This is a genomic window from Pseudomonas fluorescens (assembly GCF_018614655.1).
GTDB lineage: Bacteria > Pseudomonadota > Gammaproteobacteria > Pseudomonadales > Pseudomonadaceae > Aquipseudomonas > Aquipseudomonas fluorescens_BX.
On record NZ_JAGGOG010000006.1, the window covers coordinates 1 to 217,652 of the forward strand.

At 59.5% G+C, this 217,652-nt stretch carries 191 protein-coding genes and 18 pseudogenes; 115 read left to right on the top strand and 94 right to left on the bottom strand.

What is annotated here, in order from left to right:
* Nucleotides 1-122: 122 nt before the first annotated feature.
* Together J7E41_RS08815 and J7E41_RS08820 are read right to left on the bottom strand one after the other, a co-directional pair.
* Nucleotides 123-908: a sulfite exporter TauE/SafE family protein gene (locus J7E41_RS08815; RefSeq protein WP_169354931.1), complete on the bottom strand. Its 786-nt coding sequence runs from the start codon at nucleotides 906-908 to the stop codon at nucleotides 123-125.
* A 91-nt stretch (nucleotides 909-999) separates the two neighbouring features.
* Nucleotides 1,000-1,770 carry a class I SAM-dependent methyltransferase gene (locus tag J7E41_RS08820; protein ID WP_214991815.1) on the bottom strand — a complete coding sequence of 257 codons (771 nt, stop codon included), beginning with the start codon at nucleotides 1,768-1,770 and terminating at the stop codon, nucleotides 1,000-1,002.
* A 464-nt stretch (nucleotides 1,771-2,234) separates the two neighbouring features.
* Between J7E41_RS08820 and J7E41_RS08825 the strand changes: the two genes are divergently transcribed.
* Nucleotides 2,235-2,789, top strand: coding sequence for a UPF0149 family protein (locus J7E41_RS08825; protein ID WP_214991817.1), 555 nt, complete (start codon nucleotides 2,235-2,237; stop codon nucleotides 2,787-2,789).
* A gap of 59 nt (nucleotides 2,790-2,848) precedes the next feature.
* Here J7E41_RS08825 and J7E41_RS08830 read toward each other — a convergent pair whose 3' ends face one another.
* Together J7E41_RS08830 and J7E41_RS08835 are read right to left on the bottom strand one after the other, a co-directional pair.
* Complete coding sequence (locus J7E41_RS08830; protein ID WP_214991820.1) at nucleotides 2,849-3,478, bottom strand: lytic polysaccharide monooxygenase auxiliary activity family 9 protein; 630 nt, start codon at nucleotides 3,476-3,478, stop codon at nucleotides 2,849-2,851.
* Nucleotides 3,479-3,704: 226 nt separating this feature from the next.
* On the bottom strand, nucleotides 3,705-4,058 hold the full coding sequence (locus J7E41_RS08835; RefSeq protein ID WP_155585171.1) for a DUF1428 domain-containing protein: 354 nt from the start codon (nucleotides 4,056-4,058) through the stop codon (nucleotides 3,705-3,707).
* Between the two features lie 212 nt (nucleotides 4,059-4,270).
* Here J7E41_RS08835 and aroA point away from each other — a divergent pair, with 212 nt between their 5' ends.
* Together aroA and J7E41_RS08845 are read left to right on the top strand one after the other, a co-directional pair.
* Nucleotides 4,271-5,527: a 3-phosphoshikimate 1-carboxyvinyltransferase gene (gene aroA / locus J7E41_RS08840; protein ID WP_214991822.1), complete on the top strand. Its 1,257-nt coding sequence runs from the start codon at nucleotides 4,271-4,273 to the stop codon at nucleotides 5,525-5,527.
* 32 nt (nucleotides 5,528-5,559) lie between these two features.
* On the top strand, nucleotides 5,560-5,949 hold the full coding sequence (locus J7E41_RS08845) for a hypothetical protein (protein ID WP_214991824.1): 390 nt from the start codon (nucleotides 5,560-5,562) through the stop codon (nucleotides 5,947-5,949).
* 7 nt (nucleotides 5,950-5,956) lie between these two features.
* Here J7E41_RS08845 and J7E41_RS08850 read toward each other — a convergent pair whose 3' ends face one another.
* On the bottom strand, nucleotides 5,957-6,571 hold the full coding sequence (locus J7E41_RS08850) for an NAD(P)H-dependent oxidoreductase (protein WP_214991826.1): 615 nt from the start codon (nucleotides 6,569-6,571) through the stop codon (nucleotides 5,957-5,959).
* Between the two features lie 65 nt (nucleotides 6,572-6,636).
* On the opposite strand from J7E41_RS08850, the gene J7E41_RS08855 reads away from it, so the two are divergent.
* On the top strand, nucleotides 6,637-7,257 hold the full coding sequence (locus J7E41_RS08855) for a TetR/AcrR family transcriptional regulator (protein WP_214991828.1): 621 nt from the start codon (nucleotides 6,637-6,639) through the stop codon (nucleotides 7,255-7,257).
* Between the two features lie 258 nt (nucleotides 7,258-7,515).
* On the opposite strand, the gene J7E41_RS08860 is transcribed toward J7E41_RS08855, so the two are convergent.
* From J7E41_RS08860 to J7E41_RS08870, 3 genes are read right to left on the bottom strand one after another with little or no spacing between them, the layout of a single operon-like run.
* Nucleotides 7,516-8,196, bottom strand: a complete 681-nt coding sequence (locus J7E41_RS08860) for a GNAT family N-acetyltransferase (protein WP_214991830.1) — start codon at nucleotides 8,194-8,196, stop codon at nucleotides 7,516-7,518.
* A gap of 21 nt (nucleotides 8,197-8,217) precedes the next feature.
* Entirely contained in the window at nucleotides 8,218-8,754 is a 537-nt protein-coding gene (locus J7E41_RS08865) for an adenylate kinase (RefSeq protein WP_214991832.1), read from the bottom strand.
* Nucleotides 8,751-9,641: a LysR family transcriptional regulator gene (locus J7E41_RS08870; RefSeq protein WP_214991834.1), complete on the bottom strand. Its 891-nt coding sequence runs from the start codon at nucleotides 9,639-9,641 to the stop codon at nucleotides 8,751-8,753. Before J7E41_RS08870 ends, J7E41_RS08865 begins: the two co-directional genes overlap by 4 nt.
* A gap of 203 nt (nucleotides 9,642-9,844) precedes the next feature.
* Between J7E41_RS08870 and J7E41_RS08875 the strand changes: the two genes are divergently transcribed.
* From J7E41_RS08875 to J7E41_RS08940, 14 genes are all read left to right on the top strand, one after another.
* Nucleotides 9,845-11,074 carry an MFS transporter gene (locus J7E41_RS08875; protein WP_214991836.1) on the top strand — a complete coding sequence of 410 codons (1,230 nt, stop codon included), beginning with the start codon at nucleotides 9,845-9,847 and terminating at the stop codon, nucleotides 11,072-11,074.
* A 54-nt stretch (nucleotides 11,075-11,128) separates the two neighbouring features.
* The gene (locus J7E41_RS08880; protein WP_214991838.1) at nucleotides 11,129-11,839 is read left to right on the top strand and encodes a FadR/GntR family transcriptional regulator; all 711 of its coding nucleotides are present in this window, start codon (nucleotides 11,129-11,131) and stop codon (nucleotides 11,837-11,839) included.
* Nucleotides 11,840-11,951: 112 nt separating this feature from the next.
* On the top strand, nucleotides 11,952-13,145 hold the full coding sequence (gene lhgO, locus J7E41_RS08885; RefSeq protein ID WP_214991840.1) for an L-2-hydroxyglutarate oxidase: 1,194 nt from the start codon (nucleotides 11,952-11,954) through the stop codon (nucleotides 13,143-13,145).
* Nucleotides 13,146-13,226: 81 nt separating this feature from the next.
* Entirely contained in the window at nucleotides 13,227-14,552 is a 1,326-nt protein-coding gene (locus J7E41_RS08890; protein ID WP_214991842.1) for an MFS transporter, read from the top strand.
* Between the two features lie 80 nt (nucleotides 14,553-14,632).
* Nucleotides 14,633-15,487 carry a CAP domain-containing protein gene (locus tag J7E41_RS08895; RefSeq protein ID WP_214991843.1) on the top strand — a complete coding sequence of 285 codons (855 nt, stop codon included), beginning with the start codon at nucleotides 14,633-14,635 and terminating at the stop codon, nucleotides 15,485-15,487.
* Between the two features lie 15 nt (nucleotides 15,488-15,502).
* Nucleotides 15,503-16,024 (top strand): GNAT family N-acetyltransferase, encoded by a 522-nt coding sequence (locus tag J7E41_RS08900; RefSeq protein WP_214991845.1) that lies wholly within the window; start codon nucleotides 15,503-15,505, stop codon nucleotides 16,022-16,024.
* Nucleotides 16,025-16,159: 135 nt separating this feature from the next.
* Nucleotides 16,160-17,215 carry an alpha/beta fold hydrolase gene (locus J7E41_RS08905; protein ID WP_214991847.1) on the top strand — a complete coding sequence of 352 codons (1,056 nt, stop codon included), beginning with the start codon at nucleotides 16,160-16,162 and terminating at the stop codon, nucleotides 17,213-17,215.
* Nucleotides 17,216-17,519: 304 nt separating this feature from the next.
* Nucleotides 17,520-18,935 (top strand): PAS domain S-box protein, encoded by a 1,416-nt coding sequence (locus J7E41_RS08910; protein WP_251029414.1) that lies wholly within the window; start codon nucleotides 17,520-17,522, stop codon nucleotides 18,933-18,935.
* 190 nt (nucleotides 18,936-19,125) lie between these two features.
* On the top strand, nucleotides 19,126-20,628 hold the full coding sequence (gene proP, locus J7E41_RS08915) for a glycine betaine/L-proline transporter ProP (RefSeq protein WP_214991848.1): 1,503 nt from the start codon (nucleotides 19,126-19,128) through the stop codon (nucleotides 20,626-20,628).
* 59 nt (nucleotides 20,629-20,687) lie between these two features.
* Nucleotides 20,688-20,906, top strand: coding sequence for a DUF4287 domain-containing protein (locus J7E41_RS08920; protein WP_214991851.1), 219 nt, complete (start codon nucleotides 20,688-20,690; stop codon nucleotides 20,904-20,906).
* A gap of 166 nt (nucleotides 20,907-21,072) precedes the next feature.
* Nucleotides 21,073-21,609 carry an AAA family ATPase gene (locus tag J7E41_RS08925; protein WP_214991853.1) on the top strand — a complete coding sequence of 179 codons (537 nt, stop codon included), beginning with the start codon at nucleotides 21,073-21,075 and terminating at the stop codon, nucleotides 21,607-21,609.
* Between the two features lie 244 nt (nucleotides 21,610-21,853).
* Nucleotides 21,854-22,300, top strand: a complete 447-nt coding sequence (locus J7E41_RS08930) for a GNAT family N-acetyltransferase (protein ID WP_214991855.1) — start codon at nucleotides 21,854-21,856, stop codon at nucleotides 22,298-22,300.
* Nucleotides 22,301-22,508: 208 nt separating this feature from the next.
* Nucleotides 22,509-22,991, top strand: a complete 483-nt coding sequence (locus tag J7E41_RS08935) for a GNAT family N-acetyltransferase (protein WP_214991857.1) — start codon at nucleotides 22,509-22,511, stop codon at nucleotides 22,989-22,991.
* 180 nt (nucleotides 22,992-23,171) lie between these two features.
* The gene (locus J7E41_RS08940) at nucleotides 23,172-23,894 is read left to right on the top strand and encodes a hypothetical protein (RefSeq protein ID WP_214991859.1); all 723 of its coding nucleotides are present in this window, start codon (nucleotides 23,172-23,174) and stop codon (nucleotides 23,892-23,894) included.
* 74 nt (nucleotides 23,895-23,968) lie between these two features.
* On the opposite strand, the gene J7E41_RS08945 is transcribed toward J7E41_RS08940, so the two are convergent.
* Nucleotides 23,969-25,135, bottom strand: coding sequence for an MFS transporter (locus tag J7E41_RS08945; RefSeq protein WP_214991861.1), 1,167 nt, complete (start codon nucleotides 25,133-25,135; stop codon nucleotides 23,969-23,971).
* Nucleotides 25,136-25,229: 94 nt separating this feature from the next.
* On the opposite strand from J7E41_RS08945, the gene J7E41_RS08950 reads away from it, so the two are divergent.
* Nucleotides 25,230-26,123, top strand: a complete 894-nt coding sequence (locus J7E41_RS08950) for a LysR family transcriptional regulator (protein WP_214991863.1) — start codon at nucleotides 25,230-25,232, stop codon at nucleotides 26,121-26,123.
* A gap of 98 nt (nucleotides 26,124-26,221) precedes the next feature.
* Nucleotides 26,222-26,437, top strand: a pseudogene (locus J7E41_RS27990) (nucleotidyltransferase domain-containing protein); the annotation flags it as partial.
* A gap of 142 nt (nucleotides 26,438-26,579) precedes the next feature.
* On the opposite strand, the gene J7E41_RS08955 reads toward J7E41_RS27990, so the two are convergent.
* From J7E41_RS08955 to J7E41_RS08965, 3 genes are read right to left on the bottom strand one after another with little or no spacing between them, the layout of a single operon-like run.
* Nucleotides 26,580-27,608, bottom strand: coding sequence for an alpha/beta hydrolase (locus J7E41_RS08955; protein ID WP_214991865.1), 1,029 nt, complete (start codon nucleotides 27,606-27,608; stop codon nucleotides 26,580-26,582).
* A gap of 25 nt (nucleotides 27,609-27,633) precedes the next feature.
* Entirely contained in the window at nucleotides 27,634-28,194 is a 561-nt protein-coding gene (locus J7E41_RS08960; protein WP_214991867.1) for a cyclophilin-like fold protein, read from the bottom strand.
* 32 nt (nucleotides 28,195-28,226) lie between these two features.
* Nucleotides 28,227-29,423, bottom strand: a complete 1,197-nt coding sequence (locus J7E41_RS08965; protein WP_251029415.1) for an MFS transporter — start codon at nucleotides 29,421-29,423, stop codon at nucleotides 28,227-28,229.
* A 127-nt stretch (nucleotides 29,424-29,550) separates the two neighbouring features.
* Here J7E41_RS08965 and J7E41_RS08970 point away from each other — a divergent pair, with 127 nt between their 5' ends.
* The 4 genes and pseudogenes from J7E41_RS08970 to J7E41_RS08985 all read left to right on the top strand — a co-directional run bounded on the left by J7E41_RS08970 (nucleotide 29,551) and on the right by J7E41_RS08985 (nucleotide 33,162).
* Entirely contained in the window at nucleotides 29,551-30,444 is an 894-nt protein-coding gene (locus J7E41_RS08970) for a LysR family transcriptional regulator (protein WP_214991869.1), read from the top strand.
* Between the two features lie 11 nt (nucleotides 30,445-30,455).
* Nucleotides 30,456-30,845, top strand: a complete 390-nt coding sequence (locus J7E41_RS08975; RefSeq protein WP_214991870.1) for a GFA family protein — start codon at nucleotides 30,456-30,458, stop codon at nucleotides 30,843-30,845.
* Nucleotides 30,846-30,952: 107 nt separating this feature from the next.
* Nucleotides 30,953-32,017 (top strand): alpha/beta hydrolase family protein, encoded by a 1,065-nt coding sequence (locus J7E41_RS08980; RefSeq protein ID WP_214991871.1) that lies wholly within the window; start codon nucleotides 30,953-30,955, stop codon nucleotides 32,015-32,017.
* Between the two features lie 517 nt (nucleotides 32,018-32,534).
* Nucleotides 32,535-33,162, top strand: a pseudogene (locus J7E41_RS08985) (glutathione S-transferase family protein).
* A gap of 45 nt (nucleotides 33,163-33,207) precedes the next feature.
* On the opposite strand, the gene J7E41_RS08990 reads toward J7E41_RS08985, so the two are convergent.
* The gene (locus J7E41_RS08990) at nucleotides 33,208-34,059 is read right to left on the bottom strand and encodes an EcsC family protein (RefSeq protein ID WP_214991872.1); all 852 of its coding nucleotides are present in this window, start codon (nucleotides 34,057-34,059) and stop codon (nucleotides 33,208-33,210) included.
* A gap of 138 nt (nucleotides 34,060-34,197) precedes the next feature.
* On the opposite strand from J7E41_RS08990, the pseudogene J7E41_RS28515 reads away from it, so the two are divergent.
* The 4 genes and pseudogenes from J7E41_RS28515 to J7E41_RS09005 form a co-directional block, all read left to right on the top strand.
* A pseudogene (locus tag J7E41_RS28515) lies at nucleotides 34,198-34,290 on the top strand (LysE family translocator); the annotation flags it as partial.
* Between the two features lie 183 nt (nucleotides 34,291-34,473).
* Nucleotides 34,474-34,905, top strand: coding sequence for a bleomycin resistance protein (locus tag J7E41_RS08995; protein ID WP_214991873.1), 432 nt, complete (start codon nucleotides 34,474-34,476; stop codon nucleotides 34,903-34,905).
* A 216-nt stretch (nucleotides 34,906-35,121) separates the two neighbouring features.
* Nucleotides 35,122-36,618: a methyl-accepting chemotaxis protein gene (locus tag J7E41_RS09000; RefSeq protein ID WP_214991874.1), complete on the top strand. Its 1,497-nt coding sequence runs from the start codon at nucleotides 35,122-35,124 to the stop codon at nucleotides 36,616-36,618.
* A 109-nt stretch (nucleotides 36,619-36,727) separates the two neighbouring features.
* The gene (locus J7E41_RS09005) at nucleotides 36,728-37,348 is read left to right on the top strand and encodes a LysE family translocator (protein WP_214991875.1); all 621 of its coding nucleotides are present in this window, start codon (nucleotides 36,728-36,730) and stop codon (nucleotides 37,346-37,348) included.
* A 9-nt stretch (nucleotides 37,349-37,357) separates the two neighbouring features.
* Here the strand turns inward: J7E41_RS09005 and J7E41_RS09010 are convergent, their stop codons facing one another.
* The 3 genes from J7E41_RS09010 to J7E41_RS09020 form a co-directional block, all read right to left on the bottom strand.
* Nucleotides 37,358-38,077: a type 1 glutamine amidotransferase gene (locus tag J7E41_RS09010; RefSeq protein WP_214991877.1), complete on the bottom strand. Its 720-nt coding sequence runs from the start codon at nucleotides 38,075-38,077 to the stop codon at nucleotides 37,358-37,360.
* A 170-nt stretch (nucleotides 38,078-38,247) separates the two neighbouring features.
* The gene (gene iolG / locus J7E41_RS09015; protein ID WP_214991879.1) at nucleotides 38,248-39,258 is read right to left on the bottom strand and encodes an inositol 2-dehydrogenase; all 1,011 of its coding nucleotides are present in this window, start codon (nucleotides 39,256-39,258) and stop codon (nucleotides 38,248-38,250) included.
* Nucleotides 39,259-39,306: 48 nt separating this feature from the next.
* Nucleotides 39,307-40,332 carry a LacI family DNA-binding transcriptional regulator gene (locus tag J7E41_RS09020; RefSeq protein WP_214991881.1) on the bottom strand — a complete coding sequence of 342 codons (1,026 nt, stop codon included), beginning with the start codon at nucleotides 40,330-40,332 and terminating at the stop codon, nucleotides 39,307-39,309.
* Between the two features lie 124 nt (nucleotides 40,333-40,456).
* Between J7E41_RS09020 and J7E41_RS09025 the strand changes: the two genes are divergently transcribed.
* From J7E41_RS09025 to J7E41_RS09035, 3 genes are read left to right on the top strand one after another with little or no spacing between them, the layout of a single operon-like run.
* A complete protein-coding gene (locus tag J7E41_RS09025) occupies nucleotides 40,457-41,305 on the top strand; it encodes an SDR family oxidoreductase (RefSeq protein ID WP_214991883.1) in 849 nt (282 codons plus the stop codon).
* On the top strand, nucleotides 41,302-42,450 hold the full coding sequence (locus J7E41_RS09030; protein ID WP_214991891.1) for a phytanoyl-CoA dioxygenase family protein: 1,149 nt from the start codon (nucleotides 41,302-41,304) through the stop codon (nucleotides 42,448-42,450). Before J7E41_RS09025 ends, J7E41_RS09030 begins: the two co-directional genes overlap by 4 nt.
* 49 nt (nucleotides 42,451-42,499) lie before the next feature.
* Nucleotides 42,500-43,423, top strand: a complete 924-nt coding sequence (locus J7E41_RS09035; protein ID WP_214991893.1) for a sugar ABC transporter substrate-binding protein — start codon at nucleotides 42,500-42,502, stop codon at nucleotides 43,421-43,423.
* A 61-nt stretch (nucleotides 43,424-43,484) separates the two neighbouring features.
* On the opposite strand, the gene J7E41_RS09040 is transcribed toward J7E41_RS09035, so the two are convergent.
* Entirely contained in the window at nucleotides 43,485-43,808 is a 324-nt protein-coding gene (locus J7E41_RS09040; RefSeq protein WP_214991895.1) for a DUF2834 domain-containing protein, read from the bottom strand.
* 121 nt (nucleotides 43,809-43,929) lie between these two features.
* Here J7E41_RS09040 and J7E41_RS09045 point away from each other — a divergent pair, with 121 nt between their 5' ends.
* Complete coding sequence (locus tag J7E41_RS09045; protein WP_251029416.1) at nucleotides 43,930-44,793, top strand: helix-turn-helix domain-containing protein; 864 nt, start codon at nucleotides 43,930-43,932, stop codon at nucleotides 44,791-44,793.
* 249 nt (nucleotides 44,794-45,042) lie between these two features.
* Here J7E41_RS09045 and J7E41_RS09050 read toward each other — a convergent pair whose 3' ends face one another.
* Nucleotides 45,043-46,782, bottom strand: coding sequence for an amidohydrolase (locus J7E41_RS09050; RefSeq protein WP_214991897.1), 1,740 nt, complete (start codon nucleotides 46,780-46,782; stop codon nucleotides 45,043-45,045).
* A 105-nt stretch (nucleotides 46,783-46,887) separates the two neighbouring features.
* Here J7E41_RS09050 and J7E41_RS09055 point away from each other — a divergent pair, with 105 nt between their 5' ends.
* Both J7E41_RS09055 and J7E41_RS09060 read left to right on the top strand, forming a co-directional pair.
* Nucleotides 46,888-47,802 (top strand): LysR family transcriptional regulator, encoded by a 915-nt coding sequence (locus J7E41_RS09055; protein ID WP_214991899.1) that lies wholly within the window; start codon nucleotides 46,888-46,890, stop codon nucleotides 47,800-47,802.
* Complete coding sequence (locus J7E41_RS09060; protein WP_214991900.1) at nucleotides 47,799-49,190, top strand: PLP-dependent aminotransferase family protein; 1,392 nt, start codon at nucleotides 47,799-47,801, stop codon at nucleotides 49,188-49,190. The genes J7E41_RS09055 and J7E41_RS09060 overlap by 4 nt, the downstream gene beginning before the upstream one ends.
* A gap of 294 nt (nucleotides 49,191-49,484) precedes the next feature.
* On the opposite strand, the gene panB is transcribed toward J7E41_RS09060, so the two are convergent.
* The gene (gene panB, locus J7E41_RS09065; protein WP_214991901.1) at nucleotides 49,485-50,300 is read right to left on the bottom strand and encodes a 3-methyl-2-oxobutanoate hydroxymethyltransferase; all 816 of its coding nucleotides are present in this window, start codon (nucleotides 50,298-50,300) and stop codon (nucleotides 49,485-49,487) included.
* A gap of 994 nt (nucleotides 50,301-51,294) precedes the next feature.
* Here panB and J7E41_RS28400 point away from each other — a divergent pair.
* From J7E41_RS28400 to J7E41_RS09080, 4 genes and pseudogenes are all read left to right on the top strand, one after another.
* A pseudogene (locus tag J7E41_RS28400) lies at nucleotides 51,295-51,885 on the top strand (hypothetical protein); the annotation flags it as partial.
* 222 nt (nucleotides 51,886-52,107) lie between these two features.
* On the top strand, nucleotides 52,108-58,542 hold the full coding sequence (locus J7E41_RS28315; protein WP_214991902.1) for a YadA-like family protein: 6,435 nt from the start codon (nucleotides 52,108-52,110) through the stop codon (nucleotides 58,540-58,542).
* Between the two features lie 220 nt (nucleotides 58,543-58,762).
* Nucleotides 58,763-59,467, top strand: a complete 705-nt coding sequence (locus J7E41_RS09075) for a hypothetical protein (protein ID WP_214991903.1) — start codon at nucleotides 58,763-58,765, stop codon at nucleotides 59,465-59,467.
* A gap of 9 nt (nucleotides 59,468-59,476) precedes the next feature.
* Complete coding sequence (locus J7E41_RS09080; protein ID WP_214992179.1) at nucleotides 59,477-59,746, top strand: HD domain-containing protein; 270 nt, start codon at nucleotides 59,477-59,479, stop codon at nucleotides 59,744-59,746.
* On the opposite strand, the gene J7E41_RS09085 is transcribed toward J7E41_RS09080, so the two are convergent.
* Nucleotides 59,734-59,943, bottom strand: coding sequence for a DUF6434 domain-containing protein (locus J7E41_RS09085; protein WP_214991904.1), 210 nt, complete (start codon nucleotides 59,941-59,943; stop codon nucleotides 59,734-59,736). The two genes, J7E41_RS09080 and J7E41_RS09085, sit on opposite strands and share 13 nt — an antisense overlap.
* A gap of 342 nt (nucleotides 59,944-60,285) precedes the next feature.
* Here J7E41_RS09085 and dapA point away from each other — a divergent pair, with 342 nt between their 5' ends.
* The 3 genes from dapA (at nucleotide 60,286) to J7E41_RS09100 (ending at nucleotide 63,856) form a co-directional block, all read left to right on the top strand.
* On the top strand, nucleotides 60,286-61,173 hold the full coding sequence (gene dapA / locus J7E41_RS09090) for a 4-hydroxy-tetrahydrodipicolinate synthase (protein ID WP_214991905.1): 888 nt from the start codon (nucleotides 60,286-60,288) through the stop codon (nucleotides 61,171-61,173).
* Nucleotides 61,174-61,316: 143 nt separating this feature from the next.
* On the top strand, nucleotides 61,317-62,693 hold the full coding sequence (locus J7E41_RS09095; RefSeq protein WP_214991906.1) for a pyridoxal-phosphate dependent enzyme: 1,377 nt from the start codon (nucleotides 61,317-61,319) through the stop codon (nucleotides 62,691-62,693).
* Entirely contained in the window at nucleotides 62,690-63,856 is a 1,167-nt protein-coding gene (locus tag J7E41_RS09100; RefSeq protein ID WP_214991908.1) for a cystathionine gamma-synthase, read from the top strand. The genes J7E41_RS09095 and J7E41_RS09100 overlap by 4 nt, the downstream gene beginning before the upstream one ends.
* A gap of 13 nt (nucleotides 63,857-63,869) precedes the next feature.
* Here J7E41_RS09100 and J7E41_RS09105 read toward each other — a convergent pair whose 3' ends face one another.
* Nucleotides 63,870-64,964: an SMP-30/gluconolactonase/LRE family protein gene (locus J7E41_RS09105; protein ID WP_214991910.1), complete on the bottom strand. Its 1,095-nt coding sequence runs from the start codon at nucleotides 64,962-64,964 to the stop codon at nucleotides 63,870-63,872.
* Nucleotides 64,965-65,188: 224 nt separating this feature from the next.
* On the opposite strand from J7E41_RS09105, the gene J7E41_RS09110 reads away from it, so the two are divergent.
* Nucleotides 65,189-65,620: a nuclear transport factor 2 family protein gene (locus tag J7E41_RS09110; protein WP_214991912.1), complete on the top strand. Its 432-nt coding sequence runs from the start codon at nucleotides 65,189-65,191 to the stop codon at nucleotides 65,618-65,620.
* A gap of 397 nt (nucleotides 65,621-66,017) precedes the next feature.
* Here the strand turns inward: J7E41_RS09110 and J7E41_RS09115 are convergent, their stop codons facing one another.
* Nucleotides 66,018-67,343 carry a PLP-dependent aminotransferase family protein gene (locus J7E41_RS09115; RefSeq protein ID WP_214991914.1) on the bottom strand — a complete coding sequence of 442 codons (1,326 nt, stop codon included), beginning with the start codon at nucleotides 67,341-67,343 and terminating at the stop codon, nucleotides 66,018-66,020.
* Nucleotides 67,344-67,434: 91 nt separating this feature from the next.
* Between J7E41_RS09115 and J7E41_RS09120 the strand changes: the two genes are divergently transcribed.
* On the top strand, nucleotides 67,435-68,328 hold the full coding sequence (locus tag J7E41_RS09120; RefSeq protein WP_214991915.1) for a DMT family transporter: 894 nt from the start codon (nucleotides 67,435-67,437) through the stop codon (nucleotides 68,326-68,328).
* An 8-nt stretch (nucleotides 68,329-68,336) separates the two neighbouring features.
* Here the strand turns inward: J7E41_RS09120 and J7E41_RS09125 are convergent, their stop codons facing one another.
* Nucleotides 68,337-68,897: a YceI family protein gene (locus J7E41_RS09125; protein ID WP_214991916.1), complete on the bottom strand. Its 561-nt coding sequence runs from the start codon at nucleotides 68,895-68,897 to the stop codon at nucleotides 68,337-68,339.
* 109 nt (nucleotides 68,898-69,006) lie between these two features.
* Here J7E41_RS09125 and J7E41_RS09130 point away from each other — a divergent pair, with 109 nt between their 5' ends.
* Together J7E41_RS09130 and yghX are read left to right on the top strand one after the other, a co-directional pair.
* On the top strand, nucleotides 69,007-69,495 hold the full coding sequence (locus tag J7E41_RS09130; protein WP_214991917.1) for a PaaI family thioesterase: 489 nt from the start codon (nucleotides 69,007-69,009) through the stop codon (nucleotides 69,493-69,495).
* A 129-nt stretch (nucleotides 69,496-69,624) separates the two neighbouring features.
* Complete coding sequence (gene yghX / locus J7E41_RS09135) at nucleotides 69,625-70,512, top strand: YghX family hydrolase (RefSeq protein WP_214991919.1); 888 nt, start codon at nucleotides 69,625-69,627, stop codon at nucleotides 70,510-70,512.
* 4 nt (nucleotides 70,513-70,516) lie between these two features.
* Here yghX and J7E41_RS09140 read toward each other — a convergent pair whose 3' ends face one another.
* Complete coding sequence (locus tag J7E41_RS09140) at nucleotides 70,517-71,389, bottom strand: LysR family transcriptional regulator (RefSeq protein ID WP_214991921.1); 873 nt, start codon at nucleotides 71,387-71,389, stop codon at nucleotides 70,517-70,519.
* Between the two features lie 133 nt (nucleotides 71,390-71,522).
* On the opposite strand from J7E41_RS09140, the gene ampC reads away from it, so the two are divergent.
* On the top strand, nucleotides 71,523-72,677 hold the full coding sequence (ampC, locus tag J7E41_RS09145; RefSeq protein WP_214991923.1) for a class C beta-lactamase: 1,155 nt from the start codon (nucleotides 71,523-71,525) through the stop codon (nucleotides 72,675-72,677).
* Between the two features lie 12 nt (nucleotides 72,678-72,689).
* Nucleotides 72,690-72,977: an Ada metal-binding domain-containing protein gene (locus tag J7E41_RS09150; protein WP_214991925.1), complete on the top strand. Its 288-nt coding sequence runs from the start codon at nucleotides 72,690-72,692 to the stop codon at nucleotides 72,975-72,977.
* Here the strand turns inward: J7E41_RS09150 and dctM are convergent.
* From dctM to J7E41_RS09190, 8 genes are all read right to left on the bottom strand, one after another.
* Nucleotides 72,940-74,220: a C4-dicarboxylate TRAP transporter large permease protein DctM gene (gene dctM, locus J7E41_RS09155; protein ID WP_214991932.1), complete on the bottom strand. Its 1,281-nt coding sequence runs from the start codon at nucleotides 74,218-74,220 to the stop codon at nucleotides 72,940-72,942. The genes J7E41_RS09150 and dctM overlap by 38 nt on opposite strands.
* Nucleotides 74,220-74,852 carry a TRAP transporter small permease gene (locus J7E41_RS09160; protein WP_214991935.1) on the bottom strand — a complete coding sequence of 211 codons (633 nt, stop codon included), beginning with the start codon at nucleotides 74,850-74,852 and terminating at the stop codon, nucleotides 74,220-74,222. The genes dctM and J7E41_RS09160 overlap by 1 nt, the downstream gene beginning before the upstream one ends.
* A gap of 207 nt (nucleotides 74,853-75,059) precedes the next feature.
* Nucleotides 75,060-76,043, bottom strand: a complete 984-nt coding sequence (locus J7E41_RS09165; protein WP_214991937.1) for a TRAP transporter substrate-binding protein — start codon at nucleotides 76,041-76,043, stop codon at nucleotides 75,060-75,062.
* A gap of 221 nt (nucleotides 76,044-76,264) precedes the next feature.
* Complete coding sequence (locus J7E41_RS09170; RefSeq protein WP_214991938.1) at nucleotides 76,265-77,080, bottom strand: HpcH/HpaI aldolase/citrate lyase family protein; 816 nt, start codon at nucleotides 77,078-77,080, stop codon at nucleotides 76,265-76,267.
* A gap of 164 nt (nucleotides 77,081-77,244) precedes the next feature.
* The gene (locus tag J7E41_RS09175) at nucleotides 77,245-78,441 is read right to left on the bottom strand and encodes a CaiB/BaiF CoA transferase family protein (RefSeq protein WP_214991940.1); all 1,197 of its coding nucleotides are present in this window, start codon (nucleotides 78,439-78,441) and stop codon (nucleotides 77,245-77,247) included.
* A 9-nt stretch (nucleotides 78,442-78,450) separates the two neighbouring features.
* Entirely contained in the window at nucleotides 78,451-79,800 is a 1,350-nt protein-coding gene (locus tag J7E41_RS09180; protein WP_214991942.1) for an MmgE/PrpD family protein, read from the bottom strand.
* A gap of 10 nt (nucleotides 79,801-79,810) precedes the next feature.
* Entirely contained in the window at nucleotides 79,811-80,974 is a 1,164-nt protein-coding gene (locus J7E41_RS09185; protein ID WP_214991944.1) for an acyl-CoA dehydrogenase family protein, read from the bottom strand.
* A 28-nt stretch (nucleotides 80,975-81,002) separates the two neighbouring features.
* Complete coding sequence (locus tag J7E41_RS09190) at nucleotides 81,003-81,821, bottom strand: FAS1-like dehydratase domain-containing protein (protein ID WP_214992181.1); 819 nt, start codon at nucleotides 81,819-81,821, stop codon at nucleotides 81,003-81,005.
* A 127-nt stretch (nucleotides 81,822-81,948) separates the two neighbouring features.
* On the opposite strand from J7E41_RS09190, the gene J7E41_RS09195 reads away from it, so the two are divergent.
* The 4 genes from J7E41_RS09195 (at nucleotide 81,949) to J7E41_RS09210 (ending at nucleotide 86,475) form a co-directional block, all read left to right on the top strand.
* Nucleotides 81,949-82,842, top strand: coding sequence for a LysR family transcriptional regulator (locus tag J7E41_RS09195; RefSeq protein WP_214991946.1), 894 nt, complete (start codon nucleotides 81,949-81,951; stop codon nucleotides 82,840-82,842).
* Nucleotides 82,843-82,926: 84 nt separating this feature from the next.
* Complete coding sequence (locus J7E41_RS09200; RefSeq protein WP_214991948.1) at nucleotides 82,927-83,418, top strand: GFA family protein; 492 nt, start codon at nucleotides 82,927-82,929, stop codon at nucleotides 83,416-83,418.
* 422 nt (nucleotides 83,419-83,840) lie between these two features.
* On the top strand, nucleotides 83,841-85,664 hold the full coding sequence (locus tag J7E41_RS09205) for a serine hydrolase domain-containing protein (protein ID WP_214991950.1): 1,824 nt from the start codon (nucleotides 83,841-83,843) through the stop codon (nucleotides 85,662-85,664).
* A 19-nt stretch (nucleotides 85,665-85,683) separates the two neighbouring features.
* Entirely contained in the window at nucleotides 85,684-86,475 is a 792-nt protein-coding gene (locus J7E41_RS09210) for a MipA/OmpV family protein (protein ID WP_214991952.1), read from the top strand.
* 352 nt (nucleotides 86,476-86,827) lie between these two features.
* Here J7E41_RS09210 and J7E41_RS09215 read toward each other — a convergent pair whose 3' ends face one another.
* Entirely contained in the window at nucleotides 86,828-88,105 is a 1,278-nt protein-coding gene (locus J7E41_RS09215) for an ATP-binding protein (RefSeq protein ID WP_214991954.1), read from the bottom strand.
* Nucleotides 88,106-88,813, bottom strand: a complete 708-nt coding sequence (locus J7E41_RS09220) for a winged helix-turn-helix domain-containing protein (protein WP_214991956.1) — start codon at nucleotides 88,811-88,813, stop codon at nucleotides 88,106-88,108. It lies immediately after the preceding gene.
* A 180-nt stretch (nucleotides 88,814-88,993) separates the two neighbouring features.
* On the opposite strand from J7E41_RS09220, the gene J7E41_RS09225 reads away from it, so the two are divergent.
* Nucleotides 88,994-90,193, top strand: coding sequence for an MFS transporter (locus tag J7E41_RS09225; RefSeq protein ID WP_214991958.1), 1,200 nt, complete (start codon nucleotides 88,994-88,996; stop codon nucleotides 90,191-90,193).
* Here J7E41_RS09225 and J7E41_RS09230 read toward each other — a convergent pair.
* The gene (locus J7E41_RS09230; RefSeq protein WP_214991961.1) at nucleotides 90,149-90,751 is read right to left on the bottom strand and encodes a tRNA-(ms[2]io[6]A)-hydroxylase; all 603 of its coding nucleotides are present in this window, start codon (nucleotides 90,749-90,751) and stop codon (nucleotides 90,149-90,151) included. The genes J7E41_RS09225 and J7E41_RS09230 overlap by 45 nt on opposite strands.
* Before the next feature lie 188 nt (nucleotides 90,752-90,939).
* On the opposite strand from J7E41_RS09230, the gene J7E41_RS09235 reads away from it, so the two are divergent.
* A complete protein-coding gene (locus tag J7E41_RS09235) occupies nucleotides 90,940-91,803 on the top strand; it encodes a universal stress protein (RefSeq protein ID WP_214991963.1) in 864 nt (287 codons plus the stop codon).
* Nucleotides 91,804-91,975: 172 nt separating this feature from the next.
* Here J7E41_RS09235 and J7E41_RS09240 read toward each other — a convergent pair whose 3' ends face one another.
* Nucleotides 91,976-92,446 carry a DUF1289 domain-containing protein gene (locus J7E41_RS09240; protein ID WP_214992183.1) on the bottom strand — a complete coding sequence of 157 codons (471 nt, stop codon included), beginning with the start codon at nucleotides 92,444-92,446 and terminating at the stop codon, nucleotides 91,976-91,978.
* Between the two features lie 392 nt (nucleotides 92,447-92,838).
* Here J7E41_RS09240 and acnB point away from each other — a divergent pair, with 392 nt between their 5' ends.
* A complete protein-coding gene (gene acnB, locus J7E41_RS09245) occupies nucleotides 92,839-95,439 on the top strand; it encodes a bifunctional aconitate hydratase 2/2-methylisocitrate dehydratase (RefSeq protein WP_214992185.1) in 2,601 nt (866 codons plus the stop codon).
* A gap of 269 nt (nucleotides 95,440-95,708) precedes the next feature.
* On the opposite strand, the gene J7E41_RS09250 is transcribed toward acnB, so the two are convergent.
* Nucleotides 95,709-96,986 carry an HAAAP family serine/threonine permease gene (locus J7E41_RS09250; RefSeq protein WP_214992187.1) on the bottom strand — a complete coding sequence of 426 codons (1,278 nt, stop codon included), beginning with the start codon at nucleotides 96,984-96,986 and terminating at the stop codon, nucleotides 95,709-95,711.
* A 390-nt stretch (nucleotides 96,987-97,376) separates the two neighbouring features.
* On the opposite strand from J7E41_RS09250, the gene J7E41_RS09255 reads away from it, so the two are divergent.
* From J7E41_RS09255 to J7E41_RS09275, 5 genes are all read left to right on the top strand, one after another.
* Nucleotides 97,377-97,913 (top strand): cysteine hydrolase family protein, encoded by a 537-nt coding sequence (locus J7E41_RS09255; RefSeq protein ID WP_214991965.1) that lies wholly within the window; start codon nucleotides 97,377-97,379, stop codon nucleotides 97,911-97,913.
* Nucleotides 97,914-98,043: 130 nt separating this feature from the next.
* Entirely contained in the window at nucleotides 98,044-98,994 is a 951-nt protein-coding gene (locus J7E41_RS09260) for a 2-hydroxyacid dehydrogenase (protein ID WP_214991967.1), read from the top strand.
* Nucleotides 98,995-99,115: 121 nt separating this feature from the next.
* Complete coding sequence (locus J7E41_RS09265) at nucleotides 99,116-100,996, top strand: pilus assembly protein TadG-related protein (RefSeq protein ID WP_214991969.1); 1,881 nt, start codon at nucleotides 99,116-99,118, stop codon at nucleotides 100,994-100,996.
* Between the two features lie 137 nt (nucleotides 100,997-101,133).
* A complete protein-coding gene (locus J7E41_RS09270) occupies nucleotides 101,134-102,201 on the top strand; it encodes a phosphotransferase family protein (RefSeq protein ID WP_214991971.1) in 1,068 nt (355 codons plus the stop codon).
* Nucleotides 102,202-102,233: 32 nt separating this feature from the next.
* The gene (locus J7E41_RS09275; RefSeq protein WP_214991973.1) at nucleotides 102,234-103,001 is read left to right on the top strand and encodes an SDR family oxidoreductase; all 768 of its coding nucleotides are present in this window, start codon (nucleotides 102,234-102,236) and stop codon (nucleotides 102,999-103,001) included.
* On the opposite strand, the gene J7E41_RS09280 is transcribed toward J7E41_RS09275, so the two are convergent.
* Nucleotides 103,002-103,445 carry a carboxymuconolactone decarboxylase family protein gene (locus J7E41_RS09280; protein ID WP_214991975.1) on the bottom strand — a complete coding sequence of 148 codons (444 nt, stop codon included), beginning with the start codon at nucleotides 103,443-103,445 and terminating at the stop codon, nucleotides 103,002-103,004.
* Nucleotides 103,446-103,608: 163 nt separating this feature from the next.
* Between J7E41_RS09280 and J7E41_RS09285 the strand changes: the two genes are divergently transcribed.
* The 3 genes from J7E41_RS09285 (at nucleotide 103,609) to J7E41_RS09295 (ending at nucleotide 105,907) form a co-directional block, all read left to right on the top strand.
* The gene (locus J7E41_RS09285; RefSeq protein WP_214991977.1) at nucleotides 103,609-105,042 is read left to right on the top strand and encodes a PLP-dependent aminotransferase family protein; all 1,434 of its coding nucleotides are present in this window, start codon (nucleotides 103,609-103,611) and stop codon (nucleotides 105,040-105,042) included.
* Nucleotides 105,043-105,127: 85 nt separating this feature from the next.
* Complete coding sequence (locus J7E41_RS09290) at nucleotides 105,128-105,409, top strand: putative quinol monooxygenase (RefSeq protein WP_214991980.1); 282 nt, start codon at nucleotides 105,128-105,130, stop codon at nucleotides 105,407-105,409.
* Between the two features lie 96 nt (nucleotides 105,410-105,505).
* The gene (locus J7E41_RS09295) at nucleotides 105,506-105,907 is read left to right on the top strand and encodes a cupin domain-containing protein (RefSeq protein ID WP_214991982.1); all 402 of its coding nucleotides are present in this window, start codon (nucleotides 105,506-105,508) and stop codon (nucleotides 105,905-105,907) included.
* 135 nt (nucleotides 105,908-106,042) lie between these two features.
* On the opposite strand, the gene J7E41_RS09300 is transcribed toward J7E41_RS09295, so the two are convergent.
* A complete protein-coding gene (locus J7E41_RS09300) occupies nucleotides 106,043-106,675 on the bottom strand; it encodes a DNA-3-methyladenine glycosylase I (RefSeq protein ID WP_214991984.1) in 633 nt (210 codons plus the stop codon).
* Nucleotides 106,676-106,893: 218 nt separating this feature from the next.
* On the opposite strand from J7E41_RS09300, the gene J7E41_RS09305 reads away from it, so the two are divergent.
* The 3 genes from J7E41_RS09305 to J7E41_RS09315 all read left to right on the top strand — a co-directional run bounded on the left by J7E41_RS09305 (nucleotide 106,894) and on the right by J7E41_RS09315 (nucleotide 109,778).
* Nucleotides 106,894-108,219 (top strand): C4-dicarboxylate transporter DctA, encoded by a 1,326-nt coding sequence (locus J7E41_RS09305; RefSeq protein ID WP_214992190.1) that lies wholly within the window; start codon nucleotides 106,894-106,896, stop codon nucleotides 108,217-108,219.
* 141 nt (nucleotides 108,220-108,360) lie between these two features.
* Complete coding sequence (locus J7E41_RS09310; RefSeq protein WP_169354263.1) at nucleotides 108,361-109,065, top strand: FadR/GntR family transcriptional regulator; 705 nt, start codon at nucleotides 108,361-108,363, stop codon at nucleotides 109,063-109,065.
* Between the two features lie 17 nt (nucleotides 109,066-109,082).
* Nucleotides 109,083-109,778 carry a GntR family transcriptional regulator gene (locus J7E41_RS09315; protein WP_214991986.1) on the top strand — a complete coding sequence of 232 codons (696 nt, stop codon included), beginning with the start codon at nucleotides 109,083-109,085 and terminating at the stop codon, nucleotides 109,776-109,778.
* 203 nt (nucleotides 109,779-109,981) lie between these two features.
* Here the strand turns inward: J7E41_RS09315 and J7E41_RS09320 are convergent, their stop codons facing one another.
* Entirely contained in the window at nucleotides 109,982-114,841 is a 4,860-nt protein-coding gene (locus J7E41_RS09320) for an NAD-glutamate dehydrogenase (RefSeq protein WP_214991988.1), read from the bottom strand.
* A 469-nt stretch (nucleotides 114,842-115,310) separates the two neighbouring features.
* Between J7E41_RS09320 and J7E41_RS09325 the strand changes: the two genes are divergently transcribed.
* From J7E41_RS09325 to J7E41_RS09375, 11 genes are all read left to right on the top strand, one after another.
* A complete protein-coding gene (locus J7E41_RS09325) occupies nucleotides 115,311-115,661 on the top strand; it encodes a hypothetical protein (RefSeq protein WP_214991990.1) in 351 nt (116 codons plus the stop codon).
* Between the two features lie 288 nt (nucleotides 115,662-115,949).
* A complete protein-coding gene (locus J7E41_RS09330; protein ID WP_003218556.1) occupies nucleotides 115,950-116,909 on the top strand; it encodes an AAA family ATPase in 960 nt (319 codons plus the stop codon).
* 5 nt (nucleotides 116,910-116,914) lie between these two features.
* The gene (locus J7E41_RS09335; protein ID WP_214991992.1) at nucleotides 116,915-117,847 is read left to right on the top strand and encodes a DUF58 domain-containing protein; all 933 of its coding nucleotides are present in this window, start codon (nucleotides 116,915-116,917) and stop codon (nucleotides 117,845-117,847) included.
* Nucleotides 117,844-118,338: a DUF4381 domain-containing protein gene (locus J7E41_RS09340; protein WP_214991994.1), complete on the top strand. Its 495-nt coding sequence runs from the start codon at nucleotides 117,844-117,846 to the stop codon at nucleotides 118,336-118,338. Before J7E41_RS09335 ends, J7E41_RS09340 begins: the two co-directional genes overlap by 4 nt.
* Nucleotides 118,331-119,419: a vWA domain-containing protein gene (locus J7E41_RS09345; protein WP_214991997.1), complete on the top strand. Its 1,089-nt coding sequence runs from the start codon at nucleotides 118,331-118,333 to the stop codon at nucleotides 119,417-119,419. The genes J7E41_RS09340 and J7E41_RS09345 overlap by 8 nt, the downstream gene beginning before the upstream one ends.
* Nucleotides 119,416-121,152, top strand: a complete 1,737-nt coding sequence (locus J7E41_RS09350) for a VWA domain-containing protein (protein ID WP_214991999.1) — start codon at nucleotides 119,416-119,418, stop codon at nucleotides 121,150-121,152. Before J7E41_RS09345 ends, J7E41_RS09350 begins: the two co-directional genes overlap by 4 nt.
* On the top strand, nucleotides 121,149-122,789 hold the full coding sequence (locus J7E41_RS09355; RefSeq protein ID WP_214992001.1) for a BatD family protein: 1,641 nt from the start codon (nucleotides 121,149-121,151) through the stop codon (nucleotides 122,787-122,789). Before J7E41_RS09350 ends, J7E41_RS09355 begins: the two co-directional genes overlap by 4 nt.
* A 357-nt stretch (nucleotides 122,790-123,146) precedes the next feature.
* A complete protein-coding gene (locus tag J7E41_RS09360; protein ID WP_169354254.1) occupies nucleotides 123,147-123,446 on the top strand; it encodes a DUF6124 family protein in 300 nt (99 codons plus the stop codon).
* A gap of 142 nt (nucleotides 123,447-123,588) precedes the next feature.
* Nucleotides 123,589-124,830: an exonuclease SbcCD subunit D C-terminal domain-containing protein gene (locus tag J7E41_RS09365; protein WP_214992003.1), complete on the top strand. Its 1,242-nt coding sequence runs from the start codon at nucleotides 123,589-123,591 to the stop codon at nucleotides 124,828-124,830.
* The gene (locus tag J7E41_RS09370) at nucleotides 124,827-128,465 is read left to right on the top strand and encodes an AAA family ATPase (protein WP_214992005.1); all 3,639 of its coding nucleotides are present in this window, start codon (nucleotides 124,827-124,829) and stop codon (nucleotides 128,463-128,465) included. The genes J7E41_RS09365 and J7E41_RS09370 overlap by 4 nt, the downstream gene beginning before the upstream one ends.
* Nucleotides 128,462-129,067: a glutathione S-transferase gene (locus J7E41_RS09375; protein WP_214992007.1), complete on the top strand. Its 606-nt coding sequence runs from the start codon at nucleotides 128,462-128,464 to the stop codon at nucleotides 129,065-129,067. The genes J7E41_RS09370 and J7E41_RS09375 overlap by 4 nt, the downstream gene beginning before the upstream one ends.
* A gap of 143 nt (nucleotides 129,068-129,210) precedes the next feature.
* Here J7E41_RS09375 and J7E41_RS09380 read toward each other — a convergent pair whose 3' ends face one another.
* From J7E41_RS09380 to J7E41_RS09395, 4 genes are all read right to left on the bottom strand, one after another.
* Entirely contained in the window at nucleotides 129,211-129,417 is a 207-nt protein-coding gene (locus J7E41_RS09380) for a hypothetical protein (protein WP_214992009.1), read from the bottom strand.
* Between the two features lie 61 nt (nucleotides 129,418-129,478).
* A complete protein-coding gene (locus J7E41_RS09385) occupies nucleotides 129,479-129,658 on the bottom strand; it encodes a hypothetical protein (protein ID WP_214992011.1) in 180 nt (59 codons plus the stop codon).
* A 156-nt stretch (nucleotides 129,659-129,814) separates the two neighbouring features.
* On the bottom strand, nucleotides 129,815-130,990 hold the full coding sequence (locus J7E41_RS09390) for a lactonase family protein (RefSeq protein WP_214992013.1): 1,176 nt from the start codon (nucleotides 130,988-130,990) through the stop codon (nucleotides 129,815-129,817).
* The gene (locus J7E41_RS09395; protein ID WP_214992015.1) at nucleotides 130,977-131,267 is read right to left on the bottom strand and encodes a DUF5629 family protein; all 291 of its coding nucleotides are present in this window, start codon (nucleotides 131,265-131,267) and stop codon (nucleotides 130,977-130,979) included. Before J7E41_RS09395 ends, J7E41_RS09390 begins: the two co-directional genes overlap by 14 nt.
* A gap of 150 nt (nucleotides 131,268-131,417) precedes the next feature.
* Here J7E41_RS09395 and J7E41_RS09400 point away from each other — a divergent pair, with 150 nt between their 5' ends.
* Nucleotides 131,418-131,729 (top strand): hypothetical protein, encoded by a 312-nt coding sequence (locus J7E41_RS09400; protein WP_214992017.1) that lies wholly within the window; start codon nucleotides 131,418-131,420, stop codon nucleotides 131,727-131,729.
* A 104-nt stretch (nucleotides 131,730-131,833) separates the two neighbouring features.
* On the opposite strand, the gene J7E41_RS09405 is transcribed toward J7E41_RS09400, so the two are convergent.
* Nucleotides 131,834-134,209 carry an efflux RND transporter permease subunit gene (locus tag J7E41_RS09405; RefSeq protein ID WP_214992019.1) on the bottom strand — a complete coding sequence of 792 codons (2,376 nt, stop codon included), beginning with the start codon at nucleotides 134,207-134,209 and terminating at the stop codon, nucleotides 131,834-131,836.
* An 18-nt stretch (nucleotides 134,210-134,227) separates the two neighbouring features.
* The gene (locus J7E41_RS09410; RefSeq protein WP_214992192.1) at nucleotides 134,228-135,265 is read right to left on the bottom strand and encodes a WD40/YVTN/BNR-like repeat-containing protein; all 1,038 of its coding nucleotides are present in this window, start codon (nucleotides 135,263-135,265) and stop codon (nucleotides 134,228-134,230) included.
* A 329-nt stretch (nucleotides 135,266-135,594) separates the two neighbouring features.
* On the opposite strand from J7E41_RS09410, the gene J7E41_RS09415 reads away from it, so the two are divergent.
* Nucleotides 135,595-136,710: a Gfo/Idh/MocA family protein gene (locus tag J7E41_RS09415; protein WP_214992020.1), complete on the top strand. Its 1,116-nt coding sequence runs from the start codon at nucleotides 135,595-135,597 to the stop codon at nucleotides 136,708-136,710.
* 107 nt (nucleotides 136,711-136,817) lie between these two features.
* Here J7E41_RS09415 and J7E41_RS09420 read toward each other — a convergent pair whose 3' ends face one another.
* From J7E41_RS09420 to J7E41_RS09470, 11 genes are all read right to left on the bottom strand, one after another.
* Nucleotides 136,818-138,521, bottom strand: a complete 1,704-nt coding sequence (locus J7E41_RS09420) for an AMP-binding protein (RefSeq protein WP_214992022.1) — start codon at nucleotides 138,519-138,521, stop codon at nucleotides 136,818-136,820.
* A gap of 31 nt (nucleotides 138,522-138,552) precedes the next feature.
* Nucleotides 138,553-139,851 carry an acetyl-CoA C-acetyltransferase gene (locus tag J7E41_RS09425; RefSeq protein ID WP_214992024.1) on the bottom strand — a complete coding sequence of 433 codons (1,299 nt, stop codon included), beginning with the start codon at nucleotides 139,849-139,851 and terminating at the stop codon, nucleotides 138,553-138,555.
* 210 nt (nucleotides 139,852-140,061) lie between these two features.
* Nucleotides 140,062-140,946 (bottom strand): MaoC/PaaZ C-terminal domain-containing protein, encoded by an 885-nt coding sequence (locus tag J7E41_RS09430; RefSeq protein WP_214992026.1) that lies wholly within the window; start codon nucleotides 140,944-140,946, stop codon nucleotides 140,062-140,064.
* A 2-nt stretch (nucleotides 140,947-140,948) separates the two neighbouring features.
* Nucleotides 140,949-142,292 carry a 3-oxoacyl-ACP reductase gene (locus tag J7E41_RS09435; protein WP_214992028.1) on the bottom strand — a complete coding sequence of 448 codons (1,344 nt, stop codon included), beginning with the start codon at nucleotides 142,290-142,292 and terminating at the stop codon, nucleotides 140,949-140,951.
* 174 nt (nucleotides 142,293-142,466) lie between these two features.
* Nucleotides 142,467-145,004, bottom strand: a complete 2,538-nt coding sequence (locus J7E41_RS09440; RefSeq protein WP_214992030.1) for an acyl-CoA dehydrogenase — start codon at nucleotides 145,002-145,004, stop codon at nucleotides 142,467-142,469.
* Nucleotides 145,005-145,270: 266 nt separating this feature from the next.
* Nucleotides 145,271-146,716 (bottom strand): outer membrane protein transport protein, encoded by a 1,446-nt coding sequence (locus tag J7E41_RS09445; protein ID WP_214992032.1) that lies wholly within the window; start codon nucleotides 146,714-146,716, stop codon nucleotides 145,271-145,273.
* Between the two features lie 109 nt (nucleotides 146,717-146,825).
* The gene (gene praB, locus J7E41_RS09450; protein WP_214992034.1) at nucleotides 146,826-147,332 is read right to left on the bottom strand and encodes an alkane oxidation protein activator PraB; all 507 of its coding nucleotides are present in this window, start codon (nucleotides 147,330-147,332) and stop codon (nucleotides 146,826-146,828) included.
* A gap of 128 nt (nucleotides 147,333-147,460) precedes the next feature.
* Complete coding sequence (praB, locus tag J7E41_RS09455; protein ID WP_214992035.1) at nucleotides 147,461-147,943, bottom strand: alkane oxidation protein activator PraB; 483 nt, start codon at nucleotides 147,941-147,943, stop codon at nucleotides 147,461-147,463.
* 133 nt (nucleotides 147,944-148,076) lie between these two features.
* Nucleotides 148,077-148,574, bottom strand: coding sequence for an alkane oxidation protein activator PraA (gene praA / locus J7E41_RS09460; RefSeq protein WP_214992037.1), 498 nt, complete (start codon nucleotides 148,572-148,574; stop codon nucleotides 148,077-148,079).
* A 146-nt stretch (nucleotides 148,575-148,720) separates the two neighbouring features.
* The gene (locus tag J7E41_RS09465) at nucleotides 148,721-149,998 is read right to left on the bottom strand and encodes an alkane 1-monooxygenase (RefSeq protein WP_214992039.1); all 1,278 of its coding nucleotides are present in this window, start codon (nucleotides 149,996-149,998) and stop codon (nucleotides 148,721-148,723) included.
* A gap of 326 nt (nucleotides 149,999-150,324) precedes the next feature.
* Nucleotides 150,325-151,323, bottom strand: a complete 999-nt coding sequence (locus tag J7E41_RS09470; protein WP_214992041.1) for an alpha/beta fold hydrolase — start codon at nucleotides 151,321-151,323, stop codon at nucleotides 150,325-150,327.
* 321 nt (nucleotides 151,324-151,644) lie between these two features.
* Here J7E41_RS09470 and J7E41_RS09475 point away from each other — a divergent pair, with 321 nt between their 5' ends.
* The 3 genes from J7E41_RS09475 to J7E41_RS09485 are packed head-to-tail and all read left to right on the top strand — an operon-like array spanning nucleotide 151,645 to nucleotide 154,968.
* The gene (locus tag J7E41_RS09475; protein ID WP_214992043.1) at nucleotides 151,645-153,201 is read left to right on the top strand and encodes a flavin-containing monooxygenase; all 1,557 of its coding nucleotides are present in this window, start codon (nucleotides 151,645-151,647) and stop codon (nucleotides 153,199-153,201) included.
* Nucleotides 153,198-154,091: an SDR family NAD(P)-dependent oxidoreductase gene (locus J7E41_RS09480; RefSeq protein WP_214992045.1), complete on the top strand. Its 894-nt coding sequence runs from the start codon at nucleotides 153,198-153,200 to the stop codon at nucleotides 154,089-154,091. The genes J7E41_RS09475 and J7E41_RS09480 overlap by 4 nt, the downstream gene beginning before the upstream one ends.
* A 28-nt stretch (nucleotides 154,092-154,119) precedes the next feature.
* On the top strand, nucleotides 154,120-154,968 hold the full coding sequence (locus J7E41_RS09485) for a metal-dependent hydrolase (protein WP_214992047.1): 849 nt from the start codon (nucleotides 154,120-154,122) through the stop codon (nucleotides 154,966-154,968).
* Here J7E41_RS09485 and J7E41_RS09490 read toward each other — a convergent pair.
* On the bottom strand, nucleotides 154,952-157,024 hold the full coding sequence (locus tag J7E41_RS09490; protein ID WP_214992049.1) for an EAL domain-containing protein: 2,073 nt from the start codon (nucleotides 157,022-157,024) through the stop codon (nucleotides 154,952-154,954). The genes J7E41_RS09485 and J7E41_RS09490 overlap by 17 nt on opposite strands.
* A 628-nt stretch (nucleotides 157,025-157,652) precedes the next feature.
* On the opposite strand from J7E41_RS09490, the gene J7E41_RS09495 reads away from it, so the two are divergent.
* Nucleotides 157,653-157,910, top strand: a complete 258-nt coding sequence (locus J7E41_RS09495) for a hypothetical protein (protein ID WP_214992052.1) — start codon at nucleotides 157,653-157,655, stop codon at nucleotides 157,908-157,910.
* A 36-nt stretch (nucleotides 157,911-157,946) separates the two neighbouring features.
* Nucleotides 157,947-158,276 carry a DUF6388 family protein gene (locus J7E41_RS09500; protein WP_169354226.1) on the top strand — a complete coding sequence of 110 codons (330 nt, stop codon included), beginning with the start codon at nucleotides 157,947-157,949 and terminating at the stop codon, nucleotides 158,274-158,276.
* On the opposite strand, the gene J7E41_RS09505 is transcribed toward J7E41_RS09500, so the two are convergent.
* The 5 genes and pseudogenes from J7E41_RS09505 to J7E41_RS09525 all read right to left on the bottom strand — a co-directional run.
* Entirely contained in the window at nucleotides 158,258-159,187 is a 930-nt protein-coding gene (locus J7E41_RS09505; RefSeq protein ID WP_214992054.1) for a serine/threonine-protein kinase, read from the bottom strand. The two genes, J7E41_RS09500 and J7E41_RS09505, sit on opposite strands and share 19 nt — an antisense overlap.
* Complete coding sequence (locus J7E41_RS09510; protein WP_214992195.1) at nucleotides 159,184-159,912, bottom strand: PP2C family protein-serine/threonine phosphatase; 729 nt, start codon at nucleotides 159,910-159,912, stop codon at nucleotides 159,184-159,186. The genes J7E41_RS09505 and J7E41_RS09510 overlap by 4 nt, the downstream gene beginning before the upstream one ends.
* Complete coding sequence (gene tssM, locus J7E41_RS09515) at nucleotides 159,912-163,379, bottom strand: type VI secretion system membrane subunit TssM (protein WP_214992056.1); 3,468 nt, start codon at nucleotides 163,377-163,379, stop codon at nucleotides 159,912-159,914. The genes J7E41_RS09510 and tssM overlap by 1 nt, the downstream gene beginning before the upstream one ends.
* A gap of 14 nt (nucleotides 163,380-163,393) precedes the next feature.
* Nucleotides 163,394-163,762 (bottom strand): annotated as a pseudogene (icmH, locus tag J7E41_RS09520) (type IVB secretion system protein IcmH/DotU); the annotation flags it as partial.
* Nucleotides 163,750-164,031 (bottom strand): annotated as a pseudogene (locus tag J7E41_RS09525) (type VI secretion system baseplate subunit TssF); the annotation flags it as partial. The pseudogenes J7E41_RS09525 and icmH (J7E41_RS09520), both read right to left, overlap by 13 nt.
* Here J7E41_RS09525 and icmH (J7E41_RS09530) point away from each other — a divergent pair.
* The 3 pseudogenes from icmH (J7E41_RS09530) to tssK (J7E41_RS09535) all read left to right on the top strand — a co-directional run.
* A pseudogene (icmH, locus tag J7E41_RS09530) lies at nucleotides 164,003-164,353 on the top strand (type IVB secretion system protein IcmH/DotU); the annotation flags it as partial. The pseudogenes J7E41_RS09525 and icmH (J7E41_RS09530) overlap by 29 nt on opposite strands.
* Nucleotides 164,313-164,471, top strand: a pseudogene (locus J7E41_RS28005) (type VI secretion system baseplate subunit TssF); the annotation flags it as partial. The pseudogenes icmH (J7E41_RS09530) and J7E41_RS28005, both read left to right, overlap by 41 nt.
* A 316-nt stretch (nucleotides 164,472-164,787) precedes the next feature.
* A pseudogene (gene tssK, locus J7E41_RS09535) lies at nucleotides 164,788-165,804 on the top strand (type VI secretion system baseplate subunit TssK); the annotation flags it as partial.
* 116 nt (nucleotides 165,805-165,920) lie between these two features.
* Here the strand turns inward: tssK (J7E41_RS09535) and J7E41_RS09540 are convergent.
* From J7E41_RS09540 to J7E41_RS09585, 10 genes and pseudogenes are all read right to left on the bottom strand, one after another.
* Nucleotides 165,921-166,274: pseudogene (locus J7E41_RS09540) on the bottom strand (extracellular solute-binding protein); the annotation flags it as partial.
* A pseudogene (locus J7E41_RS09545) lies at nucleotides 166,268-166,429 on the bottom strand (type IVB secretion system protein IcmH/DotU); the annotation flags it as partial. The pseudogenes J7E41_RS09545 and J7E41_RS09540, both read right to left, overlap by 7 nt.
* 4 nt (nucleotides 166,430-166,433) lie before the next feature.
* A pseudogene (tssK, locus tag J7E41_RS09550) lies at nucleotides 166,434-166,739 on the bottom strand (type VI secretion system baseplate subunit TssK); the annotation flags it as partial.
* Nucleotides 166,732-168,093 (bottom strand): annotated as a pseudogene (locus tag J7E41_RS09555) (ABC transporter substrate-binding protein); the annotation flags it as partial. The pseudogenes J7E41_RS09555 and tssK (J7E41_RS09550), both read right to left, overlap by 8 nt.
* A gap of 19 nt (nucleotides 168,094-168,112) precedes the next feature.
* Nucleotides 168,113-169,720, bottom strand: coding sequence for a 5-guanidino-2-oxopentanoate decarboxylase (locus J7E41_RS09560; protein ID WP_214992062.1), 1,608 nt, complete (start codon nucleotides 169,718-169,720; stop codon nucleotides 168,113-168,115).
* Nucleotides 169,721-169,731: 11 nt separating this feature from the next.
* The gene (locus J7E41_RS09565; protein WP_214992063.1) at nucleotides 169,732-171,831 is read right to left on the bottom strand and encodes an acetate--CoA ligase family protein; all 2,100 of its coding nucleotides are present in this window, start codon (nucleotides 171,829-171,831) and stop codon (nucleotides 169,732-169,734) included.
* Between the two features lie 18 nt (nucleotides 171,832-171,849).
* A complete protein-coding gene (locus J7E41_RS09570) occupies nucleotides 171,850-173,010 on the bottom strand; it encodes an acyl-CoA dehydrogenase family protein (protein ID WP_214992065.1) in 1,161 nt (386 codons plus the stop codon).
* A gap of 130 nt (nucleotides 173,011-173,140) precedes the next feature.
* On the bottom strand, nucleotides 173,141-173,932 hold the full coding sequence (locus tag J7E41_RS09575; RefSeq protein WP_214992067.1) for an enoyl-CoA hydratase/isomerase family protein: 792 nt from the start codon (nucleotides 173,930-173,932) through the stop codon (nucleotides 173,141-173,143).
* Between the two features lie 146 nt (nucleotides 173,933-174,078).
* A complete protein-coding gene (locus J7E41_RS09580; RefSeq protein ID WP_214992069.1) occupies nucleotides 174,079-174,717 on the bottom strand; it encodes a TetR family transcriptional regulator C-terminal domain-containing protein in 639 nt (212 codons plus the stop codon).
* A gap of 68 nt (nucleotides 174,718-174,785) precedes the next feature.
* Nucleotides 174,786-175,544, bottom strand: coding sequence for a class II aldolase/adducin family protein (locus J7E41_RS09585; RefSeq protein ID WP_214992071.1), 759 nt, complete (start codon nucleotides 175,542-175,544; stop codon nucleotides 174,786-174,788).
* A 130-nt stretch (nucleotides 175,545-175,674) separates the two neighbouring features.
* Between J7E41_RS09585 and J7E41_RS09590 the strand changes: the two genes are divergently transcribed.
* Nucleotides 175,675-177,630 carry an FAD-dependent oxidoreductase gene (locus J7E41_RS09590; RefSeq protein WP_214992084.1) on the top strand — a complete coding sequence of 652 codons (1,956 nt, stop codon included), beginning with the start codon at nucleotides 175,675-175,677 and terminating at the stop codon, nucleotides 177,628-177,630.
* Nucleotides 177,631-178,203: a helix-turn-helix domain-containing protein gene (locus tag J7E41_RS09595; protein WP_214992086.1), complete on the top strand. Its 573-nt coding sequence runs from the start codon at nucleotides 177,631-177,633 to the stop codon at nucleotides 178,201-178,203.
* Between the two features lie 16 nt (nucleotides 178,204-178,219).
* Here J7E41_RS09595 and J7E41_RS09600 read toward each other — a convergent pair whose 3' ends face one another.
* Nucleotides 178,220-178,867 (bottom strand): ribonuclease T2 family protein, encoded by a 648-nt coding sequence (locus J7E41_RS09600; RefSeq protein WP_214992088.1) that lies wholly within the window; start codon nucleotides 178,865-178,867, stop codon nucleotides 178,220-178,222.
* Nucleotides 178,868-178,898: 31 nt separating this feature from the next.
* On the bottom strand, nucleotides 178,899-179,873 hold the full coding sequence (locus tag J7E41_RS09605; RefSeq protein WP_214992089.1) for a Gfo/Idh/MocA family protein: 975 nt from the start codon (nucleotides 179,871-179,873) through the stop codon (nucleotides 178,899-178,901).
* Nucleotides 179,874-180,013: 140 nt separating this feature from the next.
* Between J7E41_RS09605 and J7E41_RS09610 the strand changes: the two genes are divergently transcribed.
* Complete coding sequence (locus J7E41_RS09610; protein WP_214992091.1) at nucleotides 180,014-180,376, top strand: NUDIX hydrolase; 363 nt, start codon at nucleotides 180,014-180,016, stop codon at nucleotides 180,374-180,376.
* Here J7E41_RS09610 and J7E41_RS09615 read toward each other — a convergent pair.
* Nucleotides 180,351-180,836, bottom strand: a complete 486-nt coding sequence (locus J7E41_RS09615; RefSeq protein ID WP_214992093.1) for a GNAT family N-acetyltransferase — start codon at nucleotides 180,834-180,836, stop codon at nucleotides 180,351-180,353. The two genes, J7E41_RS09610 and J7E41_RS09615, sit on opposite strands and share 26 nt — an antisense overlap.
* Nucleotides 180,837-180,989: 153 nt before the next feature.
* Between J7E41_RS09615 and J7E41_RS09620 the strand changes: the two genes are divergently transcribed.
* Nucleotides 180,990-181,580, top strand: coding sequence for an acyl-homoserine-lactone synthase (locus J7E41_RS09620; protein WP_214992094.1), 591 nt, complete (start codon nucleotides 180,990-180,992; stop codon nucleotides 181,578-181,580).
* Nucleotides 181,581-181,628: 48 nt separating this feature from the next.
* On the opposite strand, the gene J7E41_RS09625 is transcribed toward J7E41_RS09620, so the two are convergent.
* Nucleotides 181,629-182,354, bottom strand: a complete 726-nt coding sequence (locus tag J7E41_RS09625) for an autoinducer binding domain-containing protein (protein WP_214992097.1) — start codon at nucleotides 182,352-182,354, stop codon at nucleotides 181,629-181,631.
* Nucleotides 182,355-182,789: 435 nt separating this feature from the next.
* On the opposite strand from J7E41_RS09625, the gene J7E41_RS09630 reads away from it, so the two are divergent.
* From J7E41_RS09630 to phzG, 7 genes are read left to right on the top strand one after another with little or no spacing between them, the layout of a single operon-like run.
* Nucleotides 182,790-183,281, top strand: a complete 492-nt coding sequence (locus tag J7E41_RS09630) for a PhzA/PhzB family protein (RefSeq protein WP_214992099.1) — start codon at nucleotides 182,790-182,792, stop codon at nucleotides 183,279-183,281.
* 26 nt (nucleotides 183,282-183,307) lie between these two features.
* Nucleotides 183,308-183,799 (top strand): PhzA/PhzB family protein, encoded by a 492-nt coding sequence (locus J7E41_RS09635; RefSeq protein ID WP_214992101.1) that lies wholly within the window; start codon nucleotides 183,308-183,310, stop codon nucleotides 183,797-183,799.
* 23 nt (nucleotides 183,800-183,822) lie between these two features.
* A complete protein-coding gene (locus J7E41_RS09640) occupies nucleotides 183,823-185,025 on the top strand; it encodes a 3-deoxy-7-phosphoheptulonate synthase (RefSeq protein WP_214992103.1) in 1,203 nt (400 codons plus the stop codon).
* A 15-nt stretch (nucleotides 185,026-185,040) separates the two neighbouring features.
* Complete coding sequence (locus J7E41_RS09645) at nucleotides 185,041-185,664, top strand: isochorismatase family protein (protein WP_214992105.1); 624 nt, start codon at nucleotides 185,041-185,043, stop codon at nucleotides 185,662-185,664.
* The gene (locus J7E41_RS09650; RefSeq protein ID WP_214992107.1) at nucleotides 185,661-187,574 is read left to right on the top strand and encodes an anthranilate synthase family protein; all 1,914 of its coding nucleotides are present in this window, start codon (nucleotides 185,661-185,663) and stop codon (nucleotides 187,572-187,574) included. Before J7E41_RS09645 ends, J7E41_RS09650 begins: the two co-directional genes overlap by 4 nt.
* A 2-nt stretch (nucleotides 187,575-187,576) precedes the next feature.
* Nucleotides 187,577-188,413: a PhzF family phenazine biosynthesis protein gene (locus J7E41_RS09655; RefSeq protein WP_214992109.1), complete on the top strand. Its 837-nt coding sequence runs from the start codon at nucleotides 187,577-187,579 to the stop codon at nucleotides 188,411-188,413.
* Nucleotides 188,410-189,078 (top strand): phenazine biosynthesis FMN-dependent oxidase PhzG, encoded by a 669-nt coding sequence (gene phzG / locus J7E41_RS09660; RefSeq protein WP_214992111.1) that lies wholly within the window; start codon nucleotides 188,410-188,412, stop codon nucleotides 189,076-189,078. The genes J7E41_RS09655 and phzG overlap by 4 nt, the downstream gene beginning before the upstream one ends.
* A 1,254-nt stretch (nucleotides 189,079-190,332) precedes the next feature.
* On the opposite strand, the gene J7E41_RS09665 is transcribed toward phzG, so the two are convergent.
* From J7E41_RS09665 to J7E41_RS09680, 4 genes are all read right to left on the bottom strand, one after another.
* On the bottom strand, nucleotides 190,333-190,584 hold the full coding sequence (locus J7E41_RS09665) for a hypothetical protein (RefSeq protein WP_214992113.1): 252 nt from the start codon (nucleotides 190,582-190,584) through the stop codon (nucleotides 190,333-190,335).
* A gap of 234 nt (nucleotides 190,585-190,818) precedes the next feature.
* Nucleotides 190,819-191,148 (bottom strand): hypothetical protein, encoded by a 330-nt coding sequence (locus tag J7E41_RS09670; RefSeq protein WP_214992115.1) that lies wholly within the window; start codon nucleotides 191,146-191,148, stop codon nucleotides 190,819-190,821.
* An 83-nt stretch (nucleotides 191,149-191,231) separates the two neighbouring features.
* Entirely contained in the window at nucleotides 191,232-191,552 is a 321-nt protein-coding gene (locus J7E41_RS09675) for a DMT family transporter (RefSeq protein ID WP_214992117.1), read from the bottom strand.
* A gap of 92 nt (nucleotides 191,553-191,644) precedes the next feature.
* Nucleotides 191,645-192,100 (bottom strand): carboxymuconolactone decarboxylase family protein, encoded by a 456-nt coding sequence (locus J7E41_RS09680; RefSeq protein WP_214992119.1) that lies wholly within the window; start codon nucleotides 192,098-192,100, stop codon nucleotides 191,645-191,647.
* A gap of 195 nt (nucleotides 192,101-192,295) precedes the next feature.
* Between J7E41_RS09680 and J7E41_RS09685 the strand changes: the two genes are divergently transcribed.
* From J7E41_RS09685 to J7E41_RS09695, 3 genes are all read left to right on the top strand, one after another.
* Nucleotides 192,296-192,898 carry an FMN-dependent NADH-azoreductase gene (locus J7E41_RS09685; RefSeq protein WP_214992121.1) on the top strand — a complete coding sequence of 201 codons (603 nt, stop codon included), beginning with the start codon at nucleotides 192,296-192,298 and terminating at the stop codon, nucleotides 192,896-192,898.
* Between the two features lie 17 nt (nucleotides 192,899-192,915).
* A complete protein-coding gene (locus tag J7E41_RS09690; protein WP_214992123.1) occupies nucleotides 192,916-194,334 on the top strand; it encodes a PLP-dependent aminotransferase family protein in 1,419 nt (472 codons plus the stop codon).
* A gap of 101 nt (nucleotides 194,335-194,435) precedes the next feature.
* Entirely contained in the window at nucleotides 194,436-195,029 is a 594-nt protein-coding gene (locus tag J7E41_RS09695; protein WP_214992125.1) for a TIGR00730 family Rossman fold protein, read from the top strand.
* Between the two features lie 207 nt (nucleotides 195,030-195,236).
* On the opposite strand, the gene J7E41_RS09700 is transcribed toward J7E41_RS09695, so the two are convergent.
* Together J7E41_RS09700 and J7E41_RS09705 are read right to left on the bottom strand one after the other, a co-directional pair.
* On the bottom strand, nucleotides 195,237-196,082 hold the full coding sequence (locus tag J7E41_RS09700; RefSeq protein WP_214992127.1) for a DNA/RNA non-specific endonuclease: 846 nt from the start codon (nucleotides 196,080-196,082) through the stop codon (nucleotides 195,237-195,239).
* 369 nt (nucleotides 196,083-196,451) lie between these two features.
* Complete coding sequence (locus tag J7E41_RS09705) at nucleotides 196,452-198,614, bottom strand: TonB-dependent receptor family protein (protein ID WP_214992129.1); 2,163 nt, start codon at nucleotides 198,612-198,614, stop codon at nucleotides 196,452-196,454.
* A 247-nt stretch (nucleotides 198,615-198,861) separates the two neighbouring features.
* Between J7E41_RS09705 and J7E41_RS09710 the strand changes: the two genes are divergently transcribed.
* Genes J7E41_RS09710 through J7E41_RS28405 form a run of 3 tightly spaced genes read left to right on the top strand, consistent with a single transcriptional unit; the run spans nucleotide 198,862 to nucleotide 200,235 of the window.
* Entirely contained in the window at nucleotides 198,862-199,023 is a 162-nt protein-coding gene (locus tag J7E41_RS09710) for a hypothetical protein (RefSeq protein ID WP_214992132.1), read from the top strand.
* A 5-nt stretch (nucleotides 199,024-199,028) separates the two neighbouring features.
* A complete protein-coding gene (locus J7E41_RS09715) occupies nucleotides 199,029-199,664 on the top strand; it encodes a helix-turn-helix domain-containing protein (protein WP_251029419.1) in 636 nt (211 codons plus the stop codon).
* A 58-nt stretch (nucleotides 199,665-199,722) separates the two neighbouring features.
* Nucleotides 199,723-200,235: a hypothetical protein gene (locus J7E41_RS28405; protein WP_353049397.1), complete on the top strand. Its 513-nt coding sequence runs from the start codon at nucleotides 199,723-199,725 to the stop codon at nucleotides 200,233-200,235.
* 282 nt (nucleotides 200,236-200,517) lie between these two features.
* Here J7E41_RS28405 and J7E41_RS09725 read toward each other — a convergent pair whose 3' ends face one another.
* The 3 genes from J7E41_RS09725 to J7E41_RS09735 are packed head-to-tail and all read right to left on the bottom strand — an operon-like array spanning nucleotide 200,518 to nucleotide 202,958.
* The gene (locus J7E41_RS09725) at nucleotides 200,518-201,336 is read right to left on the bottom strand and encodes a methyltransferase domain-containing protein (RefSeq protein ID WP_214992136.1); all 819 of its coding nucleotides are present in this window, start codon (nucleotides 201,334-201,336) and stop codon (nucleotides 200,518-200,520) included.
* A 21-nt stretch (nucleotides 201,337-201,357) separates the two neighbouring features.
* Nucleotides 201,358-201,741, bottom strand: a complete 384-nt coding sequence (locus J7E41_RS09730; protein ID WP_214992138.1) for a DUF1641 domain-containing protein — start codon at nucleotides 201,739-201,741, stop codon at nucleotides 201,358-201,360.
* 26 nt (nucleotides 201,742-201,767) lie between these two features.
* Nucleotides 201,768-202,958 (bottom strand): NAD(P)/FAD-dependent oxidoreductase, encoded by a 1,191-nt coding sequence (locus J7E41_RS09735; RefSeq protein ID WP_214992140.1) that lies wholly within the window; start codon nucleotides 202,956-202,958, stop codon nucleotides 201,768-201,770.
* Nucleotides 202,959-203,190: 232 nt separating this feature from the next.
* Between J7E41_RS09735 and J7E41_RS09740 the strand changes: the two genes are divergently transcribed.
* From J7E41_RS09740 to J7E41_RS09765, 8 genes and pseudogenes are all read left to right on the top strand, one after another.
* Nucleotides 203,191-203,964, top strand: a complete 774-nt coding sequence (locus tag J7E41_RS09740; RefSeq protein ID WP_214992143.1) for an SDR family oxidoreductase — start codon at nucleotides 203,191-203,193, stop codon at nucleotides 203,962-203,964.
* A 45-nt stretch (nucleotides 203,965-204,009) separates the two neighbouring features.
* A complete protein-coding gene (locus tag J7E41_RS09745; RefSeq protein WP_214992144.1) occupies nucleotides 204,010-204,915 on the top strand; it encodes a LysR family transcriptional regulator in 906 nt (301 codons plus the stop codon).
* A gap of 203 nt (nucleotides 204,916-205,118) precedes the next feature.
* A complete protein-coding gene (locus tag J7E41_RS09750) occupies nucleotides 205,119-205,361 on the top strand; it encodes a hypothetical protein (protein WP_214992147.1) in 243 nt (80 codons plus the stop codon).
* Nucleotides 205,362-205,662: 301 nt separating this feature from the next.
* Entirely contained in the window at nucleotides 205,663-206,094 is a 432-nt protein-coding gene (locus tag J7E41_RS28010; RefSeq protein ID WP_251029420.1) for a glycine zipper domain-containing protein, read from the top strand.
* 242 nt (nucleotides 206,095-206,336) lie between these two features.
* Nucleotides 206,337-206,846, top strand: coding sequence for a hypothetical protein (locus tag J7E41_RS09755; protein WP_251029421.1), 510 nt, complete (start codon nucleotides 206,337-206,339; stop codon nucleotides 206,844-206,846).
* A gap of 1,180 nt (nucleotides 206,847-208,026) precedes the next feature.
* A complete protein-coding gene (locus J7E41_RS28015) occupies nucleotides 208,027-208,992 on the top strand; it encodes a fimbrial protein (protein ID WP_251029422.1) in 966 nt (321 codons plus the stop codon).
* 293 nt (nucleotides 208,993-209,285) lie between these two features.
* A pseudogene (locus tag J7E41_RS28020) lies at nucleotides 209,286-209,425 on the top strand (integrase); the annotation flags it as partial.
* 393 nt (nucleotides 209,426-209,818) lie between these two features.
* Complete coding sequence (locus tag J7E41_RS09765; protein WP_214992150.1) at nucleotides 209,819-210,028, top strand: hypothetical protein; 210 nt, start codon at nucleotides 209,819-209,821, stop codon at nucleotides 210,026-210,028.
* A gap of 3 nt (nucleotides 210,029-210,031) precedes the next feature.
* Here J7E41_RS09765 and J7E41_RS09770 read toward each other — a convergent pair.
* A pseudogene (locus J7E41_RS09770) lies at nucleotides 210,032-210,151 on the bottom strand (DUF4113 domain-containing protein); the annotation flags it as partial.
* Nucleotides 210,152-210,242: 91 nt separating this feature from the next.
* On the opposite strand from J7E41_RS09770, the gene J7E41_RS09775 reads away from it, so the two are divergent.
* A complete protein-coding gene (locus tag J7E41_RS09775; RefSeq protein ID WP_214992153.1) occupies nucleotides 210,243-210,749 on the top strand; it encodes a YkgB family protein in 507 nt (168 codons plus the stop codon).
* Between the two features lie 143 nt (nucleotides 210,750-210,892).
* Nucleotides 210,893-211,585, top strand: a complete 693-nt coding sequence (locus J7E41_RS09780) for a cytochrome P460 family protein (RefSeq protein ID WP_214992155.1) — start codon at nucleotides 210,893-210,895, stop codon at nucleotides 211,583-211,585.
* A 105-nt stretch (nucleotides 211,586-211,690) separates the two neighbouring features.
* On the opposite strand, the pseudogene J7E41_RS09785 reads toward J7E41_RS09780, so the two are convergent.
* A pseudogene (locus J7E41_RS09785) lies at nucleotides 211,691-211,843 on the bottom strand (lysis protein); the annotation flags it as partial.
* On the opposite strand from J7E41_RS09785, the pseudogene J7E41_RS28025 reads away from it, so the two are divergent.
* Together J7E41_RS28025 and J7E41_RS09790 are read left to right on the top strand one after the other, a co-directional pair.
* Nucleotides 211,826-212,060: pseudogene (locus J7E41_RS28025) on the top strand (hypothetical protein); the annotation flags it as partial. The pseudogenes J7E41_RS09785 and J7E41_RS28025 sit on opposite strands and share 18 nt — an antisense overlap.
* An 81-nt stretch (nucleotides 212,061-212,141) precedes the next feature.
* Nucleotides 212,142-212,456 carry a hypothetical protein gene (locus tag J7E41_RS09790; RefSeq protein ID WP_214992157.1) on the top strand — a complete coding sequence of 105 codons (315 nt, stop codon included), beginning with the start codon at nucleotides 212,142-212,144 and terminating at the stop codon, nucleotides 212,454-212,456.
* Nucleotides 212,457-212,510: 54 nt separating this feature from the next.
* Here the strand turns inward: J7E41_RS09790 and J7E41_RS09795 are convergent, their stop codons facing one another.
* From J7E41_RS09795 to J7E41_RS09820, 6 genes and pseudogenes are all read right to left on the bottom strand, one after another.
* A complete protein-coding gene (locus tag J7E41_RS09795) occupies nucleotides 212,511-213,035 on the bottom strand; it encodes a lysis system i-spanin subunit Rz (protein WP_214992159.1) in 525 nt (174 codons plus the stop codon).
* Nucleotides 213,032-213,460 carry a structural protein gene (locus J7E41_RS09800; protein ID WP_214992161.1) on the bottom strand — a complete coding sequence of 143 codons (429 nt, stop codon included), beginning with the start codon at nucleotides 213,458-213,460 and terminating at the stop codon, nucleotides 213,032-213,034. The genes J7E41_RS09795 and J7E41_RS09800 overlap by 4 nt, the downstream gene beginning before the upstream one ends.
* 56 nt (nucleotides 213,461-213,516) lie before the next feature.
* The gene (locus J7E41_RS28320) at nucleotides 213,517-214,068 is read right to left on the bottom strand and encodes a tail fiber assembly protein (RefSeq protein WP_214992163.1); all 552 of its coding nucleotides are present in this window, start codon (nucleotides 214,066-214,068) and stop codon (nucleotides 213,517-213,519) included.
* Nucleotides 214,069-214,070: 2 nt separating this feature from the next.
* The gene (locus tag J7E41_RS09810) at nucleotides 214,071-214,508 is read right to left on the bottom strand and encodes a hypothetical protein (RefSeq protein ID WP_214992166.1); all 438 of its coding nucleotides are present in this window, start codon (nucleotides 214,506-214,508) and stop codon (nucleotides 214,071-214,073) included.
* Nucleotides 214,509-214,523: 15 nt separating this feature from the next.
* Complete coding sequence (locus tag J7E41_RS09815; RefSeq protein WP_214992169.1) at nucleotides 214,524-215,180, bottom strand: hypothetical protein; 657 nt, start codon at nucleotides 215,178-215,180, stop codon at nucleotides 214,524-214,526.
* 325 nt (nucleotides 215,181-215,505) lie between these two features.
* Nucleotides 215,506-217,527 (bottom strand): annotated as a pseudogene (locus J7E41_RS09820) (phage tail tip fiber protein); the annotation flags it as partial.
* Nucleotides 217,528-217,652 lie beyond the last annotated feature (125 nt).

Genomic DNA, 217,652 nt, shown 5'->3' on the forward strand with positions numbered 1-217,652 from the left:
AGCAGCCCTAAAAACAGACACTGAGTTTTATCTGAAGAAGTGTAGTGGTCTTATTGGGGCTGCTTCGCAGCCCAACGGGGGCAAGCCCCCTCGCCACAGAAGCTCCTCGCCACAATCAGATCTTAGAACGCCAACTTGTACCCGATCATCGCCAGCATCACCGCCAGGCACGGGCGCAGGATCCCATCCGGCACTCGCCCGGTCATATGGCTGCCCACATAGATCCCCGGCAGCGAACCCATCAGCAAAAAGCCCAGCAAGTGCCAGTCCATATTGCCCATGCTCGCGTGCCCAAGGCCTGCCACCAGGGTCAGCGGTACGGCGTGGGCGATTTCCGTGCCCACCAGGCGCCGGGTGGCCAGGAATGGATACAGAATGAACAGCGCCACGGTGCCCAAGGCACCTGCACCGATGGAGGTCAGGGCCACCATGGTGCCGAGGATTGCACCGGTGACGACCGTCAGGCCGTTCAGGTTGCGCGGGTTCATATGGTAGTCATCGCCCGCATGGCGCTGGGCGAAGGCCAACAACTTTTTCTTGAACAGAATCGCCAGGGCCGTCAGCAACAGCACCACGCCCAATGCCTGCTTGATCACCGCGTTCATGGCGCTGGGGTCGGTGTGCAGGTTCTTGAGAAACCACAGGGTCAGCAACACAGCCGGAACACTGCCCAGGGTCAGCCAGCCGGTGATTTTCCAGTCAATGTTCTTGTTCTTCCCGTGCACCAGTACGCCACCGGACTTGGTGATGGCTGCATACAACAGGTCGGTGCCCACGGCGGTCGCCGGGTTGATACCGAACCACAGCAGGATCGGGGTCATCAAGGAGCCCCCGCCCACACCGGTCATGCCGACGATAAAACCCACCACCAGGCCAGCCACCACGAAACCAAAATTACCCACATCCATTACAACTACCTGCGGCCTTATAAATTTCTGGCGGCAGCATAGCGATTTTTCTTATAACGACTTATATCAATACGATCTGACTTTATTCCTTTTATGTCAGTCGTTGACACCGATAGGCCTGGGTCTGATAGGGAAAGGCCACGGTGTCGCGTCCCTGCAATGCCGGGTGAGTGTTGATCAGGGTTTGCAGTTGTTCGGTCACCCGCGCCTTCTCGGCTGCAGGCAGGGCCGCGATGAAACTGACGGACAGGAAGCGATCCATGATTACTTCTTGGGGGCTGCCGACGTGGCTATACGGAAAGCAGGTCATTTCAAGGGCGGAAAAATATTGACCGGTGAACGCCTTGCGCCACTCGCCGGTATGAAAGCGCGGAGTGTCGCCTTCGTAGGGGGTGATGATTTCGGTGATGGCGGCGACCCAGTCCACCGACTCATCCCGCACATTCCAGATCAACCCCAGACGCCCTTCGGGCTTCAGCACGCGGTGAATTTCCCGCAGCGCCGCCTCAGTGGCAAACCAGTGGAACGCCTGGGCGCAGACCAGAGCGTCGGCGGTTGCGGATTCAAGCGGGATGGCTTCGGCGGTGCCAGACAACAGGCGTACGTCCGGCAGCAGCTTGTGCAATTGTGCCCCCATGGCTTCCACGGGCTCGACCGCAATCAAGGTGGGCACGACGGTGTTGAGCAAACGAGTGAACTTGCCAGTTCCCGCACCGAGGTCGATGACCGTGGATCGGGCACTGATCGCCAGTGCCTGCGTCAACCAGCCCGTCAATTGCCGCGGGTAATCCGGGCGGCCCTGGGCGTAGGTGGACGCCTGGGCAGAGAAACCCTGTTGAGCAGACTTGTGAACACCGGACATCGTCAATCTCTCCTCTAGGTTGGCAGCAGGCACAGTGTAAGGTAATGAAATGTTACAGGCGGACCTTTTGCAAAAGCCCCATACAAACAGGGCCTGCATCTGTGGGCACCTGCTATCGAATCGGCGGCCCCTTTACAGCATCGATATCTACACATTTCTTGAATCCCCTGAAGGCCCTGTAGCCGCTGCCGAGGCACGAGGCTGCGATAAGGGCCGCAGGACCTTCGGCCGTTTCAAAATCCTGGCGACTGCTGCGCAGCCGATCGCAGGCTGCGCCAGCGGCTACAGAGAGCAGCGTTTATCTGAGCAGCCGAGGCAGAAAGCCAAGCCTTCGAGTGTGTCAACAAGCTGTGCCAACGGTGGGAAAAAGCCGAAAAGAGGCTGGATTAAAACCGTTACAAGCGCCATCCTCCGCGCTTTAAGCCGCCCTGATCAGCGGCGTACGACGAACAAAGGACAAGCCCATGCTCAACCAACCCCTCGCCCCCGCCGATTTCGAGTTCATCGAAGAAACTCTGCTGAAGTACGGCGTCGACCATTCGGTGCTGAACCTGGCCGAACTGGACGGCTACTTCACCGCGCTGGTATCCAGCCCGGCGCAGGTGGATGTCGCCGAATGGTTCCCGGCCATCTGGGGTGGGCAGAACCCAACCTGGGAAAGCCCCGAGGAAGCCAAGCGTTTCCTCGACCTGAGCGTGCGCCATATGAATGCCATCGCCACCCAACTGGCGACCAACGCCCAAGGCTTCAAGGCCCGTTTTGAAGAAACCGAGCATCAGGACCAGCCGCTGACCCTGGCGGAAGAATGGTGCTTTGGTTATATCCGTGGCGTTACCGTCGGCAACTGGCCTGAGCTGCCGGCCGAACAGGCCGCGCAACTGGAAAAGATTTCCTGGTGTGCCGAGCAGGATAATTTCGAACTGCCGGCGGACCTGGATGTAGGCTTGCATCAGCAACGGGCCAGCGCTATCGAACCGGCAGCGCGGGCGTTGCATGATTATTGGTTGGCCAAGCGTTAAGCAAAAAATGTGGGAGCGTACTCCCACATTTTTCATGGCTGGTAACCCGTACTCAACGGTTACTTGAAGTCCACATCAAACGCTTGATAGAACGCGTTGCCGGTATTGGCCACGATCCACATCAACACCAGCACATGACGGCCCTTCTTGCCCTTGGGCAGGGTCACCTGGTGTTCGACCTTGGCCTTCAGCTCCGCTGCATGCTGGTAATACGGCGCCTGGGTGTAAAAATCCTCGAAGAACGGTTTGGCTTCCAGTTGCGCACGGCTGATGCGTTGCTTGGGGTCCCAGCCGTCCTTGGTGATCAACCAGCGATAACCACGGGTTGTATGCGCTGCGGTGTACGCCCACTGCACCTTGAACACTTGGCCGGCATCGACATTCAACAGCGGCCAGCTAAACGGCGTGTTGAGCTTCTTGCTCATTTCCTCATCGGTAAAGTTGATGCAGTCACGGGCATCGGTCTTGCCACCGCTGAGGATATGTCCGTCGGCTGGCGGGGTGACACTTTGATCGTCCGTGTCGTAGGGTGCTGGGAAAGGCCCGGCAGTGAGGGATGGAAAGTTCTTGCCACCTTCCATCTCGTTGACTTGCCAGCTTTCCAGCAGGCCACGTTCGACAGCGACCGAACCACGGCTGGCGGGGGTTATGACACGACCGTGTCTGAGTTCAGTTTGAGGTTTGTTCATTGCATTTCACTCCTTGAGATTTAAGAACTCCCCGTCTTGGGAAGTGACTCGAACTTACCCCACAAAATACTGGATATCCAGCCAGTACTTTTTGCCTCCACGACCCACTTCCCCCGACATTGCTGGCTACAGGCTATTTTCCTACAGCCTTCCAGGCTCTGGTCCTACCAGCCCGCGCGCTATAGAGCTACGCGTACCTAAGACAACGGATTATCTACCGGCCTCTTCAGCTCTCAAGGATCATCTCGAAGCCGCCATAAATCATGCGCTGCCCATCAAAAGGCATCGGGTTGACCTCCGGTTTCATCCGCGGGTCTTCCATCACCTTGCGCATTCCCGCATCGCGCACTTGCCGGGACGGCCACAGGATCCAGGAAAACACCACGGTTTCGTCATCCTTGAGCTTGACCGCCATGGGCAGCGAAGTGACTTGGCCCTGGGGCACATCATCACCCCAGCACTCGACGATCTTCAGGGCACCATGCTCCTTGAACACCACGGCTGCGGCCTTGGCGTGCTGGATGAACTGTTCGCGCTTGGCGGTGGGTACTGCGATGACACAACCGTCGACGTAAGACATAGTCATTCTCCTGATTGGAAGGAATGAACGACCAGGGTTGAAATGGGCCGTTCTGTCTGTAGTCGATTCATCAGCGGTCGGATCGACAGCCGTCTGGAAAATACCGACCAGTGGTGATCCCCGCTCGACAAGGGCATCGTCTTTGGCCGATTATTCGTGTCCGCCAGTCGGCCACTCCCCGCCACCTCGCCTTGAATCAGGAGCCTTGTACCTTGAGTTCGCAGAAAACCGTGACCGTTACACCGCCCAACTTTCCACTGAACGGCAAGGTAGCGCCCCCCGGCTCCAAATCCATTACCAACCGCGCCCTGCTGCTGGCGGCCCTGGCCAAGGGCACCAGCCGCCTGAGCGGTGCACTGAAAAGCGATGACACCCGGCACATGTCGGTGGCCTTGCGGCAGATGGGTGTCATCATCGATGAGCCCGACGACGTGACCTTCGTCGTCACGGGCCAGGGCCAATTGCAGTTGCCGCCGCAGTCGCTGTTTCTTGGCAATGCCGGGACGGCGATGCGCTTCCTGACCGCCGCGGTGGCTACGGTGCAAGGCACGGTGATCCTCGATGGCGACGACTACATGCAAAAGCGCCCGATCGGCCCACTGCTCGCGACCTTGAATCAGAACGGCATCCAGGTCGAAAGCCCTACCGGCTGCCCGCCCGTGACCGTTCATGGCGTCGGCCGGGTTCAGGCCAAGCGCTTCGAAATCGACGGTGGCCTGTCGAGCCAGTACGTCTCGGCGCTGTTGATGCTGGCGGCCTGCGGTGAAGCGCCCATCGAAGTCGCACTGACCGGCAAGGACATTGGTGCCCGTGGCTACGTCGACCTGACCCTGGATTGCATGCGTGCCTTCGGGGCGCAGATTGAAGTGGTCGACGACAGCACCTGGCGCGTGGCGCCGACCGGCTACACCGCCAATGATTATCTGATCGAACCGGACGCTTCCGCCGCCACCTATTTGTGGGCGGCGGAAGTACTGACCGGTGGCAACATCGACCTGGGCGTCGCGCCGCAGGACTTCACCCAGCCTGATGCCAAGGCCCAGGCGGTGATTGCCGAGTTCCCGCACATGCCGGCCACGGTGGTGGGTTCGCAGATGCAGGACGCCATCCCTACCCTCGCCGTGCTCGCGGCCTTCAATAACACGCCAGTGCGCTTCACCGAACTGGCCAACCTGCGGGTCAAGGAGTGTGATCGGGTCCAGGCGCTGCATGACGGCCTGAACGAAATCCGTCCGGGCCTGGCGACCATTGAAGGCGATGACCTGCTGGTGGCCAGCGATCCGGCTCTGGCAGGCACGTCGTGCAACGCACTGATCGACACCCACGCCGACCACCGCATCGCCATGTGTTTTGCACTGGCGGGGCTGAAAGTGTCAGGGATCAAGATTCAGGATCCAGACTGCGTCGCCAAGACCTATCCTGAGTACTGGAAGATGCTGGGTAGCCTGGGCGTCAAGCTGAGCTACTGAGCCGTCAGCGCCGGTATGGGGAGGGACTGCTCATGACGATTCGCCAACCCTGCCCACCCGGTGCCTGCGTGTGCGAGCGCGAACAACTGCTGGAAGCCCCCGGTGCAGACTTGCGCATCCTGCACCTGACCCGCCTGGAAGAAAAACGCCTGCTGGATCGCCTCGAAGACCTGAAAAGTCTGCCGGACCTGGAGCATATGCAGCAGTTGATGTACCAGCAATTGGGCATCCGCGTGCACATCGCCCCCGGCCATACCGAAGTCAAAAGCATGCGCGGCCTCCAGATTGTCATCGACGAATTGCCGGGGCTGTGTCGCAAGACCCGGCAGGCGATTCCGACGGCGATTCGCCGCGGGCTGGAGAAACGGCCGGAGATTGCCTATCGGTTGCTGGATGCCCATGACTTGTTTCGGGAAGGTTGAACCGCAACTAGATCGACAACGCAACCTGCTGGTTCTGCTCCGCAAACATCCCCTGCCCCGTGCGCCACGCCGCCTCCAGATGCACCTTCGGCTCGCGAATTTCCGATTCCAACAGCAACTGCGAACTCACCACCTTCGCCCCGCAGTAATCAAAGATGCCGTGGTCAATCTGCGTGTTCATGGCCTTGTCATAGCCATGGCGCTCGAAAGTGCCTTCATCCGTCCCGCCCACCCCCAACAGGTGCACCTGCAGGCCGCCGAGTTTTTTAACCAGCCTGGTGGTTTGTATGTCGTATTCGATTGCCCAGCCATTGCTGAATACTCGGTCGATCCAGCCCTTGAGCAGGCCCGGCATCGACCACCAGTAGACCGGATACACCACTACCAGCGCATCGGCGCGGTCGATGCGGGCCTGTTCGGCCCGCACGTCGGCAGGCGGCGTCGCCTGGCCGCGATACACAGCGTGGTCGGCGGCGGTGTAGCGTGGATCGAAGCCTTCGGCGGCCAGGTCGGCGATTTCAAAGGTATGGCCCTTGGTGGCCAGACCCGCTGCGACTTGCCCAGCCAGGCCGTGGGTCAAGGAACGAGGATCGTGGTGAGCAACAACGATAATTGCATGCATGGCAAATGCTCCGGTGCTAAGCTGAAGTTAAGTTACGATTAGTAAGTTACTTTTGGTATATAAGCATGTCAAGCACCGAAACATCTGCGCCCCGCCGTCGCCTGTCCCGAGAAGATCGCCTGCGCCAGTTGCTGGACGTGGCCTGGCAATTGGTTCGTGAAGAAGGCACTGAAGCGCTGACCCTGGGCCGATTGGCCGAAATGGCGGGTGTCACCAAACCTGTGGTGTATGACCACTTCATCACCCGGGCCGGCTTGCTGGCGGCGCTGTATAAGGATTTTGACGAACGCCAGAACGCGTTGATGGATGCCGCACTGGAGGCCAGCGAGGCGAGCCCTGAAGGCCGGGCGCGGGTGATTGCCTCCTCCTATGTCGACTGCGTACTGCTTCAGGGTCGCGAGATACCCGGCGTGATCGCCGCTCTGACGGGCGCGCCGGAACTGGAAACCCTCAAGCGCGAATACGAGATGATTTTCCTGGTCAAGTGCCGTGATGTGCTCGCACCGTTTGCGCCTTCAGGCACCATCACGCTGGCGAGTCTGCGAGCGATGCTGGGGGCCGCCGAGGCGCTGTCCCATGCGGCGGCCAGCGGCGAGATCAGCCCCGCAGAGGCTCAGGAAGAACTGTTCGTAACCATCAACGCGATGGTCAACCGTAACGGTCAGGTGCGAGGCTGCAATGGGTAGGTATCTACACATTTCTTGAATCCCCTTAAAGCCCTGTAGCCGCTGTCGAGGCACGAGGCACGAGGCTACGATAAGAGCCGCAGGACCTTCGGCCGTTTCAAGAGCTGGCGACTGCTGCGCAGCCGATCGCAGGCTGCGCCAGCGGCTACAGGTGATCGATACATTCCCTGTAGCCGCTGTCGAGGCACGAGGCTGCGATAAGGGCCGCAGGACCTTCGGCCGTTTAAGAAAGCTCCTGCGCGGTGTGCATTTCAATATCTATATCAAACGCCCACGGACGAACGCCTGGGCCTTGCGGGTCATCTGGTCGAAGTGGCGGTCACGCTGCTTCTCCGCATCGATCATCGCCCGCTTGCCATGCTTTTGCAGCAGGTAGGTGTGAATCTGCCGCACTTCCAGAGAGCTGTAGATCGATGCAACGTCCAGCACCCCCATCAAGCCGTCGGTGCTGTAGTCACGCGTGTTCATCAGCACCTGAGTACCGCGCGCACCGCGCACCTGAAAGCCCAAGGACTCGAACGCCGGCACTTTCTCCACCGCACACGTCAGCTCGGCGTGGGGATAACGAGCAAGCATGTCCTGCATCATCGCCCGCGCCACACCCTGACGCCGATGACTGGCCTGCACCGCCAAATAAGCCACACCACACGCCTCAGGATCATCCTTGACCGGCAGGTACAACAGAAAGCCTAAGACCCTGGCCGGATCCTGCTCATCCATCGCGACGATCAACTCGACGGCAATCCCCTTCGACCCACCGACTGCTTCCAGGTACAGGTGCACCTCATAGCCGATCGCATATTGATAGACGTTGTACAGCAGGTTGCTCGGCGGGATCGCAACCATGCTGATGTCGGTCAGGTCGTCGACCACCATCTGCAAGATCTGGCTGTTGATCGGCTCGGGGCATGGGGTTTCGTAGTGGGTAAGGCTGAACATTCGAATTCCTGGCATTTCGCGTCAAGGCTGCGCGGATTGTACCTGTTGCAGCAGCGCCTGGACGCAAAGGCTGCCATCTACCCTGAGGAGCGGCTGTTTCAACTGCTTGAGCCACGCTTCATGCCGTGGCCGGCTGCGCCCTGCAAACGCCGCAGTTTCATAACCGGCGGCCCATGCCAGAAAAGCCTGATGCGCGGCATGCATGTCGCCTCCGGGTAAAATGCGTGCTCCATAGCGTTGGGCCTCGCGAGCTTTCACACGCTCCAGACGAAGGGCCGTCGGTGTGTCGACAAACACCACCAGGTCAGCATCATCGATCAATTCATCGCCCCAACCATCCAGTGAGCCGCAAAGCACCCAGGCGCCTTGAGCCAGCACCTGCTTGAGCAAGATGACACGTTCTGCCGGCGGCCGTGATTGTGCATAAGGCGGCTCGGTCGGATACCAGTAGTAATCGTCCACATCCACATGGGGCAGTTGAAGCACCGAGGCCAACGACCGCCCCAAGGTGGTGACGCCAGCCCCCGAGGCACCACTGAGGTAGATCCGTTTGCTCATTGCGCGCGCACATCACGCAAACACCCCCGCAACCAGCGATGGCCCAGGTCGGCGTCCAGCCGTGGATGCCAGAGCATCGAGACGGTGAATTCCGGCAACGCAAATGGCAGCGCGAAACAGTGCAAGTCGCCGTGCAGGTTGGCGGTGTGCCGCTGCGGTACGCTGGCGATCAGGTCGGTGCTGCGGGCGAGGGACAGCGCGGTGGAAAAACCGGCCACGATGGTCACCACTTCACGCGTCAGGTTGAGCGCTGCCAGCGCGTCATGAATCTGCCCTCGGTCATACCCGCGTCGGGACACGTAAATGTGTTTGCCCGCCGCAAAGCGCTGCGGCGTGACCTCGCCCTCACTCAATGGATGGCCCCGGCGCACCACACCAATAAAGCGGTCACGAAACAGCGCCTGGGTCAGTACCTCGGGACTGGCGTTGCTGTCGACGACACCGGTTTCCAAGTCGACGCTGCCGTCACGCAACGGCGTGCTGAACTTGTCGGGTTTGTGCATAAAGCGCAGGCGCACCCCCGGCGCTTGTTCGGCGACAAGAGCGAGCAGCGCCGGGCCGAAGCTTTCGACAAAGCCGTCACTGGTGCGCAAGGTGAAAGTGCGAACCAACTGCATGAGATCAAGGGATTGCGCAGGACGTAATACCGCCTCGGCAGCCTGCACCAACTGGCTGACCTGCTCGCGTAACTCGAGGGCACGCGGCGTCGGTACCAGCCCACGACCGGCACGCACCAGCAGCGGGTCACCGGTGGTTTCCCGCAGCCGTGCCAAAGCGCGGCTCATCGCCGATGGGCTCAGGCGCAAACGCTGGGCCGCCCGGGCGACGCTGCCTTCGGCGAGCAACACATCCAGGGTGACCAACAAGTTGAAGTCCGGTGTCGACATGGTTTTTCCCTTTTAATCAGGCGAAGACCTTGTGGCGAGGGGGCTTGCCCCCTCGCCACAACAGCCCCCTCCGCACAGGGGGTCGGTGTTTCTGCTTGAGCAATATAGAGCGTCAGGTGCACGTATAAAGTGCAAATGCTGCGCCTTCCGCCATGTTAGGCGACGGCGTAGATTTCTGACACCCGTAGAACAAGGAACCACCGATGAAATCACCAACCCCTCGTGGTGCCCTCGCCAGCCTGTCACTGTCCATGTTGCTGGCCTCCCTGGGCACCAGCATCGCCAACGTCGGCCTGCCGAGCCTGGCCCAGGCGTTTGACGCGTCGTTTCAAGCGGTGCAGTGGATCGTCCTGGCCTACTTGCTGGCGATCACCGCTGTGATCGTCAGTGTCGGGCGCCTGGGAGACATCGTGGGCCGCAGCCGTCTGTTGCAGGCTGGGTTGTTGCTGTTCACCCTGGCGTCTACGCTTTGCGCGGTAGCACCGTCACTCGGGCTGCTGGTCGCCGCTCGCGTCCTGCAAGGGCTGGGGGCGGCGATCATGATGGCGATGACCATGGCCCTGGTCGGCGAAACAGTGTCCAGGGATCGAGCCGGACGCGCCATGGGATTGCTGGGCACCATGTCGGCCATCGGCACCGCATTGGGCCCGAGTGTGGGCGGAGTCTTGATTGTCGGGTTTGGCTGGCAGGCGCTGTTCTTCATCACCGTGCCCCTCGGTACTTTGACCTTCGCCCTCGCCCGTCGCTATCTGCCCCTTGAGAGCCATCAGCAAACGTCGACGCACACAGGCTTCAACTGGCTGGTGACGTTACGCAATCCGCCCCTCAGAGCCGGGCTGGCCATGACCGCACTGGTCTCTGCGGTGATGATGGCGACGCTGGTGGTCGGGCCGTTTTACCTCTCCCGGGGCGTAGGGCTTGACCCAACCTGGATGGGCCTCGCGATGGCAGTGGGCCCCTGCGTTTCTGCGCTGACGGGGGTACCCGCGGGCCGCCTGACAGACCGTTTCGGCGGCCATACCATGACAGTCATCGGGTTGCTCGCCATGGTCACCGGCTGTCTGTTGCTGTCGTTGATGCCAGCGTACTTGGGGGTTGTCGGGTATATCGCCCCTCTCATCGTGCTCACCCTCGGCTATGCCCAGTTTCAGGCCGCCAATAACACCTCAGTGATGAGTGACGTAGCAACGGATCGACGGGGAGTGATCGCAGGCTTGCTGAATTTGTCGCGCAACCTGGGGCTGATCACCGGTGCATCGGCATTGGGCGCGGTGTTTGCACTTGTCTCCGGCGACCTCGCGGTGGCCCCGCCCGAAGCGATCAGCAACGGCCTGCACGTCACCTTTGGTGTGGCCCTGGGGTTGATCGCGGCAGCACTGCTCTTCGCCTGGAGAAGCCGCCCTGCCGCCGTTCGGCTTCCACACAGTTCTTGACAAGGTAAAACTGTAACCTCTATTGTCCGACAACCTGACTACCAAGGTTTTACCATGCTTGAGCTCCAGCGCCCTGATTCGCTCGTCGTGCGTGTTGTCAGCGCCATTCGCGCAGAAATCGATTCCGGCCAACTGGCGCCCGAAGCCCGCTTGCCCACCGAACAACAGTTGGCCGAACAGTTGAACGTCAGCCGTTCGGTGGTGCGCGAAGCCATCGCCCAGCTCAAGGCTGACGGCGTGCTGACGGCCAAGCGTGGCCTCGGTTCCTTCATTTCCAAGACCCCTGCCGGCACGGTGTTCCGTTTCCCGGAGAAGGACGGTCACCGCCCGGACCTGGCGCAAATGTTTGAAGTGCGCCTGTGGATCGAAACCCAGGCCGCCTCGATTGCCGCCCAACGCCGCGACGCAGGCGACCTGCAGCGCATGCAGCAGGCACTACAGGAAATGCACGACAAGCGCGTCGACTTCGATGCCGCCGCGCTGGCCGATGTCGAGTTTCACCGCGCCATCGCCGAAGCCAGCAAGAATGACTACTTCGTGGCCTTCCATGACTTCCTCAGAAGCCAATTGGCCACTGCCCGCAAAACCGCCTGGGAAAATTCGGCATCACGTTTTGCCAATGGTTCGGCCGACGCCACCCAGGAACACCAGGCGCTCTACCAGGCCATCGCCGACGGCGATGCCCAAGGTGCAGCGGCGCGTGCCGAAGCCCACCTGCGCGCCGCCGCCAAGCGCCTGCAACTTGAGCTGCCGGCCACGAACTGAACGCTCCAACCTTTTTGACGCGTGCCTCAGGCACGCCATTTTTTTAACAAAAACATTAGTCTGACAACCTGATAAGCAGACTGAAATGTGCAAACCCTAGGTACCTTCAACCATGATTTATGACTTTTGCATCATCGGCGGCGGCATCGTCGGCCTGGCCACCGCGATGGAGCTGCTCAAGCGCCAACCCAATGCGTCACTGGTGATCCTGGAAAAAGAAGCGACGCTGGCCAAGCATCAAACTGGCCACAACAGCGGTGTGATCCACGCGGGCATCTATTACGCTCCCGGTAGCCTCAAGGCCGACCTGTGCAAGCGCGGCGCCGAGGCCACCAAACAGTTCTGCAGCGAACACGGGATCAAGTTCGAGGTATGCGGCAAGCTGCTGGTGGCCTCCACGCCGCTGGAAATGCAGCGGATGGAAGCGCTGTACGCCCGCTCGCAGTTGAATGACCTGAAGGTTGAACGCCTGGACGCCGAGCAACTGCACCAGCGCGAACCCAATATCGTCGGCCTCGGCGGTTTGTTTCTCGACGCCACCGGCATCGTCGACTACCGCGAAGTCTGCGAAACCATGGCCCGGGTCATTCGCCACCGTGGCGGTGAAATCTGCGTGGAACGCACGGTCACCGCGATCCAGGAAGACACCGACACAGTCACCGTCAGCACCCGTGGCGAATCCTGGCAGGCCAGGCACCTGGTGGTGTGCGCTGGCCTGCAGTCGGATCGGCTGGCGAAAATGGCCGGGGTCAAGATCGACCACCAGATCATCCCGTTCCGCGGCGAATACTTCCGCCTGCCGGCGTCGAAAAACAACATCGTCAACCATCTGATTTACCCGATCCCGGATCCAGAGCTGCCGTTCCTCGGCGTGCACCTGACGCGGATGATCGATGGCAGCGTGACTGTCGGCCCCAATGCCGTGCTGGGCCTTGGACGGGAGAACTACCGCAAGTTTTCCGTCAACTGGCGCGACGTGGCGCAGTACACAAGCTTCCCCGGATTCTGGAAAACCCTCTGGCAGAACCTCGGGTCCGGCAGCGTCGAGATGAAGAACTCGCTGTTCAAGTCCGGTTATCTGGAGCAGTGCCGCAAGTATTGCCCTTCGCTGAATATCGAAGATTTGCTGCCTTATGAAGCCGGCATCCGCGCCCAGGCGGTGATGCGCGACGGCACGCTGGTGCACGACTTTCTGTTCGCCCAGACGCCGAGGATGCTCCACGTCTGCAATGCACCCTCACCCGCCGCCACCTCGGCGATCCCCATCGGCGCGATGATCGCCGACCGCATGTTCAAGCCCCACTGACACCCACTCCATGGCCCTGCCCGGGCCACGTAACAAGCGTCACTTCGACAATAAATATAATGACTCAGAAGGAAGTACAGAATGACAGCAACACCCCATACCTCTGTCCCGGAAACCCCTGCCCAAACCAAAAAGCGCCTGCGCAAAGTCGCCGCCGCCACCATTTTTGGCTCGATGCTGGAGTGGTACGACTTTTACCTGTACGCCACCATGGCGGCCATTGTGTTCTCGAAGATTTTCTTTGATAACAGCGACCCGAAAACCGCGACGCTGATGGCCTTTTCCACCTTTGCCATCGGCTTTATCGCGCGCCCCTTCGGCGGGATTCTGTTCGGTTACCTGGGGGACAAGTTCGGTCGCAAGCACGTGCTGGTGCTGACCTTCTGCATGATGGGCGTGTGCACCACCCTGATCGGTTTGATCCCCAGCTACGCCTCCATCGGCATCTGGGCACCGATCATTCTGGTGTTTATCAGGATCATCCAGGGGTTGGGTGCCGGGGCTGAGTTGTCCGGTGCGGCAGTCACCTCCTATGAGCATGCCTCGGAAGGTAAACGCGGCAGCCAGGGTGCCTGGCCGGCGCTGGGGCTGAACCTGGGACTGCTGTTGTCTTCCCTGACCGTGTACCTGCTGACCATCAATGGCAACGCGTTCATGCTGGCGGGCGGCTGGCGTATCCCGTTCATCTGCAGCATCGTCCTGGTGGGCGTCGGCCTGTGGGTGCGCAACAGCATTCCGGAAACACCCGAGTTCAAGGAGTTGAGCCAGGAAACCGCCAAGGCCAAGGCCTCCCCGCTCAAGGCTCTGTTCAAGAACGACCTGAAAGGCCTGACCGTGGTGTTCTTTGTGGCCATTGGCTACAACGCCCTGAGTTATATCTTCAAAACCTTTTCCCTGGCCTACCTGACCCAGTTCAAAGGCGTCGATGTGCACGTCACCTCACTGTCGGTGACGATTGCCAGCCTGATCGCGATTGTTGCCGTACCGTGCTTCGGTTGGCTGTGCGACAAATGGAGCAGTAAAAAAGTGCTGGTGCTCGGTGGCGTGTGTTCGCTGTTGTTCGCCTACCCGTTCCTGGCCCTGCTCGACACCGGCGAAAGCCTGATGATCTACCTCGCGATTGGCGTGGGCACCGGCCTCCTCGCACCAATGATGTTCGCGCCCCAGGGCTCGTTCCTGAGCCGCCAGTTCCCGACCCAGACGCGCTCCTCAGGCTTTGGTACCGGGCGCGAAATCGGCACCGCCATCGCTGGTGGCTTGGCGCCATTAGGCGCCCTGTCGCTGGTCGCCGCCTCGCCGACCCACGCCACGGGTGGGGTGGTGATCATCCTGGCCATTGCGGCATTGCTGGTGGTGGTTTTCGCCCTGTGCGACCAGGGCCGCAAACACTCGGCATTCAAGAACTGACCGAAAAAATTCGGTCAACGGGTGCATGGATGCCCCTTCATCGCGCATCATGGGCACTTTCAAGCTCAAGGGAAACGTCCATGCGCGTTCTGTCATTGATGATGGGTCTTACGACGCTGGCCGCCAGTATGGTGTTTTGCGTCACCGCGTCGGCGAGCGAAGAAAGCCAATTGGTGGACTCAATCAACCAATACCGCAACCAGGTGCAGCGCTGTGGTAACCAGGGTTCCCAGGAGTTGCCGCCCCTGGCCACCGACGCGCGGCTGGTGCTGCCGGTCAACAGCGTTGGCGACCTGCAACAGGCATTGGCGCGGGCCGCCTATCCGATGGTGAACGTCCAGGCCATCAGCCTCTCCGGCCCCAAAAATGCCGAGGCCGCCATGAAAGCGGTGAAAGAAAGCTTTTGCCGCGTGGTGCTGGACCCGCAGTTCGTCGATATCGGCGTCAGCAGCAATGGCCAGGACTGGCGCATCGTCCTCGCCCGCCCGTTGCTCACCAGCGGCCTGGGTGAATCGCAAACCGAAGGCAAGCAGGTCCTGGCCATGATCAACGCTGCCCGCGGACAAGCGCGCCAGTGTGGCAACCAGACTTTTGCCGCCACCACGCCCCTGGTCTGGAACGACACACTCGCCACCGCTGCCGCCGGCCACTCGCAGAAAATGGCCAACGGCAACTTCTTCGATCACCTTGATCACGACGGCCGCACTCCCGGCGACCGGGCCGAGCTGGCAGGCTATATCGCCCAGCAGATCGGCGAAAATATTGCGGCCGGCCTGGACACGCCGCGCAAGGTGGTCGACGGCTGGCTCGCCACCCCCGGGCATTGCGCCAACTTGATGAACCCGCAATTTCACGACATGGGCGCGGCCTACGCAATGGACCCGAAGAGTGATGCAGGGATTTATTGGACGGGAATGTTGGGTGCCCAGCAGTGACCGGAAGGTGATTCGATGACACTTGAAAACACCTCAAGATTGATCTTGCGCCAACCCACCGAGGACGACGTGGCCAGTGTCTTCGCCATTTACGGCGACCCCGCGACCAACCGCTACAACCCGGCAGGTCCCTTGGCCGACCGGCACCAGGCGAAATCAATGCTTGAGCGTTGGCTCCAGCATTGGGACGAGCATGAATTCGGCCAGTGGGTCATTACCTCCCAGGACTCGCCGGACTGTGTGATCGGATTCGGTGGCATCACCCTGCACGGATACAACGAGGTCCAACGCATCAACCTGGGCTATCGCTTTGCCGTCAGCGCCTGGGGCAAGGGTTATGCAACCGAATTGGCCAGGGCTGCGTTGGCCTATGGATTTGCCGACCTGGACCAGCCTCATGTGTATGCGGTGGTGAGGCCGGGCCATCAAGCCTCGATCAATGTCCTGGAAAAAATCGGCATGCAGCGCATCGACGAACTGGACGACGTCCCCGGGCAGGCACCGAGCCTGGTTTATCGGGCCGCACGCGCCGAGTAAAAACCAATGTATCGCAGTGTGTCCAAAGACCATTGCGATACACAGGCTTTAACTCGACGACCTTTCTGAAACAGGCCAGATACAGCACCGCGTTCAACTGTGAGTCAGGCAAACAACCCGCCCGAGGAGACTCACATGAACGCTCAGTTGAACCGCAAACCCGGCCTCAAGTGCCGCCATCTGCTTGGCACCTCACTCCTGGCCTTTACGCTGCTGCAATTGGGTGCCTCAGGCATCGCCAACGCACAAACCCATCAAGTTCCGGCAGCAACCGCCAGTGCCAGCACCCACACCTCGTTCGGCCCACTCAAACACATCAACGCCGGCCTGCTGAACGTAGCCTATGCCGAAGTCGGCCCGGCCGATGGCCCGGTAGTCATTCTGCTGCATGGCTGGCCCTACGATATTGATAGCTACGCCGAGGTAGCGCCGCTGCTGGCGGCCAAAGGTTATCGAGTGCTTATCCCCTACGCCCGAGGCTACGGCGACACCCGTTTCCTCTCCGACAAAACCCCACGCAACGGCCAACCCGCCGCGCTGGCCAGTGATGTGATCGACTTCATGGACGCTCTCAAGATCAAGCAGGCCGTGCTCGGCGGCTACGATTGGGGCGCACGCTCGGCGGATATCGTCTCGGCGCTGTGGCCCGAGCGGGTCAAAGCGCTGGTCTCGGTCAGTGGTTACCTGATCGGCAACCAGGAGGCTGGCAAAAACCCATTACCGCCCAAAGCGGAATTGCAGTGGTGGTACCAGTTCTACTTCGCCACCGAACGCGGCCGCGCCGGTTACGAAAAGAACACCCACGATTTTGCCAAATTGATCTGGCAATTGGCGTCACCCAAATGGGCGTTCGACGACGCCACCTTCGACCGCAGCGCCAAAGGCCTGGAGAACCCCGATCAGGTCGCCATCACCGTCTTCAACTACCGCTGGCGGTTGGGCCTGGTCCAGGGCGAAAGCCAATACGATCCGCTGGAACAGAAACTGGCCAAGGCACCGTCCATCAACGTGCCGACCATCACCCTTGAAGGCGACGCCAATGGCGCACCGCACCCGGCCCCTGAGGATTACGCCAAGCGCTTCACCGGCAAGTACGAGTTCCGGCTGATCAACGGCGGTATTGGTCATAACCTGCCGCAGGAAGCGCCGCAAGCGTTTGCCAAGGCGGTAATAGACGCTGATCGTCTTTGATTGAAAGCGCGAGGCCGAGGTGGCCGAGAGAAAAGCCAGTGGGTGTTTTTTGCGTTGCTGATCCCCTTGGCCTTGGCCACCTGTGCCTGTAAACCGGTCTTCCCGGACTGAAGCCTTACGTGCCAGACCTGACGTATACACCCTATCAGTTAGTCCGCCTCAACCCTCCTCATGTGCAATACTGAAAAACGTTGCGCCCCCCTTAATTCACCCGCTGGGCCTTGCCCTCAAACAGGACTCGGTAACAACCCCGTGGGCTCACCCAAGGTCGCAACCCAACAGGTTATTAGCATTGGAGTGTTGAATGAGCGTCAGGTCGAATCATGAAGATGAAACCAGCATTTCTCCCGACATGGGCTTGAATGACGTCCTTGAAGCTCTGCCCGAGGCCATCTACACCACTGACGCCAAGGGACTGATCACCTTTTTCAACAGCGCGGCGGCCTCCTTGTGGGGTGTCAGCCCTCACCTGGGAAAAAGCGAGTTTTGCGGCTCCTGGAAGCTCTTTTGGCCAGACGGTCGCCCGTTGCCCCATCACGAATGCCCAATGGCGATGACGTTAAAGGAGCAACGTCCTTTAAGAGGGCTGGAAATCGTCGCAGAACGCCCGGATGGCGAACGCATTCGATTGCGGGCCTACCCCTCGCCCATTTTCGCGGCCACTGGGGAGTTGATCGGCGCCGTTAATATGCTGGTCGATCTCAGCGACCAGATCATCTCGGATGAATCCGCGTTACGGCATAACGCAATTGTCGAATCATCCGACGACGCAATCATTGCCAAAGACCTGAACGGCACCATCATCAATTGGAACCAGGGGGCGCAGCGACTCTTTGGCTACACCGCCGAGGAAGCCATCGGCAAACCGGTAGTCATGCTGATTCCACTGGATCGAACAAACGAAGAGCCTGATATTCTGCGGCGCATACGCAAAGGCGAACGCATCGAGCATTATGAAACGGTCAGGCGTCGCAAGGACGGCAGTCTTGTCGAGATCTCGCTCTCCGTTTCACCGATAAGAAACAGAGAAGGCCGGATTATCGGGGCTGCCAAAATCGCTCGCGATATCACCGAACAACGCAAGGCCGAAGCACAAAAAAACCTGCTGCTTCGGGAGATGGATCATCGGGTGAAAAATCTGTTCGCGCTGGCCAATGGGGTGATCTCACTCAGCGTTCGCTCGACAACGACCTCCGCCGAACTCGCCGCTGTGGTAACCGCACGGATGAACGCGTTGGCAAAAGCACACGCCTTGACCCTGTCCACCGATGGCGACCGTGACCAACCCACCACGCTTCATACGCTGATTCAAACCATCATCGCCCCTTACGACAATGAGAACGACGACAACCCATCACGCGCTTTCGTGACGGGCCCGAATATCACCATTGCCGGCAGCGCTGTCACCAGCTTCGCGTTGTTATTGCATGAGTTTGCAACCAACGCTGCAAAATATGGCGCCCTCTCTTCAAGCGAAGGCCGGCTGGATATTACTTCTCGCGTAGCTGGGGACACGTTCACCCTGGTGTGGAACGAAACCAACGGCCCTGCCATCAAGCAAGCGCCCACCAGCATGGGGTTCGGAACGCTGTTGGCAAAAGCCACGGTAAAAGGCCAGCTCCAAGGGGAAGTGACCTATGACTGGAGGCAGGACGGTGTCTCCATCACACTGGTATTTCTGCTCGGGAACGCCTTTATTAGCCTAACCAACAGCCTCTGAGCGGCGCTGAATCAGGGTTGCGGCTAACAAAAACCAACAAGAAGTGAATTATTTAGTATTTCTTTGTATCTGACCTTACAGAGCGCATGCCATCACAACAATGGCATCGAAACAGCGCACAGCTCGCCTGCTCCACCGCCATGCGGGGGGAGCGGCTTGTACAGGACGGATCAGCTACAGAGTAACCAGGATGAGATCACATAAGAAAAGCGCCAGCCCCATTGGGTTGAAAGACATCACCATTGTCGACGACGCCAAGATGCGCAAGGCGATCACCGCCGCTGCACTGGGCAACGCAATGGAATGGTTCGACTTTGGTGTGTATGGCTTTGTCGCCTACGTGCTCGGCAAGGTGTTCTTCCCCGGTGCCAACCCCAGCGTGCAGATGATCGCCGCGTTGGCCACCTTCTCGGTCCCCTTCCTGATCCGTCCTCTGGGCGGCCTGTTCTTCGGGAGGTTGGGCGATAAGTACGGGCGACAGAAAGTCCTGGCGGCAACCATCGTGATCATGTCCCTGAGCACCTTCGCCATCGGGTTGATTCCGTCCTATGCCTCGATCGGCATCTGGGCGCCCATCCTGCTGTTATTGGCCAAAATGGCACAAGGCTTCTCGGTCGGCGGCGAATACACCGGCGCCTCGATCTTCGTCGCCGAGTATGCCCCGGACCGCAAGCGCGGCTTTCTCGGCAGTTGGCTGGATTTTGGCTCGATCGCCGGCTTCGTCCTCGGCGCAGGTGTGGTGGTGCTGATTTCTACCCTCGTAGGCGAAGAGCAATTCCTCGAATGGGGCTGGCGCTTGCCGTTCTTCCTCGCCCTGCCCTTGGGCATGATTGGACTCTATTTGCGGCACGCCCTCGAAGAGACCCCGGCCTTCCAGCAGCATGTGGAGAAGCTCGAACAAGGCGATCGCGAAGGCTTGGCGGCCGGCCCCAAGGTATCCTTCAAGGAAGTCGCCACCCAGCATTGGCGTAGCCTGATCACCTGCGTCGGCGTGGTGGCTGCCACCAACGTCACCTACTACATGCTGCTGACCTACATGCCGAGCTACCTGTCACACAACTTGCACTACAGCGAAAATCGCGGCGTGTTGATCATCATCGCAATCATGGTCGGCATGTTATTCGTCCAGCCCCTGATCGGCTTTTTCAGCGACAAGGTGGGACGCCGCCCTTTCATCATTTGCGGCAGCGTCGGCCTGTTCATCCTCGCCATTCCAGCCTTCATGCTGATCAACAGCGGCAAGATCGGCCTGATCTTCAGTGGGTTACTGATACTGGCCGTGGTGCTCAACTTCTTTATCGGCGTGATGGCCTCCACCTTGCCGGCCATGTTTCCCACACACATCCGCTACAGCGCCCTGGCCGCAGCCTTCAACATTTCAGTGCTGATCGCAGGCCTGACCCCGACTGCAGTGGCCTGGCTGGTGGAAAGCACCAACAACCTGTACATGCCGGCCTACTACCTGATGGTATTCGCCGTGGTGGGCCTGCTCACAGGCATCACGATGAAAGAAACCGCCAACAAACCCCTGCGCGGTGCGGCCCCGGCAGCTTCCGACATTGAGGAAGCGCGGGAACTGTTGCAGGAGCATCACGACAACATCGAGCAGAAGATCGAAGACATCGACACCCAAATCGCCGAGTTGGAAGCCAAGCGCGAGAACCTGGCGCAGCAACACCCGCGTATCGACTAGCCATCCTTATCGTGTTTCTCTCTGGGCACTATCACCTGAGCAAAAAGGGAGTTTGCAGCATGACCGACGATACAAAAGCAAAAGGGCCAGCGTCGTACTTCCCCTCAATAGAAAAAAAGTATGGGCAGCCAATCACCCACTGGCTGGATCTGCTCAAAACACTCAACGGCAAGAAGCATATGGAAATGGTGGCCTTGCTTAAAACTGAACATGGCATGGGCCATGGCCACGCCAACGCGTTGGTTGCGTACTATTTGGCTTGCGCTAAAAGCGACTGACAATACAAACCCATCTCTTATGCTCATAAGCGCCGGCGCTGGTACGTCAGGAGTTTTTGGGGCACAGCGCCAAGCCTTATGAGGGTCAATCTTAAATACCTCGGCAGGTTGCTTTCCGCCGTCAAGCCTGCACAATTGCCGGCGTTTTTCACGACAGGAAGTCCCCATGCAACGGATTGTAATTCTCGGCAATGCCGGCAGCGGCAAATCTACCCTCGCCCGAGCCCTTGGCGAGCGCCTGGCCCTGCCTGTCGTGCACCTGGACACACTGTTCTGGGAGCCCGGCTGGGTCGAACCTGACGCGGAGCAGTTCCGCACACGCGTGCGCAAAGCGGTCGCACCGGATGCCTGGGTTTGTGAGGGTAACTATGCCCGGCGTACGTTCGACCTCCGACTGCCCCGCGCCGACCTGATCATCTGGCTCGATACACCGCGGCTCACCTGCTTCACCCGGGTAATCAAGCGCAGCGTCATGAACCATCCTCGCCCTGACCTTGCAGCAGGCTGTACAGAGAAGCTCGATCGGGAGTTCTTGACCTTCTTGAAGTACGTGTGGACTTTCGACCGTGGCTACCGTCCGGGCATAGAGGCTGTACGCCTGGCCATAGGCCCGCAGACTCCTACGGTGCACTTGCGGTGTAGCGGGCAGATTGCTGAGTTTCTCGAGAGTTTGTCTGCAACGCCAGCGACCTGCCACGAATAGCCATTCGGGCTTGCCAACCCAGCCTGACGAAAACAGCCTGGCTCGCCCGCTGGGCCTTGAGGCCATTTCTTCCAGCTTTCTGAGTCCCCCCTCGTTTCATAGACACAGGACGGATCGCTTCGGGTCGGAAGCGGCCCATCGTGGATGGCGGCTTTCGGCCCAGAGCGGTCACTCGCAGACCCTTTGGGGTAGTGTGTCGAATTGAACCATTGAAGCTTCACCACCCTTCACTTGAGGATCTCTAATGACAAATCAATCCGCTATTGTCGAGGTGGTTCAAGAAATCGATCCTGTGCTGCTCAGATCTTTGAATGACCTTCTCCCACAGCTTTCCAGAAACGCTCAAGCGATGACAATGGAAGATTTGGAGCAGATTGTGGATTCAGAGTGCTCCGATTTATTGGTAGTGAGAGCAGCAAGTGGAGGAAGCATTTTGGGGGCGCTAACCCTGATTCATTTTCGCATTCCGACAGGTATTCGTGCCTGGATCGAAGACGTCGTAGTAGATGCCAGTGCTCGAGGTCAAGGGGTCGGCAAAGCACTCATACAAGCAGCAATAGAAAAAAGCCGTGACCTCGGCGCGAGAACTCTGGATTTAACCTCCAATCCAGATCGTGAATCTGCCCATCGTTTATATGAGGGGGCCGGATTTTCGGTCCGTACAACAAAGGTCTACCGACATATCAAATGACTGATGGATAGTCCTTCAACGCATGGCGATCACTCTTGCGTGCAGGAGTGTCCGGAATGGCTACTTTCGGCCTGCGGATTTAACCAATCTGTTGCATCGACCGGTTGAATCCACAGCCCAAAAGCAGCCATTGGAATATCATCCCAGCCATGAGACAAAGACCGGGAGCCCTGCGAACCACCCACACAATCAAGGAGAGTTGCACATCATGGACGAAGCCATTACTTACCGAGCAGCAACGGTACAAGACGCATTGAGCATCTGTGAGTTAGGACAATTGCTTAACGCGGTGCACCACGCTGCCCGCCCCGATATTTACGCGGCTGCCACCCAAGACTTTTCGCGCGATCTTCCTCACTGGTCAGGTCTTTTCGAGAAACCGGGTCAGGTTGTATTCATCGCGAATGTCGGTCACCAGGCCGCAGCCTTCATTACTGCCAGCCTGTCAGCAAGCTCTGGGCCGCTGATGCAACCGCTGAATGTTGTTCGCATTGGATCGGTATGTGTTGCCGAGCAATTTTGGGGGAAAGGTATTGGACGTATGCTTATTCAGCTCGTTAAAAACTGGGCTATCGAAAATGACGCCCAGGACTTGAGGTTGTCCGTCTGGCCGTTCAATGCACGTGCTGCTCGCATGTACACAGAGTTCGGGTTTGAGACTCGTGCTTTCGAGATGGGAATGCGTCTGTAAAGGCGATCCCCCTAAAGGTCAAAAGAGGCTCGAGGGACTTCTGCTGGATCATTCATAACTGACAGCTTTCAGGCCAGTTGTTGTCTGTCGCAGATTGACTGCTCACGGCCTAAAACATTTTGTGCAAACTGAAAAAACTCAGGAAAATAGAGTGCAGTCTCTGTCGAAAGGAATGACGAAATGCATAAAAACTGGTCGCAAATAAAAAAAATCTACGTTGAAAGTAATCGTATATTTGGCTATGAACGATTAAAAGTCTGTGGACGTAAGCGATACCTCCTACCGGCGTTGGTGACAATGCTGGTAATGATTACAATATCATCCACTCTTTACTGGTTCAAAAATCCTCTATGGCCGTTTATATGCATGACGGGAATGGCCGTTTCTATGATGGTGTTTTTTAAGTCAGTAGAGACGCTGCTAGCAAAGCTCTACCCTATTGAGTACGAGCAGTACGACATTGCTCAGCAACGATTGTCAGAGCGTACCGACATCTTGGCTTATGCTTTTTTTCTACAAAGAATCAAGCAGGTTAAATACACGCCAATGAAGCTTAAAGCTATCGCCGAATACTCCGAAACCCTAAGCCCGCCGTCTAAGCCTTTCCTGATCAACCAACACTTTATTACAGTAATACTCATATCAGCATTAGTAAGTCTTTTTACCGCATACCTTCAAAAAACTCCAGCTTGGCCCACGCAAGCTCTATTGTACATTCTAGCAATTGGATCTTTGGCCGTTGTGGTGTCCTTAGGACTTGATGGCTTTCGAACGGCTCAAACGCGAGACACCCGAATCCGTCGCTATCTCAAAAGAGCACAGATTGAGCTTGAGCAAGAGGCGAATGCTGAGAACACTGAAGTTTTCATAAATAATAACAGTGAAACAACCATTATTTCGTAGGATCACCCGGAAGTCCGCTTTTGGCCGTTAGCCCTCACTCATAAATAGCGACTAACAGCCTCCTCACATCAAGATCACACCACCGCAGTTGCAATCGTTCTGGAACGCCAGGCAAAAGCCAACACCATCAGCAGCCCCAGACCCGCCATTGCCGCTCCGGCCAGGGAAATCGCCGGATAACCCAGCCCGGCATTGATCACCGCTCCGCCCAGCGCCGCACCAATCGCGTTACCAAAGTTGAAGGCACCGATGTTCATCGCTGAGGCCAGATTGGGTGCGTCCTTGGCGGCTTCCATGACGCGCATCTGTAGCGGCGGTACCAGGGCGAAGCTGGCGATACCCCATATCAGGATGGCAACGGCGGCCGGCAGCGGCCAACGCATCAGTACGGTGAACGCCAGCAAGACGAGAATCAACACGCTCAGCGAGACGATCAGAGTGCGATCAATCGATCGGTCGGCGGCCTTGCCGCCCCACATGTTGCCCAGCGTCAACCCCACACCGAACAGCACCAGCATGGCGGTGATGTAGGCGGTGGACGCGTGGGTCTCGCTGCCGAGGATCGGCGCGATGTAGGTGAAGACGGTAAACATTGCACCCGAGCCGACTACGGTCAGGGCCAACGCCCCCAGCACCGGACCACGACCCAGTACCCGAATTTCGGCCAGTACACCGACGCTTTGCGGCACCTTTAGGTTAGGCAGGGCGAACCATAATGCGGCCATGGTCACCACGCCGAGGCCAGTAATACCCCAGAATGCGGTGCGCCAGCCGAACAGTTCGCCAAACCAGGCGGCCAGCGGCACACCTCCGATGGTCGCCAGGGTCAGGCCCATGAACATTGCCGCAACCGCCCCAGCACGTTTCTGCGGAGCGACCACGCTGGCGGCGACGATGGAGCCAACGCCAAAGAACGCACCGTGGTTCAGTGAGGTCACTACCCTGGCGACCATGAGGCTGTAGTAATCGGTAGCCAGTGCTGACATCAGATTACCCAGGGTGAAAATCGCCATAAGTCCGATCAGCAGATAGCGCCGGGGAATCCTACCGGTGGTCAGGGTCATCAGTGGCGCGCCGAGTAATACGCCCAGGGCGTAAGCACTGACCAACAGACCTGCGGCTGGAATGGAAACGCCGAGATCCGCAGCGATGCTCGGCAACATGCCCATGGGAGCGAACTCGGTAACGCCGATGCCAAAGGCACCAATGGCGAGTGCGACAAGTGGTGGGTTGATGCGCATGGAAGGCTCCTTATCTATGCCGCTAATGCTACGATCCAACCTTTTCAAGCGGTAGATAGCATTTCTGGCAATCACCTTTGCGTAAGAGGCACAGATGGATTTCAGCGGAAGGTCAGGTGAAATGGGCGTGTTCGCCACCGTGGCGCAGGAAGGAAGCCTGTCGGCCGCCGCGCGTGCACTGGGGCTGACACCCTCGGCGGTCAGTCGGATCATCGCGCGCACCGAACAACGTCTGGGCACCCGGCTGCTGTTGCGTACCACCCGAGCGATCACCTTCACCGCCGAGGGCGAGGCTTTCCTTCGCGGCGCCCGGCGTATCCTGGCTGACATGGCCGAGGTCGAAGAGGCCATTGCCGACCAGGGCGTACCAAGGGGGCGACTGCGGGTCAGCGCCGCCCTTGGCCACGGCCGGCTGGCCATCGTTCCCTTGGTGGCAGCATTCAGCGCCCTCTACCCGAACATCATCGTCGACCTCACGCTCGGCGACGAAGTAGTCGACATTCTCGGCGGCCAGGCCGACGTGGCGGTACGCTTTGGTCATCTGCCTGACAGCCCGCTGACCGCGCGCAGGATCGGCGACACCGGCCAGGTAGTGGTGGCATCGCCCGAGTATCTACAGCTCCACGGCAGCCCCCAAGAACCGGAAGACTTGCTACGGCACAACTGCCTGCTCTTCAACTTCCGGCGTGCCGAACCCAACTGGCCGTTCATCCGCGGCGCAAGAGAGTTTTCCCTGAAGGTCAGTGGCAACATCGAATGCAGCAGTGGTGAAGCACTGGCCCAACTCGCGCGAGTAGGTGCCGGCATTGCGCGTATCGGCGAGTTCAGCGTGAGCGAGGACCTGCGGCGCGGCGACCTGATACCGCTGCTGGAAGCCTGGAACCCCGGTGACCGAGAACCGATTCATGCGGTGTTCGTAGGTGGCTCGGCAATGCCGGCGCGGGTGCGGTTATTCGTGGACTTCTTGATAGAACATCACCGGATGTAAGCGATGGCGTCATCTGATCCTTCCGGGGGCGTTAGCCTGAAGCGGCCACTGTCAGGGCTGTTCACGGATCTTTTTGATCAACCATCATGGACGGTTTCATGGCGCGATCTCACCTTCTTGGCGCTGGTACAGATGGTTATATCCTCACCGTGTCCAACGTCGAGATGCAGCCACAGTTTCAGGTTTTACTGGAGGATGTTTGCATTACGCTCGCTCAGTAGGAACCGCTGCTGGACGGGATTTATCTTTATGGCTGCGTGGCTAGAGGCGACGCGATCCCGGGGGTTTCCGATCTGGACCTGACCCTGGTTCTACTGAATTTCTCGAGAGCTTGTCCGCAACGCCGGTAACCTGTCATGAATAGATTTACCAACCCTCAGCCCGCTTGAGAATGTCTGATTTCCGAAAAGCCTCACCGAGGTGAGGCTCAATTGCGAGGCAGATCTGATCAATCGCTTACTTCAGGTTGCTTTGAAAAAAAGTCGTCAGTTTGTCGAAGGGAATGAGATTGACACGGTCATAGAGGTCGACATGGCCAGCGCCCGGAATGATGACAAGCTCCTTGGGTTGACCGGCTAGTTTATAGGCCTCTTCGCTGAACTCTCTTGAGTGCGCATCTGCGCCTGCAATGAACATCATTGGGCGAGGTGAAATCGTCTCAATGTCATTGAACGGGTAGAAGTTCATGAACTTGATGTTGCTGACCAGCGTCGGGTGCGTCGTCAGTTCTTTCTTCGAGTTGGGTGACGTGTACTCGCCGCGCGACGTGCGATAGAAGTCGTAGAACTCCCGCTGAATGGGATGCGTATTCTCATCCAGTTTATGCACCGTACCGCTGGTGTAGAGGGTTTCACCGCCAGTGAACTCCACATAACGTTGTTGCGCGGCTTGCGCGATGATGCTTTTGCGTTGGTCCAGTGTCTGGGAATGCTTCAATCCATCACGATTGGCTGCGCCCATGTCGTACATGCTCACCGTTGCTATGGCTTTCATGCGTGGATCGATCTTGGCTGCACTGATGACGAAGCTCCCACTGCCACATATCCCGATAGCTCCAATCTGCTCCCTGTCAACGAAAGCCTGGGTGCCCAGAAAATCCACTGCCGCACTAAAGTCCTCGGCATAGATATCCGGCGAGACAGCGTTGCGAGGTTGTCCCTCGCTTTCGCCCCAAAACGAAAGGTCCAGGGACAACGTCACGAAGCCCTGCTCCGCCATTTTCGTGGCATAGAGGTTCGCGCTCTGCTCCTTGACCGCGCCCATCGGATGGCCGACAACGATAGCGGGACTCTTCGCGTTGCGATCCAGATTTTTGGGCGTGAAAAGATTCCCGGCCACGTTCATTTGGTATTGGTTTTTGAACGTGACTTTTTGCACTGTCACTTTTTCGCTCGTATAAAAATTATCGGCGCCGTTAGACATATCCGCTCCTATTGCCGAAAGTGAATTGACAAAAAGTGTGAGTAGAAGAATGAGTTTTTTCATCGGAAGCCCTATTCATGCAGAAGAACTAGTCGTGGGAAAACACAACTCGTACATCACGTCGACCTAGCGCTTGAGACAAGCCAACAGGGTTGTCCACACGACCGAGGCGCGTGTACGAGTACGACGAGTTGAAGGTCAAATAGAAGACAACCAGCGTGTCCGTGCCATACAACATGAGATCGCCATTGCGCAACGCTCCTGGAGCACTGGCATGGGTAGGCAGCGCCTCTGGAAGACTGGCAAATTTCTCATTACTGTTGAGATCGCTCATCTCCAACGTCAGCGGCAGCAACTCGGCAAACGCGCGAGCGGTATCAGAGTCGGCCAAAGTAATGGCGAAACGATGCTCGCCGACGTCCATCCACATGTGTAATTTCTCCCATATCAACGACGCTGATGCGGCATCTTTCGCAGCTGTTTGATGTGAGCCAAAGGCAAGATGTTGGCGAGCTTCATAACCGCCGAGTAACAGCATTCCATACAGTAACCCCAACCAATGCAGGTGCCTCAGCCCCCAGAATCGACGGTGTCCGATTGCCGAAAGGAAGGTGCGCCGCTCACAATTTCTGGCACTTAAGCGGATCATGGTCCGACGCATCTCCTTGCCCTTCGCGTGGTTCAAATGGCCCGGTGCGTTTTTGAGTGTGATGTCAAAACAGTCAAGAAAGCCGCAAGCAGGAGCACGGCGGCGCTCGCCACGAACGTGCTCTGATAACCACGACTATCGAACAGCAGGCCTCCAACGGTAGAACCCAAAGCGATGGACAACTGAATCACCGCCACCATCAACCCGCCGCCGGCCTCGGCATTTGCGGGTAGAGCTTGCGCAATCCAACTCCACCAGCCGACGGGCGCCGCGGTAGCCACCAGCCCCCAAAGACCGAGCAGCACAGCAACGGCCAAGACCGAAGTTCCCAAGGGGATCAATGTCAAAGCAATCACAGCCATCAGTAAGGGAATGGTGATGAGTGTCCGGAACAGGGCACGCCTCACAAACACGCCGACTATCAGAGTGCCGATGAAGCCTGATACGCCAATCACGAGCAAAATCAGCGACAGCATGGTTACGTCAACCTGCGTCACTGTTTCGAGAAACGGCCGCAAATAGGTGAACAGAGCAAACTGCCCCATAAAGAACGCGGCGCACCCGGCCATGCCCAGCGCCACGGATCGATGCTTTAACAGTTTGAAGATATTTGCGGAGCCAGGGGCACGCTTATCCGCCTTCATGGTCGGCAGGCTGGTCCATAGCCATATGAGGGCAATCGCCGCCACCGGCACCAGGCAGAAAAAGGCGCCGCGCCACCCCATGACCGCCCCCAAATAGCTGCCCAGTGGTGCGGCAATCACAGTTGCCAATGCGTTACCGCCGTTGAAGATCGCCAAGGCCTTGGGCACTTGGTTAGCAGGCACCAGGCGCATGGCCGTTGCAGCGGACATGGACCAAAAACCACCAATGACCACGCCGATAAGCGCGCGACCGACCATGTACGTCAGATAGTTTGGCGCCATCCCGACTACGACACCGGATAGAGCCATCAAACCGGTCAGTGCCAGCAACAGCGTCTTGCGGTCGAGGGAGCCGACGAGCCCCGAGATTGACAAGCTCGTCAGTACCGCGAATGCCCCGGAGATCGCGATGCCTTGCCCTACGAGCCCTTCGGTGACATGAAGATCAACGCCTATCGGTGTCAGCAGGCTGACGGGCATGAACTCCGAGGCGATCAGCGCGAACACGCAAAGCGTCATTGCAAAGACCCCGCTCCAGTAAGCAGGTTGCTCATTTGCCTCGGCTATTGGGAAAATAGCAGCCATCAGGGCCTCACCTTCATTCAAATTCATGAATGGAATAGTGAGGCAACGACTTTCCGACAACTAGCTAATGAATACTTAACAAGGCTATAAGTACAGCTAATCAATAGGCAGCAAGGGCGGTTGCAATATGGTCAGAAGGAACCTCAACGATCTGCTGTCATTCGTCACAGTGGCGCGCGAGGGCAGCTTCACACGCGCAGCCTCGATCCTGGGTGTCACCCAATCTGCGCTTAGCCAGGCCATCAGCGGCCTGGAAGCCCGCCTCCAGATCAGATTACTGACACGTACCACTCGCAGCGTCTCACCGACGGTAGCTGGCGAGCGGTTGTTGCGGGCCATCGGCCACCGCTTCGATGAAATCGAAGCGGAACTGGATATGCTGACGGAACTGCGCGACAAGCCGGCCGGGACGGTACGAATCACATGCGGCGATCACGTCCTGCGCAATACACTGTTGCCCACACTCACTCCTTTGCTCCACGAATATCCGGATATCCAGGTCGAGTTCGACGTCAATTACGGTTTTAGAGACATCGTGGCTGATCGTTTTGATGCGGGTGTGCGTTTGGGCGACACCATCGACAAAGACATGATTGCGGTGCCCATAGGACCACCGTTACGGATGGCGGTCGTTGCCACGCCCTCTTACTTTGCCACTCGTGCTGTTCCAAAAAATCCGCGCGACTTGATGAACCATAGTTGTATCAACCAGCGCATGCAGACATCAGGCGGCCTTTACGTGTGGGACTTTGAACGGCGCGGTAAGCAGTTGAACGTACGTGTAACCGGGCAGCTCACTTTCAATACGTCTGTCCACATAGTGGATGCCGCATTGTCGGGACTAGGAATTGCCTACCTTCCCGAGGAAGAATTTGAGCCACATCTTCAAGAAGGCAGGCTGATGCGAGTACTCGATGACTGGTGCCCCCCGTTCGCTGGATACTATTTGTATTACCCCAGCCGGCGGCAACCCTCTCCGGCATTTTCGCTTGTTTCCAATGCGCTGCGCAAAGGCGTCTAAAGGTGTCCGCTATGACCGACCTCTTTCAAGGCAGTTGCCTTTGCGGCGCCGTCAGATACGAAATTCTGTCACGACCAAAAGCCCTTACTCACTGCCATTGCAACCAATGCCGCAAAAGCCATGGCGCAGCGTTTGCCAGCTATGGCAGTGTGTTGCGTAGCGACCTGAATCTTGTCCAAGGCGCCGAGAGCATCAAGTCGTACCCGTCCTCTGAATCGGTACTTCGCCAGTTCTGCGTCGAGTGCGGTTCGTCGTTGTTCTGGTCAAGAAGCCAAGGGGAGTTTGCCCAGTGGGTTTCGATAGCGATGGGCACTCTGGACTCCACGTTCACTGCCGACAAACAGATACATACAAAGGTGGAGTTCAAGGCAACATGGTATGAATGGCCACCGTCCCAATGACCGCTTTGGGGCGACTCCGTGACAGGCCCCTTTCGGCGTGATGGACACGCGCCCCACAACGGATTTCCGATTCTGATAAGTTGATCTAATCAAGGAAGATAAAGACATTGAAAACAGCTCTCGCCACCCTGCTTCTGATCTGCCTGGCCACCCACGCACTCGCCGACGATACCCCTATCGGCTTCCAAGCCTCTACGCTGCCAGATGCGCACAATGAGCGCCCGCTGGAGATGGTCGTCTGGTACCCCAGCACTTCCACCGCCCCACCACAATTGATCGCCGACAATCCGGTGTTTGTCGGGGTGCTTGCCGTCGAAAACGCGCCAGCGGCTGTCGGTGAGCATCCATTGGTGGTGCTCTCTCACGGCTTTCAAGGTAATTGGGGCAAACAGGCATGGCTGGCCAGTGCGCTGGCTCATCAGGGGTACATCGTGGCGGCGGTCAACCACCCCGGTACCACCAGCCAGGACCGCAGCCCTCAAGCCGCGGCACAGTTATGGCTGCGTCCCGCCGACATCAGCCGGGCCATCGATGCGGTCATGGCTCAACCGGAACAATTTGGCAAGATTGCAAAGCGTCGAATTGCGGTAGTCGGCCACTCACTCGGCGGCTGGACCGCCCTGGAAATCGCCGGAGCACGCTTCGACCCCGAGCGTTTTGCCGAGGACTGTAATGTCCACCCACAGTTGGCCAGTTGCACCGTTTACCAACAGATCAACCCCGCCAGCACCCCTGCAGCCAAGGCCCGTCTGGCCGCCGATTTAGGCGATAAACGTGTCACCGCCATTGTTTCATTGGACCTGGGCCTGTCGCGCGGGCTGACCGATAAGAGCCTTGCGGCGCTGTCGGTGCCGACGCTGGTGATCGCGGCGGGCGTGCCGTCTAAAGAGCTTCCTGCTCAACTGGAGTCCGCTGATCTGGCCAAACGGCTGCCCCACGCCTCAACGCGCTACGTCGAGATCAGCGACGCCAGCCACTTCAGTTTTATGTCGGTGTGCAAACCTGACGCGATGGCGAGGCTCGAAGAAGAGGTGCCAGGCGATGGCATCATTTGCTCCGATGGCGACGGCGCTCGGTCACGTGAGTTGATCCAGCAACAGATTACATCGCTGATCAGCGAGTTTCTGGCGCAATCACTTCGCAACCAGGCGCAGCCCTTTCAAGGTCTTTGAGAACGCAGCCAAATACAGTTGAAACACCCCCGCTCAGGGCAGCGAAGATCAATGTTTGCAGTACCGACGCCATCGCAGCCTCGCTAAAGCTCGGCAGCTCTTATCAAACTTAAAATAACTTACTGATTTTAAAGGGTTAAAATTTCACCCTAAAGTCTTGAGTCCTGCATAAACAATTTCAGGCGACCGCATTCTTGTGGCGAGCGGGCTTGTCCCGCGTTGGGCTGCGCAGCAGCCCCAAAACCAGGCGCAGAGGAGTGCCTGATACACCGCATTCGTCTTCATCAGGGGCGCTTCGCACCCCAACGCGGGACAAGCCCGCTCGCCACAGAGGTCCCAGTTTGCTGCGCGACAGCGCTACGTCGAAGAGGTAGTGGGACCTCCCACAAGGGTTTTACGTCGCCGGTTAGCTCTTCACCCCTGGCCTGATGCGACTGACTGTTCAAAGGCGCATGACGCTAAGACGGCGGTGCAGTCTTTGTTCTAGACTCCTCACTCTCGCACAGCGGAGCTTCCCATGATCACTGTCCACCACCTCAACAACTCACGCTCGCAACGCATTCTATGGCTGCTTGAAGAACTCGCCCTGCCCTATGAGATCAAGCGATACCAGCGCGACCCGAAAACCAACCTCGCCCCCCCCTGAGCTCAAGGCCATCCATCCGCAGGGCAAATCACCGGTGATTGAAGACGGTCCCCAGGTGTTGATCGAGTCCAGCGCTATCATCGATTACCTGATTCGCCGCCATGGCGACGGCCGCCTGCAGCCGGACCCCGCCACTGCCACCTACGATGAATACGTGCAATGGCTGCACTTCGCCGAAGGTTCGGCCATGCTGCCGCTGATGCTCAACCTGTATGTCGGACGCCTGGGTGAGGCTGGCGCGCCGTTGCATCCACGTATCGAGTCGGAGCTGGCCAATTATCTGGGTTATCTGAACGACGTGCTGGGGCAGACGCCTTATCTGGTGGGTGAAGCCTTGAGTGGCGCGGATATCCAGATGAGCTTCATTGGCGAACTCGCCAGGGCCCAGGGAAAGTTGAAACCGTACCCCAACGTGGCGGCGTGGGTGCAACGGTTCCAGGGCAGACCTGCGTACCGCAAGGCGCTGGAACAGGGTGGGGAATATGCGTTTGCGAAGTAGTTTGCCGGGGCTGACGGAACTACTGCCTAATCGATTCACCCGCGTCTAGCTCGCCCGAGGCACGGCCTTGATGGCCGTGTACTCACGCTTGATCGGCTCAAAGCCATATTTTCCCTCAAGCCTTTTGACGATGAAGTGCCCTCGCGCCATGTCCTGATAGAAATGGGTAAACAGGGCATTGATCGTCGCCCCAGTAAAGGCTCCCATCACGGGAACAGCCTGCGCCGCGAACTTGCTGGAAATGGTAAAGCCAAAACGTGTCGCGACCTTATCGATCAGTATCGCCAGCCATTTCCCGGCCTGCCCTGGGGAAAGGGTGCTGATGGCCTTGGAACCCTGCTTGGCGGCTATCCCCGCCAGCTCCTTGGACAGTTGTTGCATGGCCTGAGTGGTGAAACTGCGGGTCATGTAGTAGCCCGTCTCCGTCGCATCGTCGGCCTGGCTGTTGCCGCCCATGGCAAACACCTCGATGCACGCCTGCTTGGTAGAAAAGTCGCCCAGGTCAAAACCTTCGCTGCGCGCCACGTCGGCGACCGAGCGCATCATGATGGTGGTGGAGATCGGCAACTCGACAAACAGTGCCGCAATACCGAAAGCCCCACCGATAGCCCCCGAGGTCGCAGCATAGGCCTTGTGCAACCGGGGCGAGGCAGGCTTTTTCGGGTTGTTCTCCAGGCTCCACAGCGCCGCGTCAGCGGACGAATGCAGCGCCGCCGCCACTGCGCCATTGATCCTCTTTGAAACCAAACCCGGCAATGCCTTTACCGCGCTTTCGATAGGTGAGCCGATCATGCCCGACAGCCTCGCCGTCAGGGAGGGTGACTCCAGCAGACCAACGGCCCGCTTCAGGTCTTGATAGTCCTCGGGGTTGTCTTGGATGCTCACAGGGGTCTCCATCAGATTTTCCGGTTCTCTTATAAGCCAAAGACCCGCGAAACGGGCCATTGTGCCGTTGGATACATAGGCTTTGAGCCCTTGCTGCTAGTCACACCCTGTTAAAAGGTGGCTGATGACTGACCCACCTACCGGCCACATGCCCGCCGGCAGGCAGAGGCCGAATCGACGGCGGCCAAGGTTGGATTGTGGGCGTTGGCACGGCAGGAATTTCTGGTAGCAGCGGGTAAGCCTGATGATGGGCAATATGAGTTTTTCTGACGGACTGCTTTCGGCCAGAAGCAGCCACTCAACCAGACTCGATAATTCCCTCCTGACCGTGCATCATTATGCTCGCCACGACCCCATCGTGGCATCGAAGTCATAAGTACAGAACCCTGCCTGCAAAAATGAGCCTTGTGAAATGGAAGTCATCTCATGTTCGAACGCAATAAACTGGTTCCGGAGTTAATGGTAACCCACCTGGATAGCAGCTTAGCTTTCTGGGTTTCTTGCCTGGGGTTCAAAGTAGCTTATCAACGCCCTGAAGATGGGTTTGCATACCTTGATTTAAATGGTGCTCAAGTAATGCTTGAGCAGGTTGATTCGGACGAGGATCAATGGCTGACTGCGCCGTTGACTAAGCCCTTTGGAAGAGGCATCAACCTACAGATTGATGTTGAGGCTGTCGCACCCATCATCCAAAAACTTGATCAGGCTGGATTTCCCCTCTATCGAGAATGCAAAGACACCTGGTATCGGGCTGAAGACGTAGAAGTTGGCCAGCGCGAATTCATCGTCCAGGATGACGACGGTTATCTCATAAGGTTGGTAGAGCGACTGGGCGAGCGACCGGCTTACTCAACCTGAATCTGAGCCAATCCGACCGTTAGCTTTGAGTCAAAAGCGGCCGAAGCCAAGTGTCTGCGCTTAGCCGTTACCGGCCTAAAGCCCGTCCCGAAGATGCCGATAACCTTCATGCATCAATCGATCAACGTTCCCTTACGTCTGATTCGCTCCTCGCATGCGCGTGTGGCACCTCGCATGTTTGCTTAATCCTTGCCGGACCACATGGAGTACGAGTGAATGCCTGCGCAAGCCCGATTCATCGAGCACTACCGCAAAGCCGACCGAATTATGCTCGCCCTGCTCTGGCTGATGGGCCTGTTCTCTCTGGGCCTGGCTTTCTGGCACGACACCCTGCTTCAAGCGCTCTTCGTGGGAGGCGGCACCTGCGTGGTGCTCACCCTGTCCTATCGTGTCATCGGCGGCACCCGCCTGATGCGTTGCGCACTTGGCGTTGGCCTGATGGTCATGGCTGCATTGCACATCAACCAGACCCAAGGCGTCATCGAATCGCACTTCGGCATCTTCGCGCTGCTGGCGGTGCTGACCTTCTACCGCGACTGGCTGCCAATCCTGGTGGCCGCCGTCACCATCGCAGTGCACCACGTGGTGTTCCATGCCTTGCAGCATCAGGGCTTCCCTGTTTTTGTGATGGAGCATCACGGAGGCTGGAATATGATTTTCGTCCACGCCTTCTACGTGGTCATGGAGACCGTCGCCCTACTCTACCTCGCCGTGCACAGCCAGACCGAAGCAGTAGAAAGCCAGGAAATGCTCGAAAAAATGCTCGCCGTCACCACCCAGTTCAGCAGTGAGGCCGCCAAGGACGACCCGGGAAAAATCCACGTCTCCCTCGCCACCCGCTTCGACAACTTTCTCACTCAGATCACTGGCCTGATCGACGGCGTCGCCCGCGATTCCCACGGTCTCGGCCAACTCGGCCAGGAACTTGCCCACGCCAGCGGAACGCTGGAAAAAGGCGCACGCCACCAACTGGCGGAAATCGCTCAAATGACCGGCTCCATGCAACGCATGGAAGACGCCATGGGCCATATCGCCGTACACGTCGAGCATGCCGTCGAACACGCGGGTCAAGCCAGCCAGCAAATCATCCGCGGCCAGGAAAGCGTCGGCCGCGCCCAGCAGGAAATCACCCAACTCGCCACCCGCCTCCACGACACCAACAAGACGGTCCAAGGGCTGGCCGTGCAAGCCGAACAAATCGGCTCAGTGCTGGAAGTCATCAGCAGCATCGCTAACCAGACCAACCTACTGGCCCTCAACGCTGCCATCGAAGCCGCCCGCGCGGGTGAGCAAGGACGCGGGTTTGCCGTAGTCGCCGATGAGGTACGCAGCCTGGCGCAGCGCACGGCGGTGTCTACCCAGGAAATCAAGGCCATTATTGAAGGGCTGCAACACGGCAGCCGGCTGGCGGTTGAAGCCATGCACGCTAGCCGTCAAGGGGTGGAGCGGTGCGTGGAAGACAGCCAACTGGCGGTGCAGATGCTGCAGGCGGTGGGCAATGACATTTCGCAAATTGATCAGTTGAATGGAAGGATTGTGTCGACCACCCGCGAGCAATCCACGGCGAATGTGGAGATTGTGGGACGGCTGCAGTCGGTGCAGAGCATTGCACAGAGTACAGCGCAGGATGTGGAGATGCTGGCCAGGAGCAGTGAGCAGTTGCCGCCGATTGTGGTGCGCCTGGATGCTCTGGGGCGCCGGTTTCATCAGTGATGACCGCACCACGCGCGCTGGGGTCATTGCGGCCTCAACGCGCGGATTGTCCAACGCCCCTCACACCCCTTATCCTCGACGCTCCCCGTCCGCCCTTCCGGAGCCGTTCATGGACCTCGCCACCCTCACCCTGTTCCTCCCCGCCTGTTTCGCCCTGAATATGGCTCCCGGTCCCAACAACCTGTTGTCCGTCAGCAACGCTACCCGCTATGGCTACCGCACTTCATGCCTGGCCGGCGTCGGTCGCTTGCTGGCCTTCGCCGGCATGATCGCCCTCGCCTCCGCCGGGCTGGCGGTGGTGTTACAAACGTCGGAGTTGCTGTTCTACGGAATCAAGATTCTTGGGGCGGCGTATCTGTTTTATCTGGCGTACCAATTGTGGCGCGCCAATCCGCAGGCAGAGGCCGAATCGACGACGGCCAAGGTTGGATTGTGGGCGTTGGCGCGGCAGGAGTTTCTGGTGGCGGCGGGCAATCCAAAAGCAATCCTGATCTTCACCGCCTTCCTGCCGCAGTTCGTCGATCCGGCACAGCCCATCACCCCGCAATTCGCCCTGCTCGGCGCGATGTTCCTGGCCCTGGAATGGATCGCCATCAGCGCCTATGCCTATATGGGCCTGCATATGCGCCGCTGGTTTGCGCAGCCTCGGGGCAAGCGGATATTCAATCGCTGCTGCGCCGGGTTGTTGTCGGCGGCAGCGACGGTGTTGTTGATGGCGCGGCGTGCTTGAGCGGGGTGATTACCGCAGGTTGTAGTGCACCACCAGCTTGTCCAGGAACCCAAAGAGTTTCTGGTTCATTTCGTCATAGTCATTGGCACGCAGCGCCGCCGATTGTTGAACGAAACGGCGGCCCGTCGCAGCGGCCAGCTCGCTCTCGGAGGCGGCGATAAGCGACTCCACGACGTCGCGAGTGAACTCCATATGGCACTGAAAACCATACACGAGCGGGCTGTACTCAACGATCTGCCTTGGGCAGCCTTCGCTGTAGGCCAGGACCTTCGCGGTGTCAGTCAGGCCGGGCATGTCGTTATGCCAATGACCGACGTCCAGGATGTCGCCAAAGTCCGCTACCTTGTCGTTGGCTTTACCCGCCGCCGTTAGCGTAATCGGGTACTTGCCGATCTCTTTCTCAGGGCTGTGACCGAACCTGGCCCCCAAAGCCTCACCCACCAGTTGGGCACCGAGGCAGACACCCACCACGGCCTTTTGCGCCTTGACCGCTTTGACAATCAAGGCGCATTCGGCAGCGGCGTCGAAGTGGGGACATTCCTGCAAGGTGGTCGCAGGAGATTGTGGGCCACCAAGGACGACCAGAAGATCGATGTTGTCGACATCGCCAGGCAAAGCCGTGCGCTCATAAACGCGGGAGTAGCTGGCTTCATATCCACGCTCTTTGACCCACGCCTCATAGGCGCCGGGGCTCTCGAAGGCTTCGTGAACGACGAAATGAACTTTCATTGGGACTCCTCGGTGGCTGATGCAAAGATCGTATATGACACAACGTGTCATATACAAGAGCAGCTTCTCCTTGTTTGTGAAAGCTCAGGGTCAGTGAAATGTCCGAATATGATCAATCAGGTCCCACAGCTAGGCGCTGAATTGTGACGCTACCGCTGCCGTTGACTGCGTCATCCAAGGAGTCGGTAGTCAATCGCCACTGTCCGCCCTGTCCTGATCGACTCCAGCGCGCAATCAGCCAGGTGCAACGCATACAAACCATCGCGCATATGAGTCGGTAGCGCTGCTCCAGTGTGCAGCGCGTTGATGAATTGCCCCAGTTCATTGCGATAGGCATCCGCGTACCGCTCCAGGAAAAAGTGCTGCAGCGGCTCCCGTGCTTCGGTGTGCTCACGGTTCCAGTGACGCAAGGTGCTGGGGCGATGGTTATCGGTCAACAACACGCCGGTTGCACCCGACACCTCCACGCGCTGGTCGTAGCCATAGACCGCTTCGCGGCAGCAGTTGATGTGGCATTGTTTGCCGGAGGCGGTACGCAGTAACACCATCACGCTGTCGTAATCGTCGATTTGTGCAAGCGTCGGGTCCACCAGTCGGCTGGCGATGGCGCTGATTTCACAGGGTTCTTCGCCTAGCAGGTGGCGAGCCATGTCGAAGTCGTGGATGGTCATGTCCCGCAGGATACCGCCGGAGTGGCTCAGGTAGTCCCGAGGCGCCAAACCTGGATCGCGACTGGTGATGATCACCTGACGTACAGCGCCGATCTGCCCGGCGTCAATGGCCTTGCGCAGGCTCAGGATGTCGGGGTCAAAGCGCCGGTTGAAGCCCAGCATGACCCTGCCACCCTGGTGCTCGACCGCCGTCACCGCAACGCGCGCTTTGGCGATGTCCAGGTCGATGGGTTTCTCACACAACACCGCCTTGCCTTGGGTTACCGCCACCAGAAGCAGATCGATATGAGTGTCAGTCGGCGTGCCGATTACCACCGCGTCGATATCGTCTCGGCTCAGCACGGCGGCGCAGTCATAGGCAGCCTCACAGCCCAGTTGCGCGGCTAGTGCATCCACCCCTTCGCGCCAGGGGTCAGCCACCAGTACCAGATGGGCGTCAGGGTGAGCGGCGACGTTGGCCGCGTGGATTTTCGCGATACGGCCGGCACCGAGGACAGCGATTCGTAGCATGGTCGAACTCCTGGAATTGTTATTTGACTAGGGGTTTAACGCGGTGATTCAGTCAGGCAAGTTGAACGGCGTAACGACCTGCACCTGTGATGGTGCAATCGGCCCGGCCTTCCACAGCCGATGAAATTGCAGGATGTGCAGGAACACATTGCGGGCATCGATCTGCAAGTTGTGGTCGATGATCGCGGCGATTTTTTCTTCGGCCAGCAACTGCCGGTTTTCTTCATCCAGGTCATGGCCGATGAACACGTCCAATGGCCGGTCCAGCGCCGCGAACGCGTCGACAATCGCCCGGTTGCCACCACCGACGCTGTACGCCGCCTTGAGTTGGGGATTGTGTTTCAGCGCCTCGGTCACCCGTTCGAAGGTGCGGTCGTACACGCCATAACCGCCGCTGATGTCCAACACCCGCAAGTGTGCGGCGCGCCCTCGAAGCCACATGCGAAAACCCATTTCGCGCTCTTCTTCACCGCGAAACAGCTCACTTCCGATGACCACTGCAACCTCTTGTGGCTGCGGTGCCAGCCAGCGCGACAAAAGGTAGGCGGCGGTCTGCCCGGCGGTGCGGTTATCCATGCCTACATAGCCAATACGCTCGCTGTTGGGCAGGTCGGTGACGAGGGTCACCACCGGAATACCCGCGGCGACCAATTGCTTGACCGCCAGGTTCACCGCCGGCTCATCGGCGGCCTTGAGCACCACGCCCTGGCTGCCGGTATCGAGGCAGCGCAACAGTTGGTCATGCATCGCCTGGGGTTCGATTTCCTCGAACAGGTGAAACCGCGGGGTAATGCGAAACGGCGCCAAGCTGCCCAGTTGCGCGGTAATTGCTGCCCGTACCGCCGTGCTGAAACGCTTGGGCGTGTGCATGATCACGTCGACGTGAATCGTATGCCCCACCGCCAGGCCGTTCTTTTCCTGGGCCTCCAATTCGTCCAACGCCTGTTCGATTCGTCGGTGAGTCTGGTGATGCACGCTGCCGCGTTGATGCAGGACCCGATCAATCGTGGCCTTGCTGACGCCCGCCTGAGTAGCCAGTTGCTTGATGGAAAAATGTTTGGCGCGTTCGAGCATGGTTCTGGGCCTGAGGTTATTTTGAGGTTTTTTTGGGCATTACTGAGGTCATTGCAATGCTAGTCTCAGTTTTGCCTGGCGTCGAGCCCAGGCGCTCACAACAACAAGAACTCTGGAGAACCTCATGCCCCACACCGACCTCGCCACCTCGTTCAACGGTCAGTACTTTGTCATCACCGGCAGCACCCAGGGCCTTGGTGCGGCGGTGGCCCACACCCTGGCGCGCCGAGGCGCTGCCGGTTTGATCATTTGCGGGCGTCGCCTGGACCAGGGCCAGGCCCAATTGCGCCAATTGGAAGAACTCGACTGCCAGGCGCATTTCGTCCAGGCAGACCTGGAACAAGTCGACGATTGCCGTGCAGTGATCGACGCTGCCCGCACCCACTTCGGCACCCTCCACGGCCTGGTCAACTGCGCCGGCATGTCGGATCGCGGCACGATCCTCGACACCTCTCCCGAACTGTTCGACCGGCTTTTCGCCGTCAACGTGCGGGCACCGTTCTTCCTGATGCAGGAAGCGCTGAAGCTGATGATCAGCCAAGCGGTGGAAGGCGCTATCGTCAACATCCAGAGCGTCACCGGCCACGGTGGACAATCGTTCCTGACACCTTATGCAGCGTCCAAGGGGGCCTTGGCAATCCTCACCAAAAACGTTGCCTTCAGTGCCTTGCGCAACCGTATACGGGTCAACGGCCTGAACATCGGCTGGATGGATACGCCTCACGAGGACGAAATCCAGCGTCGCTACCATGGTGCTGAGGACGGTTGGCTGGCCGCCGCCGAGCGCGCGCAGCCTTTTGGTCGCCTGCTCAAACCCGAGGAAGTGGCCCAGAGCGTGGCATTCCTGCTGTCCCGCGAGTCGGGGATGATGACCGGCACGGTGATCGACCTGGAGCAAGGCGTGATTGGCTGCGGCGACGGCACCACGCCTCGTCCGGACCACGCCCTGAGCCTGCTGGAGGGCACGCGATGAACCAGCCGTTCTTTGGCCATGCCGACGCGGTGCAGTTACCCGACTTCGCCCAACTCTGCGAACAACAAGCCCACCCGCAAGACTACCCCCACTGCACCGAAGTGCAGAACAACGTGCCGATCTACCAAGCGCAGACCCTGCGCGACGCCGACCGCGACACGCTGATGAACGAGTTGCACCGACTGTTTCGTGACGGCCCCGGCGTCATGGTGGTGCGCCAAGGATACGCCGACCTGAGCGTGATCGACCGCCACAGCCAGGTGTTCAAGGCGATCTTCGCCGAGCAAGCAGCCCAAGGCGTAGCGGCCGATCACTTCGCCAAAGCCGGTAGCAACGGGCGCATCTGGAACTCATTGCAGAAGGCCGCCCTGCACTCCCCGTCATCCTTTGTCGAGTACTACGCCAATCCGCTGCTGGGGTTGATCGCCGAAGCCTGGCTGGGCCCAGGTTTTCAAGTCACAGCTCAGGTCAACGTGGTGCACCCCGGTGGCCAGGCCCAACAGCCGCACCGTGACTATCATTTGGGTTTCCAGACCAGCGAAGTGGTCGAGCGCTTTCCCCTGCCCCTGCACATGCTGTCCCAGTACCTGACGCTACAGGGTGCCGTGGCCCATTCGGATATGCCATTGGAAACCGGCCCCACCCAACTGCTGCCGTTTTCCCAGCAATACCCGCTGGGTTACCTGGCTTGGCCTCGCCCGGAATTCATCGAGTACTTTCAGCACCACGCGGTGCAACTGCCACTGAGCAAAGGCGACCTGCTGTTCTTCAACCCCGCACTGTTCCACGCTGCCGGCACCAACCGCACCACCGATTGCCAGCGCATGGCCAACCTGCTGCAAATCTCCTCTGCGTTCGGCAAGCCCATGGAAACCCTGGATCGCGAACGCATGATGCTGGCGCTCTACCCTTGCCTGCTGGAACGCTTGGCGGACAAGGTGCTGGATGCTCAAGGCCTTGAAGCGGTAATCGCCTGCACCGCCGACGGATACTCCTTCCCTACCAACCTGGACACCGACCCACCGCTGCAAGGCTTGGCGCCACAAACCGGGCAGCAGTTGATGCACCTGGCGCTGACAGAACGCTGGCCCTACGCAACCTTTGCAGAGCGTGTCGAGCAGATGCGTATCAAGCGCCAAGCCTGAACTGTGTTTTCAACGTCTTCCAAAACAACAACAAAACCGGACTGAAACCATGAAAAAAGCACTCCTGACGTTCCTCTTTGCCACGGTCTTTGCACCGCTGGCTATAGCCGACATCCGCATCGGCGTCAGCATCGCCCAAGTGGACGATGTGTTCTTGGCCCAGATGCGCGACTACATGGCCGCCCACGCCAAGTCCCTGCCTGGCGTCACCCTACAATTCGAAGACGCCCAGGGCGACGTGGTGCGCCAGCTCAACCAGGTGCAGAACTTCACCTCCCAGGGAATGGACGGGATCATCGTCAACGCAGTGGACACCGCCGCCACGCAAAAGATGACGGTTGAAGCACAGAAGGCCGGCGTGCCTCTGGTCTACGTCAATCGTCATCCCGACTTGACCGAACTGCCGCCGGGCGTTGGCTATGTGGGCTCGGACGAGATCAAGGCCGGCGAGTTCCAGATGCGCTACCTGGCGGAAAAAATGGGTGGCAAAGGCAACCTGGCGATCATGCTCGGCCTGCTCTCCAACAACGCCACCCACAACCGCACGAAAGGTGTAAAAGACGTGCTCAAGAGCTACCCCGACATCCATATCGTGGAAGAACAGAGCGCCGAGTGGCAGCGCAGCAAGGCCATGGATCTGATGAACAACTGGATTCTGTCGGGCAAGAAAATCGATGCGGTGGCGGCCAACGCCGATGAAATGGCAATTGGCGCGGCTATGGCCATCCGCCAGGCCGGGATGCGTCCGGGCAAGGACATTCTGGTAGGCGGCAGCGACGGCGGCCCTGCGGGGCTGGATGCAATCAAGAAGGATCAACTGGCAGTGACTGTCTTCCAGGACAACAAGGGCCAAGCTATCGGCTCTATTGATCTGGCGTTGAAGATGATCAGGAAAGAACCCTATACAGCCGAGCTGTCCATTCCTTATCAACTGATCACCAAGGATAACTATCAAGACTTTCTGAACCGTTGAAGGGAACGCCCGCTCGATACAATGCCGCCGGGTAGCGGCATTGTGCTTTCCATTTCAACTTCTACTTGAGCGGGTGTCTTGAGTCGCGGGCAAAGCCGTTGATCACCAGATACAACAGCGGGCCGATTGAAACGAAAATCGCCGTTATCAGCACGTAAGGGAGGATGGAGACAAGCGAGCGTCCTTTCGAGCGCGCATCCCGGTACATCCAGACGCAAGCCATGACCGCAAGCACATAGAGGTCGATCACCACCTGTGCGGTGTCCGGGCGTGACATGAGTTCGAGGCCGAACGCCATAAGGGACTGATCGGCCTGCAACAGCGTGTACGCCGTATACAGGGAAAACCCCAGCAGGGTAACGAGAGCGAGATACGGTCGTTGCATTTTCTCCTCCTTGGAGACAAAAGTGGCTGATCAACGTGAGCACGTTAGTGATAACGTCGCCTGGCCCTCAATGACCTCTCAGGTCATGGACGTCATTGACCCGCACTGCCAGAGTCAAACCATGAGCCCCCAAACCTTTCCCCGAACGACACCTCCAACCACCGCCGGCACACAGCTGCGCCAGTTGCGGCGGCAGGCCCGGTTGAGCCAACTGGATCTTGCGCTGATCAGCGGAATTTCCCAGCGCCACCTGAGTTGCATCGAGACCGGTCGCGCCAAACCGAGCCCTGGCACGCTGCACAACCTGCTGATGGCGCTGGAGGTGCCGCTGGAGCAATGCAACAACGTGTTCCTGGCGTCGGGCTATGCCCCGCGCTACGAAGCCACCCCGCTCTCCTCACCGTCGATGGATGCGATTCGAGACGCCATCAGCCATGTGCTTCACGCCAACAATCCCGCACCGGCGATCGTGCTGGGTAGTCAGTGGGAAGTCCTGGCCGCCAATGCCAGTACCGCCGTGTTGTTCGATCTGGTGGGGCTGGCGCCAGACGCGGCCGATGGGTTGAATCTACTGGTCACGCTGCTGCAGCCTGGAGGCCTTGGTGATCACTTGATCAATGCCGAAGAAATCAGAAACATTGCTTGGCAACGGGCATCGCGAGAAGCCCTGAGCAATCCCGCTCTGGCCAGCCTCGTGGAAAGCCTGCCGCCTGCGGACAGCTTCGCTTCCATGGCCAATGATCTGCCGCCCTTGGTGCTGACTCGCATCAATTCCCGGCAAGGCGAGTTGAATTTCCTGTCGACCTTCACGACCTTCGGCATGCCGCTGGACATCACCGTGACGTCGTTGCGGATCGAGCATCTGATTCCGGCTGATGCGCATACCTGGCAGGTCATGACTGTGGCCTATGCACAGTCGTTAAGCGCACTGGAAGCCATGCCTTTCAAGGTCTTTGAAATGTCAGTGGCATCAGGCCAGGAATGAAGATCTAACCGGCGACGCAAAACCCTTGTAGGAGCTGTCGAGCTTTAGCGAGGCTGCGATAGCGGTGGGTCAGGCACCCTCAATGTTGGCTGTGCCGACGTCATCGCAGCCTCGCTAAAGCTCGACATCTCCCACAGTTGATCTTCACCGCCCTGAGCTGGATGTTTCAGCCGTATTGGGCTGTTTTTCAAAGACCTTGAAAGGCATGGCACTGAAAGCGTCTTGATCGCCGGTTACACATACAAAGTCCTACGGGCGACTATAGACCTCACGCCCGGCAAAGTAGGTCTTGAGTACCTGGGTGTCGGCCAGTTGCTCGTCAGCCACGCTGAATACATCGCGGTCCAGGACAATCAGGTCAGCCTGCTTACCCGGGCTGAGCGAGCCAATCTCTTTCTCAAGCCCAATGGCTCGGGCGGCGTTGCGGGTATAGGCATAGAACATCGTTTCCCGGTCGATCCCCTCGCCTTTGTTGAGCACACCCTTGGGGCCCTTGCGACTGATTGCCTGGGATATGGCTTTCCACGGCTCCGGGGTGCTGACCGGCCAATCGCTGGCACCCGCAATGGTCGCGCCGTTTTTCAGCAGCGAGCGCGCCGGATACATGTACTGGAATTGCATCGCATTGATGTAGGGCTTGAGCAGGTCAATGCTTGTCTCGTCCGCACTCGCCCAATACAGCTGCATGGAGGCAATGACGTTCAGCGGTTTGAAGCGGGCGAATTCCTTGGGGTTGACCAATTGCAGATGGGTGATCGAATGGGTGACGCCACTTTGCCTGTCACGGCGCGCCTGCTCGATGCCATTGAGGGACTCGCGTACCGCACGGTCGCCAATCGCATGCACATGCACCAACCAACCACGCGCATCGGCGGCGCTGACCAGCTCACCGAAATGCGCGGGGTCGATCAACAGCTCTCCGGCTTTTTTTGAGTTTTTGTAGGGTTCGAGCAAGGACGCGGTTTGCGCGGGAACCTCGGCGACGCCATCGGCAAAGATCTTGATGCCCGGCAGGCTGAGGTTGTCGACGCCGGAGAACTGTTTTCTGACCTGATCCAACACCTCCAGGTCAGCGGGCTTGCTCTTGGGGTTGGCAACCATTAACGCGGCCACCCGCAATTGCAGCTCGCCCTTGTCCGACAGGGTTTTGTAGACGGGCAAGACCCCCACAGTCTGCGCGGTAGGTTTGAAATCGAATACCGCATCGCCTGGCATCGCATTGGCCGCCGGGTCCATGAGTGCGGTAATGCCCAAGCGGTGATTCAGATCACGCGCCGCCCGGCCTGCATCCAGCAACTCGTCAAAGGTGGGAGCGGGAAGCTGAGACTCCACCGCAGACAATCCGGCGTCTGCCACGAAGCCGTTCGGGGTGCCGTCCGCATGATGGCCGATGGTCGCCACGGCTTCACCTTTGAGCGACTTGACCCGTTCGGCGTCAATGCCTGCGCGCTTGAGCATCGCCGTGTTGGCCCAGCCGGTATGGTAGTCCCAGCCGATGAAAGCAATCGGCGTGTCAGCCCATTCACCGTGGTTGAAGCGCTTATCAAGTTGGGCCAATTGGCTCCAGTAGGTCGAAGGGAAGCCACCCACACTGAGCATGTCCCCGTGGCGGGCCTTGCCGTTATCTCGCCACGCGCGTAGCCGTTGCTCCAGTTCGTCAAAGGGCAGCATCTGCGATTCAAGATCGGCCGACTTGAGTTTCACTCCGCCAAAAATCGCATGGCTATGGCTGTCGATGAAGCCGGGCATCAACACCTTGCCCTGCAAATCAATCACCTGCGTACCGGTTTCTTTCAGCGCTAGAACCTCGGCGTCGCTACCTACCTTGACGATCCGGCCATCGACCACCGCAACAGCTTGTTGCAGCGCCTGCCCCGGTTCGGCGGTGAATACCTTGCCGTTGTACAAGAGCAGATCGGCCGCCGCCATGCTTGCCATTGATGAAAAAGCAACTGCCATTGCCAGCGTCGCCCTGAGAGCATTCTTCATAGCCCCAACACCTTTTTATTAGAGTGTTCGAGAGACTAGCCAAGTCAGATGATGTTAAGAATACTTGATGCCTGAAACACATACTTTCCCAAAAGGAAAAAGCCCATGGACCAGCTTGGCGCCATCACCATGTTCGTGGCCACCGCACACCACGGCAGTTTCACCCGTGCGGCTGCCTACTTGGGCAAAACGACTTCCGCCTTGACCAGGGCCGTGACCCACCTTGAAGAGGAACTGGGAACACGCCTGTTCGAGCGCTCCACACGCCGGATTGCCCTGACCGAAGCCGGGCATATCTACCTGGCAAACGCTCGCCAGGTGCTGACTCAGCTTCAACAGGCGCGAGAAGATATTGATCAGCTGCAGCAGGAGATGTGCGGCACTTTGCGCGTGGTGGCTCCGCCCTCCTTCGCTCCGGCGTTTCTCAATGCAGCGTGTTGCCGCTTTCTCGAGCAATATCCGCTGATGCGTCTCGAAGTCGACCTCACCGATGAACTCGTGGACCTTGTCGAGGGCAGCTACGACCTTGCGGTACGCGACGGGCCCGTCGAATTGCCCGCCCTGATCGCGCGGCCACTGACCGCTAACCGCATCCTGCTTTGCGCCAGCCCCAGCTACCTGCAACGCAAGCCGCTTGAGGTGTTGCCTCACACATTCGATCAGCACGACTGGCTGGTTTTTCGACACCCGGCGCTGAACCCTCATTACTGGTGGTATACCCACGAAGGTGAACGCCGGCGCATATCACAGCCAGCGCCTCGCCTGGCGAGCGACAATTATGACTTCCTGTTCGCCGCCCTCTTGTCCGGCATGGGCTTGCAGTTGTGTCCACAGTGGAGTGCAGTCCCCTATCTAAAACGCGGTGAGCTGGTGCAACTACTCCCCGATATAGAGGCCGACCCGGGCCAATTCGGAGCAAAAATCCATGTCATCTACCCTGAACACCGGCGTCACACCCGCAAGCACCAGGCATTTATCGAGTGTCTGAGCAACTATCTGGACGAGGAGGCGCTGCATTGAATGTCAAAGATGCTTGCTTCGCCTATCAGGCGGTGTACCGCTATCTCGTCGGGCTGATCGAGACCGCCCATTCGGAAGGTGAGCAGAAACTGCCGTCCTTGCGGCAACTGGCCCGGCGTCTGAACGTGTCGGTGTCGACGACCAAGTACGCCTATTCGCTGCTTGAGGACGAAGGGCGGGTCTATGCCAAACCCAAGTTCGGTTATTTCACCAAGGCGATGCCTGCACCTGCAGTGAGTGAGGGTTCGTCCAACTTGCTGGACAATGTGTTCTCCAACGCACGCCAACCGGGGATGTTGGCCCTGAGCAGCGATGCTCCGGCGATGCTGTTGTCGCTGGAAAACCCGCTGTTGATGATGGAGCGCGAACTGGCCCGTCAATACCCCCGCTCCCCTGCGCCGCTCTATCAGCCACTCGGCGAGCCCGAGTTGCGCGCAGCGTTGGCCGAACGCTACACCGGCTCCGCTCACTGTTACTGGCAGGCCGAGCATGTGTATATCGGTTCGGACCTGCACAGCGTGCTGGAGTTGTCGCTCAGTGCCCTGAATCTGGGGGGCACCGTGGCGCTGGTGGAGTCGCCGTGCTCGTGGGCGATCCTGCGCCAGCTACAGGCCGCGAAGATCCGTGTGATCGAAGTGCCCCTCGGCCAAGACGGACGTTTCAACCTGCCCGCCCTCAGTGAGCTGCTCAGGCGTGAGCCCATCCGGGTGGCAGTGCTGTCGTCGACGGTGAATATTCCTCAAGGCAGCCTGATGCCGGCGCAGGATAAACAGCAGATCTGTCACTGGCTGGCGGAACGGGATATCTGGCTGTTCGAAAACGACACCTACGGCGAGTTCTGTTTCTCCCCAAAGCCCGCCCGCTATCGCGACTTTGCCGATCCGGAGAAACTGCTGGTGTTCTCGACCTTCGACAAGGTCATCGGCTCGGAAGCCCCCTATGGTTATGTACTGTGTCGCCGGCATGGGCCGCAGTTGCAGCGGCTATTCCTGGAACGGGGGTTTCGCCTCTCGCCGATCCGTCAGAAAGCGATCGCCAAGCTCTTCAACTCCAAGCGCCTCGACCAGCATCTGAACGTGTTGCGGGGCCTGTTGCTGGACCGTATGCAGTGCATGAAGGCCTTACTGGAAGAGCACGCCGCCGGCCAGTTGCAGGTGGTCGCTGCGCAAGGCGGCGCGACCTTCTGGCTCGAGGCCACACGTCCGGTAGACATGCGGCGGGTGTTCGAGCGCTTGCTGGCCCAGCGCATCGTCATCGCCCCCGGAGAAGTCTTCAGCCAACAGGGCGCCTGGAAGCATCACTTGCGCCTGAGCTACACCCTCGACTGGAGCAAGGATATTCCCCTGGCCCTGAAGAAATTGGCCCAGGCTATCGACGAAGAGCACTAGCCAGACTTAAAGCCATGCCTTTCAAGGTCTTTGAAAAGTCAGTCGCATCAGGCCAGGGATGAAGATCTAACCGGCGACGTAAAACCCTTGTGGGAGCTGTCGAGCTTTAGCGAGACTGCGATAGCGGTGGGCCAGGCACCCTCAATATTGGCTGTGCCGATGTCATCGCAGCCTCGCTAAAGCTCGACATCTCCCACAGTTGATCTTCACTGCCCTGAGCTGGATTTTTCAACTGCTTAGGGGTTCGGTGTTAGCCATAAGGCTGTTTTTCAAAGACCTTGAAAGGGCTGAAACTTAAAGCCCATAGCAATGCTGCGCTTCAGGGAAACGGCCATGGCGCACGTCTTCGGCAAAACGCTCGCACGCATCGCGAATCACCGCGCCGACATCCGCGTACTGTTTGACGAAGCGCGGCATCTGCCCACTGCTCAAGCCCAGCACGTCTTCGGTTACCAGCACCTGGCCGTCGCAGGCCGGTGAGGCGCCGATGCCGATGGTGGGCATCTTCGAATCCAGGGTGATTTGCCGGGCCACGCCTTCGGCCACCCCTTCAAGTAGCAAGCTGAAGGCGCCCGCGTCGAGGTTGGCCCGCGCATCTTCGGCAATCACCGCCGCTGTTTCGGCGGTCAGGCCCTGGGCCTTGAAGCCCCCCATGACATTGACGAACTGCGGCATCAGCCCGACGTGAGCCATGACCGGAATACCCCGTGCCACCAGGAATTCGACGGTACTCGCCAGGGTCTTGTTGGCTTCCAGCTTGACGGCATCGCAACCGGTACGCGCCAACACCTGGGCGCAATTGCGAAAGGCCTGTTCGTTGGACTCCTGATAGCTGCCGAAAGGCATGTCGGCGATGACACAGGACAGGCGCGTGCTGTCGACCACAGCCCGAGTGTGGCCGATGATTTCTTCAAGCTGCATGCTCAGTGTCGAGGCCCGGCCATAGCCGACCATTGCGGTGGAGTCACCCACCAGAATGAAATCGACCACAGGGTCGATCAGCTTGGCAATTGAGCTGGAGTACGCCGTCAGGGATACGATTTTGTGTTGGCCCTTCATCGCGACCAGTTGTGGAACCGTCAATCGTTTAGTGCGGGTATGGATGCTCATGAAGGTCTTCCTGTGATGATCGCCTCGACGCCCGGGACCGTCGAAAACACGCTGAATTTCTTCCAGATAGCGCCATTACCCGGGGGTTTGGAGCGCCCGATTATTGGTTAACCGCAAGAAAATTCAATGTACAGATTCACCTTAAAAAGCAACCCAGGTGGATGCTGCCCCCCAAATAAGGCCATCTGATGGTGGAGCCTTTTTGACAAAGTCGAACTTATCGAAACGCCTGCTAAAAAGTTTATCTAGCCGAACGAAAGCTTTAACTAAATACAACTACGCACTGAGAAAAAACCGGCCTCACGCTTGTTACAGCACAGTAAAGACACACCTTTATAATTAATACCAATTTTTCTGAAAATCCCGTTCAAAAGAAAAATCGGTAATACAAGCTCTGCTAATATCACCTAATTAGTTTTCTTATAGTAGAACGATACGAGCACACGCCAGACTCTTGCTACGGCTAGCAACAGCCCATAAACCTGCTGCTCTCAAATGACTTTGTTTTTTGGCGCCAAGGAATTGCCATGATTGCTGCAATTGCCCTACTTCGACTGCAAGCAAATCATGTTCGTGACGGCCTTTCACTCGTTCAAGCGACCTTGGGCCGGGCCTTCTGCTGCGGGGTTGATACCACTTAAATGCCTTTGCGCGAGAAAACGCAAGCCTGCTACTCACCTCAAAGTTCTTGGCTGCAGGAGCCAGACGCCCAATCAAATTGATCTGTGGTTCGAAGTGCAATACAAGCGCTAGGCATGCATAAGGCTTTATGACGCCTTATTAGACTTGCGCGCGCGACTCGACGACATGACATCAATAAATGATTGCGCCTAGCTCACAACAATGGATAGACCTGCGGGACATGCCTGCTTTTGCTGACCGATGATATAGGGGCGATATTAAGATGAGAGAAATAAAACCTTTTATTGTTAATTCTGATCGTTCGCTTGACCCACTTAGACCAGAAGAAAGGGGTAAGAGAGCGAAAGAAACAATGCCACGAAAAGAATGCATCATCACCGCGTCAGCGTTGATTTTCCTGGCGACCGGCTGTTTTCAAGCGGCTGAAGCATCCATCTACCCTCCTGCTACGACCTGCGTTTCAGGAGCAGGAAATACTACGGTAGGTCAGGTCACAACGGGGGGGAGTACCGCGACCCCTGTGGATGGCTCTGGAACGTTTTCAAATGTCTTGGGATGCAACGCCAGTGGCAACGGACAGTCATCTGTTTCCGTTTTCGGCACTTTCGCCCAGGGAACTGGCCAGGGCGCCGCTGCGTATGGCTTTTACTCGCTAGCGGGCACGTGGGCATCGGCGCTCGGGCTATCAAGTACGGCGACCGGTATCGGCAGTACAGCGTTGGGTTTCGGGGCCCAGGCACTCAGTACCAGCTCTGTCGCGATTGGTGGTGCGGGCGGTAACGGTACAACACCGTTAACGGCGGCAAACTCCACGATTGCCACGGGCGTGGGATCGATTGCCATTGGTAGTAACGCGACACGCGGTGCTCAAACGAATGCGACCGATGCAATCGCAATAGGTGGCGAGTCTAAGGCGTCAGCCACCTCCGGCATCGCGATTGGACGCGGCAGCGCTGCCACGGGAACTTATGGGCTGGCGGCAGGAGACGGTGCGAGCGCTGCCGCCAACGCAATAGCAGTCGGTCGAGGTGCCAAGGCGACGGGGACTGCGAGCATCAGCATTGGACTTGGGAATACTGTCAGCGGCAATAATTCCGGCGCCATTGGTGACCCCAGCACGGTGTCAGGTGCTAACTCGTACTCCTTGGGCAACAACAACACGATCGTGTCTAACAATGCCTTTGCACTGGGCAACAACATTACAATACCCACTGGGCTTGATGGCTCTGTTGTGCTGGGGAACAACTCCACCATCGCCGCCTCAACGCCTACCGCGAGTGCCATGATCAATGGCACGACTTATAACTTTGCAGGCGCGGCGCCCGTGGCCGGCGGGGTACTCAGTGTCGGTGCTGCGGGTAGCGAGCGCCAGGTCACCAACGTGGCGGCAGGTCGCGTCACGGGCACCAGCACCGATGCCGTCAACGGCAGCCAACTGTTCGCCACCAACACGGCAGTCAATGGCGTCGGCACCACGCTCAACAACATTGTGAACAACGGCGCAGGCATCAAGTACTTCCACGCTAATTCGACCCTGGCCGACAGCACCGCCACCGGCACCAACAGCGTGGCTGTCGGCCCGACTGCCAATGCTACAGCGACTAATGCCATGGCTCTGGGCAACGGCGCCACGGCGGGCACTGCCAACTCGGTGGCCCTGGGCAGCGGCGCGACTACGGCTGCGGCTAACGCCACCGTTGGCAGTACGATCAACGGCACGGCCTACACCTATGCCGGCGGCGCACCGATTGGCGTCCTCAGCCTGGGCACGGCGGGTAACGAACGGCAAATCACTAACGTAGCGGCGGGCCGTGTCACGGGCACCAGCACCGATGTGGTCAACGGCAGCCAGTTGTTCGCCACCAACACGGCGGTCAATGGCGTCGGTACCACGCTCAACAACATCGTGAGCAACGGTGCGGGCATCAAGTATTTCCATGCCAATTCGACCGCCGCTGACTCAAGCGCTGTCGGCGTCGACAGTGTGGCGGTGGGCCCGTCGGCCGTCTCCAATGGCGCCACCTCGACCGCTGTCGGCAGCAACGCCTCCGCCGCTGCCGCCCAAAGCTCGGCCCTGGGTGCCAACTCTTCGGCGACCGGCATACGATCGATCTCGGTGGGCAATACATCAGCGGCAGGCGACGGCAGTATCGCGATCGGGGGCACGGGGGCAACGAACAGCAGCTTCAAACCCACCGCAACCGGCGCGGATGCCATCGCCATTGGTGCCAGCAATACACAGGCCCTTGGACAGCGGGCGGTTTCGATTGGCCGCGATTCGTGGGCTAATGGCGATAACTCCACTTCAATGGGTTACAACGCCGAAGCGCTGGGTCTCAATGCCGCGTCCTTTGGCACCAGCGCGTCAGCGGATGCCGACAATTCGTCAGCGTTCGGTCCAAACGCGAAAGCCACGGCAACCAATTCCACGGCCCTGGGCAGCGGTGCCACAGCGGGAACTGCCAACTCAGTAGCCCTGGGCAGTGGCGCAATCACCGCTGCGGCTAACGCCACCACCAGCGGTACGATCAACGGCACGGCCTACACCTATGCCGGCGGCGCACCGATTGGTGTGCTCAGCCTGGGGACGGCGGGCAATGAACGGCAAATTACTAACGTGGCGGCCGGCCAAGTCACGGGCACCAGCACCGATGCGGTCAACGGCAGCCAATTGTTCGCCACCAATACAGCGGTCAATGGCGTGGGCACGACACTCAACAACATCGTGACCAATGGTGCCGGCATCAAATACTTCCACGCTAACTCGACCCTGGCGGACAGCACCGCCACCGGTACCAACAGCGTGGCCGTCGGCCCGACCGCCAATGCTACAGCGACTAACGCCATGGCACTGGGTAACGGCGCCACGGCGGGCACTGCCAACTCGGTGGCCCTGGGCAGTGGCGCGACCACGGCAGCGGCCAACGCCACCACTGGCGGTACGATCAACGGCACGGCCTTCACCTATGCCGGCGGTGCACCGATTGGTGTGCTCAGCCTGGGATCGGCGGGCAATGAACGCCAGATCACTAACGTGGCGGCAGGTCGAGTCACGGGTACCAGCACCGATGCGGTTAACGGTAGCCAACTGTTTGCCACGAATACCGCCGTCGACGGTCTGGGTACTTCGGTGAACAACATCGTCAACAACGGCGCAGGTATCAAGTACTTCCACGCTAATTCGACCCTGGCCGACAGCACCGCCACCGGCACCAACAGCGTGGCCGTCGGCCCGACTGCCAGTGCTACAGCGACTAACGCCATGGCCCTGGGTAACGCTGCCACGGCGGGCACTGCCAACTCGGTGGCCCTGGGCAGTGGCGCGACCACGGCAGCGGCCAACGCCACCGCTGGCGGTACGATCAACGGCACGGCCTACACCTATGCCGGCGGTGCGCCGATTGGTGTCCTCAGCCTGGGAACAGCGGGCAATGAACGCCAGATCACCAATGTGGCGGCAGGCCGAGTCACAGGCACCAGCACCGACGCGGTCAACGGCAGCCAGCTGTTCGCTACCAACACGGCGGTCAATGGCGTCGGCACAACACTCAACAACATCGTCAACAACGGTGTGGGCGTCAAGTACTTCCACACTAACTCGACCTTGGCCGACAGCACCGCCAGCGGGATCAACAGTGTGGCTGTCGGCCCGACCGCCAGTGCTACAGCAAGCAACGCCATGGCCCTGGGCAACGGAGCCACGGCGAGCACCGCCAACTCGGTAGCCCTGGGCAGCGGCGCCACCACCGCCGCGGCTAACGCCACCGCTGGCGGTACGATCAACGGCACGGCCTTCACCTATGCCGGCGGCGCACCGATTGGTGTGCTCAGCCTGGGATCGGCGGGCAATGAACGCCAGATCACCAACGTGGCGGCAGGCCGAGTCACGGGCAGCAGCACCGATGCGGTTAACGGTAGCCAACTGTTTGCGACAAATACCGCCGTCGATGGCATTGGCACTTCGGTGAACAACATCGTCAACGGCGCAGGCATCAAGTACTTCCACACTAACTCGACCCTGGCCGACAGCACCGCCACCGGCACCGACAGCGTGGCTGTCGGCCCTAGCGCGAGCGCAACGGCAACCAATGCCATGGCCTTGGGCAACGGTGCCACGGCAGGCACCGCCAACTCGGTAGCGCTGGGAAGCGGTGCAACCACTGCCGCGGCTAATGCCACCACCGGCGGCACGGTCAACGGCACGGCCTACACCTATGCGGGAGGCGCACCGACCGGTGTCTTGAGTGTGGGCAGTGCGGGCAATGAACGGCAAATTACCCATGTGGCGGCGGGCCAGATCACCGGCACCAGCACCGATGCCGTCAACGGCAGCCAATTGTTCGCCACCAATACGGCCGTCGATGGGCTGGGTACTTCGGTGAACAACATCGTCAACGGCGCAGGCATCAAGTACTTCCACACTAACTCGACCCTGGCCGACAGCACCGCCACCGGCACCGACAGCGTGGCTGTCGGCCCTAGCGCGAGCGCCACGGCAACCAATGCCATGGCCTTGGGCAACGGGGCCACGGCAGGCACCGCCAACTCGATAGCCCTGGGCAGCGGCGCAACCACTGCCGCGGCTAATGCCACCACCGGCGGCACGATCAATGGCACGGCCTACACCTATGCGGGAGGCGCACCGACAGGCGTCTTGAGTGTGGGCAGTGCGGGCAATGAACGCCAGATCACCAATGTCGCGGCAGGCCAAGTCACAGGCACCAGCACCGATGCGGTCAACGGCAGCCAACTGTTTGCGACAAATACAGCCGTCGATGGCCTTGGCACTTCGGTGAACAACATCGTCAACAATGGGACGGGGATCAAGTATTTCCATGCCAATTCGACCTTGGCTGATAGCGCCGCAACGGGCATCGACAGCGTGGCCATTGGTCCACAATCGGTAGCGGGTGGCGCGCAATCCTTCGCCGCCGGCGCAGGAGCTTCCGCGACTACCGCCGGCGGCGTGGCCCTGGGTAACCAGACCAGCGTGCAAGTGCTGGGCGGTGTGGCGCTGGGCCAAGGCTCGGTCTCGGACCGTGCCATCGCGCCCGCCACGGGTTTGATCCCAGTGGGCAATGGTGCCATTCGCTACGACACCTCCGACGCGACCTTATTGGGCGCGGTGTCGCTGGGTAAAACCGGCGAGTACCGGCAACTCACCAACGTGGCGGACGGTACCAGTTCCCAGGATGCCGTGACGTTACGCCAACTGACCGGTGCGATCGGTTCGATCAGCGCCACCGGCACGATGTACTTCCACGCCAACTCGACCAATCCGCAAGACTCCCTGTCCGTGGGGCAAGAGTCGATTGCCGTAGGCCCGGCCACCGTGGTCAATGGCGATAACGGTATCGGTATCGGCAACCAGGCCACCGTCGGGCAGGCCGCCGCTGGCGGCATCGCGATTGGTCGCAATACCCAGGTCCTGCTGGCCTCCGGCATTGCCATCGGCTCCCAAGCCGAGGCCCAGGGTGAACAGTCGCTGGCACTCGGCGCGGGTGCGGTGGCCAGTCAAGCCACGAGCATCGCGCTGGGTTCAAGCTCGGTCACCACGGTCGGTGCCCAGAACGGCTACACCGCTTACGGCCTCAGCGCCCCACAGACTTCGGTCGGCGAATTGGGGATTGGTACCGCGCTGGGTGATCGCAAGATCACCGGCGTGGCGGGCGGCTCAGCGCCGAACGATGCAGTGAATGTGGCACAACTGACAACCGTCGGCGACCGGGTGACACAAAACACCACCAGCATCACCAACCTCGGCGGGCGGGTCACCACCATTGAGGGCGACATCACCAACATTGCCAACGGTGCGGGCATCAAGTACTTCCACGCCAATTCGACCAGCGCCGACTCCCAGGCGGTAGGTCTGGAAGCCGTGGCCGTGGGCGGCGGTACCGTGGTCAGTGGTGACAACGGTATCGGTATCGGTAACCAGGCCAGCGTTGACCAGGCCGCGCCGGATGGTATTGCGGTAGGTCGCAATAGCAAAGTGTTGGCGACTTCCGGTGTTGCTATCGGCGTCGATGCCCAAGCTCAAGGCGCACAGTCGCTGGCACTCGGCGCCGGTGCCGTGGCCAGTCAAGCCACCAGCATCGCGCTGGGTTCCAATTCGGTCACTACGGTGGGTGCCCAGAGCGGCTACAGCGCTTACGGTCTCAGCGCGCCGCAGACTTCGGTCGGCGAATTGGGCATCGGCACGGCGCTGGGTAATCGCAAGATCACCGGCGTGGCGGCCGGCTCGGCGCCGAACGATGCGGTGAACGTGGAACAACTGACGGCGGTGGGTGACCAAGTGGCGCAAAACACCACCAACATCACCAGCCTCGGTGGGCGAGTCACGACCATTGAGGGCAACATCAACAACATTACCAACGGCGGCGGCGTGAAGTACTTCCACGCCAACTCCACCCAGCCTGACTCGGTGGCCGGCGGTGCCGACTCGGTGGCGATCGGCGGCAATGCCAATGCCTCGGGTAATGGCGCGGTGGCCTCAGGCAACGGTGCGCAAGCTTCGGGAACTGCGTCGGTGGCCTCAGGCAATGGGGCGCAGGCAAGCGGCGTCGGGGCGGTGGCGGCGGGCAATGGCGCCACGGCCAGTGCCGATGGCAGCGTAGCCGTCGGTCAAGGCTCAAGCGACAACGGCCGCGGTGCAGAGAACTACACCGGCAAATACTCCAACGCCAGTAACGCCAGTGCGGGTACTGTTTCGGTGGGCAATGCCGCCACCGGCCAGACCCGCACCGTCAGCAACGTTGCCGATGGCCAGCAAGCCACGGATGCGGTCAACGTACGGCAACTTGATGGCGCGGTGGCCGAGTCCAAGCAGTACACCGACAACTCGCTGAACACCATCAACACCAACGTCAATAACATCGCGGGCAACATCACGGCCGTGGATAACCGTGTCACTCAGGTCGAAGGCAATGTCTCCAAGGTACAGAACGGCACCGACGGCATGTTCCAGGTGAACAACACCAGTACCGCCGCCAAACCTTCCGCCACCGGTACCAATGCGGTGGCCGGTGGTGCCGGCTCGGTGGCTTCCGGCAACAACAGCGCAGCAGTCGGCACCAATGCCAAGGCTTCCGGAGCGAATTCGGTGGCCATGGGTAACGGCGCCAGCGCCACGGGGAGCAACAGCACGGCACTGGGTGCCAACTCGGTGGCGAGCCGTGACAACGCCGTCTCGGTCGGCTCAGTGGGCAGCGAACGGCAGATCACCAATGTGGCCGCCGCCACCCAAGGCACTGACGCCGTGAACTTCGATCAGCTCAATAAAAGCGTGTCGAACATCACTAACAACGCTAACGCCTACACTGACCAGCGTTACTCCGAACTCAAGCGCGACCTGAAGAAACAGGACGACACCTTGAGCGCGGGGATCGCTGGCGCTATGGCAATGGCGAGTCTGCCACAACCCTACTCACCCGGAGCGAGTATGACGTCGATCGCTGCAGCCAACTATCGCGGGCAATCAGCGCTGTCATTTGGCGTGTCGAGAATCTCCGATAACGGCCGCTGGGTCAGCAAACTCCAGGCCACCACCAACACTCAAGGCGACGCTGGGATTGGCATTGGCGTCGGCTACCAGTGGTAAGTGAGCGCATTGCTTAGTACCTGACGAACAGGCTGCACCCGTGCAGCCTGTCTTTTCCACATCAGCACAAGGCTACTACCCTATGGCGTTGTTCAAAATGTCTGGCTGGATCCTCCCTCTGGTATTGCTTGTCGGCTGCGATAACAGCGCTCACACCGCCACCACGAAAACCTCGCAAGGCGTAGCACTGCCGGCACTCCCGATTATTCAGGGTGCCGTCATGGCGCTGGTGCCGATGCCCGATGGCCAGCGCAATGAATTGATGATGAACCAGGTCTGTGCGCTGGCTCGGGGCGAAAGCACTCAGCAGCAAGTGGCTCAGAACCTTTTGCAGCAAGGCATTGACCTGAGCCGGGTACCTCAACAAGGCCACCCGCTGTCATTACTGGTCGACCCGGATATGTCACGACGCATCACTGCGTGTGCGGCCTACATCGCCACCTCAGTGATGAGTGTGCCAAAAACCGCTGAGTTCATGGTCGAGGCAACCACCGCGCCTGCTTCGGGCAAGAAAAAACTCAACGTCGACCCGCAAAAACTTAACTATTTCCTCGGCATACAATTGGCTGTCGCCAAGGCGGACGCTGATTTCTTCGCGCTGATTGCCACCCGACTGGAGAAGACCCCGGGCCTGACGCTGGAGCAATACAATCAGCAGGCCAAAACACAGTTCACCGACATAGCCCCTTTGTACCTACAGCGGGTCAAGGAACTCTATGCGCAGGGGCAGAATGTCCAGTACACGCTAGTTGAGTACTCCGACAGCGACTTCAAGTTCACCAGCAACAACGGCTATCTTTTTGAGTTCGGATACGACGGGCTGAACCTGAGTTTTAACCGAACACCTTGGTATGGTGCAGGAAAGTTGCTGGGTAAAACCTACCTGCTGGATGTCGATTACTTTGCCAATCTGCCGGTTAAATAACCGAGAACACTGGACGCATCAGTACGCGAAGGCATCCTGTCGCTGTGGGATGAATACGAGCAAGCTTCGTCCCCGGAAGCCCTGGCGGTCAAAACCTTCGACAAGTTGGAAACCATGTTTCAGCACAATCAAGGCAACAACCCGTCCAACTTTGATTTTGAATTCAACCTGGATTATGGGCGGCGCTATACCAGCCTGCCTCCGCTGTTTACCGCCATGCGCAAACTGATGGACGAAGACACACGCCGGAATCTGGAGGCTGGGCCTCAACGCTCCTGACGTTGCTTCCACTCGTCAACGATATCGCCCATGGTCTTGGGCATACCGTTGCGGATCCAGGCCATGAAGGCCCGGTCGAACTTGAACGCGGCACCGCAGTGCTCAAGCATGAATCGGCGTACGTTCTGCGTATTTTTATAGTGCCGGGAAACTTCAGTGCTGCGGGTGATCACGTCGCTGTGCCAGTCAAAATCCATATATGTTTCCCTACGAGCGTCTAAGGATGGGCAAGCGCAGCATGCCATGCTGATACTTGACACAGCCACCATCGCCCCACGAATATGGCCACATTGTCCCGGGTGTGTCTAAACATGTCTGCAACGTCTGCCTCCAACTTTTCCGTCATTGGCTTGATTGCCAAGGCGCAAGGTTGCGTTGCGCACGCCCTCAAATCGAAGAAACAGTCGCTCATGTGACCGGGGCGCGCTGTCCCGTCAGATGAGCTGACAGGACATTGAGCGCGACGGACACCCTCCTTCTGCTTATCCCCTCTGCCCTTCTGACGGTGACGAAATCGGTCAACCTTCAGGAGAACACGCATGTCATCGTTTCAAGGTATCTGGATTCCCGTCGTCACGCCGTTTCATCACGGTGCGATCGACTTCGTCGGGTTGCGCCGTCTGGTCAGCCATTTGCTGGAACACGGCGTGGCCGGGATCATGGTCTGCACGACCACAGGCGAAGGCGCGTCGCTGGGTAAACACGAGCAACTGGCGGTACTGGATGCCGTGCTGAAATTGGTGCCGGCACACCGGGTGGTGATGGGCCTGTCTGGCAACAACCTGACGGAGCTGATGCAATTTCAGAGCGAGATTCTAAAGCGCCCACTGGCCGGGCTGTTGGTGCCGCCACCGAGCTACATCCGACCATCTCAGGCGGGGCTTGAAGCATTTTTCAAGACCGTCGCCGATGCGTCCAGCGTGCCGATCATCCTGTATGACATCCCGTATCGCACCGGCATCGCCTTCGAGCAGACCACTCTGCTGAACATCGTCACCCACGAGCGAATCGTCGCGATCAAGGATTGTGGCGGCAACCCCGCCAACACCCTGGCGCTGCTGACCAGTGGCCATGTCGACGTGTTGTGCGGCGAAGACCATCAGATCTTCAATGCCCTGTGCCTCGGTGCGACGGGGGCGATTGCGGCGTCGGCACACATTCACCCCGAGCGGTTCGTGGCGCTATACCAGCAGATTCGCGACAACCAACTGGCGGCTGGGCGAGCGACGTTTTTCCAACTGCTGCCATTGATCCAGAGCCTGTTTATCGAACCCAATCCAGCCCCGGTAAAAACCGCGCTGGCCCTTGAAGGTCTGATCGCCAGCGAATTACGAGCACCGATGCAACGTGCCAGTGAGGCCGTAGAGCAGCGCTTGCGGAGCGTCTTGAGCGAGTTGGTCCACAGCAAAGAACCGGCACACGCCTAGTGGTCTGGCGCCAGCACTACCGATTGCCTGCAATCGGTTGCAGCTGGCGCAATACCGGCCTATGTTCCAGACAATGCAGTTGCAACCTGCACTCGCATCCCGCTGTCCATCCAAATACGACTGCCCCGTAGCAAGGTGACGACATGCCTCAAAACTCCCGCCCCGCCGTGCTCGAACTGATCGGCAATACGCCGCTGGTACGCGTCAGCCGCTTCGATACCGGCCCCTGCACGCTGTTCCTCAAGCTTGAATCACAGAACCCTGGCGGTTCGATCAAGGACCGCATCGGTCTGGCGATGATCGACGCCGCCGAGCGCGATGGCCGCCTGCGTCCTGGCGGTACCATCATTGAAGCCACCGCCGGTAATACCGGCCTGGGCCTGGCCCTGGTGGGCCGGGCCAAGGGGTATCGGGTGGTGCTGGTGGTTCCGGACAAGATGTCCACCGAAAAAGTCCTGCACCTCAAGGCCATGGGCGCCGAGGTGCACATCACCCGTTCCGATGTCGGCAAGGGCCATCCAGAGTATTACCAGGACGTCGCGGCGCGGCTGGCGCAGGAAATTCCGGATTCATTCTTCGCCGATCAATTCAACAACCCGGCCAACCCGCTGGCCCACGAAACCAGTACAGCTCCGGAAATCTGGGCGCAGACCCAGCATGACCTGGATGCCATCGTGGTCGGCGTCGGTTCGGCCGGCACCCTGACCGGGCTGACCCGATTCTTCAAGCGCGTGCAACCGGACCTGGCCATGGTGCTGGCCGATCCGGTCGGCTCAGTGATGGCCGAATACAGCCGCAGCGGCACGCTCGGCACGCCGGGTTCCTGGGCGGTAGAAGGCATCGGTGAAGACTTCATCCCCTCGATTGCCGACCTGTCCAGCGTGCGCCAGGCCTACTCCATCAGCGATGAAGAAAGCTTCGACCATGCCCGGCAACTGCTGCGGGCCGAAGGTATTCTCGGGGGGTCTTCCACCGGTACCCTACTGGCGGCGGCCCTGCGTTACTGCCGCGAGCAGACTGAGCCAAAACGCGTCGTGACCTTTGTCTGCGACACCGGCACCCGCTACCTGTCCAAGGTCTACAACGACCAATGGATGAACGACCAGGGCCTGCTCCAGTACAAGCACTACGGCGACCTGCGCGATTTGATTGCCCGACGCTTCGAGGATGGCCGAGTGATCAGCGTCGGCCCGGACGATACGCTGCTCACCGCCTTCCAGCGCATGCGCCTGGCAGATGTCTCGCAACTGCCGGTGCTGGTGGACGGCCAGCGCCTGGTAGGCGTGATTGACGAATCGGATATCTTGCTGGGCATGCACCAGGATGCCTCGCACTTTCACATGACCGTGGCCAGCGCCATGACCAACACCCTGCAAACCCTCGCGCCCAGCGCCAGCCTGGCTGAACTGCAGGCGGAACTGGATCGCGGGCTGGTGGCAATCATCGCCGACGACTCAGGCTTCCATGGCCTGATTACCCGCGTCGATCTGCTCAATCACTTACGGAGATCCCTTGCATGAGTCAGCACGATAAAACCGCCTTTGCCACCCGTGTCATCCATGCGGGGCAGTCGCCGGACCCGACGACCGGGGCGCTGATGCCGCCGATCTATGCCAACTCCACTTACCTGCAACAGAGCCCCGGCGTACACAAGGGCCTCGACTACGGGCGCTCCCACAACCCCACGCGCTTTGCCCTGGAGCGCTGCGTGGCAGACCTCGAAGGCGGCACCCAGGCCTTCGCGTTTGCCTCCGGCCTGGCGGCGATTTCCACCGTGCTGGAACTGCTGGATGCCGGCGCCCACGTGGTCTCGGGCAATGACCTGTACGGCGGCACGTTCCGCCTGTTCGACAAGGTGCGCCAACGCAGCGCCGGGCATCGCTTCAGCTTCGTCGACCTGAGCGATGTGGCGGCCTTTGAAGCGGCATTGCAGGACGACACGCGGATGGTCTGGGTCGAGACGCCGAGCAATCCTTTGCTGAGCCTTACAGATCTCGCGGCCATCTCCCGCATCTGTCGTGCCCGGGGCATCATCTGCGTGGCTGACAACACCTTTGCCAGCCCGTGGATCCAGCGCCCGCTGGAGCTGGGTTTCGATATCGTGGTGCACTCGACCACCAAGTACCTGAACGGCCATTCGGATGTCATCGGCGGTATCGCGGTCGTCGGGCAGAACCCGGAGTTGGCCGAGCGCCTGGGCTTCCTGCAAAACTCCGTGGGTGCCATCGCCGGGCCCTTTGACGCGTTCCTCACCCTGCGCGGCGTGAAGACCTTGGCTCTACGCATGGAGCGTCATTGCAGTAATGCCCTGGAGCTGGCGACCTGGCTGGAGCAACAGCCGCAAGTAGCGCGGGTCTACTACCCGGGCCTTGCGTCACACCCTCAGCACGAACTGGCACGCCGGCAAATGCGCGGGTTCGGCGGGATGATTTCCGTGGACCTGAAAAGCGACCTGGCCGGGGCCAAGCGTTTCCTCGAAAACGTACAGATCTTCGCCCTGGCTGAAAGCCTCGGCGGCGTTGAAAGCCTGATCGAACACCCGGCGATCATGACCCACGCCAGCATCCCCGCCGAAACGCGTGCGCAGCTGGGTATTGGCGATGGCCTGGTGCGTTTGTCAGTGGGCGTGGAAGACGTGGAAGACCTGCGCAAGGATCTGGCACAGGCCCTCGCGCAAATCTGAACAACGGGCTCACTCAATCGGCAAAGGTGGCGCCCCGGGTGTTCACAAACAACCCATACACCGAATGGCTGCCGGCCATGAACAGCCGGTTGCCTTCCCTCCCCCCGAAACATAAATTGGGGCAACGCTCCGGCAATGAGATGTGGCCGATAGCCTTGCCCTCAGGGTTGAACACCCGCACGCCATCGAGTTTTTCCAGGTCGGCCTTGGGGTCGCCATTGCCGCCCCAGCCGCACCAGAGGTTGCCACTTTCGTCACACTTCATGCCGTCGATGGCAGCGTAATCCAGGCCTTCGATGTGCTTGCGGCGTGCACCGAGGCTGCCATCGTCATTGACGTTGATCGCCCAGATCAGTCGGTTGGGTTTGGCTCGTCCCTCTACCACATAGAGGATCTTTTCATCCGGAGAAAAACACAGACCGTTGGGTCCGTTGAGGTCGTCGATCACCCGGCTGACCTTGCCGCTGTCACCGTCAATGCGATACACGCCGTGAGGCTGGGTGGGCGTGACCTTGTGCCCCTCGTAGTTGTTGCCGGTCTGGAACGGCGGGTCGCTGAACCATACCGAACCATCGCGCTTGCACACGATGTCATTGGGCGAGTTGAAAGGCTTGCCGTCAAAACTGTCGGCCAGCACGGTAATGCTGCCGTTGTGTTCGGTGCGGGTAATACGGCGACCTTCCCCCGACGTGGTCGAACCTTCGCAGACCAATAGTCGACCCTGACGATCGCGGCACATGCCGTTGGAAAAATTCGAGTGTGCCCGATACACCGACAGACTGTCGGTGACTTCATCCCAACGCATGATGCGGTTATTGGGAATATCACTGACCAACAGGTAACGCCCGTCGCCTACCCACACCGGGCCCTCCGCCCAGCGTAAACCAGTAGCAAGCCGCTCCACGCTGGCATTGAACAACCTGAGGTCGAGGAAGCTGTCGTCGAGAATCTTGATCAACGGGTCCGGGTAGCGTTGGCTCAGCGGCTCGGCCTGGGCCAGCCGAGGCAGGTTGCCGAGTACTGCGACCGTTGCCGATACCGCCAGGGTTCGCTTGAGAAACAGCCGGCGGCTGTTATCCGTCGAGTGGGACGAAGGGGCAAAATTCATGATGGGTCTCCGTTATTTATTGTTAGACGGGGGCGCCATTTTTAACTTGTGATGAGACATCGTACAAGATGATTTACTCACAAATATCTGGGATTTTAGCAGGAATGGTAAATTTCACTTTCCTTTTTATAGGCAGTTATTGCAATGTTGTACGATGACATGAAAGCTGACACTCGCAAAGTCCGCCTTGTCCGTGCGTCCCCCATAACAAAAAGGAAATTCCCATGCAAAATGTCAAAGTGATGATCGGTTTTCTGTGCCTGTTCAGCGGCTATGTGGTCGCCAGCCCGGCCGCTGCCGACAAGGATGTCGCCCAGGCCGTCGACCACCTGACTCAAGCCATGCTGCACAAAAACATCCCCCAGCTTCAGGCCCTCACTGCGGACAACCTCACCTACGGCCACTCCAGCGGCAAGATCCAGAACAAGCAGGCATTCATCGCCGATATCGAAACCGGCCGCAGCGGCTTCAAGACCCTGGAAATGCAGAAACAAACCATTACTCTGAACGGCGACACTGCCCTGGTGCGCAATCACTTCTCGGCGCAGGCGGTTAACAGCGGCGTAGAAGTACCGACCGAGATCGAGAACTTTCAGGTCTGGCAGAAGCAAAAAGGCCAATGGCTGCTGATTGGGCGGCAGGCGTTCAAGTTCTGAGCACACTGTTTCTGTAGCCGCTCTGCGATGGGTTCAAGCGGGCCCTGAGGGCCAGCCCTTTCAAGGTCTTTGAAAAGTCAGTCGCATCAGGCCAGGAATGAAGATCTAACCGGCGCCGTAAACCCTTGTGGGAGTTGTCGAGCCTTAGCGAGGCTGCGATGACGTCGGCACAGCCAACATTGAAGGTGCCTGACCCGCCGCTATCGCAGCCTCGCTAAAGCTCGACAACTCCCACAGTTGATCTTCACTGGCCTGAGCTGGATGTTTCAACCCTATTTGGCTGCATTCTCAAAGACCTTGAAAGGGGTGGCCCTGAGGGCGGTCCTGCGGCCCGCATCGCAGCCTCGTGCCTCGGCAGCGGCTACAAACCAAGTCCGTGCCCACGGGGCAAACTCGCTCACCACGCCACCAACCGTCGCACCTTGATCAACGCCTCGCGCAGCACTGCCATCTCCACCGAGCCCAGCGCCAGGCGAAGCGCATGGGGCACATGCACCGTCGTCGCAAACGGCTCGGCGGTGGACACTGAAATATTCTCCCGGGTCAGCGCCATGGCGAACTGATCCGCGCGGGCATCTTCCGGCAACGGCAGCCACAGAAAATACGAAGATGGATGGCGAATGTAATCCAGCCCGGCCAGCACTTCATCCGCCAGCGCCTGACGCGCCTGAGCATCCTTGCGCTTTTGCGCTTCCAGTTGCAGGACGGTGCCGTCTTCGATCCAGGCAACGGCGATGGCCGTCATCACCCCGGGCGCGTTCCAGACAGTCGCCATGATGGTGCGCTCCAACGCGTGCACCCATTGAAGGGGCGCAGCCACGAAGCCAACACGCAAACCGGTGGCGACGCTCTTGGACAGCCCTGAAATGTACACCGTGCGTTCCGGTGCCAACTCCGCCAGCGGTGGCGGCGCGTCCTCTGCCAGGAAGGCATAGGCCGCATCTTCGATAAGGATCAGGTCGTGCTGGCGGGCGATCGTCACCAACTGCTGACGCTGCTCGATGCCCAACACCCAGCCCAGGGGATTATGCAGGGTCGGGATGCTGTATACCGCGCGCACCTTGCGCCGGCGGCAAAGGTCTTCCAGAAAGCCAAGGTCAGGGCCTGCCGCCGTGACCGGGAGGGCGACGATTTCAAGGTGCAGCGCCTCGGCCAGCACCTTGAAGCCCGAGTAGGTCAGCCCATCCACCGCCACCACATCACCGGGCTTGAGCAACGCCATCATCGCCACCGCCAGGCCATGCTGGGCGCCGCTGACCATCAGCACTTGCTCGCCCAGGACCGTCAGCCCCCGGCTGCGCAGGTGACGCGCCACTGCAGCCCGTTCATGCGCCCGCCCGCCATGGGGTTGATAGCGCAACAGCGACTCCAGATCGCCAGACAACGCCAACTGCCGCAACGCGGTGCGCAGCAGGTCGGCCTGACCGGGTAACGATGGGTAGTTGAAGTTGAGATCGATCATGCCGGCCGCCACGGCGACCTGCAAGATCCCCTGCCCCGGCGACAGCGTTATCTCCCGCACAAAGGTCCCGCGACCGGTTTCGCCGCTGACCAACCCCATGGCCGCAAGCTCGGTATACACCCGGCTGGCCGTGACCAATGCCAAGCCGTAAGTGCTCGCCAACTGCCGGTGCGTCGGCAAGCGCGTACCGGGCGCCAGGCTTCCGGAGCGAATGTCCCTGGCGAAGGTATCGACCAGCGACTTGTAGCGGGCGCGAGGCATAGGCGGCGTATCCATGACAATTTTTTGATTGTCTTAATCTTCGATCATAGGATGCCCAAGATGCAACCCATCCTTATCGAGCCTGCCTCTCATGGAACGTACCGCCCCCCTGAATGCCCTGGAACACAACAACACCCGCGGCTGGATCAATGGTTTTATCGGCGTGGTGATTTTCAGCGGCTCACTGCCGGCGACCCGCTTGGCGGTGCTGGAATTCAATCCAATTTTCCTGACCGTGGCTCGAGCGACCATCGCCGCGCTGTTGGCGCTGTGCCTGCTGTGGCTGTTCAAGGAAAAACGCCCTGCCCGCCATCAACGGGTACCGCTGATCATCGTTGCGCTGGGAGTAGTGATCGGCTTTCCACTGCTGACGGCACTGGCGTTGCAATACGTGACCTCCGCTCATTCCATCGTGTTTGTCGGCCTGCTGCCCTTGGCCACTGCTGTGTTCGGCGTGCTGCGCGGTGGCGAGCGCCCCCGGCCGGTGTTCTGGCTGTTCTCGATACTGGGCAGCCTGCTGGTGATGGGCTATGCGGTTTCCCAAGGGTTGAGCGCGGCCCCCGCCGGCGACCTGCTGATGTTGCTGGCGATACTGGCGTGCGGCCTGGGTTATGCCGAAGGGGCAAAGCTGTCCCGGACCCTCGGCGGGTGGCAAGTGATCTGCTGGGCACTGGTGGTGTCATTACCGGTGGTGGCACCGCTGACCTTGCTGCTGATGCCCGCTTCATTCTCGGGCATCAGCCTGCCGGCCTGGTTGAGCCTTGCCTATGTGTCGCTGTTCAGCATGCTGATCGGCTTTGTGTTCTGGTATCGCGGATTGGCCCAGGGTGGCATTGCTGCTGTCGGCCAGTTGCAGTTGTTGCAACCGTTCTTCGGCCTGGCGCTGGCGGCGACTCTGCTCCATGAACGCGTCAGCCCGGGCATGCTGGCGGTCACTGTGGCGGTGATTCTGTGCGTGGCCGGGGCGAAGAGGTTCGCTCGGTAGCACCTTATTCAACGCTGCGGCGCGACGATCTTGAACTTGATGGTGATTGCATTGGACACCGCGCTGTCTGCCCATTCCCCCGCACCGATATTGAACTCGGCACGCTTGAGCACAAGCTCGCCATCAAACACGCCGATACCGCCCTGCTCCTTGAGGGCTACCTGCACATCGACCGGCCGGGTCTGCCCCTTGAGGGTCAGGTTGCCGCTGAACAGGTAAAGGTTGCCTCCCAAGTCGGTGACGCGCGTCGATTCAAAGGTACCCACCGGAAACGTCGCCATGTCGAACCAGCCGGGCTTGGTCAGTTCGGTGTTCGCATCGCTGCTGCCGGCATCAATGCTCGACAGTTGGATCTTCAGTACAGCGCGGGAAGCAGCAGGATTTTGCGTATCAAAATCCAGGGCCGCCTCATACTGGCCGAAGGTGCCGTACACCTGCCGTCCCATCTGGTCATAGGTGAAGCTGATGGTACTGGCGGCCGGATTGACGTAGGTGTATTCCACGGCCTGTGCATTGCACAGGGCAAAGAGAGTAACCAATGCGGCAGAAGGTAAAAATCGGCGACTCATGAAGTTCTCCGCAAGGGCAAAGGGTGAGCACTGGATTTATTCCGGCATCTGGCATTAGGCTCGTGACCTCTAACGCAGGTTAGCTGCCCCAGAACAATAAGGATCCCCGATGCATACCCTTTCATTGCAGGACACCGCCGCCCCTGAAGGCATTTGCTACGGCTGCGGTGGCAGCAACCCGCATGGATTGCATATCCAAAGCCGCTGGGATGCAGACGGTATCCACGTCATCGCCGAACATCTACCCGACGGCAAATACTCCGGCTGGCCCGACCTGGTCTATGGTGGACTGATCGCGATGCTGGTTGACTGCCACTCCAACTGGACCGCTATGGCCTACCACTACCGGGCTGAAAACCGCGAGCCGGGCAGCCTGCCGCGCATCGACTGCGTCACCGGCAACCTGGGCATCAAGTTCATCAAGCCGACGCCCATGGGCGTGCTGCTGACCTTGCGGGCAAAGGTTGAGGGTGAAGTCGGGCGCAAGAGCCGCGTGGTCTGCGAGGTGTACGCCGGTGACGTGCTCACGGCGATTGGCGATTCGATTTTTGTGCGGGTCGATACCGGACAGTTGGCAGCCGCCGCCCACAAACTTTAAACTCGCAAAAAACCCGTAGCCGCTGTCGAGGTACGAGGCTGCGATGCGTGTCCGCAGGACCGCCCCCGAGGGTCGCTTCGCACTCCAGCGCAGCCTCGTACCTCGGCGGCGGCTACAAGGAGCACACCGATGACTCGTCTGACCGCCAAAGACTTCGCCCCTGAGCTGCTGGAACTCTACGACGGCTACGCCCACGGCAAGCTCAACCGCCGCGAGTTCCTGGACCGAGCTGCACTGTTCACCTTTGGTGGGCTGACAGCCTCGGCGCTGCTCGCAGCCTTGAGCCCGAACTACGCCCTGGCCGAGCAGGTGAAATTCACCGACCCGGACATCGTCGCCGACTACATCACCTACCCCTCGCCCAAGGGCAACGGCACCGTGCGCGGCTACCTGGTGCGTCCAGCCAAAACCAGCGGGAAAATCCCCGCCGTGGTGGTCGTGCACGAAAACCGTGGCCTCAACCCGTATATCGAAGACGTCGCCCGGCGCCTGGCCAAGGCCGGCTTTCTCGCCCTGGCTCCCGATGGCCTGACTTCGGTGGGTGGCTACCCAGGCAATGATGAAAAAGGCGTGGAACTGCAGCAGAAAGTCGATCCTGAAAAGCTGATGAACGACTTTTTCGCCGCTATCGAATGGCTGATGCACCACGACGCCAGCACCGGCAAGGTCGGCATCACGGGCTTCTGCTATGGCGGTGGCGTGACCAATGCGGCGGCGGTGGCCTATCCCGAATTGGGCGCGGCGGTGTCGTTTTATGGACGCCAGCCGGACGCCAAGGATGTGCCACGGATCAAGGCACCGATCCTGTTGCATTACGGTGAACTGGACACGCGGATCAATGAGGGTTGGCCAGCGTATGAAAAGGCCTTGAAGGCGGCTGGCACCACCTATGAAGCGTTTATCTACAAGGGCGCCAATCACGGTTTTCATAATGATTCGACGCCGAGGTACGACGAAGCGGCAGCGAACCTGGCGTGGGAGCGGACGTTGGGGTGGTTTCGTAAATACTTGGCTTAGCGCCCTACCCACTCACCTCCTGCAACCACGCCTTGAACGCCAGCATCGCCGAGGTCTCAGCCCGCGACTGCAAACGCGTCAGCCAGTAACTGCCCGTGGTGATACCCACCTCGAACGGCTGCCGGATCACGTCGGTCGCCAGTTGCCGGGAAAACATCATCGCCGGAGCCAGGGCCACACCCACACCTTGCTGCGCAGCTTCCATCATCGCCAGGGACGAATCGAAGATGATGCTGCGTGGCACCAGCGTATCGGCTGGCAAGCCGGCGGCCTGAAACCATTGGGTCCATTCATCGGCGCGGTAGGAGCGCAGCAAGGTGTGCTTCAACAGGTCGGCGGGGGTCTGCAATTGCCGGGCGATCTGCGGCACGCACAGCACGGTAAGCGGCGCCTCCAGCAACTGGCACGCCTCAGTGCCGTGCCAGGCACCAGCCCCGAAGCGAATGGCATAGTCCAGGCCCTCGGCGGCAACGTCGACGCGGTTATTGTGGGTGGACAGGCGCAAGTCGATAAAGGGATAACGCGCCTGAAAGTCCGGCAGACGTGGAAGCAGCCAACCGACAACAAACGTCCCCACCGCGCCGACGGTCAGGACTTCGCGATAATGCCCGCCCTCAAACCGGCCCAGGGTCTGGGCGATACGGTCAAAGGATTCGCGCAGTACCGGCAGCAGCGTTTCGCCTTCACTGGTGAGCATCAGTCCCCGGGGCAGGCGTTTGAACAAGGTGACATTGAGCTGTGCCTCCAGGCTTTTCACCTGGTGGCTAACCGCAGCCTGAGTCACGCACAGCTCGATGGCCGCCCGCGTAAAGCTCAGATGGCGCGCCGAGGCCTCGAAGGCCCGCAAGGCATTGAGGGGCAGATGTGAACGGAGCATGGTTTGATCCAAATTTTTCTAATGGCTGTTCCGAGATATGGTCGTTTGCCCAATGGCGACAAACTGCCTAGATTTGCAACGCCCGCGCCGGTGCAGGTATTCAACGAATCCACTTCATGGAAGCGACATCATCATGTACGAAAAATCTTTGTCTCGGGTGCGCAGCGCCACGATATTCGCCTTATTACTCGGCGCAGGCAACTGTATGGCGGCCAACGACATTCGCCAGGTTGTAGACGCAACGGTTAAACCTCTGATGCAACAACAGGGCATCGCCGGCCTGTCGGTAGCGATTGTGCAGAACGGTCAGGCGCAATACTTTAACTACGGCGTCGCCTCAAAAGAGGATCAGCAGTCGGTCACCGAAAACACCCTGTTTGAAATCGGCTCGGTGAGCAAAACCTTCGCCGCCACCCTCGCGGGTTACGCCCAGGCCACCGGTAAATTGAAGCTGCAAGCCCCCGCCAGCCAGTACTTGCCTGCGCTGCGGGGCAGCAAGTTTGATCACATCAGCGTGCTTAACCTCGGCACTTACACCGCGGGCGGCCTGCCCCTGCAATTCCCCCGGGAAGCTGACAGTACCGACAAGATGATCGGCTACTACCAACACTGGAAACCCGATTTCGCTCCCGGTACTCAGCGCCTGTATTCCAACCCGAGCCTGGGCCTGTTTGGTTACCTGGCGGCGCAAAGCCTGGGGCAACCGTTCGACCAGTTGATGGAAAAAACCTTGCTGCCCAAACTTGGCCTCAAGCACACCTACATCAACGTGCCCAAGTCGCAAATGAACCTGTACGCCCAAGGCTATGACAAGGACGGCAAACCCTCGCGCGTAGGCCCGGGAGCCCTGGACAGCGAAGCCTATGGGATCAAAACCAGCACCTCGGACCTGATTCACTATGTTGAACTGAACATGAACCCGGCCCACCTGGAAAAACCCCTGCAACAAGCCATCGCAGCCACCCACACCGGCTACTACACGGTCGAAGGCACCACCCAGGGCCTGGGTTGGGAAATGTACCCTTACCCGATCAAGCTGGATGCCTTGGTTGCCGGTAACTCGAACTCCATGGCCTTTGAGCCCCATAAGGTCACCTGGCTGACCCCGCCGCAACCACCCCATGCCGATACGCTGGCCAACAAGACCGGCGCCACCAATGGCTTCGGCGCCTATGTGGCCTACGTGCCCAGCAGAGGCATCGGCATCGTGATTCTGGCGAACAAGAACTACCCGAATGCCGAGCGAGTGAAAGCCGCCCACGCTATCTTGAGCGCCATGGATCAATAGGACCTTTCATCAATGCCCGACCGTCAGTGGACACTGCTCGATAGCCAGGGGCAGCCGTTTTCCAGCGAACGCCCCGGCACTGTCGGCGGGCATAAAAAAAGCCGGCTCTACGGCCGGCTGGATTGCCCGGCCGCCCTGCGCGCTTTAGCACAGGGCGGCTATGTGGCGAATCGAGTGTTTTTCCTGGATGAAGCGACGGCCATGGCCGCGGGTTATCGGCCGTGTGCGGTGTGCATGCCGGCCGAATATGTGCGATGGAAAGCTACATCCCCAACCACTCCGGCAACGCCAGCGAGATAAACGGCACATACGTGACGAGAATCAGGAACGCCAGCAGGATCATCAACCACGGCAACGCCGCCCGGATGGTCTGACCGAGGGTCAAGCCGGTCACCGCCGACGTCACAAACAGGTTCAACCCCACCGGCGGGTGCACCAGGCCAATCTCCATGTTCACCACCATCACGATCCCCAGGTGAATCGGGTCGATGCCCAGCTTCATGGCAATCGGGAAGAAGATCGGCGCCAGGATCAATACGATGGCTGACGGCTCCATAAAGCTGCCCGCCACCAGCAACACCACGTTGACCATGATCAGAAACCCAATGGGCGTCAGGCCTTCGGAGAGCACCCATGCAGTGATTTGCTGGGGGATCTGTTCGGTGGTCAGTACATGGGCGAACAACATGGCGTTGGCGATGATAAACATCAACATGATCGCCAGCCGGCCGGACTCCAGCAGCACTTTCGGGCAGTCCCTGAACGTCATGTCCTTGTAGACAAACAGCGCGACAAACGCCGAATACACCGCTGCCACCGCCGCGGCTTCGGTCGGGGTGAACATGCCGCTGTAGATGCCACCGAGGATGATCACCAGCAACAGCAAGCCCCAGAACGCACGACGGGCGCAGGTTAGCCACTCACGAAACGTGGCCCGTGGCTGTGCCGGCAGCTTCTTGATGCGCGCGACAATGTAGATCGCAATCATCAACATCAGGCCCAGCAACAGCCCCGGGATCACCCCGGCCATGAACAACTTGCCCACCGAGGTTTCGGTCGCCGCCGAGTACACCACCATCACAATCGACGGCGGAATCAGGATGCCCAGGGTTCCGGCGTTGCAGATGATCCCGGCGCCGAATTCCTTCGGATACCCCGAGCGCACCATTCCCGCGACGGCGATCGAACCCACCGCCGCCACCGTGGCCGGCGATGAGCCCGACAGCGCGGCAAACAACATGCACGCCAGCACTGCGGCAATCGCCAGGCCGCCACGGATATGACCGACGCAGGCGTTGGCAAAGTCGATCAGCCGTTGCGCCACGCCACCGGTGGTCATGAAAGCACCGGACAGCAGGAAGAACGGAATCGCCAGGAAAGTGTAGGCGTCCGAGGTTTCAAACAGTTTGATTGCCAGTGAACTCACCGAGTCCGGGCTGAACATCAGGATCGACGCCGCCCCCGACAAACCCAGGGCAATCGCGATCGGCACCCCGAGAAACATGAACACAAACAACAACAGAAACAAACATAGAACGGCCATCAGTGACGCTCCTCATGGCTGCCCGCCAGCTTGCTGGCTTCAGCGGCTTCGTCCGCCAGCCCCAGCCCGGTTTGTCGGTGGGTGAAGATGCGGTAGAAGATTTCCAGGTAGCGGATGAACACCAAGGCGAAGCCAATCGGCACAATCACCACGATGTCGCCGATCTCCACCCCGAACTTGTCGAGGTCTTCGGCGCCGATGTGCGCAGTCATCACCGCACTGACCCACTTGTAACTGGCGACCATAAACAGGCCCGCATACGCCAGGCAGCACAGGCAGGCCAGCATCCCCAGTACACGCTGCACCGGGCGCGCGGTCAGCTTGACCAGCGCGTCGACACCCAGGTGGCCGGCGGTGCGTACACCGTAGGAGATCCCGAAGAAAATCAACCAGCCGAACATGGCCTTGGTCAGGGCCACGCTCCAGGTCATGTCCTGGGCCCAGACCATGGTGCCGTCGCCCAAGGCGTTGAAGAAGTTGCTGCTGAAAGCCCACTTGTCGGCCAGGGAAAAGAACAGGGTGTAGATGTTGTTGAGCATGACGTAGACAAAAGTCACCAGGGTCATGGCGGCCAGCAGGAAGGCGATAAAACCTTCCTCCAGGTGCTCCCAGACGCGCCTTAGCGTTTGCATGGCAAAACCTCGCGAAGCAGAGATAGGTAGGTGCAAGGCTTGGGGGGGGGTAACCGGGTCAAATGTGGGAGCGGCGGTGCGACGATTCGACTTGCTCGCGAAGACGATCTTTCAGTTGATGTATCCGGTGACTGATACACCGCCTTCGCGAGCAAGTCGAATCGTCGCACCGCCGCTCCCACATTTAATCTCGGCGCTCCCCCCACATCACTGGTTCGACTGATCCGCCGCCTGAATCAGGTCGGCACCGATCTCACCTTCAAACTTCTTCCATACCGGGCGCATGGCTTCGCGCCAGAGCTGGCGTTGCTCCGGAGTCAGTTCGATGATTTCGCTGGTCTTGGCGTCGATGATCTTCTGCTTGGCCGACTGGTTCAGCGCTTCGGCCTGTCTGTTCACCTCTTTCGAGACCTCGACCATGATCTGGTCAAGCGAGGTGCGGATGTCCGGTGGCAGACCATTCCAGAATTTGGCGTTGGTGATCACCATGTAGTCGATCAGTCCATGGTTGGACTCGGTGAAGTACTTCTGCACCTCGTTGACCTTCTGGCTTTCATAGTTCGACCAAGTGTTCTCGGTGCCGTTGACGGTGCCGGTCTGCAAGCCCTGGTAGACCTCGGCAAAACTCATCTTGCGCGGGTTGGCGCGGATCGCCTTGAACTGCTCTTCCAGCACGCTGGAAGCCTGTACGCGGAACTTCAGGCCACGAGCATCCTTGGGTTCACGCAAGGCCTTGTTGGCCGACAGTTGCTTGAGGCCGTTGTGCCAATAGGCCAGGCCGAGGATGTTCTTGTCCTGCATCGAGGTCAGCAGCGCCTTGCCCTGGGCAGCCTGGAAACGGTCGACGGCGGCCAGGTCGTTGAACAGGAATGGCAAGTCATAGATCTGCACCTGCTGGGTGTAGTGCTCGAATTTGGCCAGGGACGGTGCGAGCATCTGCACGTCTCCCAACAACAAGGCTTCCATCTCCTTGCCATCGCCGAACAGCGACGAGTTCGGGTAGACCTCTACCTTGACCCTGCCCGGCAGACGCTCTTCAGCGAGCTTCTTGAACAACAGCGCGCCCTGGCCTTTGGGGGTATTTTCGGCGACCACATGGGCGAATTTGATCACAATCGGGTCCGCCGCCTGGGTCAGGCCCGCGGCAAACAAGGTGGCGGCGCAGAACAGCGCCCGAGAAAGCTTGAGCATGGAATTCACCTTCTTATTGTTGTGTTATAGGGCAAGGTGCCTGATGTCACGCGTATAGAGAATTTCGAATTTTAGATACCTGCGTTCGGCGTGGACGAACACCAATCTGGCAACCGCTGAAGATCTAATGTGGGAGCGGGCTTGCTCGCGAATGCGATATACCAGTCACTGCCTGTACTGACTGATCCACCGCATTCGCGAGCAAGCCCGCTCCCACATTTTTAGATCTGTGCTGCCAGTAGCCTTTGGGCTCGCAGCAACACCGGCGCGTCCACCATCTGCCCGTCCAGCTGATAAGCCCCGGCCCCATGGGCGCCGGCCTCCACTACCCGCTTCGCCCAGGCCAGGTCCTCGGCACTGGGGGCCAGGGCCTGGTGGATCACCGCCACTTGTTTGGGATGGATACACAGCGCTCCGGCGAAGCCCATTTCATAGGCATGCCGAATCGAGCGACGCAGGCCTTCAGGGTCGTCGATGGCAGGGTGTACGCCATCCAGCGGCGCCACCAGCCCCGCCGCCCGGGAATGCACGATCAGCGCCAGGCGAGCCTGGTCCAGGGCAAACTGCGCCGCCGGGGAGTTGCTGCTCAGGTTCAAGTCTAGCGCCAAATCCAGACCACCAAACGAAAGACGCTCGACCTGCGACGCATGGGCGATTTCTGCCACCGCCAGCAAGCCTCGCGCACTTTCGATAATCGGCCAGATAGCTTTGCCCGTCGCAGCCACAACCGCCACCTGCGCGGCGCTTTCCACTTTGGGCAGTAACACGCCTGCCACCCCGGTATGCGCCTGGCAGAACGCAACGTCGGCAAAATGCTCAGGATGCTCGGGTGCATTGATCCGCACCCAGACACGTGCCACCGGCGTTGCCTGCAAAAACAGCCCTAGGTTGTCTCGTGCCTGGCGCTTGAGCGGTTCTTCCACCGCATCCTCAAAATCGACAATCACCGCGTCGGCGCCGCTGGCCAACGCCTTGGCAAAACGCTCGGGGCGACTGCCGGGTACAAACAGCGCGGAGCGCACAATTGGATGGGACATACCTACATTCCTTCTTCTAATCATCTCGAACGCTGTAGCCGCTGCCGAGGCACGAGGCTGCGATGCGTGTCCGCAGGACCGCCCTCGGGGGCCGCTACGTCGGAATGCCGCACCAAACCCATCGCAGCCTCGTACCTCGACAGCGGCTACAGGCATCGCAGCGGCTACACGACTCGCCATGCTCTTAATTGCTCCAGGGTTTCGGTCGAATAACCCAGGCCTTTGAGAATCGCCTCGGTGTGCTGCCCAAGCCCCGGCACGCCGTCCATTCTTGGGGTGAATGCCGTATTGCGCGCCGGCGGCAGCAGGGACGGCAACTTGCCCGCCGGGCTGTCGACTTCACGCCAACTGTCGCGGGCCTTGAGTTGCGGGTGGTCCCATACGCCCTGCATGTCGTTGACCCGCGCACTGGCAATCTGCGCGTCTTCCAGACGCTGGATCACCGCTTCGGCCGTCAATTGAGCGAAGCTGTCGACGATGATCTGGCGCAGCACTTCGCGGTTGGCCGAACGCTTGAAGTTCGCCGAGAATCGCTCGTCAGCCGTCAGTTCTGGTGTCAGCAGGACCTTGTCGCAAAACGCCGCCCACTCGCGCTCGTTCTGCAAACCAAGCATCACCGTACCGCCGTCACCGGTGGGAAACGGCCCGTAGGGATAGATCGTCGAATGGGCAGCTCCAGCACGCGGTGGCTGGGGAGCGCCGTCGAAGGCGTAGTACATCGGGTAGCCCATCCACTCCACCAGGCTTTCGAGCATGCTGACGTCGATGCGACTGCCCTTCCCGGTTTTGCCCCGCAGCAGCAGTGCCGAAAGAATGCCGCTGTAGGCGTACATTCCGGCGGAGATATCAGCGATGGAGCAACCGGCCTTGGCCATTTGGTCATCGCCCGGGCCGCCGGTGACCGATAGAAAGCCGCCTTCGCTCTGAATCAGCAGGTCGTAGGCCTTTTTCTTCTCATAAGGGCCGCCCTCGCCATAGCCAGAGATGTCGCAGACGATCAGCCGTGGAAAGCGCTCGTGCAGTGCTTCAAATGACAACCCCATGCGCGCCGCTGCGCCTGGGGCAAGGTTTTGCACCAGCACGTCGGCGTCGGCCAGCAGGAGTTCCAGAATATAGCCCGCCTCATCCTGCTTGAGGTCCAGGGTCAGGCTTTCCTTGGAGCGGTTGGTCCAGACGAAATGCGAGGCCAGGCCACGCACGCGCTCGTCGTAACCCCGGGCGAAGTCACCGGCACCAGGGCGCTCGATCTTGATGACACGGGCGCCCAGATCGGCCAACTGGCGGGTGCAGAACGGCGCGGCAATCGCGTGTTCCAGGCTGACGACAGTGATGCCGTCCAACGGTCGTTGATTAGCAGTCATGACGGTTCCTTAAAGCCAATGAGCCAGGGATACGGCGTTGCGCAAGTCCCAGACCTTCTGGATCAGTTCATCGCTCTGCGCAGGTGTGCGGGCACCACTGAACTGGGTCAGGCGCTGAAACTTGTCAGCCAGCTCCTTCCGGCTCAGCGTGTTGCCCGGATCGCCCTTGGGTTCGTCGATGGCGCCCTGCAGCACGCATCCGTCAACCGTGGTGACCACCACCCGGCCCAGCCAACGCTGCGGATAAGCGTCATCGACTTCGCGATCCAGGGTCATGCCGACCTTGTCGCGAAACGCCGACACGGCCGAATCGTTAAGCGCAAACTCATGGAATTCAGTCAGCCCAGCCTTGCCGTGTACGGCGATCAGCCCCAACACCGTGCCCATGGAAAACTTGGCCTGGTGTACGGTCTGCGGCACGACCACGCGGCCCAATACGTCGATGGCGCCTTGGTGAACGCGGGTTTCCACGCGGGCGATCTGCTCATGGCTGAGGCCTTCACGCTGCATCAAACCCAGCAGCGCATCGGCGGCCGGGTGGGTGTGACGGCAAGACGCGTGGAACTTGAACGAGGTTTCCAGCAACGCCCAGCGACTGCCCAGGCGATCGGACAATTTGCTCGGATCAGCGTCGGTGGACATGCCCGCCGCCAAGCCCTGATCGCCTTCCAGAATATTGCGCGCACCGGTCAGGCCGTCTGCCGTCAAATACGCTGCCAGCAAGCCATCGGCAGCCGCCTTGGCGGTGTGCAACTGCTTGGAGTCGGCGGCGTCCCGCAGGAACTCCCAGAGCCCAGCGGCCTGGGTGCCGGCACTGCCCAACAGGTTGATGAACTGCTCTTCGTTGAAGTCCAGCAATTTGCCTACCGCGACGGCGGCGGCCAGGGTGCCGACGGTGGCCGTGGTGTGGAAAATTCGATAATGGGAACGGCCCATGAATTCGCCGATGCGAATCCCCGCCTCGTAGCCGGCCACCGAGGCCAGCAGCAGTTCACGGCCTGACTTGCCGAGGTCCTGCGCCGCCGCAAATACCGCAGGAAATACCACGGTCGCCGCGTGCAAGACCGAACTGTTGTGCAAGTCGTCCTGCTCCACCAGGTGCGACGAAGCGGCGTTCACCAACGCGGCAAAATACGCACTGCTGCTGGCGCCGTTGACGATGATCTGCGCAGGTCCGGTGGCCGGGCCCATTGTCTTGGCATAACGCTCGAACAATGGGATCGGATGGGCACCTTGGCTGGCCAGCGCCGAAGCGAGCCAATCGAGAAACAGGTCCTCGGTGCGGGCCAGCACGCTGTCGGGCAGTTGCTCGTAATCCAGCGCAGCGAGGAATCGGCACAGGGCCTGGGTATGGCTCATGGTCAGGCCCTCAGAAGCTGCGCGGCAGCTCGAGCAGGTGCTCGGCCACGTACGACAGGATCAGGTTGGTAGAGATCGGCGCCACCTGGTACAGGCGGGTCTCGCGGAACTTGCGTTCCACGTCGTATTCGCAGGCAAAGCCAAAGCCGCCATGAGTTTGCAGGCAGGCGTTGGCCGCTTCCCAGGAGGCCTTGGCCGCCAGGTACTTGGCCATATTGGCGCTGGCCCCGGCATTGACGCCGCTGTCGTATTCCTCGCAGGCACGCCAGCGCATCAGGTCCGCCGCTTCGATTTCGATATGGGCTTCGGCAATCGGGAACTGCACCCCCTGGTTCTGTCCGATGGGCCGGCCAAATACCACGCGGTCGCGAGCATAAGCGCTGGCCTTCTCGATAAACCAACGGCCGTCGCCGATGCATTCGGCAGCGATCAGCGTGCGCTCGGCATTCAGGCCGTCGAGGATGTAGCGAAAGCCCTTGCCCTCCTCGCCAATCAGGCTGTCTTGCGGCAACTCAAGATTGTCGAAGAACAGCTCGTTGGTTTCGTGGTTGACCATGTTGGCGATGGGCTGCACGGTCAGGCCGTTGCCAATGGCGTCACGCAGGTCCACCAGGAAAATCGACATGCCTTCAGACTTCTTCTTGACCTCGGCCAGCGGTGTGGTGCGTGCCAGCAGGATCATCAGATCAGAGTGCTGAACCCGCGAGATCCACACCTTCTGGCCGTTGATCACGTACTTGTCGCCGCGTTTGATGGCGGTGGTCTTGATCTTGGTGGTATCGGTACCGGTGGTGGGCTCGGTGACGCCCATGGACTGCAGGCGCAATTCACCGCTGGCCAATTTCGGCAGGTAGAAACGCTTCTGCGCCTCGCTGCCGTGGCGCAGCAAGGTGAACATGTTGTACATCTGGCCGTGGACGGTGCCGGAATTGCCGCCGCAGCGGTTCACTTCTTCGAGGATCACCGAAGCTTCGGCCAGGCCCAGGCCCGATCCGCCGTATTCCACCGGAATCATCGCCGCCAGCCAGCCCGCGTCGGTCAGGGCCTTGACGAAGGCTTCGGGGAAGCCCTTTTCTTCATCAACCTTGCGCCAGTAAGCAGCATCGAACTCGGCACACAAGGCGCGCACGCCTTCGCGAATGGCGTTCAGTTCGTCGTTGTCGTTGGGATTCATTAACGGCTCTCCGCCTGTTGTTATGGGTCTATTCGAAAGAAATGTCGGCGCGCTGGGCCAGGCCATCAGCGTTGCCGGCCCAGAGTTCAGCGACACCGGGCGCGGTGATGCGCCCGCCGACTTCAAAGGGCTGCGGGGCGATCAGTGGCCGCACGCCGCGATAGGCAAAGCGGCGCAAAGTCGCCTCAGGATGGGCGCGGCAAAACGCCCGCAGACTCAAGGTCGCGATCAGTGGGCCGTGCACCACCAGGCCGCAATAGCCTTCGGTGCCGGTGACGTAGGGGTAGTCGTAATGAATGCGGTGGCCGTTGAAGGTCACGGCGCTGTAGCGGAACAGCAAGGTCGGAGTCGGATCGACGGCTTCGCGCCAATCGCCCTGGGGCAATGCGTCGCCACTGCCCTGCTTGGGTGGCGTGGGCTCGCGGTAGACAATGTCCTGTTCTTCGCGGATCGCCAGGCGGCCATCCTGGGAATAATCGTGGCGCACGGTGACAAACAACAGCGAACCGGTGCGACCGGTTTTTTCTTCCACCTGGGTGATGGTGGAGACACGGCTGGCGGACTCACCGGCGCGCAAGGCATGGAAAAACTCGATACGCCCGCCGGCCCACATGCGGTTGCGATTATCGGCCGGCGGCAAGAAGCCGCCACGGGCCGGATGACCGTCGCTGCCAAGGGCAGATTCCGGCAGCGGGTCCTGGAAAAAACACCATTGCCACAGCGGCGGGACGGCTTCGCCATCTGCCGGCACGGTCTCGCCCAAGGTCGCAGCGATGCGTTTGAGCAGGTTGTGGCTCAAGTGGTCGTGGGCTGTTTCGCTACGGCCGATCCAGTCTGTGGCGCTCATCGGGGTCATGTCCTCGGGCAGGGAATCTGTCCGGATCATGCAAGCCCTTCGCCGTTCTGAGAATTTGCATTTCAATAAAGCAGCGTTCGGCTATGCTGAACGCCGCTGACTTATTCGGGAGACTCCTATGCACTTCGATCTGGCCGACTTGCGCCTGTTTATCCATATCGCCGAGTCCCCGAGCCTGACTCAGGGCGCCAAACGTGCGTTTCTCTCACCGGCCGCCGCCAGCGCGCGAATCAAAGCCCTGGAAGGTCAACTGGAAACTCGCCTGCTGTACCGCGACAGCCGTGGCGTGGAGGTCACCCCGGCCGGCGAGCGGCTGCTGCACCACGCCCGGTTGATCATGCGCCAGGTGGACTACCTGAAGAGCGAGTTCACCCAATACGGCGCCGACTCGGCCGGGCATATCCGTATCTTCGCCAACACCACCGCGGTGACCGAATTTCTTCCGGAGGTGCTTGCCGGCTTCCTCTCCAAACGCCCCGGCGTCACCGTGGACCTGCAAGAGCGCTTGTCCCGGGACATCGTCCGCGGCGTGCTCGACGGCACCAGCGACATGGGCATCATCGCCGGCCCGGTGGAAGCCGCAGGCTTGCAAGTACTGCATTTCAGCACCGATCACCTGGTGCTGATGGTACCCGTGGGTCACCCCCTGGCGGACCAGCCGTCCGTGACGCTGGAACAAACCCTGGCCTATCAACACATCGGCCTGCACGAAGGCAGCACCTTGCTGAGCTTTCTGCGCGAGCATGTCGAGCGTTTGGGCAAGCACTTGTCGTTGCGGATTCAGGTGTCGAGCTTCGAGGCGATCTGCCGGATGGTCGAGGCCGGCGTGGGCATTGGCATCATCCCGGAATCCGCCGCCGTGCGGCACAGCCGGACCATGCAGTTGGTGACCATCAAGCTCGACGAAAGCTGGGCGATGCGCGAACGCAGCATCCTGGTGCGGGAGTTGGAAGCCTTGCCCGGCACCATTCGCGCGTTGATCGCCACGTTGATGCCGACGTCCGCAGTCTGACACGCCGGATGTGAACGCGTTGCCAAGGCGAAGCGGGCGACTACCCTGTAAAGGACGCCCACCTTGCATAGAGGAGATCGCCCCATGTTGCTCGAAGGTTCCTGCCATTGCGGCGCAGTCACGTTCAGCTTGACCAGTGTTCACCCCTACCCTTACCAGCGCTGTTACTGCTCGATCTGCCGCAAGACCCAGGGCGGTGGCGGTTATGCGATCAACCTCGGCGGTGACGCCAGCAGCCTGAAAGTTCGTGGGCGCAAGCAGATCTCGATCTATCACGCGCGGATGAAATCGCCGGGAGACAGCCGCTTTCATGCCAGCAGCGCCGAACGGCATTTCTGCTCACAGTGCGGTACTGCGTTGTGGTTGTTCAGCCCTGAATGGCCGGAGTTGATTCATCCATTTGCGTCGACCATCGACACACCGCTGCCGGTACCGCCGGAACATACGCATTTGATGCTGGGCTCCAGGGCGCCGTGGGTGGAAGTTACGGTACGCCCAGGGGACCAGCAGTTTGATGAGTACCCCGAGGAGTCGATTGCGCAGTGGCATGAGCGGTTGGGGTTGGTGTCGCCCTGAGGGGTATGCCTGTCAAGGTCTTAGAAGAGTCAGCCGTACTTGGAGAGCGAACACTTCCTCTGTGGCGAGGGGGCTTGTCCCCCGTTGGGCTGCGAAGCGGCCCTAAAACCTGCCATCTCGATCTATCTGAAAAAACTCAGCGATCCTTTTGGGGCCGCTTCGCAGCCCAACGGGGGACAAGCCCCCTCGCCACAAGGTCAGTGTTCGCTCCAAGTGACCGGTATTATCCAAAAAACTGTTTTTCAAAGACCTTGAAAGGGCATGGCCCCAAGGGATGGTTTTCAGGACCGCCGCATGTAACTGAAACACCACACATTCATCCACTTAACAGTCTTTGACAGTTTCCTGACAAAGCTCTCAAAGATTGTTGGACAACCCTCCCCTAGCATTCGAGCATCCAAATTACCTGCTGGGTGTTCGTCATGTTTCGCACATTGCGCAGTATTCCGCTGCTGGGCTGTCTGCTCGGCAGCATCGGCTGCCATGCCCAGCCACCTGCAGCCCCGTCCGTCACGAAGGGCGACTACGGCGCAATAATTCGCTACCTGCAAAACCGCATTCCCCTGGAGATGGCACGCTCTAACGTACCGGGGTTGTCCATTGCCCTGGTCAACGGCCAGGAGCTGATCTGGGCCCGTGGGTTCGGCTATGCCGACAAGGCCCGAGGCGTGCCGGTTTCACCCAATACAGCGTTCCGCGCCGGAGCGATTTCCAAGCTGATCACGGCCAGTGCCGCCTTACAGTTGGTAGAGCAAAACCGCCTGGCCCTCGATGCGCCGATCCGGGACACCCTCAAGGAGTTCTACGTGCGCTCGCGCTTTCATGCCGACCCAAGCACCGCCGACCGCGACGTGACCCTGCGTCGCTTGCTCAGCCACCAATCCGGATTGCCCAGCGAACACTTGCGGGACCTGCGCAGCGGGTTCGCCATGAGCCAGATGCCGATGCGGGTCTCAGGCATTTGGCTGAGCACGCCGCCAGGCACACAAGTGGCCTATTCCAACCTGGGTTATGCGCTGGTGGGTGCAGCCATCGAACGCAGTGCCGGTCAAGACTTCGAGCGCCAGTTGCAGCGCAGCCTGTTGAAACCTCTGGAGATGGATCAATCCAGTTTTGTGGGTACCCATGCTGACGTCGGTAACCGTTCCCAGGGTTATCAGGACGGCACCGCCAGCACCGACGCTCAAGTCCGCGACCTGGCCGCCAGCGGTTTGTGGGCCAGCCCCAAGGACCTCAGTCATTACGTGCAGATGCTGTTCGCCCAGGGCAACTACAAAGGCAAACGCGTGTTGGACGGTGCGTCCATCAACGAAATGTTCACCCAGCAAAACGTCGGTAACGTACTGGACTTCGACTGCAAGATCGGCCTGGGCTGGTTTCTTGCGCCCTGTGGCGATGAACCTGTCGCTCCTGGCGTGCGGACGTATCAGCACAGTGGTGCCGGTGACGACTTCGCCGCCCAACTGACGATGCTGCCTGACCAGCAGTTGGCCGTGATCATCATGGCCAACGACAGCAACGCCGAAGACATGGTCGCGTCCCTGGCCACCCACGCCCTGCGCATGATGCTCCAGGCGCAGAGCGGTGAAGTCGCCTGTACCGACGATTGCCAGAAGCCGACCGGTGGCCAGGATCATCGCCGTATCCCTGGCGCTGTCGACCGCAAGCGCCTGGCCGGTTTTTATGCCACCGCCTGGGGCGTCTTCCGCATCAAGGATGACAACGGCCAGCTGTACGGTGAGCTGTCCGACACCCGCTTCGAACTGCTGCGCGACGACCATGACTGGCTGCGGGCCCAGAAAAAAGTCCTCGGTTTGTGGCTCAAGGACCTCGGTGAATTGAGCCGGGTACAGCTGGATGTGGTGACCGTTCAAGGACGCCAAGTACTGATCGCCAAGAGCCATGGTCAACGGGTACCGGTGGGTGAGCGGATCGAACCGACACCACTGACCGGCGCCTGGGCCAACACCGTCGGCACTTATCAAGTGCTCAACACCCATGAGCCCGATGCCCCGCTGAGCGGCATCAGCGTACGCCTGGAAGAGGGTTTCCTGGTGATTCGCGGGCAGCTGCATGACGAACCGTTGACCGATTACATCCTGTTGCCCGTGGACAACGCCCACGCGGTGCTGGCCGGCAACGGCTATGGCCTGGGCGACACCGTGGGCCGCCAGGTCAACGGTCTCAGTGCCTCGGGTTACCACTTCAAGCGTACCGATTCACCTCACGTCAACTTGAATTTCTAAACCACGGATGAAAACCAACATGCGTTCAACAAACCTCTGTCTGTCGCTCACCTCGCTGTGCCTGCTCACCAGCGCCAACAGCGTATTGGCCGAAGACTGGCAATACAGCCTGAAGGCCGGCGTGGCCAACCTGCCGCGCTACAGCGGCAGCGACGAGCGAGTGACCGCCCCGTTGCTGGGTGGCGAGATCATCAGCCCATGGGGAATTTTCCTCAACACCGACAAAGGTCTGGGCTGGGGCTATGAAGGAGACAACGCCAGCTTCAGTGCCTATGTCGGCACCAGTGCCGGGCGCAAGGACAAAAAGAGCAGTACTCACGCAGGCTCCGACAAACTCAAAGGCATGGGTGAGATCAAGACCCGCGCCCAGGTCGGCATCAGCGGCAGCTACACCCTGGGCTCGGTGATCCTCGGCGCAACCCTGGAGCACGCTCTGAAAGAGGACGACCACAAAGACAGCGGCAAGACCTTCACTTCCCTGGAGTTGACCGTCGGCACCAACCTGTATGAGGGCCGATACGGCTCGCTGGACGCCAGCCTCAACAGCCGGTTCGGCGATGGCAACTACATGCAGACCTGGTATGGCGTGACCACCGGCCAGGCGGCCCAAAGTCGCTTCCGTGCTTATGATGCCAAGGGGGGCATGATCAGTAACGGGATGACCCTGGTGTGGAGTTTGCCGATCAACGAACACACCCGGTTCTCGACCCTGCTGGATGTGCAGTACCTGGCCAATGAGGCGGGCAACAGCCCGATTGTCGAGCGACGCTTGCAGACGTCGGTGATGGGGGTGATTGACTACACGTTCTGAGTGGTTTCAAGACCCTTACGACTGCTGCGCAGCCGATCGCAGGCTGCGCCAGCGGCTACAGGATCGACACCGCCCCTGTAGCCGCTGCCGAGGCACGAGGCTGCGATAAGGGCCGAAGGACCTTCGGCGGTTTCAAGACCCGGCGACTGCTACGCAGCCGATCGCAGGCTGCGCCAGCGGCTACAGGTGATCGATACAGTCCCTGTAGCCGCTGCCGAGGCACGAGGCTGCGATAAGGGCCGAAGGACCTTCAGCGGTTTCAAGACCCGGCGACTGCTACGCAGCCGATCGCAGGCTGCGCCAGCGGCTACAGGTGATCGTCACGGCACACTTCCGAGGCATCGGCTACACCTTATTCGACATACGCCCATGTCATCCGAAACGACGCTCCACCCCACTCCGAATCCAGCACTTCAACCTGCCCCCCATGCCACTGGCAAACCCGCTTCACCAGCGCCAATCCAAGGCCAAAGCCACCCGTGCGGCGGTCGCGGCTGGCATCCAGGCGCAGAAAGGGTTCGAAGATCTTCGCTCGGCCATCCAGCGGCACTCCAGGACCATCATCGTTAACCCGCACTTCATAGCCCGCGCCAAACTTCACCAACGATACCTCGACGCGATGGTCGGCATAACGAATGGCATTGCGCAGCAGGTTAATCACCGCCCGCGCCATAAAGCGCGGCTCAATGCGGATGTAATCGACTTCACAGGTGCGCAACAGCAACTGCACCCCCGCCGCTTCTGCTTCCAGGGCAACGCTGCCAATCACGCTGTCGAGCCAGCTGTGGGCCTCGATATTTTCCCGGGTGACCTGCGTGGCGCCACGCTCGAGGCTGGCGTAGGTCAACAGCTCCGAGACCATTTCTTCCAGCTCGCCCAGGTCAGCGTACATATCGGCGATCAGCGCTCGGCTCTGCCGTGGGTCGGCTTGTTGTTTCAACTGATCCAGCTCGAACGACAAACGCGCAATGGGCGTGCGCAGTTCGTGGGACACCGCGTTGGTCAATTCACGCTGGTTGGCGATCAGGCTTTCGATGCGTTCAGCCATCTGGTTGAAGTGCCCGGCCAATTCACGCACGGTTGAGCGGCGCGGCAAAAGGATGCGCGAGCCCAGATCATTATCGCCAAAGCGCTGGGCCGCCAGACGGATGTGCTCCAGGTCGCGCCAATGGGGACGAACCCAGAAATACAGGACCAGCGCCAGGCTCACACCCAGGAAACCATAGGCCCACAGGTACAGCCATTTGGGTTCTTCCGGTAGTTTGACATTAAGCAGTTGTGGGCCGCCGTCGATATCGGCAATGAACTCCATGAAGTCCCCACGCACCACCACCTGCCCGGCCGCCAGCAGTTGCTGCTCGCGCTCGGTCAACCCCGCCGCACTGCGCGGCATCAACGCCAGGAGCAGCCCGTAATGGGTTTGCAACTCGGCCAGGCGGTCGGCACGCGCGGCGTCAGGCACCGCCCGCAGTTGCTCCACCACGCCATACATCGGCCCACGCATGGCCTCACGGTTATAGGTCTCGTTAGCCTCAGGCAGCATCTCGTCGAAGGTGAAGTTTACCGCCCAGATCGCCCCCGCCAGCCCCAGGGCCAGAATCACATACAGGCGTAGAAACAGCCGTAGCATCTAAACCTCCCAGGCGAATGGATTAAACAGATAGCCCTTGCCCCAGATAGTCTTGATGCACACCGGCTCCCGAGGGTTGTCATTGAGTTTGCCGCGCAGCTTACTGATATACACGTCGACGCTGCGGTTGAGTCCGTCAAAGGCAATCCCGCGCATGCGGTTGAGGATGTCATCGCGGGAGAGGATTTTCCCGGCGCTGCCGGCCAGCAACCACAACAGCTCGAACTCCATGGTGGTCAAATCGATCTTCTCGTCCCCCAGGCTCACTACCCGGCAACTGCGGTCGATGGACAACCGGCCAAACTCCAGGGAACCGCGCACCGTCGGTTCAGGCATCTGACGCCGCTGCAAGGCGCGCAGGCGTGCCAGCAACACGGGAGGCTTGATTGGCTTGATCACATAGTCATCGGCACCGGACTCCAGGCCCAGGATATGGTCCAGGTCATCTTCCTTGGCAGTCAGGATCACGATGGGCGTATCGGAGACATTACGAATCTCACGGCACACATGCAGACCACTCTGGCCGGGCAGCATCAGGTCGAGCACGACGATCTTGGGCTTGAACTCCAGAAAGGCGGCCAGCGCCAGATCGCCACGGTGCACCGCCAACACGTCGAAACCATGCTGGGAAAGGAAATGTGCGATCAGCCCTGCCAGCTTCTGATCGTCCTCAACGAGCAAGACCTTGCCAAGACCCAAGTTTTCCATAAATTCCCAGTGTGCGAACGCGGATTGAAGTGTGCGTATTATAGGTGGCTGCGCGGGTAGTTAAGAGCCTATAGCCATCATTGAGCGCCGGGTTTCGACGAAGCTTCATGCTTTTAAGAGTTTTTAACAAATAGCCTGCAATCTTTAACGAGACATCGTCCGCAATTTACAGGGAGTTTTATGCGCAAGGACTATCTGGCGTTCTTCGTGTCGCTGTTCCTGTCCCGGCTGGCGGATCAGATTCTGCTGTTCATCGTGCCGTTGGTCGTGTTTCAGACCACCAATAGCGTGTCCTGGGCGGGCCTGGCATTTTTTGTCGAGTCGCTGCCACGCTATCTGTCGTTCCCGGTCTGCGGGGCACTGTGCGACAAGTTCCCACCGGTGCGCATCTTGCATATCAGCCAGGTGTACCGAGCGTTGGCCTGTGTCGTGGCCGTGGCGCTGTACGGCTTGTTTGACGGCATTTACTGGGTTGTCATCCTCTCGGCGCTCTGTGGCGTACTGACCACCCAGGGCATCATGGCCCGGGAAGTGCTGCTGCCGCATATTTTCCAGCAGTACAGCTATGCCAAGACCCTGTCCTACTCGCAAATCGCCGACCAGACCGGCCTGGTGCTGGGGCCACTGGTGGCGGCACTGATGCTGGAGGGCTGGGCCTGGCATTGGGTGCTGCTGGGGGTTTCCGGGCTGTTCCTGCTGGCAGATTTTGCGATGCGTATCTGGCAACGCAACACCCGCGTCAACCTGGAAACCTTCGAACAACATCCGGGGATCTGGCTGCAACCGTTGCGCATCGCCTTCGGGCATATCCGTAACCTGCCAGAGTTGAAGAAAGTCATCGTGCTGGCCGTCGGTGTCAACCTGATCATCGGCGTGACCCTGGCCACTTCGGCCGCCATGGTCATTGGCCAATACGCCGCGAGCAAGGATGCTTATGCCGGGCTGCAAGCGGCCGGCGCGGTGGTGACGATCGCCATTCTGTTTTTCCTGGCACGCTCTACCCTGCCCTTGAGGGTGCTGGGCGGCGTGTCTTATTCAATGATTGCAGTGGGCGCACTGATCACCGCCATCAGCCCGAACCTGTGGGCTTACACCGTCGGCTTCTTGCTGGTGACCGGTTTCGACAAGATGTTCAACGTGTATATACGCAGCGTCCGTCAGCGGGTGATCCCGGCCCGGGATTTTGGCAAAACCGTCGGGGTGCTGACCTTGCTCAACAATCTGTCCCAACCCTTGGCGGGCTTATTGATTGCGCTACTGGCGGCGCCGCTGGGAGCGCAGACGGTGATCCTGTTGTTGACCGGGATCACCGCACTGATCGGCGTTGGTGTGGCGTCAGGCTGGCACGCCGCTGTGAAAACGGAACTCGATGTCAGGTGATTCGATCAGTTCCTGCTCGGCCGCGCGTACCCGGTCGATCACCTGGGCAATGTCCTTGGCGTCGCCATACAGATACGCCAGTTTCAAATAACCCTGGAAATGCCGTGCCTCGCTTTTCAACAGACCAAAGTAGAACTTGCCGAGTTCTTCGTCCAAATGCGGCACCAGTGCTTCGAAACGCTCGCAACTGCGGGCTTCGATAATCGCGCCGACCACCAGGGTATCCACCAGTTTGACCGGTTCATGGCTACGCACCACTTTGCGCAAACCGGAGGCATACCGACTGGCCGATAGCTGGCGCAACTCGATCTTGCGCTTTTTCATCAGGCGCATGACTTGCTCGTGATGCACCAACTCTTCCCGGGCCAGACGCGACATCAGATTGATCAAGTCAACGTGGGAGTGATATTTGGCGATCAGGCTCAAGGCCGTGCTGGCGGCCTTGAATTCACAGTTCTTGTGGTCGATCAGCAGGGTTTCCTGATCGGCCAATGCGGCCTGGACCCAGCCGTCTGGCGTGCGGCAGCCGAGGAATTCATGAATTTGGGGCAGGTTCATCGGGTCACTTCCGGCACAACGGCAAAGGTCAAGAACATGAGGCTCACGGATAAAGGTTCACAGCGAAGGGCGCCGATTATACCGACCGCGCCACAGACCACCACCCACAGGCCTTGATGCACGTCAGCATGACGTCTGGCGAGCAGCAACTATAGTTGTTCCAGACCCCTTTTCCGGAGATCCCGACCATGCAAGCCATCCGCAGCATCCTGGTGATTATCGAGCCCGAGCATTCGGAGAGCCTGGCCCTCAAGCGCGCCAAGCTGATCGCTGGCGTGACCGGCGCGCACCTGCACTTGCTGGTCTGCGATAAAAAGCATGAGCATTCGCAAATGTTGAGGGACCTCAAGGACGAGTTAACCGCCGGCGGCTACAGCGTCACCACCGAGCAGGCCTGGAATGACAGCTTGCATGAAACCATCATCGACGTGCAGCAGGCCGAAGGCTGTGGCCTGGTGATCAAACAGCACCTCCCCGACAGCCCGCTGAAAAAGGCCTTGCTGACGCCGGCCGACTGGAAGCTGATGCGTTACTGCCCGACTCCGGTGTTGCTGGTCAAGACCGCCACACCCTGGGCCGGCGGCGTCATCCTGGCGGCCATCGACGTGGGCAACACCGACAGCGAACACCAAGCGCTGCACAACACCATCGTCGACCACGGCTTCGATATCGCCAGGCTGGCCAAGGCCTCGCTACATGTGATCAGCGCCCATCCGTCGCCGATGCTCTCGGCCGCCGACCCGGTGCTCCAACTCAAGGAAACCATCGAAGCCGGCTACCGCGAGCAGTGCAAGGCGTTCCAGGCCGAGTTCGATATCGATGACCCCCACCTGCATATCGAAGAAGGCCCGGCGGATGTGCTGATCCCCCATGCTGCGCATAAATGGCAAGCGGCGGTAACGATCATCGGTACCGTGGCGCGCACCGGGCTCTCGGGGGCATTGATCGGCAATACCGCGGAAGTGGTGCTAGATGCGTTGGAAAGTGATGTGCTGGTACTTAAACCCCAGGAACTGATGGATCACCTCGAGGAACTGGTCACCAAACCCTGATCGACCAACCGCTGAAGATCCACGCTTGTAGCCGCTGCCGAGGCACGAGGCTGCGATGCATGTCCGCAGGACCGCCCTTGGGGCCGCTACGCAGCCCGTCGCAGCCTCGTGCCTCGGCCGCGGCTACAACTGCCTTCGCAAGCGCCAGCTCCCACATTTTGATCTGCGCCAGTCAGTACCCCAGCGCATCTTTAAGAAAGCCTGGCGCGATATAGCGCTGGTAGTGGGCTTCGGAGAGGATGAAGAACTCCCGATCAATGGCATCGCGCAGTTCCGGCAGGCTCCAGTCGCGAAACTCCGGCATCAGCACCATGCCGTAGGCCTCCAGGTTAGTGATGACCCGTGCCCCACGGGCAATCAACTGGTAGGCCCAGCAGTATTCGGACTGATGAGGCACGAAGCGGACTTTTCGCTGTTCCAGTTGCCAGCGCAGCCTTTTCGGGTCGAACACTTCCAATTTGCCGGCCATCACTTGCACCAGCAGTTGCTCGAGCCTGAGCCACACCGCGCGCTTTTCTTCCTCGTTGTAACCGTTCCACTGGATCACTTCATGGTGAAAGCGCTTGCAACCCCGGCACACGAGGTCGCCGTAGACCGTGGAACACAGGCCGACGCAGGGGGTCTTGATGGTTTGGTTGGACATGGGCAACAACGCGCCAATCAGAAACAGTTGCACATATTAGCCCTTTGTCTAAGGTTCATCACCCCGCAAACTTGGCGCGGTAACTTACGTTTAGAAATTTTTTGCCGTAGAATCACCCGGCCTTGTAAGGCGCCAATAATCCATTGGAAGCTGTTTTCAAAGCGTCACGAGCACAGTCGTTCCTTCAGAGCGGTGTTGGCGACGGTTATTTACCCCATAAATAGCCAGCGCCAACCCTCATCAGCTCCGTTCTGCAGGCGTAAAACTTTGAAAGCAGCTTCTGTGAGAAATGCCGGCAGCGCTGGCTCTACGGCCCAAAAAGCCCCCGAGCGCATGCGTGCCGTGCATGTCTGGATGAGCGTCCCGTGGGACCACTGATGAGGGTAATAACTGTGCTTGAAGCCTACCGCAAACATATCGAAGAGCGTGCAGCCCTGGGTATCGTTCCCCAGCCGCTTAACGCCGAACAAACTGCAGGCCTGGTCGAGCTGCTGAAAAATCCCCCGGCTGGCGAAGAAACTTTCCTCGTTGACCTGATCACCAACCGCATTCCACCAGGCGTTGACGAGGCTGCCTACGTCAAGGCCGGTTTCCTGTCTGCCCTGGCCAAGGGCGAAGCCACTTCCCCCCTGATCGACAAAAAGCGCGCGGTTGAACTGCTTGGCACCATGCAAGGCGGCTACAACATCGTGACCCTGGTCGACCTGCTCGACGACGCGACCCTGGCACCGGTTGCCGCGGCGCAGCTCAAGCACACCCTGCTGATGTTCGATGCGTTCCACGACGTCGCGGAAAAAGCCAAGAACGGCAACCAGCACGCCAAAGACGTGATCCAGTCCTGGGCTGACGGCGAGTGGTTCAAGAACCGCCCGACCCTGGCCGACAAGATCAGCCTGCGCGTGTTCAAGGTCACCGGCGAAACCAACACCGACGACCTGTCCCCTGCCCCGGATGCCTGGTCCCGTCCTGACATCCCGCTGCACGCCCTGGCCATGCTGAAAATGGCCCGTGAAGGCATCGTGCCTGACGTCCAAGGCGTCACCGGCCCGATGAAGCAGATCGAAGAAATGCGCGGCCAAGGCTTCCCGATCGCCTACGTCGGTGACGTGGTCGGTACCGGTTCGTCGCGTAAATCGGCCACCAACTCGGTGCTGTGGTTCTTCGGCGACGACGTGCCTTACGTGCCGAACAAGCGCGCTGGCGGCTTCTGCTTCGGCAGCAAGATCGCTCCCATCTTCTACAACACCATGGAAGATGCCGGCGCACTGCCAATCGAATTCGACGTCACCAACATGAACATGGGCGACGTGATCGACCTGTACCCGCATGCTGGCAAAGTCACCAAGCACAACAGCGATGAAGTCCTGACCACCTTCGAAATGAAGACTCCGGTGCTGTTGGACGAAGTCCGTGCTGGCGGCCGTATCCCGCTGATCATCGGCCGTGGCCTGACAGAAAAGGCTCGCGTTGAGCTGGGTCTGCCACCTTCGACCCTGTTCAAGCTGCCTGAGCCTCCGGCTGAAAGCGACAAGGGTTACACCCTGGCGCAGAAAATGGTCGGCAAGGCATGCGGCGTGGCTGGCGTTCGTCCAGGCACCTACTGCGAACCGAAGATGACCACCGTCGGCTCCCAGGACACCACCGGTCCTATGACCCGTGATGAACTCAAAGACCTGGCGTGCCTGGGCTTCTCCACCGATCTGGTAATGCAGTCGTTCTGCCACACCGCGGCCTATCCAAAGCCGATCGACGTGACGACCCACCACACCCTGCCTGACTTCATCATGACCCGTGGCGGCGTATCGCTGCGCCCGGGCGACGGCATCATCCACAGCTGGCTGAACCGCATGCTGCTGCCGGACACCGTCGGTACCGGTGGTGACTCCCACACCCGTTTCCCGATGGGCATCTCGTTCCCGGCCGGTTCCGGCCTGGTAGCGTTTGCCGCCGCCACGGGTGTTATGCCGCTGGACATGCCGGAATCGATCCTGGTGCGCTTCAAAGGCGAAATGCAACCCGGCATCACCCTGCGTGACCTGGTTCATGCCATTCCTTACTACGCGATCCAGGCTGGCCTGTTGACCGTAGAGAAGAAAGGCAAGAAAAACGCCTTCTCCGGCCGCATCCTGGAAATCGAAGGCCTGGACAACCTGAGCATCGAACAGGCTTTCGAACTGTCCGACGCCTCGGCCGAACGTTCGGCTGCCGGTTGCACCATCAAGCTGTCGAAAGAGTCGATCACCGAGTACCTGAACTCCAACATCACCCTGCTGCGCTGGATGATCGGCGAAGGCTACGGCGATGCGCGTACCCTGGAACGTCGCGCCCAAGCGATGGAAGCCTGGGTAGCCAACCCGGAGCTGATGGTGGCCGATGCCGACGCCGAGTACGCCGAAATCATCGAGATCGACCTGGCCGACATCAAGGAGCCTGTGCTCTGCGCGCCAAACGATCCGGACGACGCCCGTCTGCTGTCTTCGGTACAAGGCGAGAAGATCGACGAAGTGTTCATCGGTTCGTGCATGACCAACATCGGTCACTTCCGCGCTGCCGGTAAGCTGCTGGAGCAGGTCAAGGGTCAACTGCCAACCCGTCTGTGGCTGTCGCCGCCGACCAAGATGGACGCTCACCAGTTGACCGAAGAAGGCTACTACGGCATCTACGGCAAGGCTGGCGCGCGCATGGAAATGCCGGGCTGCTCGCTGTGCATGGGTAACCAGGCACGCGTTGAACCGAACTCCACCGTGGTGTCGACGTCGACGCGTAACTTCCCGAACCGTCTGGGTGACGGCGCGAACGTCTACCTGGCTTCGGCTGAGCTGGCGTCGGTTGCGTCGATCCTGGGTCGCCTGCCGACCGTCGAGGAGTACATGGCCTACGCGAAGGAAATCAACACCATGGCCAGCGATGTGTATCGCTACCTGAGTTTTGACCAGATCGCCGAGTTCCGTGAAGCTGCTGCAAACGCCAACATTCCGGTGGTTCAAGCCTAAGGTTCTGTTGATGTAGAAGGCGCCGCGTATCGCAAGGTACGCGGCGTTTTTTTATGCCTGGGAGAAGGTTGTTGCGTGCTTCGGGGCCTGTTGTGGCATAGGGATCTCTGGGTCTTTTTAATGTTTGGGATTGGGGGGCATATCCGTTGCTGCGGTCACGGATATATACCCCAACGCAGCCAAGCCCCGCGACACTAATCTCACAGACATAAAAAAAGGCCAACCCACCATGCGGATTGGCCTTCATCATTTCATCGACCCGGCAAGCATCACGCTACAAACGAATACACCAACGCCGTAATCGCCACCAACCCCACCGCCGTGACAAACACATTGGACGCCTGCCCACGGTACTTGGCCATGGCCGGCACCTTGCGAATGGCGTACATCGGCATCAGAAACAGGATCGACGCAATGATCGGCCCGCCCAGGGTCTCGATCATCCCCAGGATGCTCGGGTTGAGTGTGGCAACGATCCAGCACACCACCAGCATGAAGGCCGCCGTCATACGGTCCAGAGCCTTGGGCCCAGGACGGCGACCGCTCTTGACGATCAAGCCCTTGAGGCCTTCGCTGGCACCGATGTAGTGGCCCAGGAACGACTTGGCAATGGCCACAAACGCGATCAACGGCGCAGCAAAAGCGATGGTCGGGTTGCTGAAGTGGTTGGCCAGGTACGACAGGATCGACAGGTTCTGCGCCTTGGCTTCTGCCAATTGCGCCGGCGACAGGGTCAGCACGCAACTGAAGACGAAGAACAGCACCATCGCCACCATCAGCAGGTGGGCGCGGGACAGGATCTGCGAGCTGCGCTCCTCGGCGTGATCGCCATACCGACGCTTCTGGTCAACCGCAAAGGCCGAGATGATCGGCGAGTGGTTGAACGAGAACACCATCACCGGGATCGCCAGCCACAGGGTGTGCAGCAACGCCGACGGTTCCGGCAGTGTGCTGGCGGTGCTGAGGATGCCGCCGTTCCAGTGAGGAACCAGGAACACTGCCAGGAACAGCAAGGCGACGATAAACGGATACACCATCAGGCTCATAGCCTTGACGATCACCTGCTCGCCGCAGCGCACCACGGCCAACAGGCCGAGGATCAGCACAAACGACAGAACCGCCCGTGGCGGTGGTGTGATGTGCAGTTGGTGTTCGAGGAAGCTGCCGACGGTGTTGGTCAGGGCGACACTGTAGATCAGCAGGATCGGGAAGATCGCAAAGAAGTACAGCAAGGTGATCAACGCACCGGCCTTGATCCCGAAATGCTCTTCGACCACTTCGGTGATGTCCGAACCTTCACGGCCCGAGAGTACGAAGCGGGTCAGGCCACGGTGCGCATAGAACGTCATCGGGAAGGCCAGGACCGCCAGTACCAATAGCGGCCAGAAGCCGCCCAGGCCGGCATTGATGGGCAGAAACAAGGTACCGGCGCCGATGGCCGTGCCAAACAGGCCAAGCATCCAGGTGGTGTCCTGGCGGCTCCAGCTTGTGAGCGTTGCAGGTGTCGTTGCGTAGCGTTCGTCGACGCTATTGGCCTGATCATTCATCCGGTCGGATCTCCGCATTCCGGTTCATTGCCACACAGTGGGGGCGGGTCGGAAAAGTCCGATAGACAGCGCCCTCACCGTAACAGGGGCGCGATTGTCCGGGATTCGCTTGAATAAGCAAAGACTTAGCTGAGGAATGGTTGTGCGGTGCAGGTACTCAAAAGTGGCTGGCACGTTGACAGTACCGAGCCAGACCAAGCATGATCGGCCCATGAACATTCTTCAGCTTGCCCTCACCCGTACCACCACCACGACCGCTTCTGGCGGGTCGTGTGGTGGTTGTGTGTGGCGCTTGAGCTAAACAAGTCACCCGCAACACCCAAGGCCCCGCCAGCAATGGACGGGGCCTTTTTTTGCTCTGTCCACCTGGCAACACAATGGAGCAACCTCATGCATGACGCCAAACGCCCCGCCCTGCTGATCATCGATATGCAAACCGGCCTGTACGATGGGCCGGAAAAGCCGTTCGAGCGCGAGCGGGTACTCGACACCATCAACCAGTTGATCCACCGCGCCCGGCAAGCGGGTGCTCCGATCTACGCTGCCCGCCATACCGGCCCCGCCGGCTCTCCCATCGAAGCTGGCAGTCCGCTCTGGCAGCTATGGTCGGCACTGGACGCAGATGAAGCTCAGGACACGGTCTTCAACAAGTCCCGCCCCAGCTGCTTTCTGGGCACTCATTTGGCCCAGCAACTGGCGGCAGCTCAGGTCAATGAGCTGGTGATTGTCGGGATGAAGACCCAGTACTGCATCGACACGACTTGCCGAGTGGCGGTGGAACTGGGCTTTTCCGTAGTACTGCCGGAAGACGGCCACACGTGCATGGACACTCCGGCACTATCGGCCCAGGCAATTATCGAGCATCACAATGCAACCCTGTCCGGGGCATTTGTGAAACGCGTCAAGGCGGCAGAGGTCTGGGCCTGAGATCCACCATGGGCACGTGCAGGGAGAAATTTACCCTGCGCGCGCCATATTTTTCTTCTTCAGACGCGGGATTCAGGCCAAAGAAATGTCGCATACTGGTGCCATCAAAGCCTTCAGGAAGAGCCTTCGCATGCCCATCACAGTTCTGGTCCTGGTTGAAACCATCAACGACTACCTGCCGCTCATCGAAGGCAATGGCTTTCATGTGATCCTGGCGCCCACACCAGCCGAACGCGCCCAGGCGATCAAGGCCCATGGCGGACAAATCCAGGCGGTACTGACCCGGGGACCGCTGGGGCTGTATGCCGAGGAAATCGCTGCCCTGCCGTTGCTGGAAATCATCTGTGTGATTGGTGCCGGCTACGAGCATGTGGACCTGCAGGCAGCCAGTAATCGGGGGATTGTGGTCACCAATGGCGCCGGAGTGAATGCGCCATCGGTGGCCGATCACGCCATGGCGTTGTTGTTGTCGCTGGTGCGGGACATTCCCCGGGCAGACGCGGCGGTACGGCGTAGCGAATGGCCCAAGGTCATGCGCCCTTCTCTGTCGGGAAAACAGCTGGGCATCCTCGGACTGGGTGCAGTGGGCATGGAGATTGCCAAGCGTGCAGCGCTGGGCTTTGGCATGGAAATCAACTACCACAGCCGCCAACCCCGGGATGACGTGGACTACACCTACTGCTCGACACCGCTGGAGCTGGCGCGAGCCTCGGACTTCCTGATCCTGGCCACCCCCGGCGGCGCCACGACACGGCATTTGATCGACCGCCAGGCCCTGGACGCGCTGGGCCCCCACGGCTTTCTGGTGAACATCGGCCGGGGCAGTGTGATTGTTACCGCCGACTTGATCAGCGCCCTGGAACAACGGCGCATTGGCGGCGCGGCACTGGATGTGTTCGACGATGAGCCCCACGTGCCGGATGCCCTCAAGCACCTGAGCAATACCGTGCTGACGCCTCACGTCGCCGGCCTGTCGCCGGAGGCAGCCCATGACACGGTGCAGCGGGTAGCGGATAACCTGATGGAATACTTCGCGGGCCGGCCTGTGTTGACCCCGGTGGTACTGCCCTCCCCGAACTGAACAGCCGGAAAACTTTCGTCGCGATAAACTATGGCTCATAGCCAGTAATTTTCCAGATCCTGACTACACTGCTTCCGGGAAACCTCAGAACGCCGGTGCAGGACTGGCGAAGGAACGCAGTATGTTTCGCCATGGATCCGGCCCGGCCCGCCAACGCGGCATGATCGGGCTGATGGGCGCGCTGACCCTCGGACTCGCGCTGTTGCTGCTGTTGCTGGTGGTCGATAGCGGTCGCCTGTACCTGGAAAAACGCAAGTTGCAGCGGGTTGCCGATACGGCGGCCCTGGAAGCCGTGAGCCGTGGCGGCACCTGCGCGCTACCGGCCAATAACGCGGCGGTATTTGCCCGTGAAAGTGCTGCGCGCAATAGCTTCACCCTCGACGACAACCGTACCTTGGCCACTGCCTGCGGCACGCTGATCACGGGGGCCAACTTCCTGCGTACCTTTAATGCTGACCCGCTCAAGGCCGATGCTATTCAGGTGATTGTCAGGCACCGCGTCACTACCAGTATTGCTGGCGGCATCCGTACCTTGTTCTCCACGGGCCTCGCTGATCTCACGACGCAACTGACTGCGGTTGCGGTGGCCGCGGTGCCGTTGCCGCCGATGGCGACACTGACTGTGCGCAGTACCTTGCTGACAGTGGACAGCAGCAAGTCCGAAATCTTGAATGGGTTGATCGGCGGCCTGCTCGGCGGCAAATTGAAGCTCGATGCCGTCGGCTGGCAAGGCCTGATCAACACCGACATCAACCTGCTCAGTTACCTCGACGCCCTGGCCATTGAACTGCACGTCAGTGCCGGTGATTACGACAAGCTGCTCAATACCGGCGCCACTGTGGGCCAACTGATCCAGGCCGCCATTGATGTGCTGCAACGCGGTGGCGACGGAATCAAGGTGATCATCAATAGTCTGGAGGCAATCAAGCTGATCGCCGCCGGCACCGAGATCCTGCACCTCAAGGACTTGCTGAACATCCAGGCCGGCCTCGACAAGGCGGCCCTTGATGTGAACCTGCAACTGTTCAACCTGATCCAAGGCTTTGTACAGCTGTCGAACAAGGAAAGCGCAGTGGCTGCGGAATTGCCGGTGAATGTGCTGGGGCTGCTCGGCGTGAAGGTTCAGACCAAGGTGATCTCACCGCCTCAAGTCTCGGCGATTGGCAACCCGGAACTGGCCCGTAAGGACCCGCTCGGGCCGAATCAGATTTATGTGCGCACCGCGCAGATCAGGACGCTGGTCACGGTGGATTTGCCCATCGTAGGCGTAGTGAACGATCTTCTTGACGGTGTCATTGGCCTCTTGAATGCGTTGTTAGGTAACTCGGACTCAAGGATCAGTCTGCATATCGGCGAACATCTCAATGTGGCCCTGGAAGCCGCCAGCGGCAGCAGCTATGTCACCGACTACAGCTGCAAAGACCCGAAGAAAAAATCATTGGCCGTGGTGGGCACCACGTCGGCCGTTCGACTGATGATTGGCCAGATCGACCCCACCAACCTGTTCTCTTCCAGTAAGGACTTGAGCGTCGATGAGTTTCCGGTAGTGGATCTCGCCATGATCACCTGCCCTGACGGCAAGCCCTGTACCCGCCAAGCCTTTGCCGGAGGCGGCCTGGGGTTGAAAATCGACAGCCCCATCGCTCAAACCAGCAAACCCCATGTGTTCGACATGCCGCCAGAGGTCAAACAACCTCCAAGCTTCTACAGTTTCACCGCCGCCAACGTGGTTGGCAGCCTCAGCAACACGCTCGCAGGTATCAAGTTCATCAGTCATGTACCGATCGTCGATAGCCTCCTGAGCCTGCTGCTGGGAGTTGTCACCGGCCTGCTGAGCGGTGTGCTGAACCTATTGAGCGGTCTTGTCTCCGGTGTTCTCGCCCCCCTGCTCGACCCCATCGTCAACAACCTCCTCGCCGGCCTGGGCATCGACCTGGCAAAAGTCGAAATCGGTGCCAACCTGACCTGCTACCCCGGTGGTCGTGCGGTCCTGGTGATCTGAGCCCCAGGCACATCAGGAACACTGATCATCGGCCAACACGCTAACCTATTAAGCCGCCGCGACCTTGTGGCTGGGCGGCTGTGCGCATTAGATTAGCCAATAGTCCAAGGCCTTTAGAATAAGCAGAAGGGATAAGCATGGCGCTTAACGACCAATCGACCCAGATTCGCCCAGGCGAAGAACTTGATGTCAGCCTCATCGATCCCTACCTCAAGGCCCATATCCCGGGCCTCAGCGGCACACCCAACATCAGCCAGTTCCCGGGTGGTGCGTCCAACCTGACCTACCTGCTGGAATACCCAGATCAGGAGTTCGTCCTGCGTCGCCCGCCCTTCGGCCACAAGGCCAAGTCCGCCCATGACATGGGCCGCGAATACCGGATTCTCAATCAACTCAAGGACGGCTTCCCGTACTGCCCCAAGGCCTACGTGCACTGCACCGACGAGTCGGTGATCGGTGCCGAGTTCTATGTGATGGAGCGGGTCAACGGCATCATCCTGCGCTCGGACCTGCCGCCGGAACTGGGTCTGGATGCCGTGAAAACCGAAGCCCTGTGCAAAAGCTTTATCGACAAGTTCGTCGAACTGCACCGGGTTGACTACACCGCCTGCGGCCTGGCCGACCTGGGTAAGCCTGAAGGTTACGTCGAGCGCCAGATTCGTGGCTGGAGCGACCGCTACGAAAAAGCCCTGACTCCCGATGCGCCCAGCTGGGAGGCCGTGCGCGCGTGGCTCAACGACAAGATGCCCGCTGACCATCCCAAGTCCAGCATCGTGCACAACGACTATCGCTTCGACAACGTGATCCTCGACCCGCACAACCCGATGCAGATCATCGGCGTGCTGGACTGGGAGCTGACCACCCTGGGCGACCCGCTGATGGACCTGGGCAACACCCTCGCCTACTGGATCGAAGCCGGCGACTCCGGCCCCGTACAATTGATGCGCCGCCAGCCAAGCAACGCCCCAGGCATGCTCACCCGCCGCCAGTTCGTCGACTACTACGCCGAACGCTCAGGGATCCAGATCGACAATTTCGATTTTTACTACACCTACGGCCTGTTCCGCCTGGCCGGTATCGTGCAGCAGATCTACTACCGCTTCTTCCATGGCCAGACCCAGGACAAACGCTTCGCGCAGTTCATCCACATGAACAAGCTGCTGGAGCAAATGAGCCTGAACGTCATCGGCAAATCCGCACTCTGATAGCCCCAGCTATGAGCTCACAAGGAACCATCATGTCCAAGACTCAATTGTTCGACCTCGACGGCAAGATCGCTTTCGTTTCCGGCGCCAGTCGCGGTATCGGCGAGGCCATTGCCAAGCTGCTGGCCCAGCAAGGCGCCCACGTGATTGTTTCCAGCCGCAAGATCGATGGCTGCCAGCACGTCGCCGACGCGATCATCGCCGACGGCGGCAAAGCCACCGCGATTGCTTGCCATATCGGCGAGATGGAGCAGATCACCCAGGTGTTTGCCGGCATTCGCGAACAGTTTGGGCGCCTGGATATCCTGGTCAACAACGCCGCCACCAACCCGCAGTTCTGCAATGTGCTGGACACCGACCTCGGCGCGTTCCAGAAGACCGTCGACGTGAACATCCGTGGCTACTTCTTCATGTCGGTGGAAGCCGGCAAGCTGATGCGCGAAAACGGCGGTGGCAGCATCATCAACGTGGCGTCGATCAACGGCATTTCACCGGGACACTTCCAGGGCATCTACTCGGTGACCAAGGCCGCGGTGATCAACATGACCAAGGTGTTCGCCAAGGAATGCGCGCAGTTCGGGATTCGCTGCAACGCGCTGCTGCCCGGCCTGACCGACACCAAGTTCGCCTCGGCGCTGGTGAAGAACGACTCGATCCTGAAAGTGGCCCTACAACAGATTCCGCTCAAGCGCGTGGCGGCACCGGATGAAATGGCCGGCGCGGTGCTGTACCTGGCCAGTGATGCGTCGAGCTACACCACCGGGGTGTCGCTGAATGTGGACGGTGGTTTCCTGTCCTGATCAAATATTCGGCGGCTGTTTGCGAAACCCTACGGCCAGGCGGTTCCAGGCACTGATGCTGGACACCGCCATGGTCAGGTCCACCAGTTCCTGCTCGCTGAACTCCACCCGGACGGCGGCGTACAGCTCATCCGGCACAGTGGACGTCGGCAGCGTGGCCATCGACTCACTCCAGGCCAGCGCGGCCTTTTCTCTCGCGGTAAAAAACGGTGAGTCGCGCCACACGCACAAGGCGAACAAGCGTCGTTCGCTCTCCCCTCGCTGTCGGGCGGCCATCGAATGCATATCCGTGCAAAAACCGCAGTGGTTCAGCTGCGAAACCCTAATTTTGATCAGCTCCAGCAACGGCGTTTCGATCGACAAGCCAAACGTCGCCGCTTCCAGCATCAGCATGCCTTTGATCGCTTGTGGCGAAGCCGTGTAGTAATCCAGGCGGGGTTCCATCGAGGCGGCCTCTGTGGGCAAATGCAATGACTGCCCAGCCTAACGGGCCTGCCGCGCTCGTCCTATAGCCAAAATTCAGCTTTATGGGCAGACCATTTGCCCGATACCGTCACCGGCCGGTTGCGGGTAATCTTGCCGGTGATCGATCGCCTCAGGATAAAAAATGGAACTGCACGTCGTCATCAACGGCCGCAAGGATCTGGCCGACCAGCTTTACCGGCAACTGCGCGAAGCCATGGAGTCCGGGCGCCTGGCGGCGGGTGCCCAACTGCCGCCGAGCCGCCTGCTGGCCGAGCAGTTGGGCGTGTCACGCAAGACCGTCTCCGACACCTACGCCTTACTGACCTACGAGGGCCTGTTGGTCGGCAAGATCGGCCGGGGCACCTTCGTCAATGCCCAGCCGGCGCGCACCGAGCGCCTGCAAAATGCAGCGGGCCTGGCCTGCGCCGCCAACCTGGCAAAATGGCAAGCGCTGCCGTCGCCCATGCGCCACCCCACGCGCGACAGCACCCTGCGTTGCGAATTCATCGGCGGCGCCACCACCCGCAGCCAGTTCCCCCAGGACGAATGGCGCAGCTGCACCCAGGACGCCCTGCGCCGAATCGCCCAGAACAGTGGCTTCTACAGCCAGCCCGAAGGCTTGCCTGCCCTGCGCAGCGCCATTGCCGGGCACATCGCGTTTTCCCGAGGGGTCAAATGCCGGGACGAGGACATCGTGGTCACCAATGGCGCCCAACAAGCCCTGGACCTGATCGCCCGTGTGGTACTGGAACCGGGCACCATTGTCGCCATGGAAGATCCCGGCTATACCCCGGCGCGGCTGATGTTCGATGCCGTCGGCGCGAAGGTAGTGGGCGTACCGGTGGACGAACACGGCATCCAGGTCGACTTGATTCCCGACGGCACACGACTGATCTACGTGACGCCATCCCACCAGTTCCCCCTCGGCATGCCCATGAGCCAGCCGCGCCGCGAAGCGCTGCTGGCACGGGCCTTCGAGCTGGGGGCGATTGTGATCGAGGACGATTACGACAGCGAGTTCCGCTATGAAGGCCGGCCCACTGACTCCCTGCAAAGCATGGACACGCGCGGCGTGGTGACCTACGTCGGTACCTTCTCGAAAACCCTCCTGCCCGAGTTACGCCTCGGCTATGCGGTGCTGCCGCCTGCGCTGTTTGGCGCCGTCCTCAAGGCCAAGCAATTGACCGACCAGCACACCTCGACCTTGCCCCAATGGGCACTGGCCAAGTTCATCAACGAAGGCTATTTGCTCAAGCACATTCGCCGCTGCCACACGGTGTACGCCGGGCGCCGGGAGCGCATTCTCCAGCGCCTGGCGGGAGATCTTTCGCCCTGGTTCGAAGCCGTGCCCACCGTCGCCGGCTTCCATATGGCCGCGCTGTGCAAGGTACCGGTGGACATCCCGTTGCTCATGGAATTGGCGCGCCAGGTCGAGGTGGGGTTATATCCACTGAATGTGTTCTTCCACGAAGCACCGGTGCGTGAGGGCTTGATACTAGGTTTCGGGGCCATTGAAACCCTGGACATCGACCCGGCCCTGGACAAGGTGCGCGATATTTTGCAGCAGATTGGCTAAGGGACTTTCCAGCGGATTGGCTATTGGCGTTTGCAGGCCGCCATTCTAGCCTGCTTGCTGACACCGAACCCCAGGGACCTTCGCCATGCCAGCCTGTGCCTTCAACACCGTCCATATCCGTGCAGCGCCCGGGCGCTCACCCGAACTGGGCGAGCGCCTGCGCCGGATTGCCGACACCGTGCGCGCAGCCTCGGGCTGCCTGGACTACAACGTGCAACGCAGCCCGGTTGATCCAAACCTGTGGACCGTCAGTGGTCGCTGGCAGTCCATTGATCAACTCCACGCGCACTTCCAGTTGCCGGCCCTGCAAGGCTTTATCGACCTGACCAGCCAACGCCTGGCCAGCCGCCTGGACTTCGATCACTGAGTCATTGGTCTCCTGCCCTTTACCCGGATTGGCTATTGGCCGGGCCCCTTCCGAGGCTTAGGGTGAAAGGGTCTGGAACTACTTGGAAGCATCCTCATGAAAGTACTGCTCGGCACCGCCCTGCTGCTGGCCTCGTTCAGCGCCCTGGCCCACGACCTGGTCTACAACCAGGAAAAAATCAACGTGCTGCAAGAGCATGCCCTGACCAACGTCCCCGGCAAGAAAACCATCATGCTCACCGTGGACTACGCGCCCGGCCAGGCCACTGTACCCCATAGTCACACCGGCACGGCCGTGGCTTATGTGCTGGAAGGCGAGATCACCTCGCGGGTCAACGATGAAAAGGCGATTACCTACAAGGTGGGTCAGTCATTCTATGAGCCAGCAGGCTCCCGACACTTTGAGTCCAGCAATGCCAGCCAGACCAAACCGGCCAGGCTGCTGGTGGTCATGGTGATGGATGACAAGGCCGAAGTGCTGACGCCGCTGGCGCATTGAGGACCAGCCCTTGTAGCCGCTGCCGAGGTACGAGGCTGTGATGGGTCGCGTAGCGACCCCCGGCGGCGGTCCTGCGGCCCGCATCGCAGCCTCGTACCTCGGCAGCGGCTACAGAAAGCAGTCGCAGGTTCGGTGTTAGCCGTAAGGACGCTTGAACTGCCGGCGCCGCACTTCGATTTGCTGTCGGCAGATGCAGCCTTCCAGATGGTCATTGACCATGCCCATCGCCTGCATCAAGGCATACATCGTGGTCGGGCCGACAAAGGTCCAGCCGCGCTTCTTCAAGGCCTTGGATAAGCGTATCGACGCCGCCGACGTCGGATTGGCCGTCAAATAGGCCAAGTCGACCACCGCCGGGCGCTCCTCGGCGTCGGGCTCGAACGCCCACATCCAGGCCGCCAGCGACCCGGTTTCCTCCACCAGCTCGCACGCCCGCCGCGCATTGTTGATCACCGACACAATCTTGGCCCGATTGCGCACGATGCCGGGGTCCAGCATCAACCGCTGGATATCTTCCTCGGTGTACTGCGCCACCCGTTGATAATCAAAGCCATCGAACGCCCGCCGAAAATTCTCCCGTTTGCGCAGGATGGTGATCCACGCCATGCCCGCCTGGAATCCTTCCAGGCAGATCTTCTCGAACAATTGAATGTCGCCGGCGACCGGCACACCCCATTCATGATCGTGGTAATCGCGGTATTCAGGCGCAGACATGCGCCATGCGCAGTGGGTGGTGCCTTCGTGCGTTGTCAGTCCTGGAATATCCATAATTCACCTTTCTGGCCAAGCGCCGGATGATAAGCGAAAAAACTTTGTGCGCCGCCAACCGCTCAAGCATCACCCTTACCGAGCAACTGGTCAGACCGGAACCTGCCAACCGCCAATTCTTTACTTGCGACTTAAAAAAAACCCAGCGTAGACTGGCCTCGCACTGGACTTACCGGTAAGACCACAACAATTAAGCCCTGGAACCACCAGGGCACCGAATAGAGATCCCTCCCATGCTCAGATGGTGCTCGCGTTCGATTTTCCTGCAAGTCGTGATTGGCCTGATCCTCGGGGTTATTTGCGGCCTGGCCCTTCCCGAATTCTCCTCGCAACTCAAACCCCTGGGTGACGGCTTTATCAAGCTGATCAAAATGCTGATTGGCCTGATCGTGTTCTGCGTGGTGGTCAGCGGTATCTCCGGCGCCGGCGACTTGAAGAAAGTCGGGCGCATCGGTCTCAAATCAGTGATCTACTTTGAAGTGCTGACCACTATCGCTCTGGTGATTGGCCTGATCATGGCCTTCAGCACCGGCATTGGCACCGGCGCCAATATCCACCTGGAACAGCTTTCTTCCGCCGGGCTCAATGAACTGGCCGACCGTGGCCAGCACATCAAGGGCACCAGCCAGTTCCTGATGGAGCTGATCCCCAACTCAGTGATCGGCGCCTTCGCTGAAAACAACGTGCTGCAAGTGCTGTTGTTCTCGGTACTGTTCGGCAGCGCCTTGAACCTGGTAGGCGAAGCGGCTTCCGGGATCTCGCGACTGATCAATGAACTCAGCCACGTGATCTTCCGCATCATGGGCATGATCGTGCGTTTGGCCCCCATCGGTGTGTTCGGCGCCATCGCCTTCACCACCAGCCAATATGGTCTCGACTCCCTGCAACACCTGGGCAGCCTGGTAGGCCTGTTCTACCTGACCTGTTTCGTCTTCGTCGCACTGATCCTCGGCCTGGTAATGCGCTTGTCGGGCCTGCGCATGCTGCCGTTCCTCAAGTACCTGCGCGAGGAACTGCTGATCGTCCTGGGGACCGCCTCCTCCGATGCAGTGCTGCCACAGATCATGCGTAAACTGGAGCACCTGGGCATTGGCAGTTCCACCGTCGGCCTGGTGATTCCCACAGGTTACTCGTTCAACCTCGACGGTTTTTCGATCTACCTGACCCTGGCCATCGTATTTATCGCCAACGCCACTGGCACGCCGCTGTCGATGACCGACTTGCTGACCATCTTGCTGGTGTCGTTGATCACCTCCAAGGGCGCCCACGGGATTCCGGGTTCGGCGCTGGTGATTCTGGCGGCTACGCTGACCGCGATCCCGGCGATCCCGGTGGTGGGCCTGGTGCTGGTGTTGGCGGTGGATTGGTTCATGGGGATTGGCCGGGCGCTGACCAACCTGATCGGCAATTGCGTGGCCACCGTGGCTATCGCCCGCTGGGAAAAAGACATTGATATCCAGCGCGCCAACAAGGTACTGGATGGGCAACAAGGGTATGCGTTCCAGGCGAAGAAGCCGGTGTTGCCGGCCCACCAAGAGTTCTAATTAAACCCTGTAGCCGCTGCGATGGGTTTGGTGCGGCATTCCGACGAAGCGCCCCCTGAGGGCGGTCCTGCGGCCCGCATCGCAGCCTCGTGCCTCGGCAGCGGCTACAGGGGGATACCCAACATACAAGGAGCCTGCGACGTGATCACCACTTCAACCGTCGTCAATTCAGTGGTAGAAAAACTGCGCGCTGCCCTGGCAAAGGGACAATGGCGACGCGGCGAGATGCTGCCCGGCCAGCGCGAACTGGCCGAGCAACTGGGCATCAGCCGTCCGAGCCTGCGCGAAGCAGTCATTGTGCTGGAAACCCTGGGCCTGGTGCGCTCCATGCCGGGCAAGGGTGTGGTCGTACTCGAAGCCACGCTGAGTGAACCCCAGTCTCAGGACAGTACCGTAGCCGACGCCAGCCTCGAAGACATTCTGCAACTGCGCTACACCCTGGAGCCATTCATTGTCGGCCTGGTGGCCCAGTCCATCAGCAGTAAGGAAGTCGGCCAATTGCGCCTCACCCTGATGGACATGCGCGAAGCCCTCGACGCCAACGACAGCGAAGCCGGGATGAATGCCTACATCGCTTTCCACGAAGAGCTGTTCGCCCTCACCTCCAACCCGATCTTCCAGAACGTGGTGCAACAGACCAGCAACGCCCTCAAGCAAAGTGCCCAGGTGCTGCGTAACTCCCCCGAGCACCTGGCAGAACGCCTGCAGGAAAACGACGCCGTGGTGCGCGCCATTCGCAACAAGAACAGCGCCCTGGCCAGTGCCGAAATGCGCCGGCATATCCTTCAGGAAGGCTTGCGCATGGGCATTGCCCTGAACATCCCGGACGACCATCTGGGCAGCTGATTTTTTGGAGACCGGCCATGACCGCTCACGCTCTGCAACACAACGCCGTCGTCACCGCCCTGCCCGCTATGCGCCTGGTGGCTGGTAAAAAGCCCTCGGTGGACGACATTTATCCACGGCTGTTCGATGCCATTCTCGAACAACGGATTGCCCCGGCCAGTCGCTTTACCGAGGAGAGCCTGGGGCAAAGTTTTGGCGTCAGTCGCAGCGTGATTCGTCGAGTATTGGCGCGGTTGTCCCATCAGCAAGTCATCATCCTGCGGCCCAATCACCGGGCCCAGGTCGCGGCGCCGGATGCGCAGCAGGCACAGCAGATTCTTGAGGCGAGGCGCCTTACGGAAGTGACTGTAGTGCAGTTGGCCTGCGCCCAGGCAAAGCCTGCACAGGTACACCAACTGAGGGAGCTGATTGCCCGAGAGCGCGAATGCATCGAGCGTGATCAACGCGGGCCGGCGATTCGCCTGTCCGGGGAGTTTCACCTGCAACTGGCAGCCATTGCAGGGAATGCGCCGCTGGCGCAGTTTCTCAACAGCCTGGTGCCGTTGACGTCGTTGATCATTGCGCAGTATGAGGCCCAGGCTTGCACGTATTGTGCGTGGCAGGAGCATATGGGGATTGTGGAGGCGGTGGAGCGTGGGGATGCAGATACCGCCGTGACGTTGATGACCCAGCACCTGGATCATCTGGAGGCCAAGTTGCTGAGTCACCACTGAACCCTCTGCCAGGCGTAGATTTTATAAGCAATGTGGATCAAATGTGGGAGCGGGCTTGCTCGCGAAGGGGGTGGATCAGTTGATAAAGATACTGGCTGACCCACCGTCTTCGCGAGCAAGCCCGCTCCCACATTAAACCGTGTTCCAACAAAAAGCCCCGTATCTCGCGATACGGGGCTTTTTTTTAACGCTCGATCAGGCTGTTACAGCACCGACTGACCGCTCAACGCCAGGTCCAGCAGTTCACGGTTGGCCACCGCGTACATGGCGTAGTCCGTGCCGACCGCAGCACGAATTTCCACCATCATTGCGCGCCAGCGCTCGACCATGCCCAGGTTCTGCTCCAGCCACAGGGCCACGCGGGCTTCCATGTCTGCTGGCGCATCGACCATTTGCAGGACCTTGATGGTGATCGCCCGTTGCTGCCAGTCCACGTCGTCGCGGAAGGCTTCGCGGGCCTGGGCCTGCCAATTGTTGCCCACCGGCAGATCGCTGATCTGCTGCAGGTACCATGGCAAGTCCAGGGCGCTGCCGACGGCAAAGTAAGCCTTCGCTACATCAGCGGCACTCTGGCCCGTAACGTCAGCGGCTTCGATGATCGGCAGCAGGGTGTACAGGTGGGTAGTGCCTGCAACCATGCGCGCCAACAACTCTGGCACACCGGCTTCGACATACGCCTGGTAACGGTTCTGCCAGCCTTCGCGGGTCGGGCCTTCCAGCAGCTCGTCAAGCTTGAGGCCCAACGCAGCCAGATGCGGCCCGAAGTGTGCGACGTCACGAGCAGCATCCTGCTCATTACGACGGCTGCGCAGGAACCAACGCGTGGCGCGGCGGCCCAGGCGCATCAGCTCATCCATCAGCTCCAGTTGCACTTGCGCGGAGACCTGGTGATCCAGGGCTTCGATCTGGCGGAACCAGTGCGGGAGGTGGAAGATGTCACGCACGATCACGTAAGCGCCTGCCACGTTCGCCGGGCTCATGCCGGTAGACTCTTTGAGCCGTTGAACGAAGGTGATGCCCATGTGGTTGACCAGGTCGTTAGCGATCTGGGTGCTGACGATCTCACGCTTCAGACGATGGCGACGCATGGCCTCGGAAAACTTGGCCACCAGGGTCGGCGGGAACGCGGTTTCCATGTCACGGGTCAGGTAGGCGTCATCCGGCACCAGGGATTTGAGCAGTGCTTCCTTGAGGTCGATCTTGCTGTAGGAGATCAACACCGACAGCTCCGGACGGGTCAAGCCCTTGCCAATGGCAGCACGCTCATTGAGCTGCTCTTCCGAAGGCAGGTACTCGATGGCACGGTCCAGCTTGCCCCGGCCTTCCAGATCGCTCATCAGACGCTTGTACTCGGCTGCTCGCTCGTAGGCTTTGCGGGCGGCCAGGGACAATGCCTGGGTCTGCTTGTAGTTGTTGCCCAACACCAGGCTGCCGACTTCGTCGGTCATGCTCGCCAGCAACTGATTACGTTGCTTGTCGGTCATGTCGCCAGCCTGCACCACTTCGTTGAGCAGGATCTTGATGTTCACTTCGTGGTCGGAGCAATCCACGCCGCCGGCGTTGTCGATGAAGTCGGTGTTGGAACCGCCGCCATTGAGGCCGAATTCCACACGACCCAGCTGGGTCATGCCGAGGTTACCGCCCTCGCCCACGACCTTGCAGCGCAGCTCGTTGCCGTTGACACGCAGGGCGTCGTTGGCCTTGTCGCCAACATCGGCGTGGCTTTCAGTGCTGGCCTTGACGTAGGTGCCGATACCGCCGTTCCACAACAGGTCCACCGGGGCCTTGAGCAAGGCGTTCAGCAGTTCGGTCGGAGTCAGCTTGTCGGCCTGGATGTCGAAGCGTTCTTTCATCTGCGGCGAGATGGCAATGCTCTTCGCGCTACGCGAGAAGATACCGCCGCCTTCGGACATGATGCTGGTGTCGTAGTCGGTCCAGGCCGAACGCGGCAGGTCAAACAGGCGTTGGCGTTCAACGAAGCTGTTGGCAGGCGTCGGGTTTGGATCAATGAAGATATGCAAGTGGTTGAAGGCTGCGACCAGTTGCAGCTTGTCGGACATCAACAGGCCGTTACCGAACACGTCGCCGGCCATGTCGCCGACACCGACCACGGTGATGCTGTCTTCCTGGACGTTGATGTCGCGCTCACGGAAGTGGCGCTGCACACCGACCCACGCGCCCTTGGCGGTGATGCCCATTTTCTTGTGGTCGTAACCGGCCGAACCACCGGAAGCAAACGCATCACCCAGCCAGAAGCCGTAGTCGATAGCGATACCGTTGGCGATGTCGGAGAAGGTCGCGGTGCCTTTGTCGGCGGCCACTACCAGGTACGGGTCATCGTTGTCGTGGCGCACCACGTTCAACGGTGGCACCAGGGCGCCGTCTTTCAGGTTGTCGGTGATGTCCAACAGACCGGAAATGAAGATGCGGTAGCAGGCAATGCCCTCGGCCGCGATCTCGTCCCGGCTGCCGCCCAATGGCAGGCGACGGGGCAGGAAACCACCCTTGGCGCCGACGGGCACGATGACCGAGTTCTTCACTTGCTGGGCTTTTACCAGGCCCAGGACTTCGGTACGGAAGTCTTCTTCACGGTCGGACCAGCGCAGGCCGCCGCGAGCGACGTTACCGAAGCGCAGGTGCACGCCTTCAACCCGTGGCGAGTAGACGAAGATTTCAAACTTCGGCACCGGCTTTGGCAATTCAGGAATCGCGTGCGGGTTGAACTTGAAGCTGAAGTACGACTTGTTCTGACCGTTGGCATCCGCCTGGTAGAAGTTGGTGCGCAAGGTGGCTTTGATCAGGTCCAGGTAGCGACGCAGGATACGGTCTTCGTTGAGCACCTGGACATCGTCCAGAGCCGTCAGAATCGCTTGTTCCAGGCGTTGCTGCTTGTCTTCCAGATCTTCGGCAGTCAGTTTGCGCGCCAGGTAGAAGCGGGTCTTGAACAACCGGGTCAACTCGCGAGCGATGTCGGTGTGGTTGTTCAGGGTGCTGGCGATGTAACCCAGGTCGAAGCCCAGGCGAATCTGCTTCAGGTAGCGGGCGTAGGCACGCAGCAGTGCGACGTCGCGCCATGGCAGGCCGGCAGTCAGCACCAGACGGTTGAACGCATCGTTCTCGGCATCGCCGTTGACGATGTGCACGAACGCGTCCTGCAGGGTGTCGTTAAGCTGCTGAATGTCGAGGTTCAGGCCTTCGGCAGCGGTGAACGCGAAGTCATGGATCCAGAACTCGCGACCATTGGCATGACGCAGACGATACGGGAACTCACCCAGAACCCGCAGGCCGAGGTTTTCCAGGATCGGCAGTACGTCGGACAGTGCCAGCGGCGTATCGGCGTGATAGAGCTTGCAGTGCAACTCTTGCTGGCCGGTCACGTGACCCAGCGGCTGATAGAAGCTCATCACCAGCGGCTTGGCTTCGGTCAAGTTCAGCAGGTGTTGCATGTCGACCACGGCCGAGTGCGCAGCGAAGCGCTCGCGGTAGCCGGCCGGGAAGCCTTTCGGGAAGTCGGCCAGCACGTTGGTGCCGTGGGCTTCGCCGAAGCTTTCGACGACGAGGCTGGCGTAATCGTCCTGCCAACTGCGGCAGGCCTGCACCACTTCTTTTTCCAGCAGCAGCGGGTCGATGTCCAGACGGTTCTTCGGGTCAACCCGCAGGATCAGTTGCACACGGGCCAGAACGGACTCGGAGAAGAAGGTCCAGAATTCGCAGTCCGAGGCTTTCAGGCGATCCATCAGCACTTGCTGGATCTTCTGGCGCACTTCGGTGGAATAGATGTCGCGCGGCACGTAGGCCAGGCAGTAGCAGAAGCGGCCGTACGGGTCTTTGCGCAGGAACACGCGGATCTTGTTGCGTTCCTGGATCTGCACAATCGACATCACGGTGCTGAACAGCTCGTCCACCGGGGTCTGGAACAGATCGTCACGCGGCAGCACTTCGACCACCTGAGCCAGTTCCTTGCCCAGGTGAGCCTTGGCCTGGAAGCCCGAACGTCGTTCGATTTCCGCGACCTTGCGACGGATGTACGGGATTACCCGCACGCTCTCGCCGTACACCGAAGAGGTGTAGAGGCCCATGAAACGGCATTCCTTGATGACCTTGCCGTCGGCGTCGATCTGGCGGATCGACACGTAGTCCGGGTAGGCCGGGCGGTGAACGCGGCTTGGGTGCGCAGCCTTGGCGAACGACAGCACGGTCGGTTCGCGCAGGTAGTTGACGGCGTAGTCTTCGATGCGCAGGTCCTCAGAGGTGAGGCCGGCGCGCAGCAGCTTGGTCAGACCGAGGAAGGAGTTGGCGTCATATTCGATATGACCGCCATCCTGCTCGTCACGTACCACAAATTCTTCATAGCCGAGAAAGGTGAAGTGGTTGCCCACCAGCCATTCCAGGAAGCTCTTGATCTCGGCCTTTTCTTCGCCGTCGATGCTGAACTGGCTGGCGTCGATACCGGCCAGCAGGTCCTGGACCTTGGCTTTCATCGGCTCGAAATCAGCCACAGCGACGCGCACTTCGCCCAACACCTGCTCAAGTTCCTTGCTCAGGACATTCAGCTCGGCGGCGTTGGCGCAGCGGTCGATTTCCAGGTACATCAGCGACTCTTGCTGAATGTCATCGCCCTGGGTGCCCTTGGGCAGGATTTCCAGCAACTCGCCCTTCTTGCCACGGCGCACACTGAGTACGGTGGTTTGCAGGGTGTGGATGCTGTAGCCACGACGGTTCAGCTCGGTGCGCACCGAGTCCACCAGGAACGGCAGGTCGTGGTGCAGCACTTCGACCGCGGTGTGGGTCGACTGCCAACCGTGACGTTCGTAATCGGGGTTGTAGACCCGCACTTGCGGTTGGTTGTGATCAAAGCGCTCAAGCAGGCGCCAGGCAGACAGGGTGCAACCGGCCAGGTCGGACAAGCGACGCTGGGTCAGTTCATCCAGGGAAATAATGCCGAAGAATTGTTCAGCGAACAGCGCCACTTGTGGCAGTGCCTGTTCACTGATGTGCTGCGCCAGTGCCGCTTGCAGTTGATGCTGGAAGTCGGCCTTGCTGGCTGCGGTGAAGAACGCCATCTGTGGTACTCCGCTCGGGCTTGTTATTGATGGAAGCGTCGCGTGTTATCCCCTTGCGGGGAGACCGTCAGCTCTGTTCGCAGGTTGTACCATAACGAATCGGAGCGACAGGTGGGTGAAGCTGGACAAGACAACGAGGTCACATACAACTTCCATAAGATGAGCCGCTGGCCGGGCGACGGTACGACGGGCAGGTCAGACTCCTGGCAAGCGCTCATCCGTTGCGCAGCTTAACGAGTGTAGGAAGGCAACTGCTTGCGGCGCTGCGACATATTCAGTCAACGGCACGCTGCTGGCGGGTTGCGACTTGGGCAACCTGCCGTTTACGGGTGAATTTACGCCTTTCGAGTACCGGAAATGACCGAGACACTCTCCCAAGTCACACCGAGTTTCTGACACAGAATGAAGCACAAAATTCGCTGCAATGGCACAATTGCCGCGCCGCGCCCTCCCCCAGACAGGATTTTCCATGCAATTGACCACCGCCCACCTGATCGTCAACCCCTGCGATGACGAAGAAGACAACATGGCCATGCTCTGCTGCCACGGCGACAAGGGCGAGATGTTCATGGTCACTCGTTACCCCGATGAGGACGAGGTGGAAATCACTTGGGATTACGAGCCGTCGACCCTGGACGGGCTGAAGATCACCCTGAGCGCCACGAAGCTGCTGGTGGAGATTGCCGCGACGGACGCGGATGCGTTGGGTGGCAGTGATCATCTGGAGATCACCCACGGCACCGCCGAGGCGGATTTGGCCGAAGTGGAAGAGACGTTGCAGAACATTCTCAAGGGTACCGGGACTTACATCGGGACCTGAATGCACGCTCTTTCGTGGCGAGGGGGCTTGTCCCCCGTTGGGCTGCGAAGCGGCCCCAGTAATTTAGGGCTGCTACGCAACCCAACGGGGGACAAGCCCCCTCGCCACAACAAGCTCCCCCACCCTGGGGGTCGGTCCAGCCGCCAAGATCTTCAGACAATTCCCACAAATTCCAAAAAATACCCCGCGCGCCGTTAGTCGCCAGCCCCCCCTATGCATTAAAGTAAGGCCCCCAGGCTCTGGCATTTTTCACAATGCCCAGGCTCATCTTTCCAGGAACCGTCATCGATGGAACATCGTGAAGCGCTGCTTGCGCTGCGAACCTTTCTTTCAACGCAGATCCTCGGCCAGGAAAAACTCATCGAGCGCCTGCTCATCGCCCTGCTTGCCGATGGCCATATGTTGGTTGAAGGCGCTCCCGGCCTGGCCAAGACCAAGGCCATCAAGGAGCTTGCCGAAGGGATCGAAGCACAGTTCCATCGTATCCAGTTCACCCCCGACCTGCTGCCCGCCGACATCACCGGCACCGAGATCTATCGCCCGGAAACCGGCAGCTTCGTGTTCCAGCAAGGGCCGATCTTCCATAACCTGGTGCTGGCGGACGAAATCAACCGGGCCCCGGCCAAAGTGCAGTCGGCATTGCTCGAAGCCATGGCCGAGCGCCAGGTCAGCGTCGGGCGCAGCACCTATGAACTGTCGCCGCTGTTCCTGGTGATGGCCACGCAAAACCCGATCGAGCAGGAAGGTACCTATCCCCTGCCCGAAGCCCAGCTCGACCGGTTCCTGATGCACGTCAAGATCGGCTTCCCCGACGCCGCCGTCGAACGCCGCATCCTGCAACAGGCCCGTGGCGAAGCCCTCAACGGCGAAACCAAGCCCGAGCGCCGGGTCAGCCAGCAGGCGATCTTCGCCGCACGCAAGGAAATCCTCGGCCTGTACATGGCCGATGCGGTGGAGGAATACCTGGTGCAACTGGTCATGGCCACCCGCACCCCGGCCAAGTTTGATCCGGAAATGGCCGAGTGGATTGCCTATGGCGCAAGCCCCCGGGGCTCGATTGCCCTCGACCGCTGCGCCCGGGCCCACGCCTGGCTGGCCGGTCGCGATTTTGTCAGCCCGGAAGATATCCAGGCGGTACTGTTCGACGTGCTGCGTCACCGGATCATTCTGTCGTTCGAGGCCGAAGCGGCCGGTATTGACCAGGACCGCGTGGTGCAACGCATTCTCGACGTCGTAGCCGTCGCTTGAGCCCCATGAACGCCAGCGATGGAGTCCGCGTCAGCCTGAGCGAATTGATCGAGATGCGTCATCGCGTGCGCGAAGTACAGCTGTTTTCTACACCGAGCCAGCGCAGCCCGCTGATTGGCCTGCACCACTCGAAACTGCGAGGTCGCGGCGTCGACTTCGATCAGGTGCGGGTCTACCAGGCCGGCGACGACGTGCGCACTATCGACTGGCGTGTCACCGCGCGTACCCAGGAGCCGCACACCAAGCTGTTCCACGAGGAACGGGAGCGCCCGATTTTCATCATGGTGGAGCAAAGCTGCCGGCTGTTTTTCGGCTCGGGGCTGATGTTCAAATCGGTACTGGCGGCCCAGGCGGCGAGCCTGATCGGCTGGGCCGCATTGGGGCATAACGACCGCGTCGGCGGGCTGGTGTTCGGTGACAACGAGCACTACGAAATCAAGCCGCGACGCAGCAAGCAAAGCCTGCTGCAATTGCTCAACCGGTTGGTGCGGGTCAACCAGAGCTTGAATACCGAAAGCAAGCCGGAACCCGATGCCCTCGGCATGGCTTTGCGCCGCGGGCGAGAAGTCTTGCGTCCCGGCAGCCTGGCGATCGTGATTTGCGATGAGCGTGCCCTGACCGAAGGTGCCGAACAGCAACTGAGTCTTTTGTCACGCCATTGCGACTTGCTGCTGTTGCCGGTATCCGATCCGCTGGACCACGCCCTGCCAGCCGCCGGGCTACTGCGGTTCGCCGAACGCGGCGCGCAGTTGGAAATCGACACCCTGAATTTCGACCTGCGCCAGGCCTATAAAGCCCAGGCCGACGAACGTAGCGCGCGCTGGGAGTTGCTTGCGCAGAAGCTGCGGATATTGCTCATGCCCTTGAGCACCCAAAGTGAAATGGTCGAGCAACTGCGCGAATACCTCAACCCGCAACGACCGGCCAAAAAGCAATGAGCAGCCTCGACCAACTGCAACCGCTGATCGCGCCTCCAGCCATCGGTTTCTGGCCACCAGCACCGGGCTGGTGGCTATTGCTGCTGCTCATACCCCTGCTTGCCTGGGGCCTGTGGTCGCTGCGCCGTTTCCTCCCGGCCCAACGTCCGGTGGCCCGCGCCGAACAACCGCTGGACCCGCTGCGGGTCGCCGCCCTCGCGGAACTGGCGCTGATGCCCAAACCCTACGACGGTGCGCCGGCCGGCGCCTGGTTGCAGCAACTCAACGGCCTGCTCAAGCGCCTGTGCCGCAACGACTACCCGTATAGCCAGAGCCACACCCTCAACGGTCGCAAATGGCTGGCCTTCCTCGACAACCGTTGCCCGGCCGCCGGACTGACCCGCTGGATGGTGCTGGTGGAAGGCGCCTACAAGCCCGAATGCAAGCTCGATGACAAGGCCATCGCAGGCCTGACTCAGGCGGTCGACACCTGGATTCGCAAACATGTTTGAGTTCGCCTGGCCATGGATCTTCGCCCTGTTACCCCTGCCGTGGGTGATGCGGATGCTCCTGCCCGTCGCCGACAGCGGCGAGCCCGCCTTGAAGGTCAGCTTCCTCGGCGACCTGGAAGGCCTGGCGCGCCGCCGGGCCCGGGCCAACCTGCCGGGCTGGCGTCAGCAAGCGCCGTTCGTGGTGTTGTGGTTGCTGCTGTTGACCGCCGCCGCCCGCCCGGAGTGGCTGGGCGAACCGCTGCCGATTGCCGCCAGCGGCCGTGACTTGCTGGTGGCGGTGGATGTGTCCGGCTCCATGGATTTCCCCGACATGCAGTGGCGGGACGAAGACGTCAGCCGCCTGACGTTGGTCAAGCACCTGCTGGGGGATTTTCTCGAAGGCCGCGAAGGTGACCGAGTCGGCCTGATCCTCTTCGGCAGCCAGGCCTATCTGCAAGCACCGCTGACCTTCGACCGCCATACCGTGCGTACCTGGCTGGATGAAGCGCGGATTGGCATCGCCGGCAAAAACACCGCCATTGGCGATGCCATCGGCCTGGCCTTGAAGCGCCTGCGCCAGCGTCCCGCGCAAAGCCGGGTGCTGATCCTGGTGACCGACGGCGCCAACAACGGAGGTGAAATCGATCCGCTGACCGCCGCTCGCCTGGGCGCCGAAGAAGGCGTGAAGATCTACCCCATCGGCATCGGCGCCGATCCCGAGCAAACCGGCTCCCTGGGCATGCTCGGCCTCAACCCGAGTCTGGACCTCGACGAGCCGGCCCTCAAGGCTATCGCCCAGGCCACGGGCGGGCGTTACTTCCGTGCCCGAGACGGCCAGGAGCTGCAAGCCGTCAAGGAAACCCTCGACCAGTTGGAACCCGTGGCCCAACAACCAACCCAGGCGCGCCCGGCCCAGGCACTTTATAGCGGGCCGTTGGCCCTGGCGCTGATCCTGAGCATGCTACTGGTGATCCAGGAACGCTGGCCGGACAACACTCTGCAACGCCTCTTTAACAAAATCTCCAGCAAGGGCCACTTTCTGCAACAGCACCCCGAATGGCGCCAACGCCTCAAACGCCTGCGCTTGCGGAGGCGTCGATGATTGCCCTGTGGCCGCACTGGTTTCGCCCCTGGTGGCTGTTGCTGCTGCCGCTGCTCGGCTGGCTGCTGTGGCATCTGTGGCACCGACAAAAACGCGCAGGGCGTTGGCAGATGATTCTGCCGCCGGCGTTTCATGCGGCGCTGCTCAGTGGCGGCAGTGGGCGGGAAAGCAAATCGCCGTGGGTGATCCTTGGTCTCGCCTGGCTGCTGGGTGTATTGGCGCTGCTGGGTCCCAGCTGGCAACGCGTCGAGCAGAACAGCCAGAAACCTGCCGATCCGCTGGTGGTATTGCTGGAACTGACCCCGGAAATGCTCGCCACCGACAGTCCGCCCAACCGCCTGGAACAGGCGCGGCGCAAACTGTACGACTTGCTCCAGGCCCGCAGCGATTCGCAGACGGCCATCGTGGTCTACGCCGGCAGCGCTCACACCTTGGTGCCACTGTCGGATGACCTGGCCACCAGCCGTAACCTGCTGGAAGCCCTGCGGCCCTCGATCATGCCCCAGGCCGGTCACCGCGCCGACCTGGCAGTCGAAAAGGCCCTGTCACTGCTCAAGCACGGTGGTCTCGGCCAGGGCCGCTTGCTGTTGGTCGGCTCATCGTTGTCCAAACAAGAGCGCCAAGGCATCCGCCTGCTGCTGGGAGACCAAGGGCCAAGCCTGTCGATTCTTGGCATTGGCAGTCGCGAAGGTACGCCGGTGACTCAGGAGAGCGGCGAGTTCCTCAAGGATGACCAGGGCGCAATCCTGGTGCCGCGCCTGGACAGCCCGACCCTCAAGGCTTTCGCCAGCGAGATGGGCGGTCGTTACCGCCAGGCCCGCCTGGATGACAAGGACCTGCGCAGTCTTGGCCTGCTGGACGGCCCGCAAAGCCTGCGCAACGACGGCCAGCGGCTGCAGTTGGACACCTGGGCCGACCAGGGTTACTGGTTGCTGCTGCCCTTGCTGCTGCTCGCGGCCTGCGCCGGTCGTCGGGGCTGGTTGTTCTGCCTGCCGTTGTTGCTGTTGGCCGCCCCACAACCCAGCTACGCCTTCGACTTTCAGGACTTGTGGCTGCGCCCAGACCAGCAAGGCCAATACCTGCTCAAGAAAAAACGCCCCGGCGAAGCCGCCGAACACTTCGAAAACCCGCAATGGCAAGGTGTCGCCCTGTATGAAGCCGGCAACTATGCCGAAGCCGCCAAGCGCTTTGCCGAAGGCAGTGATGCGTATTCCCACTACAATCGCGGTAATGCCCTGGCCAGGGCCGGTGAACTGGAAGCGGCGATAGACGCCTATGAACAAGCCCTGGAAGCCCAGCCGGATTTGCAACCAGCCCTGAAAAACAAGGCCCTGGTGGAAAGCCTGCTGCGGGAAGAGCCGGAACCGGAACCCGCCAAGCCGCCCAAGAAGGAGGATGACGAAACCACCCAACCCGGCCAGACTGCACAGCCGGGCACCAGCGGCCAGACCGCCCCCGGTGGCGAACAAACGCCCCAGGGCCAAGGCCAGCCGGGCACCGCCGAAACACAAACCGGCGCCACGCCACCCGCCGGCGGCAATGAGGTACCCGGCAGCGAACTGGGGGACGAACAGACCACCACTCCACCTTTGCGCGGGGCGGATGCCAGCCTCGACGGCGAACACCGTCAGGCCCTGGAACAGTGGCTGCGGCAGATCCCGGACAATCCCGGCGAGCTGCTGCGACGTAAATTCTGGTACGAACAGCAACAACATCAGGACAAGACTCGATGAGCCGCTGCACCGCCCTTCTCCTCACCCTCGTACTGTGGGCCTGCCAGGCCCAGGCCGCGGACCTGGTTGCCAGCGTCGACCGCAGCCGTGTCAACTCCGGGGAGACGGTGGAACTGACCGTGGAATCCAATGACGTCACGCAGTTCGGCAAACCGGACCTTGCGCCCCTGGACCCGCTGTTCGAAGTGCGCGGCACACGCCAGATCAACCAACTCACCACCCTGGGCGGCGACAATCACGCCACCACCCGCTGGATCATTACCCTGCTGCCCAAGGAGAACGGCACAGTGGTGATTCCGTCGCTGCAGTTGGGGGCACTCAAGAGCCAGCCGATCACCCTGCAAGTCATCGAAACCGCCAGCCAGGACACCAACACCCAACTGGCGCCGGTATTCATCGAGGCCAACCTCGACCAAGACACGGTCTATGTCCAGGCCCAGGCCTTGCTGACCGTGCGTGTCTACCATTCGGTGTCGCTGTACGACGACAGCAGCCTGACGCCGTTGCAGATTCCCGACGCCCGCATCGAGCAGTTGGGGGAATCGCGCAACTACGAGAAAGTCATCAACGGCATTCGCCATGGCGTGATCGAAATGCGCTACGGCATCTATCCGCAACGCAGCGGCCCACTGGCGATTCCGGCACAGGTTTTCAGCGCGACCCTGGTCGAACCGCGCCCCGCTCAGGACACCAATCCTCAAGGCCCGAAACCCGGAAAATTGCTACATGTCAGCTCCACTGAACTACTCCTGACGGTCAAGGCCAAGCCGGCCCTGTATCCGGCGGATGCACCCTGGCTGCCGGCCCGCAGCCTGAGCCTGAGTGAAAGTTGGAACCCGGAACCGGATCACGTCCAAGTGGGCGACTCCGTGACCCGCAGCCTGACCCTCAAGGCCGAAGGCCTCGCCAGCGCCCAATTGCCACCGCTGCCGAACACCGAAGTGGCGGGCCTGCGCCGCTACCCGGACCAACCGGTATTGAGTAATCAGAACAGCGACCGCGGCGTGATCGGTAGCCGCGAAGACCGTGAAGCGCTGGTGCCCAACCGCGCCGGCACCGTGGAACTGCCGGCGGTGGAAGTCGTGTGGTGGAACACCCATGAAGACCATCTGGAACGCACCCATTTGCCGGCCCGCCTCCTCCAGGTGGCGAACAACCCAAGCCTGGTGGTCGACACCCCGGCCACACCGACAGTGATCACCGCACCGGACTCCGACAGCCTGTGGATCTGGCAGCTCACCAGCCTGATCCTGGCCTGCACCACCCTGCTGGGCTTCGGCCTGTGGTGGCGCGCGCGCTGGCAGCCGGCGATTTTGCGGGCGGCGCAGACCGGACCGAGTCCGCGTACGTTGCTGGATGACCTCAAACGTACGAGTCAGGCGAATGACCCCCAGGCGACGCGCCAGGCGCTGGACGCCTGGGCACGGCAGCAACCGGAAACTCTGGCCGATATGGCGGCGCGGTTTGTGCCGCTGTCGGACGCACTGGATGGGTTGAATGGCGCGCTCTATAGCGAGACGGGGCAGTACTGGCAGGGTGAAGAGTTATGGCGGGCGGTGAAAGCGATTCCGATGGCTGAGAACACACAAGACCCGGTCACGGACAACACCAGCTTGCCACCGCTGTATCCCAAGTAACCGAAACATTCCTGACACCACACTTGATTTACATCGCCTGATCGACATGCATTGTTAAAGGCCAGCAATCCATATCCCTTTAATTTGCAGGACGTTTCCTAGACAATCCCACGGCCTTGCGCCTGCTCAGTCCACTGGCTAGCCTTCGCTCCGTCGCTGCACATCAGCGATCGGGTGTGAGATCCCGTGAACTTGTAGGCGCCACGAGCAACATGCTCTATGGCGGCTGTGTGCGGGCAGACTTCGGTCTGGCCGGGTGCTCCTACTAATCCGGTATCTCACCCCGCACATAGCTGCCACCTTTTGACGTGTGAGATCGGCAAAAGAATGGCTCCAAACCCAGTAGGTACTTCATTTATGAACAAAATCGTCCCCGACCCACCCCGCTTCACCCCCGACCGCGAAACCCTTGACCGCACCCTGCGCCACTACCTGCACCCCGCCTCGCCGCCGTCCTTCACCGTGCACCATGACCTCAGCTTCGAAGACGCCCTCGCCCAGATCTGCGACCTGCTGCACTGCGCAGCCGCCACCGCAGCCAGCACAACCGAAGGGCTGACCGGCGATCATCGCCATATGGCAGCCTCCACCGAACACCTGATCGAGATGGCCAAAACCCTGGCCGACCGAGCGTTGGGTTGCCTGAACACCGCGTAACCCCTGTGGGAGGGGGCTTGCTCCCGATAGCGGTGTGTCAGCCAGCTTATCTGTAACTGACCCGCCGCTATCGGGAGCAAGCCCCCTCCCACAGGTTTACAGGTAAACTTCCCTCCTTTTCATCTTCTTCACGGAGTTCGCCTTGCGTCTGTTCCACACCTCCGACTGGCACCTGGGCCAAAACCTCCACGGCCAGGAACGCGACTTCGAACACGCCTGTTTCCTCGACTGGCTACTGGGCCAACTCAAGCTGCACTGCCCCGATGTGCTGCTGATCGCCGGCGACATCTTCGACACGGTCAACCCGCCGCTCAAGGCCCAGGAACGCCTGTATGACTTCATCATCAGCGCCCACGAACAAAACCCCGCGCTGACCATTGTGATGATCGCCGGTAACCACGACTCCGGCTCACGCATCGAACTGCCCGCGCCGCTGATGCGCCGTTTGCGCACCCATGCGCTGGGCCGCGTGCTGTGGCTCGACGACGGCCAACTGGATGCCGAGCGCCTGCTGATCCCCCTGCCGAATGCCAAGGGCAAGGTCGCCGCGTGGTGCCTGGCGCTGCCGTTCCTGCGCCCGGCGGAAGTCACCGGTGCACACCTGGGCGATGATTACCTGCACGGCATCGGCCAGGTGCATGACTGGCTGATCGCAGCGGCCAACACCAAACGCAAGAAAGGCCAGGCGCTGATTGCCATCAGCCATGCGCACATGGCCGGTGGCTCAGTGTCGGAAGACTCCGAGCGCAGCCTGATCATCGGCAATGCCGAGGCGCTGCCGGCCAAACTGTTCGACAAAAGTATCGGCTATGTTGCCCTCGGCCATTTGCACAAGCCGCAAAAGGTCAATGGCGAAGAGCGCATTCGCTACAGCGGATCGCCGATTCCGCTGTCGTTTTCCGAAATTGGCTATAAGCACCAGATTCTCGACGTGACGTTCCAGGGCGAACGACTGGTCAGCGTCGAGCCGCTGCTGATTCCTCGCTCGGTCAACCTGCAACGCCTGGAAGCCGCGCCCCTGGCCGACATCCTCAAGGCCCTGGCGGACTTGCCCGATATCGACCTGCTCGCCGACACCCAGCGCCAACCCTGGCTGGAAGTTCGGGTACGCCTCGACGAGCCGCAACCTGACCTGCGCCAACAAGTGGAAAACGCCCTGCAAGGCAAGGCCGTGCGCCTGGTGCGCATCGCGGCCGAGTACGCCGGCAAACGCGGCAGCGATGCCAGCGACGAAGAACGCCTGATCGAACTCGACCAGCTCACGCCCCAGGAATTGTTCAGCCGTGCCTGGCAGGACAGCTACGGCAGTGAAGTGGATGAACAGACCTTGAAGGATTTCGCCGTGCTGCTTCAGGAAGTGCAACAGGAGGGTGAACAGCCATGAAGATCCTCGCCATCCGCCTGAAAAACCTCGCCTCCCTGGCGGGCCCGTTCGAGATCGACTTTACCGCGGAGCCCCTGGCCAGTGCCGGGTTGTTCGCGATTACCGGGCCGACCGGGGCCGGTAAAAGTACCCTGCTGGATGCCCTGTGCCTGGCGCTGTTTGGCGCGGTGCCGCGCCTGGGCGACACCGGCCAGGCGAAGTTGCCCGATGCCGACAGCGATATTTCCATTGGCGACCCGCGCACGCTGATTCGTCGCGGCACCGGCGGTGGTTATGCCGAGGTGGATTTTGTCGGCGTCAGCGGCCGTCGCTATCGCGCGCGCTGGGAAGCCAACCGTGCCCGGGACAAGGCCAGCGGCAAGCTGCAAAACAGCCGCCAGAGTTTGATTGATCTGGACAGCGAGCAACTGCTGGCTAGCCAGAAAACCGAATACAAGACCCAGCTGGAACTGGCCCTGGGCCTGAACTTCGAGCAGTTCACCCGTGCGGTGTTGTTGGCGCAAAGCGAGTTCAGCGCGTTCCTCAAGGCCAATGACAACGAGCGCAGTGAGCTACTGGAAAAGCTCACCGACACTGCGCTCTACACCCAACTGGGCCGCCGCGCCTTCGACAAAGCCAAAGACGCCAAGGAGACCCACAAGCTGCTGCAGGACCAGGCCACCGGCATCACGCCGCTGCCTGCCGAGGCTCGCGCCGAACTTGATCAGCATCTCAGCCAAGCCCAGCAGCAACTCAAGCAGCAGCAGGCCCAACTCAAGCAACTTGAGCAGCAGCACACCTGGCTCAAGGAATTGCGCGAATGGCAGGAACGCCAGCAAAACGCGACTGAGCAACTGCAGCAGGCCCAGCAGGACTGGGACGGCCAGGCCCAGCAACGACTGGACCTGAGCCGCCTGGAGCAATTGACGCCGCAACGTCATCACTTCTCACGCCTGGCTGAGCTGACCAGCCAGTTGCAGCCCTTGGCCGCACAGATTCAACAGCACCTTGAACAACAAGCCGGCCTGCTGGTGCGTCGGGATCAACTGCAACTGCAGCAGACCGATGTGCAAGCGGCCCTCGCCCAAGCCCTGAAGCAGCAAGTCGATGCTGTGCCGTTGCTGCGCCAGGCCTTCGAGACGCAAAGCACCCTCACCCACTTGACCGAAGATCTGGCGAAACGCAGCGCGGAAAAACAACTCCACGAAAGCACCTGCGTGGAAGGCCAAGCCGCCTTGAATGGCTTGCTGGACACGCAAAAGCACGTCGCCGAACGCCTGCAACGGCTCGCCGCAGAACTTGAGCGCAGCGCCACCCTCGCGCCCCTGAGCGATGCCTGGACCTACCAGCGTGAACGTCTGCAACAACTGATGTTGATCGGCAACCGCCTCAATAAAGGCCAGGCCGAACTGCCGCAATTGGAGCAACGAACCACCCGCCTCAGCGAACAATGGACCGAGCAGCGCAATACGCTGGACCTGCTGTATCACGAAGCCGGTGCCGAGCCCCACGCGGTGGCCGAGCAGATCCAGTTGCTGGGCAGCTTGCTGCAAGACAATCGCAAGCAACAGCGCGCCTTTGAAGAGGTGGCGCGGCTGTGGAGCAGTTACCAGGGGTTGGAGAAACGGGCAAACGACTTGAGTGCCAAACAACAGGCCGCCAAGGAGCAACGCGAGGCGTTCAACCGAACAGGTATTCAAGCCAAGGCCGAGCTTGCCGTCGCGGAGCAAACCCTGACGGTCATCCAGCAACTGTTGGAGCGCCAACGCCTGGCCCGTGACGTCAACGTACAAACATTGCGCGAACAACTGGAATCCGATCAACCCTGCCCAGTCTGTGGCAGTGTCGACCATCCGTATCATGCCTCTGACGTGTTGCTGAACAGCCTTGAACGTCACGACGAGGATGAAGTGGCCAACGCCCGCAAATCGGTGGAGGTGCTAAAGGAAAAAGTAGATGCGCTGCGCACGGAGCTGGGTGAGCTGATCGCCCAGCAAAAAGAGCTTTTACGCCAGCAACAAGAAGTGGCAACCGAACAACAGGCATTGGCACCGATCCTTGAGGCGCACCCGCAGTCCATTGCGCTGCTCAACCAGGACACTACCCAGCGCGATGCCTGGCTGACCCAACAACTGAGCCAGCTCAATCAAAGCATCACCCAGGACGAACAGCGCCAAGGCGCCCTGCTCAACCTGCAACAAAACGCCGGGCGCCTGCAGCAACAACTGCAAGCAGCCCAAGACGCCAGCCAGCAGGCCCGCCAGCAACTGATCGACCAGCAACGAGAACTGGCCAACGACCGTGAACGCCTGGACGAAGAACTCAACGCCTTCGCCAGTCTCTTGCCTGCCCAAACGCTGGAAGGTCTGCGCAGCGAACCGGCGGCGACCTTCATGCTGCTCGACCAACACGTCAGTCAGCGCCTGGAGCAACTGGCACACCAGCGTGAGGAGCTCACCGAGCAACAACAGCGCCAGCAAGTTATCGAGAAAGAACAGGACCGCCAGCAACATCGCCAGCAGCAACTGGAGCTGCTGCTACAGCAGTTTGCCGAGTTGACCGCGCGGCAACAGGCGGCCAAGGAACAACTCTCCGGGCTGTTGAGCCACTACTCCAGCGCCGAACACTGGCAGCAGCAGTTGGATCAGGCCGTCGAGCACGCTCGACAGAGCGAGGCCCAGGCCAACCAGCAGTTGCAGGACACCCGCAACGAACTGATCCAACTGGCCGCCGATCTCAAGGCCCAACAGGACCGTCAACACGCCCTGGAAACCGAACAACAGGTATTGAACAGCCGCATCAGCGAATGGCGCGCCTTGCACCCGGAACTGGACGATGATGGCCTGGCACGATTGCTGGCCATCGACGAACCGCAGTTGGGGCAACTCAGGCAGCAGCTGCAATTGAGTGAAAAGGCCGTCGAACAGGCCAAGGTCTTGCTGCAAGAACGCGAACAGCGGCTCAAGGATCACCAGGCCCTGCACAATGGCAACCTCGACGCCGAGCAACTGGACAGCGCCTTGGCCGAACTCAACAACCAACTGGCCAGCGGCGAAAAACACTGTGCCGAACTGCGCGCGCAACAAGCCGAAGACCAACGTCGGCAGAACGCCAACCAGGCCTTGGCCGATCAGATCGCCAAGGCCTACGACGAGTGGCAGCGCTGGGCACGGCTCGACGCGCTGATCGGTTCGGCCACGGGCGACAAGTTCCGCAAATTTGCCCAGGCCTACAACCTTGACCTGCTGGTGCACCACGCCAACGTGCAACTGCGCCAACTGGTGCGTCGCTACCGCCTCAAGCGCGGCGGCAGCATGCTCGGGCTGCTGGTGATGGACACGGAAATGGGCGATGAACTGCGCTCGGTGCATTCGTTGTCCGGCGGCGAGACATTCCTGGTGTCCCTGGCATTGGCCTTGGGCCTGGCGTCGATGGCGTCGAGCACGTTGAAGATCGAATCGTTGTTTATCGACGAAGGGTTTGGCAGCCTCGACCCCGAGTCGCTGCAACTGGCGATGGACGCCCTGGATGGCTTGCAGGCCCAAGGTCGCAAGGTCGCGGTGATCTCCCACGTGCAGGAAATGCACGAACGGATCCCGGTGCAGATCCAGGTCAAGCGCCAGGGCAATGGTTTGAGCACACTGGAGGTTAAATGAGCCAGGCCCTGCTGTATTCGTTTCGCCGCTGCCCCTACGCCATGCGGGCACGCATGGCGCTGCGGTATTCAGGGGCGACGGTGCAGATTATTGAGGTCAGTCTCAAGGCCAAGCCCGCCGAAATGCTGGCGCTGTCGCCCAAGGGCACGGTGCCGGTGTTAAGCGTGGATGGCCAGGTGATCGAGGAGAGTCTGGCGATCATGGACTGGGCCCTGGCACAGAATGATCCCGAGGATTGGTTGCTCAAGCATGACCCGGCGGCGCGGGCGCTGATGGCTGGGTTGATTGAACAGAACGATCAGGCATTCAAGGTGCACTTGAATCGCTACAAGTACGCCGAGCGCTACCCGGAGCAGCCGATGGCGCATTATCGGGCCGAGGGTGAGGTGTTTTTGCACAGGCTGGATGAACTGCTGGCTGAGCGGGATTACTTGCTGGCCGATCACTTGAGCCTGGCAGACGTGGCTTTGGCACCGTTTGTGCGGCAGTTTGCCCATGTCGATCGGGAGTGGTTTGCGGGTACGCCGTATCGGCGCTTGCAGGCCTGGTTGCAGCGTTTTCTGGAGTCCGAGCTGTTTACAGGGGTCATGGAAAAACCGTAGGCGCTGCCGAGGTACGAGGCTGCGATCGGCTGCGTAGCAGTCGTAAACTTGGCGACTCGGTCTAAATGAAACACCTTGCTGAATGATTTTACGGCCGCTGCGCAGCCGATCGCAGCCTCGTGCCTCGGCAGCGGCGACAGAGATCAGAGCGCAGTCACGACGTTATGAACCACTTCACCTGTGCGCTGTGCCTGATGCTCAAACTGAACCCCCGGATACGCCACTTGAATCGGCGGCTGGGCGGCGGGTTGGCTGAAGGTTGCGAGCGTGACCAGCAATACCATCGCGGCGTAGACGCCGATGGCGATGTAAGCGCCGTGTTTGGCGGAGGTCAAGAGGGCTCTGGCCATGGGAGGCTCCTTAAACGTTGACACCGGGTCGATGCATGATCAACCCCGTGTCAATTAACGCTCAGTGTTGAACCTTGTGGTCCAGAGCGGCATAGAAGTTGGCACTTTGTTGCAGGTACTTCTGGGTGTAGGCGCTGGTGCTGGATTTTTTGCTGCTGATTTCCACATTGGCGCTGGCAGGCAGGACCACAGAAGCAGAAACAGCGGAAGCGGCGATGATCGAGAAGAGATTGAAGTTCATGTCGGTAACCCTTGTGTTCGGTTGGCTGGTTGGCCTGTGAAGGCCTTGAAGCAAACTTACGCCCGGGGGGCTTACCGGTAGAAATTCATTGAAACAGTAGCTGTTATCACTGGCATTAATAGAAGGAGTCAGGCCCCGCGTTGCGGGGCCTGTGGCTTATTGCCGCAGCAGAAACTTGAGATCGCTGGGAGCATCAATCGGCAATGTCTGCACGGTTTCGCCCAGCAGGCCGGTCTTGGCGTCGCGCTCGACTACCACGATCTGGTTACTCTTCTGGTTGGCAATCAGCAGGAACTTGCCGCTCGGGTCCAGGGCGAACTCACGGGGATGATCGCCTTCCACTGAGCGCCGCTGGATCTCCTTCAATTGCGCGGTGGCGGGGTCGATGGCGAAGACCAGCATCTGGTTGGCGGTGCCGCGGTTGCTGACGTAGAGGAACTTGCCGTCGTTTGAGGCATGCAACGCCGCGCCGGCCTTGTCGGACACCGGTTGCCCGGCGGCAAAGTCCACCAGTTGGCGCTGGACCAGCTTGCCGTCCTGATAATCGAACACCGCAACCTGCGCGCTCATCTCGGTGGTCAGCCAGGCATGCTTGCCGTCAGCGCTGAACAGCAGGTGGCGCGGGCCGCTGCCCGGGGGCAACTGCACGAAGGATGGATCAGCCGGGGTCAGCGGCAGTTCGTGGTTGGCCTTGGGGTCGTAGTGGTAGACAAAGATCTTGTCCGCCCCCAGATCGTTGGCAAACACGTACTTGCCGTCCGGCGAGGACACCACCGAATGCACATGGTTGGAGGCCTGGCGCTCGGGGTTGACCCGGCTGGCCGGGTGCCCGCTCAGTTGCACAGGCGGTGACAACTTGCCCTCGGCGTCCACCGGCAGGATCGCCAGGCTACCGCCCGGATCTTCCAATACCGAATAGTTGGCGACAAACAGGTAACGTCCATCGGCGGCCAGGCTGGAGTGGGTAGGCTCATTACCCAGGCTTTGTACCTGGTTGATCAGCGTCAGTTGGTGATTGGCGGGGTCAACGCTGTAGCTGCTGACACGCCCCACCGGGTCCTTCTGGCCAGGACCGTTTTCATTGACCACGAACAGGCGTTTCTGGTCTTTGGACAAGGTCAGCCAGGACGGGTTTTCCGTCTTGGCGGCCAGTACCGGCTTGCCACTGAACTGACCGGTACGGCTGTCGAACTGCAGGCGGTAGATCCCTTCGCTGGCGCCGGCGGTGTAGGTACCCACCAACAGCTCAAAGGTATCGACCGGCGCTGCCTGTACCGACATCGCGCCGACACTGCCAGCCATCAGCAGCGGCCAGAATTTACGCATCATCATGCTCATCTTCCTCGTCGTTATTGTTGCCGGTGAAGGCGCTCATGCACACCAGGCGGTGTTCGCCTGAATCACCGGTGAGGGTCCAGCTTTTCAGCGTTTCGTCAAAGATCGCCGCCGCCACCTGCTCCGGCGTGAAAGACCAACGTTTCTCGGCCCGGCCGTCCATGCAGATGATCAGCAGTTTTTGGTCGTCGAAGGTGAAATCAAAGGCATGCAGGCCATCAATTTCGAGCATATCGCTGGTTTCAAGTGCAGTAGGCAGGCTGGCGGCAGTCATCAGAATCATTCATCAAATAGGAAAACGCTGATGATAGGCCAATCCGCCGTGTGCGTCGTGTCGCGATAACGGGCTACCGCATCCGGCCAGCACAGGCTTGCCATTCTGAGGGGGAACTTAACCCTTTACTCCCACAGAACGGAAACCGTCATGCCGGAAATCTCATCAGCCCAGTCGCCTGGCCCACTGCTTTTGCCCCATCACAGCGACACCCTGGCCCAGGCCATCGCCCATCAATTTGCCAACCGCCCGACCTTGCGCCAAGTGGTCGCACAACAGCTGCGCGAGCGCATCCAGGAACACTACCCACCCCTGGCCCTGGATATGCGCTCACTCAACGGCAAGGACCCGGTGCTGCTGTGCAGCCCACAGGGTGATATCGAGACGTTCGTATCGATGGATGCGCTGGTTCCTGCCTTTGGCGCCGTGATACGAAACCCTGTGAAACATCATCCACTGTAGGAGCGAGCTTGCTCGCGAAGAACGCACAGGCACCGCGTTCACCCTGGATACCCGCGTTATCGTTAACGTTCCTCGCGAGCTCGCTCCTACAGGTTGTTTGCCGTTTAGTGGGCAAACAGCGAGTTGCCTTTCTGCCCCGCCAGCTTCTCGGGCTTGATCAGGAACCGCGCCAGGGCCGGCAACAGCCACAGTGCGCCAAACATGTTCCACAACAACATGAAGGTCAGCATCAGGCCCATGTCGGCCTGGAACTTGATGGCCGAGAAAATCCAGGTCGCCACGCCAATCGCCAGACACAAGCCGGTGAACAGCACGGCTTTACCGGTGGACTTGAGCGTCTGGTAATAAGCCTCTTGCAGCGGCAAACCAGCCCGCAGGAAACTCTCCAGACGGCTGTAGATGTAGATGCCGTAGTCGACACCAATCCCCACCCCCAGCGCCACCACCGGCAAGGTCGCGACCTTGACGCCAATGCCCATGAATGCCATCAGCGCGTTGCCCAGCACCGAGGTCAACACCAGCGGCAGCACGATGCACAAGGTCGCCGCCCACGAACGGAAGGTGATCATGCACATGGTCGCCACACACAGGTAGACCAGGATCAGGATGGTCAGCTCCGACTCCTTGATCACCTCGTTGGTGGCGGCTTCGATCCCGGCGTTACCGGCGGCGAGGATGAATTCCAGGCCGTCCTTGTTGTTTTCCTTGGCGAACTCTTGCACCGCGTGCACGGCGCGGTCGAGGGTTTCGGCCTTGTGGTCGTTGAGGAACACCAGCACCGGCGCCAGGGAGCAATTGTTGTTGTACAGACCGTCGGCGCGGGCGATGGAGTTATTCAGCACATCGGGGTTACGCGACAAGGTTTCCCATTTCAGGTTGCCCTCGTTCATGCCCTTGATCATCTGCTTGGACACGGTCACCAACGAGATGGCCGACTGCACGCCCTCGGTGTTCTGCATTTTCCACATCAACTGGTCGATGGGCGCCATGGCTTCATAGCGCGAGCAGCCCTCGGACTTGGTCTTGACCATCACCACCAGCACGTCGGAGCTGGTGGAGTAATTGTTGATGATGAAGGTGTTGTCCTTGTTGTAGCGCGAGTCAGGACGCAGTTCCGGCGCGCCCTGGTCAAGGTCGCCGATTTTCAGGTTCTGGCTGTACCAGAGGCCGCCGCCGAAGGCGATCAGCGCGAGGAAAATCGAGACGGGTGCGACTTTGGGGCTGGCGAATTTCGACAGCAGACGCCAGAAAGCATGCTCGCGGGTCGCGTCCTTCTTGCTGCGCTCGATGGCGCGCTTGCTGATGCCGACATAGGAAATCGCCACCGGCAGCAGAATCAGGTTGGTAAACACGATGACCGCCACACCCACCGAGGCGCCGATGGCCAATTCGCGGATCACACCGATGTCGATGATCAGCAAGGTGATAAAGCCCACCGCGTCGGCAAGGATCGCGATCATCCCAGGCAAAAACAGCTGGCGGAAAGTACGGCGGGCGGCGGTCAGGGCGTTATCGGCATCACTGGATTGCAGGGCGATGCCGTTGATCTTCTGCACCCCGTGGGAAATGCCGATGGCGAAGATCAGGAACGGCACCAGCATCGAGTAAGGATCCAGCCCGAAACCCAGGGCATGCATCAACCCCAGTTGCCAGACCACCGCCACCAGCGTGGTAATCAACACCGCAATGGTGCTGCGGATGCACCAGGTGAACCAGTACAACAGCACCAAGGTGATGACAAAGGCGATGCCGAAGAACAGCACCACCATGATCAGGCCATCGATCAGGTCGCCGACTTTCTTGGCGAAACCGACGATATGGATCTGCACGTTGGGGTTCTGGGCCTGGAACTTGCTGCGGATCTTGTCTTCAAGCTCGTGGGAAAATTTCTGGTAGTCCAGGGCCAGCAACTTGCCCTGGTCTTGCGGGTCCGGGTAGGACTCCAGCAGCGGGATATCGACAATGCTCGACTTGAAGTCGTTGGACACCAACCGCCCGACCTGCCCGGACTTGAGCACGTTGTTGCGCAACTGGTCGAGGCTTTCCGGGGAGCCGTTGTAGCTTTGCGGGATCACTTCGCCGCCGGCAAAACCTTCTTCGGTCACCTCAGTCCAGCGCACGCTGGGGCTCCACAAGGACTTGAGGCCAGAGCGATCAACGCCGGAGATGTAGAACACCTCGTCGTTGATCTGGCGCAGGGTCTCCATGTAGTCCTTCGTGAAGATGTCGCCATCCTTGGCCTCCACCGAGATCCGCACCGTGTTGCCCAGGTTCGCCAGGTCGTTACGGTGCTCCATCATCTTCTCGATGAAGGGATGTTTGAGGGGGATCATTTTTTCGAAGCTGGTAGATGGCCGGATCAGCGTCGCCTGCCAGAACAGAAACACGCTGACCAGCAGGCAGATGACGATCACTGCCGGGCGGTTGTTGAAAATCAGGCGCTCGAGAAACGTCGCCTTGTCGTTGTGATGACTACTCATTTGATCCCCGCCTTCTTATTATTTTGAGAGCTCGGCACCGGCTGGCGTGGCGACACGAACGCCACCCTGCCCCACCAGAATCAAGTTGCCGTTGCCCGCCGCCGTGACCGCCGATAACGAAATACGGTCCGCACGATTGAATACGCTGAAGGTCAGGCCATCGTCGTGGCTCACTACCACGCTGCCGCCGTTACCGACCACCACCAGGGAACCATCATCGAGCAGGGTCGCCCCTGACAAACCGAACTCCAGGGCACCACGGGCGGCATTCAACTCCACCGGAGCCCAGGTGCTGCCGAAATCCGTGGAGCGAAACAGGTTGCCGCGCAGGCCGTAGGCCAACAGGGTCTTGGGCTGCGCAGTGCCGATCACACCGAACAACGAACCCTCGTAGGGACCTTCGAGTTTTTCCCAGGTTTGCCCGTCGTCGCCGGAGCGGAACATGCTGCCCTGCTCGCCGACGATAAACAGGCCGGCGTCTTTCACGTAGGCGATGGCGTTGAGGTGGTATTGGTCTTCGTTGTCCAGGCGATCGCTGACGTCGTCCCAGGTCTTGCCGCCGTCGGTGGTTTCGATCAGCGCACCGTAGGCGCCCACGGCAAAACCGTTGCTGGCGTCCTTGAACCACACGTCCAACAGCGGTGCTTCGCGCTTGAGGTCTTGAAATTGTTGGGTCCAGGTCGCACCGCCATCGGTACTGGCGAGAATCTGCGCGTCATGGCCCACGGCCCAACCTTGTTTGTCATCGACAAAAAACACGGCGGTGAGCAGTTGGCGGGTGGGGACCTTGGCCTGGGTCCAAGTTGCGCCCTGGTCATCGGAATAGAGGATGTGCCCGCGATCACCGACGGCCACCAGGCGCTTGCCAGCATGGACCACGTCGATCATCAGGCTTTTGGCGGCCTTGACCGATTCAATGGCAAATACCGCCGGTGCGGCGGTATCGCCAGCGGCATGGGCCGGTATCGACAACGCGAAAGCCCCCAGCAGCGAGAGCGCTGTGGCCAGCAACGCGACCCTGCGCGCGGCTCGCGGGCGGCAAACCACCCCACCCATGACAGGCTCACTCATAGACCTTTCTCCCATTTATTATTGTTAGGTCGTCTTGCTGCCCAAGGCTTCTATGGGCCAGGACAGCGTCCTGAAACCTGCAATCTAGAGCCCCTTGGGGAAGCAGGGCCATCCTATCGGGCTTTGGAATCGTCTGACAATCAGCGCTACGTTATGTTTTGTTAACTAAAGGCCGTGCACGTGCGGGCTGAATGTAGCGGTATTCGCCGGGATGATCCCTCTCGCTAATGAATTTTTATTCCATCTATTGAATTAAGGGAATTTTTATTCCATAAATAGCCTTCCTGAAAACAATAATCCAAAGGACCATGGCTATGCGCGAACTCGGAATCGGCCTGATCGGCACGGGCTTTATGGGCCGTGCCCACGCCCTGGCCTTCAACAATGCCCGGGCGGTGTTTGAACTGCCGGTGAACCTCAAGCTGGCCGCCCTGGCCGATGCCGACACTGAGCGTGCCCAGCGCTGCGCCACCGCCTGGGGATTTGCCCAGGCTCATGGCGATTGGCAGCAGTTGATCGACGATCCCAAGGTCGACCTCGTCGCCATCACCACCCCCAATCACTTGCACTACCCCATGGCCATGGCGGCCCTGGCAGCGGGTAAGGCGGTGTATTGCGAAAAACCCCTGGCGATCAGCCTGGAGCAAGCCGATGCCATGCGCCGTGCCGCCAGTACGGCCGGGGTGGTGACGCGGGTCGGTTACAACTACCAGCACAACCCGATGATCGGCCTGGCGCGGCAAATGATCGACAACGGCGAGTTGGGCGAGATCATCAGCTTCCAGGGTGAGTTCAGTGAAGATTTCATGGCCGATCCAACGTCGCCCTGGTCATGGCGCTGCGAAGTGGGACATGCCGGTGGTGCCTTGGCGGACTTGGGCAGTCATCTGTTGTCCATGGCGCGCTTTCTGGTGGGGGATGTGCAGAGTGTCTGCGCCGATACCCAGACCGTTCACCGCCATCGCCCTGCCACGCCTGGCGGCACGGAACTGCGGGAGATCGCCGTGGACGATCAGGTGCATGCCTTGTTGCGCTTTGCCAACGGCGCGCGCGGCACGGTCAGCAGCAGTTGGCTCAAGCATGGGTACAAGAACCACCTGAGTTTTGAAATCAGCGGCACCCAAGGAACACTCGTATTTGATCAGGAGCGGTTGAATGAGCTGCGGCTGTTTCGTGCAGGCCAGGATGGCTTCCAGCGCTTGCTGGCCGGCCCCGCCCTGCCCGGCTATGCGGCGTTCAGCCCGGCTGCTGGGCATCAATTGGGGTACAACGAGCTCAAGACGCTGGAGGTGCAAGAGTTGATCATGGCGCTGGCCGGCCAGGGTACGGACGGCACCGACTTTGAAGCAGCGTGGCAGGTTGAGCGGCTGGCAACGGCGATTCGCGTGGCGGCGCGGGAAGAGCGTTGGGTCAGGATTGATGAGGTCTGAAGCCCAGCGATGATCCAATGTGGGAGTTGCTTGTGTGGGAGCGGGCTTGCTCGCTCCCACACAAGCCCGCCCACATTGAGAACTCGGTGTTTGATAGATCGATGCTGTTAGCGCAACGCCCTGCGCAGCACCTTGCCCACCGTGGTCTTGGGCAATTCGAGGGTGCGGAACTCCACGTACCGCGGCACCTTGTACCCCGTCAGGTATTCCCGGCAGTGGGCGAGGATTTGTTCTTGGGTCAGGCTCGGGTCCTTGCGCACCACGATGATTTTCACCCGTTCACCCGTGACGCCATCTTCCACGCCAATCGCCGCCACTTCCCCAACCCCCGGATGCAGCGCCACCACGTCTTCAATCTCATTGGGGTACACGTTGAAGCCCGAGACCAGGATCATGTCCTTTTTGCGATCCACCAGGCGGATGTAACCCTGCTCGTTCATCACCCCGATATCGCCGGTGGACAACCAGCCCTCGGCATCCAGCACCTCGGCGGTTTCCGCAGGCCGTTGCCAGTAACCCTGCATCACCTGCGGGCCGCGCACCTGCAATTCACCTTGCTCGCCGACCTCCGCCAGTTCGCCGTCTTCGCGGATAAACCGTACCCAGGTCGACGGCAACGGCACGCCGATGCTGCCGGTGAACTCCATGTCACGCATCCGTGAGATATCGATGGGGCTGATGCTCACCACCGGCGAGCACTCCGTCAGGCCGTAGCCTTCGATAATCGGCAGCCCGGTGACCTCCTTCCAGCGCTTGGCCACGGCTGTGTGGGTGGCCATGCCGCCGGCAATCACCATCCGCAGGTCGGAGAAATCCCGCGCGCAGAATTCCTTGTTTTCCAGCAGGCCGTTGAACAACGTATTGACGCCGGCAATGCCGTTGAAGCGCTCTTTGCGCAGGATCATCTGCACCCGTTTCACGTCCCGAGGGTTGGCGATCAAAATGTTGCGCCCGCCCAGGTACATGAACATCAGGCAATTCACCGTCAGGGAAAAGATGTGGTAGAGCGGCAACAGGGTGACGTTGGTTTCCTGTTTGTCCTGATCCAATTGATCACCCACCCAGGCCTTGGCCTGCAGCAGGTTGGCGATGATATTGCGATGGCTGAGCATCACGCCCTTGGCGTCGCCGGTGGTGCCGCCGGTGTATTGCAGGAAGGCCAGGTCTTCGCGATCCATCGCCACCGGAAGGTAGGTCAAGCCCCGCCCCTGTCTGAGCACCGTGTTGAAGCGCACCGCGCCCGGCAGGTTGAAGCTCGGCACTTGTTTCTGCACGCTGCGCAGAATGAAGTTCATCGCCGCACCCTTGAAGGTGCCGAGCAAGTCGCCAATGGCTGCCACCACCACGCGCTTGACCGTACTGGTGGCCACGACCTTTTCCAGGGTGTGGGCGAAGTTCTCGAAGATCACCAGGGTTTCGGCGCCGCTGTCCTTGAGCAAATGCTGGAGTTCGCGGGCGGTGTACAGCGGGTTGACGTTGACCACCACCGCGCCGGCCAGGATCGTGCCCAGCAGGCAGATCGGGTACTGCAAGCAGTTGGGCATCATCAGCGCCACCCGGTCGCCCTTTTTCACGCCCTGAGCCTGCAACCAGGCCGCAAACGCAATGCCCTGCACCTGCCAGTCGGCGTAGGTCATCTCGGTGCCGATGCTGACGTAAGCCACGCGCTCACGAAATTTTTGCAGGTGCTCCAGGAACACCTCGCGCAAGGACGGATAGTCCTCGATCCCGGCCTCGATATCCGCTGGCACACCGGGCAGATAGGCGTCCAACCAGATGCGTTCTGTTTGTTCCAGGCTTACAGCGTTCATGGCAGTCTCCTTGTTGTTGTTTTTGGTAGAGCTACTTTTCGACAATGGCCGTGATGCCCAATCCACCGGCGGCGCAAATCGAAATCAAGCCTCGACCGCCGCCCCGCTGATGGATCATCTTGGCCAACGCCGCCAGTTGCCGGCCACCGGTGGCGGCGAATGGGTGACCGCAGCCCAGGGACCCACCGTTGACGTTCATCCTGGCGCGATCAATCACGCCCAAGGGCGCGTCCAGGCCCAGGCGTTCGCGGCAATAATCAGCGTTTTCCCAGGCCTTGAGCGTACACAACACCTGGGCGGCGAAGGCTTCGTGGATCTCGAAGAAATCAAAGTCGGCGAAACTCAGGCCTTCGCGCTTGAGCATCCTTGACACCGCGTAGGCCGGGGCCATCAGCAAGCCTTCGCTGCCGTCGACAAAATTGACCGCGGCTGTCTCGCCGGTACGCAGGTAGGCCAGCACTGGCAAGCCTCGTTCGGCGGCCCACGCCTCGCTGGCCAACAGCACTACCGAGGCACCGTCGGTCAATGGTGTGGAATTGCCCGCCGTGAGCGTGCCATTTTGACGGTCGTAGGCCGGGGACAGGCCGGCAAGCTTTTCCAGGCTGGTGTCGGCCCGCAGGTTGTTGTCCCGAGCCAGGCCGCGGTAAGGGCTGATCAGGTCGTCGAAGAAACCACGCTGATAGGCTGCATCCAGTCGCTGGTGGCTGGTGAGGGTCAATTCGTCCTGGGCCAGACGCTTGATCTGCCAGCGCTTGGCCATTTCTTCACAGTGCTCGCCCATGGACAGGCCGGTACGCGGTTCGCCATTGCGCGGCAATAGCGGCTTGAAAAACATCGACGGGCGCACGCTCAACAAGCTGCGCAATTTAGCGCCGGTGCCCTTGGCACGGTTGGCCGAAAGCAAAGTGCGGCGCAGGGATTCATTGATACCGATCGGCGCATCGGAGGTGGTGTCGGCGCCCCCGGCAATGCCCACTTCGATCTGGCCAAGGGCGATTTTGTTGGCCACCAGCAAGGCCGCTTCCAGGCCGGTACCGCAGGCTTGCTGCAGGTCGTAGGCCGGGGTTTCGGGGGACAGCGTGGTAGACAGCAGGCTTTCCCGGGCCAGGTTGAAATCCCGGGAATGCTTAATCACCGCTCCGGCGGCGAACTCACCGAGACGCTGGCCGTGGAGGTTGTAGCGGTCCACCAGACCTTGCAAGGCGGCGACCAGCAGGCCCTGGTTGCTGTCATGGGCGTACACCGTGTTGGAGCGGGCAAACGGAATGCGGTTACCGCCGATAATCGCAACGCGACGGGTCGGCGCGGGATTGAAGCTGTAGTCACTCATGGATGGCTCTCATTTTGGAAATCAATACGTAGCCCTCGTCAACGTCGTCATCGTCATGTCGTCGTAGCAGCTGTCGAGCGCCAGCGAGGCTGCGTATGGCCGCACCGCTGCCATTGCGCCGGGCGCTGAAACCGAGTTGCTCCTGTACGCAGCCTCGCTGGCGCTCGGCAGCTGCTACGGGGGTTACGGGGGTTACGGGGCGGGTGACTGTCATCTGGCAGTCCAGATAAACAGGCCGCGCATATGGGGTTTGTCACCCGCAAAATTACGTACTTCAAACTCGCGGCGCGGGCCGGTCGCCGGGGCATTCCACAGTGCAACCTGGCCGGGCAGGAAGATCGGCAGTTTGAAATCGCAATGGGCCTGAGCGATGTCCAGCCCACCCGGCGGTTGCTGGGCCGCCAGCGCGCGACCGAGGGTCCACATGCCGTGGGCGATGGCCCGGCGAAAGCCGAACAAGCGGGCGCCGATCACCGAGGTGTGAATCGGGTTGTAGTCACCGCAAACCCTGGCAAACCGTCGCCCCAGATCAGCCGGCAACACCCAGCGCTGGGTGCGGGCCAGGCCTTGCGTCTCCAGCGGCAAGGCATCCCCCCAGGGCTCGCCCACCGGTGAGGCAATATCACGGCGCAAATACAGGCTGTCGCTCTCCCACACCAATGCGCCTGCGCTGTAGGCGCGGGTGGCGATGCTCAGGGCCTGGCCCTTGGGATGGGCGACCCAACGTTCGCAATACACCTCCAAACGCAGGGCCTGGCCCTCCTCCAGCCGCTGATGCTGACGAATGCGATTGGCCAGGTGCACCATGCCGCTGGCCGGGTATGGAAAGCTCGGATGGGTCAGCAACATCAAGTGCAGCGGGAACGCCAGCATATGGGGATAGGACAGCGGCACTCCTTGCTCACGGCGAAAACCACAGGCCCGGCCGTAAGCGGCGATACCGGCGGTGGACAACTCCACCGCCGAGCGCACCAGCCGCTCCTTGGGCAACGTCGGTGGGCCGTCAAGCTTGGGTTTGCGCAAGGCCCGCACCCCACTCCACAACAGTTGGTTGCGGGACGGCGGCGGGTCGATAATCTGCGTCACATAATCCATGGTCAGGCTCCCAACAGGCTTTGGCCGCAAACCCGTACCACCTGGCCGTTGACGCCACCGGACGCCGGATGCGCAAGCCAGGCGATGGTTTGCGCCACGTCGATAGGCTGGCCACCCTGGGACAAAGAGTTCATTCGTCGCCCGGCTTCGCGGATCATCAGCGGGATCTTCGCGGTCATCTGGGTTTCGATAAACCCAGGGGCCACGGCATTGACCGTCACCTGCTGCTTCGCCGCCCGGGGCGCCAGGCCCTGGACCAGGCCAATCACCCCGGCCTTGGAAGTGGCGTAGTTGCTTTGCCCTAGGTTGCCGGCGATCCCGGAAATCGACGAAACACAGACAATCCGCCCGCCCGGTTTCAATCCTTGCCCTTCCAGCAACGCCATACTGAGCTGCAACGGCGCGTCCAGGTTGACCGCCAACACGCTACGCCACGCGGCTTCGGTCATCTTGGCGATGGTCTTGTCGCGGGTGATCCCGGCGTTGTGCACCACCACATCAAAGGCACCGTGTTCGCTGACATGGGCCTGCAATTTTTGTGCGGCATCGGCGGCGGTGATATCCAGCGCCAAGGCCGTGCCGCCAACGCTATCGGCCGCCTGCTGCAGCGACTCCTGTGCTTGCGGCACATCCACACACACCACCTGCGCACCGTCACGGGCCAGGACTTGGGCAATCGCCAGGCCAATGCCTCGGGAGGCGCCGGTGACCAGGGCGCGGCGACCACTGAAGGGTTTGTCCCAATCGATATCGGTGGGTTGATCGACCGGTTTTTCCAACCGCACCACTTGCCCCGACACATAGGCCGAACGCCACGACAGGAAGAATCGCAGGCTACTTTCCAGAGCGCTTTCGGCGCCCGGCGCCACATAGATCAACTGCACGGTAATCGCCCGTCGCAACTCCTTGGCCAATGAACGCACCAAGCCTTCCAGGGCACGCTGGGCGATGGCTTGAGGCAAGTGCTTGCACTGCTCGGGCGCAGTGCCGAGCACCACCACCCGTGCGTGTTGCGCCAGGCGCCGGGCATTGGTGTGGAAGAATTCGTAAAGCTCATCCAGCTGTTTGAGCTCGACGATCTCGCTGGCATCAAACACCGCGCCCTGCACCTTGACCGTGGACGGCGCCTTGATCGTCGCCGGTTGTGCGGTCACGGTGTCGGTGGCCGTGAAGATCCGTTGCACTTCAGCCGCCAGGCGCCCTGCCCCGGCCACGATCACCGGGTTGGCCAACCCTTGTTGGCCGCTGCGATGGCGCTGCAACGGCAGCGGTTGTGGCAACCCGGCGGTCTTGGCGAACCAGCGTCCCCACGGGGAGTTGACGAAAGATAGATAGCTGTCACTCATATATAGATTCACTCACAACACTGTCTTGCCATGGAAACCCGATCCATGTGGGAGCCGCGGTGCGACGATTCGACTTGCTCGCGAGGCGGTGGGCCAGCCACCGGATGCATCGACTGATACACCGCTTTCGCGAGCAAGCCCGCTCCCACACGGACCGCATTCCTCCAGCATTATTTAGTTAACCGATGCGTTCTCGCCTTGGCTCACGCGCTTTTTTACACTGGGTTTTGCTGCTTGCTCCAGCGCCTGTTGACGCCGCTGCAAAGCCTCCAGCAACCCGAAGTCCTGCGGGAAGTCGTCCACCTGGATGCCGTGATCGGCGTATTCCACATAGCGGCCCAGCAGCGTGTCTTCGTCGTCGCTGATCAGGTCCAGTGCTCGGGCCTTGATGCGCCAAGCGGTAAACGCAGTAGCAGAAATAGGCATCGGTTCGATCAGGCCCCGCTTGATCGCCGTCTTGAGGCGCGCATCGATAACGTCCACCTGTGGCAGCAGGCGCAAGGCCAGTTCGCCATAGGCCAGCTTGTCGATTTCCGGCCGTGGAACGTAGGAGTTGGCCAGCAAGCGGTCACGGGTTTCCCCCGGGATTTGCACCAGTTCCGCCACTTGGGCCAGCAGGCGATCCGAGGGTTTGCGCTGCGGGATACCGAACGGAAAACTCAAGCCACGAATCACCATCGCCGCCGGTTTTGACGGGTAGTTGTCGAGTACTTCAGCCAGGGCTTCATGGGCGCGCAACAACGCGTCCTGCACCGCCCAATGCACCAGCGGCAAGTCTGCCTGAGGCCGGCCATCATCCTCGAAACGCTTGAGTACGCAGGACAGGATGTACAACTGCGACAGAATATCCCCCAGGCGCCCGGTGATGCTTTCCTTGCGCTTGAGGGCACCGCCCAGCACGCCCATGGAAATATCGGAAATCAGCGCCAGCACCACCGACAGCCGATTGGCTTGACGGTAGTAGGACGCCAGGGCCGGCTCGGTTTTATCCGGAACGGAAATCAGCCGCCCGCCCGTCAGCGAATGCACCGCAGCGCGTACGGTATTGGCCAGCACAAAGCTCAGATGGCCAAACATCGCGCTGTCGAAATCCACCAACGCCTGACGATGGTCGGTGTTGCGCGCCGCTTCCATCTCGCGCAACACATAGGGGTGGCAGCGAATCAGGCCCTGACCGTAGATGATCAGGCAGCGGGTCATGATGTTCGCGCCTTCAACGGTGATGGCAATAGGGCTTTGTTGGTAGGCACGGGCCAGGAAATTGTTCGGCCCCATGCAGATGCCTTTGCCGGCGACGATGTCCATGCCGTCGTTGACAATGATTCGCGCACGCTCGGTGACGTGATATTTGGCAATCGCCGAAATCACCGACGGTTTTTCACCGGCATCCAGAGCCGCCACCGACACCTTGCGCACCGCATCACACGCATACAGATGCCCGGCCATACGTGCCAACGGTGCCTGCACGCCTTCAAACTTGCCGATGGGCAGACCGAACTGCTTGCGCATCGCCGCATAGGCCGTGGTCCCGCGCACTGCAACTTTGCCTAGGCCGACATTGGCCGACGGTAGGGAAATCGCCCGCCCGGCCGCCAGGCACTCCATCAACATGCGCCAGCCGTTGCCTACTTGTTCGCGGCCACCAATCACCCATTCCAGGGGAATGAAGACATCCTTGCCGGTGGTAGGACCGTTCTGGAATACCGCGTTGAGGGGCCAGTGACGACGACCACTGTTCACGCCTGGATGAGAGGTCGGGATCAGCGCACAGGTGATCCCCAGGGAACCGGGCTGGCCCAGCAGGCCGTCCGGGTCTTCGGCGCGGAACGCCAGACCGAGCACCGTGGCGATGGGGCCAAGGGTGATGTAGCGCTTGTCCCAGGTAACGCTGAAACCCAGCACTTCCTGGCCTTCATGCATCCCTTTGCAGACGATGCCCAGGTCAGGAATCGCACCCGCATCGGAGCCGGCATACGGGCTGGTCAGGGCGAAGCACGGGATGTCTTCACCCCGAGCCAGGCGCGGCAGGTAGTCATTGCGCTGGGCATCGGTGCCGTAGTGCAGCAGCAGTTCGGCCGGGCCGAGGGAGTTGGGCACCATCACCGAAATTGCCGCCGCCGAGCAACGGGTCGACAGCTTCATCACCACTTGAGAATGGGCGTAGTGGGAAAAGCCTTTGCCGCCGTATTGCTTGGGAATGATCATCCCCAGGAAACCGGCGTCCTTGGTGTACTGCCAGCCCTCGGGGGACATGTCTTGCCAGATCTGGGTGGTTTCCCAGTCGTTGGCAATGTCGCAGAGGGTTTCCACTTCGTTATCGAGGAAGGCTTGTTCCTCGGCCGTCAGGCTCGCCGGCGCGGCTTGCAGCAGGCGCTCCCAACGGGGTTTGCCACTGAACAGCTCGGCATCCCACCACACGGTGCCGGACTCGATGGCGGCGCGTTCGGTGTCGGACATGGCCGGCATGATCGTGCGAAACAGGCCCAGAGCCCTGCTCGTCAACAGGTTGCGGCGCAAGGGTTTGATGGAAAGCAACAGCGCTGGCAACACCACCAGAAGCGCCGTGACCGTGACACCCAAACCCGCCACTGCGTTGAACAGATAACCACCCGCCAACCAGACCAGCCCGGCACCCAGCCACAGGGTGGCAGACGCTTGTCGATACGCCAGGGCAATCGCCGCAGCGAGTCCCGCCAATAACCAGATAACCATGGAGATACCTCACTTGATTCAGGGCGTAGCCAATACGGAGGCAGATCGATAAGACCTGCGGCGTAAAGCCACACTACAAACTTGGAAAGATAATTTCAAATTTTGTTTTTAAATTTATATTTAATGCTTTGACGAAAAAAGAGTGACTGAACGAGTCAGCCTTGGTGTTCAACAGGAAAGGAGATGGCAACGAGGACTTGGGTAACCGTATGGAGCGAGCATCAAGATGCGCTTGATGCCCTCTCCTCCGGCTGTCTTGGACGACCTTAGAACTTGTAGGTGGCCGACAGGCTGACCACATCGCCCGAGGATTCGGCCTTGCCATCGAGTTGGGCACCGCCCAGTCGATCGACGTTTTTGGTCTTGAGGTTGACCTTTTGTACGAACTGGTGCGAGTACGCGCCATCAATGGTAAGGCCCGGTACCGCCTTGATGTCATAACCGGCACCAAACGCCAGGAAATAGCGGTCACCGTCGGGAATCCGCGGATCGCGGGTGGAGTTGCGGGTAGGTGTCTGGTCGTACGCTACGCCGGCACGCAGGGTGAGTTCGTCGGTGGCTTTGTAATCGCCACCAATGGACGTCATCCACGAGTTTTTGTAGTTATACGGAATCGCCACAATGGTCGAACCTTGAGATTTCAGCGTCAGGTCCTGGAACGACGACCATTCGGTCCACTGTGCACTCATGCCCAAGGTCCAGCGATCGTTGAACTGATGCACCCAGTCAATCGCCGCCGTGGCCGGGATGTCCAGTTGAACACTGGCGTGAGCACCGTCCGGGAACAACTTGAGGCCCGGGTACGCGAACTCCACCAGCGTTTCGCCGTTGGGCCCGAAAGGCGTCGTCATGGCATTACGCCCGACCGCATCAGTCTTGAAGTTATATTTGCCGGTCATCTTGTTTTTGATTTTGGCGTGGTAGTTCAGACCCAGCGTGTCTTGTGCCGTCGGCTTCCAGACCACACCACCAAACCAACCGACCGAAATATTATCGACCTTGACCCTGATCAGCGACTCGCCGATGCCCGATGGGAACTGAGACCCACCCAGTCCCGGTGAGTTGGCGGCCGCCGCGTACAAGTCAACGTTCTGACTGACGAAGCCCTGACTGCGTTGAACAATGGCACCGCCGCCCACCGAAAACTCGTCGTTTACCTTGAACGACAACGAGCCAGTAAGTCCCACGGTTTCGATTTTTGTATCGACTGCAAAGTCACGAAACTTGGAACCCTCATCCCAGGTAGTACGCATCCCCTGAGGCACAACCTGGCTCAGGCCAAACGCAAAACGGTCGCCGATCGGAATAACCAGAAAACCTGTCGGCAGCCAGGCCGTGAAGCCCCCTTGGCCGCCGTTGTTGTTATTGAGCGTCGGATCACCCACGTTACCCAAGTCGTCCAGCACGGGCGTATTGGTGACCGGGTTACCGGCATAGTCGTAGGCCTTGCCGCTGTATTTGATCTTTACCCGGGCGTAATCGACCGTTTGTTGTGCAATGGTCGAATCGATGAAGGCCATGGCTGCGGGGTTGTTGTAAGCGGCGCTCGGATCGTTCTTGAACAGTGAACCACCACCGAAGGCACGGCCCCAACCGGGAGCGCCATAGGTCGGTGTGGAGAAACCACCCGCCTGTACTTGCCCAGTCGTTATCAGGCTTCCCAGCAAAGCCAGTCCCAGTAACGTTTGAGCGTGTTGTTTCTTATTGTTCATGCGGCACTCCTTATTATTATTTGCTCCCGGCCCCTGCCGGTTGATCGTGTACCCACTGGGCGTCTTTCAAAGAGCGCCTGCCTGAAGCGGCGTGACTGGTGCGTGGACTTCAAGGATGAGTGGTGAGCGAGCCGGCCAGCGTGACGCTCAACGACACCAGCGTGCAGTTGCTGTTCATTGCCTGATTGGCGGCCCCCAACATATGCGTGGCGTTGTCCCATGTGACGGCGAGACTGCCAGGGCCACAGACGGACTCGCCTGGTCGCGCAAGATTGAGCATCGAGAATCCAATGTTGGTGATGGTGCCTTGTGAAGCGCTGCTCAGGTTCACGCTCCAGGGCAGCCCCTGCACTTTGGGCAAGGTGCAGAGCGCGTTGTTGCCCGACAACGACGCAGCGGTAATGGTCGCCACACCGTTCTCATCGATGGACCCGGACACGCTGAGGTTGCATGTCATGGGCGCCTGGAAAGTCGCCGGCCATTTCAATACGACACTGCCGCCGGTACTGCTAAACGGCCCCGGTGGGCTGAAGCCCGCCGCGCCTGCCATGGAAGAGCCAACTCCCAGGCTGAATAACATCGAACCCAAAAGTGCTGTTTTCTTGAGGCTTTGCATTGCCATGTTCCCCAGACAATAAATACCGCTCACAACCGGCTCCGCCGGTGGCGTCCCCTCGACCGGGGCCTCTTGCGAGGCACCGGTCTTTCAACGGGTGATCAATCCTTTTCGGAGTCTTGCCGTAGTTAGTTAACCGATAGCGTCGGTGCCACAACGCTCAGCGATACCACGGTGCAGTTGCCGCTCAGCGACTGATTGGCTGCCGAGAGGGTTTTGGTGCCTGGTGTCCAAGCGACGTTAATAGTGGTAGGCCCGCAGTTGGTGGCCGGAACCGATGCGATCTTGTAGCCGACATTGGTCACAGTCCCGGTAGTAGCGGACGCGGCAGTCAGTACCCATGGGATGTTGGTCAGCGTCGGCAGGCTGCACAGACCGCCACCGGTCAGGGAAGCGCCGTTGATCGAAGCCACGCCACCGCTAACGTTGCCGGTAAAGGTAATGCCGCAGGTCACGGCAGCACCGAAGGACGAAGGCGACTTCACTACGATGGTGCCCGCATTCGTCGAGAACGGACCTTCCGGCGAGACCGAAGCAGCAGTCGCCATGGAAGCGGCGCCAAAGCACATTGCGAAAGAAGTTGCACAAACGAGGGTTTTCAAGCTTTTCATTGTTTTTCCTCACATGTATGGCGAATCATTTCGCCGGGGGTAATGGCCATGATCGAGAGGTCACGGTGAAACTGCAGAACTTCCCTTTCCAGCCAAATCTCAATTCAATTACCACTACAACATTCAAATACGTTTACTCGACGACCTTGAAGGTCGGCGGCATTTTGATCGACACCGTTTTAATGGTGCAGTCTTCGCCGATGGGCACGTTCACGGCTTCCAACTTGCCGGTGGCGTTATCCCAGGTCCCGTCGGCCGTAGAGGGGCCGCACTTGCCACCCAAGCCGAATGCGTGCACGTCGACGCTGATCTTTGACATCGAACCACTCTTGGTATCTTTGGCTACCAATATCCAGGGTAAGTTGGTCGCTTCGACCCGACTGCACTTGAGTCCGCCGTCGAACACAACTTTTTCGACACTGACGGACGCGCCATCCGCCGCCACCTTGCCGACCACTTTGATGGTGCAGTCGGCACTGATGAGGGCGCCCTTGGAGAAACTGATAGGCCCCTGGGCGGTAAACGCACTGCCGGCGGGTTCGATACGCGCAGCGGCCTGGGCCTGCTGATAGACAATAAGACCCAGTGCAGCCAATACAATATGGGTGGTGAACTTGGCAGTGGTTTGCATGGTTGACGCCCTTCCCTTGGTTTTATTTTTGTTCGGGTCAAACAACTTTCGTGCAACTAGTCAGTACTCGAAACCCATGAATCAGGGGCGATAAAAACCTGCGCGATACACAGATCCCGAGTACTTAAGCAACTGTCTACTTCATATCAAAAGCTGCTGGTATTGCCGTATTTCTCCAACATCTTCAAACGTTTTGGCGGGTGAATATTGGCTAAAGTGACATCACCCGAATAATGTTTGAGCACCCGATGATCCATCCGGCGACGCCACAAGTACGGCACATACGCCCAGACAATCATGCTTGCGTAGCCATAAGGCAGTTGTGGTGATTCATCAAAGTGACGCAAGGACTGATAACTGCGAGTCGGGTTGGCGTGGTGATCGGAATGACGCTGTAATTGGAACAGAAAGATGTTGGTGACAATCCGATTACTGTTCCACGAGTGCCGAGGCGAGCACCGTTCATAACGACCGTTAGGCAACTTCTGGCGCATCAAACCGTAGTGCTCGACGTAGTTCACCACTTCCAGCAACGAGAAGCCGTAGACACCCTGGATCACCAGGAACGGAATCACGCCAATCCCCAGCCAGGCAATCATTGCGCCCCACAACACCACGCTGTACATCCAGGCACTCAGTACGCCGTTCTTCCAATGCCAGGCCGGCAGCCCCAGTTTGCGCAGACGCTCACGCTCCAGGTTCCAGGCCGAGCGCGCGCTGAACCCTACCGAGCGTGGCAGGAAGGCCCAGAAACTTTCCCCCAACCGCGAGCTGGCCGGATCTTCCGGTGTCGCAACACGAACGTGATGGCCGCGGTTATGTTCGGTGTAAAAGTGTCCGTAGAAGGTGGGCGCCAGGGTGATCTTCGCCAGGATGACTTCCAACAGGCGCGGCTTGTGACCCAGCTCATGGGCGGTATTGATGGCAATCCCTGTGGCCGCGCCGGTGGACAGAGCCATGCCCAGGTAGGTGAACCCACTGACTTCGCCATGCAATTGTGTGCGGGCGGTGATATAGCTGGCGGTTTGCGCCATCCAGCTCGACGGATCCATCGACGCAGTGGCATGCAGCAGGCCGCCGCTGATGATCCAGTCGATGCCGCTGACCGCCAGCCAACCGGTGATGATCACCGAAGAGATGACAAACAGGACGCCGGTGTAGACGATCCAACGATAGTAGCTTTGGGATTCAAGGCCGCTGACGGCGGATTCCGGCGGGTTACTGACGTCTTCGCCCAACAGGCCATCGATCAGCGGGATCAGGCCGAAGATCACCAGTACGCCGACCCACCACAGTTGCTGTACACCGGTGGTAATGGCGAGGGCGCCGGAGAGCAACGGAGTTGCCAGAGGCATGATGCCGAGCCACCACAAGTGACGCTTGCCATCGGTCCAGACGTGCGGGGCTGCCAACGTCTGATTCATGGCAACCTCCGCGCGCTTGGCGCAACGCGGCATGGCAGGGAAGCAAAATGAACAGTGAACAGGTTCAGGGAGCGATGACTGCTCCGGGAAATCAACCATGCGATAAAAGACGTTTTTTTCATTATTTTATTCGCTCTTAGGCATTTCAAAAATCATTTCAAAACAAACATTGAAATATTTTTTTAAATAAATAGCGCGTAATCGTTAGGTCGTCAACTACTTTCTCGGACCCTTTGAAACGTGACCGCACAGTCTGTTTTTCATCTGTGCGGTCAGGCGTCTAGAGCACGCTTTGAGGACTATTGAACACGCCGTGATTGCCACAATTATTTGCTCGCCAGGGCAAAGGGCGGATGCAAGATCATGGCGTTTTGCGCTGGCCGGGCACGCTTGGCCACCTGTTCGACCAGGGCCGCAATGCGCTCCGGCACGGTGATCGGCAACATATGCCCGGCACCATTGACCAATTGCAGTTTCAGCCCCGGTACCTTGTCCGCCAGAGCCTGGCCGTGTTTGCGAAAGTCCAGCACCTTGTCCCGCGAGCCATAGATCAAGCCAATCGGCAGGCTGAGCTGCGGGTAACGCTTGACCATCTCCGGCAGGTAGTCGTTGACCAGGGCAATCTCGCTGGAGGCCGCATAGAAGTTACCGGGCCGCATGCCCAGCAGGCCCCCGCCACGGATGGAGAAGTCACCCGGTGCGACCTCGGGCGCAAACACACCCTTGACCACCGAGCCTTTGGTCAACATGCCCAGGGGCGCCGCCAGGGTGTGCGATACCCAACGCCGCAGCCACGCCGGGCGCACCGCCAGTGACCAGAACACCATCGGCAAGATGGGTTGAGGATGGGTCAATGGCGCCACCAGGATCACGCCTGACACCGCGTGGGGATGATCGAGGGCCAGTGCCAGGGAAATCGCACCGCCGAGGGAATGCCCCAGCACCAGCGGTTGGCCCAGGTTCAGCGCCTTGATAAAAGTCGCAATTTGCCGGGCCTGTGCCGGAAGGTCGGCAGCCGTGCCTGTATGACGAGTGGAATACCCCGAACCCGGTCGATCAAGGGTGATCACCCGGAACTGCTCACGCAACTGCGCTGACAAGGCATAGGTCAGGTTACGGCTGCTGCCCATCAAACCGTGGATCATCACCAACGGCGGGCCCTTGCCCTCTTCTACATAATGAAAGCGCTCGCCATCGACCTCCAGGAAGCGCCCGCTGATCGGAACAGCCGCTTCGATACGCCGTGTTATCCAGGCACTGATGCCCCATAACACCGCACTGGCCCCCACAAACACACCCGCAGCAACAACCCATTCAACAGCCATAGCTCGGCCCTCTGCTTCCCTGTGCTTGGAGGCCGACCGGAATTGATCGAGCCCCCAGCCAATCGTCCACACCCTGGACCCTGTTGCATGCGTAAAGCGCTCATCCGTCGGACAGCTCGCACTTGAGGAACTGGTTCGTAGCGTAGGCGATATTTTTCAGGCACATTATTTAAAATGTTTTTTAAAATAATTAATTCAATTTTTCTTTGCAATGGTGTTCTATCTATTTGTGGCGAATCAGTTAGCCCAAGCCATAACAAAAACAGGAGCCCATCCGATGCCTCAACCCGCAAGGCGCACAGCGCCCACGAGGGACACCTTATGAATGCTTATTCCCAGCAGGACACCACAGGGGATCGCGTTGACATCGCCATCATTGGCTCAGGCTTCGCCGGGCTGTGCATGGCGATCAAACTCAAGGAAGCAGGCCTGCACGACTTTTTCATTGCCGAGCAGGCGGACACCCTCGGCGGCACCTGGCGCGACAACCACTACCCCGGCTGCGCCTGCGATGTGCAATCTCATGTCTATTCGTTTTCCTTCGCGCCCAACCCGGACTGGACACGCCAGTTCGCGCCCCAAGCCGAGATTCGCGCCTACCTGGAACAGTGCGCCCACCGTTACGAACTGGCGTCTTACTTGCGCTTCGGCATGGGCCTGGACCAAGCCGTATTCGATGATGAACAGCAACGCTGGAACCTGAGTTTCAGCAATGGCCGCCAGGTCAGCGCCCGAGTGCTGGTATCGGGGATGGGCGGCCTGTCGCGCCCCGCGCTGCCGGACATTCCTGGCCTGGACAGCTTCAAGGGCAAACGCTTCCACTCCCAACTGTGGGACCACGACTATTCATTGAAAGGCAAACGCGTGGCGGTGATCGGCACCGGTGCCAGTGCCATTCAGTTCGTGCCGCAGATTGCGCCGCACGTGGCGCACCTGGACCTGTTCCAGCGCACCCCACCATGGATCATGCCCAAGCGGGACCGGCCGATTTCACGCGCTGAACGCTGGGTTTTCAAACACCTGCCCTTCACCCAGCGTCTGGTTCGCGGCGCGCTCTACCTGGCCCTGGAAAGTCGCGTGGCGGGCTTTGCCCTGCATCCTAAACTGATGAAGCTGGTGCAAAAGATCGCCGTGCGTCACTTGCATAAACAAGTGGCTCGCCCTTCCCTGCGCAAAACCCTGACTCCCGACTACACCATCGGCTGCAAGCGCGTACTCATCTCCAACGACTACTACCCGGCGCTCTCACGCAGCAATGTGCAGGTCGTCACCGACAGCGTGTCGCGTATCGACGCCGATGGCGTGATCACCGCCGATGGCATCAAACACCCGGCGGATTGCCTGATTTTCGGCACCGGCTTCCAGGCCACCGATCCCCTGCCCCATGGCTGCATCATCGGCCGCGACGGAATCGACATCATGGACACCTGGCGCGACGGCGCTCATGCCTATCTGGGTACCACCGTGCCGGGTTATCCCAACCTGTTCCTGATCGTCGGCCCCAACACCGGGCTGGGGCATAACTCGATGATTCTGATGATCGAAGCCCAGGTCACCTACATCCTCGATGCCTTGCAGCAGATGCAGCGACAACGCTTCGACACGGTAGACGTCAAGCCCGCCGTGGAAAGCGCCTACAACCTCACCCTGCAAGAAAAGCTCAAACGCACCATCTGGTCCACCGGTGGCTGCCAAAGCTGGTACCTCGACCCGCGCACCGGCAAGAACACCACCTTGTGGCCCGGCTCAACCTGGCGTTTCAAACAGATCACCCGGCATTTTTCCCTCAAGGATTACGTGGTCAGCACAGCACCTGTTACGGCTGATTCGCGTCCACTTTTGCACCCCAACACCACGGCGGAGGGCAGCCTGTCATGAAATCATTTACCGGCCGCGTAGCAGCCATCACCGGCGCTGCATCAGGCATGGGCCGCGCGCTGGCCCTGGCGTTGGCTCGGGAGGGCTGCCACCTGGCCCTGGCCGATAAAAACAGCCAAGGCCTGGCACAGACGGTGGAGTTGGTGAAGACCTCGACCCTGTCGCCCGTGCTCGTCACCTCTCAAGTACTGGATGTTTCCGACCGCCAGGCAATGCTCGACTGGGCTGCCCGCTGCTTTGCCGAGCATGGCCAGGTCAATCTGATTTTCAACAATGCCGGCGTCGCCTTGTCGAGCACCGTCGAAGGTGTGGATTACGCCGATCTGGAATGGATCGTCGGCATCAACTTCTGGGGCGTGGTCCACGGCACCAAGGCCTTTCTGCCGTACCTCAAGGCCTCTGGCGACGGGCATGTGATCAATACCTCAAGCGTATTCGGCCTGTTCGCCCAACCCGGAATGAGTGCCTACAACGCCACCAAGTTCGCCGTACGTGGTTTTACCGAATCCCTGCGCCAGGAGCTGGACCTGCAGCGTGGCGGTGTTTCGGCCACCTGCGTGCACCCCGGCGGGATCCGCACCGACATCTGCCGCAGCAGCCGGATCGATCCCAACATGACCGGATTCTTGATCCACAGCGAACAACAGGCCCGGGCCGACTTTGAAAAGTTGTTCATCACCGACGCCGACCAAGCCGCCAAAGTGATCCTGCGCGGTGTGCGCAAAAACAAGCGCCGCGTGCTGATCGGCCGCGACGCCTACGCCCTGGACCTGCTGGCTCGTTGCCTGCCGGCGGCCTATCAGGCGCTGGTGGTGTTCGCCAGCAAACGCATGGTGCCGAAAAAGGCCAAGGCGCCAGTCTTTGAAACCCAGGACGAACACCGTCTTTAACCCTTTATCACGCCACGGAGCACCCAACATGCTGCCTATTCGTCGCGATCTGCGTTTTACCCTGCCTGCCGAGCACATCAAGAACTGGCACGAACAAGGTCCCTTCATCAGCCACTTCTTAAACGCCTTGTCGTTGCTGTTTCCTCAGGGTGAGTTGTTCTTCATGGACAGCGTGCGCCACTACCGCAATCGCATTGAAGACCCGCAGTTGAAGAAAGAGGTCCAGGGTTTCATTGGCCAGGAAGCCATGCACAGCCGCGAACACCTGGCCTACAACGACCTGCTGCAAGCCGCCGGCCTGCCGGCACACACCCTGGACCGTCGACTGAAAGTGGTGCTGGACCTGCAGAAAAAACACCTGCCCGCCTCATTCAACCTGGCGGTGACCATAGCCCTGGAACATTACACCGCGATGCTGGCCGAAATTCTCCTCAGCGACCCTTCGCGCTTTGGCAGGTCGATCAAGAGCTATCAACAGATGTGGTACTGGCATGCACTGGAAGAAACCGAGCACAAAGCAGTGGCGTTTGACGTCTGGAATACAGTGATCAAACCAGGGCCCAAGCGCTACCTGTTACGCACCGGGACCATGCTGTTCACCACGGTGCTCTTCTGGTTAGTGGTGTTTGATTTTCACCTGCATCTGCTGATTGCTGATCGCCGCGCTGGGGGGCACCTGAAGGGGCTCTGGCGGATGCTCAAGTTTTTATACGGGCCCAAGGGCGTGTTTCCACGGATGGCGCTGCCGTGGCTGCATTACTTCAAGCCGGGGTTTCATCCTTGGGATCATGACAATCGGGCTCGGCTGGACGGAATCGATCGGTTGGTTGAAGAAGTCCAACGGTCACATGATGAGTACGCTAGCCCGCGGCCTTGATCGCCCGCTCACGAACAAAACCCTGCAATTGATCACCGGGCAGCGCCTTGCTGAAATACCAGCCCTGGATAATCAGCTCTGATCCGGATTGCAGGAAGGCCAACTGCTCGGCGGTTTCCACCCCCTCCACCACCACACCCAGGTTCAACGCCTCACAAAAACGCAACAAGCCCGTCAGCACTTGGGCGCCTTTGGGGTCGTGCTGGGCCACCACGAAACTGCGGTCGATCTTGATGAAGTCCACCGGGAATTGATGCAAATAACTCAGGGCGGAAAAGCCGGTGCCAAAGTCATCGATATAGACCTTGGCACCGATACCCTGCAGTTTCTCGATCATCTGACGCGTCACCTGAATATCCCCCACCAACGCATCCTCGGTAATCTCCACCGACACTTGGCCCTGGGCCTGGGCAAGAATCGCCACCAGGCGGTCGCCATAGGCCCGGGACATCAAGGTTGCACTGGAAATATTGATGGTCATGGGCAGCGTGAAACCCACCTTCTGCCACTTCTGGTATTGCCGTACCGCCTGGGTCGCCACCCAGACATCGACATCCGGCATCAGCCTTGCCTGCGCCAACCATTGCAGGAACTCCCAGGGCGAATGCACCACACCTTTGGCATCGCGCGCGCGCATTAGTGCTTCACAGCCGGTACACAAACCGGTGGTGGTCGACACCTGCGGCTGGAATTCCAGGTAAAACTCGTAGTCGCTGATCTGCTGGATATGGCTCAACTCACTGGCCTGGCGGGCCAGGGTTTTATGGGACGCCAATACCGGGTCCAGTTCCAGCAGGCGCCCCTTCTCCTCCAATCCTCTAAAGGTTGTATCGAAGGATTTCAGGTACACCGTCCCGCCCTCTGCTGCCCGTTGGATCGCTCGCACATAGGGCATATAAATCAATGTACCCACTGCTACCAGCACGACCTGCAGCAACACCGCCCCCCAGTCACCGTGGGTGCTCAAATAAGCGTTGAGCAACACTGGCGCGGTAAACGGCACGCTGACCACCGACGGCGACACCCAGCCCATCTGCACCACCGTCATGGCCAGCAGCGCGTTGAGCACGGGAACCAACAGGAAGGGAATGAACAACCGCGGGTTGAGAATAATGGGCAACCCGAACAGCAGCACTTCACTGACATTGAACAGCGACAACGGCAGGCTGGCCACCGCCAGCAAGCGCATGGACTGCCTCTTGGAAAACAGCAGGATCGCCAGCAGCAGGCACAATGAACCACCCGACCCGCCGATGAACGCAAAACACCCCAACAGGCCGCCGTTCAACACGTATTTGATCGGCTCACCTGCGGCCAGGGCTGCACCATTGAGGGCAACAGCCTGATCCATGACGTCGAACAACGGCTGAATGGCATAGACCCCATGAATGCCAAAAAACCACAGCAGTGAATTGACCGCCGCTACAAACGCCCCGCTGGTGTAGGGCGATTCCAATGCATCGAACGCCATCGGCCCCTCGATCTGCGCGATATGAGGAATTTGCAGCAACAGCGACAGAACACACACCAGGATCACCGCCGTGATCGCCCCCGGCAGTACCATATTGATGGTGCCTTTGAGGTTATGCCCCACCAGATCCACGTTGACCAAGCGGGTCCAGCGCTGTCGGTGCAACCAGGCAATGATCGGCACGTTGAGCAGCGGCGAAGCAATCGCGATAAACAACACAAAAGTCGCTGCTGCCCGGGGGTGATCCCGCAGGACAAATGTCGCGATCACCACATGGGACAGGCACAGAAAAGCCACTGGCAACTGCGGCAAGCGGTGCTGGATCGCCAGCATGTAACCGATGGAAGCCGCCACCAGCAACGGAATCACCGAGCTGATTTTGGCGTGCAACCCGGAAAGAAAGCTCACCAGTTGCGGGTCGAACCCCAGCACCTGGGCGCATTCGGACAACACCAGGAAACCCGCCGAGACCAGCAGGCACGGCAGGATCCACAACAACCCTTCGCGTATGGCCCGTAACGACTCGGTGCTGGCCAAGGCTGCCAGGCGTTGGGTGAAGAAGAGTTTGAACAGCGTTTGTGCCATGACATATCCCTCTGCCCCATCGCCCCCCGGCCTTTGCGGTACCGGGAGCAACGCTTAAGCCGTTGCGTTCAACGAGGCTATAACGCTACACGTCCTGAGACCGCAAACGAAAGCAATTCGCCCAAGGGCGCACAATTATTCAGCATCTGCCTTGACCCACGCCGCCTGTCGACTGCCCGGGTTTGGCCCATCCTTTGCCAAACCTGTTGCCTCAAAAAACGACGCGCCTCTCGAACGGACTCGACCTCAAGGCCGAAATAGTGATTGTCCGCTACGCTTCTCATCCAGTGCCGGCGATGCCGCCAACGAGAGTGTGACCTTGCCCGCCTTCGAGGCAATGGCACAACGGTGCTGGCAAGCCCGCCGGTTTGAGCGCGAATCAAGCGCTTTCTGGTACAGACTTATGCCCACATAAACGGGATAAATTGTTACTATCTGCATCTTAATTTGGCCGAACGGTCATGTGCCTGGCCAAGGATGCTTTGTCGATACGGGCACCAAAACCCGTCCGGGCCAGTCATGAGAAATAGGGAGCCGTTAGGAAAGACGCGCTTCGAATCAAGCGGAAAGAGCGGCTCAGCAGGTGTGGCCGAAGCCCATCTGCGTATTCAAGGAAAGGGTATTCAACATGCAACACAAGCGTTCAAGTCGTGCACGCCCACTGCTTTTCACCCTGATGTTATGGCTGTGTGGTGTCGCACTTCTGTTTCTGATCAAAGCCGGCATCGAGTGGTTTGAAGGACCGATAGCGCAAACCTGGATCGACTTGGCTCTGGTGCTGACAGCCTATCTGCTGTTCTTCTTGCTTGACCCGTTGCAAACCTGGGTAAACCACCGTTTGCGCAAGCGCGCCAGACGTACCAGCCGTCTACACCGAGCTTCGTGACACGAATCGACCACCTGTCCATTTTGGAGTAAGCCTTTGTCTCAACCCGGTGAAAACCACCAACTCGCCCTGGACAGGTTCTTGAACCAACACCCTGACCTGGCTGCCGAGCTGAACACGTTGAACCCCTTGGCCGCACAAGCCAAGGGAGAAACGCTTGAACAATACCGTGCCGAACGCCTGCACGAAGCCTTTGAGGCCGAAGCGGAACGCCAAGGGCTGTTCGCCTGGGAACTGACGCTGCAACTGACAGCCCCCTCACCCGAAGAATTCGAAGCGCGGCGCCTTGAAGTCCATAAAGAAGTCGCTCAGATGGCCGGATTGAGCTGGGCCGAATATTGTCAGCTTCATGATTTGGTTGGCTGAGTACAACTTCGGGGCTTGAACCAGCGCCGGATGCCGCTTCTGGCGCGCCCCATCACTTCTCGTAACTCACCGATTGTCACAGTGCGACAGTGGGGGTCGAAATCCATGGCCATACGTAGCGCTGACCAACAGTGTCGGGGTAACTCTCCGGGTGAGTCCCATCGTGATGCAGACCGATTCTTCAAGTGACCGTCAGAAGCGCGCCGCCCTTGCGCCAGTTCATAGAGTACACACGCCACGGCATAGAGGTCGGCACTGGCAGACAGTGGTGCGCCATCAAACAGTTCCGGTGCGGCATAGGACGGGGTCCAGGCATTGAATCGACTGCGACTCAAACCAGGCAGCCCCGCCGACACCTGTTTCACGGTTTGGCCAAGGCCGAAGTCAAACAGTCGCAGCCCTTGATCCCCCACCATGACATTGCCCGGTTTCACATCCCCGTGCAGCACACCTTGTTGATGGGTATAACTCAATGCTTCGAGCAAACCGACGGCAATGGGCTGCAACTCATGCCAGGGCAATCCGCCTGGGCACTCAAGCAGCAAACGGTCCAGGGTCACGCCAGTCATCAGTTCCATGGTGTAGAACGCCATCTGGCAAGGTGTATCCACTTCGAACGCGTAAGCCCGGATCACCCGCTCATGCCGCAGGCGACGTGTCAGGGCAAATTCGCTGTACAACAGCACATGGGCGTCCGTTGCCTGGGAAAACACGCCCCCCAGTACCTTCAACGCCACACTGGACTCAGGCTCACCAAATTGCTCATGCAGCAGATCCCGGGCTCGGTACACCACGCCCATGCCGCCTGCACCCAGCACTCTTTCAATACGATAACGCCCAGCCAGCAAGGAAGGTATGGTGGCGGCTGTCGGGGTCGGGCTTGCACCGGAGCAGGCCTGTAGATCGCTCATGGCTGCACCACCACCGCGGTCAAATTATCCCGGGCAGCACCACACAACACCGCTTCGAACAGCCTGTCCAGGACCCGATGTGGTGCCCTCAGGCTCAGGGCACCTCCCAACTCTCCAGGACTGAGCCCCTGATACAAACCATCGCTGCATAATAGAAACACATCCCCAGGAACAGTCCTGAGCTCCAGCACCTCCAATGTCAATGGCGCCCGCGCACCCACTGCCCGGGTCAAGGCCCTGGCCTGTGGATGACCTCGCGCTTGCTCCAGGCTCATCTGCTGCTCATCGATCAGCTGCTCCATCAAGGAATGATCCCTGGACAGCTGGTACAGCGCCTGTTCCCGCCAGAGATAACAGCGACTGTCACCGGCCCAGATACAGGCCGCGCGATCCCCCTCAAGCAGCAGCGCTACCACCGTGCTCCCCATGATGCAATCAGCACCGTGATCCGTTACGGGCAGTACCTGTGCCAACTGCCGATCAAGCCATTGCAGACAGCTTCGAACCTCCTGGAGACGCTCATCGAAATTGCCTTGCCCCGGCAACTCGGCCAGGCTATTGACCACCAGTTGACTGGCAACGTCACCCGCTTCATGGCCTCCCATCCCATCCGCCACCGCCCAGCAGCCTTGTTGCGGACAATCGAGAAATGCATCCTCATTGCGGCCTCTGACCTTGCCGCGGTCGGTTCGTCCAGCGCTGCGCCAGCGACCGTCCCGGCGGATCACAACTGCTCCGGGATGCGGAAAGTACGCCACATTGCCAGATCAAACGGGCTGGACGTGCTCTGGCTGGTCAGCAAGTAGTTGGCGCGCAAGCCACCGAGGTCGGCCTTGAGCACCCGCACATCTCGACCGCTTAAAGGCTCGCTTTGCATCAGATCGAACAGCCGGAACAGGGACCAGAGCCCGGTGTTTTTCTCAATGCCCAATGGTCGCTCCACACCCCGCTCCAACACCAGGCTGCTACGACCATCCTCAGTCTCGGTCGGCCATTGGAATGCCATGGGTACAATCGGACCATGGCGGTATTCCATTTGCTGGCCACCGAATCGAAAGATCGCACGGCTCACCGTAGAGTCGAGGCTATACGGCGCAAGCGTAAAACGCACATGAGGCGGGCCCTGATCATCAGCAAAAAAACCGCGGCGAATAACCTGTGCCTTTCCCCACTGATCAAGCAACGCTCGAGACATGGGTAAACTGCGGCCATCCAGGCTGCGCAATCGATAACGGCCCGCATCACCACTGACAAAAGGTCTCAAGTAGCCGTCAAAGAATCGCGCCAGCACGCCCTGAGGCCTGAAGAACTCATGGAAGTCATCAAGGGCGACATCACTGCTGGCGTGGGCATTGAATGGATAGCGTTGCTTGATTGCCTTGGCGTAAAAACCGTACACATCACTTTGATAGCGCTGATTCACATGGCGGTAGGCATCATCGAGTACCCGGCGCCAATAGCTGTCAGCCAAGCCATCGATCCAGGAGGCAAGCGGCAACGGCAAACGCATGGCGACATTGCGCAGGTCGCTCAGGGCATCCTGTTGTCCCTGCATCCGCTGCCTGACCATATTGAATGCTGCCTGCTCCGGCTGCCCCTCTCGGCTCAGAGTCGCCAGTTGCAAGTGCAACTGGTTAAGCGCCTGTAATGCCTGGGTCAGTTCGATTCCAGGATTGTGCTGATCATCCAGCAATTGATGCAGGGACTCGAAACGACGTTGCAGCGCCCGGCGAGCGGTATCGGACGACTCATTGGGAGTTACGGCCAGAGCATTGCCCAATGCGACCTGGGCAACTTGTCCCAGGGGCGTCACCTGCCCCGATTTGTTGGCAGCCAGCTCATCGAGACGCTCCGCAGCCGACGGAAAACGCGTGTGCTCCCTTACCTGTTGCAACAGCTGTAACAATGGCGACTGTGCCGAGGTCAGGCTGGCCAATTGCTCGGCGCCTTTTCTGGCCGTGTCGGTGTCTTGCAGACGAACCCGGCCAAGTGCCTCGCTCCAGGCCTCGGCGTATTCGCTGAAGTAACGTTGCTCCAACTCCACCATCAGCCGACGCAAGTCCATCGGGCTCAGGTCGGTACCCTCCCCCAGCACCCAGTTCTCTTGCACGAGCGTGTTCACCAGCCGGGCTCCTTGCCCTGCGAAATAACGCACATAACGCTGTGTGTAAAACCCGGGGACAGGGTGATCAATCCCGGCGAACACCCGGCCCTGTGGATCCAGGTGCTGGCTGAAACGATAAGGTTCAAGGTGACGCGCCTGCTCACGCAGTACACGGTACACCACGCTGGCCAATGACTCCCCCCGCAGCACCTGACGTGCCTGAGCCACCAACTCATCGTTGAGTGTCTGCACAAAGGGTTGTTCAAGCAGTCGCTCAAAGTGCTCGTTCAACCGTCGCTGCGCCCCGGTTTCACCGGTGTGCCGCGCGGACCATTGGCCCGCGACCCGCTCCTTCAGCCAGTCCGGATCACGCCGCTCTCGCAGGTTGAGCATCAAGTACGCCCGCAAGCTGTCCGATAACCGCTCCCGATCTCCCAGGTTGGCCCGTACCTGCTCTTCGAGCATCTCGCTGACGTGTGCCAACAGCAGGCGTTGCAGAGTCTGTTCATAAGCGTTGTCCAGGACCGGTCGGCTGCTGTCGCCTTGATACAGCCCCACCTGCTCGGACAACCTTGCCTGACCTTTTGGCGGAAAAACCCGAGTGGCCGTCAGATGATTGTCCAACGTGGGAAGGATCATCAGGGCATCGCTCACCGATGACGGCGGTTGCGCCAATTGCTGGGTCAGGTCACGCACCTGCTCCAGATGCTGATAGTTCACAGAATAACTGCGCATCCACAGCAGGCCTGTTACCCCGACGACCAGCAGCGCAGCCAGGGCCAGCATACGCTGGCGACGCCGAAGCCGGCGCTGCTCGATACTGTCGAGTTGCACCAGATCGGCCCCGGAAAAAACCACCCGACTGAACAAACCCTGGATGAAACGCGATCGTGTTTCCCAGGAGCCGGGGGCTTTGCTCTGCCCCTGCGACAAGGACATCCCTGTATCCATCGCAGTACTGCTAGCGGCACTGGTCAAATAGAAACCGCGCAAGGTGTTGACGCGCTGATAACGGTGGGCAGAAAAAGCCAACTCAACAAACAGACATAGGCGCTCACCCAGTTGGGCCACCTGATTGGGAAAATCGAGCATCCACCCACGGCGTTCGAGATTTCGCTCCTGATGCAAGCGCCGGATAAGTTCGCTGCTCAGGCGCTGGAGTAGCGCTTCAAATCCCAGGCGCACCTCGGCGATATCAGCGCCGCCCCTACCGCAGGCAAGTCGCGCGCCGAGCAAGGAGTCATCGCCCTCACCTTCCATCCGATCAAAGAACTCCGCGAACCCCGGCAAGCGGTCTGCCTGGGTCAGGACCAGATAGATCGGCAAATCAACATGCAAGGTCTGTTGAATGTCCTGCAGTCGGCTATGGACCTGGCGTGCCAGGACCTCCAGCGCCTGCTCATTGCCGTTAAGCAACGTGTCCACCGACAGAGCCACCAGTACGCCTTCGAGCGGTCGGGATCGACGGCGACGTTTCAACAGCTCAAGCAACGTCGACCAACCGGCGCCATCTACCCTACCGGCAGCCTGGCTCAGGTAGCGTCCTGCGGTATCGACCAGCACCCCTTCATCAGCAAAGTACCACTCACAGTCGTGCGTGCCGCTCGCACTACGGATCGACGCGGGATCAATCCAGGCGTGCGTCAACTGCACTCCGTCCGACTCGAGCAATCGAGTCTTACCACTGCCCGTGCTCCCGATCAGCAGGTACCAGGGCAAATCGTTGCGCCAGCGCCCGCTGCGTTCTCCGTAACGCTTTGAGGTTTTCAGAAGGTGCAATGCTTCCCTGAAGCGAACACGAATTGTCTTTTGTTCATGCTCTACGAGCTGCTTGTGCTGCCGAGTTTCAGGGTTGTTCTGCGGTACTACACCGTGTCGACCGAAGAAGACCATCGCCAGGCCCCACAGCAGAAACAGCGCACTTATAGTCAGCAGGCGCGTCGCCGAACCTTGCAAGAACCGGTGATCATCGACCGCCAACAGAGGCCCGATAAACCACACTGCCGTGGCTATCAGGAGCACTAGCAACAGACTCCACAGCCAGGTAATACCCAGGAACTCAGCAGTTCTCTTGAAAAATGCTTTCATGGTTGCTACCTGCATTACCTATGCGTTGGAGTGATGAGCGGAGCCCGTTCTTGATAAGGCTGTAGCACCCTCTCGCGCTGCTCGCCGAGCACCCAGGCAAACCCCGAATACATCATCAACAAGCAGGCCGTGACAAAAACCGTCACCCAGGTCACGGAAACAATCCGCACCAGCCTGCGGTGTTGTTGCCCACGAGGCGGCTCAGTTGGGGTATCCCTGGGGGCATCTCCGCGTACGTGCCTGATCTGTCGATACAGGGCATCCCGAATACCCTCTAGCTGAAGCACGCCGCGCTCCACGACCCGGTACTTGCCCTCGAATCCCAGGGACAGGCACAAGTACATCAACTCGAGCATTGCTACGTGCTTGACGGGGTGTCTCGCTCTACCCGAATGGCAGGACCTGCGCGCTTGAGAGGATCAAACTGCAACATGCTGAACGCTGGTAACGGCCGCATGTAGTTGGGCCACAGCAAGTGCATCAGCGAATGACTCAGCTCGGGCAACTCGTCATCAAGTTTTTGCCGCAGACGACCGGTCAGGAACGCAAAACCTTCGAGCAACCGTTCCACATCAGGATCCTGGCCGGCATCCCCTAGAAACGGCGCCAATGCCGGATTGCGTTCGGAGAACTTCAATATCGGGCTCAACACCTTGGTGGCAGCTGCCTGGGAATTATTGTCCGAGGTGGTTCGGCTCAAAAGCAGTGCTGCTCAGGAGAATCTTCATGCGCTGAACGATCGCCTGGCATCCGGTATCGCACTTTTTGAGGCTCGGGCCTTGCATGAAGGTGTCGACAACACTCAGGTCGTGGGCGCGCGTTATGTGCTGTGCAGCGTCATTGACGAAGCGGTCGTGACGACTGCCTGGGGCAGTCAGAGTGACTGGTCGCAAATAAGCCTGCTAAGCCGTTTTCATAACGAAACCTTTGGAGGTGAGAAGTTTTTCCTGTTGCTGGAGCGCATGTCGAGGAACTCCGATCGAAAGCGCTGCGATCAACGGCGAAAACTGTCGTTTTCGGACCTGCTATGCGACCGATGTCCTGCCACTGCAATTGTGCGCACTCAAGTATTCGGAGCGCAGCGACGGCGCACTGTTGAGTCTGCGTCTGGACATGAGTGCAGAAGGCAATTTCAGTGAACTGGAGGCGGATGTGGACTTCAAGAACGAGCAACTATTGCAGTTTGCGATGGGGCAGAGCCAAGCGCTCTTCGTCGCCGACGTGGGCAACGGTCTGTATGACTCGAGCTTCCTGCCAGCCATTGCTGAGTCTTGGCGATCGTTGCTGTGCGTGCCGTTGACCAACCGACGGAAGAAAATTTCGGGCTTGTTGTTGTGCGCCAGTCCGCGAAGGACGGACCTGCTGGGGTACGCGGCGTCGCTGGGGCAATTGGGACGCTTTGCCTTGAATCAATGGGTTGTCTTGCGGCGTGGGCGCCGAGCGTCAGCATTTGCAGCACAACGACCGTTACTACGATCAGCAGCTCAAGCATCGAACCCGCTTGCTCGGCAGTCATTCGTGGGGATTTCTGACCCTGGAACTCGACCTTCAGTACCTCAATATGGGCAAGGTGGTCGTCAACCAGGCCAGTGGCCTACTGCCCGACGGCAGCCTCTTCGAGCTGAACGGTACGCTGCAGCCGTTGCTCCTCGAAATTCCGGCGAACACGGTGGCGCAGTCTGTTTACCTGGCTTTGCCACTCGTGACCGGCAACCACGTTGAAGCGCGCCAGGCGCAGCAGTCCGAGGTGTTGGCGCGCTACATCACGTGCGAGGTCGATGTGGTTGACTCCAATGCCGGCGAAGATTCTCGCTGTCAGATCAGCTGTGGGCGTCCGGATTTCCGCCTGCTGGCGGGTGAGCAACAGACCGACCAAGCGTATGTGAAACTCAAGGTTGCCCAAGTACTGGGTTGTACTCCAGACGGCGTGGTCAGTCTGGATCCGGACTTTGTCCCGACGTTTATCCACCTGCAAGGGTCCGGCTACCTGCTGTCCTGTCTCAAGGAGGTGATCGGGCTGCTGACCAACCGTGGTGACGCCATTGCCGAACGCCTGGGCTCCAATGGCAAGGCTGGAGGAGCAGAGGTTGGCGACTTTCTGATGCTGCAACTGATCAACCGCACCGAGTTGGTTCTGCGCCACTACCTGGACCTCGTCCGCGTCAGTCCTGAAGCGTTGTACCGAACCTTGTTGTCGATCTTGGGTGAACTGTCGACGTTTGCCAGCGACAGCAAGCGCCCGAGCCTTGAGGGACGTTACCAGCACGGCGACCAGGGCATGAGTTTTCGCCCGTTGATGGCGGCGATACGCAGCGTGTTGTCGATGGTGCTTGAACGGCATGCCATCGAGCTTGTGCTGCAGCAGCGCCAGTACGGTGTGCTGGTGTGCCCGGTGAGCGATCTCAACTTGTTGGGGGCGGCAAACCGTGCATGTAGTGGGCCTTGTCGGCGGCCACCAGTTGGTCGTGGTCGAATTGCGCAAAAAATTCGGGATTCGGCAGGGTCATGGGGTTCACCTTCTAGGGTTGAGGAGGTCCTGGATCATTTGCCCGTCTTGACGGCATTCCAGGTACGGGTGATCAGACGCACGGCGGCTGGCGGCTGGCTTATCTGGGTAAAGAGCCGCTGCATCGTCGCCGGGTCCGGGTAAATGGCCGGGTTATCGCGAATATCGGCATTGACCAGAGGTTTGGCCGCCAGGTTGCTGTTGGCGTAGTGAATGGTGTTGCTGACGTCGGCCATCACCTGGGGTTGCAGGAGAAACTCGATGAATGTGTGGGCATTGGCGACATGGGGCGCGTCGGCCGGGATGTAGAAATTATCGAACCAGATCAGCGAACCTTCCCGGGGAATAAAATAATTCAGCTTGATCTTCGCCCCGGCCTCTTCTGCGCGCCTTGCAAGCGGGCGGCGTAGACCATTCGGTCTTCCAGTTGCTCGAAGCGCGGCGGCGACGCGAAGTCGGTGATCGGCCCCTGCTCAGGTCCACGACCTTGGCGGTCAAGCAAGACCGTCTTTTCGTCCAGGGCTTGTTCTTTCTCCATCAACATAGGTTCAGTTCCTGATGGCCCAGAATTTCAATTCAAGTTCGGAAAATTCGCCGGCGACATGAAAGGCGAATCCTCCCGAGTGCTGCAGCTGCACCACATCACGGGCACTGAGTTCGAGCATGAAATAGGTGTTGTTGGCATGAAACGGGATCTGCCGAGGCGCTACCGGCAATGGTTTGACCTTGATGCCTACCAACTGCAGGTTCACCAGTTCACGAATCCGCTCCACGGGGCCAACCTTGAGATGCGCTGGCAAGCGATGACGAAGCTCATCGCCGTCGCAGTGGGCACTGGCCGCAAGCACGAAGGTTATCCCAATGGGTTTCGTTCCACGCCGCGCCTTTGGCATAGCCGATGCTGAACATGCGGTCGGCCGTCAGGCTGCTGTACCAGAAGGAGGTGGTGAACGGCTGTTTCATCCAGACATTGGAAAAGAAGCCATCCGCCGGCTCGCGCACTACATCGATGTCGATCCCGGCCTGGCGGGCCTGCTCCTTGAACAGCACTGAGGCGTCCACCGCACCGGTGTAGGCGGCGTCCGAAGCTTGCAGGCGCACCTTGAGGGACTCGACACCGGCCTTGCGCAGGTAAAAACGCGACTTGTCCGGATCGTAAGTGCGCTGCTCCAACGCGCTATTGATGAAGCGACTGCCGGGCTGGATCGGGTGGTCGTTGCCCACCAGGCCATAGCCATGCAGCACCGAGGCCAGCAGGGTTTCGCGGTTGATCGCGTGCTTCATGGCCATGCGGATATCGTTGTTCTTGAACTCGCTGCTGTCGCACAGCATCGGAAAGGTGTAGTGCTGGGCGCCCTTGGTTTCCTCGATCACCAGGTTGGGATTGCGCTTGAGCAGGGCAACGGTTTTCAGGTCGACCTTGTTGATCACATCCACTTGCCCTGTGACCAGCGCGTTGATCCGCGCCGCGCCGTCGGCAATGGCGAGCAGCTCGGCACTGGCGAAATGCGCCCTGCCTGGCTTCCAGTAATCTGGGTTGCGTTCCAGGTCCATGCGCACCCCGGGCTCGAAGCTTTTCAGGCGATAACCGCCGGTGCCGATACCGGCCTGCCAGTCGGCGGCGCCGTCTTTGGTCGGCATGATCACCAGGTGATAATCGGCGACCACGTAGGCGAAGTCTGCATTGCCTGAATGCAGCTCGAACACCACGGTATCGGTACCCTTGGCGTTGACGCTGGCAACGTCGCCCAGCACGGTCTTGGCCGCTGAAGTAGACGTGGCACTCAGGTGATGATTAATCGACGCCACCACGTCGTCGGCGTTGAGGCTTTTGCCGTTGTGGAAGGTCACGCCCTGGCGCAGCTTGAAGGTCCAGACGCGCGAATCCGGGGTGGATTCGAAGCTCTGCGCCAGTTCGGGAATGGCGCTGCCGTCGACTGCAATTTCAGTGAGGGTGTTGTACACGGCCGAGAAGCCGACAAAGGTAAAGGTATCGGTCCAGGAGCCCGGATCGCGGGAGTCGGTGGTGCTACCACCGGCCAGACCCAAGCGCAGCATGCCACCGGCCTTGGGCGTGGCCTCTTCGGCGAAGGCTTGAAGTGGCAGTCCCATGGAGAACGCCGCCGCCACGGCACCGGCGACGGCGCTGTGTTTGAGGAAGTCCCGGCGGTGCATGGCTTGAGTCATTTTGTTGTTGTTATCGCTCATGGTCTTGTTCCTCTAAAGATCAACAGGCACAGGCATGCTTGAGTTCGATCAGGGTCACGCCGTTGCGCTTGAAACCATTACGCAAATCCGTCTGCAGCTCATCCAGGTTCTGGGGTTGGGTCACGGTGCAGCCGAACGCTCGCGCCAGGGCCGCGAAATCCGGGTTGCGCGGCAGTACGCCGATGGGCTCTATGTCCAGGCTCAGCATGTCGTCGCGGATCTGCCCCAGGGCGTCGTTGTTCCATAAAAGGACGACCAGCGGGCTGTCCAACTCCTCTACCGCAGTTGCCAGTTCCTGGGCGGTGTAGAGGAACCCGCCGTCGCCCACCAGCACCAATCCAGGTCGCTGGGGAGCGCCGAACTTGGCGCCGATACCGGCGGGCAAGCCATAGCCCAAGGTGCCGTAGCCGGTGGGATGCAACCAACTGCGCGGAGCATGACTGTGAAAGGCGTAATTGCCGGTGTAGGCCAGTTGGGTCATGTCACTGCTGATAAACGCGTTGGCGGGCAGTTCGGCGGCGACGCGGTCGAGAATGGCCTGGTGAATCGACTGCAATGGCCCGTGCCCGGCGCTGATGGCCTGGCGTAATGCCGTCACCTTTTTGATTGCCGCATCGGCGTTACGCGGCGTGGACGGCAAGCGCTCCAGCAGAGCCTCTACCGTTTGCCGGGCGTCACCCTGCAAGGCGACGGCACAGGGATAGAAATCGTTGAACTTGCGCGGATCAATATCCACCCGCAGCAGTTCGCCACTGAGCGGCAGGCGCTCACGCCAGTAGTCGGTGTCGGCCATTTCGGTACCGATGGCCAACACTACATCAGCCTCGCTGATCAGTTGCCAGCCGGGTTCGACGCACAGGGTGGAACCGGCATTCAGCGGATGCCCCACCGGCAACAAACCCTTGCCCGCGACACTGCTGAAAAACGGCGCGGCCAGTTGTGTGCTCAGGCGCTGCAAGGCCTCAGCGGCCAGCAACGCACCCCCTCCGGCAATGATCATCGGGCGCTTGGCAGACGCCAGTTTCGCCACAGCCTGCTCAAGGGTTTCAGCCGACGGCACGCCACGTCCGGGACGGCGCACCACCTCATCGCTCCAGTCCCGCTCAATCGGCGCCGCCAGCACATCCAGCGGCACCGAGAGATGCACCGGCCGTGGCCGCTCGCTGTCGAACACCGCGTAGGCACGCGCAATCAATTCGGGCAGGTCTTCAGTACTCAACGCGACGGCCGAGAACGCGGTGATGGGCGCCGTCATCGCGCGTTGGTCCTGGGTTTCATGCAGGCAGCCCCAGCCCTTGCCCAGGCTGGCGGTGTGGTTGACGCTGGAAATCACCAGCATCGGAATCGAATCCGCGTACGCCTGGCCGATAGCGGTAGCGGCGTTGGTCACCCCGGGGCCGGTGATGATGAAGCACACGCCCGGCTTGCCGGTGACCCGCGCGTATCCGTCAGCCATAAAACCGGCGCCCTGCTCATGGCGGGTCAACACATGGCGAATGCCACTGCCAGGCAAGCCGCGATACAGCTCCAGGGTGTGTACCCCGGGAATGCCGAACACTGTGTCGACGCCATAGTTGGCCAGCAATCGCACCAGGGCCTGGCCGCCCGTCAAGGTTTTGCTTTGCATCGTCATCTCCTTCAAGCCTGGGCGAGGCGGATCAACGCATCGACCGCCGTGGCGCCCCGGGCATTGACCAGCAGTGGGTTGACATCCAGCTCCAGCAACCGCCCGGCATTGGCGCAGGCGTAATCGGCCACGGCGCGAATCGCCGCCACCAGGGCCTCCATATCGGCCACTTCACGACCGCGGAAGCCTTGCAGCAACGCGGCGCTGCGCAGGCTCAACAAGGCATTGCGAATGGCATCGTCGGTGGTGGGCAACAACAGGCTGCGACTGTCCTTGAGCAACTCCACCAGAATCCCGCCGGCACCGATCACCAACGCCAGGCCGAAGTCGCTTTCACGCTTGATGCCCACGATCAGCTCGGCCAAGGGTGGCGTGGCCATGGTTTCCAGCAGCAGTTGATCGAATGCCACACCTGGCGCGTAGGCGGTAATCTGCACACGCATGTGCGCCAGGGCCGCCGTCAGCGCCTGAGCGTCCCGCAGGTTCAACGCCACGGCACCCGCCTCGGTTTTGTGCGGCAGCTCGGTGCTGACCGCCTTGAGCACCAGCGGATAGCCCAACGTCAACGCGTCGGCAATCGCGTGCTCGGGGGTACTGAGGATGCCGGTCGGTGTGGTGAGACCAAACGCGCGCAGGGCTTGTTTGGAATCCCATTCATTGAGGGCAAACCCAGGGTCCTGAAGGGCTTGCGGGCACAGCGGAATCAAGGCTGATTCACCCCGCGCCAACAAGACGCGGCGGTTGCTCTGGTAGTTGGCAATTCGGCCCCAGGCCGCCAGCGCGTCCTCCACGCCTTGCAAGGCGGCGACGCCCTGGGCGTGCAGGCGTTCACGGGCATGGGCTGGCAGCAGCTCCGGAAACGCCGAGGTGACAAAACCGGTCTTGCCATGGCGCACCAATGCACTGCAAAACAGCTCCAGCAGCAAGTCGCACTCCTTACGCTCGCCGGTAAACTCTGCCGGGTAGTCGAGCACCAACATGGCGGCATCGGCGTCCGTGCGCAGCGCCGTGTCAAGCATGGCGTTCAGCGCTTCGCGGTTGCCCCAGATGGCCGTGGTGAAGTCCAGTGGGTTGACCAGGTTGGCGTAGCTGGGCAGCACCTGCGCCAGCTCCTCACGCTGACCGGCATCCAGCTTCGGCAGGCCCAGGTTGTTGCGTTCGGCATAGTCGGCAATCAACCCGGCATCGCCGCCGGAACAGGCCAGCGCGATCAGGTGATTGCCCGCCGGCAAGTTGCCGCAAGCCGCGGCTTTCAGGGTTTCGACAAAACTTACCGGCCCACTGACGCGGATCACGCCAAGGCGGGCAAAGAGGCTGTCGTACAGCACATCAGAGCCGGACAACGAACTGGTGTGACTCAGGGCCAACTGCGCGCCGATCTGCGATACGCCGGTTTTCAGAGCGATGATCGGGATGCCTTTTACCAGAGCCTTGTGGGCGGCCCGGGCAAATCCAGGAACGTTCTTCAATCCTTCCAGGTGCAGGCCGATAGCCGTGACCCGTGGTTCATCCAGCAGCACATCCATCAGCTCCGCGACGCCCAACTGCGCTTGGTTACCCACCGACGCCATATAGGCCACCGGCAACGAGCGGTCGCTCATCGACAGGTTGTAGGCGAAGTTGCCGCTCTGGGTCAGTACCGCCACGCCCTTCTCGACCGGCTTGCCGCCATGGGCCACCGGCCACAGCGCAGAACTGTGCAGATAGTCCAGCAGGCCGTAGCAGTTGGGGCCCAACAGCGCCATATCACCGGCCGCCTTGAGCAACTGATCTTGCAGGGCCTGGCCCTCGGCACCGGTCTCGGCAAACCCGGAGGCGTAGCAAATGGCGCCACCGGTGCCGATGGCGGCCAGCTCGGCGACACAGGTCAAGGTCAGCTCGCGATTGGTGGCGATAAATACCGCGTCCGGGCCACAGGGCAGATCGGCGATGCGGCGTACACAGGGAATGCCGTCGAGGTGGTCATGCTGGGGGTTGACCAGCCACATCTGGCCTTCAAAGCCACCGTCGGCGCAGCGTTTGAGCGCGCGCGCCATGCTGCGTCCGCCAACGAAAGCCAGGTGACGAGGCGCCAGCAAGCGCTTGAGGTTGTCGCGAATAGCCTGGGACATGAGCGTTCTCCGACCGGATCAGCGCAACAGGGGCCGCAACAGTTCGCGGGCGATGATATGGCGCTGGATCTCCGAGGTGCCTTCCCAGATCCGCTCGATCCGCGCGTTGCGCCAGATGCGCTCCACCGGCCCTTCGTCCATCAAGCCCATACCGCCGAAAATCTGTACCGCCTCGTCGGCCACCTTGCCCAGGGTTTCACTGGCAAACAGCTTGGCCATACCGGCTTCGCCGTCGGTCATGCTGCCCTGGTCCATTTTCCAGGCGGTGTGCAGGGTCAAGAGTTCGGCGGCGCGGATCTGCGTGGCCATGTCGGCGAGCTTGAATGACACGCCTTGGTAGGTACCGATGGGCTGGCCGAACTGCTTGCGGTCCGCCGCCCATTGCAGCGATACATCCAGCGCCCGCTGGGCCTGGCCGACGCAGTTGGCGGCGACCATTACTCGGCCGGCGGTCAGCCAGGCGTTGGCCACGTCCCAACCTTTGCCCACCTCGCCAAGGACCTTGGACGCCGGCACGCGGCAGTCATCGAAGAACATTTCGTAGGTGTGGTAACCGCGGTTGCTCACGCACTTGGGGCCACGGCGGATGGTCATGCCGGGCGTGCCGCGGTCCACCAGGAACGAGGTGACAGCGTTGCGTGGGCGGCCATTGTGTTCGTAGGTGTCGGTAACGGCGAATACGATTGCGAAGTCCGCATGCCCGGCATGGCTGATGAAGTGTTTGCTGCCGTTGAGCACAAAATCATCGCCACTGCGTACGGCACGGGTCTTGATGGCGTTGGCGTCGGAACCGGCGCCGGGTTCGGTGAGGGCAAAGCAGTCGATTTTCTTGCCCTGTACGCAGGGCAACAGGTACTCGCCTATCTGCGCGCCGGTACAGGCCATGAGGATTTTCGAGGGCCTTGCGACAAACACATGCAACGCCCAGGACACCTTGGACAACTCCCGTTCGATCAGCGCCTGGGACAGGTAATCCAGGCCACCACCGCCGACCTCCTCGGGCATGTTGAAGGCATAGAAACCGGCGGCGATGGCCTTGTCACGAATCTGCGCGGCCAGCTGCGGCGAAACCTCATCGGCGCGGTCCACAGCCTCCTCGTGGGGCAACAATTCCTTGGCAACAAAACTACGTACCGCGTCCACCAACATGTCTTGTTCTTGGCTGAGTTGGAAATTCATGGCGCTACCTGTTGATCGTTCAGGGGTGTTGTTTTTGTAGGAGCGAGCGTGCTCGCGAAAAACGCAAGGGCACCGCGTTAAATCAGAAGCTGCGTGCCATCGTTGATGTCCTTCGCGAGCACGCTCGCGCCTACCTTCCGGAGAAATTCGCTGGGCGCTTTTCCACCGAGGCGCGCAGCGCTTCAGCACCGTCCGCGCTGCGTCCGCACAACAAGCCTGCGGCCAGTTCGGCCTGGAGCTGCTCGGGCAGGCTGCGCTGGGCACCTTCGCGAATCAGGGTTTTGGTCTGGGCGAACGCGAAGGTCGGGCCGTTGGCCAGGCGAGTGGCCAATTCGACGGTGTGGGCCACCAATTGATCATCGGCGACCACTTCGCCGACGAGCCCGGCGGCGAGCGCGCGGTCGGCGTTCCACAGTTCGTCGAGGAACAGCAGGCGCTTGGCTTGTTCGCTGCCGATCAGGCGTGGCAGATGCCAGCTGGCACCGGCGTCCGGCGAGTACGCCATGCTGGTGTAGCCCGCCTTGAAACGTGCCGATTGAGCGGCTATTCGCAGGTCACAGCACAGGGTCAAGTCCATGCCTGCACCGACGGCAGTGCCGTTGATGGCAGCAATGGTGGGCTTGTCGAGGGTATGTAAACGAGTCATCAGGGCGTGGGCCGTTTCGGTCCAACCATAGCTTTCGAGGGCACCACGGGCCTCGGCTTCGGCCCATTCGGCGAGGTCGGCGCCGGCACAGAAGCTGCGACCGCTGCCGGTCAGCACCACGACGCGCACGGCCGGATCGCTATTGAAACCGTCAAGCAAAGCATGCAGGTACTTGAGGGTCGGAATGTCCAGGGCATTGCGCTGGGCACTGCGATTGAGGGTGATCCAGGCAGCGCCTGCTTGCACCTGAGTGAGCACGGACACGTCGGTAGTCATGGGATCCTCGAATTATTTTAATTGGCTTGAGGGGTGCGACACGGGGCGATACTAAACGAGTGTTCAGCAAGGAGGCAATCGGCAAGATGCAAATTTTTTAGCAAGGGGATGCCAGCCTGAACATTGCGTCCAGGCGGCGAAAGAATTCAGGGTTTGATCTGAAAGCGCTGACGACCACCGGCTTGCAAGCCGTCGACCCAGGCTTCGCAAATCTGGATGCCCTGTTCCGGAGTAAAGGTGCCAGGGTTGAGCCCCGACTCCAGCCACAAGCCATCGAGCAAGGCACTCAAACCAATGGCCGCCAGGTCAGAGTCGAAGTGCTCCCAGCCCTCCTCCTCGGCCATGTCCGCCAAGGCCGAGCGCATGATGGTGCGGTACTCGCCATAGGAGTGTTCGTGAGCCTGATTGATCGCCGGTGCCGTCTTGACCGCGCCCCAGAACGCCAGCCAGGCGTCCAGCAGTTGCGGGTCGAGCAATTCGGCGGAAAACGAGCCGCGAAAAAACGCCGACAACCGCTCCCGTGGGCTGGGGGGTGCCTTGGCCATGGCCTCGCGCAACAGGTCCATGACCTGCCCGGTGATGGACCGATATGCCTCGGCCACCAGTTCATCCTTGCCGGAATAGTGATGACTGATCAGCCCCACCGAAACCCCGGCCTCAGCGCTGATCTTGCGGATCGACGCCCCCTGGAAGCCATGGCGCTTGAGGCACACCAGCGTCGCCTGGACCAGATTGGCCTTGCGCAACTCCGGTTCCATGCGGGAGAAACGGGATTCCTGGGTCATGAAGCGATTTCCTTGGGCTGAGTCGGCTGCCCGACTCTACAGCAACCGCGACCCGTGATTAAACCTTCTCAGGCCCGGAAACCCGGCGACACGCGATCCAGCAAACGCAGTAACGCGGCCCAGGCCAGTTGCATGGCATCCGGGTCGGTCAATTCTCCCTCCTCCAACGGCCGACCGGGGTCATTGAATTGCCGTTCGGTGTACTCGCATACATCCGCCGACGGCAGGATCAGCTTGCCGCAGGCTTGGGCGGCGATCTGAATATCACAGGCCTTGTCCAGGTAATACATGCGCAGGAACGCCTGGCTGACGGTCTCGCCCACGGTCAGCAAACCGTGGTTGCGCAACATCAACACCGGCTTGTCCCCCAGGTCTCGAACCAGACGTTGTTGCTCGTCGAGGTCCAGGGCTACGCCTTCGTAGTCGTGGTAGGCGACCTTGCCATAGAACTCCATGGATATCTGGTTCACCGGCAACAATCCACACTCCAGCGCTGCCACCGCGCACCCGGCCCGCGTGTGGGTATGCAGCACGCATTGGGCGTCTTCCCGCGCGCCGTGAATGGCGCTGTGAATCACAAAACCTGCCGGGTTGACGGCATACGGTGAAGCCTCCACCGCGCGTCCATCGAGGCCGATTTTCACCAGGCTGGACGCGGTGATCTCATCGAACATCAGCCCATAAGGGTTGATCAGGAAGTGATGCTCCGGCCCCGGAATACGCACCGATACATGAGTGAAGATCAGATCGCTCATTCGAAAGTGCGCGATCAGCCGGTAACAAGCGGCAAGCTCTTCGCGCAGTTTTTGCTCGGTGGAGTGAGTCATTTTTATGCTCCATGGGGTTGGGGGATGGCCGACGCTAATCCAGGCACCAGTAAAAAAACAAGTTGATTTTTTACTGGCACTGACCTCTTTATAGAAAAATAACAATAACAGCGCCTGGAGTATCCGCACCATGTCGCACCCGGCTTTCGCGCACCTGTTTGAACCGCTTTCGCTGCGGGGCAAGCACCTGAAAAACCGCATCATGTCCAGCGGGCATGACACCTCGATGCCCACCGATAATCGGGTGAATGCACAGCTGATCGCTTATCACCGGGCACGGGCCGAAGGCGGTGTCGGGCTGATTGTGTTGCAGGTCGCGGGCGTCCACGACAGTGCCCGCTATACCTCCCACGTGCTGATGGCCACCGACGACAGCTGCATTGAGGGTTACCGAACACTGGCCGAGACCTGCCACGCCCATGGCACCGTGGTGCTGTCACAAATCTTCCATCCCGGACGGGAAATCATGGAGTCGGCCGACGGGTTGCTGGCGGTGGCCTACTCGGCGTCCGGGGTGCCTAATGAGCGGTTCCGGGTGATGCCCCGGGCCCTTGATCAGCCGATGATCGATGAGATTGTCGCGGGTTACGGCGCAGCCGCCAGGCGTCTGTATCAGGCCGGGATCGACGGCGTGGAAGTGGTCGCCAGCCATGGGTATCTGCCGGCGCAGTTTCTCAATCCCCGGGTCAATCGCCGCACCGACGACTACAACGGCGAGCTGGATCAGCGGCTGCGTTTCCTGCGGGAAATCATCGCCGCCGTGCGTGCCGAAACCGATGAGCACTTCATCATCGGCCTGCGTATTTCTGCCGATGAGCGCGACCCTGAAGGCTTGACCGAGGACGAGTCGCTGCCCGCCGTGCAAAGCCTGCAAGCGCAACTCGACTATGTGCACATCGTCGCCGGCACTTCCGCGTCCCTTGGCGGTGCGATCCACATCGTGCCGCCCATGGCGATCGCCCCGGCGTACCTGGCCGCAGAAGGTGCGACGTTCAAGGCCAGCCTGTCGATTCCGTTGTTTGTCACCGGGCGGATCAACCAGCCCCAGGAAGCCGAACTGATGCTGGCCCGGGGACAAGCCGATGTCTGCGGCATGACCCGTGCGCTGATCTGCGACCCGCAAATGCCCAACAAGACCCACACCGGACACGCCGAGGATGTGCGGGCCTGCATTGCCTGCAATCAGGCCTGCATCGGTCATTTCCACAAGGGGCTGCCCATCTCGTGCATCCAGCACCCTGAAACCGGGCGGGAATTGCAATTCGGCCATCTGCAGCACACTTCGCGACGCAAGCGCATTCTGGTGGCCGGTGGCGGCCCGGCGGGGATGAAAGCGGCGGCAGTGGCAGCGCAACGAGGGCATGACGTCACCTTGTATGAAGCCTGTGCGCAACTCGGCGGGCAGGTGTTACTGGCGCAGTTGCTGCCACGGCGCAGCGAATTCGGCGGCGCCAGCACTAACCTGCAGCGCGAGATGGCATTGGCCGGGGTGCGGGTGGTGCGCAATACCCGTGTCGACCGTGCGCTGGTGGAACAGGAGCAACCCGACCTGGTGATCATCGCCACCGGCGCCGAGCCTTACTGGCCGACCTTCGAACGCGGTGGCGAGTTGCAGGTGGTGGATGCCTGGCAGGTGTTGCGCGATGAGGTCCCGCTGGGCCGCTCAGTGGTAGTGGTCGATTGGCGCTGCGACTGGATCGGACCGGGCATCGCCGAACGCCTGGTACGCGCAGGTCACACGGTGCAACTGGCGGTCAACGGCACTCATTGCGGGGAGAATCTGCCGTTGTACGTACGTGATCAACTGGCCGGCGAGCTGCACCGCCTGGGCATCCCGATCATCCCTTACGCCCGGCTGTATGGCTGCGATGACACCACTGTCTACCTGCAACACACCGCCAGCGGCGAGCCGATGCTACTGGAAAATATCGACACCCTGGTGCTTTGCCAAGGGCACCAGCCGGTGGATACTCTCGGCGCTGAACTGGAAGGTTGGGTGGAATTTCGGCGCATCGGCGACTGCCTGGCACCGCGCACCGCCGAAGAGGCGATTTATGAAGGACTCAAGGTGGCATGGGAAATATGAATGGCTAAAGACGAACCTCAGCAACTGTTCCTGGGCACACGGATCCGTGGCTTGCGCAAGGCGCGCGGGATGACGCTGACCGCCTTGGCGGATATGAGTGACCTGACTGCGGGCTACATCAGCCAGTTGGAACGCAACCTCGCCTACCCATCGATCCCGGCCCTGTTCAATATCGCCCGCAGCCTGGGGGTGACCATCCAGTGGTTCTTCGCCAGCGAAACCATTGCGGCGCCGAACGACGAAGGTTACGTGGTGCGCAAACACAATCGCCAGAGCATTCGCTATGAAGACGGCATCGTCGATCAGTTGCTGACCCCCCTGCCCAACCATCAACTGGAAATGCTGCACTCATGCTTCCCGCCGGGGACCTATAGCCAGCAAAGCTACAGCCATGAAGGCGAAGAAGCCGGCTATGTGTTGAGCGGACGTTTTGAGTTGTGGGTGAGCGAGCGGCATTTCCAACTGGATGAAGGCGACAGTTTCAGTTTTCCCAGCAGTGAACCTCACCGTTATGGCAACCCCGGCAAGGCGGATACGGTGGTGATCTGGGTGATTACACCGCCGACGTTTTGAAGCGCCGGCGGTTTGCTCAGCGCTGCGTCGGAATCCGAATGTCCCCACCACGGCACTGACTCTTGACACTCCTTGGGCAACCGGCGAATTCCAGGTCCTTGCTCAAGCACACCCGCACCTCCGACAACACTTTGCCCTTGCAGATCACCGCCAGCCCGTGACTCCGCATGGCTGGGTTGCTCTGGCGAAACAGCGTCTCGATGTCCTGGACATCGAGCGAATTCGGAACATTAAACGGTTGCAACTGCTCCGGGATATTGACCCTGCCCAGCGCGGCGTCGGCCTTGTCCAGATAGGACGACGCCTCGAGGCCACTGCAAGTGCCATGTTTGGACCACTCGTGTTTGAGCAGCTTCTGCGAAGGGAACAGCGTCGCGCCCTTGGCCAACTCCTCAGCCGACAACCTTGATTGCGGTGTGCAGGATGCCGGCCAGCCACCCCGTGCGTACTGCGGCCACAAGCCATGCAGCACAAACCCGTAACCTTTACCTGAACACTGCTGATCTTCCGGATGGGTCAGGCAGAAGGTCGGCGACCAGGACAGTGACAACACATAAAAATCAAAATCCCCCGCCTGCCCCTGCTGCCGAGAGGCTGCCGCAGCCCCCGTGGCCAAACTCGCCAACACCAGCCACACGGCAATCCAGGCTGCTCTGTATTTCATCCGTCTATTCCTTGAAAAAAGTGTTCTGCCGTTATCGATGAAGGTTGCGCTGCAGCACCTGGTCCATGAGCTGATCCGTTTTCAACGCCTCGATCGCCATCGCAGGATGCTTCCCCTCTCCGCGAATATGCGCATTCATCCCCAGTACGTGATGCCACTGGATATGCTCATGATTAGGCACCTCGAGGCTCAGGTTGACCTTTCCCTCAAGCCGCAAGGGATGCTCATCAAACACCGAGAACGTTATGCGCCCCTGACTGCCAATCAACTCGACACGGTCCTCGCGACGATCCGCGACAAAGTTCCAGCAGCCCATCCCCAGCGCTCCCGAAGCAAAGCGCCAACTGGCGGTCACCGCATCTTCCGCCGCATAACGCCCCGCCTGATGAGCCGTAAAACCGGCCACCTCGACAATGTCCCCCGCCAGGTACTGGAACAGGTCAAAGCCATGACTGGCCAAATCAGCAAAGTACCCACCGCCGGCCACCAACGGATCGGTACGCCAGTTGTCAGCACGCTCATCCGCCGATGATGGCGGCTTGCACAAGGTCCAGGTCAGGTGACGCAACTCGCCAATCTGCCCGGCCTGCAACCAATCACGCACCTGCTGGAAGCGTGGCAGGGAACGCCGGTAATAAGACACAAACAAATGCAGCCCCGCCTGCTCGAATGTGCGCTGCATCAGCTCACTTTGCCCGGCGTTCAACGACATGGGTTTTTCAACGCAGCAATGCTTGCCTGCCGCCGCCACCATCAGGCTGTACTCAAGGTGGCTGTCGGGCGGTGTGGCGATGTAGACCGCGTCCACTTCAGGATCATCGATCAACGCTTGGGCGTCGGTGTAAAACCGGGCAATGCCATGACGAGCTGCATAGTCGTGCACGGCTGCCTCGCGACGCCCCATTACGGCTACCAAGGCAGAACCTGGCGCTTTGTAGAAGGCCGGGCCACTCTTCAATTCAGTGACACTGCCACAGCCGATCATGCCCCAGCGTACGGTGTTCATCGGTATCCCTCTTCATGTGTACTTTTCAGTCGAGCAGTATCTGCGTTTTCCTGCCGGCCCTCCAGTCTGCGAGGCGAAGACCCAGCATGACATTTGTATTACACTTTTATGACAGTCATCCGACCGCGGGGGTACATCCGATGAAGATACGAGCCACGGTCATTTGCGCACACAACGGCCACATCCTGTTCGTGCGCAAGGCCAGATCAAAATGGGCGCTGCCGGGGGGCAAGGTCGAACGTGACGAGCGGCCAGCAGGCGCGGCAGCCCGGGAGCTGGAAGAGGAAACCGGGTTAAACGTCGACGGTTTGCTGTACCTGCAGGAGCTGAAGGCGGACAACACCGTGCATCACGTGTTCGAGGCGTCGGTGGTGAATATCGACGAGGCCCGGCCGCTCAATGAGATCATCGAGTGCCATTGGCTTCCCTACACCACGCTGGAGCAGTTGGACACGACCCAAGCCACCAGGCAGATTGTCAGGTCGTTTTTGCGGCGGCTATAGGCGCATCAGCCTGCATAAACAACACCTGGGCGTTGGATTGCGCATCCAGCGTCACAAACCCGAACTTGCGGTACAACGCAATCGCCGCGTGGTTGTCGCGGTACACCCGCAAGGTCAAACGCACAGCCCCCGTGCCCTCAATCGCTGCACTGATCAACTGACGTACCAGCACCTCGCCTATCCCCTGCCCGCGAACAGACGCAGCGACGATGATTCGTCCCAGATGCACACTGCCGGTGGTGACGGTCCAGAACTGGGCAAAAGCCACAGGCGGTCCCGACCCCATTGCCAGGCAAACGCTTTGACTATCGCCAATCGGCAAGCGATCAGCCAGTTCATGGGGCAGAAACGGAAAAGCCAATCGATCACCGGCCCAACGCAGACAAGCCGCGGCATCCGGCAGCCAGTGGGCAATGACCTCATAATCAGAGGCGATGGGCGGGCGAAGGCTCAGGTCCATGGGCTTATGTCTCATCAAGGTACAGGCTACAAACACCCTGTAAAAACGAGCGAAGGTCATGCCAACTCACCCTACCAGATCTTGTAGGTGCCAAGCCTGTACAAGTCCTCTATAAAAACCCGCACTTCCCCCAGCCCCAAGGAAACCCCAGCCATGCACATGGAAGAGCACACGCTGAGCACAATGAGCGACGAACTGAAACTCATGCTAGGTCGCTTTCGGCACGAACAGTTCGTCGAGAAACTCGGGTGGCGACTGCCGGCCCATCCGCACCAGGCCGGCTGTGAATGGGATCAATACGACACTGAGCACGCCCGCTACCTCCTGGCCTTCAATGAACAGTGTGCCATTGTTGGCTGCGCCCGCCTGATACCTACCACGCTCCCCAACTTGCTTGAAGGGGTCTTCAGCCATACCTGCGCAGGGGCGCCGCCCAAGCATCCAACCATCTGGGAAATGACGCGTTTCACCACCCGCGAGCCGCAATTGGCGATGCCGTTGTTCTGGCGAAGCCTCAAGACCGCCAGCCTGGCGGGTGCCGATACCATCGTCGGGATCGTCAACAGCACGATGGAGCGCTATTACAAGATCAACGGGGTCAACTACGAACGACTGGGGCCGGTTACCGTGCACCAGGATGAAAAAGTCCTCGCCATCAAACTCTCGGCCCACCGTGAGCACCACCGCAACGCCCTCGCACCTTCAGCCTTCATGTCCCGTGCATGGTTGAAAGAGACGGCTTGATACCGACCGAGTCGTCCTTGCGGCCGACTCGTCAGTAATGGATGACCCTCAGATATAGCCCAGCGCGACGGCGTAAGACACTGCCTGTACGCGGTTGCTGGCGCCGATTTTGCGTTGGATGTTGCGGTGATGGTAATTCACGGTATCGGTGCACACCCCCATGATCACCCCGATCTCCTCCGAGGTCTTGCCGTCGGCCGTCCAGCGCAACACATCACATTCGCGCCCACTGAATTCCACATTCGTATTGAAGACACGTACGTCACTCTCCAGCTCGGAAATTTTCTCGTGGGCCGCTGCAGCAAACGCTTTGGTCACCGGCTTCAACGCCTCGAACTCCTGAAGGCTGATGATGGTGTCCTTGCGCGCCAGGCTTAACACCCCGACTCGCCCCTGGGTATTGAACGAGGGTTGTGCCAGGCCGTGGCACAAATTCGAATCGTTGGCTTCAGACCACAGATCAGGGCACCCCCGGAACAGTTCATTGCTCCACAAAATGGGCGCCGACGAGACTTTGCTGTGCTTCACCGTAGGGTCTATCACCGCGTAATTAGCCGCCTGATATCGCTGCACCCACTCCTCGGGATAATTACTGTACATATATGTCCTGGGCCGCATGAACGGGGTCACGCTGCACATGCCGTAGGCAAAAAAGTCAAACCGCAGTTCACGCAATGCCCTCAACGCGACAACAGTAAACTCCTGCATGTTCATGGTTTGCGCAAAGATACTGTAAAAATAAGCATCCCATCCCAACAGTTGCCCTAATTCCATTTTGAACACCACTAAAGTTGGAAACAGGACGTGAGACTAGACCAACCTGAACTCATGTCAACACACAAAACCACACCGTCATAGACTGCTTCGCGCTCACACTGTATTTCTTGCGTCCAATCCAACTAACTAGCCATAGGCCATTGCCCTTGGGCGATATTAGTGGGCCATTACCTCCTCTCAGCCGACGAATGAACCTACCTCTTCACACTAATGCAACAGTTCGCCCCACGGGCTGCTGCTCACCCACTCATGCCCGAATCACTACAAGATCTGGTAGTTCCAACCTCAAGAAATGCAGGTGTATAAACAACACCCACTCAACACCGCCACGAAGGCGCAATAGTTAAAAACTGTAAATATTGACCCAGGTCAATTAACTAAATATTCACTTGATATTCGAAAATCCCAATTCAACTAAGGAGGATATTGCCCATGCCTGCCTCGCTTTCCCCTAGCGGCTTTAACGATCATCTTGAACTTCGCCAAAAAAATCGGGCCACCGTCGAACAGTACATGCGCACTAACGGCAAAGATCGCCTGCGGCGCCATGAGCTGTTCACGCAGGATGGCAGTGGCGGCTCCTGGAACACCGAGACCGGTGAACCCCTTATGTTTAAAGGCCACCCGAAGCTGGCCGCCCTCGGTGTCTGGCTGGAGAAGTGCTTTCCAGACTGGCAATGGCACAACGTCCGGGTGTTTGAAACCGACAATCCCAACCACTTCTGGGTGGAAAGCGACGGCCGCGGCAAGTCCCTGGTGCCCGGCTACCCGGAGGGTTATTGCGAAAACCATTACATCCACTCCTTTGAACTGGACAACGGCAAGATCACGCAAAACCGTGAATTCATGAACCCCTTCGAACAACTTCGCGCCTTGGGCATCCCTGTTCCAAAGATCAAGCGTGAAGGTATTCCCGCCTCATAAGCCCCTTTATCCATTGGAGATTGAGCATGCCTAATAGCGCAGCGCTACAACTAGCCACTCGTGACACCACTGAACTTCGCCGCAAGAACCGCGCCACGGTCGAGCAGTACATGCGTACCAAAGGCAAGGACCGCCTGCGCCGTCATGAACTGTTTACCGAAGACGGTTCAGGCGGCTTATGGACCACCGACACCGGTGCGCCCATTGTAATCAGTGGCAAAGCCAAGTTGGCCGAACATGCTGTTTGGTCACTCAAGTGCTTCCCTGACTGGGAGTGGTACAACGTCAAGGTATTTGAAACCGACGATCCCAATCATATCTGGGTGGAGTGCGACGGCCACGGCAAGATCCTCTTCCCTGGTTACCCGGAAGGCTATTACGAGAACCACTTCCTGCACTCCTTCGAGCTGGAAGACGGCAAAGTAAAACGCAATCGCGAGTTCATGAACGTCTTTCAACAACTACGCGCCCTGGGTATTGCGGTACCGCAAATCAAGCGTGAAGGCATTCCTACTTAATCCCTCGGGAGAGTGATCGCATCATGGAAGACTTACTGAGACGGGTTCTAAGTTGCGAAGCGTTCCAGCAGCCTCAATGGAGCGAGCCCTCACAATTACATGACGCGCAGGCCTACCTAAGGGACAGCGCGTCACTGATTCGAGCAGAGGACATCCTGGTGCTACGCGCTACGTTGGCGCGTGTGGCAGCAGGCGAAGCAATGATCATCCAGTCCGGTGACTGCGCCGAGGACATGGATGAAAGCGCTCCCAGGCATGTGGCCCGCAAAGCCGCGGTACTGGACATCCTGGCCGGCGCGTTCCGGCTGGTGACCCAGCAACCGGTGGTGCGGGTGGGACGGATTGCCGGGCAGTTTGCCAAGCCCCGTTCCAACAATAGCGAACGCATCGGCGATGTCGAATTGCCGGTGTATCGCGGCGACATGGTCAATGGCCGCGAGGCCGTCTGCGGCCATCGCCAGCATGATGCCCAACGCCTGGTTCGAGGCTATCGCGCCGCGCAGGACATCATGCACCACCTGGGCTGGAAAGAGCCGGCAGGTCAGGAGCAACTCAGCGACTCACCGGCCTGGACCAGCCATGAAATGCTGGTGCTCGACTACGAATTGCCACAACTGCGCCGGGACGAACAGGGCCGGGTATTTCTCGGTTCGACCCACTGGCCATGGATCGGCGAGCGCACCCGTCAGTTGACGGGTGCGCACGTAGCGCTACTCAGCGAAGTGCTCAACCCGGTGGCCTGCAAGGTCGGCCCCGACATCACCCAGGACCAGTTGCTGAGCCTGTGCGAGCGCCTTGACCCCAAGCGCGAACCCGGACGGCTGACCCTGATTGCCCGCATGGGCGCCCACAAGGTCGCCGATCGCCTGCCACCGCTGGTTGAAGCGGTGCGCCATGCCGGCCACAAGATCATCTGGCTGAGCGACCCGATGCACGGCAACACCATCGTCGCGCCCTGCGGCAACAAGACCCGCATGGTGCAGACCATCACCGAGGAAATCACTGCCTTCAAGTATGCCGTGACCTCGGCCGGGGGCGTGGCCGCCGGCCTGCACCTGGAAACCACTCCCGATGACGTCAGTGAGTGCGCTTCAGATACCGCCAGCCTGACCCAGGTTGCCAGCCACTACAAAAGCCTGTGCGATCCGCGCCTGAATCCCTGGCAGGCCATTACCGCGGTGATGGCCTGGAAAAACCTGCCCTCTTCCACCCCTGCTTCCCTTTGACTGGAGTTTGTCGCCATGACCGGCATTCCATCGATCGTCCCTTACGCCCTGCCTACTTCCCACGACCTGCCCGCCAATCTCGCGCAATGGAGCATCGACCCCGAGCGCGCCGTGCTGCTGGTGCATGACATGCAGCGCTACTTCCTGCGGCCCTTGCCCGACGCCTTGCGTGAAGAAGTGGTGAGCAATGCCGCGCGCATTCGCCAGTGGGCAGCCGACAACGGCGTGCCAGTGGCCTACACCGCCCAACCGGGCAGCATGAACGAGGAGCAACGCGGGCTGCTCAAGGATTTCTGGGGCCCCGGCATGAAGGCCAGCCCGACCGACCGTGAGGTGGTCGACGCCTTGACGCCCAAGCCCGGTGACTGGCTGCTGACCAAGTGGCGCTACAGCGCGTTCTTCAACTCCGACCTGCTGGAGCGCATGCGCGCCAGCGAGCGCGATCAATTGATCCTCTGCGGGGTGTACGCCCATGTCGGGGTACTGATTTCCACCGTGGATGCCTACTCCAACGATATCCAGCCCTTCCTCGTTGCCGACGCCATCGCCGACTTCAGCAAGGCGCACCACTGGATGGCCATCGAATACGCCGCCAGCCGTTGCGCCATGGTCATCACCACCGACGAGGTGGTGTCATGAGCCAAGCCGCCGCCCATCTCATGCAGCGCATCCTGCAACCGGCTCCCGAGCCGTTTGCCCTGTTGTACCGCCCGGAGTCCAGCGGGCCCGGCCTGCTGGATGTGCTGATTGGGGAAATGTCTGAGCCACAGGTCCTGGCCGATATCGACTTGCCTGCCACCTCGATCGGCGCGCCGCGCCTGGATGTACTGACGCTGATTCCCTACCGCCAGATCGCCGAACGCGGCTTCGAGGCGGTAGACGATCAGTCGCCGCTGCTGGCGATGAAAATCACCGAGCAGCACTGCATCGGCATCGAGCAATTGCTGGAGTTGCTGCCCAACGTGCCGATCCAGTTGAACAGCGAACGCTTCGACCTCAGCGACGCGAGTTACGCCGAGATCGTCAGCCAGGTGATCGCCAACGAAATCGGCTCAGGTGAAGGCGCCAACTTCGTGATCAAGCGCACTTTTCTGGCCGAGATCAGCGAGTACGGCCCGGCCAGTGCGCTGTCGTTCTTTCGTCATCTGCTGGAACGGGAGAAAGGTGTCTACTGGACCTTCATTATCCACACCGGCAACCGCACCTTCGTCGGGGCATCCCCAGAGCGCCACATCAGCGTCAAGGATGGGCTCGCGGTGATGAACCCCATCAGCGGCACTTACCGCTACCCACCCGCCGGCCCTAACCTGACGGAGGTCATGGAGTTTTTGGCCGACCGCAAGGAGGCCGACGAGCTGTACATGGTGGTGGATGAAGAGCTGAAAATGATGGCGCGCATTTGTGAAGACGGCGGCCACGTCCTCGGCCCCTACCTCAAGGAAATGGCGCACCTGGCCCACACCGAGTACTTCATCGAAGGCAAGACCCGGCGCGATGTGCGCGAAATCCTGCGTGAAACCCTGTTCGCCCCCACCGTCACCGGCAGCCCGCTGGAAAGCGCCTGCCGGGTGATCCAGCGCTATGAGCCGCAAGGCCGCGCGTACTACAGCGGCATGGCCGCGCTGATCGGCAGCGATGGCAAGGGCGGACGCTCGCTGGACTCGGCGATCCTGATTCGCACCGCCGACATCGATAACAGCGGCCAGGTACGGATCAGCGTGGGCTCGACCATCGTGCGCCATTCCGAACCGATGACCGAGGCTGCCGAAAGCCGGGCCAAGGCCGCCGGCCTGATTGCCGCACTGAAAAACCAGGCGCCTTCGCGCTTCGGCAGCCACCTGCAAGTGCGTGCCGCCTTGGCCAGCCGCAATGCCTACGTCTCGGACTTCTGGTTGATGGACAGCCAGCAGCGGCAACAGACCCAGGCCGACTTCAGTGGGCGCCAGGTGCTGATCGTCGACGCCGAAGACACCTTCACCTCGATGATCGCCAAGCAACTGCGGGCCCTGGGCCTGGTGGTGACAGTGTGCAGCTTCAGCGACGACTACAGCTTTGACGGCTACGACCTGGTGATCATGGGTCCCGGACCCGGTAACCCAAGTGACGTCCATCAGCCAAAGATCGACCATCTGCACGTGGCCATCCGTTCCTTGCTCAGCCAGCAGCGGCCATTCCTTGCGGTGTGCCTGAGTCATCAGGTGCTGAGCCTGTGCCTGGGCCTGGAACTGCAGCGTAAAACCATTCCCAACCAGGGAGTGCAAAAACAAATCGACCTGTTTGGCAGCGCCGAACGGGTGGGTTTCTACAACACCTTCGCCGCCAGGAGTTCGAGTGACCACCTGGACATCAACGGCATTGGCACCGTCGAAATCAGCCGCGACAGCGAGACCGGCGAGGTGCATGCCCTGCGTGGACCGTCGTTTGCCTCCATGCAGTTTCATGCCGAGTCACTGCTGACCCAGGAAGGCCCGCGCATCATCGCCGACCTGCTGCGCCACGCCCTCATCCACACACCTGTCGACAGCAACGCTTCGGCCGCCGGGAGATAACCATGCACAAATACGTGATCATCGACGCCTTTGCCAGCGTCCCGCTGGAAGGCAATCCGGTCGCGGTGTTCTTTGACGCCGATGACTTGCCGGGCCCGCAAATGCAGCGCATCGCCCGGGAGATGAACCTGTCGGAAACCACCTTCGTGCTCAAACCACGTAACGGCGGCGATGCGCTGATCCGGATTTTCACCCCGGTCAACGAATTGCCTTTCGCCGGACACCCTTTGTTGGGTACAGCCATTGCTTTGGGTGCACACACCGACAATCACCGGCTGTACCTGGAAACCCGGATGGGCACCATCGCCTTTGAACTGGAGCGCCAGAACGGCAGCGTCATCGCCGCCAGCATGGACCAGCCGATACCCACCTGGACGGCCCTGGGGCGCGACGCCGAATTGCTCAAGGCTTTGGGTATCAGCGGCTCGACCTTTCCCATCGAGATCTATCACAACGGCCCGCGCCATGTGTTTGTCGGCCTGCCGAGCATCGAAGCATTGTCGGCCCTGCACCCCGACCACCGTGCCCTGTCCAGCTTCCACGATATGGCCATCAACTGTTTTGCCGGCGCGGGACGACGTTGGCGCAGCCGGATGTTCTCGCCGGCCTATGGCGTGGTCGAGGATGCAGCCACGGGTTCCGCTGCCGGGCCCTTGGCGATTCATCTGGCGCGTCATGGCCAGGTCGAATTCGGCCAGCAGGTCGAGATTCTCCAGGGCGTGGAAATCGGCCGCCCTTCACTCATGTTCGCCAGGGCTGAAGGCTGCGCCGATCAACTGACGCGAGTTGAAGTATCAGGCAATGGCGTCACGTTCGGGCGGGGGACCATCGTTCTATGAACAGTTCAGTACAAGGCAAGCCGCTGTTGGGTAAAGGCATGTCGGAATCCCTTACCGGCACACTGGATGCGCCGTTCCCCGAGTACCAGTCGCTGCCCGCCAATCCCATGAGCGTGCTGCACAACTGGCTGGAGCGCGCGCGGCGCGTGGGCATCCGCGAACCCAAGGCGCTGGCGCTGGCCACGGCTGACGGCCAGGGCCGGCCCTCTACGCGCATCGTGGTGATCAGTGAAATCAGCGACACCGGAGTGCTGTTCAGCACCCACGCCGGCAGCCAGAAAGGCCGTGAACTGGCGCATAACCCGTGGGCCTCGGGGGTGTTGTATTGGCGTGAAACCAGTCAGCAGATCATCCTCAACGGCCTGGCCGTGCGCTTGCCGGATGCCAAGGCTGATGAGGCGTGGTTGAAGCGCCCTTATGCCACGCATCCGATGTCATCGGTGTCGCGCCAGAGTGACGAACTGACGGATGTACAGACCATGCGCGACGCCGCCAGGGCGCTGGCCGACGTTCAAGGCCCGCTACCGCGTCCTGAGGGATATTGTGTGTTTGAGCTGCGGCTAGAGTCGTTGGAGTTTTGGGGGAATGGCCAGGAACGGTTGCATGAGCGGTTGCGGTATGACCGCAGCGACACGGGCTGGACGGTACGGCGTTTGCAGCCCTGAGTAGTATGGGGGTCTGGACGGATTGGCGTTCGGTTGTCCTGTAGATACCGTCTTGCGCGTCATCAGGCAAGAGCCCTGTCCAGCCATACAGTTGGCCCGTTGTAGCCGCTGCCGAGGCACGAGGCTGCGATAAGGGCCGAAGGACCTTCAGCGGTTTCAAGAACCTGACGACTGCTGCGCAGCCGATCGCAGGCTGCGCCAGCGGCTACAGGTATCGGCACATCCTCTGTAGCCGCTGCCGAGGCACGAGGCTGCGATAAGGGCCGAAGGACCTTCAGCGGTTTCAAGAGACTGACGACTGCTGCGCAGCCGATCGCAGGCTGCGCCAGCGGCTACAGGTGATCGGCACATCCTCTGTAGCCGCTGTCGAGGCACGAGGCTGCGATAAGGGCCGAAGGACCTTCAGCGGTTTCAAGAGACTGACGACTGCTGCGCAGCCGATCGCAGGCTGCGCCAGCGGCTACAGGTATCGGCACATCCTCTGTAGCCGCTGCCGAGGCACGAGGCTGCGATAAGGGCCGAAGGACCTTCGGCGGATTCAAGAGACTGACGACTGCTGCGCAGCCGATCGCAGGCTGCGCCAGCGGCTACAGGTGATCGGCACATCCTCTGTAGCCGCTGTCGAGGCACGAGGCTGCGATAAGGGCCGAAGGACCTTCGGCGGTTTCAAGATCCTGGCGACTGCTGCGCAGCCGATCGCAGGCTGCGCCAGCGGCTACAGGTGATCGGCTGCGGCTACAAAAAGCAACTGTGCGGGTGCTTAGATAAGCCCCCTCGCCACAGGTTCGGCGTTAGCCTCGACGTGTAGGTTGAAGAGTAACGCTGCAATACCCATCAAATGACGGGCAAAAAAAATCCCAAGTAGCTGATGGAAACTTGGGATTTAAAAATGCATAAACCGTGGGAGGTGAACGCGGGGCAATAATACCGATTGAGAAATCTTGTAACAAGATTATTTCGCACCTTTCGTCGGATTAAAACAGCGCTAAGTCATTCAATAACCACATGTTTTTTAGGGCGACGGGGAGTTTTAGTGCCACTTTTTGGTGCAAGTTAGACAAACTTCCGCCGCTTATTCCTTAATAACTATCAGGTTATTAACCAGCAGAATTGCCTCGATCCGGGCTCGCAATTCATCCAGTGCCGCTTGCTCTTCAAGGGGCATGTCCTGGCTTCTTCAAGCAATACGCGCACCGTGCCATAGAGCTCGCTCCGGACCGCGTACCGGTACTTATGTCCGGACGGAATAATCGCTTATTGGGGCGCGGATGCACGCTCCCTCACGTATTTACACCCGTCGGGTTTGTCCAGCCCGCTCGGGGTCAGGCTTTCAGCCTGGCGGCAGAGCAGCAGGCGTTCGGTTTCCTGCATGCGTTGCTGGTCAACCTGGGCATTGAGCCGAACGAAATAGATCCCCAACAAAACCGCTGCACACAGCACCCCGACGACAAAGTAGAGCAAGCTATTGCCACTCGTCTCGACAGGCGAAGGTTCGTGCTGGCTCATGACCTCATCGCATCCTGTGTTTCTCATAACGGACGTCGTCACCGTCGACCTTGGCGATCAGGAAGATAGCGTTTCCACACTCCTCCTCCCGTGCAAGCGAGTGATTGTATGGAATCGGATACAGGCGAATAAACAGATTGATTGTGGTGGATTTGTAATCGAGCTCTTTCAGAGCACCGAAGCATGAACCTGCTGGAATGGGTTACGGCAACTTTGCACCGGGTGCCAATGCAATCACTTACGCGCCAGCTTGTAGCGCAGACAGTCCTGATAAAAGCTCTGGCGAATCACTTCAGGTTTGGCCCGCGAGCGGCTGTCATAGGTCTGCTCGGTAATGCCCATGGCCATCATGTGCATCCAGGATTTGTTGAACTTGTACGTCTGAAGCTTCTGCCGTGCGGCATACAACGAGACGCCGGACAGCTTCAACTCCTGGGCCCTGGCGGCCGTGCCCGCGCCCCAACTGCACATGTACCGATCGTTTTCTCGCAGTTCTCTGGCCTGGGCCGAAGCCACCCCACCCGCCAGGGAACAGGCGATCAGCATGATTCCAACATTGCGCATTTGCATCTCGCCTAACCACCTGAAAATAAAAGTGATTTTGGCGAACATTTTGTAACAGCGGGGCCAGCAAAATGCCTTATCGGTTAATTCGCCGAGACCAGCTTGAGTCCGATCACACCCGCCAGGATCAGCACGATGCACAGAACCCGCAGCGGCGCGGTGGAGTCCCCCAGCAACGCCATGCCCAGGATCGCGGTACCGGCTGCGCCGATACCGGTCCAGACCGCGTAAGCACTGCCCAACGGCAGCGTGCGCAGGGAGAGCGAGAGCAGGAAGACGCTGGAGACGCCTGTCACCACCGCCAACAGTCCAGGCGTTAAACGGGTGAAACCTTCCGAGCCTTTCATGGCGAACGCGAAAGCAATTTCGAGCACGCCGGCCAAGCCGAGTAGTAGCCATGCCATGGAGTGGGTCCTTGTGTGATTGAGCAAAGCGAACACACAGCTCCCACACTGGTTTCACTTCGCTTGCGGGTTCTGCATTTCTTAACCGAAAATCAAGCCTTGCCGGCCGCCGCAGGCGGCGCACGGAAGGTAATACCCAGGCGATTGAAGGCATTCATCAAGGCAATGCCATAGATGAGATCGGTCAGTTCCTTGTCGCTGAATTCGGTGGCGGCAGCCGTATATTCTGCGTCCGGCACACTGCCAGCGGTGAGGTGGGTAACGCTTTCAGCCAAGGCCAGGGCAACGCGTTCACGGTGACTGAAGACATTCCCGGCGTCATGCCAGACCGGTACCAACACCAGCTTGTCGACGGCTACGCCCTGCTTGAGCAAATCCCGCGAGTGCATGTCGATGCAAAAGGCACAGCCGTTGATTTGTGAAACCCGCAGGTAGACCAGGTCGATCAGCTCCTTGGACAGGCCGCTGTTCTGCAGATAGACGTAGACCCCGCCGAACGCCTTGTAACCTTCCGGCGATGCTTTGGTGTAGTCGAGACGCTGAGTCATGATGAATCCTTGTATGGGCTGATTGAGGAGGTCATCTTGCGATGCGATGGTCCATTCAGAAAGATCCAAGATCCGCCTCAAGTCATAGGCCATGATTGCGCATCTATGGTCTACTTCTTATCTTCATTCATGGCTCTTTTGAGTAGGTCATGAGGTTTGTAGAGTGGGACCAGTCAATCCCGGAAGAACTGAACCATGAATATCCTGCATGTGAGTTGCAGCCCTCGCGGGCAAGCGTCGGAGAGCACCCTGCTCGGGCAAAAGATCATCAGCCATTTGCTCAAGCGAGCCCCGTCAACCACCGTGATCAACAGAACGCTGGGCAGCGAGGTGATTGCCCCTATCGATGAGCCGTATGCGACGTCCCAACAGTCTTTGGCGGACGTCTCCCAAGAGGGTTCGATGGCCCGCTCGCAAGCGCTCATTCAAGAGCTTGATCAAGCGAACGTTGTGGTGATCGCCACCCCCATGCATAACTACACGGTACCCGCCGCCCTCAAGGTATGGATCGATCACATCGCCCGTGTGCGGCGAACGTTCGACATCTCGACCCAAGGCAAAGTCGGCCTGCTGCAGGACCGACCGGTTTTCATCGCAGTATCCTCCGGCGGGCGCTTTTCCGGGGAGCGTGCGCACCAGCCGGACTTCCTGACGCCATACCTGAAGACCATCCTGGGCATGATCGGCCTGCATGACGTGACCTTCTTCACGGTTCAAGGCACTGCCTCGCGTCCCGAAACAGTGGCCGAAACCCGGCGCCAGACCGATCAGGCGCTACACGATTATTTTTCGACCTGAACAGGAGTAGCGGCAGGATGAGCGCACCGGTCAACGGCTTTTTACCTCTGGATCCCGACGGTACAGAGCCCATTTATCGGCAACTCTACTGGCGATTCCGGGGTGCCATTACCGACGGTTTGCTCAAGCCGGGCGAACGCATTCCCGCAGCCCGGGCGCTGGCCAAGGAGCTGGGATTGGCTCGTGGCACTATCGATTCCGCGTATTCGCTGCTGACGGCCGAAGGTTATATCCAGCCTCGGGGCCAGGCCGGTACGGTAGTGGCTGAAGGCGTCAAGGCCAGGGGCACGAGCAGCCATCCGCAGCGCACCATCAGTTCGGGCGAGAGCAACGCGGTCAGGCTCAAGGATCAAGTGCTGCCTTTTCAAATGGGCCTGCCGGCACTGGACGCCTTCCCTCGCAAAATCTGGTCGAAAATCGCCGCCCGCTGCGCGCGCGCCACCCAGGTGGCAGACATGGCCAACCCATCAGTGTACGGCCTGCAATCGCTGCGCACGGCCATCGCCACCTATTTACAGGTCGCCCGTGGCATCCATTGCTCGCCCGCCCAAGTCTTCGTGACCTCGGGGTATCGCAACACCCTGGGATTGATCGCCCATGCGCTGCTCAAACCCGGTGATCGGGTGCTGCTGGAAGACCCAGGCTACCTGCTCACGCGCCCCTTGCTGGAGTATCTGCACATCAAGGCAACCCCGGTCCCGGTGGATCAGGACGGCATGATCGTCTCCCACGGCGTGCAACACGCCAAAGGCGCGCGTGCGGCGGTGGTCACGCCGGCTCATCAGAGCCCGCTGTGTGTCTCGCTGTCACTGCCGCGCCGCCTCGAGTTGCTGGACTGGGCCAGCCGCCAGCAAGCGTGGATTATCGAAGACGACTACGACGGCGAATACCGCTACGTCAGCCGTCCGCTGCCCGCCCTCAAGAGCCTGGACCGGGACGGCCGGGTACTTTACGCGGGGACCTTCAGTAAAGTGCTGTTCCCCGGACTGCGTCTGGCTTATCTGGTGGTGCCCACAGCTCAAGTGGAGCGCTTTGAAAGCGTCAGCCAAACTTTCCTCGGCGGCTGCCCGGAACTCACCCAGGCCATCGTCGCCACCTTCATGGCCGAGGGACATTTCGCGCGGCATATCCAGCGCATGCGCAAACTCTACGGTGAACGGCGGGAAGCAACGGCCCGAGGCCTGCGCAAAGCGTTGGGGGATCACATCGCCATTGATAACCAACCCGGTGGGATGCATTTGATTCTGCGGCTCAAAGTGCCCCAGTCCGATACGTTGCTGGTCGAGCGCCTAGGGCAGGCTGGCATCTATGCGGAAGCCTTGAGCGAGTGGAATATCCAGAGCCGGACCGGCCCAGGCTTGCTGCTCGGCTTTGCCAATATTGACTCACAAGCCAGCGCCGAAGCCTTGGGCAAACGTATCCTGCAATTGCTGTAAGACGCGCCTATGGCTCAGGCAACAAACCACTTCTTGGCTCTTTTTCCCCGGCGCAGGCGACCCCATCATGCAGGGCTTGCCCTCACCCGCCTGGAATATCGATGCCTACTCCCCTACGCAGCATTGCGGTTTTCTCCGGCTCCAACTTCGGCTTCAGTCCTCAGTACATGGAAGGCGCCCAGGCCTTGGGTCAGGAAATCGCCCGGCGCGGCATCCGCCTGGTGTATGGCGGGACCGACAGGGGCTTGATGGGCGTCATAGCCGATACCGTGCTAGCCGAAGGTGGCGAAGTGGTCGGCATCATCACCCGTTTGTTGCATGACTTGGGGCATCTGCATCCCGGATTGACCCGTCATGAAGTGACCGATGATATGCGCAGTCGCAAGGCGCGTATGGGCGACTGGGCCGATGCGTTCATCGCTCTGCCCGGCGGCTTGGGGACATTTGAAGAATTGTTTGAGGCCGCCACACTGACGCAACTGGGAGAGCATCACAAAGGCGTGGCGTGCTTGAACACCGGCGATTTTTTCAACCCGGTTCGTCACCTGCTCGAACAGGCCGTGAAGGAGGGTTTCATGAAGGTCGAACACAGCCAGATGCTGATCTTCAATAGCGATCCCGGGGCCCTGCTGGACGCCCTTGAACGGTGGCAGGCGCCGGTCGTCACGAAGTGGATCGAGCCGGTCACGAACTAGCCCTTTTCGGCCTTGGCGATGCGACTCCCGAACTTTTTCGCCAAGGCCTTTTTTACATCAACTTAAAACGATACTTGTCTTTAATTTATTCATTGAGTTTCCTGGCATTTAGAAAATCCACTGATTGGCAGACACTTACGAACCTGCCAACTAATGAATCAATCATATTGAATTATTTTAGCGCGATACTTCAGCCTCGATCGGTGCTTACTTACAACCAATCTTCTGCAGAAGTTGCCCCTGTCCGGATTTAAGCGACGCTTGCACCCTCTGCGGCAAACCACTCCAGAATGTCAGACCCGAACGCTCTTCAATCTGCTCGACAGTGATGCGATAGTCACAGAAGTTGGCCGACTTTGGTGAATCCTGGTTCATGATGAACGAAGCGTAAAGACCGTTTTCCGGTGACTTGCCAACAAAAATGATCTTCCAGTAGCCACTGGGAATCGTGTGGACCTTATTGGTGCCAGGCAAGGTGCCGATAAACTTTTCATACAGCGGCCCCGTCATGACATAGACCTCATCGATAGCCGCATCCTTGCTCAGGTTGCGCTCCTGATCTTCCAGGCGTGCCCACGGCCCCTGGTTCAAATCGGACTTTTGCGGAGTGATGTTGGACAGGTAATTAAGCGTCTGCCAATCGGCCACCCCGGCCATCGACGCCAGGTTCGCCTGGTGCCCACGGTCCACCTTCAGTGCGACGTTCGCGCCGTTGTAGTCCACGGGATCAAGGGTTTCGCCGGCCGGAATATCAGGGTCGGTCTCCCAGTTACGCGAGCGTCCGCTGGCCGATGTCGTCTTGGTAATCCGGTACGCCACCCAATTGGCGAACTTGGTCGAACCATTGTTGTTCAGCGTGTAGGCCAGGCGATTCAGCGTAAGCGGCCCACCGCCAGAAGGGCAGCCGACCGAGCAGTTATCGACCGCCGCAGCCTGCTCGCCGGGGGCCTGGATGGCACGCACCGGCTCACGGGTGGTTTGGGTGCTGGTACAGGCGGTCATCAGCGGCAGCCATAACAGCGCCAGGTACTTCAACTGTGCTTTCCTTTGCATGAGTATTGCTCCATTTAAAACAGATTCATTAAGTCAAAGATAATAAGACCCCATAATGAAATGCCATCCACACCCGGCAACGGCAACACTATCAAGTCGATTGCAGACATTTATCCGAAGAGTACTTCTGTGTGCTGAATAAATGTTTTTGCGAGTACGGCGACATTCCATGTGCGTACACGCTTGAGAACCCGACGCCGAGAAAACAATCAACAACGCGAGGGACTCCACTACTGGTAAAAGTCATCTTTTTACCCAGTAGCGTGTATCTTATACACTTAATTGTTACAAAAAAACTAGCGTATTTTGCAAAAAAATCGAGCGTTGTCGGCGAGTCCGACAACGCCTGTTTCCAGGTTGCTCATCAAATTAACGCAAACTCCACGAAACGCCGGCATACACACCCCGGCCATCGCCGGGCGTAGAGCGTGCGACATCCTGGCCCTTATCGTCATAACCAGGCGTGACCGTATTGGCGTAGCGCTTGTTGGTGAGGTTGCGCAGGTCCACCCAGGCTTGCCAGTCTTGCCGGGGCGCGTCGTAGCCAACCGTTGCGCCCAGTAGCGTGTAGGCCGCCGCGTAATAGGAGTTGGCATAGTCCACCGCCACACGTGAGGAATGCTCGCCATTGAGGCTGGTGTAAAAGCCGGCGGGATGGCTGTAGCGCAGTTGTGCCTGATAGTAATGCTTGGGGATACCGGGCAATGCGTTGTCGCCAAAGCGGTCATCATCCCGGTAGTGGAAATCGCTGTAGGTGTAGGCCTGGCGCAGGTCCAGCTTGCCGGTGTTACCGCCATCCCACAGCGGACTGATCAGACTAAATTCAACCCCCTGATGCACGGTGGGGCTGGCGTTGGATTCGGCGATCACCTGGGAGGTGCTGGAAGTCTGGGCCTGGGTTTCGACGCTGAGCAACTCGTGGCGCACTTCTGAGCGGTACAGCGCCAAGTCCCACTGCCCGAGCCACGCCTCACCGCGCCCACCCACTTCCAGAGTGGTTGCGGTCTGGTTCTTCAAACTCACGCCTTCTCGTTGCAGGCCACTGGCCGGGCCGCTGTTGGCCGGGAAGAACTTGTTGGAACCCCAGATCATCGACCACGCATGCGGTGGCTCGACCGAGCGGCTCACGTTGCCGTACACCTGCAACTGAGGGTTGAAGTCGTAGCGCAAGCCGACACGCGGGGCATAGTCCCAATCGTGCTGGCTCACAGGAGCATGGGTCTGGGGGTACGTGACCTCGGTTTCCCGGCGGGTGTAGATCGCTGCAATCCCGGTAGTCAGCCATAGGTCCGGGATCAATTCGAGGTCGTTGCCGATATGCAGCACGCTATCGGAACCGAGGTAGCTGTAGTCGCGGGTCTTGGCACCAGGGGCATAATTTGCCGTATTGCCGACCGGCACCCGCACGTATTCCGACGCGCCATTGTTGGGCAACGCCTGGGTGGTACGCAGGCCGAGGGTGGTCTTGCTGTCGTGACCAAACAGGGTGTCCTGGCGAATGTAGTTCAGGGTGCCGCTGATATCGGTATAGGCCACCTTGAGGCGGTTGGTGCCCTCTCTCAAGTCCATGGGATAGTCGTGATACACCAGACCGGCCTCGACCCTGGAATTGTCATCCAACTGCAGGGTGGTCTTGTTGGCGATCCAGGTCGAGCCGGGCTGCAGGCGTTTCGAGTCACGGGTCACGTTGAGCGCGTTGGCGGCTCGCGGGTCGTGGCTGATCTGCTCGCGCGTCAGTTTGCCGGGCGAGTCGTTTGCGGTTTCCCGGTAGCGGAAATAGAACCGTGTTTGCAGGTCGGGATTGAACCGGTAGCCAAAGTTGGCTGCCACGCCCTTGCCGCTGCCCGAACTGTGATCCTGGAAACCGTCGTATTCGGAGTCGGTCAGGCTGATGTAGTAGTCGGCATCGCCCAACACCTGTCCGGAACTGATCTCCCGCTGGCCGTAGCCATGGCTACCGACCTCGTAACGCACCTGCAACCTGGGCGCGTCGTAACCGGTATGAGTGACGTAATTGACGGCGCCGCCGAGGGCCAGCGCCCCTTGGTCAAAACCGTTGGCGCCCCGCAGCACCTCAACCAGGCTGAGCCACAACGGGTCCTTGAGCTCGTAGGGTGTACCGCCGGGACCGGTGAGTGGCAGCCCATCGAAGGTCTCGTATAACCCTGAAGCATGGGCACCCGGGCCCCGGTTGATGCCCGAGCCGCGGATGGAGAGCTTCACACCCTCATTGTTTGCCGCCTTGGCGTAGACCCCGGCCTGGTACTTGAACACGTCTTCGTTGGTGCTCACCCGCCCTTGCCTGACGCCGTTGAGGTCGATGTAGTTGGTAGCACCCGGAACGCTTTTGAGTTGGGCCTGGGCCACGTCCTGCGCGCTGACCTCGGCGCTTGTGACCTCCACAGGGGCAAGCTCGAGCGTATTGGGATCCTCGGCCTGGGCCAGTTGGCTGAAGGTCAGCGCGGCGCCAAAACCAAGCACGGGCCAGGTCCTGCGGGCAGAAAAAGCAAACGGGGGTTGTCGCAGGTGCATGGAGCAAATCCTTGGAATTCAGTGTTGCGAGGGCTACGCCCGGCACGAGATCAGTCATGGGAAGAGCCAGAAGCCCGACGGGTCACGCCCTGTGACAAGGCAGACGTGTCGCACAACTCTGTCAGCCCGGCCCACTCCCGCTAAGTCCAAAATCGAATTAACAAATGCAAACTCAGTATTTATCGAAATAAGTGCTACGCAGTAATGTGAAGCCACTGAGTCGCCACTGTCACAAGAGATCTACCCCATGCACACACCGACCAACGTCATCGATTTCACCCTTCACCGCAAACGTCGCCAGGCACGCGCGGCGGCCGAGTTGATGTGGACGATGTATGCGGCCCGGGCCGGGCTGGCGGTGTTTGCAACACATACAACGAACCCGTCCAGTGACACTCGTCGGGCGTGACGCCAATGAATTTCCTGCACACGATTCCCGAACTACCCGAACCCACCCTCAACACCAAAGACTGCAGCAGCGACGATGACGCCATTGGGCAACAGGTCGCACAGAATTTGCAGCGCCTGCGCAGTAAGCGCCACCTGTCGCTGGATGCCTTGGCGCGGACGTGTGGCGTGAGCCGGGCGATGTTGGCGCAGATTGAATCCGGGCGTAGCGTGCCGTCGATCAAAGTCCTGTGCAAAATTGCCAAGGGCTTGAAAGTCTCGGTGGCCGCTTTTCTCGAAAATCGTGCGTTCGAAGGGGTTGAACTGCTGCCGGCGCAACAGAGCAAGCGCCTGGTAAGTGCCAGCGGTGCTTTCGTCAGCCGGGCGCTGTTCCCTTACGATATGGCGCGTCAGTCAGAGTTTTATGAGATACGCCTGAGCGCCCTCGGCGAGGAGATCTCCGAAGGCCATGGACCGGGGATCCAGGAGAATCTGGTGGTGGCCCAGGGCGTGCTGGAGGTCAGTGTCAACGAGGAGCGGTACCTGCTGTCCACCGGCGACTCGATTCTGTTTTACGCCGACCAGCCCCACCGCTATCGAAACCCTGCCGACAGCGAAGCCCTGGCGTTTCTGGTGATCACCTATCCCGAACGACTGGACTGAATGCAAAAAAGCCCCGACGCGCAAAACGCCGGGGCTTTTTCATTGCCGCTCTCAGCAGGTGCAGCACACCATCGGCATGCCGTTGCAGCTCATCATCATCGGCATGGCGCAGTCGTTCATCATCTTCATCATCAGCATGCAGCCGTTGTTCATCATGTCCATGCTCATACCCGGCATCGGCATCATTTTGCAGGTCATGCAATCCGCTTCCATCTTGCATTCCATGACGCACTTCATCATCGGCATCGGCATGCCCATTGGCATCATCATTGGCATGCTCATGCTGTTCATCATTGCCATGGCGTCTTCGGACATGCACATCATGGACAGGTTGGCGCACTGCATCATCATCGGCATGCCGCAGTTCATCATCATCGCCATCATCTCGGCGTTGTTCTTGAACATGGCCATGTCCATGCCGGCCGCCGGCTTGATGGTGCACATCATGGCATCGGCGGTCATCTCGCACTGCAGGGTGGCCATCATCATCGGCATGCCCATCATCGGCATCATCGGCATCGCGTTGTTCATTGGCATCTGCATGGCGTTCATCATGTTCGAAACTCCGTAATCGACAGGAAGGGATAAATTCTGGGGCCGATTCTAGAGATGTCGGACAACGGCACAAGGCGCTGGCCGAGCAGCAGGAATGGGCGCTGTACCGGGGTTTATCGGAGCACAACGTCCGTTAATTCCGTGACAGCACTTAAAATGTAGCTATTACGCCCCGCTCTTCTGCTTTCGATTCAAAATACGCGCTGTGGATATTCGATCCAGGAATGCCAACCAATCAGAAGGAAATAAACGATCTAACCGCGAGCGAAAAAGTGAATAGCCAACACGCTGGAACGCCTTAAACCCGCGCCACGATAAAGATGCGTTTGAAGGGAAATAAGGTGCGCCCGTCCATCTCCGGTGGATACTCCTCGTGCACGCGCTTGAGGTATTCGCTGAGAAAACGCGTCCTCTCCTGTTCATCCAATGTCAGTAGCACCGGGCGTAGCGCCGAGACCTTTACCCAGTCAAATATCGGTGATTGTCCATCGACCACTTGCAGGTGCTCGGTCTCCCATATATCCAGGTCCTGGGTCAGAGGTGCCAACAAACGGTAATAGCAATCCAGCGAGAGCACTGGCCGTTCAGCCATGGAGCGCCGCAACACCTCGGTGCCCAGAGGCGTGCCGCCAACACCGGCATGTTCCAGGGTTTCCAGCATCAGTCGATACCAATGGGCTTCTCGCCAGTTGGGCATGTGGGCAGCCAGGCACCCGCCAGGCTTGAGCTGGTTCAACAGGCGTGGCATCAGTTGTTCATGACCGTTGATAAAATGCAGAACGGCTGCCGCCAGTAACAAGTCAGCCGGTTGTTCGGCGTGCCACTCCTGCAGATTGCGCCGTTGCCAAAGGGCTCTGATGGGAAGGTAGGTGGCCTCGGCGAGCATTTCGGTAGAGCTGTCGACCCCGATCAGTTCCGCATTGGGCCAGCGCTTGGCCAACAGATAAGTAGCAATGCCTGTGCCGCAACCCAAGTCGTAGATCAGCTGTGGATTCTCGACCGTGATGTGGTCGAGCAATTCAATCACCGGGCGCTCGCGTAACTGGGCGAACTTGAGATACGTCGATGGATCCCATTGCGTACTCGCCGAACTTGCCGGTGGGGGCTTCACGATCATGAGGTTGACCTCCAGGTCGTCTTACAGTTGTCGTCCAATGACATTCAATGTTCGCAGTACCAAGCCGACACCACGGCGGGTGTCGGGTTCGCGCAGTAACGTCAACAAGCCATACAGGCTGTCGGGTGTTGCCTGCGCCTGGGTTTGTGCCTTGGCCATGCGCAAGGCATTGCCCAGTTCCCAACTGACAGACGTAGCCTGATCGAACAGGCCTGCCAGTTTTTCAACCATCGCCACATCGAGTAAATCAAGCGCGTGGGAGATCACCGAAATCAGGTCGACCACGTTGTCCAGCCGGCCACTGTCGACCAGAGGCTGCAGCTTGTTCAGCAAGGCTTGTAGCGCAATGTCGTGTTCCATTGGCGCTGTCGAGGCACAGCTACCTTCGGGAATTGATCCTTCCATTTGGGCATACTCCTCCTGGTGTCAAGTCAAAGCATTCCGCGTGCAATAGCCCAATAAAGGCCGCGATTGAAGCCCTCGCGTAATAGACCTCCGAGTTTGTTGGGGGGCGTGGGCAGTACATCATGTGTGTAGTCATACCAGAGCGGCATGCCGGCATTTAGGCCCATTTGTGCAACCGCCTGGACACGCCCGTCGTACACCGCATCTGCCGAACCGTGGCGGATTTGACCGGCGATGTTGTTGGCAATCACAGGCGCCTGGTTATGGCATGCCCCTCCCGCTTTGCTCACGGGCAAATCGACGGTATCTCCGATGACGTAGACATTTTCCAGGCCATAGACCTGAAGCGTTTCGTGGTGGGTTGGCAACCAGCCTTCGTTGTTTTGTGCCTGTGATACACCAGACTCGAGAACGGCATCAACGGCACGGATGGGCGGAGTCGCCATCAAGATATCGAAGGGCTGGGCATCACCTTCTGCGGAATAGGCAATACGTTGATCCGGGTCGACTTTTTCCAAGGTAAAGCCGCGCTGAAAATGGATACCTCGCTGCTCGAAAAGGCTGGGCAAAATCTCCCCCGTAGGCCGTTGCAAGAAAAGGCAATTGCGCATCAGCTGTGCCGTACTGGGATAGGTGTAGATGATTTCGACCTTGTCGCGCACACCCCGCCGACGCAAAAAGTCATCGAGCATCAACGTGGTTTCCACCGGGGCGATGCCACATTGATGGGGCACATTGGGTGTTTGCGGGAACGACACCGTAATAAAAATCCGGCCCTGCTTGATCGTGCTCAGGCGTTGCGCCAATTGCCGCGCAGGTTCGTATTGATAAAAATGGTCACCGGCCTCCTTCAGCCCTTCAATTCGCTCCGGTGCGGGTACACACCCTGTGGCAATCACCAGGATGTCGTATTCGTATCGTCTGCCGCTTCGGGCACGCAGGGTTTGTCCGGCAAAATCAAAGCTTATGACTTCGTCAACCATGAAGTCGATTTCAGGCCGCAGCAGCGAGCGCTCCGAGCGCTTCAACTCGTCCTGAAAAAACAAGTTGAAAGCCACGTACATAAACGCAGGCTTGTAAAAATGATCTGGACTGTTGGATATCAGGCTGATCTGCACTTCACCCCGAAGGATCTCCGGGTACAACTTGGTGACCAACTGGTTAGCCAGCATCGTGCCGCCTACCCCGCCCCCGACCAAGATAATGCGTGTTTTCACCTTTCCTGCCTCCGTGCAGATAAAAACTCCCTACAAAGAACCTAGTCAAGAAATGAGCGGTGGCTAGACGGATAGGCGATAAGAGGAGCGCTCTTGACTCCTCCCCGGTTAAACATTGCCCTGCTGCGGATTGGTCAGAAATAGCGAACAGTCTATCCAGCCATCGCAGGCTTATCTTTAAACCGACGCTCTCTAGACTGTGGTTCACCTCACCACAGCCAGGAGTCACCTCATGACAGACCACTCGATCAAAGGCAAAGTCGTTCTCATTGCAGGCGGTGCCAAGAACCTGGGCGGCTTGATCGCCCGCGACCTCGCGCAGCAGGGCGCCAAAGCTCTGGTGATTCACTACAACAGCGCAGCGAGCAAGCACGACGCCGACGCAACCGTGGCGGCTATCAAGACCCTGGGCGCCGAAGCGGTGGCCCTGCAGGCGGACCTCACTTCGGCCGGAGCTGTCGAGAAACTGTTCGCCGATGCAGTGGCGGCGGTCGGCAAGCCGGATATCGCTATCAATACCGTCGGCAAAGTCCTGAAAAAACCGATGTCAGAAATCAGCGAGAAAGAGTATGACGACATGATGGCCGTCAACGCCAAGACTGCCTTTTTCTTCATCAAGGAAGCCGGTAAACACCTCAACGACCATGGCAAGATTTGCTCCATCGTCACCTCCCTGCTTGGCGCCTATACACCGTTCTATGCGGCCTATGCGGGCGGCAAAGCCCCCGTTGAACACTTCACGCGGGCTGCCTCCAAGGAGCTTGGTGAGCGCGGAATTTCAGTAACGGCGGTGGGCCCAGGGCCGATGGATACCCCCTTCTTCTATCCCGCCGAAGGTGCTGATGCCGTCAGCTACCATAAAACCGCCGCCGCCCTGTCGTCGTTCTCCCAGACAGGCCTTACCGATATCCAGGATGTCATTCCGTTTATTCGCCATCTGGTCAGCGATGGCTGGTGGATTACCGGTCAGACTATCCTGATCAACGGTGGCTACACGACCAAATAAATCGCGGCCTGAAATGGCCGATGCAACGGGATGAGTGCCAAAGGCGTGGATAAAATTGAACAGTACCGTGTCTTCGTCCAGGTCGCCGAGCGGGAGAGTTTCATCAAGGCTGCCCGAGCACTCAAGCTGCCTCGGGCCTCGGTCTCGGCGGCTGTCCAGCAGTTGGAAACCACCCTCGGCACCCGGCTGTTGCATCGTACCACACGTAACGTTTGCCTGACGGCCGACGGCGCACAGCTACTTGAACGGGCGCGACAGGTGTTGATCGATATCGAGGCCCTCGATCAGCTGTTTCAGCCTATTGAAAACCAGGTAACAGGGCGACTCAATGTCGACGTGCCCAGCCGCATCGCCCGTCGCTTGATGGTCCCTGCCCTGCCCGACTTCCTCGCCAATCACCCCGGGCTCCAACTGGCCCTGGGCTCAACGGACCGGGCCATCGACCTTATTCATGAAGGCGCTGATTGTGTCATCCGCTTCGGTACGCCGCACAACAGCAGCCTGGTGGTGAAGCCACTGGGACGCGCGGTGCTGATCAACTGTGCCAGTCCGGGGTACCTCGCCAGATTTGGCATTCCCAAGCACCCCGATGACCTGGTTAAAGGTCATATGAGTGTTGGCTACGCCTCTGGCATTTCAGGTCAAGAATCGGCTTGGGAGTACCTGCTGGATGGCGTTGAACAAACCCGACAATTGCCCAGCAATATTGTGGTCAACAACGCAGAAAACTACATCGCTTGCTGCTGCGCAGGGCTGGGATTGATTCAGGTTCCACTGTTTGATGTGCAGCATTTGATCGACTCAGGCGAGTTGGTGGAGCTCATGCCCAAATACCGACCTGCGCCGATGGAGGTGTCAGTGCTGTATCCGGACCGTCGCCAGCGTTCGCTGCGCTTGAGTGTGTTTATCGAGTGGTTTGGGGGGCTGATTTCGCCGTATCTTGAACGGTGAACTTAATGGCTGCGGGAGGAAAGTGTTGCCCGCGGGTGAAAGGGATTCGATGTACTGAGGCGACTTCTCGGTCTTATCAGGAATGGATCTCCTTATAAAATATATGATGCTTCTCCTGGCGACAGCCATGATTGGCGCAAGGCTTCTTGTTTCTGTCATTACCCGCTAGGATCAGTGCTCGCATCCGTATAGAGGGGGGTGGCATGAATCCCACTGCAAGCAAGCTGGTCAAGGTCACCGTTTTCGTGAGTGCGTGCGCCGGCATAGCCTATGTGACCCATGTCGCTAGCCGAGAAGTGGCTTACGTTCATGCCAAGATCAGCGGATCACCAAACCTTGATACCCGCCGGAATGACTTTCGCTGGCCGGAAGGAACAGCGGGTTTACCAGAGCTACGGGTTTCTCTCTTGAAAACAAAAGAGCAGCCTGGCGCCGAGGACCGATGACCTGTCGGGAGTAAAAACCGAGATTTCACAAAGCTTTCACAGACGAGCGCTTATGGTCTTCCCAGCTCCTCGTGAACACCTTTAGGCCCGCTGATCCCCATCGCGGGCTTTTCTTTGTCTGGCGTTTACTGCAAAGGAACCGCCAGTAAGAGCGTGGAGTTTTTGCCGCCTCACGGAGAAACTGCTTGTTACAAATGACGTCCCAGCCGCCCAAGAACTTTGAGCTTTACGCCTGATCTTAAACCCTAGATGCCTTTCAATCCGTGAGCGTCTGATATCTACCTGCTGAGGTTCAGAAAAAATGCGAATGACACTGCCTGCTCTTGCTATAAGCGTCCTGTTTGCCCAGGGAGCTATGGCTGCTGGAGATGGCACCGCAGCTTTAGGAGGCGGTGTTGGTGGCGCGCTCGGTAACATGGTCGGTCAGCAGTTAGGCGGATCTACCGGGGCTGCCGTGGGCGCAGGTGTAGGGGGTGCTGCTGGCAGCGCGATCGGAGCGCCGAGAGGTAACAAGACCGAAGCAGCCATTGGGGGCGGGATAGGATCAGCTGGCGGCTCAATCATTGGCAATAAGCTGGGGGGCTCAACCGGTTCTACTATAGGTGCCGGTCTTGGCGGCGCAGCCGGGGGCGCTGTCGGTAATAATCTTGCTGACGACGACAGCAAACACAGATCTGGCGGCAAGCACTACAAGGGCAAAAACAAGCATAAACACAAGAATAAACATCGCTGATGAACTGAACCCCTATCAAAACCAGAGCCCGGCCCAACGCCGGGCTTCTTGTTTCTACGCGTTCACTGGAGCAGGCACAGCCGGTTGGCCCACACCGGATTATTGGTGTACACCTCTTTGAACGTCCCATCCCAAACCGCTACCGCATAGATGGCAATGGGTGTTATTGCGCAAGACGGGACGTATAGGTGCATGTTAAATTTACAAAAACCTCATTACTTAAATGATAGAGACAGTACAAGATGCTAACGCTGTTAAAGGGAGAAAGCCAAGGGTTAACAGTTATTCCCCGCTGGCCGTCTTCTAAAGTATTAATCGAGAAAATCGTTTTCCTTAAACTGATTGAGGCTCAGTCAAACCTACCCTCGTCAATTCAACTACTGCTTGTTCGTGGATATGAAAACAAAAAAAGCCATCTTGGCTTTTTTAGACTGTTATCAAGATGGTTAGGTATCAAGTTATTTTGCGCATGTTACCCTGGGCGAAAAGGAGAAATAAGTGAGATATTCGGCTCCAATGGACATGATGTCGATGGCTCTCATGTCGATGTCTCCATCGTTTTAAATGGAAAGCGACTACGATTTCTGCCATTCGGCGTATTTACATCGTTATCTCGCCAAAAACTGAGAGTAGAAGAACACCTTATCGTTATTGAAAAAGTCAAATCCGCTTTACGGCAGTCCGGTTTTGAAATTCATCGAAACCAAACAGAAAGCATGCAAATTCATTGCGACTACAAAGAGCAGTTATGATTCTAAAGCCTTATTAAAATTTTACGAAACTTGTTTGCCACAGCGTTCATCACGTGCAGTCATATCTCTACCTGAGGAGCGCTGTGACGCAGTTGTGCTGGTCAATGGCTGGGAATGCAACCAAGGGACGCTTGGTGAGATCCGTCGCGCCCGCGAGCTTGGCATTCCGATCTATGAACAACTTGAAGACTCCCGACTGCCGCCCAGTTTTCCTGCATGTCGGTTGTGAATGCCCATGATCGGGTAACAATGGGGACTTCAGGATGAGGAGTCTTTGCTCACACGAATTGGCTATTGCACTGGCGCTCGTCTGAATTCTTCTCGAGTAGGCATCGTCCAATCCGAAGCTCTTCTTTCATGTATCGACTCATTGCGCCGATCTCCCCCATAGGCGAACATCAACAGGTAAAACGTGAACGCTGTTGCGGCTAACGCAGCTCTGCCCATCGGGTTTGCATCTTTGGATAATCCGCCCGGCCCGATGCCAACCCAGCCTCCTCGAAAGTAAGCAAAGACTGCCTGGATGAACCAGCCATGCACGAATAACACCCCAAAGAAATTGCTCCAATGGCCAGAGAACCGCACAACAGCGTTTACAAGCGAGGCCGCGATCATCAACGAGAGCAGCAAGTACCGATAGCGTCTCAAGAACGCCAAAGCATTGCTTTCTACCCCCATAAGGCTCTGTCCCCTCTACCGATTGATGTAGCTGCGAAGACGGTTTACAGGAAGATCGGAGCGATCGCAAAGCCTTCAAAGCAGGAAAGTGATGGAACGCCAGCAGAAACCAGTGACGAAACGCGCAAGCCACAGCAACGCGAAAGCCCCGAATTAACGGGGCTTTCGTGTGAATCTTGGCGGGAAACCAGGGATTCGAACCCTGGAGACGCTATTAACGTCCGCCGGCTTTCGAGACCGCTATGCAAACACAAGCAGGCTGAGGCCTTGAATGCATAAAGAGTTCCATTGCTCTAAGAAAATGACAGGGCTGGAGACCGCATTCTGCAAGGGGTGCGGTTTTAGTTTTGGAACTGTTTTTACCCCTCCCCCCGGCGTCCTGCCGACCGAACACAAACCACAATCAAATGGGCTCGACGGCTCAACGTAGTCTAGGGATTGCCTTATGTACCTACCTCTACGTGAACGTTAGATTAGAAATCTTTATAGGAAATTTTCAGACATGAACACTTCACTACGCTCGGCGCTGACTTTCACTATCGTGATAGCGTTTTCGTCGAACGCATGGTCTTCATGCAACTTCATTAACAGCCTTAATAGCCAAGGAACCATACACATAAACACAAATAACATCGACCTATCCAACGTACAAAGTAAACCAAATTACTCTTTATTATTTGAATCCCCCACTCAAACACACCGCGAGACCAATGCTTATTGGTGCACAACCTTTAGCTACTGGGGAATTAAAAATAGCGTAGGAGCCGACAAGCCGGCCTCTGACACTTTCCCAATAGGAGATACAGGACTTGCTTGGCAATGGATATACAATGGAGTTGTACGGAAAGGTTTAGGAGCATACCCAGTCTCACCAAATATGGCAACCGGATTTTTTGGCTCAACTCACTCCATGCGCCTATTAAAGATAGGACCAATAAAAAACGGAGCAACGATCCCTGCAGGCATCATAGGCTATATTCAAGCAGAAGGATCTTTCCAACCACTAGCAATGCGCATAAGCAAGGAGATATCAATAACTCATGCCTCATGCCAGGCATCAGCAGCACTTGTTCAGATGGGGAATGACTATCAACTAGAAGAATTCAGCAAGGTAGGTTCCACTGCTCGAACGGTAAAGTTCAACATCCACCTCAGTGGGTGCCAGAGTGGAATCAATAACGTTACCTACGCACTTTTAGCTACAAGCACCTCCCCACCTATTGATTACCAAAAAGGAACAGTGGCGTTGCGCAACGATCAGAGATCAGCGAAAGGTATCGGCTTGCAGTTAATGAACGGCGCGGGAGAACCTATTTCACTTTACAAACGATACCCGTTCAACGGATTTATCCCCAACAGTACTAGCTTCAACATACCACTCTCTGCTGCTTACTACCGCCTCGCCGATGACAAACCGAAAGCCGGCACCGCAGACGCTTCCGTAACGTTCGAAATGGAATACCTGTAGCGAACCGGCGGCCGAAATAAGCCGCCGCACTCCGAAACGAGCTAACTGCTATGCTGTTCACGCCACTGAGGAACAACGACGCCGAACTCAGACCTGACCCCTTCCCTGCTTTCCAAGCTCTACGAAAACCAACTGGCCCTCGAAGCTTTCATCATGGAGCTGTCAAACTGGGTGGAGCAGCGAGGCTCTAAAGACGTCGTTGAGAACGTGCGCGGCATGCTGGATACAATCGGCGACAACGAAAAACTCATCAAGGCAGTCCGGGCCGGCGCAAGCAGCGGGAAGCCGCTGTTCAGTTTCGTGACATCCGACCAAAAGCCGCCAGCGAGATCCTCAATCTGGGCGACGCCAGCCGACTACTGGGCACACCGATAAGCGGATAACCGAGGCGGTTTATAGGCGTGTGGGCGAGATCGTGAAACCTACCCATTGACTCCCAAATTTCGCAGAGTTGCGGAAACTGCCCGAAATGATGCGGAAACGATTAGATACTTCACTATCAGCATTCTGGAACGCCAGAAACGCAAGAGCCCCGCAATAGCGGGGCTCTTGAGTAAATCTTGGCGGGAAACCAGGGATTCGAACCCTGGAGACGCTATTAACGTCCGCCGGTTTTCAAGACCGATATGCAAATTCAAGCGGGCCGGGGCTTTGAAGGCCTGCGGAGTTCCATTACTCAAGGAAAGTGACCGGGCTACAGGCCGCATTCTACAAAGGGTGCGGTTTTAGTTTTGGAACTCTTTTTCACCCATCCACGGCGTCCTGCCGACCTATCTCCCAACCCATAATTTGCCTGCTACCCTGTTCACTCCACGGAGGAACAACGATGCCGAATTCAGACCTGATCCCTTCCCTACTATCCAAACTCTACGAGAACCAACTCGCCCTCGAAGCCTCAATCATGGAACTGTCGAATTGGGTGGAGCAGCGAGGCTCCGCTCAAGTGGCAGACAACGTGCGCGGCGCCCTTTTCACAATCGGCGACAACGAAGAATTCATCAAAATGTCTCTGGCTGTCCTTATGACGCAGGAATAAGCCCTACTTGCAGGCCACCGACCAGAGTTGGTCCAGCTTGGTGGTATAGCTCTGGCTCATCATCTCCCGGCGCATACCCCAGTCGGGGTTGGTGGGCACGCTGGCCGAACGCAGCGCTCCTCTCTTTAAGCTTTAAAAAAAATTTAAAAACCTGTAACGAGCCGGTTTGAGGGAACTCTACGTCTATAACTCTCATAGTCGTTAAGGAAATCCCATGCTCTCATCCATATATTCCCGATTGCTTCGCCACTCGTTTGAAGTCGAATTCATGCGCTGGGCCCTTGTCTTGATATTCCTGATGTTTGGCTACACAAAATGGTTTGATTACGAAGCCCAGGCATTGATCCCGCTGATCAGTAACAGCCCTCTCCTTTCTTGGATGTACGGAGTGTTTGGCACTCAGGGTGCAAGTTATGCTCTGGGCGGAGCTGAGTGGGCTATCGGTCTGGGTCTGGCCATCGGTGCGTGGTCTCCGAGGATTACGCTGATTGCCGCCGCAGCCTCCGCTCTGACCTACCTGACAACCGCCAGTCTGCTCCTAACCACTCCGGGTGGCTGGGAGGATTCGGCAGGTGGCTTCCCTGCCATGGGCGGCGCCACCTCCTTCCTGATCAAGGATCTAGTGTTGATGGCTGGCTCGTTGGTGCTGCTCAAGAACGCGGCGCAACAACTGACGACTCGATCCAAACAGAGTGATACGGAGCGCAGCGATCTAGCCTGAAACGTTCGCTGGCCCACTACAACAGAAAGTGGGCCAGTGATTGGAACGAAACTAACGATCAAGTACTTCGATTATTTCTATCTTTAAGGAAAGCAAACAATGCAGTGAGAGCGTTCTCACCGGCGGCGTTTCTAGGAGGATGTATGGTTCGAGTAGTGCCTTATGGGCTAATGATGGCGGCGGTAGCCTTGGCAGGGACCTTTGCCCTGGCTGGCACCATTGAGAAGCAATCCAATGATGCCGGACTGCCTCTCCCGGCAGTGAAGCTCGCCTTTAACGAAAACGGTGAGGCGGCCCTTCCGAAAGGCTACCGCTCGTGGGTGCACGCCTATACAGCGTGGGAATCTATCACTGTAACCCCCCTAGACAACACCGTAACGAAGACGCCCGAATTCCATAGTGTCTATGTTGAGCCAAACGCCTACCGAACCTTCATAAAAACAGGGAGTTGGCCGGAAGGTTCTCTGATGATCAAGGAGTTCAGTATCACTAGTATCGATCCGAAGAACTGCGATGGTCCGCCAGCTTATGTTTGCAATCTCGGCGGCAGTAAGGTCATTTTTTCCCACGGACAAACAGGGCTCAGCCTAATGTTCAAAGACAGCAAACGCTATCCAGGCGAGCCGGGCGGTTGGTCGTACTTCAGTTTTGGGCATCAGGCGCCACCCTATGAACAATTCTCTCCAGCGCGAGCGCGTGCTCAGTGCGCCCAATGTCACATCGACAACGTGGGCCCCAAACACGACTATGTATGGTCTGTAAGGCTGAACCAGCCTGGTTTTCAACGGGAAGGCGGCGCCGCAAAACTTAATCTAGAAGCGGCTTTCGACGAGTAGTCACGGCGAAGGTGTTCTATCTGGCTGGGCGGGGGCCCTCAGCCAGATCTCACTTCATTTGCCTACATGTTAGGCCACGCTAATTTTTTTGACGGTAAATGTAGGTCAGCGTACTACAGCCCTGACGTACGCCTGGCAAGCGCGCAGGGCAATCAGAGCGTTATCGCCGTCGTCGGTGATGCCGATAATTCTTTGAGCATGCGCTGGGTCAAGTTTGGCTCGACGGGCGGCATGAACCACGCCGACGGTGCTGGGGGAGGCGTGGTGGGCATTCACGACCGGCACCTCGTGGCGCCGGCCCCGGGACCTGGCTCGGGAATGGTTAGACCCAGCCACACCCAAGGAGCGTGCTGAGAAGATGGTACTGCATCAGGGCTAGCCGGCCGAGGCCTTCGAATGGTTCAGGGTCGATGTGGCCGTGGGCAATGTTCGGAACAGGGGTCCAGAACTGATTGTGCCGGCCAGTGCGCAATAGGATGGGCGTCCCGGCGAGAGGGCTGGCAAAAATCAATCAGTTACCTAATCATGTCCACCATTTTATGACGAGGCATCTTAAATGAATGAAAACCTAAGTGAAGAGGAAATGCGCTTGGCGCTTTTTGGTCCCTCGGTCCAAGCTGAAAAGACACCGCCGGTGATGCCTGAACCGAAAGTCACTCCTGCACTCCTGGTGCCCAAGCCTAAACCAAAAGCCCTCTCACCAAAGCTAAGAGTGACTTTGCGCGTATCTAAGGACTTTGAAGGTGACACCGAATTATTCACACATGACGCGAATACCTTGAGCACTCTCATCGCAGAGCAAGAAGCCAAGAACGAAGCCAAAAAGAAGAAGTTCAAGTATTTTGAAGTGATATCAGTCAACCCCAACTAAATACCAAATAGGCAGTCCGTCTAGATAACGATGAATTTTTCCTAACTACTCAGTTTATTTCGGGCTAGAGACTTCTTTTGCGTAAGCCTGGCACGCTCGCAGCGCGATCAGTCCTTGGTCGCCGGCGTCGGTGATGGCGATAATTCTTTGAGCATGCGCTGGGTCAAGTTGGGCTCGACGGGCTGCATGAGCCACGCCGACGGCGCCGGGAGCGGAAGGCACGTTGCAGCCACTGGCTGAATCCGTTGCGTCGATAAGGACTGACAGCCGCAGGTCAGTAGTAGCAAGCTGGTCACGCAGGCGAGCCTGATTGCGCTGGGCATCGGATAATTCCTTGGAGTGTTGTTGGTCTTGGCTGATCAGCCGCTGCTCCAGGGCCAGGCGCTTGGTCTGTTCGGCTCTACCCTGGGTGGCGGCCGCATTGCTGATCGCGGCCAGGTCATCCTTGTGCAGGCCGGCCTGCTCTGCCAGCTTCTCGCCCATGCGCCAGGCCTGCACCTGCCAGGCCACCCCAGCGGCGCTGGCCATCAGCACCAGGATCAGCACCACCAGCCCGGCCAGCTTCTGAACCGGAGTCATGCCAGCGCCCTGCGCACGCCTTCGGCCACCACCGCGTCCGGATAGGCATACCCTGCATTCTCGTGATGGATGATCGCCTTGACGAAGCCGCGCATGACCGGCGCCTGGGTCAGGTCGACCTCTGCGCCCGGCTGAGTGCCGGTGTTCACCTCAACAGCGCGCACGTAGGCCGCCGTATCGTTCTCCACTGACGGCGCCCATTTACTGATGATGGCCTTGACCGTCTTGAGCCCGTACTTGCGCTGGTAGGTCAGCAGCAGCTTACCCATGGCTCGGATACCGTTCTCGGGCGTGTCGAATCGGGCAAAGCGTGGTTTCGGCACGCCGACTTCCAAGCCAAGCTGGCCCTGCCAGTTGTTGGCCGGGGAGTAGTCGATATTGCCCGGATTGTTGGACCGGATGCCGCGAGGGGTTGTTGGGGTCATACTTTTCTCCAGGCGAAAAAAAGCCCGCTCAAGGCGGGCATCGGTGTACGGCATTGCTACGCAGGGACTTCGGGCCATTCAATAGCCAACGGATAATCTGGCTGCTCCGGCACTCGGTTGAGCGCAACACGGTATTTCTTCCAGGACTTCAAGGCCGCCAGGTCAGCGTCCGTGGCTTCGTCGACATCGACTGCATCCTGTAGCGGTGCAATCGCGTAATCAGCGTCAGCTCGCAGACGGGTGATCTCGCCCAGGGCATCTGCGGCGGGATCGATAACCGGAGGTGGAATTTCAATGAGCGGTAGATTAGGCACCAGGATGTGCAACGTGATCATGGTTTTCAGATCGTAGGGTTCACCCCCCATAGTTACGGTAACGGTCAACACGTCAGCTTCAAAGACTGTATCGACCTTCGCCGTATTCTCCGATGGGTGAAGCGAGAACCCCCAGCCTTGATCGATTGGCGGGAATGGAACCATGCCCAAACACCCCGTAACGCAGTAAACTCCAACGTCTTTCCGGTAGCTGTTGACCTCGCCGCCACCAAGGGTGGTGATGTCATACAGCGCGCCGGTTTCACCAACAATATTGATTGCTGCTCTTGCCATGATTAGATCGCCTTAAGGGTGCCGTCTTGGGCTCGGGTGGTATTTCCCGTGCTGTAAAACTCAACAACGGGTGAGTACGCAGTCTGGTCTTTCGAAATAGTCCTGTACCACAGCCTGCTCGTGGCGACCCCCATGATGAGTTGGCATTGGTTGCGAGGGTCGGGCCCCCAATCAGAACTGAGCATCTGCACAATGTTGTAAGGCATCACCGGGGAGCCATTAAAACCCCATAGCCCTGTTGCAAGTGCGGAATTATTGTTGCCACCAATCAACGAAGGGCCAAGCCAGCCGCCAGCTCCTTCCGGCATAGCCCTCCCGGAAATTGGTATTCCCGCATAAATCTCCTGAGTCATCGTATTGACTTTAATCATCGCGCTGCGTGGTGTATCGCCACCCTCGCCGGTTATCGCGACACCCAAGTTAATAACTTGTCTTGACATTAAATTTACCACCCACTAATCAATTGGCTTTGCAAAAACAACAGGATTATATAGCGTGCTTGAAATATCAACACCGACAACCTGCATTAAAAGCCTGTCATTGTTGTACTCCCAGACCGCATACATGTTTCCCTGCCTGGATACCAAGCCCGCGACATCCATTGCAATGTTATTTAGAAGCATGTAATCACCACTTGCCAAACTAGATGGCGCCGTCCATGTCAGGCGTGACTGGCCCTGACCCGTAGATACCGATCCAAGGTAAGTCCAGCTTGTAATCGTTCTAGTGAATTGAGCGCATGGCGTTCCGTTATCAAACAGAAGCTTTCCATTCGCATCCCACAAACGAAAGCCGAACTTTGCAGTCGGCTCGGACTTGAATGCAGCAGCAAACCACTTCCCAGACGTAGCATTCCCAGTCACGCCTACGAATGAGAAGCCAGTCCAAGCGCCAGATGACCCGCGCACCAGGCAAAAGCAAAACAAGTTCGACTGGTCAGGCCTAACAAATACCAGTGGCGGCTCATCTGTCGTTATGGTTTTTGCGAAGTTGACCACAACCCCGGACCCGGTACCGCTCCAGGTTCCTTTATCCAAAGTCGTCAGTCTTGAAAACTCGGAGTCGAGAGTTACAACATCATCGCCATTAATAAACCTCATTCCATAAGACATTACCTGTACCTCATCACAAGTAATCGCTGTGTTGATGTGCCGAGCGGGCCGTTTGCGCTTTGCCTATTCCCAAACCAAACCCTGACAACTCCATTTAACACCTCAGGTATAAATCCTATCGCGCTATTGAATTGCCCGCCCGTGTTATAGGGTGCAATGGGGACACAAACCGCAGAATACTTAGTGGGCTCAACCCCAGAAATGGCTATATCAACATACCTCGCGGCGGTTATAGCAACTAGAGCCGAATAAGTAACACCAACAGTGAACGATGTTTCACCGAGCTCCAGCACACCAGTCGCCCCCCAAACCCTGATCCCATGGCTCATGCGTCAAGATCTCCCCACTGATAACGCTTTATGTTTCCTGCGTCGAATACTTTCCCGCCAGCATTATTGATAACTTGACGAGCATAACCGGCCCCCAGAGAGCTGTTGATTTCGAACGTGCCATCAAAGAACAACTTCCAGCCAGAAGTTCCAGCCACATAGTTATTCGACTGGATGTAGTTACCGATCTTGGCGTTGGTGATCGTGCCATCCTGAATAAAGGCGGACCGAATGAAGGTCTGCCCATCCTGCACAGCGAACGGCACCGTCCCAGCCTGGCCGATGGCGAACCTGTCGGCGTCGATGATGAACTGGCTTTGCAAGCCGCCCGGGCCGTTCTCCAATCCCAGGCCAATACCGGCGTACTTGTAGAGCCCGGTGGCGGTTTCGTATTGCATCCGCACCGACCAGTTGGCCGTGACCTTGCCGTCGACCGTCTGGATAGCCGTGGTGTTGGTCTGAATAGCCAACGTGTTGCCGCCGACAGTGTTCTTGACTGTTTCGATGCTTGACGAAAGTGCACCCTGGCCATTGATGCGGGCTGTTTGCTCGTTGACGATCGCCGCCGCGTTACTGGCCACCTTCACCTCAACGGTATCGGTACGCTGCCCCTGGACCAGATCCCCCTCAATGATCGCCGACTGGGTAGACCAGACCCCGACACTGCTTGTCTCGGCGCCAATCCAGCCTGTTTCATTGCCGACCATCTCCGGATTGACCTTCAGGTAAATACCGTCCACCCGTTCTGCCGTGGTGGTGACCTTGCCATCGAGCGTTGTGACCGTGGCATTGAGCGTACTCAAACCGGTGGCCGTGGCATTCACACCGCTGACAGGATCGTTCACCGTGGCTTTGACAGCGTTCAACTGCTGGGCCTGGGCGGTGATGTCGTTGCCCTGCTGGGTGATCGACGCCGAGTTCTGCTGAACCTGGGTGGCCAAGGCGTTGACGGTCTGGGCCACGGTTCCGATGTCCAGCCAGTACGCAGCGTTTGGCGGTGCACTTCCAGCCGGTACCGGGCCGATTGCCTGATACAGATGCTGACCCAGTCGGACGATCTCGTTGACGGCGTAGGCCTTTGCAGGATCGTACTCAAGCGCGTCGACGATCTGATCAATCAACCCTTCCAGCTCGTCCTTGGCCGCTTCGATGCGACCGTTGACCGAGCCCGGGCCGGTGCCATCGATAAGGTCGATGCGGTCCTTCAGATGCTGCCCCAGGGCAGTCTCGTCGATTTGCCCCTTGATCTGCTCGAGGATCGGCCCCGCGTCCGAACTGGCCTGCCCCATAACGCCATTCACGATCGGATAGAACGGCCCAACGTTCCCGGTACGATCCACCAGGCGCGCCCAGAAGAACAGTGTTGCACCGGCCAGCAGCTGCTGCATCCGATAGTCAGCCTGCGGGTATGCCAGGTCGGCCAGTTTGGTAGCTGCGCCAAGATCATTCGCAGGCCCGTACCAGAGTTCCGTCCGCTGAGTGTCCTCAGCGCCAGCAGGGAAACCCCACTTGATGCCAATTCCGAAAAGCTCGCTGGTGGTGGTCAGGAACGACACAGCCGGCGGAAGGCCGGTTTTGCCTTCGAGGTTGGTCAGGTTGGAGCTTTTCCAGATCGACGATATTTCGAACGCGCTCACAGAGCGTACACGGGCCATGTAGGCGCCCGAGTAAATCCCCGTGATGTCCACGCTGGTCGAGCCCGTGCGCTGCACCTTGATCCAGTTGCCGCTGTCCTTGCGCCACTCCACGTCATAGGCGACAGCACCGTTCACAGCGGGCCACGAAATGTTCATGGTGCTGATGGCGATGCCCTGGTTCACGGCGTAACTCGACGTCAGCGTGACGCTGGCCGGCGGCGGAACGATGGTGATCGGGATAACGCTGATTGGGCGCTCTTCAAGACGGGCACCGGTATCGATGTGCGCGAACTTGCTCGGGTCGTACTGCACGGCCGAGATCTCGAACACGCCGGGTTCTGGCCGGGCGACGCTGGTGACGCGATAGAGCGGAATGGCTAGTGTCCTGAGCGGTTAATCCATTAATTTATTTTTGGTCGCACTCAGCTTTGCTTTATGCACCGAACTGATGATGGACTCAGCTGTTTTGTTCCATTTGAACGGTTTGGCTGAATGCTCGTTATGAG

Excerpts from the sequence above, each read along its gene's own strand:
- J7E41_RS09300 (WP_214991984.1), bottom strand. The coding sequence starts at position 106,675 with ATGGATATTCCAGGACTGACAACGCACGAAGGCACCACCCACTGCGCA.
- iolG (WP_214991879.1), bottom strand. The coding sequence starts at position 39,258 with ATGCTACGAATCGCTGTCCTCGGTGCCGGCCGTATCGCGAAAATCCAC.
- tssM (WP_214992056.1), bottom strand. The coding sequence starts at position 163,379 with ATGAAAGCATTTTTCAAGAGAACTGCTGAGTTCCTGGGTATTACCTGG.
- J7E41_RS09675 (WP_214992117.1), bottom strand. The coding sequence starts at position 191,552 with ATGGCATGGCTACTACTCGGCTTGGCCGGCGTGCTCGAAATTGCTTTC.
- J7E41_RS09180 (WP_214991942.1), bottom strand. The coding sequence starts at position 79,800 with ATGAGCCATACCCAGGCCCTGTGCCGATTCCTCGCTGCGCTGGATTAC.
- J7E41_RS09115 (WP_214991914.1), bottom strand. The coding sequence starts at position 67,343 with ATGCCTCGCGCCCGCTACAAGTCGCTGGTCGATACCTTCGCCAGGGAC.
- J7E41_RS09435 (WP_214992028.1), bottom strand. The coding sequence starts at position 142,292 with ATGAGTGACAGCTATCTATCTTTCGTCAACTCCCCGTGGGGACGCTGG.
- J7E41_RS09695 (WP_214992125.1), top strand. The coding sequence starts at position 194,436 with ATGCCTACTCCCCTACGCAGCATTGCGGTTTTCTCCGGCTCCAACTTC.
- J7E41_RS08950 (WP_214991863.1), top strand. The coding sequence starts at position 25,230 with ATGGATTTCAGCGGAAGGTCAGGTGAAATGGGCGTGTTCGCCACCGTG.
- J7E41_RS09575 (WP_214992067.1), bottom strand. The coding sequence starts at position 173,932 with ATGACTACCGACGTGTCCGTGCTCACTCAGGTGCAAGCAGGCGCTGCC.
- J7E41_RS09045 (WP_251029416.1), top strand. The coding sequence starts at position 43,930 with ATGAGCCCCCAAACCTTTCCCCGAACGACACCTCCAACCACCGCCGGC.
- J7E41_RS28015 (WP_251029422.1), top strand. The coding sequence starts at position 208,027 with ATGAACACTTCACTACGCTCGGCGCTGACTTTCACTATCGTGATAGCG.
- J7E41_RS09200 (WP_214991948.1), top strand. The coding sequence starts at position 82,927 with ATGTTGCTCGAAGGTTCCTGCCATTGCGGCGCAGTCACGTTCAGCTTG.
- J7E41_RS09255 (WP_214991965.1), top strand. The coding sequence starts at position 97,377 with ATGCATGACGCCAAACGCCCCGCCCTGCTGATCATCGATATGCAAACC.
- J7E41_RS09185 (WP_214991944.1), bottom strand. The coding sequence starts at position 80,974 with ATGAATCCCAACGACAACGACGAACTGAACGCCATTCGCGAAGGCGTG.
- J7E41_RS09780 (WP_214992155.1), top strand. The coding sequence starts at position 210,893 with ATGGTTCGAGTAGTGCCTTATGGGCTAATGATGGCGGCGGTAGCCTTG.
- J7E41_RS08835 (WP_155585171.1), bottom strand. The coding sequence starts at position 4,058 with ATGTCTTACGTCGACGGTTGTGTCATCGCAGTACCCACCGCCAAGCGC.
- J7E41_RS09100 (WP_214991908.1), top strand. The coding sequence starts at position 62,690 with ATGAGTCAGCACGATAAAACCGCCTTTGCCACCCGTGTCATCCATGCG.
- J7E41_RS09025 (WP_214991883.1), top strand. The coding sequence starts at position 40,457 with ATGCCCCACACCGACCTCGCCACCTCGTTCAACGGTCAGTACTTTGTC.
- J7E41_RS09020 (WP_214991881.1), bottom strand. The coding sequence starts at position 40,332 with ATGCTCGAACGCGCCAAACATTTTTCCATCAAGCAACTGGCTACTCAG.
- J7E41_RS09810 (WP_214992166.1), bottom strand. The coding sequence starts at position 214,508 with ATGTCAAGACAAGTTATTAACTTGGGTGTCGCGATAACCGGCGAGGGT.
- J7E41_RS08880 (WP_214991838.1), top strand. The coding sequence starts at position 11,129 with ATGCTTGAGCTCCAGCGCCCTGATTCGCTCGTCGTGCGTGTTGTCAGC.
- J7E41_RS09640 (WP_214992103.1), top strand. The coding sequence starts at position 183,823 with ATGGAAGACTTACTGAGACGGGTTCTAAGTTGCGAAGCGTTCCAGCAG.
- J7E41_RS08940 (WP_214991859.1), top strand. The coding sequence starts at position 23,172 with ATGCATAAAAACTGGTCGCAAATAAAAAAAATCTACGTTGAAAGTAAT.
- J7E41_RS09350 (WP_214991999.1), top strand. The coding sequence starts at position 119,416 with ATGATTGCCCTGTGGCCGCACTGGTTTCGCCCCTGGTGGCTGTTGCTG.
- J7E41_RS09000 (WP_214991874.1), top strand. The coding sequence starts at position 35,122 with ATGCCTGCGCAAGCCCGATTCATCGAGCACTACCGCAAAGCCGACCGA.
- J7E41_RS09085 (WP_214991904.1), bottom strand. The coding sequence starts at position 59,943 with ATGGATTTTGACTGGCACAGCGACGTGATCACCCGCAGCACTGAAGTT.
- J7E41_RS09380 (WP_214992009.1), bottom strand. The coding sequence starts at position 129,417 with ATGGCCAGAGCCCTCTTGACCTCCGCCAAACACGGCGCTTACATCGCC.
- J7E41_RS28010 (WP_251029420.1), top strand. The coding sequence starts at position 205,663 with ATGCGAATGACACTGCCTGCTCTTGCTATAAGCGTCCTGTTTGCCCAG.
- J7E41_RS09150 (WP_214991925.1), top strand. The coding sequence starts at position 72,690 with ATGCCCGACCGTCAGTGGACACTGCTCGATAGCCAGGGGCAGCCGTTT.
- J7E41_RS09480 (WP_214992045.1), top strand. The coding sequence starts at position 153,198 with ATGAAATCATTTACCGGCCGCGTAGCAGCCATCACCGGCGCTGCATCA.
- J7E41_RS08865 (WP_214991832.1), bottom strand. The coding sequence starts at position 8,754 with ATGAGCAAACGGATCTACCTCAGTGGTGCCTCGGGGGCTGGCGTCACC.
- J7E41_RS09325 (WP_214991990.1), top strand. The coding sequence starts at position 115,311 with ATGCAATTGACCACCGCCCACCTGATCGTCAACCCCTGCGATGACGAA.
- J7E41_RS09740 (WP_214992143.1), top strand. The coding sequence starts at position 203,191 with ATGACAGACCACTCGATCAAAGGCAAAGTCGTTCTCATTGCAGGCGGT.
- J7E41_RS08860 (WP_214991830.1), bottom strand. The coding sequence starts at position 8,196 with ATGTTCAGCCTTACCCACTACGAAACCCCATGCCCCGAGCCGATCAAC.
- J7E41_RS08855 (WP_214991828.1), top strand. The coding sequence starts at position 6,637 with ATGTCAAGCACCGAAACATCTGCGCCCCGCCGTCGCCTGTCCCGAGAA.
- J7E41_RS09670 (WP_214992115.1), bottom strand. The coding sequence starts at position 191,148 with ATGCGCAATGTTGGAATCATGCTGATCGCCTGTTCCCTGGCGGGTGGG.
- J7E41_RS09335 (WP_214991992.1), top strand. The coding sequence starts at position 116,915 with ATGAACGCCAGCGATGGAGTCCGCGTCAGCCTGAGCGAATTGATCGAG.
- J7E41_RS09465 (WP_214992039.1), bottom strand. The coding sequence starts at position 149,998 with ATGAATCAGACGTTGGCAGCCCCGCACGTCTGGACCGATGGCAAGCGT.
- J7E41_RS08960 (WP_214991867.1), bottom strand. The coding sequence starts at position 28,194 with ATGATCCGCTTAAGTGCCAGAAATTGTGAGCGGCGCACCTTCCTTTCG.
- J7E41_RS09385 (WP_214992011.1), bottom strand. The coding sequence starts at position 129,658 with ATGAACTTCAATCTCTTCTCGATCATCGCCGCTTCCGCTGTTTCTGCT.
- J7E41_RS08905 (WP_214991847.1), top strand. The coding sequence starts at position 16,160 with ATGAACGCTCAGTTGAACCGCAAACCCGGCCTCAAGTGCCGCCATCTG.
- J7E41_RS08955 (WP_214991865.1), bottom strand. The coding sequence starts at position 27,608 with ATGAAAAAACTCATTCTTCTACTCACACTTTTTGTCAATTCACTTTCG.
- J7E41_RS08845 (WP_214991824.1), top strand. The coding sequence starts at position 5,560 with ATGACGATTCGCCAACCCTGCCCACCCGGTGCCTGCGTGTGCGAGCGC.
- J7E41_RS09755 (WP_251029421.1), top strand. The coding sequence starts at position 206,337 with ATGCTAACGCTGTTAAAGGGAGAAAGCCAAGGGTTAACAGTTATTCCC.
- phzG (WP_214992111.1), top strand. The coding sequence starts at position 188,410 with ATGAACAGTTCAGTACAAGGCAAGCCGCTGTTGGGTAAAGGCATGTCG.
- J7E41_RS09775 (WP_214992153.1), top strand. The coding sequence starts at position 210,243 with ATGCTCTCATCCATATATTCCCGATTGCTTCGCCACTCGTTTGAAGTC.
- praB (WP_214992035.1), bottom strand. The coding sequence starts at position 147,943 with ATGAAAAGCTTGAAAACCCTCGTTTGTGCAACTTCTTTCGCAATGTGC.
- J7E41_RS09075 (WP_214991903.1), top strand. The coding sequence starts at position 58,763 with ATGGCGCTGGTGCCGATGCCCGATGGCCAGCGCAATGAATTGATGATG.
- J7E41_RS09430 (WP_214992026.1), bottom strand. The coding sequence starts at position 140,946 with ATGGATTATGTGACGCAGATTATCGACCCGCCGCCGTCCCGCAACCAA.
- J7E41_RS09590 (WP_214992084.1), top strand. The coding sequence starts at position 175,675 with ATGTCGCACCCGGCTTTCGCGCACCTGTTTGAACCGCTTTCGCTGCGG.
- J7E41_RS09110 (WP_214991912.1), top strand. The coding sequence starts at position 65,189 with ATGCAAAATGTCAAAGTGATGATCGGTTTTCTGTGCCTGTTCAGCGGC.
- J7E41_RS09505 (WP_214992054.1), bottom strand. The coding sequence starts at position 159,187 with ATGAGCGATCTACAGGCCTGCTCCGGTGCAAGCCCGACCCCGACAGCC.
- J7E41_RS08930 (WP_214991855.1), top strand. The coding sequence starts at position 21,854 with ATGACAAATCAATCCGCTATTGTCGAGGTGGTTCAAGAAATCGATCCT.
- panB (WP_214991901.1), bottom strand. The coding sequence starts at position 50,300 with ATGAGCATCCATACCCGCACTAAACGATTGACGGTTCCACAACTGGTC.
- J7E41_RS09190 (WP_214992181.1), bottom strand. The coding sequence starts at position 81,821 with ATGAGCGCCACAGACTGGATCGGCCGTAGCGAAACAGCCCACGACCAC.
- praA (WP_214992037.1), bottom strand. The coding sequence starts at position 148,574 with ATGCAAACCACTGCCAAGTTCACCACCCATATTGTATTGGCTGCACTG.
- J7E41_RS09690 (WP_214992123.1), top strand. The coding sequence starts at position 192,916 with ATGAGCGCACCGGTCAACGGCTTTTTACCTCTGGATCCCGACGGTACA.
- J7E41_RS09475 (WP_214992043.1), top strand. The coding sequence starts at position 151,645 with ATGAATGCTTATTCCCAGCAGGACACCACAGGGGATCGCGTTGACATC.
- J7E41_RS09600 (WP_214992088.1), bottom strand. The coding sequence starts at position 178,867 with ATGAAATACAGAGCAGCCTGGATTGCCGTGTGGCTGGTGTTGGCGAGT.
- J7E41_RS09765 (WP_214992150.1), top strand. The coding sequence starts at position 209,819 with ATGCCGAATTCAGACCTGATCCCTTCCCTACTATCCAAACTCTACGAG.
- J7E41_RS09680 (WP_214992119.1), bottom strand. The coding sequence starts at position 192,100 with ATGACTCAGCGTCTCGACTACACCAAAGCATCGCCGGAAGGTTACAAG.
- J7E41_RS09440 (WP_214992030.1), bottom strand. The coding sequence starts at position 145,004 with ATGGTTATCTGGTTATTGGCGGGACTCGCTGCGGCGATTGCCCTGGCG.
- J7E41_RS09795 (WP_214992159.1), bottom strand. The coding sequence starts at position 213,035 with ATGACTCCGGTTCAGAAGCTGGCCGGGCTGGTGGTGCTGATCCTGGTG.
- J7E41_RS09280 (WP_214991975.1), bottom strand. The coding sequence starts at position 103,445 with ATGGAACCCCGCCTGGATTACTACACGGCTTCGCCACAAGCGATCAAA.
- J7E41_RS09040 (WP_214991895.1), bottom strand. The coding sequence starts at position 43,808 with ATGCAACGACCGTATCTCGCTCTCGTTACCCTGCTGGGGTTTTCCCTG.
- J7E41_RS08970 (WP_214991869.1), top strand. The coding sequence starts at position 29,551 with ATGGTCAGAAGGAACCTCAACGATCTGCTGTCATTCGTCACAGTGGCG.
- J7E41_RS09445 (WP_214992032.1), bottom strand. The coding sequence starts at position 146,716 with ATGAACAATAAGAAACAACACGCTCAAACGTTACTGGGACTGGCTTTG.
- J7E41_RS09790 (WP_214992157.1), top strand. The coding sequence starts at position 212,142 with ATGAATGAAAACCTAAGTGAAGAGGAAATGCGCTTGGCGCTTTTTGGT.
- J7E41_RS09125 (WP_214991916.1), bottom strand. The coding sequence starts at position 68,897 with ATGAGTCGCCGATTTTTACCTTCTGCCGCATTGGTTACTCTCTTTGCC.
- J7E41_RS08825 (WP_214991817.1), top strand. The coding sequence starts at position 2,235 with ATGCTCAACCAACCCCTCGCCCCCGCCGATTTCGAGTTCATCGAAGAA.
- J7E41_RS09665 (WP_214992113.1), bottom strand. The coding sequence starts at position 190,584 with ATGAGCCAGCACGAACCTTCGCCTGTCGAGACGAGTGGCAATAGCTTG.
- lhgO (WP_214991840.1), top strand. The coding sequence starts at position 11,952 with ATGATTTATGACTTTTGCATCATCGGCGGCGGCATCGTCGGCCTGGCC.
- J7E41_RS09055 (WP_214991899.1), top strand. The coding sequence starts at position 46,888 with ATGGACCAGCTTGGCGCCATCACCATGTTCGTGGCCACCGCACACCAC.
- J7E41_RS09645 (WP_214992105.1), top strand. The coding sequence starts at position 185,041 with ATGACCGGCATTCCATCGATCGTCCCTTACGCCCTGCCTACTTCCCAC.
- J7E41_RS09030 (WP_214991891.1), top strand. The coding sequence starts at position 41,302 with ATGAACCAGCCGTTCTTTGGCCATGCCGACGCGGTGCAGTTACCCGAC.
- J7E41_RS09415 (WP_214992020.1), top strand. The coding sequence starts at position 135,595 with ATGCGCGAACTCGGAATCGGCCTGATCGGCACGGGCTTTATGGGCCGT.
- J7E41_RS09655 (WP_214992109.1), top strand. The coding sequence starts at position 187,577 with ATGCACAAATACGTGATCATCGACGCCTTTGCCAGCGTCCCGCTGGAA.
- J7E41_RS09700 (WP_214992127.1), bottom strand. The coding sequence starts at position 196,082 with ATGCAAAGGAAAGCACAGTTGAAGTACCTGGCGCTGTTATGGCTGCCG.
- J7E41_RS09490 (WP_214992049.1), bottom strand. The coding sequence starts at position 157,024 with ATGGCACAAACGCTGTTCAAACTCTTCTTCACCCAACGCCTGGCAGCC.
- J7E41_RS09635 (WP_214992101.1), top strand. The coding sequence starts at position 183,308 with ATGCCTAATAGCGCAGCGCTACAACTAGCCACTCGTGACACCACTGAA.
- J7E41_RS09715 (WP_251029419.1), top strand. The coding sequence starts at position 199,029 with ATGAATTTCCTGCACACGATTCCCGAACTACCCGAACCCACCCTCAAC.
- J7E41_RS09320 (WP_214991988.1), bottom strand. The coding sequence starts at position 114,841 with ATGGCGTTCTTCACCGCAGCCAGCAAGGCCGACTTCCAGCATCAACTG.
- ampC (WP_214991923.1), top strand. The coding sequence starts at position 71,523 with ATGTACGAAAAATCTTTGTCTCGGGTGCGCAGCGCCACGATATTCGCC.
- J7E41_RS09710 (WP_214992132.1), top strand. The coding sequence starts at position 198,862 with ATGCACACACCGACCAACGTCATCGATTTCACCCTTCACCGCAAACGT.
- J7E41_RS09210 (WP_214991952.1), top strand. The coding sequence starts at position 85,684 with ATGCGTTCAACAAACCTCTGTCTGTCGCTCACCTCGCTGTGCCTGCTC.
- J7E41_RS09605 (WP_214992089.1), bottom strand. The coding sequence starts at position 179,873 with ATGAACACCGTACGCTGGGGCATGATCGGCTGTGGCAGTGTCACTGAA.
- J7E41_RS08965 (WP_251029415.1), bottom strand. The coding sequence starts at position 29,423 with ATGGCTGCTATTTTCCCAATAGCCGAGGCAAATGAGCAACCTGCTTAC.
- J7E41_RS09050 (WP_214991897.1), bottom strand. The coding sequence starts at position 46,782 with ATGAAGAATGCTCTCAGGGCGACGCTGGCAATGGCAGTTGCTTTTTCA.
- J7E41_RS09425 (WP_214992024.1), bottom strand. The coding sequence starts at position 139,851 with ATGAGTGACTACAGCTTCAATCCCGCGCCGACCCGTCGCGTTGCGATT.
- J7E41_RS09340 (WP_214991994.1), top strand. The coding sequence starts at position 117,844 with ATGAGCAGCCTCGACCAACTGCAACCGCTGATCGCGCCTCCAGCCATC.
- J7E41_RS09585 (WP_214992071.1), bottom strand. The coding sequence starts at position 175,544 with ATGACTCACTCCACCGAGCAAAAACTGCGCGAAGAGCTTGCCGCTTGT.
- J7E41_RS09170 (WP_214991938.1), bottom strand. The coding sequence starts at position 77,080 with ATGTCCCATCCAATTGTGCGCTCCGCGCTGTTTGTACCCGGCAGTCGC.
- J7E41_RS08875 (WP_214991836.1), top strand. The coding sequence starts at position 9,845 with ATGAAATCACCAACCCCTCGTGGTGCCCTCGCCAGCCTGTCACTGTCC.
- J7E41_RS09140 (WP_214991921.1), bottom strand. The coding sequence starts at position 71,389 with ATGCTCCGTTCACATCTGCCCCTCAATGCCTTGCGGGCCTTCGAGGCC.
- J7E41_RS09730 (WP_214992138.1), bottom strand. The coding sequence starts at position 201,741 with ATGGAAGGATCAATTCCCGAAGGTAGCTGTGCCTCGACAGCGCCAATG.
- J7E41_RS08925 (WP_214991853.1), top strand. The coding sequence starts at position 21,073 with ATGCAACGGATTGTAATTCTCGGCAATGCCGGCAGCGGCAAATCTACC.
- J7E41_RS09235 (WP_214991963.1), top strand. The coding sequence starts at position 90,940 with ATGCAAGCCATCCGCAGCATCCTGGTGATTATCGAGCCCGAGCATTCG.
- J7E41_RS08945 (WP_214991861.1), bottom strand. The coding sequence starts at position 25,135 with ATGCGCATCAACCCACCACTTGTCGCACTCGCCATTGGTGCCTTTGGC.
- J7E41_RS09610 (WP_214992091.1), top strand. The coding sequence starts at position 180,014 with ATGAAGATACGAGCCACGGTCATTTGCGCACACAACGGCCACATCCTG.
- J7E41_RS09410 (WP_214992192.1), bottom strand. The coding sequence starts at position 135,265 with ATGGGTGGGGTGGTTTGCCGCCCGCGAGCCGCGCGCAGGGTCGCGTTG.
- J7E41_RS08815 (WP_169354931.1), bottom strand. The coding sequence starts at position 908 with ATGGATGTGGGTAATTTTGGTTTCGTGGTGGCTGGCCTGGTGGTGGGT.
- dctM (WP_214991932.1), bottom strand. The coding sequence starts at position 74,220 with ATGGCCGTTCTATGTTTGTTTCTGTTGTTGTTTGTGTTCATGTTTCTC.
- J7E41_RS09615 (WP_214992093.1), bottom strand. The coding sequence starts at position 180,836 with ATGGACCTGAGCCTTCGCCCGCCCATCGCCTCTGATTATGAGGTCATT.
- J7E41_RS09375 (WP_214992007.1), top strand. The coding sequence starts at position 128,462 with ATGAGCCAGGCCCTGCTGTATTCGTTTCGCCGCTGCCCCTACGCCATG.
- J7E41_RS08920 (WP_214991851.1), top strand. The coding sequence starts at position 20,688 with ATGACCGACGATACAAAAGCAAAAGGGCCAGCGTCGTACTTCCCCTCA.
- dapA (WP_214991905.1), top strand. The coding sequence starts at position 60,286 with ATGTCATCGTTTCAAGGTATCTGGATTCCCGTCGTCACGCCGTTTCAT.
- J7E41_RS09275 (WP_214991973.1), top strand. The coding sequence starts at position 102,234 with ATGTCCAAGACTCAATTGTTCGACCTCGACGGCAAGATCGCTTTCGTT.
- J7E41_RS09705 (WP_214992129.1), bottom strand. The coding sequence starts at position 198,614 with ATGCACCTGCGACAACCCCCGTTTGCTTTTTCTGCCCGCAGGACCTGG.
- J7E41_RS08895 (WP_214991843.1), top strand. The coding sequence starts at position 14,633 with ATGCGCGTTCTGTCATTGATGATGGGTCTTACGACGCTGGCCGCCAGT.
- J7E41_RS08830 (WP_214991820.1), bottom strand. The coding sequence starts at position 3,478 with ATGAACAAACCTCAAACTGAACTCAGACACGGTCGTGTCATAACCCCC.
- J7E41_RS09650 (WP_214992107.1), top strand. The coding sequence starts at position 185,661 with ATGAGCCAAGCCGCCGCCCATCTCATGCAGCGCATCCTGCAACCGGCT.
- J7E41_RS09580 (WP_214992069.1), bottom strand. The coding sequence starts at position 174,717 with ATGACCCAGGAATCCCGTTTCTCCCGCATGGAACCGGAGTTGCGCAAG.
- J7E41_RS09625 (WP_214992097.1), bottom strand. The coding sequence starts at position 182,354 with ATGGAATTAGGGCAACTGTTGGGATGGGATGCTTATTTTTACAGTATC.
- J7E41_RS09420 (WP_214992022.1), bottom strand. The coding sequence starts at position 138,521 with ATGAACGCTGTAAGCCTGGAACAAACAGAACGCATCTGGTTGGACGCC.
- proP (WP_214991848.1), top strand. The coding sequence starts at position 19,126 with ATGAGATCACATAAGAAAAGCGCCAGCCCCATTGGGTTGAAAGACATC.
- J7E41_RS08870 (WP_214991834.1), bottom strand. The coding sequence starts at position 9,641 with ATGTCGACACCGGACTTCAACTTGTTGGTCACCCTGGATGTGTTGCTC.
- J7E41_RS09815 (WP_214992169.1), bottom strand. The coding sequence starts at position 215,180 with ATGTCTTATGGAATGAGGTTTATTAATGGCGATGATGTTGTAACTCTC.
- J7E41_RS08910 (WP_251029414.1), top strand. The coding sequence starts at position 17,520 with ATGAGCGTCAGGTCGAATCATGAAGATGAAACCAGCATTTCTCCCGAC.
- J7E41_RS28320 (WP_214992163.1), bottom strand. The coding sequence starts at position 214,068 with ATGGCAAGAGCAGCAATCAATATTGTTGGTGAAACCGGCGCGCTGTAT.
- J7E41_RS09285 (WP_214991977.1), top strand. The coding sequence starts at position 103,609 with ATGGAACTGCACGTCGTCATCAACGGCCGCAAGGATCTGGCCGACCAG.
- J7E41_RS08820 (WP_214991815.1), bottom strand. The coding sequence starts at position 1,770 with ATGTCCGGTGTTCACAAGTCTGCTCAACAGGGTTTCTCTGCCCAGGCG.
- J7E41_RS09800 (WP_214992161.1), bottom strand. The coding sequence starts at position 213,460 with ATGACCCCAACAACCCCTCGCGGCATCCGGTCCAACAATCCGGGCAAT.
- J7E41_RS09290 (WP_214991980.1), top strand. The coding sequence starts at position 105,128 with ATGCCAGCCTGTGCCTTCAACACCGTCCATATCCGTGCAGCGCCCGGG.
- J7E41_RS09230 (WP_214991961.1), bottom strand. The coding sequence starts at position 90,751 with ATGAACCTGCCCCAAATTCATGAATTCCTCGGCTGCCGCACGCCAGAC.
- J7E41_RS08935 (WP_214991857.1), top strand. The coding sequence starts at position 22,509 with ATGGACGAAGCCATTACTTACCGAGCAGCAACGGTACAAGACGCATTG.
- J7E41_RS09595 (WP_214992086.1), top strand. The coding sequence starts at position 177,631 with ATGGCTAAAGACGAACCTCAGCAACTGTTCCTGGGCACACGGATCCGT.
- J7E41_RS09035 (WP_214991893.1), top strand. The coding sequence starts at position 42,500 with ATGAAAAAAGCACTCCTGACGTTCCTCTTTGCCACGGTCTTTGCACCG.
- J7E41_RS09315 (WP_214991986.1), top strand. The coding sequence starts at position 109,083 with ATGACCGCTCACGCTCTGCAACACAACGCCGTCGTCACCGCCCTGCCC.
- J7E41_RS09240 (WP_214992183.1), bottom strand. The coding sequence starts at position 92,446 with ATGTCCAACCAAACCATCAAGACCCCCTGCGTCGGCCTGTGTTCCACG.
- J7E41_RS09130 (WP_214991917.1), top strand. The coding sequence starts at position 69,007 with ATGCATACCCTTTCATTGCAGGACACCGCCGCCCCTGAAGGCATTTGC.
- J7E41_RS09405 (WP_214992019.1), bottom strand. The coding sequence starts at position 134,209 with ATGAGTAGTCATCACAACGACAAGGCGACGTTTCTCGAGCGCCTGATT.
- J7E41_RS09565 (WP_214992063.1), bottom strand. The coding sequence starts at position 171,831 with ATGTCCCAGGCTATTCGCGACAACCTCAAGCGCTTGCTGGCGCCTCGT.
- J7E41_RS09370 (WP_214992005.1), top strand. The coding sequence starts at position 124,827 with ATGAAGATCCTCGCCATCCGCCTGAAAAACCTCGCCTCCCTGGCGGGC.
- J7E41_RS09495 (WP_214992052.1), top strand. The coding sequence starts at position 157,653 with ATGCAACACAAGCGTTCAAGTCGTGCACGCCCACTGCTTTTCACCCTG.
- J7E41_RS09630 (WP_214992099.1), top strand. The coding sequence starts at position 182,790 with ATGCCTGCCTCGCTTTCCCCTAGCGGCTTTAACGATCATCTTGAACTT.
- J7E41_RS09195 (WP_214991946.1), top strand. The coding sequence starts at position 81,949 with ATGCACTTCGATCTGGCCGACTTGCGCCTGTTTATCCATATCGCCGAG.
- J7E41_RS09120 (WP_214991915.1), top strand. The coding sequence starts at position 67,435 with ATGGAACGTACCGCCCCCCTGAATGCCCTGGAACACAACAACACCCGC.
- J7E41_RS09205 (WP_214991950.1), top strand. The coding sequence starts at position 83,841 with ATGTTTCGCACATTGCGCAGTATTCCGCTGCTGGGCTGTCTGCTCGGC.
- praB (WP_214992034.1), bottom strand. The coding sequence starts at position 147,332 with ATGCAAAGCCTCAAGAAAACAGCACTTTTGGGTTCGATGTTATTCAGC.
- J7E41_RS09005 (WP_214991875.1), top strand. The coding sequence starts at position 36,728 with ATGGACCTCGCCACCCTCACCCTGTTCCTCCCCGCCTGTTTCGCCCTG.
- J7E41_RS09330 (WP_003218556.1), top strand. The coding sequence starts at position 115,950 with ATGGAACATCGTGAAGCGCTGCTTGCGCTGCGAACCTTTCTTTCAACG.
- J7E41_RS09165 (WP_214991937.1), bottom strand. The coding sequence starts at position 76,043 with ATGCTCAAGCTTTCTCGGGCGCTGTTCTGCGCCGCCACCTTGTTTGCC.
- J7E41_RS09220 (WP_214991956.1), bottom strand. The coding sequence starts at position 88,813 with ATGGAAAACTTGGGTCTTGGCAAGGTCTTGCTCGTTGAGGACGATCAG.
- J7E41_RS09105 (WP_214991910.1), bottom strand. The coding sequence starts at position 64,964 with ATGAATTTTGCCCCTTCGTCCCACTCGACGGATAACAGCCGCCGGCTG.
- J7E41_RS09160 (WP_214991935.1), bottom strand. The coding sequence starts at position 74,852 with ATGCAAACGCTAAGGCGCGTCTGGGAGCACCTGGAGGAAGGTTTTATC.
- J7E41_RS09260 (WP_214991967.1), top strand. The coding sequence starts at position 98,044 with ATGCCCATCACAGTTCTGGTCCTGGTTGAAACCATCAACGACTACCTG.
- J7E41_RS09750 (WP_214992147.1), top strand. The coding sequence starts at position 205,119 with ATGAATCCCACTGCAAGCAAGCTGGTCAAGGTCACCGTTTTCGTGAGT.
- J7E41_RS09560 (WP_214992062.1), bottom strand. The coding sequence starts at position 169,720 with ATGCAAAGCAAAACCTTGACGGGCGGCCAGGCCCTGGTGCGATTGCTG.
- J7E41_RS09620 (WP_214992094.1), top strand. The coding sequence starts at position 180,990 with ATGCACATGGAAGAGCACACGCTGAGCACAATGAGCGACGAACTGAAA.
- J7E41_RS08850 (WP_214991826.1), bottom strand. The coding sequence starts at position 6,571 with ATGCATGCAATTATCGTTGTTGCTCACCACGATCCTCGTTCCTTGACC.
- J7E41_RS09095 (WP_214991906.1), top strand. The coding sequence starts at position 61,317 with ATGCCTCAAAACTCCCGCCCCGCCGTGCTCGAACTGATCGGCAATACG.
- J7E41_RS09400 (WP_214992017.1), top strand. The coding sequence starts at position 131,418 with ATGCCGGAAATCTCATCAGCCCAGTCGCCTGGCCCACTGCTTTTGCCC.
- J7E41_RS09250 (WP_214992187.1), bottom strand. The coding sequence starts at position 96,986 with ATGAATGATCAGGCCAATAGCGTCGACGAACGCTACGCAACGACACCT.
- J7E41_RS08890 (WP_214991842.1), top strand. The coding sequence starts at position 13,227 with ATGACAGCAACACCCCATACCTCTGTCCCGGAAACCCCTGCCCAAACC.
- J7E41_RS09010 (WP_214991877.1), bottom strand. The coding sequence starts at position 38,077 with ATGAAAGTTCATTTCGTCGTTCACGAAGCCTTCGAGAGCCCCGGCGCC.
- J7E41_RS09215 (WP_214991954.1), bottom strand. The coding sequence starts at position 88,105 with ATGCTACGGCTGTTTCTACGCCTGTATGTGATTCTGGCCCTGGGGCTG.
- J7E41_RS09270 (WP_214991971.1), top strand. The coding sequence starts at position 101,134 with ATGGCGCTTAACGACCAATCGACCCAGATTCGCCCAGGCGAAGAACTT.
- J7E41_RS09570 (WP_214992065.1), bottom strand. The coding sequence starts at position 173,010 with ATGAATTTCCAACTCAGCCAAGAACAAGACATGTTGGTGGACGCGGTA.
- J7E41_RS08995 (WP_214991873.1), top strand. The coding sequence starts at position 34,474 with ATGTTCGAACGCAATAAACTGGTTCCGGAGTTAATGGTAACCCACCTG.
- J7E41_RS09355 (WP_214992001.1), top strand. The coding sequence starts at position 121,149 with ATGAGCCGCTGCACCGCCCTTCTCCTCACCCTCGTACTGTGGGCCTGC.
- J7E41_RS09395 (WP_214992015.1), bottom strand. The coding sequence starts at position 131,267 with ATGACTGCCGCCAGCCTGCCTACTGCACTTGAAACCAGCGATATGCTC.
- J7E41_RS09295 (WP_214991982.1), top strand. The coding sequence starts at position 105,506 with ATGAAAGTACTGCTCGGCACCGCCCTGCTGCTGGCCTCGTTCAGCGCC.
- J7E41_RS08900 (WP_214991845.1), top strand. The coding sequence starts at position 15,503 with ATGACACTTGAAAACACCTCAAGATTGATCTTGCGCCAACCCACCGAG.
- J7E41_RS09345 (WP_214991997.1), top strand. The coding sequence starts at position 118,331 with ATGTTTGAGTTCGCCTGGCCATGGATCTTCGCCCTGTTACCCCTGCCG.
- J7E41_RS09225 (WP_214991958.1), top strand. The coding sequence starts at position 88,994 with ATGCGCAAGGACTATCTGGCGTTCTTCGTGTCGCTGTTCCTGTCCCGG.
- J7E41_RS09265 (WP_214991969.1), top strand. The coding sequence starts at position 99,116 with ATGTTTCGCCATGGATCCGGCCCGGCCCGCCAACGCGGCATGATCGGG.
- yghX (WP_214991919.1), top strand. The coding sequence starts at position 69,625 with ATGACTCGTCTGACCGCCAAAGACTTCGCCCCTGAGCTGCTGGAACTC.
- J7E41_RS09360 (WP_169354254.1), top strand. The coding sequence starts at position 123,147 with ATGAACAAAATCGTCCCCGACCCACCCCGCTTCACCCCCGACCGCGAA.
- J7E41_RS09470 (WP_214992041.1), bottom strand. The coding sequence starts at position 151,323 with ATGGCTGTTGAATGGGTTGTTGCTGCGGGTGTGTTTGTGGGGGCCAGT.
- J7E41_RS09485 (WP_214992047.1), top strand. The coding sequence starts at position 154,120 with ATGCTGCCTATTCGTCGCGATCTGCGTTTTACCCTGCCTGCCGAGCAC.
- J7E41_RS09725 (WP_214992136.1), bottom strand. The coding sequence starts at position 201,336 with ATGATCGTGAAGCCCCCACCGGCAAGTTCGGCGAGTACGCAATGGGAT.
- J7E41_RS09390 (WP_214992013.1), bottom strand. The coding sequence starts at position 130,990 with ATGATGATGCGTAAATTCTGGCCGCTGCTGATGGCTGGCAGTGTCGGC.
- J7E41_RS08975 (WP_214991870.1), top strand. The coding sequence starts at position 30,456 with ATGACCGACCTCTTTCAAGGCAGTTGCCTTTGCGGCGCCGTCAGATAC.
- J7E41_RS09685 (WP_214992121.1), top strand. The coding sequence starts at position 192,296 with ATGAATATCCTGCATGTGAGTTGCAGCCCTCGCGGGCAAGCGTCGGAG.
- J7E41_RS09175 (WP_214991940.1), bottom strand. The coding sequence starts at position 78,441 with ATGACTGCTAATCAACGACCGTTGGACGGCATCACTGTCGTCAGCCTG.
- J7E41_RS08990 (WP_214991872.1), bottom strand. The coding sequence starts at position 34,059 with ATGGAGACCCCTGTGAGCATCCAAGACAACCCCGAGGACTATCAAGAC.